The organism is Streptomyces sp. Je 1-4 4N24 (assembly GCF_026239515.1).
GTDB lineage: Bacteria > Actinomycetota > Actinomycetes > Streptomycetales > Streptomycetaceae > Streptomyces > Streptomyces nigrescens.
This window is the reverse complement of sequence record NZ_CP110836.1, coordinates 1,997,833-2,228,518: the sequence shown is the minus strand read 5'-3', so window position 1 is coordinate 2,228,518 and position 230,686 is coordinate 1,997,833. Positions and strand designations below refer to the sequence as shown.

Below are 230,686 nucleotides of genomic sequence, written 5' to 3'. Positions count from 1 at the left end.
TCCCGGGCCAGATTCGCCTTCGCCTGGTCCACGCTGACGAGCGAGGTCGCGATCCGCATGGTCACCGTGCGGTCCGCCCCGGGCCGGAAGCGGAGATAGCCGGTGACATCCTTGCCGCCCCCGCCTTCCAGCCTGCCGCCGCCGGTGACCGGAGCGTCGAAGACCCCGTAGACGAACAGCCGGGTGGCGCCGACGGACAGTCCGCTCTTGACGTCCGAGAAGCCGGTGACGACCCCGCGCCCGGTGTCCAGGCTGAGTCCGCCCTTGTTGTTGACGTTGTCGAAGATCAGGCTCGCCCGGTCGCCGGGGAAGGTGAAGCGCATCAGCGCGGCATGGTCGGTGGGGGTGATCTCCGTCTTGAGGCCGTTGTCGAAGGTCACGCCGTAGTAGTGCGGCTTGGCGGTCTCGTTGGCGTGGTGGAACGGCAGTGCACGGCCGGTGCGCGAGGCGTCCGGGGTGCCGGCCGCGACGGACGGCATGACCTGGAAGGTCTGCCGGTCACCCATCCACGGGCTGGGCTCATGGCTGGCGCTGAACGCCTGGAGGGTGGGGAGATTGTCGGCGTTGTTCTTCCGCGCGTACTCGTAGAGCCAGTCGGCGGAGCCCGCGTTGGTGACCGGGGTCCAGAAGTTGAAGCCGTTGGGGACGGCGGTGGCGGGGAAGGTGTTGCCGCGCGAGAAGCTGCCGCTGGAGAGCGTGCCGCGGGTGGTGACGGCGTAGTCGGAGAGACGGTCGAGCGGTGTGTCCGGTGCCTTGGGCGCGAGGGCGAGGTCATCGACCCAGCCGCGGAAGGCCGGTGCGGTCCGCGGTGTCTCCGGCGCGTCATAGCCGACCAGGATCCGGTCGACGGTCTTGCCAGCGGCGACCGCGCCGATCCGCGCTTCCCGGTTGTTCCACTGATTGACGTAGAGCGTCTTGGAGGCGGCCTGGCCCCGGGGCGTCAGCGGCGTGCCGTGCTGGTCGACGGCGGACAGCTCGCTGAGGTATGTCCCGTCGGTGAAGGCCAGATCGACGGCGGCATGGGTCGCCGGGTAGGCCGGATCGCTCTTCGCCATCTCGGGGAAGATCTTGTACGAGAGCGAAGTGGCCGCGGTGACCGGAACATTGACGTCGAAGATCTTGTTGTACGAGTAGCCGCGGCCGGGTGCGGAGTGAGTGCCGGCGTAGCGCAGCGCATGCCCTCCGGTGAAGCCGGCGTGGGCCTTGGCGGTGGGGGAGTCGCGGGGGCCGGTGTCGGTCCCGGTGTTCATCCCGGGTGCCGCCGGGGTGGTCTCCGGGGTGACGCCGGAGGTCCGGGGCTTTCCGTCGGGGCCGGTGTCGACGGTGTCGGTCCAGTCCGGCTGCGGTTCGCCGGGTTCGAAGGAGGAGCGGAACTCCGTTGATCCCTGGGGCGGTTGGGGCGGCGCGGCCTGGGCCGGGCCGGGCACGGTGATGACGAGCAGAGCGGCCGCCGCGAGGGCGGCGGGGCGGGCGATCCCCCGCAGTGGACTGTGCCGGTGTCTGAGCCGCACGCGAGCCCTCTCAACGAGATTGACATCGTTGTCAGTTACCTGACGCCAGATGAACAGAGATAAGTAAGGTGCGTGGGGCCTTTGGTGTCAAGGGTGGCGCTGGGATCGGTGCGCCGGTCGTGCCGCCGGGTGGCCCGGTGGATGGCGGCCGGGCGAATCCGCGCATACCGGGGAGGTCTCAACTAGGGAAAGACTGCCTTCCAACCCTGCATTCGATCTTGCCCCTGCGGCCGGAAGTGGACTATACCTGTCGCGTCCGACCGGCCGTACGACCCAGGCCGCGGATCCGGGGGGAAGGCGGGAACGCATGACTGCCCCGCATTTCCCTAGCGCGCCCGGTGCACATCCCGTACAACTCAGCTTCATCTGACCCGCGGTGCCGGGGTGGCTCCGGTACACCGCCTGAGTCCTGAAGAAGGCGAGGACTTGAGCATGGGATCCACCTCTGCATTCAACCGTCGCGATCTGGTCAAGCGAGCCGCGGCTCTGGGGATCGTCGCCGTACCAGCCATGGGAATGCTGTCGGCGTGTGCGAGCGGCGGCGGCAGCGACAGCGACAACAAGGTCGAAAAGGGAAAGAAGTCGGCCAAGAATCCGCTCGCGGTCAATGAGTCGGCCGGCCTCGATGTCGTCATCTTCGACGGCGGATTCGGCGACAAGTACGCCAAGGACGCCCAGAGCGAGTACCTCAAGGCCTTCCCTAAGGCCGACGGCAAGGTGAAGCTCTCGTCGACCCAGAAGATCCAGTCGACGCTGCAGCCGCGCTTCAACGGCGGAAATCCCCCTGACCTCGTCGACAACTCCGGTGCGGAACAGATGGACTTCGGCACGCTGGTGGGCAAGGACCAGCTGACCGACCTCTCGGCGCTCCTCGACGCTCCCTCGGTCGACGACCCGAACAAAAAGGTGCGGGACACCCTGCGCCCCGGCGTCGTCGAAATGGGTCAGTTCGGCGGCGAGGAAACCTGGATTCTCTACTACGCGTACACGGTCTACGGCGTCTGGTACTCCAAGAGCAATCTGCAGAAGCTGGACGCGGAGTATCCGGAGACCTGGGACGACATGCTGGCCCTGTGCGCGAAGGCCAAGAAGAAGGGCGTCGCGGGCTGGACGTACCCGGGCAAGTACCCGTACTACCTTCCCTTCAGCCTCTACCCGTTCATCGCCAAGATCGGTGGTGCGGAGGTCCTGCGGAAGATCGACAATCTGGAGCCGAACGCCTGGAAGGACCCGGCGGTCAAGGCGGCATTCGACGCCTACTACGAGCTCTACAAGAAGGGCTATGTCCTCAAGGGCTCGCCCGGGCTGGACCACCTCCAGTCGCAGAAGGCATGGGCCGACGGGAAGGCGCTGTTCATCCCCAACGGTTCCTGGGTGGAGAACGAGTCGGCCAAGCAGATCGCGAAGAACCCGAACTTCGGTCTCGCGGTCGGCGCCCCGTCCAGCCTGTCGGACTCCGACAAGATGCCCTACGGCACGATCTGGGCCTCGGGCGGCGAGCCGTACATCGTGCCCAGGAAGGCCCGTAACGCCGAGGGCGGGATGGAGCTGCTGCGCATCATGCTCAGCAAGAAGTCCTCGCAGAACTTCATCCGGCAGGTCTCCTCCCTCACCTCGCTCAACGGCGGCACCGAGGGGCTGAAGCTCCCGCCGGGCCTGGCATCGGCGCAGGTGGCGCTGGAGAAGGCCGGGCAGAACATCGTCAATCCGCGGATGCAGGACTGGTATGTGGCGCTCCAGAAGGAGCGGATCGGGGTCGGTGCGCTGGGCGAGATGATGGCCGGCCGGCTGACTCCCGACGAGGCCATCAAGAAGATCCAGAAGTACGCGGACGACACCCGCGACGACTCCAGCGTGAAGAAGTACAAGCGCTGACCGAGAAGTTCGTGGGGTTATCTCCCGGCATGGGCTGGGGGCGCGTCACCGGCGGCGGCACACGCAGGGAGAGAACGGGATCGGTAGTCATGAAACACGGTAAGTACCGTTTCATCGCGGGGTTCTTGGTCCTCCCGCTGGCGATTTACGCGATCTTCGTGATCTCGCCCTTCGTGCAGGCCATTTACTACTCCTTCACGGACTGGACCGGGCTGAGTCCGGACATGAAGATGGTCGGCCTCGACAACTATGCGCGCCTCTTCCAGGACGATGTCTTCTGGTCCGCCGTGGGCAACAGTGTGACGTTGTTGCTGCTCCTGCCGGTGGTGACGCTCTCGCTCGGGCTCTTCTTCGCCTTCATGCTCAACGTCGGTGGCCGTCGCCGGAAGAAGGCGGTCATCGGCGGGGTGCGCGGCTCGGGCACCTATAAAATCCTCTACTTCTTCCCGCAGGTGCTCTCGGTCCCGATCGTCGCGCTGCTGTTCCAGTTCGCCTACAACCCGGAGAGCGGCGCGCTCAACGCCTTCTTCGACGCGGTCGGGCTCGACAATGTGCAGCCGGACTGGCTGGGGGATCCGCAGATCGCCCTGTGGTGTGTGATGGCCGCGATGGTGTGGGCCAATGTCGGCTTCTATGTGGTGCTCTTCTCGGCGGGTATGAGCTCCATCCCGAAGGACTTCTACGAGGCCGCGCTGCTGGACGGCGCGAACCGCTTCAACACGTTCTTCCGGATCACCCTGCCGCTGCTGTGGGACACCGTCCAGACCGGCTGGATCTATATGGGCATTCTCGCCCTGGACGTGTCGGCCTTCGCCTTCGTGCAGATCATGAGCGTCGGTCCGGGCGGTCCCGACTATTCGACCGAGGTCCTTCCGCTGTACGTGTACCAGAAGACCTTCCGCGACGGTCAGGCCGGATATGCGACCGCCATCGGCGTTTCCCTGCTGATCGTGACCCTCATCTTCTCGGCCGTCGTCATGCGGCTGGGACGGCGCGAGCGACTGGAGTTCTGATGAGTGCGCAGACAGACCCCGCGGACCTCCCGGGGGTGACGAAGGAGCACCCACCGTCTCCGGGCGCCTCGCGGATTCCCGGCCCGCGCGGCGGACAGGGACGCAAGGGCGGCGCCGGCTCCGGCGGCGGAAGCGGCGAGGGCAGGGTCCTCAATGTCTTCTCGCACGGAGTCCTGGTGATCTGGGGCCTGTTGGTCACCATGCCGCTGCTGTGGGCGGTGGTGAACTCCTTCAAGGACGACACCGAGATCTTCGGCTCGCCCTGGGGACTGCCGTCGGTCCTGCACTTCGACAACTGGGCCCGCGCCTGGGACAAGGCGCACATGGGCCAGTACTTCCTCAACTCGCTGATCGTCGTGGGCGGTTCGCTGATCGGCACGATGCTGCTGGGGTCGATGGCGGCGTATGTGCTGGCCCGCTTCGACTTCCCGGGTAACCGCTTTCTGTACTTCCTGTTCGTCGGCGGCATGGGATTCCCGGTCATCCTGGCGCTGGTCCCGCTGTTCTTCGTCATGAAGAACATGGCGCTGCTGGACACCTACCACGGGCTGATCCTGGTCTATATCGCCTACTCGCTGCCGTTCACGGTCTTCTTCCTCAGCGGGTTCTTCAAGACGCTGCCGACCTCGGTGGGCGAGGCGGCGCTCATCGACGGTGCCTCGCACACCCGCACCTTCTTCCAGGTGATGCTGCCGATGGCCAAGCCCGGCCTGATCAGCGTCGGGATCTTCAACTTCCTCGGGCAGTGGAACCAGTACCTGCTGCCGACGGTGCTCAACGTCGGTGACCCGGACAGGAAGATGCTGACCCAGGGGCTGGTGGCGCTGGCGGTGAGTCAGGGCTACAAGGGGGACTGGTCCGGTCTGTTCGCCGGGCTGACGATCGCGATGCTGCCGGTGCTCGCCGCGTACATCATCTTCCAGCGGCAGGTGGTGGCCGGTCTGACCGCCGGCGCACTGAAGTAGGGGAGTGGGGGTGCCGGCCCAGGCCACGAGCCCGTCCGGCGGCCGACGGTCCGGCGAAAGATTTGCGCCACCTTGGCGTACCGCCGAGCAGGCGTCCCGGGGCAGCTCCGCTGCGGGCGGGGCCGCATCCCCGGGTGCCCGGATCAGGCGCTATCCGATCATGCCGGGCTCAACGCCTTGACGAGACTTCCCGGCTGGCGTTCTGCTTAGGGTTCACATGTTGAATCGATGGCCGCCCCCCGAGGACGTGGGTGCGGTCGGCGGGCGGTCGTCGTGCCTCCCCAGCTTCCGCTGGGAGGCACCCCCGGCCCCAGACGGGAGTGGATGAGTCGATGGAGACTCCGGGGTCGCAGTCCTCGCTGCACCGGGCCAATCTGGAGCGGGTCGTGCGCGCGGTGCGTATGGCGGGCTCTCTCACGCAGGCGGAGATCGCCCGGAGCACGGGGCTGTCCGCGGCCACCGTTTCCAACATCGTTCGCGAGTTGAAGGACGGCGGAACCGTTGAGGTGACGCCGACCTCGGCGGGCGGGCGGCGGGCGCGCAGTGTCTCGCTCTCCGGCGACGCGGGCATCGTCGTAGGGGTCGATTTCGGGCATTCCCATCTGCGGGTGGCGGTCGGCAACCTCGCCCACCAGGTGCTCGCCGAGGAAGCCGAGCCGATCGATGTGGACGCCTCCGCCGCGGAGGGCTTCGACCGGGCGGAACAGCTGGTCAACCGGCTGATCGCGGCCACCGGGATCGATGCCGGCAAGGTCGTCGGCGTCGGCCTGGGCGTGCCGGGGCCCATCGACGTCGAATCCGGGACGCTCGGCTCCACGGCGATCCTGCCGGGCTGGACGGGGACGAACCCCGGTCAGGAGCTGTCGGGGCGCCTCGGGGTGCCCGTCCACGTCGACAACGACGCCAACCTCGGCGCGCTGGGCGAGCTGGTGTGGGGCGGCGGCCGCGGGGCCTCCGACCTGGCGTACATCAAGGTCGCCAGCGGTGTCGGCGCCGGGCTGGTGATCAGCGGGCAGATCTACCGCGGGCCGGGCGGCACGGCGGGCGAGATCGGGCACATCACGCTGGACGAGGCCGGTCCGGTGTGCCGCTGCGGAAACCGTGGCTGTCTGGAGACCTTCACCGCGGCCCGGTACGTCCTCCCGCTGCTGCAGCCGAGCCACGGGCCCGATCTGACCATGTCGCGGGTGGTCCAGCTGGCCCGCGAGGGTGACCCGGGCTGCCGCCGGGTCATTGCGGACGTGGGGCGCTATATCGGGAGTGGTGTGGCAAACCTGTGCAATCTGCTCAATCCCAGCAGGGTGGTGCTCGGCGGGGATCTCGCCGAGGCCGGTGAGCTGGTGCTCGCACCGATCCGTGAGTCGGTCTCGCGCTACGCGATCCCCAGCGCGGCACGGCAGTTGGGGATCGTCCCGGGCACGCTCGGGGGCCGTGCGGAGGTGCTCGGCGCGCTGGCGCTGGTGCTGAGCGAGATGGGCGATTCGACCCTGCTCGACGGTGCGCAGACCGCGGACGCTCCGACCCCGGCATAAGAGCGCCGAGTTCACACAGCTAACGCATGGCACCGTTGTCATCTCGTTAAGGATTTACTCCTTGACGGTCGGCTGGCGGCCGAGTTGACTTCCAGCCACCTCGGCCGCAAGGACGCGGCCTCGTCAGGGAGGCACCCCCATGAACGTTTGGACGCGTCGCGTCGTCATAGGCACAGCCGCCGTCTCGATGGCGCTCTCCGTGGCCGCCTGCGGCAAGGCCGGCGACGGCGCCAAAGGTGGCGGCGGCGACAACAAGACGATCGGCCTGCTGCTGCCGGAGAACAAGACCACGCGTTACGAGACCTTCGACCGCCCGCTCATGGAGGCGAAGATCAAGGCGCTGTGCAGCGACTGCACGGTGAAGTACAACAACGCGGCGCAGGAGACCGAGACCCAGAAGAAGCAGTTCGACGCGCTGATCACCCAGGGCGTGAAGGTGATCATTCTGGACGCGGTCGACTACAAGGCCACCAAGTCCTGGGTGAACCAGGCCGCCAAGAAGGGCGTGAAGGTCGTCGCGTACGACCGGCTGGCCGAGGGCAACATCTCCGCCTACGTGTCCTACGACAACGAGAAGATCGGCCGCCTGCAGGGCGAGGCGCTGGTCAAGGCGCTCGGCGACAAGGCCAAGGACAGCAATGTCGTCATGATCAACGGTTCGCCGACCGACCCGAACATGCCGTTCTTCAAGAAGGGCGCCCACAGCGTCCTCGACAAGCAGGTCAAGAAGATCGCCTACGAGCAGGACATCCCGGACTGGTCGCCGGACGAGGCCAACAAGAAGATGAGCGCCGCCCTCGACTCGCTCGGCAAGGACGGCTTCCAGGGCGTCTACTCCGGCAACGACGGCATGGCCGGCGGCATCATCACCGCCCTCAAGCAGAAGGGCGTGGAGGTCCCGGTCGGCGGCCAGGACGCCGAGCTCGCGGGTCTGCAGCGGATCCTCAAGGGCGACCAGGCGTTCACGATCTACAAGCAGATCAAGCCGCAGGCCGACTCCACGGCCGAGATCGCGGTCAAGCTGCTCAAGGGCGAGAAGATCGGCTCCCTGACGGACTCCAAGGTCGACAGCCTCAGCGGCGAGGTCAAGGGCATCCCGGCCAAGCTGTACGACGCGCAGATCGTGACCAAGGACAACATCGCCTCCACGATCCTCAAGGACAAGGTCTACAAGGCGAGCCAGATCTGCGCCGGCGACGCCAAGAAGGCCTGCGAGGCGGCCGGCATCAAGTAAGGCCACGGGCCCTCCGGCCCCGGATCCCCCCCGGCGCCGGATCCCCGGCCCCGGTTCCACGCCCCGGTCCCGGTCCCCGAACCCCGGCCCCAGGACCCCGGTCAGACGGGGCCGCGCGGCACCGCCCCGCGGCCCCCGGCCCGGTCCGTACCCCCACCGGTCCCTACCCGCCCCGTGACACCCCGTCCCGGGCGCGGACGCCGGACCGTCCCTCGCGAGCCCCCTGCTCCACGCACCACCATCCCCGCCGTTGTGACGGCGGCGAAGGAGATGATTCACGTGTCCGCTACGCCTGTGCTGGCGTTGCGCGGAATCTCCAAGCGGTTCGGCGCCGTCCAGGCACTCACGGACGTCACCCTGGAGATCCACCCCGGTGAGGTGGTCGCCCTCGTCGGCGACAACGGCGCCGGCAAGTCCACCCTCGTCAAGACCATCTCGGGCGTCCACCCGGTCGACGACGGCGCCATCGAATGGCAGGGCGAGACAGTCCGCATCAACAAGCCGCACGACGCCCAGGAACTCGGCGTCGCCACCGTCTACCAGGACCTCGCGCTCTGCGACAACCTCGACGTCGTCGCCAACCTCTTCCTCGGCAACGAGACCCGCACCGTCGGTGTCCTCGACGAGATCGCCATGGAGAAGCGGGCCAAGGAGCTGCTGGACACCCTGTCCATCCGCATCCCCAGCGTCCGGATCCCCGTCGCGGCGCTCTCCGGCGGTCAGCGGCAGGTCGTCGCCATCGCCCGTGCGCTGATCGGCGACCCGAAGGTCGTCATCCTCGACGAGCCCACCGCCGCACTCGGTGTCGAGCAGACCGCGCAGGTCCTCGACCTCGTCGAGCGGCTGCGGGAGCGCGGCCTGGGCGTCATCCTCATCAGCCACAACATGGCCGATGTGCAGGCCGTCGCGGACCGGGTCGCGGTGCTGCGGCTGGGCCGCAACAACGGTGTCTTCGATGTCGAGGGCACCTCCCACGAAGAGATCATCGCCGCCATCACCGGCGCCTCGGACAACGCCGTGACCCGCCGCAAGGCGCGTACGGACCAGGTGAAGAAGGAGGCCGGGGCATGAGCGATCTCACGAAGGAGCCCGCGGCGACGACAGCCGCCCCGGCCGCGGACGCCGCCCCGCCGGCCGCCGTCGACCCCCGTCTGCTCGTCCGCGAACAGGGCTTCGCCGGCTATCTCAACGACTTCAAGCGCCGGGTGCGCGGGGGTGAGCTGGGCTCGCTGCCGGTCATCATCGGCCTGTTCGTCATCGCGGTCGTCTTCCAGCTGAAGAACAGCAGCTTCCTGTCCGCGGACAGCCTCGCCAACATCGGCGTCTACACCTCCGGCCTCGGCATCATGGCCGTCGGCATCGTCTTCGTGCTGCTGCTCGGCGAGATCGATCTGTCCGTCGGCTCGGTGGCGGGCGTCGGCGCGGCCGTGTGGGCCGTCCTCAGCGTCACCAACGGCGTCAACGACTGGCTCGCGGTGCTGATCGCCATCGCGACCGGTGTGGTCATCGGTGCCCTGCACGGGTTCTTTTTCGCCAAGATCGGTGTGCCGGCCTTCGTCGTCACGCTGGCCGGTTTCCTCGGCTGGAGCGGTCTCCAGATCTGGATGATGGGCAAGGAAGGCTCCATCAACACGCCGAGCGGCAGCGTCGTGGAGAACCTCACCGGCTACTACTTCGAGGACAAGGCCGCCGCGTACGGTCTCGCGCTGGTCGCGGTCCTCGCCTACGCCGGATCGCTGCTGCTGGACAGCAGGCGCCGCAAGGCCGCCGCGCTGCCGTCCCGGCCGCTCAGCGAGATCCTGCTGCGCACCGGCGTGGTCGCGGTGCTCGCCTTCGTCGTCGCCTATGTCCTGAACGAGCCGGCCGGCGCCCGCGGTCTGCCGCTGGCTCTGGTGCTGTTCCTCGCGGTCCTGGTCGTGGCCGACTTCGTGGTGCGCCGTACCACCTACGGACGGCAGATCTTCGCGGTCGGCGGCAACGCCGAGGCGGCCCGCCGCGCCGGTATCAATGTGAACAAGATCCGGATCAGCGTCTTCGCCGTCTCCGGCATGCTCGCGGCCTTCGGCGGACTGTTCATCGCCAGCCTCTCCGGTGGGGCCACCAAGAACCTGGGCTCCGGCAACACCCTGATGAACGTCATCGCGGCGGCCGTCATCGGTGGTACCAGCCTCTTCGGCGGACGTGGCAAGATCTGGTCCGCGCTGCTGGGCATGCTGGTCATCCAGTCGATCCAGCAGGGCCTGAACCTGCTCGGCATGGCGAGTGAGATCCAGTACATGATCACCGGCGCGGTCCTGCTCGCCGCCGTGGTCATCGACTCGGTCTCCCGCCGGACGCAGAAAACGGCCGGACGTACCTGACCGCGGTGGTCGTCCGACGGCGCCGGCCCCCACCGGGCATCATCCGGTGGGGGCCCCTCCGTGTGCGGCGCCGTACGCCGTGCGGCGTGCCGGGCCCCATGTCACCCGAGTGACATACATCGCAAGGCCCGGGCGTCGCCGCGGCGGACGCAACATTAGACTCGTCTGATCGGCAAGCTCGATCCACGGCAGCAAGCAGCAAGGAGGCAGGGGTGCAGGAGGTGCCGCGCAAAGCGTGTCCGGCCGGGGTGGTGGCGGGCGACGGGAGGGCGTTGCTTTCCCGTATCAGGGGACCGCGCGATCTGGACCGACTGGGCCCGGAGCAGCTCGAGCAGCTGGCGGGGGAGATCCGTACCTTCCTTGTCGATGCGGTGTCCAAGACCGGCGGACACCTCGGCCCGAACCTCGGCGTGGTCGAGCTGACCATCGCCCTGCACCGCGTCTTCGACTCCCCGAAGGACAAGGTCCTCTTCGACACCGGGCATCAGTCCTACGTCCACAAGCTGCTCACCGGTCGTCAGGACTTCTCCAAGCTCAAGGCGAAGGGCGGCCTGTCCGGCTACCCCTCCCGTGCCGAGTCCGAGCACGACATCATCGAGAACAGCCACGCCTCCACGGTGCTGGGCTGGGCCGAGGGCATCGCGAAGGCCAACGAGGTGCGTGGTTCGGACAACCGGGTCGCCGCGGTCATCGGTGACGGCGCGCTGACCGGCGGTATGGCCTGGGAGGCGCTCAACAACATCGCCGCCGCCAAGGACCGCCCGCTCGTCATCGTCGTCAACGACAACGAGCGCTCCTACGCCCCGACCATCGGCGGCCTGGCCAACCACCTGGCGACGCTGCGCACCACGGACGGCTACGAGCGTTTCCTGGCCCGCGGCAAGGACCTGCTGGAGCGCACGCCGGTCGTCGGCAAGCCGCTCTACGAGACGCTGCACGGTGCCAAGAAGGGCCTCAAGGACTTCATCGCCCCGCAGGGCATGTTCGAGGACCTGGGCCTGAAGTACGTCGGCCCGATCGACGGCCATGACATCGAGGCGCTGGAGTCCGCCCTGACGCGCGCCAAGCGCTTCGGCGGCCCGGTCATCGTCCACTGCCTCACCGAGAAGGGCCGCGGCTACCAGCCCGCCCTCCAGGACGAGGCGGACCGCTTCCACGCGGTCGGCAAGATCCACCCCGACACCGGCCTGCCCATCTCCTCGGGCGGCAAGGACTGGACGTCCGTCTTCGGTGACGAGATGGTCGAGCTCGGCAAGGAGCGCAAGGACATCGTCGCCATCACGGCGGCCATGCTCCAGCCCGTCGGACTGGACAAGTTCGCCAAGGCCTTCCCCGACCGCGTCTTCGACGTCGGCATCGCCGAGCAGCACGGGGCGGTCTCCGCGGCGGGCATGGCCACCGGCGGTCTGCACCCGGTCTTCGCCGTCTACGCCACCTTCCTCAACCGCGCCTTCGACCAGGTCCTGATGGATGTGGCGCTGCACAAGTGCGGTGTCACCTTCGTGCTGGACCGGGCCGGGGTCACCGGCACCGACGGCGCCTCGCACAACGGCATGTGGGACATGTCGATCCTGCAGGTCGTGCCCGGTCTGCGGATCGCCGCGCCGCGCGACGCCGACCAGGTCCGCGCCCAGCTGCGCGAGGCCGTCGACGTCGACGACGCGCCCACCGTGGTGCGCTACTCCAAGGGCGCCGTCGGCCCCGCGGTCGAGGCCGTCGGACGGATCGGCGGCATGGACGTGCTGCGCGAGCCCGCCGAGGGCGTCACCCGGCCCGACGTCCTCCTCGTGTCCGTCGGCGCGCTCGCCCCGATGTGCCTGGAGATCGCCGACCTCCTGGACAAGCAGGGTATTTCCACCACTGTCGTCGACCCCCGCTGGGTCAAGCCGGTCGACGCGGCGCTGCCGGGGCTGGCCGCCAAGCACCGGGTCGTGGTCACGGTCGAGGACAACGTCCGTTCCGGCGGCGTCGGTTCGGCCGTCGCCCAGGCGCTGCGTGACGCCGGTGTGGATCTGCCGCTGCGCGACTTCGGCATCCCCGAGCGGTTCCTCGACCACGCCTCCCGCAAGGAGGTCATGGCGGAGATCGGGCTCACCGCGCCGGACATCGCCCGCCAGGTGACCGGCCTGGTCTCCAAGATCGACGGGCTGTCCCAGTCCCCGCTCCGTCCGGTTGACGGCGGCGCGGACGCCTCCGAGGCCGCCCGCGCCAAGGGTGCGGCCGAGCCGGCCGAGGCCGCCCGCGACTGATTCCGCAGACGGCACGATGGGCCGGCCGGTCATCCGTACGGATGTTCCGCCCGGCCCATCGGCATACGTACGGCCGCACCCCATCGGGTGAATCCCCGCCGTCCGGAGGCCCGCCGAAGCTGACTGTTTCCCGGCATTGCGGAGACTCGGTCAGTTCAGGAGAGTTGCGAGGGTCGTCCAGGCGGAGGTTCGCCCATGAGCACACAGCACGGCACACCACATGATTCACGCCGCAGTCGCGGCCTGTTCCGGACGAAGTCCGTGGAACAGTCGATCCTGGATACCGAGGAGCCGGAGCACACGCTCAAGAAGTCCCTGTCGGCGCTCGATCTGACGGTCTTCGGTGTCGGTGTCGTCATCGGCACCGGCATTTTCGTCCTCACCGGAAAAATCGCCAAGGAGCAGGCCGGCCCCGCCGTCGCGCTGTCCTTCGTCGTCGCGGGTGTGGTCTGCGCGCTGGCGGCGCTGTGTTACGCGGAGTTCGCCTCCACCGTGCCGGTCGCCGGGTCGGCCTTCACCTTCTCGTACGCCTCACTGGGCGAGCTGCCCGCCTGGATCATCGGCTGGGACCTGATCCTGGAACTCGCCCTGGGCTGTGCGGTGGTCGCGGTCGGCTGGTCCGGCTATGTGCGCTCCCTGCTGGACTCCGCCGGGCTGCATCTGCCCGCCGGCCTGTCCGGCACCCATGAGGGGCAGTTCGGCTTCGATCTGCTCGCCTTCCTCCTCGTACTGGTGCTGACCGGCATCCTGGTGCTCGGGGCGAAGCTGTCCTCGCGGGTGACGGCGGTGGTCGTCGCGATCAAGGTCACCGTCGTCCTGCTGGTCATCGTCGCCGGTGCCTTCTTCATCAACGGCGCCAACTACACGCCGTTCATCCCGCCCAGCGAGTCCACTGAAGCCGGCGGCGGACTGAACGCGCCGCTGGCCCAGCTGATGTTCGGCTTCACCCCGGCCAACTTCGGCACCATGGGCATCTTCGCCGCGGCGGCCGTGGTCTTCTTCGCCTTCATCGGCTTCGACATCGTGGCCACCGCCGCCGAGGAGACCCGCAACCCGCAGCGCGATGTGCCGCGCGGCATCCTCGGCTCACTGGCCATCTGCACCATCCTCTACGTGGCCGTGTCGATCGTCGTGACCGGTATGCAGAAGTACAGCGAGCTCTCCACCGACGCCCCGCTCGCCGATGCCTTCAAGGACCTCGGGCACCCCTTCTTCGCGGGCGTGATCAGCTTCGGCGCCGCCGTCGGCCTGACCTCCGTCAGCATGATCCTGCTGCTCGGCCAGAGCCGGGTGTTCTTCGCGATGAGCCGGGACGGGCTGCTGCCGCGGGTCTTCTCGAAGTCCCATCCGCGGTTCGGTACCCCCTACCGGTCGACCATCGCGCTGGGTGTCGTCGTCGCCGTCGTCGCCGGCTTCACCTCGATCGACGAACTCGCCGAACTGGTCAATATCGGCACCCTGTTCGCGTTCGTCGTGGTCGCGGTCGGCGTCATCCTGCTCCGCCGCTCCCGGCCCGATCTGCCGCGTTCCTTCCGCACCCCGCTGGTGCCGCTGGTGCCGGTGCTCTCGGTGGCGGCCTCGGTGTGGCTGATGCTCAATCTGCCCGCGGAGACCTGGGTCCGGTTCGCGTTCTGGATGGTGGCCGGCTTCGTCATCTACTTCCTGTACGGGCGCAAGCACAGCCGCCTCGGCATGCGCACCCGCGAGGCCGCCGAGGACTGACGGCGCCGGAGGCCCGCCCGGTTCCTCCGCCCGGCCCCGTGTGCCGCGTCCGCGCGGTGTACGGGGCTTCGCCGTATCTACGCCTCGCCGCGCCCCCGGCCCCATACGGCCCGCGGCCCCGTCACCCGTGCGCCCAGCGCCTGGACCCGCTCCCGCAGCCCGCGGTCCGCGGTGACCACCAGACAGTCCCGCCCGCCGCACTCGTCCGCCACCAGCTGCACGATCCGGTCATCGCCGCTGCCGTCCGCCGGCACCACCCGGACGCCCTCGACGGACTCGACCCGCCGCGCCGCGCCCTCCACCACCAGGACCATCTCCAGGGGCGGTGTCGCCAGCCCCGGCAGCCCCCGGGTGACGTACGCGGGCAGCGCGTCGCGCAGCCGCTCCGCCGCGCCGTGCCGGTCCCGCCACCAGCCGTCGGGCACCGAACCGACGACATTCGCGGCATCGACAATGACCAAGGAATCCATGCCGCCACCCTCCCACGCCGGGCCGCGGCCGTACCCCGGCACACAAAGGCGCGGACCGGCTCCGCCGAGCCGGCCCGCGCCTTCCGCTGTCAGCTGTGCACCCTTACGCGGGCACGCTCGCGACTCCCGGGGCCAGGAACTTCTTGCCGGTCACTCGCTCGGAGACGCCCGCGCGGTCCAGGTACGGCGTGATGCCGCCCAGGTGGAATGGCCAGCCGGCGCCGGTGATCAGGCACAGGTCGATGTCCTGCGCCTCGGCGACCACGCCCTCGTCCAGCATCAGGCCGATCTCCTGCGCCACCGCGTCCAGGACACGGTCGCGGACCTGGTCCTCCGTCAGCACCGAGTCGCCCTGCTTGAGGAGCGCGGCGACCTCGGGGTCCAGCTCCGGCTTGCCGGAGTCGTAGACGTAGAAGCCGCGCTTGCCGGCCTCGACGACGGCCTTGAGGTTCGGGGAGACCGTGAAGCGGTCCGGGAAGGAGCGGTTCAGGGTCTCCGACACGTGCAGACCGATCGCCGGGCCGACCAGCTCCAGCAGCACCAGCGGCGACATCGGCAGACCGAGCGGCTCGATGGCCTTCTCGGCGACGTCGACCGGGGTGCCCTCGTCGATGACGTTCTGGATCTCGCCCATGAAGCGGGTCAGGATGCGGTTGACGACGAACGCCGGGGCGTCCTTCACCAGCACCGCGGTCTTCTTCAGCTTCTTGGCGACGCCGAAGGCCGTGGCCAGCGAGGCGTCGTCGGTCTTCTCACCGCGGACGATCTCCAGCAGCGGCAGGATCGCGACCGGGTTGAAGAAGTGGAAGCCGACGACCCGCTCGGGGTGCTTCAGCTTCGAGGCCATCTCGGTGACCGACAGCGAGGAGGTGTTGGTGGCGAGGATCGCGTGCGCCGGGGCGACGGCCTCCACCTCCGCGAACACCGTCTGCTTGACGCCGATCTCCTCGAAGACCGCCTCGATGATGAAGTCGGCGTCGGAGAAGCCCTCGGCCTTGTCGAGGACACCGGAGACCAGGGCCTTGAGGCGATTGGCCTTGTCCTGGTTGATGCGGCCCTTGCCGAGCAGCTTGTCGATCTCGGCGTGGACATAGCCCACACCCTTGTCGACGCGCTCCTGGTCGATGTCGGTCAGCACGACCGGCACCTCCAGGCGGCGCAGGAACAGCAGGGCCAGTTGCGAGGCCATCAGACCGGCGCCGACGACACCGACCTTGCTGACCGGACGCGCCAGGTTCTTGTCCGGCGCACCGGCGGGGCGCTTGGCCCGCTTCTGCACCAGGTTGAACGAGTAGATGCCGGCGCGGAGTTCGCCACCCATGATCAGGTCCGCCAGGGCCTGGTCCTCGGCGTCGAAACCGGCCTGCAGGTCGCCGTTCTTGGCGGCGGCGATGATGTCGAGCGCGCGGTAGGCGGCCGGGGCGGCGCCGTGCACCTTGCCGTCGGCGATGAACCTGCCCTTGGCGACGGCCTGGTCCCAGGCCTCACCGCGGTCGACCTCGGGGCGCTCGACGGTGACGTCGCCCTTGAGGACGTTCGCCGTCCAGATCAGCGACTGCTCCAGGAAGTCCGCACCCTCGAAGATCGCGTCCGCGATGCCGAGGTCGAAGACCTGCTGGCCCTTGAGCTGCTTGTTCTGGTTGAGCGAGTTCTCGATGATGACCGAGACGGCCTTCTCCGCGCCGATGAGGTTCGGCAGCAGTGCGCAGCCGCCCCAGCCCGGGACGAGACCGAGGAAGACCTCGGGCAGCGAGAAGGCGGGCGCGGCCTGGGAGACCGTGCGGTACGAGCAGTGCAGACCGACCTCGACGCCACCGCCCATGGCGGCACCGTTGTAGTAAGCGAAGGTCGGCACGGCGAGCTTCGCGAGCCGCTTGAAGACCTCGTGGCCGCCCTTGCCGATGGCCAGTGCGTCCTCGTGCTTCTTCAGCAGCTCGACGCCCTTGAGGTCGGCGCCGACGGCGAAGATGAACGGCTTGCCGGTGAGGCCGACGCCGACGATGTCGCCGTCCGCGGCCTCCTTCTCGACCTGGTCGATCGCGGCGTTGAGGTTCGCCAGCGAGCCCGGACCGAAGGTGGTCGGCTTGGTGTGGTCGAAGCCGTTGTCGAGTGTGATCAGCGCGAACCGGCCCGCGCCGTACGGCAGATCGAGGTGGCGGACGTGCGCCGACGTGACGACCTCGTCGGGGAACAGCTCGGCCGCACCCTTCAGTAGCTCGGCGGTGGTGGGGTTGCTCATGCCGCTCCCTCGCTTCGCTTGGTCGAGCATGCGCACATGCTGCACCTTTCCATGGTTCGCTCGCTGCGCTCGCTCACTTGCTGCCTCCGTCGAAGTTCGGGTTCTCCCAGATGACCGTCGCGCCCATGCCGAAGCCGACGCACATGGTGGTCAGGCCGTAGCGGACCTGCGGCTGCTCCTCGAACTGCCGGGCCAGCTGGGTCATCAGCCGCACGCCGGAGGAGGCCAGCGGGTGGCCGAAGGCGATGGCGCCGCCGTACTGGTTGACGCGCGCGTCGTCGTCGGCGATGCCGTAGTGGTCGAGGAAGGCGAGCACCTGCACGGCGAACGCCTCGTTGACCTCGAACAGGTCGATGTCCTCGATGCCCAGGCCCGCCTTGGCGAGGGCCTTCTCGGTGGCCGGGATCGGGCCGTAGCCCATGACCTCGGGCTCGACGCCGGCGAAGGCGTAGGAGACCAGGCGCATCTTGACCGGGAGGTCGTGCTCCCGGGCGAAGTCCTCGGAGGCGATGATCGAGGCGGTGGCACCGTCGTTGAGACCAGCGGCGTTACCGGCGGTGACGCGGCCGTGCGTACGGAACGGCGTCTTGAGGCCGGCGAGGTTCTCCAGGGTCGTCCCCGGACGCATCGGCTCATCGGCGGTGACCAGGCCCCAGCCCGTCTCGCCGACCTCCGCGTTGGTGTTGCGCACCGAGATCGGTACCAGATCCTGCTGGATCTTCCCGTTCGCGTACGCCTTCGCCGCCTTCTCCTGCGAGCGCACGGCGTACTCGTCGGCGCGCTGCTTGGTGATGTGCGGGTAGCGGTCGTGGAGGTTCTCCGCCGTCATGCCCATGAACAGGGCCGACTGGTCGACGAGCTTCTCGCTCACGAACCGCGGGTTCGGGTCGACTCCCTCACCCATGGGGTGGCGGCCCATGTGCTCGACACCGCCGGCGATGACGGCGTCGTACGCACCGAAGGCGATGGAGCCGGCGGTCGCCGTGACGGCGGTCAGCGCACCGGCGCACATGCGGTCGATGGAGTAGCCGGGGACGGACTGCGGGAGGCCCGCGAGGATGCCGGCCGTGCGGCCGATGGTCAGGCCCTGGTCACCGATCTGGGTGGTCGCGGCGATGGCGACCTCGTCGATCTTCGCGGGGTCCAGGGCCGGGTTGCGGCGCAGCAGCTCCCGGATGGCCTTCACGACGAGATCGTCGGCGCGGGTCTCGTGGTAGATGCCCTTCGGGCCCGCCTTGCCGAACGGGGTGCGGACGCCGTCGACGAAGACGACGTCCCTAGCGGTACGAGGCACGTTGGCTCTCCTCCAGGTGCGGGATGGCACTGCTGCTGCGGGGCGCCCCGCGGGGCGCTTCACACCGACATGCTACTTACGGGTAACCAAGCTGCACACCCCCACCGCCCGGAGCGTTGAAGGTCACACCCGGCAAAGGCCCCGGCTGCCGGGCGACCACGCCGCAACCGGCGGAAACCGGTGATCGAAAAGGGCTGAATGCCGTCGGGTCTTGGAGCAATTCATCCCATCACACACCTAAAGTGCCCATATGGATACGAACAGGAGTGGTGTCGTGGTCCGGCGCGGGCGTCCGGCGGGGCCGCGCACGATCGGACTGGTCTGTGCCGTCGCCGCCGCGGGCGCGCTGCTGTCGGGCTGCGGAAACAGCGGCAACGACACGGGAAGCCCCCAGAAGAGCGGGGCCCCCTCGGGGGCGGTCCCGGCCACCGCCCCCGCCTCCCCGACCGGCTCGCTCAACGCGGACCAGGCCCGGCGCAAGGCCCTGGTCCCCAAGGCCAAGGTGGACTACGGGCAGGCGCTGAAGGCGGCGATCGCGGCCGTCCCGTCCTCGGAGGCGATCGCAGCGGAACTCAAGGGGACGCCCGCCAGCCCCTATTGGGACACCGTGGTGGCGACGACCGACGGGGCGGCCTACGCCGTGCGGGTCGACGCGGTCTCCGGCAAGGCGGAGCAGCCGCGCCCCCAGTCGGACGACCCCGAGGACAAGCAGGAGCTGGCCGCCCGGCTGACCAAGGCCACCGTCACGGCCCAGCAGGCCGCGCAGACGGCCACCGAGAAGACGAAGGGCACCGTCACCACCATCGAGCTCGGCGACGCCGACCACGGCAACAACAACGACACCGTGGCCTGGACGGTGGGCGTGGTGACCACCGACGACTGGTACGAGACGACGTACGAGATCGACGCGACCAACCGCAAGGTCCTGTGGATGAACATCGATCAGGACTGAGTGACCGTTCGACCGTGCCCCGGGCCGGAGCCCTCCTCCGCCCGGGGCGTGTGCGTCAGCTGGGGTCCGTCAGCAGCGCCTGGGTGAGAAGCGGCGCGACCTGCTCGATCTGCCAGGGGCGGGCGCCGTGGCCCGACAGCACCTCGGCGACCGACTCCTGGGTCGGCTCGGCCGGCGGCTCCCAGCACAGCCGGCGCACCGTGTCCGGAGTGATCAGGTTCTCCTGCGGGAGATTCAGGCTCTCGGCGAGCGCGGTGACCGCCGCACGGGCGGCCGACAGCCGGGCCGCGGCGGCCGGGTCCTTGTCGGCCCAGGCGCGGGGCGGCGGGGGGCCGTTGAGCGGCTGGCCGGGCTGCGGCAGCTCGCTCTCGGGCAGCGCGCGGGCGCGGTCCACGGCGGCCTGCCACTGCTCCAGCTGCCGGCGGCCCATCCGGTGTCCGAAGCCGTGCAGCCCCGCCAGCGCATGGCTGTTGGGCGGCAGGCTCAGCGCCGCCTCCACGATCGCGGCGTCCCCGAGCACCTTGCCGGGCGAGACATCGCGCCGCTGGGCGACCTGGTCACGGGCCGTCCACAGCTCCCGTACGACCGCCATCTGGCGGCGCCGGCGGACCTTGTGCATACCGGAGGTACGGCGCCAGGGGTCCTTGCGGGGCGGCGGCGGGGGAGCGGCGGCGATCGCCGCGAACTCCTGCCGGGCCCACTCCAGCTTCCCCTGCTGCGTCAGCTCCTCCTCCAGCGCGTCCCGCAGATCCACCAGCAGCTCTACATCGAGCGCGGCATAGCGCAGCCAGGGCTCGGGCAGCGGGCGGGTGGACCAGTCGACGGCGGAGTGGCCCTTCTCCAGGGCGAAGCCGAGGACGTTCTCGACCATGGCGCCCAGTCCGACCCGGGCGAAGCCGGCCAGCCGCCCGGCCAGCTCGGTGTCGAACAGCCGGGTGGGGACCATCCCTATGTCACGCAGACACGGCAGGTCCTGGGTGGCGGCGTGCAGCACCCACTCGGCGTCGCCGATCGCCTCCCCCAGCGCCGACAGGTCGGGGCAGCCGACCGGGTCGATCAGTACGCTGCCGGCGCCCTCGCGGCGCAGCTGTACGAGGTAGGCGCGCTGGCCGTAGCGGTAGCCGGAGGCCCGCTCGGCGTCGACGGCCACCGGGCCCGTACCGGCCGCGAAGGCGGCCACGACCTCGGCGAGTGCGTCGTCCGTGGCGGTCACCGGGGGGATGCCCTCGCGGGGCTCCAGAAGAGGGACCGGCGCCGGTCGGGGGTCCGGAGGCGAGTCTCCGGCTGCTCGCAGTGTCGTGTCTGCTGCGGTCTTTTGGGCGTCGGTCACCAGTCAAGGGTATCTGTGTATGCACGTCGCCCGTCGAGGGAACGTTCCCTCGACGGGCGAGCCGGTCGTGTGGACGGTCAGTGAATGATGCCGGTACGCAGGGCGACCGCCACCATTCCGGCCCGGTCGCCGGTGCCGAGCTTGCGGGCAATGCGGGCGAGATGGCTCTTGACGGTCAGCGCCGACAGCCCCATCGAGACACCGATGGCCTTGTTGGACTGGCCCTCCGCCACCAGCCGCAACACCTCGACCTCGCGTCCCGACAGCTCCCGGTAGCCGCCCGGGTGACCGGGGGCACCCGGAGGACGGCGCTGCATACGGGCCGCGTTGGCGCCGATGGGTGAGGCGCCGGGGCGGCCGGGAAGGCCCAGGTTGGTGCGGGTGCCGGTGACGACATAGCCCTTGACGCCGCCGGCCAGGGCGTTGCGTACGGCACCGATGTCGTCGGCCGCGGACAGCGCGAGGCCGTTGGGCCAGCCCGCCGCCCGGGTCTCCGACAGCAGCGTGAGGCCGGAGCCGTCGGGAAGGTGGACGTCGGCAACGCAGATGTCGCGCGGGTTGCCGACGCGGGGACGGGCCTCCGCGATGGACGACGCCTCGATCACGTCGCGCACTCCGAGGGCCCACAGGTGGCGGGTGACGGTGGAGCGGACGCGAGGGTCGGCCACGACGACCATGGCCGTCGGCTTGTTCGGGCGGTAGGCGACCAGGCTCGAAGGTTGCTCGAGGAGAACAGACACCGGGCCTCCTGGGGGAGTGGCGGGGGACGGAAGCCGGCTGGGGGGAGCCGGAATGATCCGTGTTTGAAGGGTCACTGACCTCTTCGGCAGTAATCCGGCGGGACTTTAGACTTTGATCACGATTTAGTTAGGGGCAATTCGGGCAAATCGGATGCATGATCGATCAGGGTCTATCCCCAGTACGCACCGAGGTGATCAGAGCCGTACGCGAAGCCGCCCGGACCACCACAGCGGACCTCGACAGGTGGAGACGGCACGGCGGGCGCCGGGCAGCGGAAGGATCACCGGGACCGGGGTGCCGGAGTACGGTCACCGCGGCCCGGCCGTGGGGAACGCCGAGGTCAGCGCGGCTGTGCGCCGCGGCGCTGGGGCAGCGGGACGATCCCGCCGCGCGTCGTCATGTCGAGCGGGGCCGGCGGCAGACCCGCCACCTGGCACAGCAGATCGCACCAGGCCGACAGGTGCGCCGCCAGATCCGGCACCCCGCCGGGGCCCTCGGCAGGCGTCCAGGACGCCCGGATCTCGATCTGGGTCGCCGGCTCACGCGCCGCGAGCCCGCCGAAGTAGTACGAGCCGGCCCGGGTGACCGTCCCGCTCGGCGCGCCGTAGTGCACCCCGCGCGCGTCCAGTGCGCCCGTGAGCCACGACCAGGACACCTCCGGCAGCAGCGGATCGGCGCCCATCTCCGGCTCCAGCTCGGCTCGCGCCAGCGTCACCACACGGAACGTGCCCTGCCAGGTCTCGTCCCCGGCCGGGTTGTGCAGCACCACCAGCCGCCCGTCCGCCAGATCCCGGTCCTCGCCGTCCGGACCCGCGCCGCGCTCGACGACCGCCGCCTCCAGCGCGTACGCGAACGGGGCGAGCCGTTTCGGGGCGGGCGTCGGATCGATTTCGATCTCCGGCCGCAGCCGTGCCGCGCGGAGCGCTTCGACCGCCTGACGGAAGGGGATCGGGGCCTCGTCCGCGCTGTCCGCGAGGTGTTCATGAGCCGCAGCCATGCCCGGAAGATTAGGCGGAACCGGGCCCGCATACGGGGAGGACACCCGGTGCGCGCGTCGCCCATTCGGAGGTGCCCCCGGGCGCATGCGGAGATATCGGCCACCTGCCCCGATCGGCGGGTGGGCCGTCGTGCGAAGATTTGGGGCGTGAGCGCCAACCTAAGCCCCGCGGGCCAGCAGCAGACCGGTACGGAAGACTCGGCTTTCCTCAAGGCATGCCGGCGGGAGCCGGTGCCGCACACCCCGGTGTGGTTCATGCGCCAGGCCGGACGCTCACTGCCCGAATACCGCAAGGTCCGCGAGGGCATCGCGATGCTCGACTCGTGCATGCGGCCCGAGCTGGTCACCGAGATCACGCTGCAGCCCGTGCGCCGCCACAACGTCGACGCCGCCATCTACTTCAGCGACATCGTCGTCCCCCTCAAGGCCATCGGCATCGACCTCGACATCAAGCCCGGTATCGGCCCGGTCGTCGAGAACCCGATCCGCACCCGCGCCGATCTGGAGCAGCTGCGCAGCCTGGAGCCCGGCGACGTCGCCTACGTCACCGAGGCCATCGGCATGCTCGTCCGCGAGCTGGGCGGCACCCCGCTGATCGGCTTCGCCGGTGCGCCCTTCACGCTCGCCAGCTACCTCGTCGAGGGCGGCCCCTCGCGCAACCACGAGCGCACCAAGGCGATGATGTACGGCGACCCGCAGCTGTGGGCCGACCTCCTGGACCGGCTCGCCGACATCACCGCCGCCTTCCTCAAGGTCCAGATCGCGGCCGGGGCGAGCGCGGTGCAGCTCTTCGACTCCTGGGTCGGCGCGCTCTCACCGGCCGACTACCGCCGCTCCGTGATGCCGGCCTCCGCCAAGGTCTTCCGTGCGGTCGAGGGTCTGGGCGTCCCGCGGATCCACTTCGGTGTCGGCACCGGGGAACTCCTCGGCCTGATGGGCGAGGCGGGCGCGGATGTCGTCGGCGTCGACTGGCGGGTCCCGCTGGACGAGGCGGCCCGCCGCGTCGGCCCCGGCAAGGCGCTCCAGGGCAATATCGATCCGGCCGTGCTCTTCGCCCCCCGCGAGGCCGTCGAGACCAAGGCCCGTGAGGTCCTCGACGCGGCCGCCGGCCTGGAGGGGCACATCTTCAACCTCGGCCACGGCGTGCTGCCCACCACCGACCCGGACGCGCTGACCCGCCTGGTCGAGTACGTGCACACGCAGACGGCGCGCTGAGCGGTACCGCACCCGCCCCCCCGGGGCGTCGTCGAGATCATCGCCCCGGCACACCGGAGGGGCATTCCCGAGCGCGTTCCGCACCACCACGAGGACGCCAGGGACGAGGCCGCGGAGGACGGGTACGGCGAGGACGACGACTGAGCCGGGGCGGGCGGGCGCTGTACGGCGGCGTCAGGCTCCGGCGTCGCGTACGGCGCCCGATGCCTTGCGGGCCGCCACCAGGACGGGGTCCCAGACCGGGGAGAACGGCGGGGCGTAGCCGAGGTCGAGGGCGGTCATCCGCTCCACCGTCATTCCGGCCGTGAGCGCCACCGCCGCGATGTCCACCCGCTTGCCGGCGCCCTCGCGGCCGACGATCTGCACCCCCAGCAACCGGCCCGTACGGCGCTCGGCGAGCATCTTGACGTGCATGGGGCGGGCGCCGGGGTAGTAGCCTGCGCGGTTGGTGGCCTCGACGGTCACCGTGACGAAGCGCAGTCCGGCGGCGTGCGCCTGGCGCTCCAGCAGCCCCGTCCGGGCGATCTCCAGATCGCAGACCTTGCTGACGGCCGTGCCGACGACACCGGGGAAGGTGGCGTAGCCGCCGCCCACATTGGCGCCGATGACCTGCCCGTGCTTGTTGGCGTGGGTGCCCAGCGCGATATGGCGGGTGCGCCCGGAGACCAGGTCCAGGACCTCCACACAGTCGCCGCCGGCCCAGACGTGGTCCTGGCCGCGGACCCGCATCGCGAGATCGGTGAGCAGCCCGCCGGACTCGCCCAGCGGCAGCCCGGCCGCGGCGGCGAGCGTGGTCTCGGGACGGACGCCCATGCCCAGCACGACCACATCCGCCGGGTACTCGGCGTCCTCGGTGGTGACCGCGCGGGCCCGCCCGTCCGTGTCCGTCAGCACCCCGGTGACGGTCGTCCCGCGCACCGTCTCGATGCCCATACCGCACATCGCCTCATGGACGAGTGCGCCCATGTCCGGGTCCAGGGTGGACATCGGCTGGTCGCTCCGCTCCAGAACGGTGACCGCGTAGCCGCGAAGGATCAGCGCCTCGGCCATCTCCACCCCGATGTAGCCCGCGCCCACGACGACCGCCCGCCGGCCGGACGAGGCGTCGAGGGTGTCCAGCAGGGCCTGGCCGTCGTCGAGGGTCTGCACACCGTGCACGCCCGGCGCGTCGATCCCCGGCAGGTCGGGGCGGAGCGGCCGCGCTCCGGTCGCCAGCACCAGCTTGTCGAAGCCGGTCCATGACTCCCGGCCGCCGTTGTCCAGCTCCCGGGTACGCACCCGGCCGCGGTCCAGGTCGAGTTCGGTGACCTCGGTGCGCATCCGCAGATCGATGTCCCGCGCGCGGTGCTCCTCGGCCGTACGGGCGATCAGCGCGTCCGGGCCGTCGACGTCGCCGCCCACCCAGTACGGGATGCCGCAGGCGGAGTACGAGGTGAAGTGGCCGCGCTCGAACGCGGTGATCGCCAGCTCGCCGGGTTTCCGCAGCCGGCGTGCCTGCGATGCCGCGGCCATCCCCGCCGCGTCGCCCCCGACCACCACCAGCCGCTCCGCCGCCATGCCGTGTGCCCCTTCGTCGGGTGGTGCTTCGTCGAGTGAGTGCGGTGCCACCGCCGGGTCGCCGTCCGCCCCGGTTCGCCACGTTACGGCCCGCACGGCGTCCGCGGGGGTGGCCAGGGCCTGCGCCGCGCGGCGGACACCGGCCGGGCCGGCCCGTCGGGGCTGTTCAGCGCTCCAGGACCAGTGCGAGTCCCTGGCCCACGCCGATGCACAGCGCGGCGAGCCCGGTCCCCGAGCCCAGGGCGGCGAGTTGGTGGGCGACCGAGCCCGCGAGACGGGCACCGGACGCGCCCAGCGGGTGGCCGATGGCGATGGCGCCGCCGCGCGGGTTGACCACCGCGGGGTCGAGTTCCGGCCACTGGCCGATGCAGCCCAACGCCTGGGCCGCGAACGCCTCGTTGAGCTCGAAGGTCGCCACGTCGTCGAAGCCGCGCCCGGAGCGCTCCAGCGCGCGCCGTACCGCCTCCACCGGGCCCAGGCCGAACAGCTGCGGCTCGATGCCGGTCACCGCGCTCGCGCGGACCCGGGCCAGCGGCTCCCGGCCGGTGGCCCGCAGCCCCTCCTCGTCGACCAGCAGCAGCGCGGCCGCACCGTCGTTGAGCGGCGAGGAGTTCCCGGCGGTGACCGTGCCTCCCCCAGCCTTCGGCTGGGGGGACCCCCACCTCGCTTCGCTCGCCGTACGGAACACCGGCTTCAGCTTGGACAGCGACTCCAGGGAGGACGCCTCCCGGATCGTCTCGTCGCGCACCAGGTCCACATCCGGCAGCGGAACGACCTCGGCGTCGTAGGCGCCCTCCTGCCAGGCACGCACCGCCTTCTGGTGGCTGGCCAGCGCGAACACGTCCTGCTGTTCGCGGGTGATGCCGTGCTGGTCGGCGATCTGCTCGGCGCCCTCGCCCAGCGCGACCGTCCACTCGGGCTGCATCCGCGGATTGACCATCCGCCAGCCCAGCGTCGAGGAGAACATCTCCTGATGGCCCGCGGGGAAGGCCCGTTCGGGCTTGCGCAGCACATAGGGCGCACGGCTCATCGACTCCACCCCGCCCGCCACCGCGATATGCGCATCGCCGTGGGCAATGGCGCGGGCCGCCTGGATGACCGCCTCCAGACCCGAGCCGCACAGCCGGTTCACGGTCACGCCGGGGACGGTCACCGGCAGCCCGGCGAGCAGGACCGCCATCCGCGCCACATTGCGGTTGTCCTCGCCCGCGCCGTTCGCATCGCCGAAGCAGACGTCGTCGATCCGCGCCGGATCGAGGTCCGGAGTGCGGTCCACCAGGGCCTTGACCACATGGGCGGCGAGATCGTCGGGCCGCACCCCGGCCAGCGCGCCGCCGTACTTGCCGACGGGGGTCCGTACGGCATCGACGATGTACACATCCCGTACGCGTGGGTCGGTCATCAGGCGCTGTCCTCGCTGTCCCGGCTCGACGTCGGTGGGGCGGTACGAAGATCGCCGCCCGCCGACCATGAGTCTTTGCCCGACGCCGCCCGCTGTCAACGGGGCTCTCGGTCACCTTCCCCGGCCGCGCCGGACGCTCCGGCCGTCTCAGTGGCGGCGGGCGCGTCCGCCGGGCCGTCCGCCGGCGCCGGGGCGTGCCCGCCGGACGTCCGCCGCCGGCTCCGGGTCACCGGCAGCCGGTCGCGGAACAGCCGCCACAGCGCGTACACCAGGCCCGCGGCCACCGCGAACGGCAGCACCGCCCCGATCGCCACCAGCACCCATCGCACGGCCGTCACAAAGGCGTGCCAGCCGCCGGACAGCGCCTCGCCGAACGAGGCGGGCCGGTCGTCGTTCCGCTCCTCGGCGGCGGCATCCGGCTGCCGCAGCAGCAGCGTGACGGTGGCCATCCCGGTGCGCTCCTTGAGCGACTTCAGCTGTGCCTCCAGCGACTCCAGATTCGCCTCCCGGGTGCTCAGTTCGGACTCCAGGGAGACGATGTCGCCGATCGTCGTGGCCTTCTCCATCAGTGCCCGGACCCGCGACACACTGGCCCGCTGCGACCTGATCCGGCTGTCGGTGTCGACCACCTGGTCGGTGACGTCCTTCGCCGAGACCTCACGGGAGAGCAGCTTGCCCAGCCCGGCCAGCCGCCCCAGCACCGCGTCGTACTCCGCCGGCGGCACCCGCAGCACGATCCGCGACCGGTCATGGCCGTCGGCGTCCCGGTCGGTGGTCTCGTCGGCGGCGTAACCGCCCGCGCCGTCGACCGCCGCCCGCGCCCTGGCCAGCGCCGCCGCGACGTCCTCGGTCTGCACGGTGACGGTCGCGGTCCGGATGATCTGCGAGGGCGCGGCCTTCGGCGCCCGGCCCGCCCGGCTGCCCGGCCGCGCGGTGCCGCCGTCCGCGGCCGCTCCGCCGCTCTGCCGCTCGCCCGGGGCCCGGCTCGGTGCGGCCGGCGCCTTGTCGGACAGCGCCTCGTGCTGCGCGCTGTCGCCGCCCGAGGCACTGCACCCGGCGACCGCCAGCGAGACGGCGAGCAGCACCCCCGCCGTGGCGCCCCGCTGACCCGTCGCGGCCCACCCCGCCCGGACTCCCCGCGCTCCCCTTGCCCGCACCGCTCCCTGCATGAAGCTCCCCCTCGAAGTGGCGTGCCGCTGTTGGCTCTTCGACGGACCGAGGCCCACCGGGGTTGCCGTCCGTGCATCGCGATCCGGTCACGGTCGTGCCGGTGGGCTCTGAGAGAGTGGGGGCATGAGCGCAGCGCACACCCGTACGGGCCGGGGGCCCGGTCATGCCGTCGTCATCGGTGGAGGCATCTCCGGACTGGCGGCCGCGCACCGGCTGCTCGAAGGCGGCGCCCGGGTGACCGTCCTGGAGGCCTCCGGCCGGCTCGGCGGCAAGCTCCACGCCGGCGCGATCGCGGGCGTCCCGGTCGATCTCGGCGCCGAATCGATGCTGGCCAGGCGCCCGGAGGCGGTGGACCTCGCGCGCGCCGTCGGGCTCGGCGACCGGCTGCAGCCGCCCGCCACGGCCACCGCGTCGCTGTGGACCCGCGGTGCGCTGCGCCCGATGCCCAAGGGGCATGTGATGGGTGTGCCCGGGGATCTGGGTCTGCTCGCCGCGTCCGGGGTGATCTCGCCGGACGGGATGGCGCGGATCGCCGAGGACGAGACGCTGGCGCGGACCGAGGCCGGCGAGGATGTCGCGGTCGGCGAGTATGTCGCCGCCCGGCTCGGCCGGGAGGTCGTCGACCGGCTCGTCGAGCCGCTGCTCGGCGGCGTCTACGCGGGCGACGCCTACCGCATCTCGATGCGCGCCGCCGTCCCGCAGCTCTTCGAGGCGGCCCGGACGCAGCGTTCCCTGATCGAGGGCGTACGGGCCATCCAGGCGCGCGCCGCCGCCACCGCCCCGCCGGACCGGACCCCGCCGGTCTTCATGGGCATCGACGGCGGGATCGGCACACTGCCCCTCGCCGTCGCCGACGCCGTGCGCCGGGCCGGCGGCGAGATCCTCCTGGGGACGCCCGTCGAGGCGCTCCGGTGGGCCGCCGGGGAGGGGTGGCGGATCCGCCTCGGCGACCGGACGATCGCGGCCGACGCGGTCGTCATGGCCGCGCCCGCGGGCGCGGCGGCAGGTCTGCTGCGCGCGGACTGCCCCGCCGCGGCCACCGCGCTGGACACCGTCGACTACGCCTCGATGGCGCTGGTCACCATGGCCTTCCGCCGCACCGGCCTGGACCGGGTGCCCGGCGGCAGCGGCTTCCTGGTGCCTCCCGTCGACGGTCACCGCATCAAGGCCTCCACCTTCGCCAGCCACAAATGGGGGTGGATCGACGCCGCCGACCCCGACCTGTTCGTGCTGCGCACCTCCCTCGGCCGCTACCAGGACACCGCCGACCTCCAGCGCGACGACTCCGAACTGGTCGCTCTCTCGCTCGCCGACCTCGGCGCGGCGGTCGGCCTGACCGCCCGGCCGGTGGCGAGCACGGTCACCCGCTGGGAGGGCGGACTGCCGCAGTACTCCGTCGGTCATCTGGAGCGGGTCGCCAGGATCCGGGAAGCGGTCGCCCGGATGCCGGGTGCGCTGCGGGTGTGCGGCGCGGTCTACGACGGCGTCGGCATCCCGGCCTGCATCGGCTCGGCGCGGCGCGCCGCGGACGAGCTCCTCGGCACCCTGACGCCGGACTCCGTCCCCGCCGAGTGAGAATGGACAACATGACAGACGCTTCCACTCCCGCTTCCGCGCCGCAGACCCCCGCGGCGCCCGAGAAGGTGCCGCACGCCGGCAAGAAGGCCAAGGACCTCAACGAGGTCATCCGCTACACCCTCTGGTCCGTGTTCAAGCTGCGCGACGTCCTCCCGGAGGACCGCAGCGGTTACGCCGACGAGGTCGAGGAGCTGTTCGCGCAGCTCGCGGCCAAGGACGTGGTGGTCCGCGGCACCTACGACGTGTCCGGTCTGCGGGCCGACGCGGACCTGATGATCTGGTGGCACTCGGAGAGCTCGGACGCCCTCCAGGAGGCGTACAACCTCTTCCGCCGGACCCGTCTCGGCCGGGCGCTCACGCCGGTGTGGTCGAACATGGCGCTGCACCGCCCCGCCGAGTTCAACAAGTCGCACATCCCGGCCTTCCTGGCCGACGAGCAGCCGCGCGCCTATGTGAGCGTCTACCCCTTCGTGCGCTCCTACGAGTGGTACCTCCTCCCTGACGAGGACCGCCGCCGGATGCTGGCCGACCACGGCAAGATGGCCCGCGGCTTCCCGGACGTGCGCGCCAACACCGTGCCGTCCTTCTCGCTCGGCGACTACGAGTGGGTGCTGGCGTTCGAGGCCGATGAGCTCTACCGCATCGTCGACCTGATGCGTCATCTGCGCGGCTCCGAGGCGCGGATGCACGTCCGCGAGGAGATCCCGTTCTACACGGGGCGGCGCAAGCCCGTCTCCGAGCTGGTCGCGGGTCTGGCGTAACCGGACGCGCGCGTCCGGCCGGGGACCCCGGACACGGCGCCGCGGGCCGCCCCTTAGGGGACGGCCCGCGGCGCCACCGGTCCTCGGCTACTTCCCCGGTAGTGCGTGCTGTGCCCGGGTCGCCTGCTGACCCGGCACCGGCTCCGCGCGCGGCCCGCAGTACACCTTGTGCGCCGGGATCTTCCCGTGCAGCAAATACGCCTCGGCGTACTTGTTCACACAGGCGTTGTCGTTGAACGCGACGCCGTGCGTGCCCGCCCCGTTCTCGGTGACCAGCGAGGAACCGGGCAGCCGGCGCTGCAGCTCCAGCGCCCCCGGGTACGGCGTCGCCGCGTCCCGCTCGGCCGCCAGCAGCAGCACCGGCGGCAGCGCACCGGGCTCCGTGTGGACATCGAGCGGACCGCGCCGCCCGTGGAGTGCGTCGTCTACCTGGGTCCGGGCCGCATGGCCGGCGACATCCACCAGGTCCTGCCCGGCCGCGGGGTGGTCCGCGCGGCGCACCGCGGCGTCGAGCTCGGCCGCGGCCGACGCCGACCGGTCGGGCCAGTAGGCGCACGGCAGATTCATCCAGGCGTTGTCCCAGGTCTCGAACGGGGCGATCCGGGCGACCTCGGTGTTGTCCCGGTCCCAGGTCCCCCAGTCGCGCGGCCAGGGCGCGTCATTGCACTCCACGGCGGTGTAGACGGCGTTGCTGTTCTCGTCGGCGGCGGCGCCGGCGGCCCGGGGCAGGGCCTGGGCGAGCAGCGGCTTGGGGTCGCCGTGCAGATACCCCGAGAGCGCCTCGGCGCGCATCGGCCAGAAGGCATCGTTGTAGCCGGTCTTGAGGAACGCCGACTGCAGCTGGCCGGCGCCGATCTTCCCGTTGAGCGGCTTGCGGCGCAGCTTGTACGCGGCCTTGTCGTAGGAGTGCTGCACCGCCTTCTTGGTCGTGCCGAGGTGGTAGTGCTTGTCGTGCCGGGCGACCCAGCTCAGCCAGTCGCCCCAGCGGCGCTCGAAGGCGATGTCCTGGTCGAGGTTGTTGCGGTACCAGATCTTCCGGGGCGCGGGATTGACGACGCTGTCGAAGATCATCCGCCGGACGTGGCCGGGGAAGAGCGTCGCATAGACCGCACCGAAGTACGTCCCGTACGAGGCGCCCATGAACGTCAGCTTCTTCTCGCCGAGCGCGGCCCGCAGCATGTCCAGGTCGCGGGCGTTGTTGACGGAGTTGTAGTACGGCAGGTCCGCGCCGGCCCGGCGGACGCAGCCGCGGGCGTACTCCTTGGCCTCCGCCCGCTTCTGCCGCTTGAAGGCCGCATCGGGGTGCATCCGGCTGTCGGAGGGCGCCTTGGCGAACTCCTTGGGGTCCTGGCACGACAGCGGCGCGGAGCGGCCCACACCACGCGGCGCATAGCCCACGAAGTCATAGGCGCGGGCCAGCTTGCTCCACTTGGGGAGCGCCCCGTAGAGCGGGAACTCCATGCTGGACGCGCCGGGGCCGCCCGGGTTGAAGACCAGGGAGCCCTGCCGTTCGCCGCGCGCCGTGGCGCGGATCCGGCTGACGGTGAGGTGGATCTTCTTGCCGTCGGGGCGCGCATAGTCGAGAGGAACGGCGAGCCGGCCGCACTCGACGGATGACGGCAGATGCTCCACCGCCGCGCAGCGGCCGAATTCGATGCGGTGCGCAACGGGTGCGGGTGGCGCGGCGGCGGCCCCCGTGGCGCCGCCTGCCGGGGCAGTGGCGAGGGCTGTCACCATCAGCGACCCGATGGTGCCGTACAACGCAAGTGCTCTCACTGGCCGTCCCTTCGTGTGTGCATACAAAAGGGATAGTTGGGGCGGCGATTGTCGTTGTAAAGCACCTGGCTCCGGTGTCGGAGGCTATGCCCCGGAAGAGTGGAGCGCCGCGCGCAAGGCGGGATCGGTGAGGGCGGCGGGGCCGCGGAGGGCGAGAGTGACGAGGGAGGAGGGCGTGGCAGCGGTGGTGGGGGAGTGGCCGATGCCGGGCAGTTGCCGTTCGCCGGCGGTGGTGGCCCAGTCGCTGTACGGGTGGAGCTCGAAGCGGGCCACGGCCCAGGTGCCGAGGGTGAGGATCAGCGGCAGCGAGAACCAGGCCAGGAGCAGCCCGCCGTCCGCGCCGTCCGGTGCCGTCCAGTAGGACGCGGCGGCGGCCGGCAGTACCAGGAGAGCGGCGCCCCGCACCAGGCGGACGGCACCGGCGATGCCCGGACGGACCGCGACGGGCAGCGCCAGCCCGTCGGTCACCAGCCGGTCGGCCACCTCCCGCACCGCGTCGTCGCCGGTCAGGGCGTCCCGTATGGCCGGTATGCGGCGCTGCCCGTCGGGCCCTATGGCGCTGAGGGTGGCGCGCTCGACGGCGTCCTTGCCGACCGGGTCGACGACGGTGGCCCAGCCGGTGTCGGCGAGCAGCAGCCGTCGCTGCTGGGCCATCAGCACCAGCACCACATCGGCGAGCCGGTGCGGGCCGCCGGAGAGGTACGCCATTTCGTACAGGGTCAGCCCGGGGCCACGGCGGCCCACGGCGGCCGTCTCCGGGACGGTGCCGGGCGGCGGCGGCTGTGGGGCCGGCCCGGAGGTGGCGCGCGCGGCGGCGACCGCCGCACGGCAGAGCAGCGCACAGGACAGCACCGCCGCCGAACAGGCGACGAGGAGGAAGAGCAGCCACATGTCGGTATTTTTATGCGAGGCGGCACGATGACCGCCACAAAGTTTCTCAGCATGCGGGCAGTTGCCCGGCGTCAGACGCCCCGCGCCCGGATCCGCCGCCGCAGCCGGATCCGTCGCCGCAGCTCGAACCGCCCCGGACGACGAGCCGCGCCGGACGACGAGCCGCGCCCACGGCTCGCACCGCTCGTGGTTAAGAGATCGCTGTCACCTCGGGCCCCGGAAGAGCCGCAGGGCGCGTGCCAGCCGGGCCGCGGGGCGGGCGGACGGCGGCTTCGGGCCCGCGCGGTCCCGCCACCAGCGCGTCAACTGCCGCCGGGCGGCCTGATCTTCGGGCCGCCCCTGGGCCAGCAGATACGCCGCGAAGTCCAGGGCGTCCTGGCGGTAGCCGCCGCTCATGGGCCGGTTCCGGGCATGCCCCGCAAAGGCGGCCCGGTAGTCCGCGCCGAGGATCTCGGGCAGCTCGGGCGCGACCTTGGCGACCACCTCGGCCCGCTTGGCGGCCAGCGCCCGACTCTGCACCCGCAGCCGGGTCCGGTCGAAGCCCTCGGGGACGGGTGTTCCGGCGACCAGCGCGGACAGCAGCGCGGTCTGCGCCAGTGCCAGCCGCTGGCGTGCCGCGTCGGTGCCGGTGCCCGCATCGCCACTCGTGGTGCCCACTTCGGCCGGCGCGTCCGGTCGGGTGCCTGCGTCCGGGTGGGTGCCCGCGTCCGGTGTGGAGTCCGGCCCCAGTGCGGTCTGCGGGATCGGTGGGGTGTCCGGCACCATCGCGGTCTCCGGCACCGCCTCAAGCCGCCCGGTCATGGCGGGCCTCCTTCAGTACGGTGCGTATCGCATCGAGTTCGCCGGCCAGTTCCCCGCCTTCGGGGAAGTCGTCGTCCCGCTCCAGCAGCACCCCGGGCGGGGTCGTCCGGGCACACAGTTCGGCGAGGACGTCCAGCACGGGCCGGGTCACCGGGTGGGCATGGCTGTCGTGCCACACCCCGTCCCGCTCCACCCCGCCCGCGACATGGACGTAGGCCAGGGCCTCCAGTGGCAGCTCGTCGAGGGCGACCGCCGGGTCCTCGCCGCGGTTGATGTGGTTCGTGTGGAGGTTGGCGACATCGATGAGCAGCCGCACCCCGGTCCGCTCGACGAGCTCGGCCAGGAACTGCCCCTCGGTCAGCTCCTCGCCCGGCCAGTTGATGAGCGCGGCGATGTTCTCCAGCGCCAGCGGCACCGGCAGGGCGTCCTGGGCGATCCGTACGTTCTCGCACAGCACGTCCAGTGCGTCACGGGTGCGCGGTACGGGAAGCAGATGCCCGGCCTCCATACGGGGCGAGGCGGTGAGCGGCCCGCCCGCCCGGACGAAGGCGATGTGCTCGGTGACCAGCGGTGCGCCGAGCGCCTCGGCGCGCTCGGCGAGCGCGGTCAGCCGGCCGGGGTCCGGACGGTCGGCACCGCCGAGGCCCAGCGAGACCCCGTGCGGGATCACGGTCGTGCCGCGCTCGCGCAACTCCTGCAGGGCGGACGGCAGATGGCCCGGGCAGATGTTCTCCGCCACCACCTCGACCCAGTCCACCCCGGGCAGCTCCGCGATCTCCGCGGCGATCTCCGGCCGCCAGCCGATTCCCGTACCCAGGCGCTCCATGGCTCCCCCTCTCGCTGCGTGGTGTCGGTACTCCTGCCGCGTCAGGGCGGGCCGAACCCTGCACCGGCCGAGTTCAGAGGTTGATTTGAGCTTCACCGTCGCCGCCGCGGGGCCGCGGGGGCCTTCTCCGCTGTGCCCCGGTGACCGGCCGGAGCCGCGCCCCGACGGTGGCCTGATCGGACCGGGCGCAGAGCCCGGTGGCGCCCCCGGACCCGCTCACCTCTCAGCCGGTGCGCGCCGGCGCCCCACGGGTGGGACCGACGGGCGACTGTGCCAAATAGCCGGCGAGAGTGCCGCGGGTGCGTCGAAGGTTGTCCATGTGCTCGTCCATGGCCGTCATTTCACCTTGGAAGACGGCCCGCAGGTCGGCGCACCAGTCGAACTCCGGCGCTTCCTGCGCCTCCCCGCGGACGCATGGCAGCACCGAACGGATCACCTCGGTGGACAGGCCCGCGTCCAGCAAGGCACGCACGTGCCGCACGGTGACGACCGCGTCCTCGTCATAGTCCCGGTAGCCGTTCTGCTCGCGCCTGACGTCCAGGAGGCCCTGCGCCTCGTAGTACCGCAGCAACCGTGCCGTGACCCCGGTACGCCGGGACAACTCCCCGATCAGCATCGTGCTCCGCCCGTTGCCTCTGAGTTTCGTGATGGACCTTCGCGCTTGGCCTTCGCGCTTGACCTTCGCATCGGTGTCAAGCCTTAACGTCGTCCGCCGGACGGGTATTCCGCACAGGTGCCTGACTGATGACTGGCTGACGCTGGAGTGATGCACGATGTCTTTCGTTGTTCAACGTAACGGCCTGGCGGCCACCGCCGAGGAACTGGCGCCCCTCGCCTTCGCGGGCTACGCCCACTTCACCGCCCTGCAGGTCCGGGACGGCCGGGTCCGGGGCCTGGACCTCCACCTGGAGCGGCTGCGGTCCGCCTCCCTGGAGATGTTCGGGCGGGCACTACCCGACGACCGGGTCCGTACCTACCTGCGGACGGCGCTGCGGGCCGGTCCGGCCGACCTCTCGCTGATCGCCACGGTCTACTCCCCGGCAGGCGAGTTCACCGTGGCCGGACCTGATGTGGAGCCTGAGCTGCTGGTCCGTACGGCACCGGCGGCAACCGGCCCCGAGGGACCGCTGGCCCTGGCGGCGGTCGAGCACGAACGGGAACTCCCGGCCGTGAAACATGTCGGCGAGGTGGCCAAGACGTATCGCCTCCGCCAGGCCGTTGAAGAGGGATGTGACGATGCGGCCTTCGTCGACCGGCGGGGCCGGCTGAGCGAGGCCACCATTTGGAACCTGGCCTTCTGGGACGGCAGCAGCGTGGTGTGGCCTGCCGCCGACATGCTGACGGGCACGACGATGGGCATCATCCGCCGCCAACTGGAGCACCTCGGGGTCCCCCAGCGCACCGAGGAAATCACCCTCGACGAGCTGCCCGCGCTGGCCGGAGCGGTCGTCATGAACTCCTGGACCCCGGGAATCCCGGTACACCGCATCGGCTCGGTCCCCCTGCCGGACGCCCCGCTCTTCCTGAAGCAGCTGCACCGGGCTTACGAGGCGGAACCTTCCCTGCCGGTGTGACGGTCGGGGCGGGCGGGCGCGTGGTCCTCCCCGCGGGGAACTGGGCAGTACCGGTACCTCACACCCATGCCGCTCCCGTCTCGCATCGGCACGCAGGGGCGCCCGCCTACGGCCGTCGTACGCGCGGGAGAGGACAGAAGCGATCGTCCCCCTCGACCACAACGGTGTTACCGGGCGCGATCTCCGTGAACCCGGCGTCGCGCACCACGGGCAGACCGCTGCGGGTGAGGGCGTCCCACTCCGTGCGCCCGGCGGACCGCACGGAGAGCGGGAAGCCGGCCGCGCGCCAGGCCGCCCGCTCCTCGGCGGAGAGTTCCCACCACGCCAGCTGCGCGCCGTGCCCGGCCTGGGCCATCTCCTTGCCCGCCGACATCTCCAGCTCGGGGTTGAACCACAGCACGGGACCCGCGGCGGGCGGTCCGGGCGGCTGCGGATCGTCCAGCTCCGTGCCCGAGACCTGCAGGCGTGCCAGGTCCTTCGGCCAGCCGTCCAGCGGCACCGGCGGGAAGACCCGCACCTCGGCCTCGCGGCCGGTGACCGTGATGCCCGGCAGCGCCTCGGCCCGCCGCCACTCCGCGCGGCGCGCCCGCCGCACCACCTTCCGGATCCGGGCGTCCTGCCAGTCCCGTACCGCCGCGGCCCACTCGCCGTCCCCGGCCGACCGCTCGTCCGACAGCAGCACCAGCACCGCGCGCGCCGCCGTCTCCAGCGCGTCCGTACGCGCCGGCGGCGCCTCCTTCTCGATCCGGACGACGAGCGGCAGCACGAACTGCGGTGCCGCGTCCCGGTCGGTCTCTGCGTGCCCGACGGGGCTGGTGGCGCTGTTGCCGGGCTCCCCGGCGGTCTCGGTGCTGGTCACCCGAACAGTCTGCCAGCCGCCACTGACAGGGCCCCGTCCCGCTCCACCTCACCTCTTGACGGCCTCCGCGATCCGCAGGGCGGCCTGGGCGGGCGCGTGAGGTGCGTGGTGTCGACGACCTCGGCCTCGCCGTGGCCGCCGCCCGGCAGCTGTGCATGCCAACGCCGCCCGCCCGGCGGGAAGTTGAGGCGCGTACGTTCGGGGGAAACACGCCCCCGGGCAGGCACCGGGCGGCCGCTGCGGCTACCGTCGGGACCGGCGGGGGCCGCCAGGAGGCAGCGGAGGTGCCGGAACGCATGAGGCTCGACGGGGTGGGACGGCGGTACGGGGTGCGCGGCCCCTGGGTGCTGCGGGAGGTGGATCTCGACGTGCCCCCGCGGGCACTGCTGCGCATCGAGGGGACCAACGGCAGCGGGAAATCCACCCTGCTGCGGCTGCTCGCCGGGATCGACCGGCCCAGCACCGGACGGATCACCGGCCGCCCGCGCACCGCCTATGTGCCCGAACGCTTCCCGGCCGCCCTGCCCTTCACCGCCGCCGGCTACCTCACCCACCTCGGCCGCATCCATGGTCTGCACGGCCCCGAAGCGGCCCGCCGCGCCACCGAATGGCTGGAACGCTTCGGGGCGGCCGGGCATGCGCACACCCGGCTGGCCGAGCTGTCCAAGGGGACGAGCCAGAAGGTCGCGGTCGCCCAGGCGCTGCTCGCCGAGCCCGGCCTCCTGGTCCTGGACGAGGCCTGGACCGGTCTGGACCGGGGCGCGCGCGAGGTGCTCGACCGTGCGGTCGCCGAACGGGTCGCGGACGGCGGCACCGTCGTGTTCGTCGACCATGACCCGCAGCGGCTGGCGGGCGCCGCCGATGCCCGCTACCGGGTCGCGGACGGACGGCTGCTGACCCAGGAGGAGAGCGGCCCGGCGGCTGGTGCGCAGACCGCGGCCGGTCCCCGCGTGCTCATCGAGGCCGAGGGCGCACCGGGGAGCCTGCCGCCCGCCGGAGCGCCGCAGCTGCCCGGCGGACCGGAGATCGCGCCCGGACCGGACGGGACGACCCGGCTGACGGTTCCGGCCGTGCACTCCGACGCCCTGCTGCGCGCCCTGCTCACCGCCCGTCCGCCCTGGCACATCCGCGCGGTCACCGCCGCCCCCGGCACCGTTCCTGTGACCGACGACGCCCCCGCACCCCACGAGGCCCCCCTCCCGTGATCGCTCTCCTCCGCTATCAGACGGCACTGCTCATCGGCTCGCACCGCTGGCTGCCGCCGGTCATCCTCTACGCCGCCTGGCTTGCCATCAGCATCCGGAGCGGCGACCCGATCCTCGACGGGTTCGGCTATGCCGCCAGTGGACTGCTGCCGGCCGCCGTATGGCTGACCCGGACCTGTGTCACCAACGAGCCGCCGGCCGCCCGCAATTGCGCCGCGGCCGCCGCCGGGCCCGGACGGGTGCACCTCGCCTGTGTGCTGACCGCGGCCGGCGCCGCCCTGCTGCTCGCACTCGTGGGCACGGCAGTGGTCGTGCTGCTGTCGGACCCGCGCTCCACCGACCAGCTGATCGCCGTTCCGGTCGTGCCGGCGGCCCTCGCCGGGCTGCTCGCCGCGCTGGTGTGCCTGCTGATGGGCACTGCCGTAGGCGCGCTGAGCAACTGGCCGGTGCTGCGCAGCACCGGCTGGAGCATCCCGGCGGGTCTGCTCGCCGCCCTGCTGCTGTTGGTGCTGGGCGCCTCGCCCGCCAACGCCGCCGTCTCGGGACTGGTCACCGGCTCCCTCCACGGGACGATCAGCACCCCCTGGCTGCCGCTCGCCGCCACCGCTCTGATCGCGGCCGCCGCCGTAGCGGCCGCGTGCGCCCTCAGCTCGCGGCGCGGGTGAAGCGAGGGCCGAGCTCTCCCCCGCCCCCTCCCCCTCTCCCCCTTCGGGGGAGGGGGCGGGGGTGGGTTCGGGGGTGGGGGGGAAGCCGCGGAAAGCCGCGGTCCGCCTGCTCCCCCCACCCCACCGGGCCTCAGTGGTGCCAGGGCCCCGTCACCGCGAACGTCGTCCCCGGCGTATAGCAATTGACATACATCGTCCGGTGGTCGGGCGAGAACGTCACGCCGGCGAACTCGCCCCACTCCGGCTTCTGCGGGGTGCCGATGTTCTGCCGGCCGCGCGCCATCGCATAGACCTCGCCGCGCCGGGTGAGGCCGAAGACGTGCTGGGCGCCCTCGCCGTCCTCGCACACCATCAGGCCGCCGCTGGGCGCGAGGCAGATGTTGTCGGGGGACTCGCCGGGGAGCTGGAGATCCGTCTTGGGGCCGAAGACGACGACCTGGGTGAGCCGCCGCTTCTTCGGGTCGTACTTCCAGATCTGGCCGTAGTGGTCGGCCGCCGAGCCGTCCTCGCGGTGCGCGAAGCTGGAGACGAAGTAGACGCAGGAGCCGCCCCAGTAGCAGCCCTCCAGCTTCTGGGCGTGGGTGATGCCCTGGGGGCCGAAGTCCTGGAAGCGGATCGGGGTCTCCCGGGCGAGCGGATCGGGCACATCCACCCAGGTGACGTGGTCGAAGGTGGTGCCGGGCCGCTGGATGGTGGAGAGGTCGGGCACCCCGGGGACCCGCAGCGCCTGGAGGCGGCCGCCCGCCCGGAGCGAACCGCGGCCGCCCATCGGCTTTTCGGGCAGAAAGCGGTAGAAGAGGCCGAACGGCTTCTCGAAGGCGTCCTCGGTCTCGTAGACGATGCCGGTGCCGGGGTCCACGGCGATCGCCTCGTGCTGGAAGCGGCCCATCGCGGTCAGCGGGACCGCTCCGGTGCGCCGGGGATCGTACGGATCGACCTCGAAGATGAAGCCGTGGTCCTTGGTGTAGTTCTCCTCACCGGCCCGGAACTCGGTCTCCTCGCAGGTCAGCCAGGTGTTCCAGGGGGTGGGCCCGCCCGCGCAGTTGGTGGAGGTGCCGGCGATGGCGACCCGCTCCGAGAGGACCTTGTTGTCCCGGTCGAGTTCCAGGGCCGTACAGCCGCCCTCACCACCGGGGTCGTAGGTCAGATCGCGGACCCGGGGGACGGCCTGGCGGGAGCCCGTACGGTTCTCGTGGTTGCGGACGAGGTGGGTGCCACCACGGCGGCCGGGGAAGGCCGACATACCGTCACAGTTGCTGGGCACCTTGCCCTCCCCCGAGGGCAGCGGATCGCCCTCCCGGGACAGGACCCGGTAGCGGAAGCCCCGGGGCAGGTCGAGCAGGCCGTCCGGGTCGGGCACCAGCGGGCCGTAGCCGCGCTGTCCCATGCTCTGGGCGGTCGCGGTCCCCGCGAAGAGCTCCGTGAGGCTTCCGGAGAAGGCGATTCCGGCCCCCAGAGCGCCGGTGCGGGCCAGGATCTGACGTCGTGTCGCGGACATGGGCAACTCCCTGTTGGCGGACAGGTGGCGTGATCCGCTCGTGTGTACCATGCCGCCGGGCCGCCGGGAACCGGCCGACGGGCACCAACCGGGTGTTGCCGCTGATACGTCCTGATCTGTAAGGCAGGCCCTACCGGGCCTCGGCCACCAGGGCACCCGCGTCGCGCGCCAGCGCCGTCAGCCGGGAGATCGCCCGGTAGTACTTCTTGCGGTAGCCGCCGCGCAGCATCTCGTCGCTGAACAGTTCGTCGAAGGCCTTGCCGGAGGTCACCACCGGCACCTCACGGTCGTAGAGCCGGTCCGCGAGGACGACCAGCCGCAGGGCCGTGGACTGGTCGGGCACCGCCTGGACCTCGGTGAGGCAGACCGCCTCGATGCCGTCGCACATGGCGCCGTAGCGGCTGGGGTGCACCTTGGACAGATGCTCCAGCAGGGAGGGGAAGTCGTCGAGCGAGGCGCCCGGGGTGCGGTACGCGGTGCGCGTGACGGTCTCGTCGTCGTACGGGGCGGGCGCCTCGGGCAGACCGCGGTGGCGGTAGTCCTCGCCGTCGATGCGCAGCGGACGGAAGTGGGCGCTCAGCCCCTGGATCTCGCGCAGGAAGTCGGCGGCGGCGAAGCGGCCCTCGCCGAGCTTGCCGGGCAGCGTGTTGGAGGTGGCGGCCAGCGCCACCCCGGCGTCCACCAGCTTGCCGAGCAGGGTGGAGACCAGGACCGTGTCACCGGGGTCGTCGAGCTCGAACTCGTCGATGCACAGCAGCTTGTGTTCGCCGAGCGTCTTGACGGTCTGCTGGAAGCCGAGCGCGCCGACGAGGTTGGTCAGCTCGACGAAGGTGCCGAAGGCCTTGCGCTCGGCAGGGGCGGGGGTGGCGTGCCACAGGGAGGCGAGCAGATGGGTCTTGCCGACGCCGTAGCCGCCGTCCAGATAGACCCCGCGCGGGCCCTGGGGGGCCGCCGGCTTCCTGGCGAACCAGCGCCGCTTGCCCGTGCCCGCCCGCCCGGCGTCGATGCTGTCCGCGAAGTCGCTCAGGACCTGTACGGCCTCGGCCTGGCTGGGCTGCTGGGCATCCGGGATGTAGGTGTCGAAGCGGGCGCCCTGGAAGCGCGGCGGCGGCACCATCTCGGCGACCAGGCGGTCGGCCGGGACCTGCGGGGCGCGGGCGGTGAGGGCGGCGGGCACCGCGTCGTCCCCGTCGGCCGGCGGTGCGGCTGTCGGGTCGGGCTGCGGGGAGGAGTGCTGGGAAGGCGACACAGCTGTCCAGCCTATCTCCTGTGCGGTACCCGTCGGTCCGGTCAGCGAGGCATGTCACACTGCCGCCATGCGACGCCTGTTCCCGCTCCCCGCCCCACCCGTTCCGGCCCCTGACCTCGACGGCAGGGGGACGGGGAGCACCGACCCCATGGACCGTGAGTGGACGCTGGACGAGCTGGCCGAGGCCTATGCGTACCCGGCGGCGGACGACCCGGCGCGCTCCGGGCGCCCCGGCTGGCTGCGGGCGAACATGGTGTCCTCCCTGGACGGCGCGGCCCATCACGAGGGCCGCTCGCAGCCACTCTCCGGCGCCGCCGACATGCGGATCTTCGGGGTGCTGCGGGGGCTCGCGGATGCCGTGGTCGTCGGGGCGGAGACGGTGCGGAAGGAGGGCTACCGGCCGGCCCGTGCCCGGGAGGCGTTCGCCGCCCGCCGGGCCGCCGCCGGCCAGGGCCCGGCCCCCGCCATCGCCGTGGTGACCGCCGGCCTCGGGCTGGACTTCACCCTGCCGCTGTTCACCGAGCCGCAGGTACCCACCGTGGTGCTGACCGGTGCGGGCGCGCCGGCGGACCGGGTGGACCGGGCCCGTGCGGCGGGCGCCGAGGTGCTGTTCGCGGGGGAGGGGCTGGGTGTCGACCCGGCCCGGGTGGCCGGGGTGCTGGCCGGGCGGGGCCATCGCCGGTTGCTGACGGAGGGCGGGCCGAGGCTGCTGGGGCAGCTGGCGGCGGCCGACGCGCTGGACGAGATGTGTCTGTCGCTGGCGCCGGTGGTCGCCGTGGGCGACGCGCCGAGGATCATGAACGGTCCTGCCGTCGCGGTTCCGGAGCGGTTCGCCCTGGCATCGGTGTTGGAAGAGGCCGGGTTCCTGTTCACTCGCTACCGTCGGTCCTGACAATCGGCGGAACTATCTGTTCCGCTTAGCTTCCGTTGGGCACACTAAAAGCCAACAGGTCCCGTGTGACGACGGGGCAGGATGGTGTCTGTCGGGCTCCGTGCCATGCGGCGCCCCGAAGAGAAGAAGGGCGTCCGTCGTGTTCACGAGCGTATTGATGATCGAGAAGCCTCTGACGCCCGTCGACGTGGAGTTTGTGACCACCCTGCACGGCGATGACCGGATCTCGTTCGTCGTGCTCATGCAGCCGCGCGGTAAGCAGGACGTGCTGCTGCGGGCCATCGACGATGTCGCCCTCGGCGAGTTCGACGATGCCGTACGGGAGGCAGAGGAACCGGGCGGCTCCCAGGCCGAGGCCCCCGCCGAGCTCGCCCTGGCGCACACCCTGCAGGCGCTGCGCGACGCCGGTTCGGAGGCCGTTGGGCAGGTGGTCGAGGACAAGCCGCTGGACCTGCTGCGGTCCATCGTCGACGAGACCGGTGCGGACGAGGTGATCGTGCTGACCACCCCGCACTTCGTCGAGGAGTTCTTCCACCGCGACTGGGCCTCGCGCGCCCGTCACAAGGTCGGCGTCCCGGTCCTCAAACTCTTCTCGCACGCGGCGGACGACCAGCCCCAGGGCACGTCCGGCGGCTGAGGGGCCGCCGCCGCGGAGCCGGTCCCTCCGCAGGGGCCGGCTCCGGTGTTCCCGCCCGGCCGGGCGGGAACCGGCACGTGCGGGCGGGAGTCAGCGGCGGGCGCCGCGGTGCGGTTGGAGCCGGCCGTCCAGCACCTCGGCGACCTCGTCCGCCGCGTCCAGATGCGGGGGGGTGCCCCTATGGGTTTCGTCAACCTATGGGGGCGGGTTGGGGCTGGTAGAAGGTGCCGTCGCGGAGCATGGCGAAGAGCACGTCGGCTCGTCGTCTGGCGAGGCAGAGGAGGGCTTGGGTGTGGTGTTTTCCCTGGGCGATCTTCTTGTCGTAGTAGGTCCTGGAGGCGGGGTCGGCCAGGGCGGCGAACGCGGAGAGGAAGAAGGCGCGTTTGAGCTGCTTGTTTCCTCTCCGGGAGGGTTGTTCGCCGCGGATGGAGGAGCCGGAGCTTCTGGTGGCTGGGGCGAGTCCGGCGTAGGCGGCGAGGTGGGCGGCGGACGGGAAACGGGAACCGTCGCCGACGTCGATGAGGATCCGTGCTCCGGTCCTGACGCCGATCCCCGGCATGGACGTCAGGACCTTGGAAAGAGGGTGGGTCTCCAGCAGTTCCTCGATCCTGGTGGCGAGGAGTTTCCGCTGGTCAAGCACTGCCTGGAGCGAGCGGGTGAGGCTGGGGACGATCAATGCGGCTGCATCCGTGCCGGGGACGACGACGGTCTGCTCGTCCAGCGCGGTGAAGATGTCCTCAACCAGGCGTTCGGCCATGCGCGGTGCCTTCGGCCGCATCAGGCTGACCAGCCGCCGGCGTCCGGCCTTGCGGATCTGGGCCGGGGAACCGAACTGGTCGAGCAGCTTGAGCACCGCTGGGTGCTGCACTCGTGGCCCCAGCACCCGTTCCAGCGACGGGTGGATCTGCGTCAGCAGGCCCCGCAGCCGGTTGCTGACACGGGTGGCTTCGCCGGCCAGGTCGTCGTCGAAGCCCACGATCATCTCCAGCTCGGCAACCGCCTCGTCGGCGAGCTCGATCGTCCGCAGTGTGTGCGGCATCGAGCGGGCGGCGTCGGCGATGACGAAGGCGTCGCGGGCGTCGGTCTTGGCCTCGCCGGGGTAGAGGTCGGCGATCCGCCGCATCGTCAGGCCCGGCAGGTAGGCGACCGGGCAGCCCATGTCCCGGGCCACAGCCAGCGGCAGAGCACCGATCGATGCGGGCTGGTCGACCACCACCAGCACGGTCTGGTGCTTGGCCTGCAGCTTGGCGAAGACCTCGCGGAGCTTGGGTTCGCTGTTGGGCAGCCGCTTGTCGAACGCCTTCTTCCCGGCCGGGGTGACGGCGGTGGCGTGGTGTTCGCCCTTGCCGACGTCCAGGCCGAGGAAGGCACCGATGTCGCTGACGTCGATCACGTGCTTCCTCCGGTCGTTCCCGCCCGGCCGTCCCACGGCACCGATCGCCACATCCACATTACGAAGAGCCTCCCGACCTGCGAAGAAGCCGGTGGTCATGCCCCTAATCAGCGGTCTGTCGATGCCTCCGGAGCTGGTGACACCACCCCCCAGGTCATGCGTTCGACAGGGGGAGAAAGTCATACCAACTCCGGAGGCCAGGCGCCCCATTGCGGGGCCACCAAGAAGGTAATGGGGTGTGCCGGCGTCGCGGTCGCCGGTGTCCTCGGGTACGAGGCCCTCTACCGGGAGAGCGAACAGCGCCGCCGCCTCATCGAGGAGCTCACCGCGACCCGCAGCGAACTCGCCGACGCCGAACACGCCGCCGGAGTGCTGGCCGAACGCGAACGGCTGGCCCGGGAGATCCACGACACCCTCGCGCAGGGCCTGTCCAGCATCCAGCTGCTGCTGCGGGCCGCCGAGGGCGCCCTGCCGGAGCAGCCCGGCACCGCCCTCGGGCACGTCCGGCAGGCCCGCACCGCCGCTGTCGACAACCTCGCCGAGGCGCGCCGTTTCGTGCGGGCGCTCAGCCCGCCCGGCCTGGCGGCCGGGTCGCTGCCCGCCGCCCTGGAGCGGCTCTGCGCCACCACGGCCGCAGCCTCCGGTCTCGCCGTGCACTGCCAGGTCTCCGGAGCGCCCACCGCACTGCCCACCCCGCACGAGGTGGCCCTGCTGCGCATCGCCCAGTCCGCGCTCGCCAACACCGTCCGGCACGCCGCCGCGGACCGCGTCGAGCTGACCCTCAGCTACATGGACACCGAGATCGCGCTGGACATCGTCGACGACGGCACGGGGTTCGTCCCCGCCGAGGTGCCCGCTCCCGGCTCCGCCGCCGTCCTGGGCACCGGCTTCGGTCTCGCCGCGATGCGCACCCGGGCCCGCGCCCTCCAGGGCACCCTCGCCGTCGAGTCCGCCCCCGGGGAGGGCACCGCGGTCGCCGTCACCCTGCCCTGCCCCGCCACCGCGCCCGCCGCCGCACCGGAGGCCGTCTCGTGACCGCGCCGGACCCGCCCGTCAGACTGCTGCTCGCCGACGACCACCCCGTCGTCCGCGCCGGACTGCGCGCCGTCCTGGAGACCGAGGAGGACTTCGAGATCGTCGCCGACGTGCCCACCGCGGAGCAGGCCGTCGGCCTCGCCGCGCGGCTCGACGTCGACGTGGTCCTCATGGACCTCCAGTTCGGCGGCCGGATGCTCGGCTCGCAGGCCACCGCAGCGATCACCGCCGCCCCCGGCGCCCCCCCGCGTCCTGGTCCTGACCACCTACGACACCGACGCCGACAGCCTCGCCGCCATCGAGGCGGGCGCCACCGGCTACCTCCTCAAGGACGCCCCCCCGGAGGAGCTGGCGGCCGCGGTGCGCACCGCCGCCGCCGGGAAGTCGGCGCTCGCCCCCACCGTCGCGCTGCGCCTCATGGACCGGATGCGCACCCCCGCCACCGCGCTCTCCCGGCGCGAGACCGAGGTGCTCCAGCTCGTCGCCGACGGTCTGTCGAACGCGGCGATCAGCAAACAGCTCTTCCTCAGCCAGGCGACCGTCAAGTCCCACCTCGTCCACATTTACGCCAAGCTGGGCGTGGACTCCCGTACGTCCGCGGTCGCCGCCGCCACCGCACAGGGCCTGATCCGCCGCTGACCACCGGTCTTCGCGCCGGAGCCGGCACCCGGCCGGGGTCCGTGGACCGGCTCTGTCGGTGCCGGGTGCGAGAATCATCGACAGCACGACAGAACGACCGCACCACCGCTCGCGACGATCGACATCAGGGAGACCCGCCCATGGCACCCGCCATCCCAGCCTCGATGGACCGGCCGCACTTCATCGGCATCGGCGGAGCCGGTATGTCGGGCATCGCCAAGATCCTTGCGCAGCGCGGCGCCCGGGTGGCGGGCAGCGACGCCAAGGATTCCGCGACCGCCCAGGCCCTGCGCGCCCTCGGCGCCACGGTCCACATCGGCCATGCCGCCGGGCACCTCGCCGCGGACTCCACCAGCGTCGTCGTCTCCTCCGCGATCCGCCCCGACAACCCCGAGCTGGCGGCCGCCCATGAGCGCGGCATCCCCGTCGTGCACCGCTCGGACGCCCTCGCCTCCCTGATGGACGCCACGCGCCCGATCGCCGTGGCCGGCACCCACGGCAAGACGACCACGACCTCCATGCTCGCCGTCTCGCTCGGCGCCCTCGGCCTCAAGCCCTCGTACGCCATCGGCGGCGACCTCGACGCCCCCGGGTCCAACGCCGAGCACGGCTCGGGCGACATCTTCGTCGCGGAGGCCGACGAGAGCGACCGCAGCTTCCACAAGTACGCCCCCGAGGTCGCCATCATCCTCAACGTGGAGCTGGACCACCACGCCAACTACGCCTCGATGGACGAGATCTACGAGTCCTTCGAGACCTTCGTCGGCCGTATCCGCCCCGGCGGCACCCTGGTCATCTCCGCCGACCACCCCGGCGCCCGCGAGCTGACCGAGCGGATCTCCGGCCGCTACGACATCGAGGTCGTCACCTACGGCGAGTCCGCGGACGCCGATGTGCGCATCCTCAAGGTCAACCCCCGCGGCCTGACCAGCGATGTCACCGTCACCCTGACCAGCGGCAAGATCCTCACCTTCACGGTCTCCGTCCCGGGCCGGCACTACGCCTCCAACGCCGTCGCCGCGCTGGCCGCCGGCGTCGCCCTGGACCTCCCGCCGCACAACCTCGCCTCCGCGCTCGGCAAGTACACCGGCGTCAAGCGCCGCCTCCAGCTCAAGGGCGAGGCGGCCGGCGTGCAGGTCATCGACTCCTACGCCCACCACCCCACGGAGATGACCGCCGACCTGGAAGCGATCCGCGGCGCCGCCGAGGACGCCCGCGTACTCGTCGTCTTCCAGCCGCACCTCTTCTCCCGCACCCAGGAGCTGGGCACGGAGATGGGCCAGGCGCTCGCCCTCGCCGACGCCTCCGTCGTCCTGGACATCTACCCGGCCCGTGAGGACCCGATCCCGGGCGTCACCAGCACCCTGATCATCGATGCCGCGCGCGCCGCGGGCGCCGATGTCACCCCCGAGGGCGACCAGGCCGCCGTCCCGGACGTCATCGCCGGAATGGCGAAGCCCGGTGACCTTGTTCTCACCATGGGCGCGGGCGATGTGACCGACCTCGGCCCCGCCATCCTGTCCCGCCTGGGCAGCTGAGCTGAGGAGGCCCCAGATGCCGTACGAGATCGACAAGCCCGACGAGCAGTGGCGCGCCGAGCTGAGCCCCGCGGAGTACCAGGTGCTCCGCCAGGCCGGCACCGAGCCCGCCTTCGTCGGCGAATACACCGACACCAAGACCGAGGGCGTCTACTCCTGCCGCGCCTGCGGCGCCGAGCTCTTCCGCTCCGACACCAAGTTCGCGAGCCACTGCGGCTGGCCGAGCTTCTACGACCCCAAGGACGCAGGCGCCGTCGAGCTCATCGAGGACCGCTCCCACGGCATGGTGCGCACCGAAGTGCGGTGCGCCCGGTGCGGCTCGCATCTCGGGCACGTCTTCGAGGGCGAGGGGTACCCCACCCCCACCGATCAGCGCTACTGCATCAACTCGATCTCGCTGCGACTGGCTCCGGACGAGGGGTGACCGGCGGGGCTCAGCGCCCTTGGTGAAGCCGGCACCCGGGGGTGTCAGCGGTCATGCGATGCGGAATCGCCCCCAGGATGGCGCCTGGGGGCGATTCCGCCGCATATCGAGTTCTGTAGCGGCCCGGGAGACGCCGTCGGCCGCGATGTGCGCATCGGCCGGGGCATTCGTCGCCGTTATACGAGCGAGGCGAGCACGCTCTCGCGTTGCGCACGCAACAGCTGCAGAGCCTCGTCGGCGACTGCGCGGATGTCGGCCGGGCTCGCTTCTTCAGGGCCGAGCAGTGTGGTCACTGCGGCCGCTATGACCTTTTCGGGCTCGTCGACGGTGGCGCTGCGCAGGGGGTGTGTCGGGGCGACCGCCTCGACGAAGCCGTCCAAGAGCGCCTGAAGCACGTAGACCTGTTCGTTCAGGGGCCAGTCGGTCCGGGCGAGGTGATGCCGACGCCACACCGGCAGCACCAAGGACATCACTCTGGCGATGCCCAGCCCGTCGAGCAGTTCCTTGGTACGTGGGTGGTTGGTGAGGACGCCGAGCAGGTCGGCATCGCCGGTCTGCAGCGCGCGGATGAACGGGAGCTCAAGGCCGTTGAGGACAAGCCGGGGGAACAGCTGGTGCGGGCGGACGAGGTCCGGGTCGCGGGTCAGTGCCTCGATGTAGTTGTCCACGGCGCTCAGGAAGTCCCTGGCGAACAACCCGACGAGCAGGTCTTCCTTGGTGTCCCAGTACAGATACACGGTGCCTTTGGCGACATGCGCCTTCTCCGCGACCTCGGCGACGGTCACGCCCTTGACCCCGCGCTTGAGCACCAACTCCCTGGCAGCGGCGAGAATCCGGGCGGCTTTGCCGGAATCCTGTTCGGCCAGAACAACCATGATCGACTTCCCGTCTGTGCACACTGGACACCCGCGACCGCGGGGCCTGCCCGTTATACCGCGGCGATGTCCTTCTCCTTGATCCTTGCCCCCCTCACCTGCAGCTGCCGAATCAGGTGCGAGGTCACCGGCTTGTTCATCCCATGCGCGATGACGCGGCGCATCGCGATCTGGAAGCGGGTGGCCGGGACGAAGAACCTGCGTTGTTTCAGCGCCAACTGCTGGTACCCCGCTATGGAGGGCCGCAGCGCGCGCTCCCATTCGGTGAGGGCCCGCTTGGTGTCCCCGGCATGGCGGTCCAGCATGGTGCCGAGCAGTTCCGCCCCGGCCAGCCCGGCCGAGACGCCCATGCCGGCGAACAGTGTCACACACCACGCGGAGTCACCGACGAGCACGACCCGGCCGCGGTGCCAGCAGTCCATGCGCACCTGTTCCGCCGAGTCGAACAGGAGGTTCTCGGCGGACTCCATTGCCTCGAGCGCCTCGCCGAGCGCGCGGCCGACCGGCCGGGAGCCGAATACCGTACGCAGCCGCTGGATGGGTGGCTCGGTGAACTCGGCGTCCACATCCTCGGTCCGGTAGGTCATCATCACCGTCGGCGGAGCGTCGTCGAAGGGGAAGACCCACATCGCCCGGTCGGGTTCCAGCAGGATCGCCCCGTCCGTCCGGGCCAGGTCGCTGAGTGGATCGCGCAGTTGAAAGGCGGCCACGGCATAGCCCAGCCGGTGCACATATTTCTTGTGCGGTCCGAACACCAGCGACCGCACGGTGGAGCGGAGTCCGTCCGCACCGACGACCAGATCGAACCGCTCGGTGACCGAGGTGTCCTCCGCGGTGTTGGACAGCGTGACGTCCACCCCGTCGGCGTCCTGAGTGATCCGGGTCGGCACGGTCGAGTAGCGGATCTCGACGTCCGCGGGCAGTGCGGCGAAGGCGCCCTGCTCGACGTCGCTGCGCGTCATCAGCCAGGGCTTGCCGGGGAGGTCGCGGAAGCCCAGGCCGCGGCGCCGGTTGCCGAGACGGTCGACGTTGAAGGTGGCGCCGTCGTAGGGGGTGCGGTCGCGGATGCCGTCCAGGATGCCCAGCCGCCGGGCGGCTGCCTTGCCCGCGCCGAACAGGCCGATGAAGTACCCGCCGGTGCGTCGGGCCGGAGCCTTCTCGATGACGACCGGCGTCCAGCCGATCTGCCGCAGCCGCACCGCGGTCGCGATCCCGCTGATACCGAGTCCTACCACCAGGACTCGCTTGCCACCGGTTTCTGTCGTGTGCTCTGTGTCCATGAGTCCAGACTAGGTGAACTGACCAGAATCGTCACTTGGTCATTTTGTGAAGTGGCACACAGTGGTGAAACCGGCATGACGGTCGTCGGTGCGGTGGGGGTCGCCCTTCGTTGCGCACAACCGGCCGCCACCACCGCGTGGACTCCGTGAGCCGAAGACGGGCAGCCCTGATCCGGCCGCTGCGGGCGGCCGGATCAGCGGGGGCCGGATCAGCGGCAGGTCAGAAGGGGGCCGGCCCAGTCGGCGTGGTCGGAGTCGTTCCCGTTGCCACCGTCGGTGACCACGAGTCGCAGCTGGGTGCCGCCGGTGAGGTCGGCGGTGAGGCGCTTCGCGGGCTGGTCGACCGTCATCAGCCCGCTGTCGGCGACCTTGGTGCCGTCCCGGTAGATCTGGAAGACCACCGAGCCGTTCGCGCCCACCTCGTCGTCGAGGCCCACATCCACGCTGAGGGCGGTGCAGCTGCCGCCGAGGCTGTAGGTGATCTCGCTGTTGGCGTGGGCCCCCAGGCCCTGGGAGTAGCCGGTCCCCTGGATGGTGAGGGGATGTCCGTCGATGCTGCTGTTCGGCCTCGCCGGCGCAAAGCTGCTCGCGTTGGAGCTCCACGGCCGGGCGCCCAGCGCGGTGGTGTGGGCGGGTGACGGCTTGCCCTTTTTGCCCCGGGACGCGGAGGGCGACGACGGTGCCGGCGACGAGGGCCGGGAGCTCGGTCGCTTCGACGCCTTGGTGGGGTGTGTGCTCGGTGTGCCCGACGCCGAGCGGGAGGCGGTTGCCGACCTCCCGGGAGAAGCCGTCGGCGACCGGTCCTCACCAGGGGCCGAGGAGAGACCGGACCGGCCGGGGCCGGTGGCCGAGGTGTCCTGGCGCGCCGGGCCGGACAGGGGGCCGACGGATATGGCCACGCCGGCCAGGACACTCACGGCAACGGCGAGCAGGGCGAGGCGCGCCGGTGAGAACCGGGAGCCCCGGGCACTGCGCGGTGCGGCGGACGGATCCGGTCCCACCGGTGGTACGGGGGCGGTGGGTTCGCCGGCGGCAGAGGGCTCCGGGGCGGCCTTGGAGGGACCGGGGCCCTCCGCCGGCCGGCCGGGCTGCCAGGACGCGAAGTCGTCGCGCAGCTCGGTGTTCCGGGACGACCGGTGCCAGGCGGCGGCGGTGTGGCGCACCGCCCCCAGCAAGGTGTCCCGCCAGGCCCCGTCGGGCCCCTCTCCGGGGCCGGGGGAGTACAGGACGCTGTTGATGGCTTCCTTCGTCAGGTCCGCTGCCGCCTGGGCGGACCGGCAGCAGTCGCGGGCGTGGGCCAGTACGGCGGCGTAGTGCCGGCGGTGGAACTCGTTGAGGGCTTCCTCGCCTGCCCCGGCCACCGCCCGTTCGCCGGGCCGGGCGGCGGCCGCACGGATACGCCGGACCAGCTCGGTATCGGACGGCTCTGTCCCACCGGATGTGTCGAATTGCTCTTGCATGAGTGGGCTAGTGACCCTTCAACGTCCTGACGATCATTGAAAACAGACACACCGTAACGGCGTGAGGGGCTCCGGCGGCCCGTCGCTGCCGCCGAGCGGTGCGGATGGGAAGGGATTTGATGCAGCGTGACAACTGAGGAGGGGCTGACGGCCGCGGGGCTCATGCCTCCCCGCGGCCGTCCCGTCACACCATTTCCACGACCGCCGTCACCACCAGCCCCGAGCCGACGAGCCACCGGCCGCTGAATTCGGTGAGTTCCCTGCCGTCCACCACGGGGCCGGGGACGAGGAGCCGGGCGGTGAAGGTGGCGTTCGTCGGGTCGAGGGTGAGGTGGGCCTCCTCGAAGTCGAGCCAGCGGCGGGTGAGCGGGTACCACGCCTTGTAGACGCTCTCCTTCGCGCTGAACACCAGGCGGTCCCAGCAGACTTCGGGCTGCAGGGCGGCAAGCCGGCGGAGCTGGGCGCGTTCCTCGGGGAGGGTGACGAGGTCGACCACCCCGGGGTCGTTCACGGGCAGATTGGGCTCCGCGTCCAGGCCGATCGTCCGTACCTCCGACGAGCGGGCCACCGCCACGGCGCGGTAGCCGGCGCAGTGCGTCATGGCGCCGACGACGCCCGCCGGCCACTGCGGCTCCCGGTTGGGGCCGGGGAGCAGGGGCGCGGGGGCGAAGCCCAGCTCGGCCAGTGCCCGGCGGGCGCAGCCGCGTACGGTGCCGAACTCCAGCTGCCGCTTGGGCACGGCGTTGGCCACCTGCGCCCACTCCTCGGGAAACATCTCGGACACCGGCGCGTCCTGGAAGGCCTCGGAGGTCCGGACCGGGGCCGGCAGCAGCTTGTCGATCACGCCTGGCTCCCGGTGGTGCCGGAGCCGACCGTGGCCGGGGTGGGCAGGATCTGGACCGGCCGGCCCGGCGCGGCGGCCCGGCGCTGCCATTCCCGCGGATAGCCGAGCGACACCTCCTGATGCGGTACGCCGTCCAGCATCAGCAGCCGCGGGATGTGGAGGTGACCGTAGACCACGGCGGCGGCCCGGAAGCGGCGCGGCCAGTCGGCGGTCGCCTCGGTACCGCACCACAGCGCGAAATCCGGGTACCACAGGGGCCGGGTGGGCTCGCGCACCACCGGCCAGTGGTTGACGAGCACCGTGGGCAACTCCTCCGGAACGGCGGCGAGCCGGGCCTCGGTGGCGGCCACCCTTGCCTGGCACCACGCCTCCCGCGTCGGATAGGGGTCCGGATGCAGGAAGTGCTCGTCGGTGCACACCACGCCGGCCTTCTCGGCCCGGGCGAGCGCCTCCTTCTTGGACGTCGCCCCCGGCTGCCGGAAGGTGTAGTCGTAGAGGAGGAAGAGCGGTGCGATGACGACCGGGCCGCCGGCGCCTTCCCAGACCGGATACGGGTCCTCGGGGGTGAGGACGCCCAACTCACGGCAGATGTCCACCAGATGCTCATAGCGCGCCACACCGCGCAGCTGCACCGGGTCCTGGGCCGGGGTCCACAGTTCGTGATTGCCGGGCACCCACACCACCTTGGCGAAGCGGCTGCTGAGCAGCGAGAGCGCCCAGCGGATGTCGGAGACGAACTCCCCGACGTCGCCGGCGACCAGCAGCCAGTCGTCGTCGGACTCGGGCTTTAACGCCTCGACGATGTCGCGGTTCTCCTTGTAGCGGACGTGCAGATCGCTGACGGCCACCAATCTGCCGCGTCCGCCGCCGTGCGGGGAGCCCGCGGCGGCGGATCCGGCGGCGCCGGGGGTGAGGGTGCGGATCTCGTAGGTCATCATCGAAGTAAAGACGCTGCGGGCGCGAGAGTGAAGCGCGGACCGGGCGGAGGTGGGGTGCGTCACCGGCCTGGCGGCGGTGCGGCCGGCCGTCCGTCGGCCCCGGTGGCGGAGGCGCCGCCGCGGCGGATGCGGGTGGCCAGCCACAGGTCGAAGCGGTCATCGGGGTCGTCGAGACGGCGGCCGGTGAGGTCCATGGCCTTGTCGAGGCGGTTGCGCACGGTGTGCCGGTGGACGCCGAGCCGCCGGCTGGTGGCGTCCCAGGCGCCGCCGGTCTCCAGCCAGGCGGTGAGGGTGGCGATCAACTCCTCGCCGTTGTCCGCGAGATCGAGCGGGCCGAGCACGGTGTCGGCGTAGCCGTGCAGCGTACGGCGGTCGCCCAGGTCGAGCAGGAGCCGGCTGGCCTGGCTCTGCCGGGCCTCCGCGGGCTCGCCGCTCGACCGGCTGACGGCGAGCAGGCCGGTCGCCTGGCGCAGGGACACCCGTACCGCTTCGGGGGCGGTGGCCGGACCGATGCCGGCCGGGCAGCGCGGGGCGAAGCGGGCGAGCACATCGCGGATGTCCAGCTCCTCGCCGACCACCGCCTCGATGACCGCGCCCGGCGCTCCGTCCACGACCCTGACCAGGCCACCGGGCATCGCCAGCGCCAGATCGGCGGCCATCTCCTGCGCGGCGCCGTCCGCCGCCCCGGCCCCGGCATCCGGCGCGGCGGAGGCCGTACGACCGCCCGTACCGGGCCCCGCCACCACGACACCCCGCACCCGCTCGGCCGTCAGCCCCACCGAGCGCAGGATGTCCCGGGCCCGCGCGGCGGCCGGATCCTCGTCCGCCAGCAGCTCCGAAAGCAGCGCCGACCTGCGGCGACGCTCCGGCTCATCGCGGAGGTGACGGCGCTCCAGCTCCAGGGAGAGCAGCGAGACCAGCCCGGGGACGACCGAACGGGCGGCGTCGTCCGGCCGGCCGGTGAGCAGCAGCAGACCCCGCAGCCGGCGCGCCCCCAGCGGCTGCACCTCCAGCTGCTGTCCGGCGGCCGTGCTGGACGCGCTGCCGCGCAGTCCGCGTGCGGCGACCCGTTCGATCAGGTCCTGGGCCTGCGCCAGCGGTGTCCGGTGCGCCGGCTCACCCGCCGAGAGCAGCCGCCCCAGCGGGTCGAACACCGCCGCGCCGACCCCGGTGGCGGCGGTCCACTCCGCGAGCATCGGCCGCAGCCCGTCGCCGGTCGCCGCGGCCGTCAGCCGCCGCTGGGTCGCGAACGCCCGCTGCAGCAGCGCGCGCTGTTCCTTGGCGCGGGCGTCGAAGACCGCCTTGGTGACGGCGATGAACGGCACCTCGTCCGGCACCGTCAGCAGCGGCAGACCGGCCTCCTCGGCCGCGGTCACCAGCGGCTCCGGTGCCTCCTGGTAGGGCAGTCCCTGCCCCAGGCCGAGCGCCAGACAGGCCGCCCCGCCCTCGGCCACGTCCCGCACGTACGCCCGGCACGCGGCCGGCTCCTGCGGCAGCAACAGGCCGATGGTCATGAGGAGTTCGCCGCCCTGCAGCCACTTCCCCGGCGCCGGCAGATCCGAGACCGTGGCCGCTTCGATCGTGCGGGCCAGCAGCCGCGGCGGCACGTCGTAGCTGGCCGACAGGCCGAGATCGGGCCGTGCCAGCAGATCGGAGAGATGCAGGGGCATAGACACAGTGTCCAGCAGATGGCCCCGCGATGGACACTCGGGCGATCGCCCGGCCCGCGGGTTTTCCGGCCGGTCAGGGCGGCCGGCGGAAGCGGAGGCGTAAGGAGCGGGCGGTGGGCGACGGCGGCGGGCGGGAACGCCGTCCGGGGCCGGAGGCGCCGCCCCGTCCAGGGGAGGGGCGCGGGCCGGGTGGCGTTATGGTCGAGAAGTGTGGGAGCGGGGGCCCCTCCCCGCTTCTCGACCCGACGAAGGGACGTGAGCTCGGTATGCAGGCGGCGTTTCTGGTGGCTCCCGAGGGCACCGAAGAGGTCGAGCTGACCCGGCCGTGGCAGGCGGTGACCGATGCGGGCGGCGGCCCGACGCTGGTCTCCACCAGGGCGGGCAAGGTGCAGGCGTTCCACCACCTGGACAAGGCGGACACCTTCCCCGTCGATCTGACGGTGGACGAGGCGACCGCGGCGGACTTCGACGGTCTGGTGCTGCCCGGCGGGGTGGCCAACCCGGACGCGCTGCGGCTGGACCGGCGGGCCGTGGCGTTCATCAAGTCCTTCTTCGACGCCGGAAAGCCGGTGGCCGCGATCTGCCATGCACCGTGGACGCTGGTCGAGGCCGACGTGGTGCGGGGCCGCACGCTGACCTCCTGGCCGAGCCTGCGGACCGATATCCGCAACGCGGGCGGCACCTGGGTCGACGAGCAGGTCAAGATCTGCACCGCCGGGCCGAACACCCTGATCACCAGCCGGAAGCCGGCCGATCTGGAGGCCTTCTGCGCGGCGTTCGTCTCGGAGTTCTCGCACTGAGGGACCGTTGGCTGAGGCCTTAAGGCCCGAGCACCACCGCCGATTCCGGCGGTAGGTGCAGCACGCCGTCCGGGCCGGGGAGACGGGCGCCGGGCCAGCCCGCCAGGGCCTGCAGCCCGGCCCCGCCGCCGTCGTCGACGGCCGGGACGGCGGCCGTGGTGTCGTGTGCGAGATTGACCGCCACCCGGAGTGGGCCGCGCCGCAGCAGGAGCCAGCGGGCCTCCTCGTCGTAGCGGACGGCGGTGTGCCGCGGATCCGGGTCGGTCAGCGGGGGCAGCTCATGGCGCAGCGCCAGCAGCGTGCGGTACCAGGCCAGCAGCGCGGTGTGCGGCTCCCGGGCCGGTTCGGTCCAGTCCAGGACGCAGCGGTCGCGGGTCGCCGGGTCCTGCGGGTCGGGCCAGTCACCGGCGGCACCGGTCCACTCGTGCGCGGCGAACTCGCGCCGCCGCCCCTCCCGTACCGCCTCCGCCAGCTCCGGATCCGTGTGCGCGGTGAAGTACTGCCACGGGGTGGTCGCGCCCCACTCCTCGCCCATGAACAGCATCGGGGTGAACGGCGCACACAGCACCAGTGTGGCGGCGCAGGCGAGCAGGCCGGGGGAGAGCCCGGCGGCGAGCCGGTCGCCGAGCGCACGGTTGCCGATCTGGTCGTGCGTCTGGGCGTAGGCCAGCAGCCGGTACGCGGGCGTCACCCGCAGGTCAAGCGGTGCGCCGTGCCGGCGGCCACGGAACGCGGAGTGCGTACCGTCGTGGAAGAAGCCGCCGGTCAGCGTCTTGGCGAGGGCGGCGAGCGGGGCCCGCGCGAAGTCGCCGTAATAGCCCTGGGACTCGCCGGTGAGCGCGGTGTGCAGGGCGTGGTGGAAGTCGTCGTTCCACTGGGCGTGCAGACCGTGTCCGCCGCCCGTCCTGGGCGCGGTGGTGCGGGGATCGTTGAGATCGGACTCGGCGACCAGGAACAGCGGGCGCCGCAGCTGCCCGGCCAGCGCGTCGACGGCGGCGGTGAGTTCGGCCAGGAAGTGCGGGGAGCGGTCGTCGTGCAGCGCGTGGACGGCGTCCAGCCGCAGTCCGTCGAGCCGGTAGTCGCGCAGCCAGGAAAGCGCACTGCCGATGAAGTATTCGCGCACCTCGTCGGAACCGGGGGCGTCGAGATTGACCGCCGCGCCCCACGGGGTGTGATGGGTGTCGGTGAAGTACGGCCCGAACGCCGGGAGAGGATTGCCGGACGGGCCGAGGTGGTTGTGCACCACATCGAGCACGACCCCCAGACCGAGCCCGTGCGCCGCGTCCACGAAGCGCTTGAGCCCGTCCGGCCCGCCGTACGGTTCGTGCACCGCCCAGGGGGCGACCCCGTCGTACCCCCACCCATGGGTGCCGGGGAACGGGCAGACCGGCATCAGCGAGATATGGGTGATGCCCAGGTCGGCGAGGTGGCGCAGCCGCGCGGCGGCGGCGTCGAAGGTGCCCTCGGGGGTGTAGGTGCCGATGTGCAGTTCGTAGAGGACCGCACCGGGAAGCGGGCGGCCGGGCCACGGATGCCGCCATGCGAACCGGTCGTGTGCGACGACCGCGCCGGGCCCGCCGGGGCCCTCCGGCAGCCGGGCGGCCCGCGGATCGGGCAGCGGCGGCCCGCCGTCCAGCCGGAAGGCGTACCGGTCCCCCTCGTGGGCCGGTACCTCGGTACGCCACCAGCCCGCCCGGCCGGGGTCGCGCTCCATCGGGACCGCGGGCTCGGCCGCCCGGTCCCCCGCCCACTGGAGAGCGACCCGCCCGGCCTCCGGCGCCCACACCTCGAACAGCACGGCCGTCCTCCTTCGTTCGGTCCCGGCCCCGACCCAAGCACGCCGCCGCGCCGCCCGACAGCCCGACGTGGCGCTACGGACCGACATCGCGCCATCCCGGTGGGCCGTTCCGGCGAGTGCGCACGCCCGGTCGGACCGTCCCCCGCACACACATCGCCTGGACAGCGGCTCGCGGTGGCCGGAGAATCTCGGCATGACTTCGCTCGAGTTCCCCGCGCGTCCGGCGCGGCCGTCGGACGCCGACCGGGAACGCGCCCTCGATCTGCTGCGCGACGGTGCGGCGCAGGGACGGCTGTCCCAGGACACTTTCCTGCGGCGCCTGGAACTCGTCCTGACCGCTCAACAGCAGTCCGAACTCGACCTCGCCACCGCCGACTTGGAGAGCCGGGGCAAGGTCCAGGGCGTACTGCTGCGGGTGGTGGGCCGGGCATCGGCCTTCCACCTCCGGGTGCGCCGCGCCTGGCGTACGGAGCGGCTGCCGAAGCTGCTGCTGCCCGAGCCCGGCCCGCTCCCGCTGCTCATAGGGCGGGCGCCCGGTGTGGGCCTGCGCCTCAACCACGAGACGGTCTCCCGCGCCCACGCCGAACTCCGCAGCGCCGGCAAGGGCTGGCTGCTGCGCGACCTCGGCTCCACCAACGGCACCTGTGTCAACGGCCGCCGGGTGGTGGGCGAAGTGCCGGTCGGCCCCGGCGACCACATCAGGTTCGGACAGGTGGATTACGTCCTGACGGAGCGGTGAGCCGGGCCGCGCGCGCCGCCCGGACCGGAGCGCGGCGGCCGCGGACCGCTGCCGCCTGACGGCACGGCAGCCGCCGCCTCACAGGGGCTCGCCCCGCCCCGGGGCCGCCGCCTCCCGCACCGGCCGGTCGCCCGACGGGGTCGACGTCCACACCCCTTCACCGTGCGTCAGACCGGGCAACAGCCCCTGGAACTCCGGCACATGACGCGCCGGGAGAAAGCCGCTGACCCGCCAGGAGTCCCGGCCACCGGTGGTCTCGGCGAACTCGGCGCCCAGCGCCGCGAGACGGGCGGTCACCGGGGCCAGCGCGGCGAGCGGGACGTCCGCCTCGAAGGCGTGGTACGGCTCGTACACCCGGGTGCCGGCCCGGTCCAGGGCCCGCAGCAGCACCCGGGGGGTGACCGTGCGGAAGTCCCCCGCGGTGCTGAGCGGTCCGATGAATCCGGACCGGGTCAGCACCACCCGGCAGTCCGTCACCGCCAGACCGCGCGGTCCGCACCGCAGGGTCGCCAGCACCGTCTCCTCGATGGCCTGGTGGAAGCCGTGCGGCAGGGCGCCCAGTTCGGTTTCGTAGGTGAAGACCGGGCCGGAGTGGCGGGCGCCCGGCTCGACCCGGAGCCCGACCGTGGCCCAGGGTCCGGTGTGGCCGCGCCGGGCGATCTCCTCGCAGGCCTCGCCGACCCCGGACGGCCGCTCGACGCACACCACCCGGCTCGGCGCGAACTCGGCCTCGATGCCGTGCTCCTGGTACAGCGTGGCGGCGATGATCTCCTTCTGCACCTCGCCGTGCAGCAGCACCGAGGTCGCGCCGTCGGGCGCCGGACCTACCTGTAGCAGCGGGTCCTGGTCGGCGAGCGTCAGCAGCGCGGCGCGCAGTGCGGCGGCCCGTGCCGGGTTGCGGGCCCGGACCAGGGTTTCGAGGGTGGGGGAGGGGAACAGCGCGGCGCCGGAGGGGGCGTCACCGGCCGGGCCGAGACGGTCACCGGTGCGGATGCCGGGCAGCCCGCGCAGCACCGCGATCTGACCCGGGGTGAGCGGCCCGTCGTCGCCGGGCGGCCGGCCGACGACCTGGAGCGAGGTGATCCGGCCGGTCAGGGTTGCGCTCGTGCCGTCCGCGGCGGGCCGGTGCAGCTCGATCCGCTGCCGGGGCCGCAACTCGCCCTCGTAGAGCCGGAGGTACGCGGTCCGCTCGCCGTCCGGCGGCTGATGGACGGCGAAGACCGTGCCCCGCGGCTCGGTGCCCGCGCCGACCGGGGCCGGCGGGACCAGCCGGACCATGCCGTCGAGGAGCGCGCCGATGCCCTGGCCGCCGAGCGCGGAGCCGAAGTACACCGGGTGCAGCGAGCCGTCGGCGGTCCGGGCGGCCAGCGCCGCACGGAGCCGGTCCGCGGTCAGCGGCGGCCCGCCGTCGCCCGGGGCCGGTCCGCCGGAGGCCGGGCCGGTCAACTCGGCCAGCACCGACTCGTCGGCCTCGGCCACGGCTTCCGCGATCCGCTCGCGGACCCGCGGGTCCTCCAGGGAGTACGGCACGGACATGGCCTGTGCGGTGCCGAGGCCGGTCACGGACGTCATCGGGACGGCGGCCGGCGTCAGCAGCCGGCGGATGTCGGCGAGCAGCGCCTCGCCCCGGGCGCCGGCCTGGTCGATCTTGTTGATGAAGAGCAGGGTGGGCAGCCGCAGCCGCCGCAGTGTCTTCATCAGCACCCGGGTCCTGGCCTGGACACCCTCCACCGCGGACAGCAGCAGCACGGCGCCGTCGAGCACCCCCAGGGCGCGCTCGACCTCGGCGATGAAGTCGGAGTGGCCGGGGGTGTCGAGGAGATTGACCTGGGTGCCGCCGACGGTGAAGGAGGCGACGGCCGAGCGGATGGTGATACCGCGCTGCCGCTCCAGCTCGCCGGTGTCCGTAAAGGTGTCACCGCCGTCGACACTGCCGAGCCGGCCGATGGCGCCGGTGTCGAACAGCAGCCGCTCGGTGAGGCTGGTCTTACCCGCGTCGACGTGGGCGAGAATCCCGATGTTCAGGGTGCGCGAAGGAAGCATGGAAGGTGGATTCCTCAAGAACTGTCGTCCGGTGGGGGCGATGAGTAGTTCCGAGGAATCGGCGCATTCCGTGCTCCTTGACGGGGGAAATCACGTACGCGGCCATGCTTTCCGGCCGTATTGCGGGAGCGCAACCGAATTAGGCCGTGGCCCCGCCCCGCCCGGCCCCGCCAGCTCAGTGCTGGTGCAGCCCCCGCCCCGCCAGCGTCAGGAAGGCCTCGCCGACCGCCTCCGACAGCGTCGGGTGGGCGTGGATGTGCTGGGCGACATCGGCAGGTTCGGCGTCCCAGCCCACGATCAGCTGGCTCTCCGCGATCATCTCCGAGACCTGCGGCCCGACGAGATGGACCCCGAGCACCGCGCCGGTGTTCCCCAAGCTCTCCACTTCTCCCCCACTCTCAACTTCGTTCGAGCGGGGGGACCCCCATGCGCAGGGGACACCCCAATCACCGCCCGCCCCGTCCGCCGCCGCGATCACCTTCACCATGCCGCCCTGACCGTGCACCATGCCCTTGGCGGTGGCGGCCAGCGGCATGGTGTTCACCTTGACGTCCAGGCCGCGGGCGCGCGCCTCGGCCTCGGTCAGGCCGACCGAGGCGGTCTGCGGCGAGGAGTACGTCACCCGCGGCACCGCCGCGTAGTCCACCGCCCGCGACGGCAGGCCCGCCAGCGTCTCGGCCACCAACAGGCCCTCCGCGAACGAGGCGTGGGCCAGCCCCGGGGACGGCGGCGGCAGCAGATCGCCGACCACGTGGATGCCCGGCACGGAGGTCTCCAGCCGTGACCAGTCCGCCGGCGCGACGAACCCCCGATCGTCCGCCGCCAGCCCGGCCGCCGCCAGGTCCAGCCCGTCCGTCACCGGGGCCCGCCCCACCGCGACCAGCAGCCGCTCGGCCCCGATCACCAGCTCCTCGCCCTTCGGCGTGCGCACCGTGGCCCGCACCCCGTCCGCCAGCAGCTCGGTGCCGGTCAGCGTCGAGCCCGTACGGACCGCGATACCGCGCCTTTTCAGCCCGCGCGCCAGATGGCGGCCGACGTCCTCGTCCTCCAGCGGAAGCAGCCGCCCGGCCGCCTCGACGAGGGTGACCTCGGCCCCCATGGAGCGGTGGAAGGACGCGTACTCGACGCCGATCGCACCGCCGCCCAGGACCAGGACGGACGCCGGAAGTCCGGCCGCGAACAGCGCGTCGTCGCTGGTCACCACCCGTCGGCCGTCCGCGGCCAGGCCCGGCAGCAACCGCGGCCGGGAGCCGGTGGCCAGCACGATGCCGCGGCGTGCGGTGAACTCCCCGGCGCCCTCGATGCGAACCGTACGGGGGCCGGTCAGCCGCGCCGAGCCCTTGACGACCCGCACCCCCGCCGTCCGCAAGTGCCCGGCCACGCCCTGGCGGTTGCGCTCGACGATGCTGTCGCGGGTGGCCACCAGGGCCGGCCAGTCCAGGGAGTCAACGGTGGCCTTGACGCCCCATCGTTCACGGGCCTCCGCGATGCCGTCCACCAGCTCGGCCGCGTGCAGCATGGCCTTGCTGGGGATACAGCCGCGGTGCAGACAGGTGCCGCCGATCAGATCGCGTTCGGCCAGCACCACCCGCAAGCCCAGGGACGCGGCGCGCAGGGCGGTGCTGTAGCCGCCGGTACCGCCGCCGATGACAAGGACGTCCGTCGTGTTCGCGTCTGTCTCACTCATGTGATCAGACTCCGCCCACCTGCGGTGATGAGTCCAAGGCAATGTTTCCATGGGGGTGATGAAGAACCTTCATGCGTGGGTGCTGCCTGTGGTGGCGCTTCTTGAGGGGAACGGGTGCACCGGGAGGGGCGGGCATGAGTCTGCGGCAGATGGAGTACCTCGTCGCGGTGGTCGAGCAGGAGTCCTTCACCCGCGCCGCCGAGGCGCTGCACGTCACCCAGTCCGCGCTCTCGCACCAGATCAAGGCGCTGGAGCGGACGGTCGGCGGCCCGCTGCTGGAGCGGATGACGCGCGGGGTGCGGCTGACCGCGATGGGCCGGGCCTACTTCCCGCACGCCCAACTCGCCGTCCGCAGCGCCCGGCAGGCCCGCCGTGCCGCACTCGCGGCGGGCGGCGCGGAGAGCGGCGAACTGCATATCGCGACGGTGCACGCCCAGGCGGTCGGGGTGCTCCCGGAGGTCTGCGCACGCTGGGCCCGCGCGCGTCCGGGCGTTCGTCTGGTGCTCCATGAGTACGCCACCACCGACGAGCTGGACGAGCAGATGGCCCGCGGGGTCGCCGATCTGGCGCTCGGGCCGCGCCCCAAGGACTGGCCGGGGCCGGTCACCGTCGTGGGACAGGAGCGGATGGTGCTGGTCGTCCCGCACGGCGACCCGCTCGCCGCCCGGGAGTCGGTCCGCCTCGCGGAGCTGGCGGACCGCCCGTGGGTGCGCTGCAGCCTGGAGCCGGTGGTTGAGGGCCGGCGCTGGCTGGACCGGGAGTGCGAACGGGCCGGCTTCACCCCGCGTACCGCCGTCCGCACCCAGCACAGCTCCACGGCCGTCCGGATGGCCTCGGCGGGCGTCGGAGTGCTGCTGACCGCGGCCCATGAACTGCGCGGCCTCGACTGTGCGGCCGTGCCCACCGACCCGCCCTGGCACCGCGAGATCACCGTCTTCTCCCGTGTCGAACCGACCGGCGCGGCCGAGGAGTTCACGGAGCTGCTGCGCACGGTCGGGAGCGGGAACGCGGAGCCGGGCCGGGACACGCCGACCTGAGGTGGCGTCACTCGCGGACGAACAGCGCCACCGGCGACTCCGCCAGCAGCTCGCTCAGCCCCACCACCGCGCCGCCCGGCAGCTCGCGCCCGGAAAGGAGCTCGCGCCAGGTGCCGTCCGGCGGCAGCCGCAGCAGGGTGTCCCACCAGCCGCCGGTCTCCACCAGCCGCAGCGACAGCCGGGTCACCACCGTCAGCACCCGCCCGCTGCGGCAGAACGCCACACAGTGCTCGGCCGCCGGGCCCTCCCCGTACACCGGCTCGTACGACGCCGCGGCGCCGAACCACTGCGGATGATCGCGCCGCAGCCGCAGTGCCGCGGCGGTCAGCCGCAGCTTCTCGCCGGACAGATCGCGCGGCGGGCTCCCGCCGTCCAGCGCGGTGAGCAGTTCGGGGCGGAAGCGGGCCGGCCGCCGGTTGTCCGGGTCGACCAGTGCGGCATAGCCGAGTTCGGTGCCCTGATAGAGGTCGGGGACGCCCGGCATGGTGAGCTGTAGCAGCGTCGCGCCCAGCACATTCGCGCGGAGGAAGGGGGCGAGTTCCCCGTCCAGCGCGGCGAGCGGGGCGGCCGTCGGACCACAGGGACCGTTGCGGACGAACTCCTCGACCGCCTCCTCGTAGCCCGCGTTCCGCTCCGTCCACGAGGTGCGCAGCCCGGCCTCCCGCGCGGCTTTGAGGACCGCGGGCACCACCCGCTCCGCCGCGTCCCCGTCACCGGCCGCACCCAGGCCGAACGCGGTCTGCCAGGCCAGCCACGACACCATCGGGTCCGCCGGGCCGAGGCCGTCCACCCCGCACACCGCCTCGTCGGCCATCGCCCCGAGCACATCCCGCCACCGGTCCGGGCACTCCGACAGCACCGCGATCCGCGCCCGTACATCGGCGCTGCGCTTGGTGTCGTGGGTGGAGAGCACCGTGCCGGCCAGCGGCCGGTCCCGCTGCAGCCGGGCGCAGTACGTATGGAACACCTCCGGGGCGAGCGCCGGCTCCCCCGGATCGCCGCCGACCTCGCAGGCCGACAGCAGCACCGGGTAGCGGTAGAAGGCGGTGTCCTCCACGGATTTGGCGTGCAGGGCGGACGCGGTCTGGGCGAACCGCGCGGTGAAGTCGGCGCAGTCCGTACTGCCCTGGTCCGGGGCGTCGGTCAGCCGGCCGAGCGCCAGATCGCGGACCAGATCCACCGCCCGCGCCTCCTCGGGCACCCGGAAGGCGGTACGCGCCTGCGCCGCCGCCGCGTCTAGCATGGCCGCGTCCTGTGTGGCCCGCGTCGGATCCGCCGCATAGGGACGGTAGACCGGCAGCCGCACCAGCAGTTCACGGAGCGCGTGGCGCAGCGCCCAGGTCGCATGGTCGCCCGGCTCGGGGGCGCGTGCGCTGATCCGCGCCGCGGTCCGCACCAGCCGCTCGATCTCCGCGGCCAGCTCGTGCGTGACGACCTCGTACGCGGCCCGGCGCACCGTCTCCTCCCAGTCGCCGCCCTCGTCGGCCAGCGGGGTGACGAAGTCCCGGTAGTGCGAGAAGAGCCGTCCGGCGCCCTGCGGGCAGACGAACAGTCCGTCGATGTGCCGCAGGGCGTCATAGCCGGTCGTGCCCGCACAGGCCCAGCTGTCCGGAAGCCGCTCGCCGTCGGAGAGGATCTTCTCCACGACCGTCCAGCGGCCGCCGGTCCGCTCGTGCAGCCGGGCCAGATAGCCGCCGGGGTCCACCAGGCCGTCCGGGTGGTCGATGCGCAGCCCGTCGATGACGCCCTCGCGGATCAGCCGCAGCACCGTGCCATGGGTCGCCTCGAACACCTCGGGGTCCTCGACGCGCACCCCGATCAGCTCCGAAATGGTGAAGAAGCGGCGGTAGTTCAGCTCGCTGCGGGCCAGCCGCCACCAGCCGAGGCGGTACCACTGGGCGTCCAGGAGACGATCCGGCGGCAGCTTCTCCGTCCCGGGGCGCAGCGGGAAGGCATGCCCGTGATAGCGGAGCACCTCGCCCTCGACGCGGAAGTGCCGCAGCTCCTCGCCGATCCGGCCGCCGAGCACCGGCAGCAGCAGCCGTCCGCCGTGCCCGGCGTCCCAGTCGATGTCGAACCACCGCGCGTACGGGGACTTTGGGCCGTCGCGCAGCACCTGCCACAGCGGCCCGTTCAGCGACATCGGCTCCGGCACCGCCATGTGGTTCGGCACCAGGTCGACGATCAGCCCGAGGCCGTGCGAGCGGGCCGTCGCCGCCAGCGCCCGCAGCCCCGTCTCACCGCCGAGCTCGGCCCGTACCGCCGTGTGGTCGACGACGTCATAGCCGTGGGTGGAGCCCGGCACCGCCTCCAGCACCGGCGAGAGGTGCAGATGGGAGATGCCGAGCGCGGCCAGATGCGGGACGGCCCGCCCGGCGGCGGCGAAGGGGAAGTCCGGCTGGAGCTGCAGCCGGTAGGTGGCGGTCGGCGACGGACTCAAGGGCTGCGTCATGGGAACACCCGTACCCCGCTGGCGGCCCGTTGTGTCATCCGCCTCCCGCACGGGTGTCGTTGTTTCCTCCGACGGAGGGGGCTCCGGGGGCGGGGACGTTCGTAGGTCCGGTGCGTGGGGCGCGCGGCGGCCCGCCGGATAGCGTCTGGCGATGACCGCTGCCACCGCCGCCTTCCGCCGGGTGCTCGCGCTGGGCGGGCCGATGCTGCCCGTCCTGTCGTTCCTCGGCAGGCTCCCCACCGCCATGTGCCAGTTCGGCAGTCTGCTGCTGGTGGCGCAGACGAGCGGCTCGCTGGCCACCGCGGGTCTGGTGGGCGGTGCGCTGGCGGCGGGACAGACGGCGGGCGGCCCGCTGCTCGGCCGGCTCGCCGACCGGCACGGACAGCGGCCGGTGGTGCTGGCCGCCTGCTGGTTCGACGCCCTCGCCGTGACCGCGCTGGTGCTCGCCGCCCTCGCCCGGACCGGGGCGCTGCCGCTCGCCCTGATCGCGCTGCTCGCCGGTGCCGGGGTGCCGCAGATCGGTCCGCTGGCCCGCACCCGGCTCGTTGCGCTGGCCCGTCGCGCACGGGCCGACAACCGTCTGGTCCACACCGCGCTGTCCTTCGAAGGCACTCTGGACGAGGTGTCGTTCGTGCTCGGTCCGGCGCTGGTGGGGCTGTCCGCCACGGTGGCCCACCCGGCCGTGGCGCTCGCCCTGGCCGCGCTGCTGCTCGCGGTCTGCGGCTCGGCCTTCGCCCTGCATCCCACGGCCGCTGCGGTGCGGCCCACGGGCGCCCCGTCCGGCCATGCGCCGTTCTCTTCCGGCCCGGCTCCCGCCCCGGACGGCCCCCGCGCCCGGCGCTCCGCCGCCCGGCCCGCCCGCGCCCGGATGCCCCGCGCGGTGCATGCCATGCGCGCCTCGATGGCGCTGCAGGGCGCCCTCTTCGGCGCCTGCCAGGCCGGCATCACCGCGCTCACCGCAGACCTCCACCGGCCCACCCAGGCCGGGCTGGTCTATGCCGCGATGGGGGTGATGAGCGCGGTCGCCGGGCTCTCGCTGGCGCTGGTGCCCGCCCGGATCGGGCTGCCGGCACGCTGGCGGGCGGCGGCCGTGGCGCTGATCGTGCTGTCCGTGCCGCTGCTGTTCGTACGGTCCCTGGGGGCGCTCTACCTGGCCGTCGTGGTCCTCGGCGTGGCCTTCGCCCCGCATCTGATCACGCTGTTCGGGCTCACCGAACGGCTGGTGCCCGCCGGTCGGCTGGCCGAATCGATGGCCTTTCTGACCAGCGCGATCGTGGGCGGCCAGGCCCTGTCCCTGGCCGTCTCCGGCCGGCTCGCCGAGGCCCACGGCCCGACCGCCGCCTTCGCGGTGGCGGTCGGTGCCGCCGTCCTGATCCTCGGCCTCGCCCTGACCACCCGGGGCACGGACCGGCCGGCCGCCGCGCTCACGCCGGCCGCTGCAGCACCAGCAGGCTCCGCCCGATGAGCGTCAGCCGGTCGCCGGCCTTGACCTTGGCGCCGCCGCCATCCGCCACCGCCTGCGGCCGGTCGGTGTCCACCACGACCTGCCACTGCCGGCCCAGGTGCTCCGGCACCATGAACTCCTTCTCCTGGTCGTGGGCGTTGAACATCAGCAGGAACGAGTCGTCGGTGACCGGCTCGCCGCGGGAGCCCGGCTCGGAGATCGAGCTGCCGTTGAGGAACACCGTCAGCGACTTGGCATGCACCGACTGCCAGTCGCGCGGCCCCATCTCCTCCCCGCCCGCCGTGAACCAGGCGATGTCGGACAGCTCGTCACGGGCGCCCTCCACCGGGTGCCCCTGGAAGAACCGCCGGCGCCGGAACACCGGATGGTCGCGCCGCAGCCACACCATCTGCCGGACGAACGCCAGCAGCGCCCGCTGCTCCGCGTCCTCGTCCGCCGCCGCGTCCGTACCCTCCGGCCCGTCCGCGTCCGTGTCGTCGGGCTCCCCGGCGCGCCCCCGCTCCGGCCAGCGCACCCACGACAGCTCGTTGTCCTGGCAGTACGCGTTGTTGTTGCCGCCCTGGCTGCGCCCGAACTCGTCGCCGTGGCTGAGCATCGGCACGCCCTGCGACAGCATCAGCGTGGCCAGGAAGTTGCGCATCTGCCGCGCCCGCAGCCGCCGGACCCAGGGATCGTCGGTCGGCCCCTCGGCACCGCAGTTCCAGGACCGGTTGAAGCGCTCCCCGTCCCGGTTGTCCTCGCCGTTGGCCTCGTTGTGCTTGTCGTTGTACGCGACCAGATCGTGCAGCGTGAAGCCGTCATGGCAGGTCACGAAGTTCACCGAGGCCAGCGGCCGCCGTCCGTCCTCCTGGTAGAGGTCCGAGGAACCCGTCAGCCGGGACCCGAACTCCGCCAGGGTGCGCGGTTCGCCCCGCCACAGGTCCCGCACGGTGTCCCGGTACTTCCCGTTCCATTCGGTCCACAGCGGGGGGAAGTTCCCCACCTGGTAGCCGCCCTCACCGACGTCCCACGGCTCGGCGATCAGCTTCACCTGGCTGACGACCGGGTCCTGATGGACCAGGTCGAAGAACGACGACAGCCGGTCCACCTCGTGGAACTGCCGGGCCAGCGTCGCCGCCAGATCGAAGCGGAAGCCGTCCACCCGCATCTCCTGCACCCAGTAGCGCAGCGAGTCCATCACCAGCTGGAGCACATGCGGGCTGCGCATCAGCAGCGAATTCCCGGTGCCCGTGGTGTCCATGTAGTACTGCTTGTCGTCCGACAGCCGGTAGTAGGAGGCGTTGTCCAGCCCCCGGAACGACAGCGTCGGGCCCAGATGGCTGCCCTCGGCGGTGTGGTTGTAGACCACATCGAGGATCACCTCGATACCGGCCTGATGCAGCGCCCGCACCGCCGTCTTGAACTCCAGCACCTGCTGCCCGCGGTCACCCCAGGACGCATAGGCGTTGTGCGGGGCGAAGAACCCGATGGTGTTGTAGCCCCAGTAGTTCGTCAGCCCCGCGTCCACCAGCCGGTGATCCTGGACGAACTGATGCACCGGCATCAGCTCCAGCGCGGTCACCCCGAGCTTCGTCAGATGGTCGATGATCGCCGGATGCGCCAGCGCGGCATAGGTGCCGCGCAGCTCCTCGGGGAGCTCTGGATGGCGCATCGTCAGGCCCTTCACATGGGCCTCGTAGAGCACCGTCTCGTGGTACGCGGTGCGTGGCGGGCGGTCGTCGCCCCAGTCGAAGTACGGGTTGACCACCACCGACGCCATGGTGTGCGGCGCCGAGTCCAGGTCGTTGCGCACCTCGGGGCGCCCGAAGTGGTAGCCGTAGACGGCCTCGTCCCAGTCGATCCGGCCGCTCATGGCGCGGGCGTACGGGTCGAGCAGCAGCTTCGCCGAATTGCAGCGCTGCCCCCGCTCCGGCTCGTACGGACCGTGCGCCCGGAAGCCGTAACGCTGCCCCGGCATCACCCCCGGAAGATACGCGTGCCGTACAAAGGCGTCGCTCTCCCGCAGCTCGACGGCGGTCTCCGAACCGTCGTCGTGCAGCAGACACAGTTCGATGCGCTTCGCGGCTTCGGAGAACACCGCGAAGTTGGTGCCCGCCCCGTCATAGGTGGCACCCAGCGGATACATCTGTCCCGGCCAGACCTGCATGGGTAGACTCTTCCACTTTCTCGTCGGGCGCTGCGGCGACTCCACGACACACGTCCGCGGAACGGTTCGCAATACTTCCCCCTGGATGGCGCAACTTGTCGCATACAAAGGGTTTTTCGCGAGATCTCCGCTGAATGGTGGCAACCTGCCGCGATGTCGGATCGTCCTACTGGTCGTCCTACCGGAGGACTACCGGGGGAACCGACATGCATGTCACGACGATGTGACAGCAGGGGGGAACCGTGCACCGTCTGATGCACCGCCACCTCGGCAAGGCCGTCGCGGGCGCCGCCGTCGCCCTGACCGGCACCGCCGCCATGGTCGCGATCACCTTGCCGTCCGACGCCGGCGCCGCCGCCGGAACGGACTCCCGGAGCCGGCCCGCCGCGGCCGCCGCACCCGGCCCGGGGCGTGACCAGGGGCCGCCGCCACCCGGCGTCGTCGAGAGAAGCCCCGTGGAGGGGGAGCGCGGCCGGGGACGGGACCCGCTCACCGACGGCGAACTCCGGCGCGCCCGGGACCTGGCGCTGCCGCGCACCCTGCGCGGCGCCGCCCGGAACGTCACCGGGAAGCCGGGCCCCGAGCCCCTCACCGCCGATCTGGCCGGACTCACCCCCGAGGAGACCGGGCTCGCCGACCCGCCGCGCCGGGCGACGGTCACCTTCTACGACTACCGGAACGACAGCTACCTGACCAAGACCGTCAACCTCACCACCTCGGCGGTGGAGTCGGCGGACGCCCGGCACGGCGTGCAGCCGCCGCCCAGCCGCGCCGAGGCCGTCGAGGCGGCCCGGCTGCTGATCGCCGCCCCGCTGGGCTCAGGGCTGCGCCAGGACTACCGCGACGCCACCGGACACGACCTCACCGGTCCGGACCCGCTCTCCGTCACCGGCTTCGTCTACCGCGGCCGCGCGGAAGGCGACGCGCCGGGCGCCCTGGGCGACTGCGGGGAACACCGCTGCATCCGCCTCTTCACCAAGGTCAGGAACGGCCGGTGGATCGACACCCGCCGCTTCGTCATCGACCTCAGCGCCCGCACCGTCGCCCGCCTGGGCTGACCGGCGCCCCCCACCGACCGCCACTCCACCCCACCGGAGCCGCTGCCATGCCCGGAAGACGCACCACCGGCACCCGCCGCCCGCACCGTCGCACCGCGCTCCTGACCGCCGTCCCCCTGCTGCTCGCCGTGGCCGCCCTGACGACCGGCCCGGCCGCCCAGGCCGCTCCCGAGGCCCCCGCCGCACCCGTGCCCACCCCGAACTGCGGTGCCGCCCACCGCATCACCCAGACGCTCGACGGCGGCACCGTCTGGCGCATGTGCTGGCACTACGAGGGCAACGCCGGTCTCGTCCTCGACGACATCTCCTACCAGCCCAAGGGCGAACGCACCCCCGTCAAGGTGCTCACCACCGCCAAACTCGCCCAGATCCACGTCCCCTACGACGACGGCCGGAACGAGTACGACGACCTCACCGGGCAGGGCTTCGCCCAGGGCCTGCAGAAGCTCGACCCCGCCGAATGCCCCGGCGGCACCCTCAAGACCGTCAAGGTGCCCGGCGCCTGGGACCCCGCCCACCCCGACATCCGCGGTCTGTGCGCCACCACCCGCGCCCGCGGCCACGCCTACCGCATGGGCCCCTACCCCGGCGAGCGCGCCAAGACCTACCAGCTCCAGGGCACGGACCTGCTGCTCTACACCGTCAACAAGGTCGGCTGGTACGAGTACATCAGCGAATGGCGGTTCTCCGGCGACGGCACCATGACCCTGCAGGTCGGCGCCACCGGCACCGTCTCACCCGCCGACTACGACGCCGGTGACGGCCGGGGCGCGCCGCTCGGCAAGGGCGCCAAGGACTACGCCACCAGCCACAGCCACAATGTCTTCTGGCGGCTGAACTTCGGCCTGGGCGGCTCCGCCGCCAACAAGGTCGAGCAGTTCGACTCCGCCACCACCGTCCCGGGCGGCGGCCGCACCCCCACCATCCGCACCACCCGCACGCCGGTCACCAAGGAGCTGGCCGGGGACGCCGGTCCGCTGCGCTGGTGGCGGGTGGTCGGCGCCGGCCGCAACAAGGACGGCCACCCGCGCTCGTACGAGATCGTCCCCGGCCCCACCAGCAAATACGCCGGGCGCCGTTACACCACACATGACGTCTATTTCACCGAGTACAACAAATGTGAGCAGTTCGCCAGCAACAACCTGGCCAACTGCGGCGACAAGGCCGGCAACAGCGTCGACACCTGGGTCAACGGCCAGCCGCTGAAACACCCCATCGCGTGGGTCAACATCGGGTTCCACCACATCGCCAGGGACGAGGACCAGGAGCCGATGCCCGTGCACTGGCAGGGCTTCCAGCTGGTCCCACGCGATGTCACCGCTATGAATCCGCTCACTCCCCCCTCGCTGTCCGGCCACAACGGGCACTATGGATAAGGGGAGTTGATAACCGACTCCACCCATCCTGCTGCACCGCCTCCCGCACCGCAGTAGTCTGCCTTGATCGTTGGCACGGGGGTTCGGAAGGCGGTGGCAGGTGAGCGGCGGGCTGGAGTTGCCCCCTGGTGACGAGAGTCATGAGGGTCATGAGGGCGGCTCCGTCGACGCACCGCCCGGCGCGGTGTCCCTGGCACGACCGCTGGAGATCGGTGCGGAGCTGGACTGGGGCGCCGACGCCTGGAGCGAGGTGCGTACCCGCGCCCGCCGGGCCGGCCGCGCCTACATCTGGCTGAATCTCGTCGAGCAACGGCTGCGGGCCGTCGTCGCCGCCGTCCTGCGGCCCATCTATGAGCCGGTGCACGGCGACGAATGGGTCGTCGCCGCGGCCGGTCCCGCCGGTCAGGAGTGGGTGCAGCGGGCGGTCGCCGTCCGCGAGGTCAGCCGCCGCAAGGGCTACCTCCTCGACCCCGCCGACGACAACATCGTCAGCTTTCTGACGCTTCCGCAACTCCGCGAACTGATGGTCCAACACTGGCCCTGCTTCGAGCCGTACTTCGACGACCGCCGCGATGTCGAGCTGGCCCTCGACGAACTCGAGGTCGCCCGCAACATCGTCTCCCGCAACCGCGCCCTGTCCGAGACGGTCCTCGCCCAGGCCGAGCGCGCCTCCGCCCGCCTCCTGGACATACTCGGCTCCGGCGTCGGCACCCGTATCTCCGGACGGCTGCCCATCGACGCGGTGGAGGACCTGGTCGGCGACCGCTACGCCGATGTCATCGGGGTGCACTCCGACCGGGTGCGCCTGCAGCGCCAGCTCCCCGCCGAGGACCTCTTCGGCGACGCCCGCCGCCTCGACGCCGTGGGCATAGGCCTCAACCTGCTGGTCCAGAACTACTCGGGCCGCCGCCTGGTCCGGCTCGCCGAATCCGGCTGCCGCGTCCGGCTGCTCTTCCTCAACCCGGCCAGCAGCGCCGTCCGCCGCCGGGAGCGCGAAATCGGCCTGAAGAAGGGTGAGATGAGCCGCTCCATCGAGATGAACATCCTCCATATGCGGCGGGTGCGGGCCCGGCTGCGGGACCCCGGCGCCTTCGAGATCCAGGTCTTCGACGAGACGCCGCGCTTCACCGCCTACCTCGTCGACGGCGACGGTCCCGACGGTGTGGCCGTCGTCCAGCCCTACCTGCGCAAGAGCCGCGGGATGGAGTCCCCGGTCCTGGTCCTCCGCGGGGGCGGCCGGGAGGTCGTCCGCCAGGACGCCCCGCACACCCGCGACGGCGACCACGGTCTCTTCGAGACCTACCGCGAGGAATTCGAGAGTATGTGGGCGGACTCGCGGCCGGTCTCCTGAAGCGGCCGGTTTCCTGATCCGGACGCCGCCCCCGTCACCCGCGGGGGCGGCGGCCGCCGCACGACGGGCCACCCGGTACCGCGGACCGGGCCCCCGATTACCGTGGGGCAATGCACTTCCGTGTACTCGCCCCCCTGGACGTGCGGTCCGCCGACGGCCGCCCCGCCCCCGTCCCGGAGACGAAGGTACGCGCCCTGCTCGCCGCGCTGCTGGCGCACCACGGCCGCCCGGTGTCCACCGCCCGGCTCGTCGCACACCTCTGGGGCCCGCAGCAGCCCGCCCGTCCCACGGCCTCCCTCCAGAGCAAGGTCTCGCAGCTGCGCCGCGCCCTGGACACCGCGGAGCCCGGCGCCCGCAAACTGGTGACGGCGACCCCGCCGGGCTACCGGCTGGACATCGCCGCCGACGCCCTGGACGCCGGCCGCTTCTCGGCGCTGACCGCCCGCGCCCGCGCCGCCACCACCCCGCGGCAGCGGGCCGGACTGCTCGGCGAGGCCCTGGAGCTGTGGCACGGTCCCGCATTCGCCGGCTTCGCGGACAGCGACCTGGTGCGCCCGGTGGCCGAGAGCCTGGAGGAGCAGCGGCTGACGGCACTGGAGGAGCGGGCCGCGGCTCGCCTGGAGCTGGGCGAGCACGCCCCGCTGACCGCCGAGCTGGCCGGTCTGGCGGCCCGGCACCCGCTCCGGGAACGGCTGCGTGCCCTGCAGCTGACCGCCCTGTACCGGGCCGGCCGGCAGAGCGACGCACTCGCCGCCTATGACGAGATCCGCGCGCGGCTGGCCGACGAACTGGGGGTGGACCCGGGCCCCGAACTCACCGCGGTACACCGGGCGATCCTGCGCCAGGAGCCGTGGCGGCCGCACGACGAGGGCGCCCGGTATGACGAGGACGCCCGGTACGACGGTGGTGTCCGGTACGACGGGGGCGCCGGTCATGACGGGGGCGCTGGTTATGACGGCGGCACCCGGCACGACCACGACCACGGCACCCGGCATGACGGTGGCACCCGGCACGGCGGCGGCGCCACCCGCCCCGAGGACCGGCTGCCGACGGCGGCCCTGGCCCCCGCACCGCCGCCGGCCGGCCCCCGCCCCCGCACCAACCTCCCCGCACCCCTCACCGCACTCCTCGGCCGCCAGGACGCCGTACGCCGGATCGAGGCGCTCCTCGCGGCCACCCGCCTGGTGACGCTCACCGGACCCGGCGGCGTGGGCAAGACCCGCCTCGCCCTGGAGACCGCCGGCCGGCTGGCCGACTCCTTCCCGGACGGTGTCTGGCTGGTCGAACTGGCCGCACTGAGCCGCCCGGACGCCCCCGAGTGCGCCGGGAGCAAGTGCACCGCTGCCGAGGTGGCCGAGGCGGTGCTGGCCGTGCTGGGCATCCGGGAGGGTACCTCGGCCGGACCGGTGGCCGAGCGTCTGATCGGCGCGGTACGCGGCAAGCGCCTGCTGCTCGTGCTGGACAACTGTGAGCACCTCGTCGAGGCGGCCGCGGAGGTCACCGCCGAACTGCTCGGCGCGGCCCCGGACCTCCGGGTGCTGGTGACCGGCCAGGAATCGCTGGGCCTGACGGGCGAGACGCTGTGGCCCGTACCGCCGCTGGAACCCGCCGGTGCCGTCGCACTGTTCACGGCCCGCGCGAGCGCCGCCGACCCGGACTTCGTCCTCGACTCCGACGCCACGGCCGCCGTGGCGGAGATCTGCCGCCGCCTGGACGGCATCCCGCTCGCCCTGGAGCTGGCCGCCACCCGCGTACGGGCCCTGGGCGTACGGGAGCTGAGCGCCCGGCTGGATGACCGGTTCCGGCTGCTGGCGTCCGGCCGGCGCGGGGTCCCGCCCCGCCAGCAGACCCTGCGCGCAATGATCGACTGGAGCTGGGAGCTGCTGCCCGCCGCCGAACGCACCGTGCTGCGCCGGCTCGCCGTCCACGCGGACGGCTGCACCCTGGAGGCCGCCGAAACGGTCTGCGCGGGCGACGGCGTCCGACGGGACGAGGTGCTCGATCTGCTGGCCCGTCTCGTGGACCGCTCCCTGGTGACGGTGGCCCGGACACCGTACGGCCCCCGTTACCGGCTCCTGGAGACGGTCGCCGCATACTGCCTCGAACGGCTGCGGGAGGCCGGTGAACTGACGTCCGTACGCCAAAACCACCACCGCCACTACACCGAACTGGCCGAGCGCGCCGCCCCGTTGCTGTACGGGCCGGACCAACGCGCGTGGCTGGAGCGGCTCGACCAGGAGACGGCGAACCTGCGGGACGCCCTGGACGGGGCGATCCGGGAAGGCGCCGCGGACCGCGCGCTGCGCCTGGTCGACGCGCTGGCCTGGTACTGGTTCCTGCGCGGCCGGCTCGCGGAGGCCGGCCGCTCCCTGACGGCGGCGCTCGCGGCGTACGAGACCGCCCGCGCGACGGCGGCGGATGCCGGGGACCCGGCCGCCGAGGGGTGCCGGCTGCGGGCCGCCACCTGGCAGGTCGGGATGGCCTCACTGGCGGGCGATGACACCGACCCCGTGGAGCGGGCCACCGCCGTGCTCCGGCAGTACGGTGCCCATCACGACCCGGGCGCCCGGGCCTGGGCCCAGTGGTTCCTGGGCTTCGCCCAAGTCGGCCTGGGCGAACCGGCAGTGGCGAGGGAGCGGGTGGCGGACTCGCTGGCCGCCTTCCGGACCCTGGGCGACCGCTGGGGCATCGCCGCCGCGCTGAGCAGCCGTGCCCAGGGCAGCGCCGGCGGGGACCTCGGGGCCCGGCTTCGCGATGCCGAGGAGAGTGCCGCGCTCTTCCGTGAACTGGGCGACCGCTGGGGCCAGTTGCAGGCCGCCGACGCGCTCGGCGCCCTTGCGGAGATCACCGGTGACTACGACCGCGCGGCCCGGCTCCACCGGGACGGGCTGCGGATCGCCGAGGAGCTCGGCCTCTGGATCCAGGCCTCCTACAAGCTCTCCGGACTGGGCCGGATCGCGCTGCTGAACGGTGACCTGGCGGCCGCCCGCGACTTCCACGAGCGGGGGATGCGGCTGGCCGCGGAACAGTCGCACCTGCGGGGCGAGATGTTCGCCGAGTGCGGTCTCGCCCTCGGCGCCCGTCGGGAGGGCCGCCTCGACGACGCCGAGGCGCATCTGCTGCCCTGGCTGGAGTGGTGCCTCGGCCGGGACGGCGACCCCGGTACCGCATTCGTCCTGGGTGAGCTGGGCTTCCTCGCCGAACTGCGGGGCGATGCGGAGACCGCCCGCCGTCACCACCTGAACGGATTCGTGGCGGCCCGCGCCACCGCCGACCCGCGCGCCGTCGCGCTGGCCCTGGAAGGGCTGGCCGGCGTGATGGCACTGACCGGCCGGTGCGCCGTCGCGGCCCGGCTGCTGGGGTGTGCGGCCGCGGCGCGCGCAGCGGCGGGGGCGCCCCAGCCGGCCGCGGAGCGCGGCGATGTGGCACGGAGCACGGCCACGGCACGCCGCAGCCTGGGGGACGCGGCGTTCGAGGCGGCGTACGCGAGCGGTGCGGGGGTGGCACCGGAGGTCCTGGTGAAGGAAGCGACGGGAAGCGCCGGGAAGCGCCGGGACGAGAACTACGGCGTCCCCGTGATTCCCCCGTCCACCCGGAGCTCGATCCCGTTGACGTAGTCCGCGAGCGGGCTCGCCAGATAGGCGACAGCGGCCGCGATGTCCGCCGGGCGCCCCAGCCGCCCGCTCGGGTTCGGCGCATACTCCTTGACGAGGTCCGCCTCGTCCGGTCCGTCCTGGGGGCCGTCCTCCTCCGCCGCCCGCTCCTCGAACATCCGGTACATGGAGGGGGTGACGATCACCCCCGGGCTGACACAGTTCGCGGTGACCCCGGTCCCGGCGAGGTGCCGGGCCAGGCTGGTGGTCATGTTCACCACGGCCGCCTTGGCGGCGGAGAACGTCGCCATGTGGGGCAGTGGGGTCCGTACGGCCCGGCTGCCGATGGTGATCACCCGGCCCCAGCCGTGGGCGCGCAGCGACGGCAGCAGCGTCTGGCTGACCCGCACCGTCGGCAGGACGTTCCCTTCGAAGGCGGTCCGCCAGTCGGACGGCCGGGAGCTCTCCCAGTCGTGCTCGGCGAACGGGCCCGCGTTGTTGACGAGGATGTGGGCCCCGAAGTCCCGTGCGGTGAGGGCGACCTGCTCGGCGACGCCCGGTTCCGTCAGATCACCGAGCACCACTTCGGCCCGCACACCGCGGGCCGCGACCTGCTCGGCGACGGCCGCGGCGGCCCCCGCGTTCCGCCCGTGGACGAGGACATCGCACCCCTCGTCCGCCAGCGTCTCGGCGATCGTGGCCCCGATCCCCGCACTGCTGCCCGTCACCAGCGCGCCGTGTCCTGCCAGCCGTAGGTCCATGGCCGTCAGCCTAGGGGCGCGGCGGGCCGTGGGCTCCCTGCCGCGACAGGTGGCCGGTGGATTGTCAGTGGTGCGTGGGAGAGTGAATGAGCAACGGGGGAAGTACCACCGAAGGAGGCCCCGCATGAGCGAGTGCAGCATGGACGTCCCCCCGGCCGAACGCCGGGGGATCTTCATGGGAGGGCGCGCGCCGAGCGAGTGCGGGGCCGAGCGAAGCGAGGGTTCGGCATGAGCGAGCAGAGCGAGTTCATCATGGGAAGGTGCGCGCCGAGCGAGTGCGAGGCCGAGCGAAGCGAGGGTTCGGCATGAGCTGGCATCAGGGGCTGCTGGTCAGCTTCGATCTGGAGACCACGGGCACCGACGTCGAGCAGGACCGCATCGTCACCGCGGCCCTGCTCCGGCTGGAGGGGGACGGCCGGCCGGCCGCGAAGCTGACGTGGCTGCTCGACCCGGGGGTGCCGATTCCCGACGAGGCGGCGGCCATTCACGGCATTTCGACCGCATATGTCCAAGAGCACGGGCGTCCGCCGGCGACCGCCATAGAGGAAATCACCGAGGCGCTGGCCGATGCCCTGCGCGCGGAGATCCCGCTGGTGGTGATGAATGCCCGCTATGACCTCTCGCTCCTGGACCGCGAGTGCCGGCGCCACGGCCTGCGGACCCTGACCGAACGCCTGGGACACGCACCCGCGCCGGTCATCGACCCCCTCGTCCTGGACAAGCACGTGGACCGCTACCGCAAGGGGAAGCGCGCCCTGCAGGCACTCTGCGGTCACTACGGCGTCCGGTTGGACGGTGCCCACGAAGCGGGCGCCGATGCGGCGGCCGCGGCCGGGGTCGCCCGGCGCATCGGGGAGAAGTACCCGGCCGTCGCCCTCCCGTCGCCCCGCGCGCTGCACACCCTCCAGGAGCAGGCGGCCGCCGATCAAGCCGCCTCGTTCCAGGCGTATTTGCGGCGGTCCGGTGACCCGCAGGCGATAGTCGAGCCGGCCTGGCCGCTGATCCCGTACCAGGCCAGGGCGGCCGAGCGATAGCCCGGCCGCGGGGGCTCGGCCCGTCAGGCCGCCCCGCTCAGAAGGGATACCACCGCACCGTCGCGTCCTTGTCGCGCAGCGAGGCGATCCGGCGCCGGAATTCCCTGAGCGCCGCCGGGTTTCCGGGCGCGTGCTGGGACACCCAGGCGCAGCTCGCCGTCTCCCGGGACCCGCGCAGCACGGCGCAGCCCTCCCAGTCCCGTACGTCCCAGCCGTAGACGGACACAAAGGTGTCGTAGGCGTCGGGGGCCAGGCCGTAGCGGTCCCGGCTCAGCGCCATCACGACCAGATCGTGTTCCCGCAGATCGGAGGAGAAGGTTTCCAGGTCGACCAGCACCGGTCCGTCGGGCCCGACATGAATGTTGCGGGCCAGCGCGTCACCGTGGATGGGACCGCGCGGCAGATGCGGTTCCAGGGCGGTGGCGGCCGCCGCGAAGGCGTCCCGCCGCCCGCGCAGATACTCCGCGTCCGGCGCCGACACGGCGTCACCGGCCAGCCGCAGCCAGCGCTCGACACCGCCGAGCAGTTCGCGCCGGGGGAGGGCGAACGGCGGCTCCGGCAGTGCGTGCACCAGCTTCAGCAGCGCGGCGAGATCGTCCGGGCCGGCGGGCCGGACGGCCTCCGGCAGCCGCTGCCAGAAGGTCACGGGATGCCCGTCGGCCAACGTCGCCACGGGCTCCGCGGCCCGTACGGCCGGCACACCCTCGGCCGCCAGCCACTGGGCCACGCCCAGTTCCCGCTCGGCGCGCTCCAGGAGTTCGGCGCTGCGGCCCACCCGTACGACCGGTCCGTTGTCGCCGAGGGCGAAGACGGCGTTCTCGCCGAGCGAGAGCAGTGCGGCGCCGGCCGCCGCCTCGGGGTGCCCGGCCGCGGCCAGCACGTCCCGGGCGCGCGCCTCCGTGAAGGCGGCGGGGCTCGGTTCGGTCATCGGGGTGCCTCCTGCGGTGCCGGTACGCGACCAGTGTCGCAGGTCGGCCTCATGGCCCCGCAGGACATCCCCGGCGGGGAGTTCCGCCGGGGAATCGGCCGGGGACCTTGACGGGGGTGCCGGCCGTCACGACGATGACGGCGGCCGGGAACGGCCGGCGGGGGAGAGGGGGAGCAATGGCAGCAGTGCCAACGGCGGGGGCATACGGGGGCAGACCGCCCGGACCGCGTCGCGCGGAGCCCCTCCCGTGACCCTGGCGACCGCACCCCGGCGGCCCACCGAACCGGCCGCGGACCGGGCCGCCCGGCCACGACGCGACCTGGGCGCCTGGTTCCTCGTGCTGCCCGCGCTGCTCCCGATCCTGGTGCTGAGCGTGGGGCCGCTGCTGTACGGCATCGGGCTGGCGTTCACCGACGCCCAGTCGGGCCGGACCCAGGCCACCCGCTTCGTGGGGCTGCTGAACTTCTCCGACCTGTTCCAGGACTCGCTGTTCTGGGACTCGTTCCGGATCGGCCTGATCTGGGCCTTCGGCGTCACCGTCCCGCAGTTCCTCCTCGCCCTCGGGCTTGCCCTGCTGCTCCATCTCGATCTGCGGCTGCGCTGGCTGGCCCGGGCGCTCGCGATCATCCCGTGGGCGATGCCCGAGGTCGTCGTCGGCATCATGTGGCGGCTGGTCTACCACCCGGACGCCGGCATCCTGAACGAGACCCTGCGCGGGCTGGGCCTGTCCGGAGCCGGCGACGGCCGGGACTGGCTGAGCGGACTGGCCACCGCCCTGCCCGCGGTCATCGTCGTCGGCGTCTGGGCCGGGATGCCCCAGACCACCGTCACCCTGCTGGCCGGTCTGCAGAACGTGCCCCGCGAACTCCACGAGGCCGCGTCCATGGACGGTGCGGGCGCCTGGCGCCGCTTCCGCACCGTCACCTGGCCCGCCCTCAAACCCATCGCCCTCGCCGTCACCGCGCTCAACTTCATCTGGAACTTCAACTCCTTCGCCCTGGTCTTCGTGCTGACCGACGGCGGCCCCGGCGGCCGGACCCGGCTGCCGATGCTGTTCGCCTACGAAGAGGCCTTCCGCTACGGGCAGTTCGGATACGCCGCCACGATGGGCCTGGCGATGGTCGCGGTGATCTCGGTCCTGCTGGCCGTCTACCTGGCCGGCCGGCTGAAGGGGGACGACGACCGGTGACGGCCAGGGAGAGCACCGGCGGCAGCAAGCGCAGCAGCGCCCCGCGCGGTGCGGGAAGTGCCCCCATCCCGCGCGGCACCCCACGACGCACCTCCACTTCACGACGCACCGCCACTTCACGACGCACCGCCACCCCACGACGCACCGCCACCCCACGACGCACCGCCACCCGCGCCGGCCAGTACGCCGCACTCCTCGGCTATCTCGCCTTCCTCGCCTTCCCCTTCCTCTGGCTGCTCTCCACCGCCTTCAAGCCACCGCGGGAACTCGGCAGCATCCACCCCACCTGGATCCCCGAGGCGCCCACCCTGGAGAACTTCCGGCAGGCCTTCGCACAGCAGCCGCTGCCGGCGGCGGCGGGCAACAGCCTGCTGGCCGCGGCGGTCTCCGCGCTGCTCGCGATTCTGCTGGCGACCCCGATGGCGTATGTCCTGGCCCGCTTCCGCAACCGTCTGTCCCGGGCGGCCACCGGCTGGGTCGTGATCAGTCAGGCCTTCCCGCTGGTGCTGGTGATCATCCCGCTGTTCCTGATCCTGAAGGGCCTCCATCTGGTGGACTCCCGGATCGGTTTGATCATGGTCTATGCGGTGTGGTCGCTGCCGTTCGCCCTGTGGATGCTGACCGGCTATGTCCGCGCCATACCAAGGGAGTTGGAGGAGGCGGCGGCGGTGGACGGCGCCGGCCGGCTCCGTACGCTCGTCTCGGTCACCGCCCCGCTGCTCGCGCCCGGCATCGTCGCCACCGCGCTGTTCGCCTTCATCACCGCCTGGAACGAGTTCTTCTTCGCCCTGGTCCTGCTCAAGTCCCCCGAGAAACAGACACTGCCGGTCGTGCTGACCCACTTCCTCGGGGCGGAGGGTGTCGCCGACCTCGGCCCGCTCGCCGCCGCCGCGCTCCTCGCAACCCTCCCGAGCCTGCTGCTCTTCGCCGCCATCCAGCGGCGGATCACGGGCGGGATGCTCGCAGGGGCGGTGAAGAGCTGATGCGCCACGACCACGCGCCCGCGCGCCCGCGCCCCTTCACCCGGCGGGGCCTGCTCACGGCGGCCGCCGCGCTGCCGGCCGCGGCCCTGCTGCCGGGCTGTTCCGACGGCCGGCGGCGGACGACGGACGGCCGGATCACCCTGCGCTTCCAGTCGCTGGCCTGGCAGCAGGACTCGCTCAAGGCCAACAAACAGCTGGTCGCCGAATGGAACAGACAACACCCCGACATCCGGGTGCAGTACGTCCAGGGTTCCTGGACCACCGTCCACGACCAGCTGCTGACCTCCTTCGAGGGCGGCGAGGCGCCGGACATCATCCATGACGCCTCCGACGACCTCGCGGACTTCGCCTACGGCGGGGACCTCGCCGACCTCACCGCCCTCCTGCCGCCGCGCCTCAAGCGCGACATCCCGCAGCGCAGCTGGGAGACCGGCACCTTCGCCGGCCGGATCCACGGCGTCCCGTTCCTCCAGGAACCGCGGGTACTGATCGCCAACCGCGCGAAGCTGGACCGGTCCGGCGTCCGCATCCCCACCCCCGAACACCCCTGGACCTGGCAGGAGTTCGAGGAGGCGGCACAGCGGCTGACCCGCGGCACCACCTACGGCGTCGCCTGGCCGCTGAAGGAGCCCGTCTCCGCCACCCTCAACCTCGCGCTGTCCACGGGCGGCCGGATCTTCCACCGCCACCGCGACGGCAAGGTGGAGGTGCGCTTCGACGCCGTCGACCAGCTGGTGCCGCGCACCATCCACGACCAGGTCAACGTCGACCGCAGCGCCTCCCGTACGACCCTGGGCATGGGCGGCTCCGACACCCTCCCGGGCTTCTTCGCCGGGCGCTGTGCGATGGTGCCGCTCGGCTTCTCCTACCGTCAGCAGATCGCCCAGCAGGCGCCCAAGGGTTTCGACTGGACGGTGCTGCCCGCCCCCAAGGGCACCGCCCTGGACCAGGGCGTGAGCCCGCAGACCCTGTCGATCGCCGAGGACTGTCCGTACAAGGAGGAGGCGATGGCCTTCATCGACTTCCTCCTCAGCCCGCCGAACATGGTCCGGCTCGCCCTGGGCGACTGGCTGCTGCCGACGGGTCAGGAGGCGCTGAGGGATCCGGCGCTCCGGGCCGCCACATATGACTGGGCGACGGGCACCGCCCTGGCGGGGTCGCTGCATTCCGCCCCGGCCCAGTCCGTCCGCGGATATCCGGAATGGAAGGACAAGATTGCCACTCCGGGTCTTCAGGAGTACTACAGCGGCGCCATAGGCCTGGACACCCTGCGGAAGCGGCTCGTCGAGGACGGAAATCTGGTGTTGGCCCGCTATCAGCGCTGAAGCGCGCGGAGCCGTACGGGTCATGACGTAAGGCCGGCGATGGCCGAGCGGCAGCGCTGGGGGGCCGCAACCTCCCAACTGCCCCTGCCTGAGGCCGTGATGGACGACGCGCACACGTCCACCACCGAGCGCGAGCCGCCCCCGGTACACCTGTCGCCCGGCGCACGGTTCACTGCCGCGTCACCCTCTATTGCGGGCACGTAAACGGAGTTGAGTCGCTCCGGTTCAACTCCGGGGTCGCTTTGACCACTTCTGAAACATTTCCCATTTCAATGCCCTTGTTGCTTATCTCACACGCCCCGACTGGCCTTGAATTGAACTCATCAATCAGACAGGGTTTCGAACCAGTCCGACGCAGATCTTCCGGTCTGTTCGGGCTATTGCGCAACGCTTTCCCCCCACACCACGAACGAGGAGAACCCTCGCAATGGCTCACAAGCGTTCCAGCAAGAAGCGGCTCGTCACGGCAATATCCGCCGCGGTCGCCGCCACTGGTATCGCCGCCGTCACCGCGGTCACCGCGGGCGCGTCCCCGGCCGCCGAAGGCAAGATCTACGGAGCCGAGGCCAAGGGCGCCGTGAACGGCAGCTACATCGTCATGATGAAGAAGTCGATCCGCACCATGGAGAGCGGTGACCTGGCCTCCAAGTACGGCGGCAAGGTCAAGCGGAACTACTCCTCCGCCATCGACGGCTTCTCGGCGACCGGCCTGAGTGCCGATGAGGCCAAGCAGCTCGCCGCCGACCCGGCCGTCGACAAGGTCGTCCAGAACAAGAAGTTCCACATCAGTGAAGCCCAGGCCAACCCGCCGTCGTGGGGCCTGGACCGTATCGACCAGGAAGACACCAAGGGCGACAAGAAGTTCAACTACCCCGACAGCGCGGGTGAGGGCGTCACCACGTACGTCATCGACACCGGTGTCCACATCAAGCACAAGGACTTCGGCGGCCGGGCGTCGTACGGCTTCAACGCCATCGACGGCAGCGACAAGGCCGAGGACGACAACGGCCACGGCACGCACGTCGCGGGCACCATCGGCGGTACCGAGCACGGTGTCGCCAAGAAGGCCAAGATCGTGGGCGTCAAGGTCCTGGACGGTGAGGGCTCCGGCACCACCGAGCAGGTCGTGGCGGGCATCGACTGGGTCACCAAGAACCACAAGGGCCCCTCGGTCGCCAACATGTCGCTCGGCGGCGGCGCGGACGAGGCTCTCGACGCGGCCGTGAAGAAGGCCATCGACGCCGGTGTCACCTTCGCCGTCGCGGCGGGCAACGAGTCCTCCGACGCGGGCCAGGGCTCGCCGTCGCGGGTGAAGGAAGCCATCACCGTGGCCTCCAGCACCAAGGAGGACGAGCAGTCCGACTTCTCCAACTTCGGCAAGGTCGTGGACCTCTACGCCCCCGGCTCCGACATCACCTCGGACTGGAACGACGGCGCCACCAAGACCATCTCGGGTACGTCCATGGCGACCCCGCACGTCGTCGGTGCCGCCGCGGTCTACCTGGCCGGTCACAAGGACGCCAAGCCGGCCGACGTGGCGAAGGCCCTGACCGACGGCGCCACGCCCGACAAGATCACGAACCCGAGCGAGGGTACGCCCAACAAGCTGCTGAAGGTCGTCGAGTAATCACCTGACTTCCTCAGCTCCACCCGCCGGCCGTCGCGCTCGCCCCCACGGGGCGCGGCGGCCGGCGCTGTTGTGCGCTCCGCGACTTCCCGGCCGAAGGCTTCCCCCGTCCCTCTGTGGCCCGGGGCGAAACCCCGCGTAGACACTGTCTACTCCATACGGTAGACAGTGCCCATGACTGATCAAGAGGCGGGCCTGCGTGCCCGTTTGGTCCAGGTCGGCATCGACCTGCTGACCGAAGAGGGAGTGCAGGCGCTGTCGTTGCGGGAGATCGCCCGCCGGGCCGGGGTCTCCCACGGTGCGCCACGGCGCCACTTCCCGACCCATCTGTCCCTGCTGTCCGCCATCGCCCGCCAGGGGTTCACCGACCTGGCGGAGAAGGTCGCGGCGGACATCGACGCCCACCGGGCGGACCCCCGCGCCCAGCTCATGGCCCTGGGCCGTGGCTATCTCGACTTCGCGCTGACCCACCGCGGCATGTTCGAGCTGATGTTCCGGCACGACCTGCTGGAGAGCGGCCATCTCGGCCTGCGGGACACCAGCCTGCCGCTCTTCCAGGTACTCGTCGATCTTGTCGCCCGGGTGCAGCCGCAGTCCGATGTGCCGGCCCGGGTCGTCGCAGGCGCCCTGTGGAGCAATCTGCACGGCATCGCCCAGCTGTGGAGGTGGGGCAGCCTGCAACTCGCCACAGGGACCGACGACGTCGAGCCGCTGCTCCGGGCCGCGCTGGACGCACACCTCGGGCCGGAGGGCCGATGACTGCCCGACGCCGTCAGCGCCTCGTCCTCACCGGCAGTATCACCGGGGCCGTGATCGTCGCCCTGGACGGCACCGTACTGACCGTGGCGCAGCCCGCCCTGCAGCGGGATCTGCACGCCTCGTTCGGGCAGGTCCAGTGGACCAGCACCGGCTATCTCATCGCCGTGGCGAGCCTGCTGGTCTTCGCCGGCAGGCTCGGTGACCGCTACGGCCATCAACAGGTCTTCGCCCTCGGGATCCTGGGCTTCGGCGCCACCTCGGCAGGGATCGGCCTGGCGCCCGGGGTCGGCTGGGTGATCGGACTGCGGGTGGCCCAGGGGATCTTCGGTGCGCTGCTGCAACCGGCCACCCTGGGAATGCTGCGCGCCACCTATCCGAGCGACCGGCTCGGCATGCCCCTCGCCCTGCGCACCAGCGCCATCGGGCTGGCGGCCGCCGCCGGCCCGGTCCTCGGCGGCGCGCTGGTCGCCCACTGGGGCTGGCGGGCCGTCTTCTTCCTCAACGTGGTGCCCGCAGGCCTGATCGGCCTACTGGCGCTGGCCGTTCGCGTTCCCACTCCCGACGACCGGGAGACGGCCGGAGCCACCACCACTGCCGGCGGGCCCCGCACCCCCGCCCCCCGACTCGACCTGCCGGGCGCCTGTCTCCTCGCGCTGGCCCTGGTGTGTCTCGTACACACCCTCGTCGCCCTCCCGGAAACCGGTTGGACGACGGCCACCACACTGGGCGGGGCCGCGGCCGCGCTCGCCTGCGGCGCCTTCATCCGGCACGAACGCCGCACTGCCAGTCCGCTGGTCCCCCTCTCCGTGGTCCGCTCGAAGACCGTCGCCTCGGCCCTCGCGGTCCTGCTCTCCGCGTCGGCGGCCCTGTTCGGTGCGCTGTTCGTCAGCACCTACTTCCTGCAGGACGTCCTCGCGATGGACCCGCTGCAGAGCGGTCTGCGGGTGCTGCCGCTGGCCGTGCTGATGGTGCTGAGCGCGCCGGCCTCGGCCGTGCTGCAGCGCCGGTACGGCCCCCGCCGGACGACCGTGGCGGCGATGACCCTCCTCACCCTCGGCATCCTCGTGCTGTCCCAACTCGACCGGACCTCGACGGCACCGGCCATCAGTGGGGGTTTCCTCCTGCTGGGCGCCGGCTTCGGCACGGTGATGGTCACGGCGACGGCGGTCATCGTGCGCCATGTGTCCGCGGACCACGCCGGAGTGGCCGGCGGCCTCCAGCAGACCGCGATGAACATCGGCCCGGCACTGGGCGTCGCCACGGCCACCATGCTGGTGACCCTCACGGCCCCCGGTACCACCGGCGGGGGGCCATCCGGCGGGCCGCACTGGACCGGCGAAGCCTTCCTCTCCGCGATGGGCCCCGCCCTCCTGACGCTCGCGGCCGTCGCCGCGACCGGCGCGCTGGCCGCGGCCGAACTCCCCGGCCGCCCGGCCGGTGGCGACTCTCCGCAGTCGCCGGCAACCACCGGGCGCGATCGCGACCCGGCCGAAGCGACGGAGGCCGTGACGTCCGGGGACTGACGCGTCGACTGGCCCGCCGACTTGCCCCGCCGAAAAGCAATGCCCCGGCCCGAGGGGCCCCTCAACGTCGACCACTTCCGCCGCGCACCGTGCGGCGGAACCCGGTACGTGTCGCCTCCAACTCAGGCTCTGCCCCGCCTCGTTGGACGAGTTATCCACAGGAGGGACCCTCCGGAACCACGCCGGGCGCAACCTCCCCTACCGTCGGTGACATGCACGGAGGACTGCCGTTCATCGGCATCAGCACCATCGTCTACGGCGTGATCGGACTGCTCACGGTCGTAGCCGGCGCCATCCGCAAGACAGGGGGAGACCGACTTGCACACCATCACCGTCATCGTGCCCGCACACAACGAGGAGGAGGGACTGCCGGCCACGCTGGAGTCCCTCGCCTCTCAAACGGTCCGGCCTGACCGGGTCCTGGTGGTGGACGATGCCTCCACGGACCGCACCGGCGAAGTGGCGGCCTCACACGGCGTGACCGTGCTGCGGCCACCGCACAATCTCGGCAGCAAGGCCAAGGCACAGAACTACGCCCTTCCGCAGTGCACCACCGACCTCGTCCTGGCAGTCGACGCGGACACCGTCCTCGCGCCGGACTACATCGAGACCGTCCTGCCCGTCTTCGACGACCCCGGCGTCTCCGTCGCGGCAGGCACGGTCCGCACCCGCCACACCCGCACACTCTGGGAACGCGGACGCTCCACCGAATATCTCTTCGGGTTCCACTGGCACCGCCCCATCCAGGCCCGCGCCAACAGCCCCATGGTGTGCTCGGGTTGCTGCTCCGTCTTCCGGCGCGACGATCTGATGGCCTTCGGGGGCTTCCCCGAGCGGACCATCGTCGAAGACATGGATTACACGTGGTCCCAGCAGATCGCCGGCAGACGCGCGGTCTATGTCTCCGACGCGGTCGCGCTGGCCGCCGACCCCGAGGACCTCACCTACCTCCGCAAACAGGTCTGGCGCTGGATGGCCGGCTTCTGTCAGAACGTCCGGCTCCACCTCGGGCGGCTGATCCGCCACAAACCCCTGCTGGCGGTCTGGGTGCTGCTCGCCCTCCTGGAGATCCTCACCGCGCCCCTGTGGTGGGCGACCCCGTTCCTGCTCGTCGCAACGACCGGACAGCCACCCGCCGTCGCCTTCGCCTGGTGGGCCGGCGCCGAACTGCTCCTGACGACACCGCCACTCCTCTATGCCGCCCGTCGCCGCAAACTCTCCCTGCCCACAGTGCTGTTGAATATCCCCTGCGTCTACGCAACCAAGGCCGTCAACCTCGTCTACGCCTGGAAGGCCCTCATCGTCGAGCTGCTGCTGGTGCCCCTCCACCTGGCACGAGGGCTCACCGTCTACGAGAAGGGAAGAGCCGACCACCGGCCGACGCGGACAGCTCTCGCCGGGGCGGGGTGAGGCGCGGGTCGGCGTCTGCAGGTGCCGCCGGGACGACAAGGGCCCCGGCGGCACCCAGGGGCGGCGTTCATGCGCGACTCGCCCTCGCGCGGCGGCTGTTGACAAGGGCGGCTCCCGCGAGCGAGATGACGCCACCGATGAGGCCGAGAAGGCTGGGAAGCTCCCGGAGGAAGACGAACGAGACGACGATCGTGATGAGCGGCAGGGCATACAGACCGGACGTCGACGCGGAGACATCAAGCCGGGCCAGGGCGTAGTTCCACAGGAGGTAGGCCACGGCGGCGGGGAAGATGCCGAGGTACACCATCATCAGGACGCTGCCGGTCGCGGCCGAAGCCAGCTGACGGGTGAGGTCGCCGGCGAACGGCAGCATCATCAGGGTGCCGGGGATGGTGACGTACACGTTGAGTTCCATGGCCCCATAGCGCTCCAGCAGCGGTTTGGACAGGACGAAGTACAGGCTTTCGGCGAGGGCAGCGGCGAGGACGTAGAGCGTTCCGGTGTTGATCTGGAGCCCGGTCTGATCGGCGAAGAGCATGACGACCGTGCCGGCGATGCCGACGCCGATGCCGATCCAGCCGACCACCGCCACGCGCTCCCTGAGGATCGCGGCGGCCAGCATGATGCTGAACACCGGTACCTGGCCGACCAGGAAGCTGGCTGTTCCCGGACTGACGGTCTGCTCGCCGAAGTTCACGCCCAGGTTGTAGACCACGATCAGCAGCAAGGCGCACAGCAGCAGCAAGGGCACGTCCCGGGCCGCGGGAAGCCGCAGCCGTTCGCGACGTATCCGTGCGGTCACCACCCATACGACCAGCAATCCGCACGAGGCGATGACGAAGCGGAAAAGGGCCATGGGGCCGGGGGTGAAGTCGTGCAGGGCGGAGCGGATGCCGACGAACGCGGACGCCCACAGGGTCAGCGCTCCGGCGAGGGCGAACCAGACCATCGAGGTCTTGGTACCGACGTCCGTGGGGGTCTGCTCGAGGGTCATGAGCGAGTCCTGTCTACAAGTATTCCGCCGAGGAGGGCGTGTGTGTTCTTCCGGCGCGTGCTCGGGTCCACCCCTCCACGCCGGTATCGGTCGAAGCTGAGCAGGTGGTCGGGGAGGTCCGCCGGCAGCCCCGCGGCGTCCACGGTGACCGGCAGCCAGCGGATCCGGCGGCCCGTTTCCCTGGTCACCCGGGTGAGCTGGTCGTAGGCGTCGGCGAGGGGGCAGGCGGACCAGTCGGACAGCGAGGGGGTGATCAGCAGCAGGGCGGTTCTGGCAGGCAGCGTGGCCTCCACCAAGCGCGCCGTGTCGTGCTCTCCGTAGGCGGTGCGCAGCCCCAACGTCGCCAGCTCGGAGGCCAGTTCCGCCGCGGCGCGGTCGTCGTCCGGCGCGTGCCAGATGTGGACGTCGGGGGGTTCGTGCCCGGCGAAGCCGTCGTTCAGCAACAGGCGTTCCTGCCGCAGCCGTTCGTCGTCGATGTGCTCGTCGACGACGGCGACCCGGTCAGCCGGACGCGTCGGCAGGTCCTCGCGGGAGAGCGCCCAGACCCCGACGGCAGCCGGGTCCCACTCGTGCAGGTTCGCGGGTACGGGACGGGCCATCCGGATGCCGCGGCGGGCGGGCGGGGCCGCGCCGGGGCACGCGCGCGCGATACGGCGCGCCAGGAGCGCGACGAGCAGGTCCCGGTCCGCTGCGCGTTCGGCGGCCACCCGCACCGTCAGTCCTTCACCCGGCGCGCGCGTCGCGGTGACCCGGACGGAGTGGTGGTCGTCCGTGAGGGCCGTGAGCTCGTGGCGCCCGGCGGCCCAGCGCCGGAACAGTGTGGTGTTCAGGACGTCGGACAGCACCTCGGCCGGACTGTGTGCCACGTCCTGCGCGTAGCGCAGTTCCTCGGCCGGCCCGGCGGGAGGCCCGGCCGACGGGGCGTCAGGTGCCTCCGGCATGGCGTCCACCACGCAGAGCCTCCCGGGATGCGTCGTGCCGCGGACCCAGGCCCGGCCACTGCGCACCAGCTGACAGCCGACCAGGCTCGCGGTCGTCCTTGCTGACGCATGACGGCTCCCGGCTACCGCGGGCGTCTCGCGCAGCAGTCGCTCGACGGTGGGCAACAGGCGCAGGTCATCTTCCGCTGCGGCCGCGGCATCCACGCACAGGTCGGCCAGTTGCCGGAGCCAGGGCGCGTCCAGGGCGGCCACCCGTGCTCCGTAGAGCGCGAGTTCGCCCGCATCGGCGCTCCGCACCAGCTCCGCCTCGGCCCAGCCCTCCGGCTTGTGCCGCTTCGGCAGCGCGGCACCCAGAGACCGGGTCGCTTCGGTCAGGGTCAGATGGCCGGCACCTGCCCGCCGGGCGTCGCGGAGCGCGTCGCGCACGGAGGCGGCCACCGGCAGCTCGCGCGGGGCGGCGGCGGTGGGGGCGAGCGGCCAGATACGGACTTCCTGCCCGTCCGCGTCGGTGCCCGCGAGAAGGGCGGCAGTCGGGGAGGCCTCGAGGCAGCCGGTCCACCCCGGGTAGGCATCCTCCCGCCGCCACAGCAGCCGGCCGGTGCGGGCGTCCCACACGCCGATGCTCTGGTCGTGCGAGAGCGTCGCGATGAGCTCGCCGTCGCTGCTCGCGGTGACCCGCGCGACGGCACCGCCGTGCCCGTCGATCAGCTCGCGGGGGCGCAGCGTCCGCGCGTCCCACAACCGCACCCGGCCGGCGGCGTTACCCGTGGCCAGGCCGCCACGCCACCAGCACACCGTCCAGACGCTTCCCGGGCCGGCCGGGACCGTGCGCACGGTCCAGTCGGTGGCATCCCAGACGGTGAGGTCCGCGCCGCGGCCCGTACCGGCCAGCGAGGCGCCGTCGGGCGACCACGCCAGGCTGAGGAACACGCCGTAGGGGCTGTGCAGGGGCGGGGCGGCCGGACGGCCGTACCGGTCGGTGACGACGATCCGCCGGTCGCCGCCGGCGGCTGCGAGCTGCCTGCCGTCCGGAGACCAGGCGACGGCGTTGACCCACCGCCGGTTGCGTTGCGGGGTGGCCTGGCGCTCGCCGGTGGAGCTGTCCCACACCACGGCCGTCCCGTCCTCCGCGCCGGAAGCCAGCAGGGTGTCGTCGGGGGTCCAGGACAGGGACCGCACCGCTCCGTCATGGCCGCGCAAGGTGAGCAGCAGGTCCGCGGTGCCGCCGCGGGGTCGCCACACCTTGATGAGGCCGTCGTTGCCTCCGGTGGCGAGGCGTTGTCCGTCGTGTGACCAGGAAAGGGCGCAGAGCCCGGCGGGGTGGGCGTGCCAGCCGGCTGCCGCCGGCGGGCACACCCCGGTCCTCTCGGTCATACACCGGCCCCGACGGGCTCCGGTGCGGGCAGTTCCAGGGCGGTGGTGGTCTTGCCTCCCCAGTCCACGGTGGTCCCGTCGACATCCACGTCGTAGAGGTAGCGGCCGAGCACGCTGTTGACGATCACGCCGCTGCGCCACGCCATTCCCGCGAAATTGGGGTCGATCCAGCCATGGGTGTGCAGGGACATGTTGTGGGCGAAGATCCGGTGGTCCGGCGGCCCGTCCCACTGCAGCGAGAAGTCCTCGTTGACGACGACCTGTCCGTCCTCGTCGCGGACGAGCCGGTCGGAGAGCTGGTCGAGGACCGCGGGGGTCTCGTGTGAGAAGCCGGTCGCCAGGATGACGATGTCGGCCTCGATCGCCTCGGTGCCCTGCGGGCCCTCCATCGTGAGCAGCCACCCCGAGGCCGCAGGGGAGACGCGGGTGAAGTGCCGGTCCACCAGCATCCGGTAGCCGAGCCGCCGGTCCTGGAGGAAGTCCGTCTCGTACAGCCGCCGGTAGATGGACTCCAGCAAGGGCTGCAGGATGGCGTCGCTGGAGAGCTTCTGCTGGGGCAGCAGGCGCTGTCGCTCGGTGCGGGACTGCGCGTGGAAGTACCGCGTATAGCCGGGTACGTACAGCTCGTTGGCGAACGGGGACTCGTCGAACGGGGCGAAGTTGCCGCGCCGGGTCACCCAGGTCACTTCGGACGGCAGCCGGGAGTCGTCGCCGATGAGGTCGTCGAAGATCTCCGCGCCGGTCTGCCCGCCGCCGATCACCGCGACGCGTTTGCCGGTGATGTCGAGGTCGCGCAGCAGGTACTCGCTGCCGTGGAAGACGGTGCTGCCGAGATGGGGGCGGGCGCCTTCGGGGACGAAGGGGGCGCGGCCGACACCGAGGATCACGTCCTTGGCACGGTAGGTACCCCGGTTGGTGCCGGCGACGAAGGCGCGTCCGTCGAAGTCCAGGGACCGCACATCGGTGCCGAAGCGGAGGGTGTCGAGGTTGGCGCAGATCCACTTGAAGTAGTCGTTGAACTCACGGCGTTTGACGTTCGGGTGGTCGGCCACGACGAACCGGTTCAGCCTGCGGCTGCGCGAGAGGTAGTTCAGGAACGAGTACTCGCTGGTCGGATCGGCCAGGGTCACGCAGTCCTTGAGGAAGGGCGACTGGAGCGTGGCATGCCGGAAGAGGAGACCGGGGTGCCAGTCGAAGGCCTCCTTGCGGTCGATGAAACGCGCCGTGAGGGCGTCCTTCGGCAGCAGTGCCGCGGTACTGAGGTTGAAGGGTCCGATTCCGATGCCGAGGACGTCGAGGTCTTCGGTGGAGCCGGCTCGGTGGGTGTGGTGCTCAGACACGGTCGCTCCTCAGGTGGCACACGGGTGCTATCTCATGGGCGGTGAAGGTCTTCTCCGGCTCCGCGGGCGCGGTGGCGGTGGCGGTGCGGCGGCCGTTCTCCCGGCCGAGGTCGGCGAGCCGGGGGCGTCCCGCCCGGCCGAGTGCCGTCCACAGGCGCTGGGCGACGACCGGCATGAAGGGCTCGGCGAGGAGAGCGAGACCGGTGAGCCAGGCCGTGCCACCGTCGGCCGGTGACGCCGCCAGCCAGTCGTCGAGGACCCGGACCGCGGCGGGCAGGGACACCGCCGCGCCGGGCCGCAGGCTCTCTCCCTGTTGGTGGACGGCCCGCACGATCCGTTCGGTGTCCTGCGCGGTGAGGACGCCGTCCGTGTCGCACGCCAGGCTCTCGGCGGCGGCGAACCGGGTGCGGACCCGGTTGACGCTGTCGACGAATGCGGCGATGGCGAAGTTGTCACTGCCGGCCGTGAGATCCACATGGCTGAGGTGGTAGCGCAGTTCGTCTGCGGTCGCCGACGTGCGGGAGAGGAGTTCGTGCAGCCAGATGCCGTGTTTGCGGCTGGTGGAGCACTTCTCGCCCTCGAAGTCGAGAAAGTAGTTCGTGACCATGTGGTCGAACGCCTTGAGCTCGCCGTGGGACGCGGCGATCGCGTGGCTGGCGGCGACTCCGCCGATGGCGTTGTCGATGCCGAACAGTCCGACGGTGATGACGCCGGAGTCGCGGTGGAAGGCGTTGAGCCCGGTGCCGTGGCGCCGGCGGTACACCTCTCCGCAGTAGAGGCTGAAACCGAAGTAGGGGTTGCTCAGTACGCCTTCGGGCCCGGCCAGCTCACTGGGGATGCCCCAGTCACCCGGCTGCGAAAGCCGCACCGCACCCTTGGTCTGCCGCAGGTAGGTGGCCGCGATGTCGGCGAAGTCGGCTGCCACGTCAGAGGCGTGGACAGCGTCGATGACGTCCTCGACGGACGGCGGGCTGAGGTACCAGCTGTCGAAGTCCTCCCACTCCAGAGGGCCTTCGTCCAGCCGCGAGTGCGGTTCGAGGATCTCGGCCGGCTGGTAGTGGTAGCCACAGGCCTCACAGGCGTTGCCGCCGCCGGGCGTATGGCACTGGGGGCAGGTGCCCTTCAGCCACACACCGATGACATGGCGTCCGGTGTCGCGGGAGCGGGGCGTGGGGTCCGGCACCTTCCTGGCGGTGCCGGCGTCGGCGAGCCGCTTCAGCAGCTCTTCGTGCACCCGTTGGTAGGGCTCGGCGTGGTCGTCGTCGAGGGGACTGATCCACTCGTCGAGTTCCACCCCGAGGCTGCGCAGGTCGTCCCCGATGAGCGCGTGGAAGCGCCAGCAGGTCTCCGCCGGTGTCCGGTCGGCGTCGAGCGCGTCGAGGAGGATCCAGTTCTCGTACGCGTCGCTGCCGCTCATCACCGACACCTGGTGGCCCTCGCGGCGCAGGTGGCGCGCGAGCACATCGGCACGGAGGTAGGCGCCGGCCGCATGCCCGATGTGCAGCCGCCCGTTGGGCGTCGGATGCATGGGCACGAGCAGATAGCGCTGTGGCTCCTGGGTTTCGCTGGTCATGTCACTCCTGGAATGGGGGGGGAGGGGCGGGAGGCTAGATGTGCGGCACGTAGGGGGTGAAGTCGACGAGAAGGACGGAGCGCTCACCGCGGCGTGCCGCGGAGCCACGGCGCACGGGGCTGACGTAGTGGCTGACCTGGGGGTCGTAGACGCCGTAGGAATCCAGAGGCCTGTCCAGGGTGAACTCGGCCTGGATCAGCTCCTTGCTGACTTCCTCGGGATGCAGGCCGGCGCACCGCGGGGGTGCGATCACGTTGACGCCGCCCGTGACGTTGTCCCGGCTGATCAGGTGGGCGAAGGTGAAGGGTTCGCCGTCCTGGTGCAGGACATTCGGTGAGGGCACGGCCTCCTCTTCGGAGCCGTCCACGGCGAGCTTGAGGAGGTGCACACCGACATGCACGAGCCCCTGGCGGAGCGGCTCCAGCTGGGTGGCTTCCCGGGCGTCGAAGAGAATGATCTGGCGGAGCAGCGCATTGGCCCGGGTCGCCGCCGAGAGTGCGGGGAAGCGGCGGCGCCGGCCGGGGTGTTCGGGGTTGTGGTCGCCCTGGTAGTACTCCGTGACCGGGCCCAGAACCGGGTCCTGGTGGGTGGGCAGCCAGGTGAGGGACTGCTCCCAGGGCACCAGCACCGCGCGTCCGTACCGGCGGTATCGGTGCGCCCTCTCGGCGTACGGGTCCGGGGGCAGCTCCGTGAAGGCGTCCCGGAGCTGGCCGAAGAGCGTGTCGGCGTCACGGTCGCCCAGCCCCTCCAGGAAGTCTTCGCAGTCGTAGCGCTCAAATCCTTTGGCCATGAGACGTGTTGTCGTTTCGACAGCTACGGTCGTCATGATTTCCTCCGTCTTCGCTATGGGAATTCCGCGCCGGGCCAGGACGAGGCCGGGCGGGGTTTTGGGTTCAACGGGGAGAAAGAAGGTGCCTGCCAATATTTGGAAACCGAGGATGTCTCGACTCGGATTTCCCGGAAACTTTCGGCGGCGGGGAAATTCGGTAGATCACTTGAATTTCCCTCTTGCATCTCACGGTAATTGAATGAGGATGCGATGTGCAAGGTGGCTGTTGAATTAATTTTCGAGCATTTCCGCCGGGATACCTCGCGTATGCCGGCGGGGGGCCCCGTGGACCGCGGCGTCACATCCGCCGCGGTCACACGAAGTCAGGCGTGCGTCGTCTCAGAGTATTTCGCAGAGCGCACGGGCGAGCGGCTTCGCCGAAGCGGGGTTCTGTCCGGTGAGCAGGGCGCGGTCGCGAACGAGGTGTTCCCCCCACGACGGGCCCGCGGAAAAGCGGGCGCCACGTTTGACCAGTCGGCCCTCAGCCGTCCAGGGAATCAGCTCCAGGAGCCCGAGGTCGGCTTCTTCCTCGTCGGTGAAGGCGGTCATTTCGTAACCGTTGAAAGGCCAGTCGCCGGTTGCGTCCAATGACGAAAGCAATGCCGCCGGACCGTGGCAGACCGCCGCGATGGGTTTTCCGGACTGATGGAACGCACTCAGTACGCGCCCGCAGTCAGGGTCGGCCCACAGATCTGCCAGGGGCCCGTATCCGCCGGGAATGAACACCGCATCGAACATCTCGACGTTGACGGCCCGCAGCGGCACCGGGGTGGTGAAGCGCGGGCGGAGCGTCTCGACGGCTTCGTGAAGTGCGGCGCAGCGATCGGCGGAGTACCCGGTCCCCTCAGGGGTGAGCCCCGCGGGGTCGGGGCCGGCCGGCGCGCCTTCGGGCGTGGCGATGACCGTGGTGATGCCGGCGGCCGCGAAAACGGCTTCAGGTTCGATGACCTCTTCCGGCCAGAATCCTGTCGTGTGACGGCTTCCGTCGGTGAGCGGGAGCTCGGTGGCAGCTGACAACAGCAGCAGGACAGATGGCATGGCCGTCCTCCTTTCTGATGGTGATGGGTGTGCGGCGGTCGCCGGCGACGCTCACCGGTCGCGGAGTGCGCTGCGCGCGACCGCTGTTCATCGCTCGTCCGCTTCTTCGGTGTAGAGACCGAGCTTGTCGAGCAGGGGGAACTCGTTGTACGAGAACAGCACCGCCTCGTCGGCACCGGGATTGGCGTGGCTGTGCCACGACCAGGAGGGCACGCAGAAGGTGTCGCCGGCGCTCCACGGATGGACCACGCCGTCGATCGTCACCAGACCGCTGCCGCGCGCGGCGACATAGACGACCGATCCCGTGTGCCGGTGGCTGCGGGTGTGTTCACCGGGCGCCAGCATCTGCAGTTTCGCGCCGAGGGTGTGGGTCACCGGGCCGCCGGTGACCGGATTCGTGTACTCCATGATGACGCCGTCGAACGGGGAGTGGGCCCCCGCTCGTGCCGCCGCGGCCAGCGCCTCGTAGCACTTGTCCCAGGGGTAGGAGTACAGCGGGGATGCCTCGCTGCGCCGGCGGGTGTCGGGCAACAGCAGGCCGCCGTAGCGCGCAAGGGTGTCCGTGCGCTCCTGCGTCCCGAGGTGGCTGCGCTGCGGATGAAGCTCGAAGAAGTTCGCACCGAGCGTGTTGACCAGCGGATCGTTGGTGCAGTCCTGCCAGATGACGAGACCGTCGTCGGAGTCGTTGCCGTGTTCGTGCCACAGCCGGCTCGGGGTGATCACCACATCGCCCGGGCCGACGGCCATGCGGTCACCGTCGACCGCCGTCCAGCCGCCCTCGCCCTCCATCACGAAGCGGATGGCGGAGGCCGCGTGCCGGTGGGCCGTCATCCTCTCGTGCGGTTTGAGCGTCTGGAGCCCCGAGTACAGGTGCCCCACCGCCGCCTCGTAGTCGGGGTGCCCGGGGTTGAGGTGGGTGATGACCCGGAGCGCGGCGTCCTCGCCCTTGACGAACTCGGCCGCTTCGACCGCGAAGGGGCGCAGCTCCGCGTAGCGCCACAAGGCAGGTACCGACCGGGGGTTGGGGGTCCAGGACTGGTTCTCGTTGGCGGCGCCCCAGCGCCCTACGGCGTGGTGGCGGCGCAGTCGGCCGGCGAAGGACTCGGGCTCGGTGCGGGCCTGTTGCTGGGGTGGTATCGCACCGAGGAGTGCCGGTTTCATCGGGTGCTCCCTTCTGGTGTACGCGGGACGGCGCAGCGCCGGGCGGCGGCGGTGAGTTCGGCCCACAGGGCGTGGATGTCGGCCTCGGTGGTGTGGATGTTCCCGATGGAGACGCGGATGGCGTACCCGGACGGCACCACGGTGTGCGAGACGAACGAGCACCCGGCCTCGTTGACGGCCCGGTGGATACGCCGGTTCAGTTCGTCGACGTCCCGCGGGTCCAGCTCCTGGTCGTGAGGTTGGTAGCGCAGGCACACCAACGGGAAGGGGGTGTCGTTCTCCACCACCCAGTCCGGGTCGGAGCGCGCCCTGTCACGCAGCCCTTCGGCGAGGGCCGCCGCGGCGCTGAGCCGGTCGGTGAGCCCCGAGACGCCGAAGGACTTGATCAGCCACCACAGCTTGAGCGCGCGGAACTGCCGGCCCAGCTGCAGTGAGTAGTTCATGAAGTCGACGCTGCCGTCCTCATGACGGGTGCGCAGGTATTCCGGTACGACGCGGAAGGTGTTGGTGAGCGCATCGCGGTGCCGGCAGAACAGGGCACTGGCTTCCATGGGGCACATCAGGACCTTGTGCGGATTGGCGACCAGCGAGTCCGCCCGCGACAGGTCGGGAAGCTGTGGGCCGACCTGCGGGGCCAGCCTCCAGAATCCGCCGTAGGCGGCGTCGACATGCAGCCAGGTGCCGTGCGCGGCACAGACCTCCGCGATGTCCTCGATCGGGTCGATCGCTCCGACGGAGGTCGTGCCGACGTTGGCGACCACGGCCATCGCGCGGTGGCCGAGCCGTTCATCCCGTTCCAGGCACTCCCTCAGGGCGTCCGGGTCGAGCCGGCCGTCAGGGTCGGCGGGGATACGCACCACGTTGTCGAGGCCGATACCGAGGGTGATGGCTGCCTTGTCGATGGAGCTGTGGGTCTGGTCGGAGGTGTAGATCCGCAACTGCGGCACGTCCCGGCCGGCGAGCCCCTGCTGCCTGATGTCCAGTCCGGCGAGGTGCTCCCGGGCCGCGGCGAGTCCGTACAGCGTGCCCAGGGACGCGCCGTCGACCAGCACCGAGTCCTGCGCCACGGTGTAACCGACCATCTGGGCGAGCCAGTCCAGGACGGTCAGTTCCACGGCTGCGGCGGCCGGTGCGGCGTCCCACAGCATCACGTTGACGTTCAGCGCAGCGGTGAACATCTCGGCCAGGATGGCCGGCCCGCTGGAGCTGTTGCTGAAGTACGCATGGAACCGCGGGTGGTTCCACAAGGTGAGGTTGGGACGCACGTCGTCCCAGGTCTGGCTCAGGATCTCGCTGAACGGCTGTGGGGCGTCCGGTAAGGGCTCGTCGAGCAGCGCACGGATCTCCTGTGCGGAGCGCTGGGTGGTGACGGGCTGGTTCCCCAGGGTCGAGAAGTGCTCGCGCAGTTGCGACAACAGGAGTTGGCCGTTCTTCTCCAGCTCTTCGGGGCTCCAGTCCCCGACGTTCTCACTCATGTGTGTCCTTAGGTCATACGCAATCAAGTCGACGGATCAGTGGTCGTGCTCGACCTCCACCTCCAGCTCGGTGGCGTAGCGGATGTGCCGCGGACGCGTGCAGTACTTGCGGTAGAGCGGCTCCGCCAGGCTCTCTTCGGAGGCGAGCAGGTCCTGGTGGTCCTCCTTGCTGCGCCAGGAGTACTGCCACGTCACCAGGTGCGGGTCGGCGTCGTCCTGGAGGAAGGTGGCGTGTCCGTTCCAGCCGGGGTGCGCATGGGCGTTGTCGCCGAGCGCGTCGTCCATGCGCTGCATGACAGTGGTCGCCTGGCCGGCGGCCTCGTCGTTCAGGTACCAGGTCTCGATCACGGTTATGGCCATGACAATCTCCTCTTCGTGTGTGTCGGTCAGGCGTTGGCGTTGAAGTAGTCCTGGAGCAGCGACTGGCCGCCCGGGACGAACTTCTCGCAGATGAGCTTGTGGTTCGCGCGGTTGTGGGACTGCGCGCGCCAGAGCTGGGTGGCCGCTCTCTCGACCTCCTCCGGTACCTGCCCGGAGCGGATCGCCCGCTTCAGGCTCGTCCGGATCGTGCGCATGAGGTCCAGCATCCGCTCGTGGTCGCTGTTGAACTTTCCGGAGAAACCGGGGTTCAGCCACGGCGGCTCCATCGACGGCCTGATAAGGCTTTCGTAGGCCGTCTCCGGGAAATCCGATGCGTAGCGCATGCAGGAGGTCGCGGCGCCGTAGAGCCTGCTCAGCTTGGTCAGCAGCGGGCTCACCGACCGCCAGTCCTCTTCTTCGATCGATTTCTCCAGGGACGCGAGATAGGTGTTCATCACTGTGAGATGCAGATGGAAGACGTGGTGCCCGAGCTTCCACCGGCGCACTGCCGTCTGCTGTTCGGTCGAGATATGCATTGCTGTCGTGCTCCCCCTTCGGTCGGTGAGGTCGGGAAACCGGTCCCTTTTCAGGTCGCCAGCTGTCGCAGCGTGTGCTGCAGGATGATGGCGAGACCGTCAAGAATCTGAGCCTGTTCGCTCTCTTCGAGGCTCGTCGCCGGAAGATCATCACTGACCTGTTCCGCAACGGAAAGCACGGTCTTCATCCACGTGTCCGGCGATATGTCACTCTGATGCTCAATGCGGAAATACGCGTCGTATTCGTCCGAATCGCTGAGCACTTTGACGTCACCGGGTGCCCGGCCGTCGCTGGGCAGGGTGATCGGGGCGATCAGGCGATAGTCGTCCACTGCGAGAGTCGCTTCACTCATGACGCTTCCCGTCGGTCGGCAGCTACTTCGGGTCAGAGTTGTGCTGTGTATCGGGCGTTTCCTTCACGAACCGCTGGTGCTGCTCCGGGAGGGCCTGCGGTGGGAGAACCACACCGCGGCGATCACGACCACACAGCCGACGAGTTGGCCGGCGGTGGGCGTCTCCCTGAGGATGATGAGGCCGAATCCGATGGCCATGACCGGCTGCAGCAGCAGCAGCGCGGCGGAGGTGTTCGGGGCGAGCCTGGGCGATCCGGTGCTGATCAGCAGCCAGGCCACGACCTGCCCGAGGAGGGCAAGGGCGATCACCCAACCCCATGACGTCGGCGACATCGACAGACTGACGCCGGTGGTGAACAGGCTGATGACGCCGGCGGTCACCGCGGCGGCACCGGTGGAAATACAGATCGGCGCCACCACGTGCGCCGGGCTGCGCTCGCCCGACACCCGGTTGAGGTACAGATACGCGGCGTAGGCGATGCCGGCGGCGACACCCAGCGCCGCACCGCGCACCGGGTTTCCGTCCCCCTTGCCGTGTTCCAGAGCGCCGCTGGACAGCGCGATTCCAGCCAACATCACAGGAATGGTGAACAGGAAACGACGAGAAATCGCTGTTCCGTCGATGAGCCGCGCCAGCAAAGGGAATGCGATGACTTGCACATTGATGAGCACCGTGGCGACCGCGGCACCCACGTCCAGGATACTCATGGTCCACATGACATAGTCCACACCCAGAAATACGCCCGCGACCACCGCATATCCCTGAAGCGGCCGCGCCAGACGCCCTTTACGCCGTACCTCATGAACAAGCAACGGCACAAGTACTGCGAGGGCGAGAGCGCAGCGAAGGAATGCCGCGGTCCCCGCGGTGACGTCGGCGAGCTTGACAAACATCGCCGAAGCCGACAGGCAGGCGGCACCGCTGATGACCAACACGACCGGGACGGCGGTGCTATGCCGCGGAGTCCGGTCGTTGTCATCGGCGGTTGTTACGGAGGGAGTTGAGGTCGCATCCACGAAGTCCACGATCCCAGCGTGAGCCCCGTAACACTATTCAAGATTCATTACCAAAAACCATTAGCCTGCCTTACATGATCACCTGGGAGAGGTTACGTGTCTTTGCCGCCGTCGCCCGGCTCGGCTCCGTGGGAGAGGCGGCCGCGGTGCTGCACATCACCGGCCCGGCAGTGTCCCAGCACCTGCGCAAACTTGAGAAGGAGGTCCAGTGCCGGCTCGTCGAACGAGACGGCCGCGGCATACGGCTGACCAGCGCCGGACACATCCTGGCGACGTCCGCACAGACCATGGTGACCACGCTCGATGACGCCGAGCGCGACCTCGCCAACCTGCACGGTCTCGTCGCCGGTCCGCTGCGCATAGGTGGCGTCGCCAGCGCCCTGCGCGCACTGGTCCCCCCGGTACTGAGCAGTCTGATCACCCGTCACCCGCGCCTCGAACCCTCGCTGCGCGACGGTGAGGCGGTCGACATGATCCCGATGCTGCAGGCACGCCAACTGGACGCGGTCGTCACCGAGAGCTGGACCCATCGCCCCGCGCACATGCCGCCGGGCATCCGGATAACCCGGCTGATCTACGAGGACGCCCAGTTGGCGGTTCCTGCGGGACACCCGCTCGCCGACCGGGAGTTCGTGGCGCTGAGCGATCTTCACGGGGAGTACTGGACCAGCTGCCCCGAGGGAAGCGACGCCCATGAAGCGCTGCTGCAACTGCTGCGAGCGCATGAGACGGACGCGGAGGTGCGCTACTGCGTGTCCGACTACTCCACACAACTCCATCTGGTGGCGGCCGGCCTCGCGGTGACCTTGGTACCGCGCATGGTGCGTGAATCCTCGCCCCCCGGCGTGTGCTTCGTTCCCTGCCGGCCGACCGTGACCCGCAGCGTGGTCGTGGCGACCGCCGCCGACGCCGAAACGCCGAGTGTGCGGGCCTTCATGGCGGAGATGATCCGGATTGCCTACCGGTCCGAGCCCAGCTGCCTGACTCCGCACGCTCCGCGGAAGAGCGCCTCGGACGAGCGGGCCCTCGCGGCAGAAGCGGGTCCGGCCACCGACGCGCCGCCGGATCCACCGGCGGGCACCGTGCACCCACCGCTCGGCACCGACCCCGCCCCGGCACCCTCACCTGAGGACTGACGACGGAAGAGGCGGTCATGTCCGGCTTCAGGCGCAGCTTTTCGATCATGTCGGCCTGGAGCCGGATCGCCGGGAGCGAGCTGACCCGCCGCCCCGTCCCGTCGCGGCGGGTGGCGACGGCCAGGGTGACCACGACGCACGCGCCGAGGACCGCCTGCGGCTCCGGACGGCTTCAGGCGGTGTGACCCGAGCACCCGGAGGGGCGGAATTCCATGGTCGGCTCGTCGGCGCGGCTCCTATGATGGCCAGCCCTGACCACTGGCGGCCACGGCCGCACTATCCGCGCGGCAGGGCAGTGAATGTCCGTCGACGCACCCCTAAATGACTGCTGATCACATACCGCACACCTTCCAGGTCGACCTCCGGGGCCTGGTGGATCTGCTCTCCCACCACCTCTACTCCAGCCCCCGGGTCTATCTGCGCGAACTGCTGCAGAACGCCGTGGACGCCGTCACCGCACGCCGCGCCGAGCAGCCCGACAGCCCTGCCCGGGTGCGGCTGCACGCGGACGCCGGGGGGCTGCGCGTGACGGACACCGGGATCGGGCTGACCGAGGCCGATGTGCACAGCCTGCTGGCCACCATCGGCCGCAGCTCCAAGCGCGACGGCCTGGAGTCGGCCCGCGCCGACTTTCTCGGTCAGTTCGGCATCGGTCTGCTGGCGTGTTTCGTCGTCGCGGAGGAAATACGCGTCGTCAGCCGCTCCGCGCGTGACCTCACCGCCCCGCCCGTCGAGTGGACGGCCCGCGACGACGGCTCGTACACCGTGCGTACGCTGCCCGGAGACGCCCACCCCGAGCCCGGCACCACCGTGCACCTCACGGCCCGGCCCGGCGCCGCCGAATGGCTCACCGAGGCCCGGGTACGGAGCCTGGCCAAGGACTTCGGGACGCTTCTGCCCTACGACGTACGGGTGGGGGAGGAGCCGGTCACCGACCGCCCGGCGGTCTGGGAGCGCGGCTACCCGAACCCCGCCGCACGCCGCGTCGCCCTCGCCCGCCACTGTCATGATCTCTTCGGTTTCACCCCGCTCGACTCCATCGACCTCGATGTGCCGGTCGCGGGCGTACGCGGTGTCGCCTACGTCCTGCCGTCCGCCGTCAGCCCCGCCCAGCGCGCCGGGCACCGGGTCCACCTCAAGGGCATGCTGCTGACCGAGCGGGCCGACGAACTGCTGCCCGACTGGGCGTTCTTCGTCCGCTGCGTCATCGACACCGACAGCCTGCGCCCCACCGCCTCCCGCGAGAGCCTGTACGCCGACGAGACCCTCGCCGCGGTCCGTGACGCGCTCGGTGCGCGCATCAAGGACTGGTTCACCGGACTCGCCGCCGGAGAGCCCGAGCGGCTCGCACAGTTCCTGTCCGTGCACCACCTGGGCGTGAAGTCGCTGGCCAGGCACGACCGGGACGTGCTGACCACCATGCTGCCCTGGCTGCCGTTCGAAACCACCGACGGGCAGCTGTCCTTGGAGGAGTTCGCCCGCCGGCATCCCGTCGTGCACTTCACACGGACCGTCGAGGAGTACCGGCAGGTCGCCGCGATCGCCGCCGCCCAGGGCATCGGCGTCGTCAACGGCGGCTACACCTACGACGCCGAACTCGTCGAGCTGCTGCCGTTGGTACGGGCCGGCACCGATGTCGCCGAACTCGACGCCGACACCGTCACCGCCCACCTCGACCCGGTCGACCCCGCCGAGGAACTGGCCCTGTCCGGATTCCTCGGCGCCGCCCGGAGCAAGCTCGACCCGCTCGGCTGCGACGTGGTGCTGCGCACCTTCCACCCGGTGTCCGTTCCGGCCCTCCACCTGGACGACCGCTCGGCCCGCCAGGAACGGGCCCGCGCAGAGGAAGAGGCGCAGGCGGACGAGCTGTGGGCCGGCATCCTCGGCAGCCTGCGCGGCAGCGCACCGCGCGCCCGGCTCGTCCTCAACCACCACAACCCGCTGGTCCGCCGGATCGCCCGGATCGGTGATCCGGAACTCGTCGGGACCGCCGCCGAGGCGCTGTACGGCCAGGCCCTGCTGATGGCCCCGCGCCCGCTGCGGCCCGCCGACTCGGCGCTGCTCAACCGTGCGTTCCTGGACCTGCTGCGCTGGGCCACGCACTCGGACGGCCAGGAGGAAAGCCGATGACGTACGAGAACAGCACACCGCACACCGTCGAGTCGATCCGCCGGGCCCTGTGGGAGAACGACGCCGAGCCCAAGGGGCCGGCCCGCACCCACCGTGCCGAGGAACTCGTCGCCCTCGCCGAGACGGCCGGCGACCGGCAACTGCTCCTCGACGCACTCCTGGACCTGATCAGCGCCTACCAGTTCAGCTCGGAGAGCGGCAAGACGCTGGTGCCGTTCTCCCGGCTGCTGCGCATGTGGGACGAGAACCCCGGGGATTTCAGCGGCCCGGCCCTCCACCGGCTCCACTGGCGATTCAAATGGATCATTTACAGCCTCACCGGTAATCCCGACATCCCGCTGGACGCCGTCCGCCGCTGGCTCCCGGACATGGAGCGCCACTACCGCGTCGCCGGATATTCCCTGCGTCCGGTGCGCGCCGCCGAGTTCTACCTCGCCCAGCACCGTGGAGACGACGCCCTGGCCGCCCGGCTGCTGGAGGAGTGGACCGGCGCCGACCGCGACCGGATGAGCGACTGCCTGGCCTGCGAACTCAACGAGCAGGGCGCATGGCACGCGGACCGTGAGGACGACGAGCGTGCCCTCACCACCTGGGCACCCGTACTGAAGGGGGAACAGTACTGTGCGGAGCAGCCGCACCTGATCCTCGCCCTGTCCCTGGTGCCGCTGCTGCGTCTCGGGCGGTTCGACGAGGCCCGCCGCAACCATCTGCGGGGCTATCGCCTGGCCCGTGGCAACGGCAGCCTCGTACCGGCCCTCGCCCGCCACATCGAATTCTGCGCACTGACCGGCAACGAGGCCCGTGGCCTGGAGATCCTCGCCGAGCATGCGGCGTATCTCGACAACGACGGGGAACCGCTCTCCCGGCTGGAGATACTGAGCGCGGCGGCCCTGCTGCTGCGCCGGCTGGTGGAGCTCGGCCACGCCGACCGCCCGGTGCCCCTGCCGGGTGGCGTCACCGTCACCGCGGAACAGCTCCTGGCCCGTACGCAGGAAGCCGCCGACGGACTGGCCCGCCGCTTCGACGAGCGCAACGGCACCGGCCGGGTCGGCACATGGGCGGCCGCGCGGATGGCCAGTACGCCGTTCACCGACCGGCTCCCCCTCGGTGTCCGCGGCGCCCGGCTCGCCGCCGGCTCCGTCGCCCGTCCGAAGCCCGCGCCGGAACCCGCTCCGGTGGCGGCCGAGTCCGGCTCCGAAGACCTCGCCGCGCTGCTGGCCGAGGCCCGGCGCCGCACCCTGGCCCAGCACCCGGACACACGCGCCGCCTGGCGGGCGGTGGCCAGAACCGCCGAACGGACCGGCACCGAACTGGACGCGTCCGCCCGCGCCGAGGTGACCTACCACGCCGCCGTCGACGCGCTCGACGACCCGGACACGGCCATCCCGCTGTTCCGCCGGGCCGCCGAGCAGTTCGAGGCCGCCGGTGACCCCGGCGAGGGCGCCGCCGGCCGGGTCCGGGCCGCCTACACCACGGCGGTCTCCGGCCGTACGGAGGAGGGCCTCGCCGAACTCGACGCGCTCTGCGGACAGTTGCGCACCCTGCACGCCGACGGCCGGGCCACCGCCCGCCAGCTGACCGGGGCGCTCCTGGCTCACGCCCGCGTCCGGCTGGGCACGCTCCCGTCGGCGCCGGACCCCGACGAGACCGCGGAAGCCCTCGTCGAGGAGCTCCGTGCGGTGCTCCGTCTCGCCGAGGAGCACCGCACCGAGGACCGGCGGATGCGCTCCCGCATCGCCGACACCTCCTGTCTGCTCGGCGGTCTGCTCGCCGGGCGCGGCGACGCCCCGCAGGCCGCGGAGCTGTTCGCCCGGGCGGTGGAGCTGTACCACGAGGCCGCCGCCCCCTGGTTCGCCGCGGAGGCCGAGGCCCGGCTCGCCGAACTCTCCCTCGCCCTGCGCCGTCCGCAACAGGCCGAGAAAGCCGCCCGCGCCGCCCTCGACCACGGCGCCGGGCTGTTCGAACCGCTCGGCTGCGCCCACCTCCACCTCATCCTCGCCGAGGCCCTGGCCGCCACCGGTCAGGACGACAACGAGGTGGCCGGCCATGCCCTCGAAGCCACGCACTGGGCCGACGAGGCGGCCGGAAGCGAAGGGCTCGCCGCCTGGGCGCGGCTGGTGCTCGGTGGCGCCCTGCTCCGCCTCCGGCGCTTCGACGAGGCGGCATCCGTCCTGGAGAGTGCGCTGCCGGACCTCCAGGAGCACCACCACGAAGGACAGGTCGTGCAAGCCCGCTGGTGGCTCGGCGAATGCCTGGACGCCCTCGGCGACCCCCGGCAGGCCAGTGAACAGTTCCTGCTCGCGGCCGACATCGCCAAGGGCTGGGACGGACAGCGCGACCACGCCGTCCTCGCCCACCTCGCCGGCGATGCCCTCAACGGCGCCGGGCTCAACGAGCAGGCCGCCGCTGCCTACGCCCGCGCCGAGGAACTCTGGCGCGCGCTCGGCCGGCCGCACCATGCGGCCCGCGCCGTGCGGGCCCAAGCCTGGCTCGCGCTGCGTGACACGGGTCGCGGCCTCCCGGCCGCCCGCGATCTGATGGCCACCGCCGAGCAGTTGCTCACCGAGGCCGTCGCCGAAGCGGCGGACGACGACAGCCACGCCCTGCTGCGGACCGAACTCGCCGGCACCTACCGCCAGACCGGCGAACTGCTGGTCCGTGGCTGCGCGTCCGAGCCCGGCGACGAGGACGACGACGGCACGGCACGGCGCGCCTACGAGGAAGCCCTCGGCTACGCGGAGAAGGCGATCGCTCTCCTGGCCTCGCTCGACCAGACCGCTCGCCACGACCGCACCGGCGCCCAGCTGATGGCCGCCTGGCTGGAGGCCGACCTGGGCCGCGGCTCCGCCGCCGAGACCCGCGCCCGTGCCGTCCTGGACGACTACGGCGACGAGGCCGGCAGCGAGCCCGACGCCACCGCGGAGCGCCGCCGGGCCGAGGCGCGGGCCCTGCTCGACTACATCGGGTAGGCCGGGATCCGTACGCGCCTGCGGAAACGACGGTGCGGGGGAGTGCGCGCGACATGCCCACCGCGCCGCTCACGGGGCGCGCCGCAGATTCCGACCGGCGCGCTGCAACACGGTGCCGGGGCCGGCCGGCCGTTCAGGTGCCTCAGGTATCCGGCGGCGGAGGGGTATTCGGGGATTCCCATGCTTCCCTCCGCCGCGGTGAGGCGGCTCGCGTCCGGCTGAGGGCGCCGGCATCAGGTCAGCTGCCGGCTCTGAGGGCGTCCAGGTGCCGTCGCAGTACCTGTCGGAGCAGCTTCGGCGGATAGCGGTCCGGCAGCAGCGTTGCCTGGAGCGTGAGTCCGTCGAGGAGGGCGGCCAGCCGTGTGCTTTCCAGTGCGACGTCCATGCCGCCCGGCAGCCCGCCGGCGGACTGGGCCTCGTGCAGTACGCGCGACATCAGGGTGTGCAGGTCGGCCTGCATCTCGGCGGCACAGGGCCGCAGTTCGGGGCGGGTGTGTGCGGCGGCGGTGAAGGCGAGCCAGAGTGCCGCCTCCTGGCGGCGGGCCTCGTCCAGGGGGAGAAGCTCGGCCAGGAGCTCCTCTGTCTCGGCCCGGCGGTCGGTGTGGCCGTCGGGAGCCAGCAGTCGCTCGGCGTGGGGGCGGATGCGGTCGCCGATGCGCCGGCTCAGCTCCCGCATGGTGAAGGTCATCAACTCGTCGTGATCGGCGAAGTAGTGGCGGATCGAGCCGATGGCGAGTCCGGCTTCCTCGGCGACGTTGCGCAGCGACGCATGCTCCAGCCCCTGCCGGGCGGCGACGGACAGGACGGCCTGCGCCACCGCCCTGCGGCGGGCAACGGGATCAACGATCTTCGGCACATTGCCTTTATAGCACGACCGGGCTAACATTTTTTTAGCTCAATCGTGCTATCAAGATGGGTGGTATCTGCGTGAACCCCTGGCTGCTCGCCGCGATCATCGCGGTGGTCGTGATCGCGGTCGTGATCAAGCGGATGATCGGCGAACCGGTCAACGCAAGGGACCTCTTCGTGGCCCCGGCGATCCTGACCGGCATCGGCATCCTGTCCCTCATGAAGAGGACGGATCTGACCGGCACCGACCTCACCTGGGTCATCGCGGGCGCCGTCTTCGGCGCGGGCCTCGGCGCACTCCGCGGCGCCACCGTTCAACTCGTCGACAAGGGAGGTGTCCTGTGGCAGCGGTACACCGGCCGCACCTTCCTCGCCGTGATCGGCACCCTGGCGCTCACGGCCGGCTTCGGTGTCCTGGCGGTGAGGATGGGCATGCACGAGCACGCACGTCCAGTCCAGCTCTCCATCGGAGTGAGCTTCCTCGGCGAATCCCTGATGGTCAGCCGTCGCGCCATGGCGTCGGGGATCCCCTTCGCCCCGGCGCGCACTCGCTGACGGCAGGCCATGGGCGGAGCGAACCCCGTTGACCTGAAGCGCAGTTGAGGTTCTAGCGTGCTCTCCAGCTGACCACCCTCTGACGGCAGGAGAAGGTACCCGTGATCCTCGTGACAGGAGCCACCGGAAATATTGGACGCGTTCTGCTGAAGGAGCTGCGCGCATGCGGTGCCGGGCCGGTGCGAGGTCTTACCCGGGACGCCGCACGGGTCACCTTCCCCGAAGGGGTCGAAGCCGTTGAGGGGGATCTCGGGCGGGTGGAGACCCTCAACTCAGCGCTTGACGGCGTGCGTTCACTGTTTCTGGTGCAGGGCATGGGGGCAGAGGGTGAGGTTCTTGAGGCTGCCCGGCAAGCAGGTGTGGAGCATGTGGTCCTCGTGTCGTCGATCACGGTGCAGACCCATCCGCACCTGCCCGCCGCCATGGAGAATGCGGCCGTCGAGCAGTTGCTGAAGGACTCCGGTATGGCCTGGACGATCCTGCGGCCGACACAGTTCGCTTCCAACACCTTGTGGTGGGCGACATCGATCCGCGAGCACTCGACGGTCCATGTGCCGTACGCGGATCTGGGACTGCCCACCATCCATCCCGCGGACATCGCGGCGGTGGCCCGAGCGGCGCTCGTCGAGCCGGGCCACCGAGGGCGGACGTACCCGCTGACCGGACCGGAACGCGTCACGGCACGGCAGCAGGTGGCGGCCCTGGCCGCAGCTCTGGGGCAGGAGCTGTCCTTGGTCGAGATCAGCCGGGAGCGGGCCCACCGGCAGATGGCTTCCCTGATGGGGGACGAGACCGCGAGCGCGGTGCTCGACCTCATGGGCGGGGACCTCAACGAGGAACTGCTGAAGGTGCGCGACACCGTCCCGCAGCTCACCGGCCGCCCCGCCACCCCCTTCCGGCAATGGGCCGCGGAGCACGCCGCCGCCTTCCGCTGAACGCCCCGCCCCGAGGGGGAGGGGCGAGCCGGCGGACGGTCACCGCTTGGTGATGTCGGCGCTGACGATCGCGCCGTCGGACACCGTGTAGGTCCCTTGGTACACCCGGACCGAGCCGTCGGTCTGGGTCGCCCGGAGGACGGCGCCGACCTGCCCGGAGCTGCCGTCGTTCACCGCGCTGAGCTCGATGTGCACCGTGGTGTCGAAGCCCGAGACCCACTTCGAGTACGAGCTGCCGCCGATGTTCTTGCCGCCGAGGTCCCAGGCCGCCGAGAAGTCCCCGGCGTTGATGTCCCGGTAGTACTCCTCCACGATGGCGCTCGCGTTGTCGGGGGACGGTGAGAGGTCCGACGGGGTGGGGGACTCCAGGTCGGTCGGCGGCATGGTCTCGGGGTAGGTCGGCGCCGGGGAGCCGATGTCGGTGGGCGGCATGGAGCCGATGGCCGGGTCAGGAGTCGGGGTGGCCGACGAGATGACGTCGACCGCCCCGTCGTCCGAGGAGCCGGTGGACGAGGTGAGAACCACGGCGGTCACCCCGCCCACCACGATCAGACCGGCCATCAGCCACAGCAGCCACAGCGGGAGGATGGTGGGCCCCACACGGACGTAGCCGTGCCCGGTGGCCCCGGCGGGCCGGCCGGTGGCGGCGGACACCCCGCCCTCGCGCGGCATGCCGCAGCTCGGACAGGATGTCGCCGCGGCATCCTCATGGAGCGCGCCGCAGTGCAGGCAGGACGGCATGGTCATCTCCCCCCGATGTCCCTCGTGTTCATGGACCCGGCCTTCGCGCCGGCCCCGGCTACAGCCCGTGGATTGCCTGTTCGATCGCCACTGCCAGGGTGGTCAGGGCGGTGAACCCCGGCACCGCGCCCACGAGCGCCCTGGCGAACACCTTCAGCTTGCCCTTGCGCGGTGCCTCCGCGGAGGCCTCCTCGCGCGCGTCCTCGGCGGCCTCGATCAGATCGTCCCGTTCGGGGTGATCGGACTGGCCGAGCTCGTCGATCAGCCGGGAGAGCAGGGCGTCGAGGTCCTGGGGCGACGGCTGCTGCCCGTCGCCGTACTGGGTCAGCCCGCTGTCCCGGACCTCCGCCTTGGAGTTCCTGCCGCTGGCCACGGCGTTGCCGACGACATTCGAGCCGCCGGTGGCAATGATCCCGTCGTTCCTGCGCATGCGGATTCCTCATTCCTTCTCGGTTTCTCAGTCCAGCTTGAGCAGCGGGATCTTGTTGATGATGTTCATCGCGGTCCGGGACCTGTCGCCGGAGGCGACCGAGCTGGAGTCCACCCGCGCTCCGTGGGACGCGATGATGCCGTTGTTGATGATCGTCTGCTGACGCTGGATCAGCTCGCCCACGTCGATGCCACGCGCTTCGGCGAATTCGACGAGTGCGTCCAGAACCCGCTTCTCGACCGTCTTCAGGACCATGCCGCTGTCGGCCTTCTGGAAATGACGTTGGTGGCGGGTGGCCGCGGCCTGCCGGCGGACGCTCTGCCGCGCCCCGTAGTCGAAGCTGCGCAGCCTGGTGATCAGCTTCCTCTGGCGGCGCAACCGCCGCGACATCCCGTAGTCGGGGGCGAATCCCGCGATCGCGCGCACGGGCGAGGCCAGCAGAATGAAGACGGTGCTGACCGCCGTCTCCGAGACCAGCTTGGCGAGTTCGCCCAGGGGCGGGCGGGGCATCAGGGTGTCGATGACCCGGTAGCGGTCGAGCAGGGGGAACAACACCGTCGGGACGGCTTCCACGAAGAGATTGGAGTCGGACCGCACAAAGCGCAGGAAGAGCGAGGTGACCAACTCACCGCCCCAGCCGGTGGAGTGCACCGCCAGATAGGGGCGGGCGCCTTCCTCGGGCGTCCGCTTCAGCGCGTCCAGCTGATCGAAGGGAATCCGCGGGACGGGCCGCCCGAGCGGTTCGGGCAGGAAGCGGGTGTCCCCCAGGAGGGTCGCGCCGTCGGCGAAGAGCCGCTCCTCGATCTCCAGACAGGGCAGTGCCAGGGTGCTGACGCGCTCGGCGATATGGGCGTAGAGCTCCGTCACATCGAATTCCTGCGGCTCTCCCCCCGGCCGGCTCGATGTGGTGACATCGAAGGTCAGGGACCACGAGTCGAGTTCGGCCCCGTAGCCGATGAACGGTGAATAGCCGCTGTAGGTGGTGACGTTCCCGTCGGCGTACTCGCCGATCTGGCGCAGGCGCGTCGCGATGTCGTTGTTGAGCGGCGGCGGCGCGGCCACCGGATCGAACCGGTCCGGACGGAGGCTTTGCAGGTGGCGACCGTATTTCGTCGAGAGCTCGAAGGAGAGCACCGTCACCCAGGAGAGGAAGAGCACCAGCAGGGTGATCCCCCCGTCGCCGACCCAGAACGTGAAGACGAAGGCCAGCAGGAGCAGGACGGTGAGCACGAGATCCCGGCCGTGACGGCGCGCGTTGGCCAGATAGGCGTGCCGGAGCACCACGGGGATGTCGCACGCCGGGGCCGCCGCCACCCCCAGATGGGGTTCGGCGGCGACCTGTTTGATCAGTGATCCGGCGTAGGCGCGGTCCAGATAGGCGGCCGCACACAGATACCTGGTCAGATCCCGGCCGTTACCCCATCGCGGCACGGTGGTGCGGCGGTCGGCGGCCCGGCCGGACGCCGTCGGCGCAGGTGGAAGAGGGCCGGAAGGCTGCTGCGGCAGCGTCGCGGTCGCCTCGGTGGCCTCCATGGCCGCACCGCATGTGCCGCAGTACGCGGTCCCCGGAACCGCTTCCCGGCCACATCCGGGGCATGTCGTCGTATGCGTCATTCTTCCCCCCACGCATGAGCCGAGCTCACGTCCAACAAGTGCACCACAAGAGCAATCTGAGAAAATGTCGGAGTCACTCTTTGAGGCTGGACCGTTACAGATCCGGAACGGGGGTGGCCGCCGCGTGCGCGCCCGCTCGGCCGAGGGGGACGGTGCGCCGGAGCGGCAGCGCACGCCACGGGGCGCTCAGGCCGATGTGCCGCCCCGGTGGAGGCGGTCCAGGGCGGCCAGTTCGCCGTCGGAGAGGCGCAGCGCGCCGGCGGCCACATTGGCGAGCAGGTGATCCGGGTTGCCGGTACCGGGAATGGCCAGCACATGCGGCCCGCGGTGCAGCGTCCACGCCAGCCGCACCTGCGCCGCGCTCGCCTCGTGCGCCCGCGCGACGGCGCGCACCTCGTCGTGGTCCTCACCACTCGCGCCCGCCTCCCGCCCGGCACCGGCAATCGCATAGAACGGCACGAACGCGACCCCCTGCGCACCGCAGCTCCGCAGGAACGCGTCGTCCTCGGGCCGCGCGCCGATGCCGTACGGGTTCTGTACGCAGACCACCGGCGCGATCTCCTGGGCCTCGGCGAGGTGTGCGGGGGTGACATTGGAGAGGCCCAGATGGCGGATGAGCCCGGCCTCGCGCAGTTCGGCCAGTGCGCCGAAGCGCTCGGCGAGGGAATCGGTGCCGGCGATGCGCAGGTTGACCACATCCAGGTGATCACGGCCGAGCTGGCGCAGGTTCTCCTCCACCTGGCCGCGCAGCTGCTCCGGCGTGGCATGCGGCAGCCATGCCCCCGACGGGTCGCGGCCCGGCCCGACCTTGGTGGTGATGACGAGGTCATCCGGATAGGGGGCCAGCGCACGGTTGATCAGCTCGTTGGCGGACCGCAGTGGCGAGAAGTAGAACGCGGCGGTGTCGATGTGGTTCACACCGAGCTCAACTGCGCGGCGCAGTACGCGGATTGCCCGGCCGCGGTCGCTCGAAGCGGCGTCCGCCCGGAGCGCCTCGCCGTGCTGCGTCAGGCGCATCGCGCCGAAACCCATCCGGTTGATCTCCAGGTCGCCGAGCTTCCAGGTACCCGATGCCGCCGCGGTAATCGTCTGTGAGGTCATGCTCGGGAGGATCTTCCCCGCAGTAGGCTGAAGGCCATTGATTCAGGTATGGGTGAATCCTCGGGGTGGCCGTGCAGGGGGAGCTGGCGTTCTCGGTGAGCGATCTGGCGCAGATGCGGTTCGCCGTGTCGCCGATGTGGGAGGCCGGGACCAGCTTCCGGCTGCTGCGCTCCGGCTCCGCGCACCCCGTGCACCGGCGCTGGGCCGAGCAGGTACGGCCACGGGTGGCGGCCGCCGGCCTGGACCGGGGCTGGCTCGCCGAGCTGGTCCCGCCCTCGGGCTACGTTCCCGACTTCCTCAACCCGGCACCGGCCGGGTCGGCCCCCACCTTGCCGGAGGAGCTGGACCGGATCCTGGCCGCGCCTGTCAGCCGGATACGCCAGGACCTGGACTGGCTGAGGCGGGAACAGGGCTCCCTCGGTCCCCGGGCACGGAGCCTGTACGCCGAGCCGAAGGCCCGGCTCGTCCGGGTCGTGGAAGAGATCGCGTCCTACTGGGAGTTGGCGCTCGCCCCCTACTGGGCGCGGATCCGGGCCGTGCTCGACGCCGATGTCTTCCACCGGTCCCGGCAGGTGGCCGAGCTGGGCACGGGCAGTCTCTTCAACGCGCTGCACCCCTCGGTGAGCTGGGACGACAACACGCTCCGTCTGGGCCGCCGGCCGCAGACCCTGTCCCGGAAGACGGCGGGTGCAGGGCTGGTGCTGATTCCCTCGGCCTTCACCGGACCCGGTCTGCTCACCCGGGTGACGCTGCCGGAACCACCCCAACTCGCCTATCCGGCCCGCGGAGTCGGCGCACTGTGGGAACCCCGCCCCGTCGCCGGGACCGACGCCCTCGCCGCCGTGCTCGGCCGTTCGCGGACCCGGCTGCTGACCGAACTGGAAACCCCGGCCTCCACCACCGAACTGGCCCACCGCACCGGGCTCTCCCCGGCCGGGGTCTCCCAGCACCTCACCGCGCTGCGCGCCGCGGGCCTGGTCAGCGCCCACCGAGCCGGCCGCTCCGTGTTGTACGCCCGCACCTGGGCCGCGGAATCCCTCCTCGCGGCGGCCTGTCCTTAGGGTCCGGCCTCGCGGTCGGGCCTCGCGGTCCGGCCTGGCCTGCTGGAGGGGCCCCGTCGCCGAGACCGGGAGATCGGGAGGACGGGAGACCGGGAGGACGGGAGGACGGGAGGACGGGAGACCGGGAGGACGGGAAGAGGGGAGACCAGGAGGCCTGGAGACCGGCCCCTCACCCTGACGCCACATGACGTCCCCTCGAAGCGAGAATTCAGTGGCGATCGTGGGCCTTCACGGACGAACATGCCACGCATGAGTGACCAACCCGCGCGATGGACCAAGGCAACCGTCTACCCCGACATGTGGGCCGACCCGGACGACGACCCCCGCAGCGAAGGACCTGGTCCGGACGGCGAGCTTGCGACGCTGCAGGACTTTCTGACGAACTACCGCAGGACCCTGCGGATGAAGTGCGACGGCCTGGACGCGGAGCAACTGGCCCGTCGGTCGGTGCCACCGTCGACGATGTCGCTGCTCGGCCTGGTCCGGCACCTCGCCGAGACGGAACGGGACTGGCGCAACTGGATCACCGACGGTGACCCGCTGCCGAAGCTGTACGGCGAGAAGGACGCGGACTTTCACCGGGCGGTCGCCGAGCAGACCATGGTCGATGCGGCGTACTCCGATCTGGAGCGCGAACAGGCCGCGACCGACGCCGCACTGGCCGAGCACCCGGACCTGGGCGAGCGTGTGGGGAAGGAAGGGATCGCCGTACGGGAGCTGATGGTGCACCGGGTCGAGGAGTATGCCCGGCACTGCGGGCACGCCGACCTGTTGCGCGAGTGCGTCGACGGAAGGGTGGGCCAGTAGCGAGGGCCATGGGGTGACCGTGGACTTGATCGCCGCACTGTGATGCGTCGGACAGCCCTTAGCGTTTCTGCGCCCGGTACCGCTTGAGGAGTGCGGTGATCTTCTCGTGGTTCGCCTTGCCGTTCAGTTCACTGAGGAGGTCGTCGGGGCAGAGTTCGTAATGGTCGCCCCACCAGCGACGCCCTCTGTTGTCCCAGATCCGGTAGCCGCCCGGTACTCCTCTGGCCACGTACCGCCGTCTGCTCACGAGGTGCCCTGCCTCGTGCTTCTCCGTCGACGTGCCTGCACGCTTCCTCCCCGGTCCCGAGTACCCCGCACGGCAGCGCGGGGTGCTGGGAGCAGCTTTGGGTGCCGCGGCACGAGCGGGCAACCGCTTTTCTGCCGGGCCGCTCGGCCGAAGGCGCACGCCGGTGACCACCACGTGGCTGGCGATCCGTCAGGAGGCACGGGCAGCGGGTTCCCAGATGGCCCAGGACTAAGCTCCGGACACATGCACACAGTTGCCATACTGGCTCTTGAGGACGTGGCGGCCTTCGATCTGACCATCCCGTGCCAGGTGTTCGGCATGGCGCACGACCCGGACGGCTGCCCTGCCTACGAGGTGCGGGTGTGTGCGGGGCGGACGGTCACCGCGACCGCCGGCCGGCAGCCGTCCTTCCGGATCTCCTCGCCGTACGGACTGGACGCCGCCCGCGACGCGGACACGGTGATCGTGCCCGGTGTCCGCCCGGACCGGGCGCCGTCGCCGCGAGCCGTGCGGCTGATACGCGAGGTGGCCGACCGGGGCGGACGCGTGGCGTCGATCTGTACCGGGGCGTTCGTGCTCGCGAAGGCCGGTCTGCTCGACGGGCACCGGGCGACCACGCACTGGATGTTCGCCGGCCAACTGGCGCAGCGCTTCCCGGACGTGGAGGTGGACCCCTCCGTCCTGTTCGTCGACAACGGTCGGATCCTGACCTCCGCGGGCGTCGTCGCGGGGCTCGATCTGTGCCTGCACATGGTGCGCCGGGACCTGGGGGCGGCCGCGGCGGCCCGTACCGCCCGCTTGATCGTCATGGCGCCGCAGCGAGCCGGCGGCCAGGCGCAGTTCATCGACCACCGCGACCCCCTCAGCAACACCGACCACCTCGGGCCGGTCCTGGAGTGGATGCAGGAGAACCTCCACAAACCGCTGACCGTCGCCGACATCGCCCGCCGGGCCGCGATGAGCAGCCGCAGCCTGTCCCGGCGGTTTCGCGCGCAGACGGGGACCACGCCGCTGCAGTGGCTGCTCCAGCGGCGTCTGCAGCGGGCGAGAGAGCTGCTGGAGACGACCGATCTCACCATGGAGCGGGTCGCCCGCGCGGCGGGGTTCGGGTCGACCGAAACGCTCCGGCACCACTTCTCCCGGCATGTCGGCACCACCCCCACCTCCTACCGCGCGACGTTCCAGGGCTGAGGGCGACGGTGTGGGCCCGGACGCGGCCCCGGCTTCCGGGTGGCGGGTGGCGGGGGAGCCCGCCCCGATGCCGCCGGCACCTGGCCGGATCTTACGGACCATGGGCAGTCGTGCCACTGTTCCACGGCCTTCGGCGTGGACAGACTTGGCGGCACATCGCGTCGTCAAGCACTTTCTGGAGTACGACATGCACAGACGGAATCTTCTTCGCTCCGGCGTGGTCGCCACGGCCGGCCTCGGTCTCGGAGCGGTCACGACCGCGCCGGCGTCACCCGCCGAACCACGTCGTGGACCGCTGCGGGTGCACACGGTGCTCTACGACGGCGTGGAGGAGCAGGACTTCGCCGGACCGGTGGAGGTCTTCGGCATCATCGAGCCACACCGGCTCAAGCAGACGTTCGTCACCGCCGGCGGACCGGGGACGGTGACCACGTCGTCCGGTATGGAGATCGTGATCCGGGCACCGTGGTCGCCGCGCTCAGCCGACGTGATCATCGTGCCCGGAGGCGGCTACGGGGAGGGGTCGGGGGTGAGCGAGCAGATCCGCCTCGGCACCCTGCCCAAGGCGCTGGCCGCGGCTCGCCGGCCCGGTCTGACCCTGGCGGGGGTGTGCACCGGGACGATGCTGCTCTCCGCCGCCGGCCTCACCGGGGGACGGCCCTGCACCACGCACCACATCGCCAAGAAGGAGCTGGCGGAAGCGGGCGGGAAGGTGGTCGCCGGCCGGGTGGTCGACGATGGCGATCTGGTTACCTGTGGGGGAGTCACCTCCGGTATCGACCTTGCCCTGTGGCTCGTCGAGCGCCACTACGGACCGCACTCCGCCCTCCTCGCCGAAGAGGTGCTGGAGTACGAACGCCGCGGCACCGTGTGGCGAGCGGCGTAGGCCGCAGGCCAGTTGAGCGGGGACGGCGCTAAATGGGGCCCTACGAGCGGCATCCGCTGGGTAGTCTCGCGCGGGAACGGCGCCGGACGGGGGCGAGATGACCCGGCCGGAGAGCCGCACCGGACCAGCCCCCCGACCAGCGACCGACCGAAGCGGTGGTATCCATGGCAGATCATGACCTGACGGGTTTTGACCGCGGCACCTTCACCCACGAAGGCACCACCCGCCGGATTCTGCGGCGTGGCACGGGGCCCGCCGTGATCGTGCTGGCGGAAATACCGGGGATCACGCCCAAGGTGCTGGAGTTCGCGGAACGTGTGGCGGCCATCGGCTGCACCGCCGTACTCCCGGTGCTCTTCGGTACGCCCGGCCGGGATGCCGATCCCGCGCACATCGGCCGGCTGAAGGCCGGACTCTATATGGCCTCGTCCATCGGAAAGGTGTGCGTGAGCCGGGAATTCACTGTGCTGGCCACCGGGAAGTCCTCGCCCGTGGTGACCTGGCTGCGGGCTCTGGCCGCGCACGAGCACCAGCGCTGCGGCGGTCCCGGCGTCGGGGCCGTCGGCATGTGTCTCACCGGGGGCTTCGCCCTGGCCATGGCCACCGACGAGCGCCTTCTCGCCCCCGTCCTGTCCCAGCCGTCCCTGCCGCTGGCCCTCACCAAGAGCCGGGGCGGCACCACCGATATCTCCGCCGAGGAACTCGCCACCGTCCGGGGGCGCTGTGAGCGCGAGGGGCTTCGGGTCATGGGGCTGCGGTTCCGCGGGGACCGGCTCGTACCGGGCGACCGGTTCGCCTTTCTGCGCCGCGAACTCGGCGAGGCGTTCACCGCCGTCGAACTGGACGACTCCGCCGCGCGTCCCGACGCGGTGCAGTCGCCGCACTCCGTACTGACCGAGCACCTCATCGACGCACCGGGCCAGCCGACCCGCGCGGCGCTGGACGAGGTGCTCGACCTCTTCCGTACGCGCTTGCTCGAACAGGGCCCGCTCGCGGACACGGAGGGCGTGGGGGCAGGTGCGTGACGCGAGCGGAACGCTCACGGGCGGCCACGCGGAACGGGAGGCACGAGGCGGCCGCGGCCTCCACCGGCGGGCCTTCGGGGACCGGCGCGGTCAGCTGTGTCCGGCCTCCGGGAACGGAGGGTCCTCCTGGCCGGAGAGGAAGGCGCTGACCAGGCGGCCGGCCTGGGGGCGGCATTCCTGGAAGTAGGCGTGGCGTGCGCCGGTGAAGAGGTGCATCCGGGCCCGGGGGATACGGGCGGCGAGCAGCGGGGCGTTGGCCGCGGGCGTGAGCCGGTCCTGATCGCCGTGCAGCACCAGGGTGGGGGCCCCGATCCGGGGGAGCGCGTCCCAGGCGTCGTGCTCGTTGCCGGCCACCAGATGGCCCCGGCGGGCGTGCGGGGGCATCCCGGGGTCGCCGAGCGTCGTGTACGGGCCGGGATGGTCCGCCAGCCAGGCAGGGGAGTACATCAGGTCGAGGAGGGCCTGCCGCGACGCCGCCGGATCGGCCTGGGCCAGGGCGCGCCGTACCGAGGCGTCCCGCTCCTGCGCCTGCGGGCCGCCGGGTGAGGTGCACCCCAGGACGAGGCGGCCGACCCGGTCCGGGTGGCGGGCGGCGAGCCATTGGGCGACGCGGCCGCCCATGGAGGTCCCGTACACATCGGCCCGCTCGACACCCAGGTCGTCCAGGACCGCGATCACATCGTCGGCGAACAGCCGGGTGGAGTACGGCCCGTCGGGTTTGCCGCTTGCTCCGGTGCCGCGGTAGTCCATGGTGACCGTGCTGTGTGTGGTGTGGAAGTCCTCGCGCACACCGTCCCACCAGTGGTGGTTGTTGGCCTGTCCGGCAAGGAGCACCAACGGGCGGCCGGAGCCGTGACGTTGACAGGCCAGGACGGTGCCGTCCTGGGCACGGGCCGAGGTGTGGAGCTGCTGAGTGTGGTCTGTCATGCCGTTCCTCGGGTTGTCCCGGACGAAGCGCCCAGTCGTTTGACGTCCACCGCTCGCTCCTGACCGTCCGTTCTCATCCGGCATGGCACCATCGGTGCTCGCTCTTTTCTTGCCCCTGCCATGCATGTTCATGATGTCACCGGCCGGGTGGCGCTCGCCCGGCGCCTGATCGCATGCTTCTCGCAGCAGCAGCCGGGCCGTCGCGCTCCCCTCAGCCCTTGGAGGTCACCTCATGACCGAGCTTCCGCTCTCCGGCATCACCGTCGTCAGCGTCGAGCAGGCCGTGGCGGCTCCCTTCGCCACCCGCCAACTGGCGGACCTCGGCGCCCGGGTGATCAAGGTGGAACGCCCTGACGGAGGCGACTTCGCCCGGCGGTACGACACCACGGTGCAGGGGCAGTCCAGCTACTTCGTATGGCTCAACCGGTCCAAGGAGTCCCTGACCCTGGACCTGAAGTCGTCGCGTGGCCGGGAGATCCTGGAGCAGCTGCTCGCCGGCGCCGATGTGTTCGTACAGAACCTGGCCCCGGGCGCGGCCGCACGGCTGGAGCTGGACGCGGCGTCTGTGGTGGGGCGGCACACCTCGCTGATTCCCTGCACCATCTCCGGTTACGGCACCTCCGGGCCCTGGGCGGACCGCAAGGCGTACGACCTGCTGATCCAGTGCCAGACCGGTCTGGTGTCCCTGACCGGAACCGCCGAGGAGTCCGCCCGTGCGGGGGTGTCGGTCGCCGATATCGCCGCCGGTATGTACGCCTACTCGGGCATCCTGACCAGCCTGTACACCCGGGCGGTCAGCGGCGTCGCACGCGCCGTGGAGGTCTCCCTCTTCGAGGCGCTGGCCGAATGGATGCACCAGCCCGCCTACTACACCCGGTTCGGCGGCACCCAGCCTCCGCGGCTCGGCACACAGCACGCGACCGTCGCACCGTACGGGGCCTACACCGCGGCCGACGGCCAGGAGGTGCTGTTCTCCATCCAGAACGAGCGCGAGTGGGCCGCCCTGTGCGAGCGGTTCCTGGAGCGCCCGGACCTGGTGGACGATCCGCGCTTCGCCACCGGCCCGGACCGGGTGGCACACCGGGACGCGCTGAACGCGATCGTGGCCGAGCGGTTCCGGCGGTCGGACAGCCGGGAGGTGACGAAGCTGCTGGACGCCGCGGGCATCGCCAACGCCGGGGTCAACAGCGTCGAGCAGTTCCTCGACCACCCGGTGCTCCGGGAGCGGGGCCGCTGGCGCGATGTAGGGATTCCCGGCGGGACCGTGCCGGCGCTCCTGCCGCCGGCCGACCTCGCCGGCACCGCCCCGCGCATGGACGCCGTCCCCGCCGTCGGCGAACACACCGAGCGGATCCTGGCCGAGCTGGGACACGGCACCGCCGAGATCGAAAGCCTCCGCGCCGACCACGTCATCTGACGAAGCCACCCCGCGGCCGCCGGCAAGGAGCAGCACAGCATGAGCACTCTCGACACCCTTTCCGAGGACGAGCGGGCCATCGTCGCTACGGTGCGCGGCTTCGTCGACAAGGACGTCCGGCCCGTGGCCCGGGAGCTCGAACACGCCGACACCTACCCCGCGGCCCTGATCGAGCAGATGAAGCGCCTCGGGATCTTCGGCCTGGCCGTCCCCGAGGAGTACGGAGGCACTCCGGTCTCCACACCCTGCTATGTGCTCCTCACCGAGGAACTCGCCCGCGGCTGGATGAGCCTGGCCGGTGCCATGGGCGGCCACACCGTGGTCGCGAAGCTGCTGCTGCACTTCGGCACCGGGGAACAGCAGGCCCGCTACCTCCCCCGGATGGCCACCGGCGAGATCCGGGCCACCATGGCCCTGACCGAACCCGGCGGCGGCTCCGACCTCCAGGCCCTGCGCACCGTCGCCCGCAGGGACCCGGACGGCTACGTGATCAACGGCTCGAAGACCTGGATCACCAACTCCCGGCGGTCCCGACTGATCGCCCTGCTGTGCAGGACCGACCCCGACGCCACCCCCAGGCACCGGGGCATCTCGATCCTCCTCGTCGAGCACGGGCCCGGTCTGACCGTCTCCCGCGACCTGCCCAAGCTCGGCTACAAGGGCGTCGAGAGCTGTGAACTCTCCTTCGACGACTACCGGGCGCCGGCCGGTGCCGTGCTCGGCGGCGTCACGGGCAAGGGGTTCGCCCAGATGATGAAGGGGCTGGAGACCGGCCGGATCCAGGTCGCCGCACGGGCCCTCGGCGTCGGCCGGGCGGCGCTGGAGGACGCACTCGCCTACGCCCAGGAGCGCGAGTCGTTCGGCAAGCCGATCTGGCGGCACCAGACGATCGGCAACTACCTGGCGGACATGGCCACTTCGCTCTCGGCGGCGCGCCAGCTCACGCTGCACGCCGCACGCGAGGCGGACGCCGGCCGGCGGGTGGACATGGAGGCCGGTATGGCGAAGCTGTTCGCCTCCGAGACCGCGATGCAGATCGCCCTCAACGCGGTGCGTATTCACGGCGGTTACGGATACTCGACTGAGTTCGATGTCGAGCGGTATTTCCGTGACGCGCCCCTGATGATCGTGGGCGAGGGCACCAACGAGATCCAGCGCAAGGTGATCGCCGGCCAGCTCGTCGAGCGGGGCGGTCTTGACGTGTGACGGCCTCCGGACGCGGCACCCGGTGGAATCAGGTGGGCGCCCTAAAGTAGCGGAATGGTCAAGTTCGCCGGACAAAACGGGCATTGGATTCGCCCGATGGCTGATTCTTCCGTCGCACAACTGATCGATCAATGTGTTCCGACCGTACGCGTGCCCTGGCTTTGGCCATACCTCCGGGATCAGGTGGTAGACCGTGTTGCAGCGTGATATCGAAGTGAAACTTCTGCGCACCTTCGTGGCTGTTGTCGATGAGAACGGTTTTGCTCGCGCCGCACAGACTCTGCGCGTGACGCAGCCGACGTGCGATGGCGACCGGACTCAGTGCCGTGCTCGCCGACAGGCTCGACCGGGGAGAACTGGAGGTGGCCTTGCTGCTGGGGACCGCATCCCCCCGTTGCGAGATGCTGGGGAGACTGCGCCTGGCGTGGTTCGGAGAGGTTTCGCTCGTTCCCGGGGACCGGTTTCCGGTGGCGCCTCACCTCTGTCCGCAGACCGTCGCGGACACCGCCGCCGGGACCGGCGCCCCGCCGTTCAGCTCTGCCGACGAGCGGTCCAACGTCTCGATGGGGGCCGGTGCCCGGACCCCGTCACCCGGCGTTCCGCGGATGCTGCCGGGCCGACCGCTCGTTGCCCCGCCGGTAGTTGCCCGTCCATCGGGCCATCACCAACTGGGCGTCGCCGGATGCCACTTCCCGCAGGAACCGCTCGGCCCGGCCGCCCCGCACCACCGCCGCCCGACGTCCGTGATGGCGCATCACCACGGATCCGTCGCCCAGCTCCTCATACGTGAACCCCTGCGCCTTCGACACCCGTCCACCCCCTGTCATGCCCGCTCTGGGCACCTCATCGTGGGGCCACCGCCGTCCTGCCGCGAGCGGTTTTCGCCGGGCGCACGTCGCCGGCCCGGTACGCGGGAGGTTCGGGGGGTGTCTTGCGGATCAGCCGGCGCGGGCTGATCCGCAAGGTAGCGGCCTAGCTTCCCGAGGGCGGCGGCCCCGTGCTGCCGCGGGGGACGAGTTCGGTCGGCAGGACTATGTGGCGCTGGTGGGCGCCGTCGGAGTCGTCGATCACCGAACGGGCCAGGCGTACGGCGGTGCGCCCCAGGTCGGCGGCGGGCTGGGCCAGCGTCGTCAGGCCCAGGACCCCGGCCATGACATGGTCGTCGAAGCCCATGACCGAAACCCGCCCGGGGACCGGGACATTGGCCTCCCGCAGCGCCGCCAGCAGGCGGAACGCCATATCGTCGGTCTCGGTGAACAGAGCGGTCGGCGGGTCCTGGAGGCTCAGCAGCCGGCCCACCGCCGCGCCCATCCCGCTGCCCTTCCAGCCCGGCACGCTCATGACGAGTGCCTCGTCGTGCTCCAGCCCCGCCTCGTCGAGGGCCCGCAGATGTCCGGCGAGCCGGTTCTTGCTGCTCCAGTGGAAGCCCGTCGCGTCGACCGTCTGCAGGAACGCGATCCGCCGGTGCCCGAGATTGATCAGATGGCGGGTGCCCCGCAGCGCGGCGTCCGCGTCGTCCACGTAGACGCTGGGGCGCCCCGGGGAGTGCTGGCTGACGAAGACGAGGGGCATCCCCAGGTCGTCCAGGCGGGCACGCTCGGCGGGGGAGAGCGAGAAGCTCACCACGAGCAGGGCGTCGGCATTGCGGCGGGCGGGCAACCGGTCGAAGAAATCGGCGCGTTCGCGCACATCGGCCACGCTGTAGACCAGCAGGTCGAGGCCCGCCTCGCGCAGCGCGGGCGCCATACCGGCCAGCGCCGCGCTCAGGAACCACGACTCCAGGTGCGGGAGGAGTACGGCGACCCGTCCGGTGCGGCCGGTCACGAGACTGGAGGCGCTGCGGGTGATCGCGAACGAGAGCTCGCGGGCCGCCGCCTCCACCCGGGCGCGTGTGGTGTCCGAGACCGTCGACAGTCCGCGCAGAGTGCGCGACACCGTGGATACCGAAACCCCCGCCCGATGGGCCACATCGGCCATCGTGGCCTCGCTCTGAGCTGAGGACATGCCGGGACGCTAGCACAAAAAGGCGATGACAGCGTTGCCAGCGGATTCGAAACGGAATCTGTTGTTCACGAACCGTTGACCTGATGACAAGGCCACTTCTAGCCTGCAAGCGCTGTCATCGATGGCAGCCAAGACGTGAGGAGCACTCATGGCCTTGAGCCGCAGAACCCTGCTCGCGGGCGGTCTCGCCGCCGGAGCCGGGCTCACCAGCGGTTGCGCGGGCAAGCCCTTGGACACCCTGCTGACCCAGGCTGCCCACGTCCCGCGTACCCCGGCCACCCTCGTCTGGTGGGTGTCCGAAATCCCCTCCCGGAACGGTCCGGTGGTGGCCGACCTGATCATCCGCGCGTTCGAGCGCCGCCATCCGCACCTCCGTGTCCGGAAATCGAACGCCCTCAGCACCACCGACGGCAACCGCGCCGCGGTCACCACTCAGCTCGCGGGGGCCTCACCCACCCCCGACGTCTACCTGGGCGACACCACCTGGCCGGCCCAGTTCGGCGCCAACTCCCTTGCCCTGCCGGTGCAGACGCTGCTGCCCAAGGACTTCTGGGGGGACTATCCGGCGGCCCTGCGACGGGTCAGCGAGTACCGCGGAGCCGTGTACGCGCTGCCCTTCTACACCGACAACTCCTTCCTCTTCTATCGCAAGGACCTGCTGGCCAAGCACGGCCTGCCGGTTCCCCGCACCTGGGAGGAGCTGCTGCGCACGGCGCGCAGGATCCAGCGGGCCGGGGACGCCGCCTACGGCTTTCTCTGGCAGGCCTCCGTATCGGAGTCGCTGACCTGCAATGTCGCCGAGTTCCTGGCCGATGCCGAGGCCCCCGTACTGGACGACGCGGGCCGGGTGGCGCTGAACGGGCCGGGCGCGGAGCGGGCCTTTGCGCTGATGCGGGAGTTCACCGAGACCGGCGTCACGCCCCGTACGGTCACCACCTACGCGGAAGCGGACTCCCAGGACGCCTTCACCGGCGGCCGCGGCGTCTTTCTGCGCAACTGGTCCTACGCCTGGGGCAATGCGGCCAACCGCTCGGTCTCCAAGGTGGCCGGCCGGGTCGGGGTCGTCCCCCGCCCCGGCTTCGACGGCGACGGTCCGCGCGGGGTGAGCTGCGCCGGCGGCTGGAGCAATTTCGTCAATCCCAACTCCCATCACCTCGGGGCCGCGGTCGCCTTCGCCCGCTTCTGCGCCGGAGAGGAGGCGCAGATGATCCTGCTGAAGCACGCCGGGGTGATTCCGGCACTCGAAGGGGTGCTCACCCGGCCGGAGGCCCGCCGGGTCGGTGATCCGACCCTCACCCGGGCCCATGAACTGCGGCTGGTCGCCCGGCCGGTGCAGACCCCGTACTACCCCCAGGTCAGCAAGGCGCTCTACACCCAGGCCAACGCCGTCACCGGCGGCCGGGCCACGCCCGCCCAGGCCGTGCGCGCGGCCCGCGCCGACATCCGGACCGCGCTGGAAGGCAGAGCACTGTGAATGCCATGACCTCCTCCGCGACCGTCTCGCGGGGCCCGGCCCCGCAGCCGGCCGGACCGCCGGCCGGACCCGGACCGAGCGGCGGCGGCCCGGCCCGGATGAGCCGGCGCCGACGGGCGCGCACCGGCTGGTTCTTCGCCTCGCCGGCGCTGATCGTCATCGCCGCCGTGACCGTCTTCCCGGTGTTCTTCTCGGTGCTGCTCAGCTTCGCCGATGTCCGCCTGGAATACGGCGGGTTCCGTCTGCTGTCCCTGACGGGCGACCATTACGCCGCCGTACTGAGCAGCCCGGAATGGCGCTATGCGCTCGTCTTCACCTTCGGCTTCACCGCCGTCACCGTCCTGCTGGAGCTGGTGCTGGGCACCGCTGTGGCGCTCGTACTGGAACGGCTGGGGGCCGCCCGCGGCTGGGTGCTGGCGGTGCTGCTGCTGCCCTGGGCCCTGATCAATGTTGTCGCCGCCCAGTTGTGGGGCTATCTCTTCAACGGCACCTACGGCGGGCTGACCTGGCTCTTCGAGCAGATCCTCGGCCGGCAGCCGGACATTCTCGGGCAGCCCGCCTCCGCCATGGGCGCCATGGTGGTGGTCGATGTATGGAAGACCACACCCTTTGTCGCGATTGTCGTCCTCGCCGGGCTGATGCTGATTCCCGGCGATGTCTACGAGGCGGCAGAGATCGACGGCGCCGGCGCCTGGACGACGTTCTGGAAGGTGACCCTGCCGCAGCTGCGGCCGATCATGGCCATCGCCGTCCTCTTCCGCATCCTGCAGGCCTTCGGCATCTTCGACCTGCCGTTCGTGCTGACCCAGGGCGGACCGGGCACCGCCACCGAATCCCTGGCGATGCTCGGCTACAAAACGCTCTTCCAGAACCTCGACATCGGCCGGGGCGCCGCGGTGGCCACCACCACCGCCGTCATCGTGATCAGTTGCTGTCTGCTCTTCCTGCGGGTCTTCAAGACGCAGGCCGACGAAGGAGGGCGGGCATGAACCGCCGTACACCGTCCTCCGGCTTCCGCCGGTACCTCAACGCCGTCAACCTCGGTGGTCTGGCGATCGTCGTGCTGTCGGCACTGCCGCTGTACTGGATGATCGCGTCGTCCTTCAAGGGACCGGGCGAGATCAGCGCCGCCCCGCCCAGCCTGGTACCGGAAGCGGCCACGTTCGGCAACTACGCGGAGGCCTTCGTCCGCAACGGCATCGGCCGCTATCTGCTCAACAGCGTGCTGGTGGCCTCCGTTTCCACGGCCGCCGTGCTCGGGCTGTCCTTCTTCGCGGGGTACGCCCTGGCCCGCACCCCGCTGCGCGGCCGCGGCGCCATCATGACCACGCTGCTGATGCTGTCCGTCTTCCCGCCGATCGCGCTGGTCGTTCCGCTGTTCCTGCTGGAGCGCCAACTGGGGCTGCTCAACAGCTATGCGGGCCTGATCGTGCCCTATGTCGCGCTCAACCTGCCGTTCGCCATCTGGATCATGCGCAACTACCTGGTCGGTATCCCCCGTGAGCTGGAGGAGGCGGCCACCGTCGACGGCGCCGGCCCGCTGCGCACCGTCCTGACCGTCATCGCGCCGCTGGCCCGGCCGGGACTGTTCACCGCGGGCATCTTCACCTTCACCGCGACCTGGGCGGAGTTCCTCCTGGCGCTGACCTTCAACAGCGAGGACGGCCACCGCACCGTTCCGGTCGGCATCGCCCTGTTCACCAGCCAGTACACGGTCCCCTACGGGACGCTCTTCGCGGGGGCCGTGGCCGCCACCGTACCGATCGGCGTCCTGGTCATGATCTTCCGCCGCTCGATCGTCTCGGGCATGACCTCCGGGGCGGTGAAGGGATGACCCCGGCCCCCGTGCCGGCCGGCCCCGTAGCAGGCCCCGCCGCACCCGACCCGACCCGGCGCCGCACCGCGCCGTACCCCTCCCCCAGCTACCGCTGGGAGGTGTCCCCCTGCGACCGCTCCCGCCCCGAAAGGCCTCCACGTGACCGCACAGCACCTCGACCCCGCCCGCGACACCACCGACTGGTGGCGGCAGGCCGTCGTCTACCAGGTGTACCCGCGCAGCTTCGCCGACTCCGACGGCGACGGCATCGGTGACCTCCCCGGCGTGACCTCCCGGCTGCCCTACCTCGCGAGCCTGGGCGTGGACGCCGTCTGGCTGAGCCCTTTCTACCCCTCCGAGCTGGCCGACGGCGGCTACGACGTCGCCGACTACCGCGATGTCGACCCGCGGCTGGGCACCCTCGACGACTTCGACGCCATGGTCGCCGAGGCACACCGCCTGGGCCTCAAGGTGATGGTGGACATCGTGCCCAACCACTCCTCCCACCAGCACGTGTGGTTCCAGGAGGCGCTGCGCGCCGGGCCCGGATCCGCCGCCCGCGAGCGCTATGTCTTCCGCGAGGGCAAGGGCGAGCACGGTGAACTGCCGCCCACCGACTGGATCTCCTGCTTCGGCGGCCCCGCCTGGACCCGGCTGCCCGACGGCTGGTGGTACCTCCACCTCTTCGCCCCCGAGCAGCCCGACTTCAACTGGGACAACCCCGAGGTCCGCGCGGACTTCCGCACCACCCTGCGCTTCTGGTCCGACCGCGGCGTCGACGGCTTCCGGGTCGATGTGGCACACGGTCTGGCGAAGGACCTGGCCGCGCCGCTCCGCGACATCGGCACCGTCGAGGGCTACACGCCCGGCGACCTGCCCGAGGACGGCAGCCACCCCTTCTGGGACCGCGACGAGGTCCATGACATCTTCCGGGAGTGGCGCAAGGTCTTCAACGAGTACGACCCGCCCCGGGTCGCCGTCGCCGAGGCCTGGGTGCGCAACTCCCGCCGTACCGCCTACGCCACCCCGCAGGAGCTCGGCCAGGCCTTCAACTTCGACTTCCTCAAGGCCTCCCTGGACGCGGCGGAGCTGCGCGCCTCCATCGACACCGCGCTCGCCGACGCACGGGCGGCCGGGGCGACCGCGACCTGGGTGCTCTCCAACCACGATGTGATCCGGCACGCCTCCCGGTACGGCCTCCCGGACGGCCGCGACGAAGAGGCCTGGCTGCTCTCCGACGGCCAAGAGCCCGCCCTGGACCGGGAGTTCGGCCTGCGCCGGGCCCTGGCCGCGACCCTGCTGATGCTGGCGCTGCCCGGCTCGGCCTATGTGTACCAGGGCGAGGAACTGGGCCTGCCCGAAGTGGCCGACCTCTCCCGCGACAGCCTGCAGGACCCGGTGTGGACCCGGAGCGGCGGTGCGCTGAAGGGACGGGACGGCTGCCGGGTGCCGCTGCCCTGGCGGCGCGAGGGCAGTTCGTACGGATTCGGCAGCGGCGGCTCCTGGCTGCCGCAGCCCCCGGGCTGGGGCGCGCTGTCCGTCGAGGCACAGCAGGGCGAGGCGTCCACGCCCCTGGAGCTCTACCGCACCGCGCTGGCCACCCGCCGCCGGCTGGTGGACGACGAGGCACTGGAATGGGCCGACGACACCTCGGCGACCGACCGGGGCACCCTGCACTTCCGCCGCTCGGGCGGCTGGGAGTGCGTCGCCAACCTGACGGACGAGCCCCGGCCGCTGCCGGCCGGTGAGCTGCTGCTGAGCTCCGCGCCGGTCACCGGCGACCAGCTGCCGCCGTGGACGACGGTCTGGCTGCACACCACGCGCTGACCGTGCCGCGCCCCGGGGACCTGTCAGGCGCTCAGCGCCGTCAGGTCCCCACGGGCGTGGGCCAGGGCCGCCCCGTCATAGCGCCGCAGCAGCAGACGGGCCAGCTCGGGCGCCGGGCCCAGCACGGGGGCGAGCAGGTCGGCGCGGGCCTCGCGGGCGCCGGCGGCGATCCGGTCGGGGAGGAACCCGGGGGCGATGACGTACGGGGCGACGGCCACCCGCCGGACGCCCTCGGCCCGCAGCGCCCGTACGGCGTCCGTGGTGCGGGGAAGAGATGCGGAGGCGAACGCAGGACGCACGGCACACCAACCAGCGGTGCGCCACCACTCCCGCGCGATTTCAGCGATCACTGCGCTCGCCTCCGGGTCCGAGGAGCCCGCCGAGGCCAGGACGACCCCGGTCGAGCGACGGTCACCGGGCCGCAGCCCGGCTTCCTCCAGCCGGCGCTCCAGCGCGGCGGTCAGGAGGGACGACGGGCCCAGCACGTCGGCCTGACGGATGGACAGCAGGGGCAGCCGGACGGCCGCCTCGCGCAGTACCGCCGGGATGTCGGACTTGGCGTGGAAGGCCCGGGTCAGCAGCAGCGGCAGCGCCACCACCTCCCGCACACCCTCGGCCGACAGGCGCTCCAGCACCCGCGGCACCCGGGGGGCGTTGAAGTCGAGATAGCCGACCTCGACCCGCAGCCCCGGCCGCAGCGCCCGCACCCGCGCACAGAGCGCGGAGACGGTCGCCGCGTGCCGCGGGTCGCGGCTGCCGTGGGCGATGACGAGAAGAGTGGGGCGGGTGTCCATGGGTCAGCTCTTCACGAGGAGGCCGCGGCTGCGCAGCACCCGGCGTTCGACGGGGGCGAAGATCAGCAGCTCGATGCCGATGCCGACGATGAGGATGAGGAGGATCGCGGACAGCACCCAGGACATGTCCTGGAGCTCACGGCCCTGCTCCAGCAGCTGGCCCAGTCCGGTGCCCAGATCGGGCGCGTTCACGATGAGTTCGGCGGCCATCAGGGAGCGCCAGGAGAACGCCCAGCCCTGCTTGAGTCCGGCGATGTAGCCCGGCAGCGCGGCCGGCAGCAGCACATGCCGGACCCCGGCGAAGCCCGTGGCACCGATGGTGCGGCCCGCCCGCAGGTAGAGCGGGGAGATCTGGTCGACACCGGCCACCAGTCCGTTGGCGATGGACGGGACCGCGCCGAGCAGCACCACCGTGTAGATCGTGGCGTCGCTCAGCCCGAACCAGATGATCGCGGCCGGGACCCAGGCCACCGAGGGCAGGGACTGCAGCCCGCTCAGGATCGGCCCGATCGCCGCCCGGACGGCCTTGACCCGGGCGACGATCAGCCCGAGCACCGTGCCGATGGCCACCGAGGCCAGAAAGCCGAGGGCGCCGCGGGACACACTGGTCCACACAAAGCTCAGCAGGGTGCCCTCCAGCCACTTCTGCTGCAGCGAGTTGCCGACCTCGACAGGGCTCGGCAGCAGGTAGTGCGGCTTGAGCTCGAAGTGGTAGGCGAGCTGCCACAGGGCGAGCACGATCGCGACGGCGATCAGCGGAGGGAGCGCCTTCGAGGTGGCGGTGCGCAGCCACGGCTGCCGGTCGACGACCCTGGATTCCAGGGCGTCGAGCCCGGCCTCCAGACCGGCGATGTCGCCGGAGCTGTCACCCGCCTCGGCGGCGGTGGACGGGGCCTTGGTCTCAGTGCTGGCCATGGCGGCGGATCTCCCCACGGAGCTGTTCGGTGATCTCGATGGAAAGGTCGGCGACCGCGGAGTCCTCGATGCGGCGCGGCTGCGGGATGTCCACCCGCCACTCATGGGCGATGCGCCCCGGACGGGAGGACAGCAGCACCACCCGCTCGGCGAGCCGCACGGCCTCACGGACGTTGTGGGTGACGAAGAGGACCGAGAGGTTCGTCTCGCGCCAGATACGGGTCAGCTCGTCGTGCAGCACATCGCGGGTGATCGCGTCGAGCGCCGCGAACGGCTCGTCCATCAGCAGCAGTTGGCTGTCCTGGGCGAGCGCACGGGCCATCGCGACCCGCTGGCGCATCCCGCCCGACAGCTCGTGCACCCGCTTGCCGTGAGCGCCCTTGAGCCGGACGAGTTCGAGCAGCCGCTCGGCCTCGTCGCGGCGCTCGGCGCGCGGCACCCCGCGCAGCCGCAGCGCCAGTTCGATGTTGCGGCCCGCGGTCAGCCACGGGAACAGCGCATGCTCCTGGAACATCAGGGCCGGCCGGCCGCCCGGCGTCTCGATGGCGCCGGCGGACGGCGCGTCGAGGCCGGCGACGAGGTTGAGGAGGGTGGACTTGCCGCAGCCCGAGGCCCCCAGGAGGCAGACGAATTCGCCGGGCGCCACATCGATGGTGATGTCGTCCAGGACATGCTGCTGTGCGCCGGCGCGGCCGAACGACTTCGAGACATGGTCGATGCGAGCGGCGTACGGCACGGTGGTGCCCGGGTCCGCCGTGGCGGGCTGCTGCTTGGTGAGCGTGGTGGTCGTCATCGGTGTCACCTCCTGGGGGAGTGCGGTGCTGCGGGCGGGGGCTACTTGCTGCCGAGTCCGGCGTCGTCGACCGGCTGCTTGCCCTCGGACCTGAGCACCTTGTTGAGCAGCGTGAGGTCGTAGATGCCCTTGAGGTCGGGCTTCTTGAGCAGGCCCGCCTTGACGGCGTGGTCGGCCTCCTGCTGGAGGGTCGCGGCCAGCGGGTCATCGGTGACATCGACGTTCTTGAACGCCGAGTCGATGACGTTCTGCGGCAGCGCCTTGCCGGCGACGTCCGGGGAGGCGAGCTTGTCGTTGAGGGTCTTCTTCGCCTCGGCCGGGTGCGAGCGGATCCAGGCGTTGGTCTTCACCGAGGCACGCAGCACCGCCTCGACGGCCTTCGGGTGCTCCTTGAGGAACTTCTGCGAGACGATCATGTTCGTGATGACGAACTTCCCGTCCTTCCACAGCTTCTTCTCGTCCAGGATCGTCCTGCCGCCCTCGGCGACGAGCTTGGAAGCGGTGGGCTCGGGCACCCAGGCACCGTCGATGGCGCCCTGCTGGAAGACCGTGGGCGTCACCTTGTTGTCGGTGCGCTGGACGGTGACCTCACCCTTGCCGGTGGTGGGGTCGACCTCGTAGCCCTTCTCGGCCAGGTAGTGGAGCAGCGCGACGTCCTGGGTGTTGCCCAGCTGCGGGGTCGCGATCGTCTTGCCCTTGAGGTCGTGGAGTCCCTTGACCTTCTTGGGGTTGACCACCAGCGAGACACCGCCGGAAGCCGAGCCGGAGATGATCTTCAGGCTCTTGCCGTGCGACTTGGCGTAGCCGTTGATCGCGGGGGAGGGGCCGATCCAGCCGATGTCGATGGCGCCCGAGTTGAGCGCCTCGATCTCGGCGGGGCCCGCGTTGAAGACGGAGGACTTCACCTCGGTGCCGCCCAGTTCCTTCTGGAACCGGCCGCTCTGGAGGCCGACCAGGGGGGTCGCGTGCGTGGTGTTGCCGAAGTACCCGATCGTCAGGTGATCGAGCCCGTCGGTCTTGGCGCCCTTCGGGGCCACACCGGCCGCGGTGTCCTTCTTGGCCTCGGAGCCGTAGCCGCAGGCGCCCAGCGCGCCTATCAGGAGCGGGACGGTGGCGGCGGCCGCCAGCAGGCGGTGACGAACGGCAGACACGGGAGGAGTTCCTCTCGGAGGGCCGGGCGGTGCGCGCCCTCTAGGGGGCGCCCGGCGAAGCTGTGGATCTTCGGAAGGGAGGCGTGGGGGATACGGAGTCGGGCATCGTCAGCGCACACATCGGCCGACTCCGCCCTGCCCGCTGCCCAGGGCGCCGCTGCCGATGCGGCCGCCCTCCTTCGCGAAGGTCGAGAAAACGTCCTTGAGCATGCTCAGAAGTCCCATCCCTCGTCGTCCGCCGCGGCCGCCGGTGCGGCCTCTTCGGCCGCCTCCGCGAAGGCGGTGCCCGCCATGCCCGCGGTCAGCGTCGTCCCGTCCGCCGGGTCGATCAGCAGGAAGGAGCCGGTGCGGCGGGAGTCGGCGTAGGCGTCCAGCGCCAGCGGCTCCGCCGTGCGCAGCACGATCCGCCCGATGTCGTTGGCGACCAGCTCACCGGGCGCCGGGTGCTGCGAGAGGTCGTCGAGGGTCAGCCGGGACGGGATGTCCTTGACGATCGCCTTGACCGTGCGGGTGGTGTGCTTGAGCAGCACCCGCTGCCCGACGGTCAGCGGCCGGTCCGCCACATGGCAGACGGTCGCCTCGACGTCCTGCGAGACGCCCGGCGCGCCGGCCGTCGGCGCGATCAGGTCACCGCGCGAGATGTCCAGGTCATCGGAGAGCCGGACGGTCACCGACTGCGGTGCCCAGGCGACGTCCACGGCCTGGCCGAGCGCGTCGATCGCCTCGATGGTGCTCGTACGGCCCGAGGGCAGCACGGTGACGGCGTCGCCGACGCGCAGCACACCGGAGGCGATCTGGCCCGCGTAGCCCCGGTAGTCGGGGTGTTCGGCGGTCTGCGGACGGATCACGTACTGGACCGGGAAGCGGCCGGGGTCGTCCGAGGGGTCGGCGACGACGGCCACGGTCTCCAGGTGCTCCAGCACGGTCGGGCCGCCGTACCAGTCCATGGTGGCGGACGGCGTCACGACGTTGTCGCCGGCCAGCGCCGAGATCGGGATCGCGGTGATCTCCGGGACGCCCAGCGAGGCCGCGTACGTCGTGAACTCCTCGGCGATGGCGGCGAAGACGGGCTCGGCGTAGTCGACCAGGTCCATCTTGTTGACGGCCAGGACGACATGCGGGACCCGCAGCAGGGCGGCGACCGCGGCATGCCGGCGGGTCTGCTCGACGACGCCGTTGCGGGCGTCGACCAGCACCACGGCCAGCTCGGCGGTGGAGGCGCCGGTGACCATGTTGCGGGTGTACTGCACATGCCCGGGGGTGTCCGCGAGGATGAAGCGGCGGCGCGGGGTGGCGAAGTAGCGGTAGGCGACATCGATGGTGATGCCCTGCTCGCGCTCGGCGCGCAGCCCGTCGGTCAGCAGCGCCAGGTCGGGCGCCTCCTGCCCGCGGTTGCGGGAGGCGTGCTCGACGGCCTCCAGCTGGTCGGCGAGCACCGACTTGGAGTCGTGCAGCAGCCGGCCCACCAGGGTGGACTTGCCGTCGTCGACGGATCCGGCGGTGGCGAAACGCAGCAGCGAGGTGGCACCCGCGTCAACGATGCCCTCAACAGCATGGGTGGAGCTCATGGTTAGAAGTACCCCTCGCGCTTGCGGTCCTCCATGGCGGCCTCGGACATCTTGTCGTCGGCCCGGGTGGCGCCCCGTTCGGTGAGCCGGGACGCGGCGATCTCCGTGATCACGGCCTCGATGGTGTCCGCGTCGGAGTCGACGGCGCCGGTGCAGGACATGTCGCCGACGGTGCGGTAGCGCACCTGCCGGGTCTCCAGGCTCTCGCCGTCCTTGGGGCCGCCCCACTCACCGGGCGCCAGCCACATGCCGTTGCGGGCGAAGACCTCGCGCTCGTGGGCGTAGTAGATGGCGGGCAGTTCGATCTTCTCGCGGGCTATGTACTGCCACACGTCCAGCTCGGTCCAGTTGGACAGGGGGAAGACCCGGACGTGCTCACCGGGGGAGTGCTTGCCGTTGTAGAGCTGCCACAGCTCGGGGCGCTGCCGGCGCGGGTCCCAGCCGCCGAACTCGTCGCGCAGCGAGAACACCCGCTCCTTGGCGCGCGCCTTCTCCTCGTCCCGGCGGCCGCCGCCGAAGACCGCGTCGAAGCGGTTCTTCTCGATGGCGTCCAGCAGCGGGACGGTCTGCAGCGGGTTACGGGTACCGTCCGGGCGCTCGCGCAGCTCACCGCGGTCGATGAAGTCCTGCACGGAGGCGACGTGCAGCCGCAGACCGTGCCGCTCCACCGTGCGGTCGCGGTAGTCGAGCACCTCGGGGAAGTTGTGCCCGGTGTCGACGTGCAGCAGCGAGAACGGCACCGCGGCCGGCGCGAACGCCTTCAGCGCGAGGTGCAGCATGACGATGGAGTCCTTGCCGCCGGAGAACAGGATCACCGGCCGCTCGAACTCGCCCGCCACCTCACGGAAGATGTGCACCGCCTCGGACTCCAGGGCGTCCAGGTGCGACAGCGCGTAGGGGTTGTCGAGGTCGTCGGTCACGGCAGCGGTGGCGGTCATGCCAGTCCCCTTTCGGTGAGCAGCGTGTGCAGCGCCGCCGCGGACTCCTGCACGGTCTGGGTGTGCGATTCGAGGCGCAGATCGGGCGACTCGGGCGCCTCGTACGGGTCGTCGACGCCGGTGAGCCCGGAGATCTCGCCCGCCGCCTGCTTGGCGTACAGGCCCTTCACATCCCGCTCGGAGCACACCTCGACGGGCGTGGCCACATGCACCTCCAGGTAGGCGGTGCCCTCGCTCTGGTGGCGCTTGCGCACCGCCTCGCGGCTGTCGGCGTACGGCGCGATCACCGGCACCAGCGCCTTGACGCCGTTGCTCGCCAGCAGTTCGGCCACGAAGCCGATGCGCTGGACGTTGGTGTGCCGGTCCGCGCGGGTGAATCCCAGGCCCGCGGACAGGAATTCGCGGATCTCGTCGCCGTCGAGCACCTCGACCCGGTGGCCCTCGCCGCGCAGCCGTCCGGCGAGCTCGTGCGCGAGGGTCGTCTTGCCCGCGCTCGGCAGACCGGTCAGCCAGATCGTGGCGCCCGTCATGGATATCTCCTGATGCTCGGTCATCCGTGCAGCCCGCACTCGGTCTTGTTGCTGCCGGCCCAGCGGCCGGCCCTGGCGTCCTCGCCCTCCAGCACCCGGCGGGTGCAGGGCGCGCAGCCGACGGAGGCGTAGCCGTCCGTCAACAGCGGGTTGGTCAGCACACCGTGTTCGGCCACGTACGCGTCCACGTCGGACTGTGTCCAGCGGGCGATCGGCGAAACCTTCACTTTCTGCCGTTTCGGGTCCCAGCCGACGACCGGGGTGCCCGCCCGGGTCGGCGACTCGTCCCGGCGCAGCCCCGTCGCCCAGGCGTCGTACCGGGCCAGGCCCTCTTCGAGGGGCTTGACCTTCCGCAGCGCGCAGCACAGGTCGGGGTTGCGGTCGTGCAGCTTCGGGCCGTGCTCGGCGTCCTGCTCGGCGACCGTCTGACGCGGGGTCAGGGTCAGGACGTTGACGTCCATCACCTCGGCCACCGCGTCGCGGGTCCCGAGGGTCTCCGGGAAGTGGTAGCCGGTGTCCAGGAAGACCACGTCCACACCGGGGAACGCCCGCGAGGCCAGATGCGCGACGACCGCGTCCTCCATCGAGGAGGTGACGCAGAAGCGCGGACCGAAGGTCTCGGCGGCCCACGTGAGGATCTCCAGTGCGGGCGCGTCCTCCAGGTCGCGGCCCGCCTGCTCGGCGAGCTGCTGCAGGTCGGCTGCGGTGGTAGCGGTGGTCACGACTCACCTCCGTCGGGTGCGGCAGGGGACTTGCCGGTCAGCCCCTGGGACAGCAGGCCCAGGAACTTCAGCCGGAACGCACGGCTGCAGGACCGGCATTCCCAGGAGCCATGGCCTTCCTCGGAAGGCTGCAGGTCCTCGTCCCCGCAGTACGGGCAGTGGAACGGCGCCGCACGCTCACTCATTTGAGGGCACCCTCTTCCGCACGGGCCGCCCACTGGGCGAACCGCTCGCCGTCCGTGCGCTCCGCCTCGAAGTTGCGCAGCACCCGCTCGACGTAGTCGGGGAGTTCATCGGCGGTGACCTTCAGACCACGGACCTTGCGGCCGAATCCGGGCTCCAGGCCCAGCGCGCCGCCCAGGTGCACCTGGTAGCCCTCGACCTGGTTGCCGTCGTCGTCCAGGACCAGCTGGCCCTTGAGGCCGATGTCGGCGACCTGGATACGGGCGCAGGCGTTGGGGCAGCCGTTGAGGTTGATGGTGACGGGCTCCTGGAAGTCCGGCATCCGGCGCTCCAGTTCGTCGATGAGGGACGCGCCGCGGCCCTTGGTCTCGACGATGGCCAGCTTGCAGAACTCGATTCCGGTGCAGGCCATCGTGCCGCGCCGGAACGGCGAGGGGGCGACCTGGAAGTCCAGCGCCTCCAGCCCGGCGACGAGCGAGTCGACCTGGTCCTGCGTCACATCGAGGATGATCATCTTCTGCTCGACGGTGGTGCGCAGCCGGTCGGAGCCATGGGCGGCGGCCAGTTCGGCGATCTTGGTGAGGGTGGTGCCGTCGACCCGGCCGACGCGCGGGGCGAAGCCCACGTAGAAGCGGCCGTCCTGCTGCTGGTGCACCCCGATGTGGTCGCGCCACTTGGAGCTCGGCTGCTCGGGCGCGGGGCCGTCGATCAGCTTGCGCTGGAGGTACTCGTCCTCCAGTACCTGGCGGAACTTCTCCGGGCCCCAGTCGGCCATCAGGAACTTCAGCCGGGCGCGGGTGCGCAGCCGGCGGTAGCCGTAGTCGCGGAAGATCCCGACGACACCGGCCCAGACGTCCGCGATCTCGTCCAGCGGCACCCAGGTGCCCAGGCGCTGGGCGAGCTTGGGGTTGGTGGACAGACCGCCGCCGACCCAGAGGTCGAAGCCGGGGCCGTGCTCGGGGTGGACGACGCCGACGAAGGCCACGTCGTTGATCTCGTGGACCACGTCCTGGACGGGGGAGCCGGAGACCGCGGTCTTGAACTTGCGCGGCAGGTTGGAGAATTCCTTGCTGCCGATGTAGCGGTCGTGGATCTCGTCGACGGCGGGGGTGCCGTCGATGATCTCGTCCGCCGCGATACCGGCCACCGGGGAACCGATGATCACGCGCGGGCAGTCACCGCACGCCTCGGTCGTGGAGAGCCCGACGGCCTCCAGCTTCTCCCAGATGGCGGGGACGTCCTCGATGCGGATCCAGTGCAGCTGGATGTTCTGCCGGTCGGTGATGTCCGCGGTGCCGCGGGCGTACTCCTCGGAGACCTCGCCGATGGCGCGCAGCTGGGCCACGGACAGCCGTCCGCCGTCGACCCGGACCCGCAGCATGAAGTGCTTGTCGTCCAGCTCCTCCGGCTCCAGGATCGCGGTCTTGCCGCCGTCGATCCCGGGCTTGCGCTGGGTGTACAGACCCCACCAACGCATCCGCCCGCGCAGGTCGTTGGGGTCGATCGAGTCGAATCCGGCCTTGGAGTAGATCGTCTCAATGCGTGTCCGCACATTGAGACCGTCGTCGTCCTTCTTGAACTGCTCATTGCCGTTGAGCGGCGTGAAGTGGCCAACGGCCCACTGGCCCTCACCGCGGTGGCGTCCGGCCTTACGGCGGGTCGTGGCAGCTGCGGGGACTTCGGAGGAGGCGGCCATGGGTGTACGTCCTTCTGGGCGGGCTCAAGGGATCCGGACGGGTCGCCGGGCACCACGATGGCCTGCGCAGACACACCGAAAGGCGGCGCGTGACAACGCGTCGGGGAGGTCTGCGGGTCAAAGGGGTGTCGGCGCGTCCGCGACGATGGGGACGGCGTGAGAATGCGTGCTGCTGGGTGCTGCCCGGGGCCGAAGGCCCCTGGTGGATACAGCCTCAGCCCGCCCGACAAATGGCGCTGGACATGCGGCCGAGGTCGACGTGCCGCCGACTCACCAAGGCAATTCCAGCTCGAGACATGACGGAAGCCTGGCACGCCGTTCTCCGGCCAGTCCACCGTCATCCAGGATTTGGACACCTCTGTCTCGCATCGCGAGACAATGTGCTGTCGGTCACTCTCCGGCGGGGGTGCCGGTCGTGATCGGACCCGTGATCGGACCCGTGATCGGACCCGCGCCGGGCCAGGGTCCGGGGGCCGGTATCCGGTCCTCCTCGGCGACCTTGGTGTCGTACAGCCGGAAGCCGCGCCGCTGGTAGTTGGCCATCGCGTGCGGGCCGTCCTTGCTGCAGGTGTGCAGCCACACCCGCTTGGTCGGCGCCCGCCCCGGCCACCGTTCCGCCAGGTCCCAGGCCCGCTCGATCCCGTACGCGAGCAGGTACCCGCCGATCCGGCGCCCCCGGAACGCCGGGATGAGTCCGAAGTAGGTGATCTCCACGGAACCGTCCGCCTCCCCCGCCAGCTCGATGAACCCGGCCGGTGTACCGCGCTCGTACGCCACCCAGGTCTCCACCCCCGGCCGCCCGAGGAACTCCGCCCACTGTGTGTACGGCCAGGTCAGCCGGTCGGTCCAGGTGACGTCTCCGCCGACCGCCGTATAGAGGAAGCGGCTGAATTCGGGCGACGGCACCTCGGAGCGGACGATACGGACGTCCTGCTCGGCCGGCGGCGCCTGGGCGGGGGACAGGTCGGCGGGCGAGGTCTGTTCGAGGTGCCAGGTGGTGACCGAGAGGCTCATGGGGCCAGGACATCACACCGGGGCCCGAGCCAGGGGGTCAGCCACATCACACCGGGACCCGGCCCACGGGGTCCGCCACATCACACCGGGACCCAGGCCACGGGGCCAGCCCGACGCGGGAGAACCGGAGCAGGGGAAGAGGGCGAAGGGGAGGAGGTGAGGAAGGGGGAAGGGAAGGCACCGAACGGGCGGCAGCGGATCGTCCCGAATCGTGAGACGTCGGTTCACTTCGTGGTGAGGTCTCCGGCCCTTTCCGGGGTTCCGGCCCTTCTCGGCCCCGGGCATCACCGGCTGGGCGGGTCTCCCTGGCCGGATCCCGTCATCCGGGCGAAGACCACCACGTTGCCCGCGTAGCCGGAGCCCGCCGCGTAATCGCCGCCGCAGGTCAGGACCCGTAGCTCAGGGCGTCCGGTGGTGCCGTAGACCTTCCGGGAGGGGAACTTCCGCTTGTCGAAGACCTGGATGCCGTAGACCTCGAAGACCGCGGTCCGTCCGTCCTCGCGCGTCACCCGGATCGTCCGGCCCTTCTCCAGGGCGCCCAGCCCGTAGAAGACCGCCGGCCCGCTGCGGCTGTCGACGTGGCCGACGAGGACCGCGGTGCCGTTCTCCCCCGGGGTCGGGGCGTTCGCGTACCAGCCCGCCAGCCCGGGGTCCTCGGCCGGCGGCGCCACGATGCGGCCGTTGCCGTCCAGTCCCAGCGGCATCAGCGGAGCCGACACATCGAGCGACGGAATCGCCACCCGGGAGGGGGCGGAGCGGGGCAGCGGCGGCGGTGCGGGGCCGTCGGGCGGGAGGTCGCCGGGGAAGAGCGCCGAACCGGCTCCGGGCTGCGGCGGTCCGCCCGCCTCACCGGTCAGGCCCTGGCGCACCATGCCGAGGCCGACGAGACCGACCAGCGCCAGCATGCCCCACCGGGGTCGGCGCGGGGCCGCCGGATTCCCGGGCGCCGCTTCCGGCGGGCCTGTCGAGCTCATCACTCACCTCCCGTGGCCGCGCGCCCGGGAGCACATGGTCCGCAGTCGGCACGCTAGGGCCGCCCCGAGCCGGCAGCGACAGCAGCCGGTCGAACGGGTGGCGGCGCCGCTGCTGCTGCGGCGCCGCCTTGGAGGTCGCCGCCCGCCGAACGGGCCCGGCGGCCGTCCGGCTACTCGCCGTGGAACACCGCCCCGGCCATCCGCTCGACCTGGTCCGGGTCCGGGGACCAGCAATAGAGCATCACCTCGTCCGCGCCGATCGCCCGGAACGCGGCCACCGCCTCACGGATCTGGTCCCCCGTGGTGAGCAGACCGTTCACCACGTGGTCGGTGTAGCTGTGCGGTGCGTAGTAGGCGCGCAGTTCCGCGCGGGCGCGGTCGAGGGTCGGCTGCGGGCCGAGCGCGGCATTGACCTGGGCCACCAGCCGCGGCCGGCCCGTACGGCCGACTCGGTCCCAGGCGTCCTCCACCTGACGGAACAGTCCCTCCATGTGCGCGGGCGGCAGTGCGGCGCCGAGGAAGCCGTCGCCCCAGCGGGCCACGCGCTCCAGCGCGGCGGGCACAAAACCGCCGAACAGCACCTCGGGCCCGCCGGGCCGCGCAGGGGCGGGGCCGATCGGACCGACGTCCTCGGAGAGTGGTTCGCCGGACCAGAGGCGCCGCAGGGTCGCCATCTGCGTGTCGAGCCGTCGGCCGCGGGTGCGGAGGTCGATGCCGGAGGCCAGATAGTCGTCATCGCGTCCGCCGATACCGATGCCGAGGGTGAAGCGGGAGCCGGACAGCAGATCGAGTGTGGCGGCCTGCTTGGCGAGCAGCGCCGTGCGGTGCAGCGGGGCGAGCAGCACCTCGGTCTGCAGCCGGATCCGGGAGGTGGCGCCGGCCAGGGTGGCCAGCGTGATCAGGGGCTCGGGGTTGCCGAACACCAGCCGGTCGAGGAGGGCGACGGTGGTGAAGGGGGTGGCTTCGGCGCGCCGGGCCCAGCTCAGGAGCTGTGCGGGGTCGCCAATGGGAAGGCCAAGGCCTACGGACATGGTGGGTGTCCTCCAGAAGGGCATGCGGGCATGCGTGATCACGGATTGTCGTGTCGCCCGCTCATTCGGCTCCGCGCGTGCGGTACGCGCGGGCTGCTCCCGTTCTGCGACGGCCTTCTGGAGAGCTGATTCAGAGCGCGGCCACTGTACGAGAGGGCAGCACGGCACCGCATCCGGTTTTTCGCCCCGGCCCCGCCGACCCGTTCCCCGGCCCCGCCGACCCGTTCTCCGGCCCCGCAGGCCGCTCCCACAGCCCCTTCGGCCCGTCCCTCGGCCCGCCGGGCCGCACCCTCAGTCCCGCCGGCCGGTTCCCCGTTCCCGCCGGCCCGTCCCTCAGCCCCGACGCGCCGCCGCCACCGCGGGCGCCAGTGACTGCGGCAGCAGATGCACGGGCTGCGGCGGCAGCCGGAGCTCCACCTCCACGCCGTCCGCGAAGCGGTAGGGCCGGTGCGCCAGCACACTCGCGAGATGGCGGCGCAGCCGGGACAGCTCCGCGCGCACCGTGACCGTACGGCTGTCGTCACCGAACAGGTCCCGGGCGAGTTCGGCGGCGCTGCGCCCCTGCGGATGCGCGGCGAGCACGAACAGCAGCTCGGCATGGCGCGGGGTCAGCTCGTGCGACCAACTGCCGGCCGGTCCGCTGACCGTGACCGTCGAGCCGTCCCGGCCGCTGACGTCCAGCACCACCCGGCTCGGCCCGATGTCCCGCTCCTGCTGCCCAACACGGATCAACCAGCCGCCGGGCAACGGCTCCAGGGTGCACCTGCCGTAGCGCGGCAGCCACAGCGGCCCGGCCTCGGGCGACTTGGGCAGCGCCACCCGGTCCGGCGGGGTCAGGCCCGTCACCCCCACGACCCAGCCGTTCGGATCGACGGCCAGGGCCCGTCCGCCGAGCCGCGCCAGCACCGGCGCCGCGCTCGACCGCAGCCGCTCCAGGGAGAGGTGATGGCGGCTGCGCAGCTCGCCCTCGGCGAGCCGGGCGACCGCGGACACCAGCGAGAGCGTCGTGGGGTGGAAGCCGGGCGCCGGACCGCTGACGTCCACCGTGCCCAACAGCCGCCCGTCGCACGGGTCGTGGAGCGGCGCCGCGGCACAGGTCCACTGGTGGTGGCTGCGGACGAAGTGCTCCGCGGAGTGCACCAGCACCGGCCGGCGGGCCACCAGCGCGGTGCCGATGGCGTTGGTGCCGACGACGTCCTCCGCCCAGTGGGCGCCCTTGTCGAAGCCCAGCCGGTCGGCCATCCTGCGGACCGGGGCGCTGCCCTCCCGCCACAGCACCCGGCCCTCGGCATCGGTGACGACCATGATCTGCTGCGCGGCGTCGGCCGCCGCCAGGAGCCCCTCGTTGAGCACCGGCAGCACCGGGGCCAGCCGGGACATCTGCCGACGGTGCTCCAACTCCGCGACGGGCAACGGGTTCTGCGGCTGGTCCCGGTCCGGGTCCACACCCGAGACCCGCACCCGGCGCCAGGATTCGCCGATCACATCGCGGGGCGCGTCGGACGGGGCGTCGGACGGTGTCCCGCCCGTGAGCACGGCCTCCCGGACCGCGGCGAGGCGGTGTGCGGTCGCTCGGATGTCCTGGGCCGACCAGATGGCACTGTCGATCGGTCTGTCGCTCACGCTGCTCTCCGATGTGCACTGTCCTTGGGCCCGTGCGCTTCGTGCCGTCACCAGTCAGTCCTGGAACGGCCATTGTCCAGGTCCGTACCGGCGCACTGCAACGGACTGCAACCGTTGTGGCCTATGACGCGTTCCGGGGAATCTGGGCCGAGCGGCCGATGGTGCCCCGCCACCGCGGGTTCGCCGGACACCCGTCGGGGAACCGCCGGTGGTGGCCGGGGATGCCATCGGCCGTCGTGTGTGATGTCGGCAGTGCGGGGGAGGGGGGCTCACCATGATGGCCGCTGCCCCGCGTGTCGTGGTGATCGGAGCGGACGAGGGGGTCCGTATTGCGCGTGCGGTCCGTCTGGCGGACCACTACGGGGTCCCCCGGCTGCCCGCGGTCGACCTGCTGATCAGGCGTCAGCCGCTGCCCGCCGACGGCTATGTCGTCGACGGCGCCCCGCAGCTCCTCGACCGGATGGCCGGCACCGGCGGTCTGCTGCCCGCGCTGGCCTTCGCCGACCTCGTCGTCCTGCTGCACGGCGCGGAGTGGAGCGGCGCGGACGAGGCCTGCCGCGTACTGCGCTACTACGAGGCGCGCGGTGTGCTGGCCGACTTCCCTCCTGACGCGCCGGACGGCGACCTCGTCGTGGCCATCGACGCGGCCCTGCGCGGGCGCCTCGCGGACCCGCCGGAGCGCCCTGGCCGCCCCTGAGACCGGGGAGCGGTGCCGGGTCGGCGCGGCACCGCTCCCTGACAGGCGCGGCGGCGGTAACCCCCTGTCCTCGTCCCCTCGGTGCGGCAACTGGCCCAGAGGTGACGGGGAGCCGCCGCCGCGCCGCGGACCGGCCGGGCCGGCGCGGGCTCAGCAGTCGACCACCGGCTGTGCCCGCTCCACCACCGCCGCAAGATCCAGCGTGTGTGGCAGCGTGCCGAACGCCGCGCCCGCGTCGCCGCCGAGCCGGGAGGCACAGAACGCGTCCGCGACCTCGGACGGCGCATGGCGCACCAGCAGCGAACCCTGGAGCACCAGTGCCATCCGCTCCACCAGCCGCCGGGCCCGCGCCTCGATGCCCTCCAGATCGGCGAGTTCGGCGAGCATCCCCCTGATCGCGCGGTCCAGCCGGTGGTCCGCGCCCCGCGCCGCCCCGATCTCGGTCAGGAACGCGTTCAGCGCCTCGGGTTCGCGCCGCAGGGCCCGCAGGACGTCCAGCGCCTGGACATTGCCGGCGCCCTCCCAGATCGAGTTGAGCGGTGCCTCGCGCAGCAGCCGGGGCATCCCCGACTCCTCGACATAGCCGTTGCCGCCCAGGCACTCCAGCGCCTCGGCCACCATCGGCGTGCACCGCTTGGTCACCCAGTACTTCGCCGCCGGGATTGCCAGCCGCAGGAAGTGCCGGTCCCGCTCGGTGCCGCCGTCGTACGCCGCCGCCAGGCGCAGCGCCAGCGTGGTCGCCGCCTCCGACTCCAGGGCCAGATCGGCCAGCACATTGCGCATCAGCGGCTTGTCGGTCAGCCGGCCGCCGAACGCCTCCCGGTGGGCGCTGTGGTGGAGCGCCTGTGTCACGGCCTGCCGCATCACCGCCGCGGACGCGCTGACGCAGTCCAGCCGGGTCGCCGCGACCATCTCGATGATCGTCGCCACCCCGCGCCCCTCCTCGCCGACCCGGCGCGCCCAGGTCCGCCCGTCGAACTCGACCTCCGCCGAGGCGTTGGAGCGGTTGCCGAGCTTGTCCTTGAGCCGCTGGATGCGGAAGGAGTTACGGCTGCCGTCCGGCAGCACCCGTGGCAGCAGAAAACAGGTGAGCCCGCCGGGCGCCTGGGCCAGCACCAGGAAGACGTCCGACATCGGCGCCGAACAGAACCACTTGTGTCCGGTCAGGACGTACTCACCGGGTGCGGCCAGCGGCTCGGCGCGGGTGGTGTTGGCCCGTACGTCGCTGCCGCCCTGCTTCTCCGTCATGGCCATCCCGGCCAGCGCGCCGCCCTTCTCGGCGACCGGCCGCAGCTCCCGCTCGTAGACCTGTGAGGTCAGCAGCGGCTCCCACTCGGCCGCGAGCGCAGGCTCGGCACGCAGCGCGGGCACCGCCGCATGGGTCATCGACAGCGGGCAGCCGTGCCCCGCCTCGGCCTGCGTCCACACGATGAAGCCGGCGGTGCGGCGGACATGGCCGTCCGGCCGGGACCAGGCGTCGTTCATCCCGGAGGTGACGGCGTGGCCGAGCAGCCGGTGCCACGCCGGATGGAACTCCACCTCGTCGATGCGGTGGCCGTATCGGTCATGGGTGTGCAGCACCGGTGGATGCGCATTCGCCTGTTCGCCCCACTGCTGGGCGTGCGCTGAGCCGGCCGCCTTGCCCAGCGTGCCCAGCTCTTCGCGTACCTCGTCGAGCCGCTCGGCGGCGATGTACCGGGTGACGCCCTCGGTGAGGGCCGGGTCGTTCGCGAAGACGTCGTAGCCGACCAGCGGCGGGGGCTGGTTCGTGACCGAGTGAGTGGTGGCTGCCATGCAGATACGGTAAGGAGGTGCGGCCCGCAAACGAACCAACCGAGCGGCCCGCGGGCCGTCTGATCAAGGCCCGCGCGCTGTACCGCAATGTTTCCAAGCGCCGGCTGGCCTGGCTGCTGCTCAAGGACACCGTCAACTCCTGCATGAAGTACCGGGTGACCGGTCTGGCCGCCGAGGCCGCGTTCTGGAGCCTGCTGTCGCTGCCGCCACTGATCCTCGGGCTCCTGGGCGTGCTCGGCTACACGGACGCATGGATCGGCCACGACACCATCGACAGCGTCCGGCAGCGCATCCTCGACGGCGCCGGCACCGTGCTGTCCGACAAGGGCGTGAACGAGATCGCCCGGCCGCTGCTCAACGACGTCTTCACCGGCCGCCGCCCGGACGTCATCTCCTTCGGCTTCGCCATCGCCCTGTGGTCCGGCTCCCGGGCGATGAACGTCTTTGTCGACACCATCACCATCATGTACGGGCTCGACGGGCGGCGCGGCATCGTCAGGACCCGGCTGCTGGCGTTCGCGCTGTACCTCGCGGCGCTCGTGGTCGGCGCCGTCGCGCTGCCGCTGATGGTCGCCGGCCCCGACACCGTCGTGAGCTGGCTGCCGGCCAGCGAGCACATCATCCGGGCTCTGTACTGGCCGGTGGTCCTGCTCCTGTCGGTCGCCTTTCTGACCACCCTCTACCACGCCTCCGTACCGGTCCGTTCGCCCTGGCCGGAGGACATTCCCGGCGCGGTGGTCGCACTGGGCATGTGGCTGCTCGGCAGCTTTCTGCTGCGGCTCTATCTCACCTCGACGGTCGAGGGGCCCACGATCTACGGCTCCTTGGCCGCGCCGGTCGCCGTGCTGCTGTGGATCGGTGTGTCCGCCTTCGCGGTGCTGGTCGGGGCCGCGATGAACGCCTCGCTCGACCGGGTGTGGCCCTCGGTCGCCACGGCCGCGGCGCGCGAGGAGATCGCCCGGCGGACGGCCGCGCGGCCCGGCGCCGAGTGGGAGTCCGGCGGCGCGGGCGGTGCCCCGGCGGACGGCGATGACCGCGGTGACGGCGACGGGCGCCGGGGCGGGGGCCACGACGCCGGCGGCACCCGCGACGACTGAGCCTGCGCACCCCGTCCCGCCTCGTCCGGCCCCGGTACGCCGCGCACGACAGCACAGGAAGCCGTGCACGGGCCATTGACACTCACCGAACCCGGGCAGATGATCCTTGCCGACCGTTCGGCGAACGAAAGTTCACCAGGCGAACCAGCGAACCGGCGCCGCCGATGGCGCACCGCGCACCGTGATCCGTGTCCGTGATCCGTGAATCCGAGGTCCCATGTCTCCCACCGGCATGTCCCGCACCGGTCCTCCGCCCTCCACCGGCCGCCGTCACACCTTCCGTTCCGTCGCGCCCGTCCTGGCGCTGTGCTGGCTCGCCGTCTTCTTCGACGGGATGGACGTCAACGTCTACGGCGCCGTCATGCCGTACATGCTCGACGACCCCGGCCTGGGCCTCACCCCCGGAGCGGCCGGCGCGATCGGCAGCTGGACCACCCTCGGCATGCTGATCGGCGCGCTCGCCACCGGCACCCTCACCGACTGGCTCGGCCGCCGCCCCGTCCTCGTCGCCAGTGTGCTGGTGTTCTCCGCCGGGTCGGCGGTCTGCGCGCTCGCCGGCGCGCCCGGACCGTTCGGCGCCGGACGCTTCTTCGCGGGCCTGGGACTCGGCGGTCTGATGCCCCTCTGCCTCTCGATGGTGATGGAGTTCGCGCCGCCCCGCCGGGCCGCTCTCGCCACCGGCCTGCTGATGACCTCGTACCACGCGGGCGGCATGTTCGCGACGGGCCTGGGCCTGACGCTCGCCCCCGCGCTGGGCTGGCGCTGGGTGTTCTGGGCCGGTGTGCTGCCCGCGGTCGTCGCCGCCCCGCTGCTGCTGCGCCTGCTGCCGGAGTCGCCCGGTGTGCTGCTCGCCAAGGGCCGTACCTCCGAGGCCGAGGCGGTCGCCGACCGCTACGGTATGGCCCGCCCGGCCCCCGCCGACGCACCGGCCCAGGGGGCCAAGGGCCGCCTCGCCGCGGTCCTCGCCCTCTTCCGCCCCGGCGTCCGCCTGGCCACCCCGCTGCTGTGGCTCGCCTCGTTCTGCGGACTTCTCCTGGTCTACGGCGTCAGCACCTGGCTGCCGCAGATGATGCGCGCCTCCGGGTACGGCCTCACGTCCTCGGTCAGCTTCCTGCTCATCATCAACGCGGGCGGGATCGCCGGCATGCTGCTCGCGGGCCGCATCGCCGACCGCTACGGCCCGGTCAGGGTCTCCGCCCTCTGGTTCCTGCTGACCGCCGCCGGTGCGCTGCTCCTCGGGGCGCGGCTGCCGCTCGGCGCCACCTACGTGGTGGTCGCGGTCACCGGTGTCTGGCTCTTCAGCGCGCAGGTCATGGTGTACGCGGCGGCCAACCGCGTCTACCCGGCCGCCGAACGGGCCACCGGCCTCGGCTGGGTCACCGGTATCGGCCGCACCGGCGCGGTGGCCGGCCCCTGGCTCGGCGGCACCCTCGCCGCCACCGGCAACGACCAACTCGGCTTCACCGCCTTCGCGTTGGCCGGCCTGCTGGGCGCACTCGCCATCGGTTCGGTACCGCTCGCCCGCCGCCTCGGCCGCCGACCGGCAACGGCCTCGGCGCCGGAGGCGGCCGGCGCGGAGCCGTGAGCGGGAGACCGCGCCGGGGCCGTATGCCGGTACGCGGACTCGGTCCGCGATGCCGGCGCCGCCGGCACGACCAGGAGGGCAGCGCCCAGGGCGGGTTCAGGGTGCCGTCGCGTAGCGGTCCGCGAGTACGGCCACGGCCTGGGCGAGGGCTTGCCGCAGTGCGGAAGGGCCGAGCACCTCTGCCTCCGTGCCGAGCCTGAGCAGGTCGCCGACCGCCACGGCGGGCGCCTCGACCGGCAGCTCCACCTGCACCCAGCCCTCGTGGTCCGGCGGCCCGGCGCTCTCCAGGGCGCGTGTGCCCGCGGCACCGAACTGCACCGGCAGCAGCCGTTGCGCCAGGGGGGAGATCCGCAGTCGTGCGGTTCCCCGCTGCAGGGTGGCCTCCAGACGGCGGGAAGCCTCCTCCCAGTAGGCGGCCAGGGCGAATCCGGCCGGTCGCTCGAAGCGCTCCTCGGTGAGGTCCACGGCCAGGAACCGCGCCATCCGATAGGTCCGTACGGAGCCGTCCGAGAGCGCCACCAGGTACCAGAGGCCGCCTTTGAGGACGAGGCCGAGCGGGTGGAGTTCCCGGCGGATTTCACCGCTCCAGCGCCGGTAGTGCACACGGAGCATCCGCTGCTCCCACACCGCTTGCGCGACCGACGCCAGATAGGGCGCCGGATCGGGGTCCCGGAACCAGGACGGCGCATCCAGGTGGAACCGGTCCTGTATGCGGCGGGTGCGCTCGGCCAGTTCGGCCGGGAGGGCGGCCTGCACCTTCAGCTGCGCGGTCGCCAGCACCGCGCCCAGGCCCAGATCCTTCGCCGGTCCGGGCGCTCCGGCGAGGAAGAGCGCGGCGGCCTCGGCGTCGGTGAGCCCGGTCAGCCGGGTGCGGTATCCGTCCATCAGGCGGTAGCCGCCGGCGGGCCCGCGGTCGGCACGGACCGGGACCCCCGACGCGAGGAGCGCCTCGATGTCGCGGTGGACCGTACGGACCGACACCTCCAGTTCCGCCGCGAGTTCGGGAGCGGTCATCCGCCCGCGGTTCTGGAGCAGCAGAAGCAGGGAGAGAAGCCGGTCGGCACGCATACGGAGATTGTCCCGCGTACCTGACAGGAGGTGTCAGGTACGGCCCTCAGGCTGGTCACGCACCGCGCGCACGACCCCGTGCGGCCGACCGAGAGGACCTCCATGCCTGTGCAGACCACCGGCCATTTCGCCTTCGCCAACTGGAAGGAGAGTGCGGTCGGTTCGAGCGAAGCGAGTCCGAGGCTCGCCCACGCCTCCGTCACCAACACCTTCTCCGGCGGCATCGAGGCCGTCGACACCACCTGCGAATACAGCATCGTCTACGTCACGGAGAAGACCGGCACCTTCACCGGAATGGAGATGCTGGCCGGGCGGCTCGACGGGCGGGAAGGCGGCTTCGTCGTCGAGGAACGCGGCTCGTTCGGTGCCGACGGGTCCGTTCGCTGCACCTTCGAGGTCGTGCCCGGAAGCGGCACCGGGGAGCTGACCGGGCTGCGCGGAACCGGCGGTTTCACCACCGTTCCCGGAGCCTCCTCCTTCCCCTACACCTTCCGCTACGACCTGGACTGACCCCGGGCGCCCCGCCCGGTCGCCGTGCGCGCACCCTCGCCGTACGGCCGGGGGTGCCAAAGCCCGGCACCGGGGAACCGTCGGCCGAGGCCACCCGCCTCCTGCCGGTCCACCTCACACTGCACACAGGATCGGCGCCGATCCTCCCCCAGGAGACCCCGTAGGGGAGGGCCGGGCCGGTCACCGCACCGGAATCCGCGCGTACCGTCCCGCCACGCTCAGGTCGGCCTCGATCTCGGCGGCGGCGGTGTGCAGCGCGGGGAGGAGGGTCTCGCGGGCCTCGTCGGGGGTGCAACGGGCCGCGTGGGTGGAGACGTTGACGGCGGCGACCACCCGGCCGGTGCGGTCGTGGACGGGGACGGCGAGGGAGCGGAGGCCCTCCTCCAGTTCCTCGTCGACCAGGGAGTGGCCGGCGGAGCGGACCTCTTCCAGGAGGGCCAGGAGCCGTTCCGGGTCGGTCACGGTGTGCCGGGTGAGTGGCTCCGGCCGTGTGCGGGCCAGCCGTGCGGAGCGCTCGGCCGGGGGCAGACCGGCGAGCAGCACCCGGCCCATGGAGGTCGCATACGCCGGAAAACGGGTGCCCAGCGTGATGTTGACGCTCATGATGCGCACGGTGGGGACCCGGGCGACGTACTGGATGTCGTCGCCGGAGAGGACCGCCATCGAGGCGGAGTCGTGCACCCGCTCGACCAGTGAGGCGAGGTGGGGCTGGGCGATGTCGGGCAGGGTGAGCCCCGAGAGGTGGGCGAAGCCCAGCTCCAGCACCTTCGGCGTGAGGCGGAAGAATGTGCCGTCGGCGGTGAGGTAGTCGAGGTGTTCCAGGGTGATCAGGGCCCGGCGGGCGGTGGCGCGGGCCAGGCCGGTGGCCTCCGCCACGGCGGTGAGCGGGAGCGCGGCGCGTCCGGTGCCGAAGGCGGTGAGGGTGATCAGCCCGCGGGCCATCGACTCGACGAATTCCGGGCCCAGTTCCTGCTTGGACGCGCGCATCCAGGTGGCGTGGGACGGGCCGGTAACCGTCACGGAGGGGGTGGCGGCCCGGGGCGCGCGCAGGGCGTCCTCCATGGCGGCGACCGTCTCGCGGAGGCGGGGGAGCACCGCGTCGGGCAGCGCGTCCGCGCTCAGCCGGCTGGTGTGGCTGACGACGCTGAGCGCACAGACCGGGCGGCCGGCGGCGTCGAGGACCGGTAGGGCCACGGCCACCAGCCCCGGCTCGATGAGCTGGTCGTCCAGCGACCAGCCGGCGGTGCGGGCGGCGGCCACCCGCGCGGCGAAACCGGCCTCCGAGGTGTCCTCGGCGCGCCGCGGCGGGACGGCCGGGAAGCCCGCATCCGTCGGGTCCGCCGCCCGGCGCGCCCGCCAGCGCCGCCAGTCCGCCTCGTCCCACCCGTCCGCGAACAGCGCGCCCGGCGCGCCCCTCTCGGCGGGCAGCAGATCGCCGATGCGGAAGGCCAGTGACATGGCGCGGCGGCGGGTCGCCTGGTGGACGAAGCGCACCCCGTCGCCGTCCGGCACCGCCAGCGAGACCGACTCGTCCAGCTCGTCGGCCAGCCGGTCGGCGAGCGGGCCGAGCCGTTCGGGGAGTTCGGAGGCGGCGAGGTAGGCGTTGCCCAGCTCCAGCAGACGCGGCGCGAGCACCGCGTCCCGGCCCTCGGTCCGTACGTAGCCGAGCCGGGCGAGGGTGCTCAGCACCCGGTCCACGGTCGAACGGGCGAGGCCGGTGCCACGCACCAGATCGCCGACGGACCGCCGGCCGCCGCCGGCCGCCAGCTCCCGCAGCACGGACACGCTGCGGATCAGCGGACCCACCGCCTCCGGTGGCGGCGGCGCTGAAGGGGCGGTGGCGGCGGGGTGGGTCATGGCCTCTCCCTGGTGCGTCGATCTCGTCGGAACCGTACCCGGCGGACCGTTGACAGGGCCGGGGACCGGGGCCAAACTCAAGGCGGCGTCATTATGAACTTAAGTTCACTGTGCGAACAACCTGGTGCGGGGCGGCCCCTGGGGCCAGGCTCCGGTATGACCCGAGGGTGAGGACATGGCCGACATCCGTTCCCTGCACGAGGCCGTCGCGGAGCTGATCCATGACGGCGACACCGTGGCGCTGGAGGGGTTCACCCACCTCATCCCGTTCGCCGCCGCGCACGAGATCATCCGTCAGGGCATCAAGGGCCTCACGCTCGCCCGGATGACCCCCGATGTGGTCTACGACCAGCTGATCGGCGCGGGCGCGGCCCGGAAGCTGGTGTTCTCCTGGGGCGGCAATCCGGGCGTCGGTTCGCTGCACCGCTTCCGGGACGCGGTCGAGCACGGCTGGCCCGCCCCGCTGGAGATCGACGAGCACAGCCACGCCGGGATGGCCAACCGCTATGCCGCGGGCGCGGCCCGGCTCCCCTTCGCGGTGCTCCGCGGCTACCGCGGCAGCGACATCCCGGCCCGTACGCCCACGGTCTCCACCGTCGTCTGCCCGTTCACCGGCGAGGAGCTGGCCGCCGTCGCCGCCCTCAACCCGGATGTCACGGTCATCCATGCGCAGCAGGCCGACCGGGCCGGCAACGTCCAGCTGTGGGGCCTGACCGGGGTGCAGAAGGAGGCGGCGCTCGCCGCCCGGCGCGTGCTGGTCACCGTCGAGGAGATCGTCGGCACGCTGGAGCCGCGCCCCGGCGCGGTCGTCCTGCCCACCTGGGTCGTCGACGTGGTCGCGCTCGTCCCGGGCGGCGCCCATCCGTCGTACGCGGCCGGCTATTCGGTCCGTGACAACGCCTACTACCGGGAGTGGGACGGCATTTCACGTGACCGGGCGGCGTTCGGGCGGTGGCTGGCGGAGTGCGTGCGGGGGGAGCGTGTGCCGGGAGGGGAGGGGTCACCGGTGCGGGGAGCGGCCGTGGAGGACGTGGCCGAGGGGCGCGCCTCCGGCTCCGGCCCCGAGGGGCGTGCCTCCGGCCCCGGCTCCGAGGGGCGTGCCTCCGGCTCCGGCTCCGAGGGCGCCCCCGACTGGACCCCCGACGAGCTGATGGAGGTCAACGCCGCCCGTGCGCTGGCGGGTGCGCGGACCTGCTTCGTCGGGATCGGGCTGCCCAGTACGGCCGCCAACCTCGCCCGCCGTACGGTCAATCCGGACCTGGTGCTCGTCTACGAGTCCGGCACCCTCGGCTCCAAGCCGACCCGGCTGCCGCTGTCCATCGGGGACGGCGAACTGGCCGACACCGCGGACTCGGTGGTGTCGGTGCCGGAGATGTTCAACTACTGGCTGCAGGGCGGGCGGATCGACGTCGGCTTCCTCGGCGCCGCGCAGGTCGACCGGTTCGCCAACATCAACACCACCGTCGTCCACCGCGGCCCCGGCAGGCCCGAGGGGCGGCTGCCCGGCGCGGGCGGCGCCCCCGAAATCGCCGCCAGCTGCGGGCAGGTGCTGATGGTCCTGCGGCACAGCCCCCGCAGCTTCGTCGGTGCGCTGGACTTCGTGACCACCCTTGGCCACGGCGGCGGCCCCGGGGACCGGGCGGCGCTCGGACTGCCCGGCGCCGGTCCGGCGGCGGTGATCACCGACCTCGGCGTGCTGCGCCCCGACCCGGTCACCGCGGAACTCGTCCTCACCGAACTGCACCCGGGAGTGACGCTCCAACAGGTCCGGGCGGCCACCGGCTGGGACCTCAAGGAGGCGGACCGGATCGGCGTCACCGCCCCGCCCACGGCCGCCGAACTCGCCGCGCTGCGGGCCCTGAAGGCGGCGACCTCGGACGGACAATCGCCCAGGGGGGAGACCCCCGGGATCCGTACGGGCGCGACCCTTGATTCCCGCAGGGGCGAGACCCCGGTTACCCGTACGGCCGACAGCCCCCGAGCTCCTACGGCCGGCACCCACCGCTCCCGTAACGACGCCTGATGCTCATCGGCCGCCTCCGGGACGGCTGTACGTCATCGAAGCGTCCCCCTCCTTAAGACCGCCGCGACTGCCCCCGCCCCGCACACGTCCCGCCGCCCCGCGGCCCGCGTCCGCCCGGCTCACCGGACCCGCACCGTGCCCCCCACCGCAGGGAGATACCGCCCATGGCCCTGACCCCGCCCACCCCGTCCGGCGACGCTCCTGTCCCGGCGTCTCCGTCGGTCGCCGCACCCCCGCCCCGCCCCGCGCCCGGCGCCCCGCAGCTCCCCACCCAGGCCGACATCAGCCGCGAGATCGCCGCCCGGCACACCGCCGCGGAACGGGACCGGGCGGCGGGCGCACCGGCCCCGGACCACCCCGCCCGGGACTTCGCCCCCTACCGCAGCACCACCGCGCGCCACCCCCGCCGCCCGCCCGTCGAGATCGACCACCGCGCCGACCCGGAGGCCGTGGAGCTCGGCGGGCCCGCCTTCGGCGTCACGGACGTCACCGACCTGGACGCCGACCTCACCCGGCAGCACACCGGCGAACCGCTCGGCGAACGCATCACCGTCACCGGCCGCGTCCTGGACCGCACCGGCCGCCCCGTACGCGGTCAGCTCGTCGAGATCTGGCAGGCCAACGCCGCCGGCCGGTACGCCCACCGGCGCGACCGGCACCCGGCCCCGCTCGACCCCCACTTCACCGGAGTCGGCCGCTGTCTGACCGATGACGCGGGCCGGTACGCCTTCACCACCATCAAGCCCGGCGCCTACCCGTGGCGCAACCACCACAACGCCTGGCGCCCGGCCCATATCCACTTCTCGCTCTTCGGATCGGCCTTCACCCAGCGGCTGATCACCCAGATGTACTTCCCCGGAGATCCGCTCCTCCCCTACGACCCGATCCTCGGCTCGGTCACCGATCCCGCCGCCCGCGCCCGTCTGGTGGCCGCCTACGATCACGAACTGAACCTCCCCGAAAGGTCCTTGGGCTACCGCTGGGACGTGGTCCTGGACGGTCCGTCCGCCACCTGGATCGAGGAAGGCCGCTGATGCCCCGCGCCACCACCCGCCCCGACCGGTCCGGCACCACGGCCGGCGCGCCGTCCGGGCCGCTCGCCCCGACCCCCGCACAGACCATCGGGCCGTTCTACGGCTACGCCCTCCCGTTCCCGGACGGCGCGCAGCTCGTCCCGGCCGGCCACCCCGATACGGTCACCGTGCACGGCTGTGTACGGGACGGCGCCGGCGACCCGGTGCCGGACGCGCTGCTGGAGTTCTGGCAGGCGGGCCCGGACGGCAGCCGCACGGGCGCACCCGGTTCGCTGCGCCCGGATCCGGCCACCGGCGCGCTCCTCGGCCGCAACGGTGTGGACTTCACCGGCTTCGGCCGGGTCCCCACCGACGCCGACGGACGCTATGCCGTCCGCACCCTGCCGGCCACCGCGCCCGCCGGGCGCCCGGACGCCGCGCCGTACCTCGCCGTGTGCCTCTTCGCCCGCGGACTGCTCCACCACCTGTTCACCCGCGTCTACTTCCCCGGGCACCCGACGGCCCACGCCACCGACCCGCTGCTCGCGCGGCTGCCCGCGGACCGCGCGGACACCCTGCTCGCCCGCCCCGACGGCCCCGGCCGGTACCGCTTCGACATCCGGCTGCAGCGGGCGGAGGACGGCACACACGAGGAGACGGTCTTCCTTGCCTTCCGATGATCTGTCGTGGACCGCGCCGCCCCAACAGTGCGACGAGACAGCCGACATGGGGCTGCTGGCGCCGTCCTGGGCCGGCTCCGCCGTGGCCGGCCTCACCGGTGACGCCGGGTATCTGCGTGCCCTGCTCGACGCCGAGGCCGCGCTGACCCGTGCCCAGGCCGCCCTGGGGCTCGCACCGCAGTCGGCGGCCGCCGCCGTCACCGCCGTGGCCGCCGAGCCCCACCGCCACGACCCGCGTACCCTCGCGCTGCGCGCCCGCGCCGCGGGCAACCCCGTGGTCCCGCTCGTCGCCGATCTGACGGCCGCCGTCGCCAACCGCGACCCCGGGGCCGCCGCCTACGTCCACCGGGGCGCCACCAGCCAGGACATCCTGGACACCGCCACGATGCTGGTCTGTGCCCGCGCCCTGGACACCGTCCTGCCGGACCTCGCCCGCACCGCCGCCGCGCTGCGCCGTACCGCCGCGGAACACCGTGACACCCCCATGGCGGGCCGCACCCTCACCCAGCACGCGGTGCCGACCACCTTCGGCCTCAAGGCGGCGGGCTGGCGCAGCCTCGTGCTGGACTCCCATGACCGGCTGGCATCCGTACGCGCCGCACTGCCGGTGCAACTGGGCGGCGCGGCCGGCACCCTCGCGGCCTTCCACGCGTACGCGGAGGCCGAGGGCGGGCAGCCCCCCGCTCCCGACCTGGGGAGCAGGCTCCTCGCCCGCTACGCCGCCGAGACCGGACTCGCCGCACCGGCCCTGCCCTGGCACACCCTGCGCACCCCGGTCGCCGATCTCGCCGGTGCGCTGGCCTTCACCGCGGGCGCCCTCGGCAAGCTGGCCGCCGATGTCCTCACCCTGTCCCGCACGGAGCTCGGCGAGTTGACCGAGGGCAGCGGCGGCGGCTCCTCCGCCATGCCGCACAAGGCCAACCCGGTGCGCGCCACGATGGTCGCGGCCGCCGCCCGGCAGGTCCCGGGCCTCGCCGCGGTGCTGTACGGATCGCTGGCCGCCGAGGACGAACGCCCGGCCGGCGCCTGGCACGCCGAATGGCAGCCGCTGCGGGACGCCCTGCGGCTGACCGGCGGCGCGGCCCGGGACGCCGCCGAACTCACCGCGCACCTACGGGTCCACCCACACCGCATGCGGCAGAACCTCGACGCGACCGGCGGTCTGGTCGTCACCGAACGCCTGGCCGCCGCCCTCACGGCCCTGACCGGCCGCGCCGAGGCCCGCCGCATCCTGGACACGGCGGCCCGGCGCACCGCGGAGCGGGACATCGAACTGCCCGCGGCGCTGGACGAGGCGCTGAACGAGGCACTGCCCGTGGCCCCGGGCGAGGACCGGCCCACGGCCCCGTGCGAGGACCGGCCCGCCCCGTCCGACGACCCGCCCGCCCCGCGGGGTGCCCCGGCCCTGTCCGCCGCGCGGCTGCGTCAACTCCTCGACCCCACCGGCTACTTGGGCTCCGCCGGCGCCCTCGTGGACCGCGCGCTGGAACGTCCCGAGCACCCCGCACAGGAGTCCCCATGACCCACCCGCCCGCCACCCCGCTCCCGCACCACACCGTGGACGGCCCCGAAGACGCCCCGCCGCTCCTCCTGGGCCCCTCGCTCGGGGCCTCGCTCGCCGTCTGGGACCCCCAACTCCCATCCCTGGCACGGCACCACCGCGTCATCCGCTGGGACCTCCCCGGTCACGGCGGCACCCCCACCGGGGTGCTGGGTGCCGGGCCCGCCCCCACCACCACCGTCCCCGGCCTGGCCCGGCTGGTTCTCGGCCTCGCCGACTCCCTCGGCATCGACCGGTTCGCCTATGCCGGGATCTCGCTCGGCGGCGCCGTCGGGGCCTGGCTCGCCGCCCACCACTCCGAGCGGATCGCCTCGCTCGCCCTGATCTGCTCCTCCGCACGGTTCGGCGAGCCGGCGGGCTGGCAGGACCGGGCCGCGCTGGTACGGGAAGCGGGGATCGGCCCGATCGCCGAGGCCGCCGCGAGCCGCTGGTTCACCCCGTCCTTCGCCGGCTCCCCGCAGGCCACGGCGCTCCTCGATGCGGTGCGCCGGTCGGTGGCGCCGGCGGGCTATGCGGCCTGCTGCGACGCCCTCGCCGCCTTCGACCTGCGCGCCGGCCTGGCCCGGATCACCGCCCCCACGCTCGTCGTCGCGGGCCTCGCCGACCCGGCCACCCCGCCCGCCCACGCCCGCGAACTCGCCGACGGCATCGCGGACGTCCGCCTGCTCGAACTGTCCGGCGCCGCCCACCTCGCCAACGTGGAACGCCCCGCCCCGGTCCTGGCCGCCCTCCTCGGCCACCTCGCCGCACACCCGGACAGCGGCCTCGTGGCCACGGCCCCCGGCGCACCGGCACCGCGCCCCGCGGAAGGAACAGCCCAGTGACGCACCCCCGCCACACCACGGTCGGCATCATCGGCGGCGGCCCCGCCGGGCTGCTGCTCGCGCGGCTGCTGCACCGCTCCGGCATCGACTGCGTCGTCCTGGAGAGCCGGGACCGCGCCTACGTCGAACGGCGCCAGCGCGCGGGCATCCTGGAACAGGGCACCGTCGAGGTGCTGCGCGCCTGCGGGGCGGGGGAGCGGATGGACCGTGCGGGCCTGGTCCACGACGGCATCGAGCTGCGCTGGAACCGGCGCGCCCACCGCCTCGACCTCCCCGCGCTGACCGGCGGCCGCCAGGTGATGGTCTACGCCCAGACGGAAGTGGTGAAGGACCTGATCGCGCTGCAACTCGCGGACGGGGCACCGCTGCTGTTCGGGGCGCAGGCGCTCGCGGTGACCGGCGCGGACACCGGCCGGCCCGGCATCCGCTATCGCCACCAGGGCCGCGAGCACACCCTGACCTGCGACTACGTCGTGGGCTGCGACGGGTTCCACGGTGTGGCCCGGCAGGCGCTACCGGAGAGCACACGCCGTACGTATACGCGCAGCTACCCCTACTCCTGGCTCGGAGTGCTCGCCGAGGTCCCGCCCTCCCACGACGAGTTGGTCTACGCCCACTCCGCACGCGGCTTCGCGCTGTTCAGCATGCGTACGCCGACCGTCAGCCGGCTCTACCTCCAGGTCCCCAACGGCACCGACCCGGCCGACTGGCCCGACGACCGCATCTGGGACGAACTGGAGGCCCGCGGCGCGATCGACGCCCCCTGGAAATTGGCGCGCGGGCCGCTCACCGCCAAGGCCGTTCTGCCCATGCGGAGTTCGGTCACCGAACCGATGCGGTACGGGCGGGTCCTGCTGGCCGGCGACGCGGCACATATCGTGCCGCCCACCGGGGCCAAGGGCCTCAACCTGGCGGTCGCCGATGTCACCGTCCTGGCCCGCGCCCTCGACCGGCTGCACCGCACCGGCTCCACCGAACTGCTCGACGCCTACTCCGACACCTGTCTGCGCCGGGTCTGGCGGGCCGAACACTTCTCGTACTTCATGACGACGGCCCTGCACACCGCCCCGGACCAGAGCCCGTTCGACACCCGGCTGCAGCTCGCCCAGCTCGACCGGATCGCCGGTTCGCCGCACGCCGCCGCCGAACTGGCGGAGAACTACACGGGGCTGCCGCTGCCCTGAGGCCCGTTCGCCGGCTCCTGCCGGTAGCGCACCAGCAGCATCGCCGCGTCATCGTGCAGCGGCCCCTCGACATGCTCGACCAGGTCCTCGCGCACCGAGCGCAGCGCGGCCTCCGGGTCGGGGTCCTTGAGCAGCGCGGCCCGTTCGTCGAGGGGGTAGAAGCGGTCCGCCGCATCGCGGGCCTCGGTCACGCCGTCGGTGTAGAAGAGCAGTTGGTCGCCAGGTGTGAACGGCACCTCGTAGGGGACCGGGGTCACGGCGCCGTGCAGGGTGAGGCCGAGCGGCGGGGCGCGGTCGGGCGGTGCGGCGAAGCCGACCGTGCCGTCGGGGCGGACCACCAGCGGCGCCGGATGGCCGAAGTTCAGCAGGGTGGCCCGCGGACCGTCACCGATCTCGGCGAGCACCGCCGTGACGAACCGTTCGCCGGACAGATGGCGGTTCAGCGCCCGCTCGACCCGCTCGCCGACGGCGGGCAGATCAGGTTCGTCGTGCGCCGCCTCCCGGAACGCACCCAGCACCACCGCCGCGCTCTCCACGGCCTCCAGGCCCTTGCCCTGCACATCGCCGACGATGATCCGCACCCCGGCGGGCGAGGTCACCACCTCGTACAGATCACCGCCTATCCGGGCCTCGGCCACCGCCGAGGTGTACGAGACGGCGATCCGCAGCGGGCCCGCACCGCGCGGCACCGGGCGCAGCAGTACCCGCTGGGCGACCTCGGCGATCGAGCGGACACTGGCCAGCTCCGCCTCACGGCGCTGCCGCGTCACCGCGGCGACCACTCCGGCCGCGGTCACTCCGGCCACCGACAGCAGGGCGGTCAGGCCCCGCCGGCTGTCGAACAGACCGTTGTAGACGCCCAGGCCGAGGCAGAGCACGAACGCCGTCAGCCCGACCACGGCCGTCCGCCGCCAGCCGCCGACCAGCCCCGCGAACGCCGGCCCCAGCGACACCAGGGGCAGGAACCCGACCCCCGGGCCCGCGGTGAGATCGACCGTGGTGACCACGGCCATGACCGCGTACGGGAGCACGGCCAGCACACGGGAGCGGGTGCGCTGCTCCCCGTTCTCCACGGCCAAGGTGTTCTCCGACGGTGTCAGGTGAAGTGATCGGGCAAGGGGGCCGTCGGCCGTCGGAGTGTCCGAAAGCGGCCCCCGACCTCCGGCCTGAGCATAGGCAACATATGCCGTACCGAAATACCTCAAATGCGTGCTGTTACCGAATCGCAGTGGCGTGCACGGCCGGAAAGCGCCCCGCGCTCCTGACTTCCGGGCCGAACGACTGACTGTTGTGGCCTGCCCCGCCGCGGTGTCCGGCGAATCACCGCAGGTCGGGTTGAGTGACGGCTGTGTGGCGGCCAGGCGCCCTCCGTACCGGGCGGGTTGTCCTGACGGGACCGAAAGGAGCAGCTTGTGGAAGGTGTACCCCCGGACGTCTGGAAATGGGGCGTCGACCGTACGCCCGACCCGAAGCGCGAGCCCGGACCGATCAACCTCCAGCGGTACGCGTTCGTACCGGCCTACGCCGGGATCGCCACGTTCTTCGGGCTGCCGCTGTGCCTCAACCCGGACGACCTGCGTGCGGGTCAGGTCGATGTGGCAGTCGTGGGAGCGCCGGTGGACATGTCCACCGGGCACCGGGGGGCGGCCTACGGGCCGCGTGCGATCCGGGCCGACGAGCGGATCCTGCCGCACACCCCGCAGATGCTCGTCAATCCCAGCACCCGGATCAAGCCCTTCGAGGAGCTGACGGTGGTCGACTACGGCGATGCCGCGGTGGACCCGTTCAGCATCGACAACTCCATGGAGCCGATCCGCACTCTGGTCCGCGAGGTCGCGGAAACAGGCGCGATCCCGATCGTGCTCGGCGGGGACCACTCGATCCTGTGGCCGGATGCCGCGGCGATGGCCGATGTGTACGGGGCCGGCAAGGTCGGGGTGATCCACTTCGATGCGCATCCGGACTGCTCGCACGACCTGTTCGGCCATCCCGTCTCGCACGCCACACCGGTCCGCCGGTTGATCGAGGACGAGCACATCCCCGGGCGCAACTTCATCCAGATCGGTCTGCGCAGCGCGATCGCGCCCGACGACACCCTGTTCGACTGGATGCGCGAGCACGGATTGCGCGCGCACTTCATGGCCGAGATCGACCGGCGCGGATTCGACCTGGTCCTCCAGCAGGCCATCGACGAGGCGTTGGACGGGCCGGAGTATCTGTTCGTGTCGCTGGACATCGATGTGCTGGACCCGGCCTTCGCACCCGGAACCGGCACACCGGAGCCGCCCGGCCTGACGAACCGCGAACTGCTTCCCGCCCTCCGCCGGATCTGTCATGAGACGCCGGTCGTGGGCATGGACGTCGTCGAGGTCGCACCCCACCTCGATCCCGGTTACACCACGACGATGAATGCCCGCCGCGCCATCTTCGAGGCGCTGACCGGGATCGCCATGCGCCGTAAGGGCCTGCCCGGTCCCGCCTATCTGGACCCGGAGGTCGCCGGACCGCCGCCGGGGGAGCAGCCATAGCCCGCACCCCGGACGGCCGTTGCCGCCCGCCCGCGCCCAGTGTGCCGCTGCTGCTCATCAACCACCCTCTCCACACCAGGTGGTGACGGTACGTCAGGTGCCTGGAAGGGGGTGGTCAGGCGAGGTAGGGGCGGGTCGAGTTCACCCGGCCGGGGCGCAGGATGCGGATCGGGCCGAGGTTGCACGAGGGGCAGTCGGCGCGGGTCAGCGGGGAGGCGACACGGACGCCCCGGGTGAAGTAGTCGGCGCGCCGGTGGCCGGCCAGATCCGTGGTGTGCCGGATCTCGTACTCCTCTTCCCAGCCGTGTCCGCAGTGCAGACAGACGAACGCATACGCCTCGTGAACCGTCTCGGTGTCCCGTTCCATGATCACCACGCCCTTTCCCCGGGCCACGGCGCTCCCGCCAGGCCGGATGCTTGCCGCACCTTCCATTATTGCGCTCGGCAACGGCGATGGCGGGGGCAGATTTCCGGGCCGCCACCGGGCTCGCCACCAGGCACGATGCCCTCACCGGGCCTAAAGGCGCCATGGGGCGACGCATACCGCGTACCGCGGCCCGCCGGGTCGGCCAGGGCGGCCGGGTCCGGCGACGACGCTCTCGACCAGGACGTCGAAGAGGTGATCGCCGCGGTGCTGACCGCATCCCGGATGCTGGTCGGGGTCTCCGTCCGGGCACTCGGCCGGACCGCGCCCTCGCTCACCCTGCCCCAGCCGCGGGCCCTGGTGGTGCTGGACGGCCGGGGCCCGGTCAAGCTCGCCGCGCTGGCCGATGCGCTGGGCGTCAATCCGTCCACAAGATCGCCACGATCGTGTCCCGGCTGCCGGCCGACCGGCGCACTGGGCTCGTCGAGGCGCTGCATGCCCTCACCGACGCGGCGGACGAGCCGCCCGCGCCTCCGCGTCCTGCACCGCCCCCCGAACCGTCGGCTCCGTAGGGGCGGCGGGCCCCGGCATCAGCTCCGGTGCTGCGCCAACGCCTGGTACACCGCCCTGACCAGCCCGGCGTTGCGCGGATCCTGGCCCGTCGTGCCACCGCCGTACTTGTTCATGGTGTACGCGTACGACAGCCGGTTCTCCGGATCAGCGAAGGCGAACGAGCCGCCCGCGCCACCGTGCCCGAACGCCCCTGGATTGGGCCCCGCCTGACCTTGGTGGTTGAGCATGAAGCCCAGACCCCAGCGGTGCTCGTACCCCGCCGGGGCGAGCGCATCGATCGTCAGATCACGCTCACCCGGCAGGCTCTGCGACCGGCGCATCGCCTCCAGGGTGCCGGGCCCCACGAGCGTGCCGCCCGCGAGCGCGCCGTACACCGTCGCCAGCCCGTGCGCACCGGCATGGGCATTGCCCGCCGGGATCTCGGCCGACCGGTAGGCGGCACTGTTGACGTCCCCGGTGGGGATATAGGTCAGCGCCAGCATCACGATGGCCAGGGGGTGGTCGGCGAGCGACCGGAACGGCGGCTTCGGTACACCGGGGAACTGCTCGGCGATCCGCGCCTCGTCCAGCTGCCCGACCATGTCGGCACAGCGGGCGTGCTCCTCGGCGGGGGTGCCGATGAACACCCGCGCGCCCAGCGGCCCGGTGATCTCGCTGCGCAGGAACGCGCCGAGGGACTGCCCGGTGATCCGCCGTACGACCTCGCCCACGAGGTATCCGAAGGTCACCGCGTGATAGCCCTGCGCGGTGCCCGGCTCCCACCACGGCGATGTGGCCGCCAGGACGGAGCACACCCGGTCCCAGTCATAGGCGTGCCCGGCGGGCAGCGGCTCACGGGGCGCGATCAGGCCCGCACGGTGGCTGAGCAGCCAGCGCACGGGTATGTCCTGCTTGCCGGCCTGCCCGAACTCGGGCCAGTACCGGGTCACCGGCGCATCGAGGTCCAACTCGCCCCGGTCCACGAGGAGATGGGCGCACAGTGCGGTCATCCCCTTGGACGTCGAGTAGACGTTGACCAGTGAGTCGCGCTCCCAGGGGCGGGTCCCGGCCGCGTCCGCGTGGCCGCCCCACAGATCCACCACCGCCTCGCCGTCCACGGTCACCGTGACCGCCGCGCCGACCTCACCGTGCTCGCTGAAGTTCCGCTCGAACGCGTCCCGTACGCCGGTGAATTCCGATGCGCAGTGGCCCTTGACGGTGGCTGGCTCCACAGTGGCTCTCCTCACGTCGTGCCGGTGCGGTCATCCCGGTCCTCCGTACGTGCGTACGGCGTGCGTATCGGATGATCCGTCCAGGTCGATGCCCGTGGCAACGATGTGCGGCCGGACGGCGCAGCGCCGCGTGTCCGGAGAGAGCCGTCGGCGTACGGGCGTGTGGGCACACGGCCGCGCCTCGGCTGCGAGTCCTAGCAGCCGCATCGGACGCTGCGTCCGGATGGCGTCCGTCTGGCGTCCGCATCGTTGTGACAGCTCAGCGGCGGCGCAGTGGTCGACTGGAGACCTGTTGGGACCGGCGTAGGAAGGGCGGGGGAGAGACGTTCGAGGCGGCCGGAGGGGGCAGGGGAGGGGCGGGCCGAGGCGGCCGGGGAGGGCGGGCGTATGGCTGGATTCCGCCGCGGCCGTGATCAATGGCCCGCCCGGCCCGCACCATGGTCATCATGACGGCGACGGAGGGCATGAGGGTGACGGAGAGCGTGACGACGGTGGTGGCGACGACGGTGACCACGGCTGCCGCGGATGCTGCGGATGCTGCGGATGCCGCGAGGATGACGGCTGCGGCGACAGGGACGACCGGGACGACCGGGGCGGGTGCGACGCCCGGGACGGCTGAGATGACCAGGACGGCTGCGGCGACCGGGACGGCCGGGACGGCTGCGGCGACCGGGACGGCCGGGACCGCTGCGGCGACCGGGACGGCCGGGACCGCCGCGGTGACCGACAGCGAGGCCGCACCGCCGACCGGGGCCGGGAGTCCGCTCCGCCCTGTCGAGGCCCTCCTGCTCGTCGACCTCCAGTCGGCGTTCGTCGCGGGGGACGAGGCGGTGCCCGATGCGGCGCGGGTGCTCGACCGGAGCCGTGCTCTGCTCACCCGGGCCCGCGCCGCCGGGGCACTGGTCGTCCATCTGCAGAACGACGGTGAGCCGGGAACCGTCGATGAGCCCCACACCCCGGGCTGGGAGCTCCATCTGCCCGTGGGGACCGAGCCCCGTGAGTCGGTGATCCGCAAGACCCAGGACGACGGCTTCGAGGACACTCCGCTCGGTGCCCTGCTCGACGGCGCCGGGGTCAAGGCCCTGGCGCTCTGCGGGGTGCTCTCCGAGATGTGCGTCAGCGCGACCGCCCGTACGGCCCTGGCCCGCGACTTCCGTGTCGTCCTGCCGCACGACGCCCATGCCACCTACGACATTCCGGCGGCCCCCGGCATCAGCGAGCGGGTGCCCGCGGCGCTGTCCTCGCGGGCCGCGGAATGGGCCCTGGGCGACGAGATCGAAATCGTCGCCCAGGCCGCCGAGGTCACCTTCACGGCCCCTCGGCCCGGCCGGTGAGCCGTCTCCCGTCCCGGGCGGTGAACCGTCTCCCGTCCCGGCCGGTGAACCGTCTCCCGTCCCGGCCGGTGAACAGTCTCCCCTCTCGGCCGGTGAGCCATCTCCGTGCCGGCCGGTGCGCCGTGTCCCCTCCCGCCTCCCGGCCGGTGAACCTGGTCCCACCCCGACCGGCGCATTCCTCCCGCCCTGAGCGATGAATCGGCACTCCGGGCGCGGTCTACCTCACCGACCACACAGGCCACACACCCGGAGGACGCCATGTCTGCCACCTCACCCGCCGCCCCCGCCCCTGCCGCCGTCCAGCCGATGATCGTCACCCCCGACCTCGACCGACTGCAGGCCTTCTACAGCGGGCTGGTCGGTGCCGAGGAGTTCACCCGGGTGCCCGAGGAGGGTCCGGCCTTCTTCGTCGGGCTGCGGATCGGCGGCTCGGAGCTGGGCATCGTGGTGGACCGGAACGTAGAAACCGGCACTCCGACCCGGATCCTGATCAGCATCGTCGTCCAGGACGTCGACGCCCTGCTCGACCGGGTCGGGCCGCTCGGCGGAACGGTGCTCGGCCCGGCCAACGACATGCCCTGGGGTCAGCGGGTCGCCCATATCCAGGACCCGGACGGCAACGCGGTCAACCTCACCCAGCCGCTCTGACCGGCCCCCTGCACCCGCTCCGGACGGTCAGTTCTGGTTCTTCTCCAATGCGTTGATGTACGCGTCCATGAAGTGGTCCCGGACACCGTCGGAGGCGGGCGCCAGCACATCGGCGGTGAGGCCCTGGGCACGGTCGACCAGGCCGCTGATCAACGGCATGGTGTGGTGGATGGCGCCCTGGGTGTCGATGTAGCGCAGTGCGGAGACATGGTGGAAGGCGGGCTCCGGGGGCAGCTGCGGCACGATGTCGTTGTTGTTGACGAAGCGGTACATGCGGTCGGAGAAGGCCGTGTTGAACTCCTTGGACAGCTGCCGGTCGCAGGTGCGTGGCTGGCCGAAGGTGTAGACGCCGTTGGCCGTCACATGCGGCTCCTCGAAATGCAGCCGCGCCCCGGCCAGCATCGCCAGCGCCCCGCCGAGGCTGTGGCCGGTGAACCACACCGTCTGGCGGTTGTCGCGGAAGGCATCGACGGCGGCGCGGACCTGCGGCCATACGGCCTCCAGCGCCTCACCGAAGCCGTAGTGGACATACCCCTTGCCGCCGGGACCGGGCCACGGCGGTGTGGTGGCGTCGGACAGCCAGTCGCGCAGCTTCACCGGCTCCGTCCCCCGGAAGCTGGTGATGATCATGCTGTGTCCGCCGAGGGTGTACGCCTGGGTGTCCTCCAGCGGGAACGGCGGACGGAACGTGGTGTGGTGATGGCGCACCCGGTCGAAGCCCCATTGCCGGGCGGTGGCTTCGATGGTCTGCTCGTCCTTGTAAGCGAGCTCGGAGGCGCGCGCCATACAGAGCGCATGGCGGACGGTGTAGCCGGTGGCTTTCTGGTCGATCGTGGCGCTGGTCAACGAGGGCTCCTCTGGCTGAGGTCGACGATGGCTGCTGCGAGGGCCGAGCGCTGCGCATGAGGCATCTTCGGTCACAGAACGCTCGCACTGACTACACAGCGTAATCCCCCGATCGGTGCCACGCGGTTGCCGCCCGTTCAAACCACTCGTTCGTGCCTCCGGTCGCACACACCGGGCCGCGGGGCGAGCCTGGAAGCGTTCAGCCCCCGGAGGAAGGCCCACAGAGGAAAGGCCCCACAGTGAACAGCGCAGAACAGGCGTCACACACAGAGCACGTATCGGCCGAGGTGATGGTGGAGCTGGAGAGCTGCGCGACGCAGGACGCGCACACCGTCTTCAGTGCGCTGCGTACCTCCTTCAGCTCCGACCGGGCGGCGGACGATGTGCCCGAGGAGGTGGCGGGTGCGGGGTCGACCGTGTGGACCTCGACCTTCGACGTGAGCGAGCGCAAGGCCACGGCCGAGCCCCGTCGGCTGACCGCGCCCGTCATGGTCAGCCTCCAGGGCGGCTACTGGGCCGTCGACCAGCTGTGCAAGGGCCTGGAGTCCGCGTTCGCCGTGCATGTCCTCGGGACGGCCGCCGGCGACCAGGAAAAGGAAGTCGAGCTACGGCTGGAGACCCGCTAGCGGGCCCGCCCCGCCCTCCCGAAGCGGCGGGGCCACCACGACCACGGCGCAGGAAACGGCCGCTCAAGGCAGCCGCCCCCGCGGCCCGGACCGGAAAGGCATGAGTGAGTGGAGTCCACCCAACATCCGGCGGACACCGGCGGTGCGCCGTCGGCGGACGGCCGGCGCTCCTCGCTGGTGCTGCACATCAACGGAGTGACGCAGACACTGACCGTGGACCACCGGACCACGGTCCTGGACCTGCTCCGTGAACGCCTCGGTCTGACCGGCGCCAAGAAGGGCTGCGACCACGGCCAGTGCGGCGCGTGCACCGTGCTCGTCGACGGGCGGCGCGCCAACAGCTGTCTGCTGCCGGCCGTGGCACAGGACGGACGGCAGATCACCACGGTCGAGGGCCTAGCCGAGGGGGAGCGGCTGCACCCCCTGCAGCGGGCCTTCCTGGAGCGGGACGCCCTGCAGTGCGGCTACTGCACCCCCGGCCAGATCTGTTCGGCCGTCGGGATGCTGGCCGAGGCGGCGGACGGCTTCCCGTCCCATGCCACCCCGCCCACCGCGGACCCCGCGGCTCCCGTCGAGCTGACCGACGACGAGATCCGTGAGCGGATGAGCGGAAATCTGTGCCGCTGCGGCGCCTATCCGCGGATCGTCGAAGCGGTCCGGGAGGCGGCGTCATGAAGCCGTTCGGGTATCTGCGGGCGACGAGCGTCGAGGAGGCCGTACGGGCCGCGGCGGGGCAGCCCGGCGCCCGCTTTCTCGGCGGGGGCACCAACCTCGTCGACCTGATGAAGCTGGGCGTGGAGACGCCGGAGCTGCTCATCGACGTCACCCGGCTGCCGCTCGACCGTATCGAGGAGCTGCCGGACGGCGGACTGCGGATCGGTGCGATGGTCCGCAACAGCGATCTGGCCGCGGCGGTCCCGGTCCGCGACCGCTACCCGGCCCTGTCACAGGCGCTGCTGGCCGGTGCCTCGGGGCAGTTGCGGAACATCGCGACCACCGGCGGCAATCTGCTGCAGCGCACCCGTTGTCTGTACTTCCAGGACATCTCCAAGCCCTGTAACAAGCGCGACCCCGGCTCCGGCTGCCCGGCCCGCGAGGGGGTACACCGCGATCTCGCCGTACTGGGCCACTCCGAGCACTGCGTCGCCACCCAGCCGTCGGACATGGCGGTGGCGCTGGCCGCCCTCGACGCCGAGATTCATCTGCACGGCCCCGACGGCGAGCGCACCGTTCCGGTGACCGATTTCCACCGGCTGCCCGGCGAGCACCCGGAGCGGGACACCGAGATCCGGCCCGGCGAACTGATCACCGCCGTCCAGCTGCCGCCGCCGGCCCCCGGCGCACGCTCGCGCTACCGCAAGGCCCGCGACCGCGCCTCGTTCGCGTTCGCCCTGGTCTCCGTGGCCGCCGTACTGGAGGTGCGGGACGGCGCCGTACGACGGGCCGCCCTCGCCTTCGGCGGGCTCGCGCACCGGCCGTGGCGCGCCCGCGCGGCCGAAGAGGCGCTGCACGGGGCGCCCGCCACCGAGGACACCTTCGCCCGCGCCGCCGACGCCGAACTCGCCGCCGCCCGGCCGCTGCGCGACAACGGCTTCAAGGTCACGCTCGCCCGCAATCTGACCGTCGACGTGCTGACCGCTCTGGCCGCCCCGGCCGACGACCACTGACCACACCCCGCACCCCCACCACAACGACCACTGGCCACACCCCGCACCCCCACCACAACGACCACCAGGACGCCACTGCCGACCCAGCCCCCCAGCCCCAGCCCCCGATCCAAGGACGCGCGTCATGAGCCCCGACTCGTTCCCGCCCGGCCCACCCCCGTACCCCGTGGGCGCCCCGCTCGTGCGCCGGGAAGGCCGGGAGAAGGTCACCGGCACCGCCCGGTACGCGGCCGAACACACCCCGCCGGGCTGCGCCTACGCCTGGCCGGTGCCCGCGACCGTCGCCCGCGGCCGGGTCACCGCCGTGGACGTCGCGGCGGCGCTCGCCCTGCCGGGGGTGTACGCGGTGCTGACACACGAGAACGCGCCCCGCCTCGCCGCTACAGACGACCCGACGCTGGCGGTGCTCCAGGACGACCGGGTGCCGCACCGCGGCTGGTATGTCGCCCTCGCCGTCGCCGACAGCCTCGAAACCGCCCGCGCCGCCGCCCGGGCGGTCCGCGTCCGCTACGAAACCGCCGCGCACGACGTCCGGCTGACCGCCGGCCATCCGGGGCTGTACGACGCGGAGACCGCCAACGGCGGCTATCCGGGCACCCGCGAACGCGGCGACTTCGAGGGGGCGTTCGCCGCCGCGCCCGTCACCGTCGACGCCACGTACACCGTGCCCCCGCTGCACAACCACCCCATGGAGCCGCACGCCTCCACCGCCTGGTGGAGCGACGGCCATCTGACCGTCCACGACTCCAGCCAGGGCGCCACCAAGGTCTGCGAGGAACTCGCCGCGCTGTTCCGGCTCGACCGGAGCGAGATCACCGTCCTCTCCGAGCATGTCGGCGGCGGCTTCGGCTCCAAGGGGACGCCCCGCCCCCAGGTCGTCCTGGCCACGATGGCCGCCCGCCACACCGGGCGCCCGGTCAAACTGTCCCTGCCGCGCCGGGAGATGCCGGCGGTCGTCGGCCATCGCGCACCCACCGTCCAGCGGGTGCGCCTGGGCGCCGGCGACGACGGTGTCCTCACCGCCCTCGCTCACGAAGCCGCCACCCACACCTCCACCGTCACGGAGTTCGTCGAGCAGGCCGCGGTCCCGGGGCGCGTCATGTACACCTCGCCGAACAGCCGCACCGTGCACCGCGTGGTCCCGCTCGACGTCCCGACGCCCTCCTGGATGCGCGCACCGGGCGAGGCCCCGGGGATGTACGCCCTGGAGTCGGCCGTCGACGAACTCGCCGTCCTCCTGGACATCGACCCCGTCGACCTGCGGATGCGCAATGAGCCGGACACCGAGCCGGACAGCGGCCGCGCCTTCAGCAGCCGCCAGCTGGTCGGCTGTCTGCGGGAGGGCGCGGAGCGCTTCGGCTGGCGGCCCCGGGACCCCCGGCCGGGGGTCCGGCGCGAGGGCGATCTGCTGCTGGGCACCGGTGTCGCCGCCACCACCTACCCCGTCCTCATCGCCGCCTCCTCCGCCGAGGCGCACGCCGCCGCCGACGGCACCTACCGCATCCGGGTGAACGCCACCGACATCGGCACCGGCGCCCGCACCGTCCTCGCGCAGCTCGCCGCCGGCGTCCTGGCCGTGCCCGACGAGCGGATCCGCATCGAGATCGGCAGCAGCGATCTGCCGCCCGCCATGCTGGCCGGCGGTTCCGCGGGCACCGCCTCCTGGGGCTGGGCCGTCCACAAGGCCTGTACGGAGCTGCGGCACCGGCTGCGGGACCACGTCGGACCGCTCCCGGCCGACGGGCTGACGGCCGCCGTCGACACCCGCCAGGAGACGTCCGAGCGCTCCCCGTACGCCCGGCACTCCTTCGGCGCCACCTTTGCCGAGGTGCAGGTCGACACCGTCACCGGAGAGGTCCGGGTGCGGCGGATGCTGGGCGTCTATGCGGCCGGCCGCATCCTCAACTCCCGTACGGCGCGCTCCCAGTTCATCGGCGGGATGACCATGGGCCTGGGGATGGCGCTCACGGAGGGCAGCGGTCTGGACCCCGCGTTCGGCGACTTCGCCGAGTGCGATCTGGCGTCCTATCACGTTCCGGTCTGCGCCGACGTCCCGCTGATCGAGGCGCACTGGCTGGAGGAGGAGGATCCGCACCTCAACCCCATGGGCAGCAAGGGCATCGGGGAGATCGGCATCGTCGGCACCGCGGCGGCCGTCGCCAACGCCGTACGGCACGCCACCGGGGTCCGGCTGCGCGACCTCCCGCTCACCCCGGACAAGGTCCTGCCGCGGCTGCCGGACCGGCCGGGGTGAGGGCCGTGCCGGCGGCCTCCACTGACCCAAGATCTGTTGCGGAACCCGCCCGGCCGGGTCACCATGACAAATGACCCATACGTGATTAATGCTCACTCTTCGTGTTTCGGGGTTCGTTGGTCCAACGAGGTGAAGGGCGTGAGCCTCGCGGTGAGGAGCCACGACATGACACTTCCCGGCGACCGGCACTACACGGTCGAACTGCATGCTTCGGCGGAGCGTGTGCCGCAGATCCGGCGGATCCTGGCCGCGCACCTGCGGTACTGGGATCTCGAGCTGCATATCCCGCCCGTGTGCCGGGGAGTGGCGGAACTCCTGACCAACGTCCATCGCCATATCGGCCCGGACGCCCCGTGCGTCGTCGAACTCCGCTGGACCGGCCGGCACCTCACGGCCTCCGTCGCCGACCAGGGGCCACGCCTGCCGAAGCTGCTCAGCGCGGGCGGCGGCGGGCTCTCCAGAGTGGCGGCCCTGAGCGACAGTTGGGGCACCTGCGGCACGCCGGACGGCAAGGTCATCTGGTTCACCCGCCGGGTCGAGGCGGCCCGCAAGTCGCCGCTGACCAGCCGCACCCCGCTGCGCAGCGTGCCCGACGCGAAGGGCCAGCCGGCGGTGCCGCCGCCCGTACCGGCCGAGCCGCTCGTCGAGCCCCCGCAGGAAGTCACCGAGACCGCTGCCGAGGCCACCCCGGCGGCATCGAACGCGGTGTCGCTGGTCTGAGACACCGTCAACGAAGGTGCGAGGCGCGGACGCCCACCCCCGTCACGCCTCGCCCACCGGCTGATATCTGTTGCGCCGGGCGCGGGGAAACCGGCAACGGACGGCCGCCGCGGTTACGATCGCGGTATGGCAACGATCAGGTCGGCCAACAGCGGCATGCGGAACCGCGGTTCAGCGGTTCCGTTTCGTGTGCTGTGGCTGGCCGCGTTGCTGATCAGTGTGCTGGTCGCCCATGGGGCGCGGGCGGAGAGCGCCGAAGGTCATCTGGTGAACGCCCTGCCGGTCGGGGCGTCCGCCGCGGCGGACTCCGGCGGCTGGCTCGCCCCCGAACACAGCGGTCACTCCGAGGAACCGGAGCACCCCGGGCACCACTCCGACGAGCTGTGTGTCGCGGGCCAGCCCCAGCAGGGCGCCGCCGTGGCGCTGCCCTGTCCCACCCCCGCTGCGGGCTCCTCCTGGCATCCGCCGGCGCAGAGCCGGTCCGGGGCGTCCGAGAACGCCCGTGCCGCCCTTCCACCGTTGCGCAGCGCAACGGGTTCCGTGGTGCAGCAGGTCTAGATTCCGGCCGATTCCGGATCACCCCCTGCCGATGCCGTCCGCCCGTGTGCATATGCGTGTGCGTGTGCTGCTCCGACGCGGCGGCAGTCTCACGGAGAACCTGTGCCGTTGCGCGTTCCGTTGTGCCGTCCGTTCCGTTCCCTCGTCCCTGGTGGCGCCTTCCTCCGTAGTGGCGCCCGATTCCTGAGCGGCGCCCGCTCACCGAGGCGCGCCCGCTTACGCCACCGCCGGCCGGCCGTCTTACTGCTCCTGATCGCCGGACTGCTGTCCGTGGTGCTCCCGTGCGCCGACGGGGCGGACGGCCACCATGATGTGCCCGTGCCGGCGGCGGCCTCGGCGGGGTCGTCCGGCCCCGTGGCCGCCGCGCCCGCCCAAGCGACCGCCGGGACGGACAGCGGGCACCACGACCCCGCGTGTGTGCCCGGCCCGTCCGGCCATCTCCCGCAGGGCCGGACGGCCACCGGGGCGGAGGGCGCCGCGCTGCCCGCCGTCCTCGCGGGGGCCGTGCGCGTCGCGGCCGACCGGCGCCCGGCCGCGGGGAGCGGCGCTGGTCACTACAGACCGGCACGCGGCGGCCGGTCCACCCTCGCCGCCCTCTGCCGGTGCCGGATATAGGAGCCCGCCGTAGCGTCCGGCCACCCCGGCCGACGCGACAGGAGCGCCCGTATATCCCCACCCACCGAACGAGAGCGAAAAATGCACTCTCTCCCCACGGCGGCCCGTTCCGTCTCTCCCGCCGCCCCCGCCTCCCCGACGCCGGGCCCGGCCCCCGCCTCCGGTATCCCCGGCCTGGTCGGCAACACCCCCGTCCTGCACATCTCCGAGCCGCTCACCCCGCCCGGCCGCGGCTTCTGGGCCAAGCTCGAAGGCCGCAACCCGGGCGGCATCAAGGACCGTCCCGGACTCCACATGGTCGAACGCGCCCGTGCCCGTGGTGAGTTGCAGCCCGGTGCCCGGATCATCGAATCCACCAGCGGCACCCTCGGGCTCGGCCTGGCGCTCGCCGGAATGGTCTACGGCCACCCCGTCAGCCTGGTCACCGACCCCGGCCTGGAGTCCTCGATGACCCGGCTGCTGACCGCGTACGGCGCCCAGGTCGAGCTCGTCCCCGAGCCGCACCCCAGCGGCGGCTGGCAGCAGGCCCGCCGTGACCGGGTGCGCGCACTGCTCGCCGCCCACCCCGGCGCGTGGTGCCCGGACCAGTACAACAACCCCGACAACACCACCGCCTATCTGCCGCTGGCTCTCGAACTCGCCTCCCAGCTGGGCCATATCGACGTCCTGGTGTGCAGTGTGGGCACCGGCGGGCACTCCGCCGGGGTGTCCCGGGTGCTGCGCCAGCTCTACCCGCAGCTGCGGCTCGTCGGCGTCGACACCATCGGCTCGACCATCTTCGGACAGCCCGCCCGTCCGCGGCTGATGCGCGGGCTGGGATCGAGCATCTACCCGCGCAATGTCGCCTACGACCAGTTCAGCGAGGTGCACTGGGTCGCACCCGCCGAAGCGGTCTGGGCCTGCCGCACGCTGGCGTCCTCGCACTACGCCACCGGCGGCTGGAGCGTCGGCGCGGTCGCCCTGGTCGCCGGCTGGCTGAGCCGGACCGAGCCGGCCGGCACCCGTATCGCGGCCGTCTTCCCCGACGGACCGCAGCGCTATCTGAGCACGGTCTACGACGACCAGTACTGCGCCGAACACGGCCTGCTCGACGCTCCGCCGGCGGACGGGCCGCAGACCCTGAGCCGGCTGGGGGAGCGGGAGGTCACCGCCTGGAGCCGGTGCGCGCAGGTCGTCGATCCGCTCGGCACGTCCGGCGCGGCGGGCCCGTCCGGCGACGCGCCCGTTCACGCTGCGGGGGAGGTCCGGTGACCGGCATGCTCACACAGTTCCGTTCCTACGAGCGCAGCGCCCGGCTGCTGATGGTCAATCAGTTCACCATCAACCTCGGCTTCTACATGCTGATGCCGTATCTGGCCGCGCATCTGTCCGGGACGCTCGGCCTGGCGGGCTGGCTGGTCGGGCTGGTCCTGGGTGTCCGCAACTTCAGCCAGCAGGGGATGTTCCTGGTCGGCGGCGCGCTGGCCGACCGGTTCGGCTACAAGCCGCTGATCGTGGCCGGCTGTGTGCTGCGGACGCTCGGTTTCGCGACGCTCGGGCTGGTGGACTCGCTGCCCGCGCTGCTGGCGGCGTCCGCGGCCACCGGACTGGCCGGCGCGCTGTTCAACCCGGCGGTCCGGGCCTATCTGGCCGCCGCGGCGGGCGACCGGAGGCTGGAGGCGTTTGCGCTGTTCAACGTCTTCTACCAGGCGGGCATCCTGCTCGGCCCGCTGGTGGGGATGGTGCTCACCGGCGTCAACTTCCAGGTCACCTGCCTGGTTTCGGCGGGGATCTTCGCGCTGCTGAGCATCGTGCAGATCCGTGCGCTGCCGGCCCGCGGGGACGAGGCCCCTCCGGCCGGTGACGACCGGCGGGCGGGCCTGCCGCCCTCGTGGCGGGGCGTGCTGGCCAACCGGCCGTTCCTGCTGTTCTCCGGAGCCATGATCGGCTCGTATGTGCTGTCGTTCCAGGTCTATCTGGCGCTGCCGCTGGAGGTACGGCGACTGGGCGGTGAGGGGGAGTTCGGCACCGCGGCGGTGGCCGGGCTGTTCGCGGTGTCCGGGCTGAGCACCATCCTGGGCCAGACCAGGGTGACCCGCTGGTGCAAGGCCCGGATGACCGCGGGCCGCGCGCTCGCCCGGGGCCTGCTGACCATGGGGCTGGCGTTCGTTCCGCTGCTGGCCGCCACGGCGCTGCCGGTGCCGGCCGAGGGCCCCGGCCGCTGGGCCCTCGCGGCCGGCCCGCCGGCGCTCTGTGCGCTGCTGCTCGCGCTCGGCACGATGATCACGTACCCGTTCGAGATGGACACCATCGTCCGGCTGTCCGGTAACCGCTTGGTGGCGACCCACTACGGGCTCTACAACACCATCTGCGGTATCGGCATCACCCTCGGCAATCTGCTCACCGGTGCCGCACTGGACGCCTCCCGGTCGGCCGGGCTGCCCGCCCTGCCCTGGATCGCCCTGCCGGTCCTGGGCCTTGCCTGCAGTGCCGCCCTCTACGGACTGCACCGCACGGGCCGGCTGGCCCCGGTCGCCGGGCCGGCGGCGGCGATGGGCTGAACGCGCAGGTGGCCATCCCGTCCACGAGGAGCGGGGTGGTCACCTCCCGGCCTGTCACCGGATCCGGGCTGCCGAGCCGGTCATCGCCGGCGGGCCGTCACCAGCCACGCCGCGCTGCCGAGCGTGACGCCGTCGGGGCCCTGGTGTTCGGCCAGCGCATCCCGCAACGCGGTCACTGTCTTGGCCCGCGCTTCCGCACTTGCCTCGGCGAGCATCGCGCGCGACCCCGGCATCCCGAGCTGGTAGGCCACCACGTCGTCCGGATCGGGCCCCATCCACATCGGCTCGTCGACGGCGCCGATCGTGATCTCGTCGAATCCCGCGCTGTCCAGCAGCTTCGTGATCCGGCCGGTGTCGGCGAGCGAGAACGGGCCCGGGGCGCCCGGCGCATCGAGCTCGGGCAGTTGTACATACGGGGCGATGGCGCCCATCGGCACGGTCAGATAGGCATTGTCGCGCACGCTCCGCCAGCACAGGAACGCCAACTGTCCGCCCGGACGCAGCGCTCGGGCGATATTTCCGAACGCCGCCTCCGGGTCGGCGAAGAACATCACCCCGAAACGGCTGATCGCGACGTCGAAGGCCCCGTCCTCGAAGCGATGGACCTGTGCGTCCCCCCGCTCGAAGGTGACCTGCGGAAGTCCGGAGCCCGCGGCCTGCTTCCGGGCCTCGGCCAGCATCGGCGCCGACACGTCGACGCCGAGCACCGCTCCCTCGGCCGCGGCCCGCGCCGCCTCCAGGCTCGTACCGCCGCTGCCGCATCCGATGTCCAACACCCGGCTGTCCGCCTGGATCCCGGCCGCCGCCATCAGGTGCGGAGTGAGCCGGCGATACCTCGCCTCCTGCCTTTCCCGCTGCTGGACCCAGTACCGTCCGTCGTCCCCGTTCCAGGCCTCGTCCCAGGCCTCGGCCTGTTCGGCGTGGCCCGCCGCGATCTCGTCGGGCGGCGGTGTCCGGCCGTCCCCGGCCACGCCACGATCGTTACCCTGCCCCATTGCTCCCCTTCATCCGAAATGCCGGTAGGTGGCTGTACGACGTTCCCGACCAGGGAGTTCGTCGCACGTACCCCGATGTGCCATATCTGCGACACCCCCCCTTCCCTGGCGCTCGTTCCTCTTGGAACACTCTGCTGACCGTGGTTTCGCACCACTCCTCACACAACCGCACACCAGTACCGTCATTTCGCCAACTCCCCCACATCTGAAGAGGTTCCCACCCCATGCCTGAATTGAATCGGCGGCGTTTCCTCCAGATCGCCGGCGCCACCGCGGGCGCCTCGGCACTGTCGAGCAGCATCGCCCGTGCCGCAGCCATCCCCGCCAAGCGACGCTCCGGATCCATCAAGGACATCGAGCATGTCGTCGTCCTGATGCAGGAGAACCGTTCCTTCGACCACTACTTCGGCTCGATGAAGGGCGTACGCGGCTTCGGTGACCCGCGCCCGCTCATCCTCGAAAGCGGTAAGTCCGTCTGGCACCAGCCGGACGGCGACAAGGAGGTGCCGCCCTACCACCCGGACGTCGAAGACCTCGGCATGCAGTTCATCGAGGGCCTCGACCACGACTGGGCGGGCGGCCACAAGGCCTGGAACAACGGCAAGTACGACAACTGGATACCTGCGAAGACGGCCGGGACGATGGCCCACCTGACCCGCAAGGACATCCCGTTCCACTACGCGCTCGCCGATGCGTTCACCGTCTGCGACTCGTACCACTGCTCGTTCATCGGTGCCACCGACCCCAACCGCTACTACATGTACTCGGGCCACGTCGGCAACGACGGCTCGGGTGGCGGCCCGGTCCTCGACAACGCGGAGCTGGGGTACAGCTGGACGACGTACCCGGAGCGGCTGGAGAAGGCCGGGATCTCCTGGAAGATGTACCAGGACATCGGTGACGGCCTGGACGCGGACGGCAAGTGGGGCTGGATCGAGGACGCCTACCGCGGCAACTACGGCGACAACTCGCTGCTCTTCTTCAACCAGTACCGCAACGCCAAGCCCGGCGACCCGCTCTACGACAAGGCCCGCACCGGCACCAACGCCAAGGAGGGCGACGGCTACTTCGACCTGCTCAAGGCCGATGTGAAGGCCGACAAGCTCCCCCAGATCTCCTGGATCGCCGCCCCCGAGGCCTTCACCGAACACCCCAACTGGCCCGCGAACTACGGCGCCTGGTACATCTCCCAGGTACTGGACGCGCTCACCTCCAACCCCGAGGTGTGGAGCAAGACCGCCCTGTTCATCACCTACGACGAGAACGACGGCTACTTCGACCACATCGCCCCGCCTTTCCCGCCGGCCTCCGCCGACCGGGGCAAGTCGACCGTGGACACCACGCTCGACCACTTCTCCGGCGACGCCAAATTCGCGGCCGGCCCCTACGGCCTCGGCCAGCGCGTCCCGATGCTCGTCGTCTCTCCCTGGAGCACCGGCGGCTATGTCTGCTCCGAGGTCTTCGACCACACCTCCATCATCCGGTTCATGGAGCGCCGGTTCGGCGTGCACGAGCCGAACATCTCGCCCTGGCGGCGTGCCATCTGCGGCGATCTGACCTCCGCCTTCGACTTCGGCCTGGAGGACACCAAGCCGGCCTCGCTCCCCGCCACCGACGGCTACCAGCCGCCGGACAAGGAGCGTCACAAGGGCCTTGTGGCGAAGCCGCCCGCCAACCCCGTGCTGCCCAAGCAGGAGCCGGGCTCCCGCCCCGCCCGCCCGCTGCCGTACGCACCGCTCGTCGACGGGTCCGCGACCCCCTCCACCGGCCGCTTCACCCTCACCTTCAAGAGCGGTGACAAGGCCGGCGCCTGCTTCACCGTCACCGCCGGCAACCGCACCGACGGCCCCTGGTCGTACACCACGGAGGCCGGCAAGAAGATCTCCGACACCTGGAACACCTCCCACTCCAAGGACGTGTACGACCTGACGGTCCACGGCCCGAACGGCTTCCTGCGCACCTTCAAGGGCGACGGCAAGAAGACCGGGCCCGAGGTGACCGCCCGCCATGACGCGACCGCCGGCCGCGTCGAGCTCACCCTGACCAACCCCGGCCGCACCGACTGCCACCTCACCGTCACCCAGGCCTACGGCGGGGCCGCCGAGACCTACCCGGTCCGTGCGGGCGCCACCGTCAAGAAGTCGTTCGACCTGCGTGCCAGCAAGCGCTGGTACGACCTGTCGGTCACCTCCGACACGGACGGCACCTTCCTGCGCCGGTTCGCCGGCCATGTGGAGACCGGCGAGGTGGGTGTGAGCGACCCGGCGATCATCACGGACTGAGCGCCCACGACGCTCTGTCCCCACTCTCCTTCCGCCGGTGCGCCGGCGGAGAACGAACGGGGCGCCTGCCGAAGCGGCGGGCGCCCCGTTGCGCTGCCGGCACCCCTACGGGCACCGGCCCCCGGCCCTCAGGGCGTCAGGAGGCCCCGCCGGGCAGGATGCCGCGGATCTCGCGGGCCGCCGCGACCAGGTTCTCCAGGGCGGCCCGCACCTCGGGCCAGCCGCGGGTCTTCAGACCGCAGTCCGGGTTGACCCACAGCCGCTCGGCGGGAATGGCGTCAAGTCCCTTGCGCAGCAGGGCAGTTGCCTCGGCCACGTCCGGGACGCGCGGCGAGTGGATGTCATAGACACCGGGCCCCACCTCGCGCGGATAGCCCGCCGTGGCGAGCTCCGAGGCGACCTGCATATGGGAGCGGGCCGCCTCCAGGCTGATGACATCGGCGTCGAGGTCCTCGATGGCCCGGAGGATGTCCCCGAACTCCGCGTAGCACATATGGGTGTGGATCTGGGTGTCCGGCCGGACCCCGCCGGTGGTGAGCCGGAACGCCTCGGTGGCCCAGGCCAGGTACTCCGCATGGCCGGCGGCGCGCAGCGGCAGCGTCTCGCGCAGTGCCGGCTCGTCGACCTGGATGACCGAAGTGCCCGCCGCCTCCAGATCGTTCACCTCGTCGCGCAGGGCGAGCGCCACCTGGCGGGCGGTGTCGCCCAGCGGCTGGTCGTCGCGGACGAAGGACCAGGCGAGCATGGTGACCGGGCCGGTGAGCATGCCCTTGACCGGCCGCTCGGTGAGCGACTGGGCGTAGCGGGTCCAGCGCACGGTCATCGGCCCGGGGCGGGAGATGTCCCCGGCCAGGATCGGCGGCCGTACATAGCGCGTGCCGTAGGACTGCACCCAGCCGTGCTGGGTGGCGAGGTAGCCGGTCAGCTGCTCGGCGAAGTACTGCACCATGTCGTTGCGTTCCGGCTCACCGTGCACCAGCACATCGATACCGGCCTTCTCCTGGAAGGCGAGGACCTCGCGGATCTCCGCCGAGATCCGCTCCTCGTACCCCGCGGCGTCGAGCCGCCCGGCCCGCAGTTCGGCGCGGGCGGTGCGCAGTTCGGCGGTCTGCGGGAACGAGCCGATGGTGGTGGTCGGCAGCAGCGGCAGCCCGAGGTGCGCGCGCTGGGCTGCGGCACGTTCGGCGTACGGCTGGGAACGGCGGCCGTCGGTGTCGGTGACGGCCGCGGCGCGGGAGCGCACCTGCGGGTCATGGGTGAGCGCCGAGCCCGCCCGGGAGGACAGGTCCGCGCGGTTGGCGGCGAGTTCGGCCGCGATGGTGTCGGTGCCCCGCGCCAGACCGCGTGCCAGTGTCACGATCTCGGTGGTCTTCTGCCGGGCGAAGGCCAGCCAGCGGGCGATCTGCGGGTCGATGTCCCGCTCGGCGCCGGTGTCCAGCGGGACGTGCAGCAGCGAGCAGGAGGACGACACATCGACCCGCCCGGCCAGGCCCAGGAGCGTGCCCAGGGTGGCCAGCGACTTCTCGTAGTGGTTGATCCACACATTGCGGCCGTTGACGACACCGGCGATCAGCCGCTTGCCGGGCAGCCCGCCGACCGCAGCGAGATCCTTGAGGTTGCCGGCCGCGGGTCCGGTGAAGTCCAGCGCCAGGCCCTCGACGGGCGCCTTGGCCAGCACCGGCAGCGCCTCGCCCAGCCGGTCGAAGTACGAGGCGACCAGCAGCTGTGGGCGGTCGGTGAGTGTGCCGAGGTCGCGGTAGGCGCGGGCCGCCGCGTTCAGCACGGCGGGGGAGCGGTCCTGCACCAGCGCCGGCTCGTCCAGCTGCACCCAGTCGGCGCCGGCCGCCCGCAGGTCGGCGAGCACCTCGGCGTAGACGGGCAGCAGCCGGTCGAGCAGCGTCAGCGGATCGAAGCCGGCCGCGACGCCGGGCGCGGGCTTGGCCAGCAGGAGGTAGGTGACCGGCCCGACGAGGACCGGGCGCGCGGCAAGGCCCAGGCCGAGCGCCTCCGTCAGCTGGCCGACCTGCTGGGCGGAGTCCGCGGCGAAGACCGTGTCCGGCCCCAACTCCGGTACGAGGTAGTGATAGTTGGTGTCGAACCACTTGGTCATTTCCAGCGGCGCCACGTCCTGGGTGCCTCGGGCCATCGCGAAGTAGCCGTCCAGGGGGTCGGCGGCCACCGCGGCGCGGTGCCGGGCCGGGATCGCGCCGACCATCACGCTGGTGTCCAGGACGTGGTCGTAGTACGAGAAGTCGCCCGTCGGCACCTCGTGGACGCCGGCCCCGGCGAGCTGCTGCCAGTTGTCGCGGCGCAGCCCGGCGGCGGTGGTGCGGAGGGCGTCGGCGCCGACCCGGCCCTTCCAGTAGCCCTCGATGGCCTTCTTCAGTTCACGGTTCGGCCCCTGACGGGGGTAGCCGTGCACGGTCGCTCGTGCTGCCGCGGCTGCGGACCTGCTGGTCACGGAACTCTCCTTCGCGAGTGTGTCTCCATGGACCCCGGGAGGGTCGAGAACGCGAAGGGACGGCAAACCTGGCGGGCCCCGGCGCTCTGCCGCCGGCCGTGCCCGCCCGATGTGTCCGCCGACCCGCCCTCGAGGTCACCGAGATCACCCCGCGCACCGGTGGCGCGGGGGCACTGGCAGGTCTTCGGACTCGCGGGCACGTCCGCCGAAGGCGGACATCTACTGGCCGTCGCTTCCCAGACCCGGCCGGGCCCAGTGCGTATGACGGCGGTCGTTCCCACTCACCGCTGCGGGGCAGTCCCGGATTTCCACCGGGTTCCCTCTTGCGACGCGCCTGCCTGGCGGGCAGGGCGAACCAGTTGCACCGGCCACCCTAGGCGCTGCCGCCCGGATCGGACACCGGGACCCCGGCTCCCGCGGGTGACATGGGCCACCGCCGGGGCCGCCGTACGGCCCCGCCCGCCGCGCCGTGGCTTGCCCTGGAGTGCGCTCCAGCTCCTAGAGACTGTCCCGGATCACTCTGTCGCTCGTGCGCAGCACGGTGGTGAGATCCTCCTGCAAACGCGGGGTGAGAGAACGCCCTCCCAGAGCACAATCGCGTACCAGGTCGCCGCAGTCGTACGCCTGTTGGCCTGTGATGAGAGCGGAGCACAGCGGATGCGCAAGGATCTCGCGGGCCGCGTATCCGTCACGGGCTTCCGTTGTCCGGCGAACCAGGTCTTCGATGAGGCGGTGCGCTGCCGCGTTCTCGACAGAGCCAATGACGTCCAGTGTCGTGAGGCCGAGCCGGATGTCGAACAGGGTCAAGCCGGGTTCGGCCTCCCACTCAAGGCAAGTCTTCACCAGGTCGTTCACGGAGGGGACGGCCAGCTGGTCGGATGCATGGCGGCACAGTGCGGCGAGACAAGCTGTGACGGCCTGCTCCCATGGTTCGCCGGCCGTCGTGTTCGCAAGGATGACCGCAGCGCGCGGCGTATCGTCCGTGGTGAGGGCGGCGAGGACTGCGACTTGGCGGCCGTCAAGCATCCGTCTACCCACGCCGCGGTGCGCCTCGATATGTGCCAAGGCCTCGTTCCAGCGTCCGTTGATGGTGAGGGTGCGGGTGCCGTCGGCGAGGAGGACCCGCCACAGCCACGCACACACCTCTCGACGATCCTCCGGAGTCGCGGTGAGGTCTGCCGGCACGGTGACGCCCTCACATTGAGCGGCTGCGGCCTGGCCGACAGCCTTGTACAGGGCGAGGAGGCGCTGGCGACCGTTGTCGGCGCGGCCCGCGCGGATCTGCAGGCGGGCGAGGTTGACGACGGGTTCGAGGGCGCGGATCGCGGACATGCCCGGCAGCGGGCAGGCGTGGAGGTAGGCGGCGGCGTGCTGGTGGCACATCTCGCCGGCCAGCTCGGGAACATCCACGTCGGAGGCGATGAGTGCCGCCTGGTTGTAGACCGCCGAGGCGAGCCCCTGATCGGCTTTGCGCACTGCGGTGTCGGCGAGGTCGGCGAGGGCGCGCACGCGCTCGGGCAGAGGCAGGCAAGCGGGCCGGAACCGGGCGACGAGCGGGAATCGCTGGGCTATGCGGCCGTGCGGGTCCATAGGCCCCCCAATAGACGAGAGTGATGAGGTGCGGAGACGACGGTGCCCGCCGTCGCTCGGCCGACGGGCACCGTCCATGGGGTGTTACTGCCAGTCGACGACGATGCGGTTCAGCGGGGTGTCGAGAGCGAAGAGGCCGGGGCGCTGCTCGATCGCAGGGGCGTCGAGGGGTTGGAGCTCGAAGGTCGCCTCACGACCGCGGTAGTCGCGGTCCCAGGTGCGGATGGCGTCCGCGACCTTCGCAGCCAACTCGTCACTGCCGGGGCCGTGACCGATGACGCCGAACTCCCACAGCTTGCCGCCTTCGGGGGGCGTCTGGTCGGACAGTCGCCGGGCGAGGTAGGCGACGGCGCCCTTGTCGATCGCCGCCGTCGACGACGGGTAGGGGTCCTCGGCGAGCAGCGTGCCCTTGGCGGCCTTCGGGAACAGCATCCGGATCAGGCCGGACGGCAGAGAGCAGGAGACGAAAAGCTCCATCCACTCCGGCGACTCCATGGCCCGGACCATCATGCCGGTCCACTCCTCGGTGCGCGGCTGGTCCAGTACACCGGCCAGGGCGTCGGCATCGATGTGCTGACCCGCGGGAGCCTGGAGCCGTACGGTTCCGTCCGCGCTGAGGGGCACGACGCGACGGTCGTCATCGGCGATGCCCCTCCTGAGCGGCATGAACGTATTCATCTCGCTGCCCAGGGACATCCATCGGCCGTCACGCTGCTCGTAGGCGATGGACCGAGACACGCTGCCCTTGAGGCGTTGGGGGACCACGAGCCGGCCGCCGGGGGCAAGCTGGTCGAGCCAGGCGTGGGGGACGCCGTGCGCGCCAACGGTGGCGACGATCCGGTCATACGGTGCGCCCTCGGCGTGACCAACGGCGCCGTCGCGGGTCAGCGGCTCGACGTTGAGGACACCGGCGGCGGCGAGGTGGGTGCGGGTGCCCTCCACGAGGTCGTCGTCAACGTCGATGGTGGTGACGTGTCCGGTCTCGCCGACCAAGTGAGCAAGCAGAGCGGCGTTGTAGCCGGTGCCGGCGCCGAGTTCGAGGATGCGCTCGCCGGGCTGGGCCTCAAGCTGGTCCAGCATGAGGGCGACGACGCCCGGCTGGGAGGCGCAGGAGATCGACGTGCCGTCGGCGTCGTACTTGATGTTCACCGGCGAGTTGGCGTAGGCGCCTTCGAGCGAAGCGTCGGGCACGAACTTGTGGCGGGGCACGGTGCGCAGTGCGGCCTCTACGTCGGGCGTGCGGGCATGCCCGTCTGCGCGGATCTGGTCGACGAGGGCATTACGGAGTCGTTCGGCGTCGGCCTCACGGGTGGCGGTTGTGTCGGTATTCACCGCCCTGACGCTAACGGTCTCGGCTGTTCCCTCGGCGGGCGACGCGGTGTTGTCACTCGAACCCATGACTGCCTCTCGTGCGATGTTGGACATGGCGCTCTGGTCGTCCAGGGGAAGACCTGCGCGGTTGGCGTGGAAGATCACGTGGTGAGCGACGACGGCTCGCAGACCGCGTGTGAGCCCGCCGTCGGCGGCAAGGAAGGCAAGCGTTGTACCGGTCCGCTCGAAGGCGGTCACCCACTCGGTGTGCCCGTCGAGCGGGCCAGTCGGGCGGCACAGACTGCGGGCCTCGATGGTCAGCAGCTTCTGCATGGCCGGTACGAGGGCGGCGGCCCGCACGGGGGCTAGAGCTTCGGTATCCGGCCGGAGCGCGGCGACCTTCGCCCACACGTCTCCCTGCTCGAACCAGTCCAGATTGGCGGCCCGCATCATTGCGCTGATCAGGAGGATGGCGGTCTCCCGCCGGCCCAGCCGCCCTGGGCCGGTCTGGTAGGTGAGCAGGTGGCGACTGTCCTCATGAAACAGGTCGTGGGCTGCGTTTATGGCCTCGATACCGCCGAAAGCCGCGGTCTCCGGCTCGTAGATGCCGGGCAGCCACGACCGGACCGTGCCGTCGTCGACGAGGTCGCTCAGTAGGGACTCGATGAGCGGGGACGGCTCGGCAGCGCGGTACCGCAGCGGCCAGGGCTGCTTGTTCATGAACCACCAGTCGTTGAGCTGCCCGTCTTTCTCGGCCATGAGCAAGGTGGGGCCGAGGCGTTCGGTGATGGCGCGCTTGCCGGTCTCGCGGTCGGCGAAGGTGACGTTGTGCTGGTGCCAACGGTCCGGGGGCATGTTGGAGGTCCTTCGGTCGGTGGGTCAGGCGATGAGCAGGCAGGAGTCCCAAGGGGATCGGGGTGGCGTGGCGGTGGCGGGGGCGAGGAGCGCCAGGGCGATACCGGCAGCGCCGTTGAGGAAGCCGACCCCCGTCTCCTGGTCCTGCACGGCCGCCGTGGCTGCGTGTGCGGGGTCGGTGCCTGGCGGGCAGACCGTGGTCAGGAGTGGCGGGATCGCTGCGCGGAGCTGTCCGACGGTCGAGGGGTGCGCGTCGTCGGCGGTCCGGGCGGTGACGTGAGCGAGGCCGGCGAAGCCGTGGCATAGGCCGTTGTCCGTGGTGGCCTTGAGCTGGACGGGATCGGTGAGGGCGTTCACAAGCGCGTTCTCCGCCTCGACCTGGCGACCGGTGTCGCCGAGGGCGAGAGCGGCGAGTTGCTGGGCGCGAGCGAGGCCTGCTGTTCCGTAGCACCACGAGGGGCGCTGCGGCGCGGTCGGAGCAAGGTGCCCTTCGCGCAACTCGGTGCGGGTGACCCAGTACGGCCAGGCGGGGCCGCGGCGGCCGGTCTCCACCTGCCAGCCGCTCAGCCACGCCAGGATGGCGCGCATGGCTTCGTGGTGGCCGTCGACGAGGGTGCCGTGCCGGGCCGCGGGGGCCAAGAGTGCGAGCACTCCGCCGATGCCGTGCGCGACGCCCGTGTTGGCGTGCCCACCAGGGAATCGGTCGTCTGACCGGCCCGAGGGCCCCGTCGGTGTCCACCAGCCCGGCAAGTGCTCGCCGTCGCGGCTGACTGGTTCGGTGAGGCGTACGCAGTAGTCGAGGACGGAGCGCATGGCGGCGCTGGCAGGGCTCCGGCGCAGGAGCTGAGCGCCGTAGCCGGTCAGGCCCCGGATCACGTCGAATTCGGCAAGCAGCGGCAGTTCCCCGGCGTCGATACGGCGCTGCGCGGCCCCGAGGCGGCGGCAGATGTCCTTGGCCATCTGTGCGTCCAGGGTGTCCAGGGCGCGCTGGTAGGAGCCGGGAAGGTGCTCGGCTACGCAGGACAAGGCGTGCGCGAAGGCGGGGGCTCCGTAGAACGGGTGACTGTCGGGCCCGCTGGTGAACGGCTGTCGGGCTGCGGCGGAGAGCCAGTCGTGGGCGCGCTGCCAGGGGCCCAGGTCGGCGGCGGCGCGTTCGATGTGCAGCAGCGCGATCCCCGACAGGCCGTGGGCGAGGTGCTGCCGATCCGCGGTCGCAGTACGGGCGTCGAAGGGCGCGGTCTCGGGGTCGGCCAGGAGGTCGGCGACGGTGTGCGCCAGGTCCAGCGCGAGCGGGGAGGTCACGGCATCCTCCCGCTCGTGTGGGCGGTCCATGCCAGGGCTGCGGCACGCGCGAGGTAGAGACAGATCTCTTCCTCGGGGAAGTTCACAGCGACGTGCCGTACGAAGTGTGTGTGCAGCAGGGAGGACATGACGTCGTCGACGGCGATGCCGTCGGTGTCCGCCCCCGGCAGGTGTGGCCGGTAGGCGGCGAGCGTCGCATCGCGGTCGGCCCAGGCCGCCACGATGGCTGCCCCGCCTGGAACGCCGCGCAGCGCCGCCCAGTCGTCGCGGGGGTCGGCGAGCCGCACGGCGTCGGTGAACTGTGGGCGCGGCACCGCAGCGGGGGCGGCGGCCGGGATGTGGTCGACCAGCCAGCGCATCCCGGCCGGTGTGCTGCCGAGGAACGCGCAGGCGATGGCGACGGTGTGCGCCGCCACCAGGGTGCGCTGGTGTGGGCGGTGCGGCTGGGAGAGTTGAGCGAGGATCGCGCGGGAGTCTGCGCGGAATACGTCCTCTGCCGCGTCCCACGCTGCGCCGGAGCCCCAGCGGCCCATCTCGCGGTAGGAGGTGGGATAGCGCAGGTCTGCCAGCAGTCCGGCGCTGCGCAGCTCGTCGGCCCACGCGCTCACCGTGCGGGCTGTCTCTGCGAAGGCATCCGGGCCGGGGAGGGCGATGCGCAGGCGCAGGTGCTGGTCGGGGTCGCGGAAGCGGATGAACCACCACGGTGGTTGATCGAGTCGTTCGAGGAGGTCGGGCAGGTGCCGGGATAGCAGGGTGTCCTGGCGGCGGATGTCTCCGTACAGGGTGGCCAGCAGAACCGATGAGGCAGCGGGGGTCTGAGCCTGGGCCGGAGAGAGAGTGCGGGTGGGGGCGGGCCTGGGAAGCGGTGGCCAGGCCGGCGGCTGGGTCGCCTTGAGGGGGACCACGACCTCGTGGGCGCGGCCGTCGCACCAGCCGTACGCCTCCGGTGGTGCGGCTTCGACGAGCACGGCCACGCGGGTGCGGTCCAAGTGCTCGCGCAGCAGCGGCCGGTGGCCGGGCTGGTCGAGGTCGAGGAGCAGGCGTCGGTCGTCCTGGACGAGGTAGACCCGCCGAGGCAAGCGCCGCCGAGAGCGCCAGTCGGTGAGCGCGGCGTCCCACTCGGGCCGGGGACGGTCGTGTCCGGGCAGCTCAGCCGACTCCAGCCGCCAACGGGCGGGGGCGAGCACTGTTCGCCCGTACCGTAGACGAGGCAGGAACGGCATCGCGGCAGCGGTTCCCCAGTCGAACACCGTGACCTGCGAGCACTGAGCGCGGGATAACTCGGTGAGAAACCGCACCAGGGGCGGGGTATGGGTGTTGAGGTTCAGCGCGTGCATGCCCAAGGCTTCAATGCGGTGGACGCGCTCGGGAACGGCCAGGTACATGCGGCGACCGTCGCAGCCCACCGCCAGGTCTTCGGGCGTGAGTACGTCGTCGGCCGGGGCACGGTGCTCCTGCAGGCTGATCACAGTGGACAGGACCTGCGGGGCGCGGGTGACGTGGGCGCTCTCGGGCATCAGCGGCGGGAAGGCGAGCTGCGCTGGCACGGTATCGCTGTCGGCGGCCGGGAGGTTGGACAGCTCCGCGGCGAGTGCCTCGCGATCGTTGGGTGCCAGCACGCTGAGGAAGCGGCCCGTGGTGACGCCCGCGCCGCGCGACACGCTCACGACCTCCAGTTGGAATTGTCCGCGTTGAAGCTCCTTCGCGTCGGTGGCGTGCACCTGTACTCCGACCTCCAGGTGCGGCGGCACCCGGGGGGTTTCAGGCCCCACGTCCAGGGCCGCGACCAGCTCTTCGGTGAGGACCACCTCGTCGCGGCCGTCGAGCACGGCGGCCTGCGCCAGCCGTACCAAGGCGTCGTCTCGGGAGGAGACGCGGGGCCGGCGTGCGCCGGGCGGGGCCCCTGGGTAGCCGTCGGGTAAGCCGGTGCCGCTGTCGGCAACGACCTCCTTCAGAGGAACCATCGTCCCGATGCCGTACCGTTCGTAGAACCGCTGGTGGTATGCGCCCCAAGCTGCGGTCCCGTACGGGCGGGTGCTCACCTGGGCCAGGACTAGAGCGGCGCGCTCGATCTCGCGGGCGACTTCTTCCGGCAGGTCGAGTTGCGCGTCCAAGCGCAGGTCCAGGGCTAGTGGATGACGGCGCAGGGTGGGCACGAGAGCCCGCATGCGCGTCGCAACATCGTCACGGCCACTGCGCGTGGCGCACTTCTCCAAACCGGCCCGGATCGCCCGCAGCTCGTGAACCGACGCAGTGACGGGGGCGATGTTCTCGGCATCGACGGCATCGAGCTGGTGCAGCAGGTGGCCTAGGGTGTCGGTCTCGGTACTCGGTGCATGGAGGGTTGTGATCAGCACCCGCCGCCGGATCAGCTCTCGGAGCAGCCGCTGGACCTTCTCTGGCCCGGCCGCGGGGAACTCTGTCCGGACCTTGTTCGCGACCATGCCGACTGGGATCGGCGCCCGGGTCGCTGCGAGGACTGCTCTCACCGGATCGGTCAGTGCCAGGGACGTCTCGACTGCGCGAGTTCGCTCGTTCTGGACGTCTGGCTGGTATGGCACGACCAGCCGGTCACCGCGGCTTGTCACGGTGTTGTTGACGACCACGGGCAGGCGTTCGAGCAGTTCGGGGCACGCCTCCATCCGCTCGACGATGGCGGTCAGCCACTCTGCGCTCGCGCGACCGACGGGCATGTGCTCTGTGCCCCATGCGGCGCGCGCCCGTTGGTCGAACGCGGCAGTGGTCACTCCAGCGAACAGACCGAACGGCGTGGCCCGGTGCTCCGCTCGCAGCAGATAGCGGGCTACGGAGAGTGCCACACGCCGTAGGCCGCGCCCGGAAGGCTTGTGGGCTGCACACAGAGCCCGCACCTGTGCGGCGAGGACTGGGCTGGCGTGCTGAAGGGCTTCGGACACTCCGTCGTGTGCCCACACCGCGCCCAGCCACGTGAGAAGGGCTGCCGTCCCCTTGGGGGAACGGTCATCGACGTCAGGGAACGGAGGAACGGACAGCGTTGGCTGGCTGACGGCGCGCACGAGAGCGGTACGGGTGGTTCGGAACACCGGGGGCGGAGCAGCCACCACTACCTCCATGGGGCAAGAGACGTTCGGCCGGTGCCGCCACACGACTGAGCGCGACGGCACCGGCCTGGAAGGCTCAGGGCCTCGGTCAGGCGACGTTGGTGGTGCAGGCGCCGCAGGTGCTGCCGCAGCCGTCGTCGGTCAGGTTGATCAGGCCGGCGGCGTCGGCGACCTCGACCAGGGTGATGTCCAGGTCGAAGCCGTCTGATGTCGTCGGGCCCTGCGGGCTCGCCTTCGTGCTGTGCGTAATGTTCGGGCTCATGCCAACTCCCGTTGTTCAGAGGTAAGTTGCGGATGGTGGTACGGCCGGACACCTGTACGTGCGGAGCGTATTGAGACAACTACGGCGCAGCGGCGGTTCCCAGCCACCGGCTAGAGGCGCCATGATCACGAGTGAGTGTGCAGGGCCGTTTCTCCCCGGGCCGGGTTATTGCGCCGCCCCACGAACCGGGCTCGAATCAGCCAGTTCGCCAGGGCGGCCGTCTGTCAGGCCATGGCCTCTTCGAGCTGCCGGTTGAGGACATCTGAGAGGCGGTCGGCGTCGAGCGTGAGGCGGACGATGTGGTGATCCGAGATCTCCTCGGGTACCTCGATCACGGCCGCGGTTGAGGTCGCGGCCCTCGCGCCGTCGGCCCTTCCCAGGCGCAGCTGGTCAGCGCGCAGCGCACGGCGGGTGCCCGCGGAGTCCTCGGGGATGAGCTGGGCTCGGCAGGGTGCTCCTGGTCCTGGATGCTCATGCCGCAGCCTTCTCCCTCTGGGAGGTGGTCGCGACGCGGCGGGGCGGGACGACCCGCAGGTCGGGCCGGATCTCGCCGGTGTCGTCGAAGAGCAGGATGCCGTTGCACAGCAGCGTCCAGCCCTGCTCGAAGCAGGTGGAGATCGGGTGGGCGGCGTCCGCGTCGGTGGCATCGGCGGCCGGGCATGGCGGTGTGTGCGAACACATGGGCATTCCTTTCTACGTGGCGGGGGTCCACGGCACGCCGGGGACTGCTGGTGCGGCGCGGGTTGGCACAGGGGTCATGACTGATCTCCCCATTGCGGTGGGGTTGATGGTGAAGAAGGGATCGTGGCCGGCCGCCGCTCGCTGCGTGCGGGCGAGGGCGGCCGGGGCGCCAGTTCCCAGCGTCGGTATGGGCTGGGCAGTGGCGCCGTCCTCTCTCCGCGGGGTCCCGGGGCCAAGCCGTGCGGGCGGGGGCACGGTGGCCGCGCCGGGGCAGAGAGGACCCACTTGGAAAGGCCGTCGGCGCGTCGATGACCGCACACGCCGACGGCCGGCTCATGGACCTGACCGGAGGGCTCTCAGCAGTCGTCGCGCGCCCTTCACATTGACGCGCCCAAGGGTGATGGCGGCCTCTCCGTCACAGCGAATGCAGTCATGGTGGACGTAGAAGTCGATCAGCTTTTCGCCAGTGACGGCGCGGAACGCATCGCACAAGCGGTCGCCGACCTTGTGGTGGTAGACCGAACCGTCAGGGTCGTTCTCGTCGTAGCTGGCGTTGAGGTCCTGCTGTGGAGTCCCCAGCAGGACGGCGAGGCGCTCGGCGACGGGCACGGAGAGTTCACCCAGCCCGATCTGGTCGTCGGAGACCGTAGGGTCCGCCATGTCCAGGTCGTGTGCGAGGAAGGTCCGACGCAGCCGGTCGGCGGTCTTGTGGGCGCTCCGCATGCCCTTGCCAATCAGCCGTGCCAGCTCTTCGGCTTCGCGGACGTCGATCGCGCGCAGTCCGATGTAGTGCCGGTCGGGCACGGCAATGGGCTGAACACTGTCGATTCCAACCAGACAAAGGACAGCATGCAACTCATGGGCAGCCGCCACTGCCGCGGGGTAGCCAAGGGGTTGGTCTGGTGGAGATGTGTCGTTGCGAGGGTCAGTCATGTCTTCTCCAGGCATCGGTGCGGGCGAAGCGATCGGGCACGGGGAGGGTTCAGGGCACGCCGCGCGCACTGGCCGGAGCGTCACACCGACCACCGCCCGTCGACTGACGCGGCGGCAGGAGCATCGCGTGTGCCTGTCTCCAGGACCTCAAGTACGTCCTGGGCGGTCAGGGCCAGGCGGCGGACATGGCCTCGGGTCGAAGGAAAGTCAGTGGGGACAGGCTCAGTGTCGAGTCGGTGAGCCCTGTTGAGGGCCTCGTTGAGCTCCGGACACGGGTTTCCCTCGGCCCGCTGCAACGCGATGTTGATCAGCTGGCTCAGGTGGTTCCGGATGCGGGGCACCAGCTTCTGCGCTTCTTCCAGGGTCAGCAGAGACGATTGCAGCCCCAACACGGCATCCAGGTCATCGTCGATGTCTTCGAGGAACCAGCTGTGCATAGCAGTGAGGTAGGCGCGAAGCGTCGTGACGGCGAAGGGCCGTGCGCATTCGACGTCCAACTTCTGGGCCTGACGATGCGGCAAGTTACCGCGATCGGCCCGTAAGGAGGACTGCGTGTGAAGGACTTGCACACCAGCCGCAGGTCCTGCTGCTGGCGAGAGACGAGCTGAACTGCGCTCCTCGGCTGGCTTCGCCATGGGCCGAGAAGGACCCTTGCTGCTTGGCAGGTTAGGCATCGGAGGTGTCCGTTCGGCAGGCGATGACGAATGACTGGAGTTCGTGAAAGCAACATGCACTGGGGGTGGGTACTCGCTCAACCGACGCCTACGTCGGAACCTGCGCCTACTGAGAGGCAGTTGACTGTTCCGCCTGAAAACCCGACGGAAAGCGTCGGATAATCGAGTCCGAGTGCTGCCCCGCCCCTACATTTAGCCATCGACTTGGGGAGGTCCCGTGGTGGCTGACAGTTCAGGAGTCCACAAGCCCTCGTGCGCCCGACGAATTCACGAGCGAGGCGCTGCCCTGGGGTGGTCTGTGCCGCAAACAGCTGCAGCGATCCACGAGTGCTGCTCTGTCAGACGGCTTCGTGCGTCGCTCGTGGCCTCACGCTTACGCAAGCAGGCGAGGAGCTACGCCGCCTCGGCGAGACCCGTGATACGAGCCGCTTGCGAGCAGACGCAGATCAGCTCGGTCTGTGGGAGACCGGGGGGCGGGCGCCGCGGGCTGCGATGGTCGCCTTGCTGTGCGAGTACTACGAGGCCACCTCTTACGAGCTCGGGCTCGGAGACGCTGGGCCGGCCCAGGCATACCCAGCGACTGTGTCGCTTGGCATCTCGTCGCTGCCAGATGCCTATCCGGCGGTAGATCCCCTTGCCGACCGCGTTGATTCGGTGCGTCGCTCTGTGGACCGGACGCTCGCCGCAGGAAGCGTCAGTCCTGGGCAGTTAGATCTCCTTGAGGAGCGCCTGCTGCTCTCTCGACAGGAGTACGTCTCCAAACCCCCTGCGCCGATGCTCAAGCAGCTGCTCATTGATCTGCAAGAAGTGGAAGGACTGGCCAAAGACCGCCAGCCGGCTTCGGTACAGGTTCGACTCGCGGAGATGACTGCTGTTCTGGCCACCCTGATCGCCGACGCGCTGATGAAGCTTGGGGACTTGCATCGTTCTCGGTCGTGGTACAGCACAGCCAGGCACGCGTCCGATGAGAGTGGCAATCTTGAGCTGCGTGCACGTGTGCGGGCGCAAGCAGCGATGCTGCCGTATTACTACGGCCCGCTGGAGTCAGCCATCACGCTCGCTCGCGAGGCTCGCATAATGACGCGCAACAAGCCCTCTCCCACCGCCGCGTTTGCTGCCGTCGCTGAAGCACGGGCCTTGGCCCAGCAGGGCGGCAAGGCCGCCGCCGAGACGCGTATCAGAGATGCACGTGCCATTTTCGACCAGCTTCCCGCCGCCTCAGACGAGGACGCTTTCGCGTTCCCTGTACGCCGGTTCCTGCTCTACCTCAGCGGCGCCTTCACAGCCTTGGGCCAGAGTTCCCAAGCACGAAGAGTCCAGGAAGATGCACTGGTCCTCTATCCCGCAGGCACCGGCATCGACCCCGCTCTCCTCCATCTGGAAGCCGCACTCTGCCTCGTGCATGATCACAGCCCGACCGAGGCGTGCCAGCTCGCCGCGGCGACATATTTGCGAGTCCCCGAGGCCCACCGCACACCGATTCTGGGGGCGCGAGCGCGCCGTGTGATTGAGGGGCTCCCTGGCGCGAATCAGGCGACGCGGGCAGCGAAGGGCCTACGCGAGCTACTGGAGCTTCCTGCGGCCTCAAGGTGACAGTCAGGGTAATCGTCCGCCAGCCTTGAGCCATGACTGCACCCCCCGCACCTCTGCCTGGTGGGTTCGATGAGGCCGAACTTCAGCGCGTCCTCGACCAAGCATGCTCCGCTGTTGGGCTGAACCCAAAGGGTGCCCAACTCCTGCGCGGCCACACCAACGCCGTTGTTCGCCTCAGTGCTGCCCCAGTAGTGGTCAAGGTCGCCCGCCGGGGATCGAAGTTCGAGAACGTGCAACGCACGGCCAAGTTCGTCCAGTGGCTCATGGACCGTGGGTTCCCCACGGTCCCCTTGTATCCGGTGGATGGTCAACCGTTGGAGGTCGACGGGCACGCCGTGACGTATTGGACCTACCTTCCCCAACCGGAGCACTCGCTGTCAGCTGCTCAAATCGCCAAACCGCTCTTCGCACTCCATTCGCTCCCCATCCCCCCGTTTGCCCTCCCAGCCTTGGACAACCTGCGAGCTATCCGTTTGTCGATCCGCAGCATCACCGCTCTGTCGGATGAGACGAACTTGTTCCTCGCCGAGCGGGCAGAACGCTTGAAAAAGGCCCTCCATACCGTGGAATACGTCTTGCCCAAGGGCGTAGTGCAGGGTGACCCGCAGCATCGGAACGCTTTGTTCGATGGCGACGAAACCGTTCTCTGCGACTGGGACACAGTGGCCGTTGGCCAACCGGAGTGGGACCTGGTGACACTTGAAATCCATTGCCGGCGCTTCGGGTACAGCCACGATCACTACAAGGAGTTCGCCGATACCTACGGCTTCGACGTCACCTGCTGGCCACACTTCCCGATACTTCGGGACATACGCGAGCTGCGCATGATCACAACCAACGCCCGGAAGATCAGCCATGCTCCGTTGAGCCGAGGCGAGATTGAGCGCCGGATCACGGGTCTCCATCACGAGGACACATCGCTCAGATGGAACATTCTGTGACGTTTGCTATTAGGTAGGCAAGCCTGTCGTCGCTGCAACGCAAGGCCACACCGCCCTCGACTGCTGATTGTGACCTACGGCAGGCGACCGCCAGCCTGGAGCAGTGGCGCAACCGGCTCCCCGCCGCGCCGTGGCTTGCCCTGGAGTGCGCTCCAGCTCCTAGCGTGGGCGCACGATCTGCAGCTGTCGCTGAGCGAAGGGAACATCGTGCGCTACACACTGTTCGGCAGGACCGGTCTGCGGGTGAGCGAGCTGAGCCTGGGCGCCATGACCATCGGCGACGACTGGGGCTGGGGCGCCCCCAAGGACACCAGTGGCCGGATCCTGGACGCCTACGCGGAGGCGGGCGGGAACTTCATCGACACCGCCAACAACTACACCGGCGGTGCCTCCGAGCGGATCCTCGGTGAGCTGCTGGAAGGCCGCCGGGACCGCTTCGTCCTGGCCAGCAAGTACACCTGCGCGACCCGTAAGGGGGAGGTGAACGCGGCGGGCAACCACCGCAAGAACCTGGTCCGGTCGGTGGAGGCGAGCCTGGACCGGCTGCGCACCGACCACCTCGATGTGCTGTGGGTGCACGCACGGGACAACTTCACTCCCGTGGAGGAGGTGATGCGGGCACTCGACGACGTGGTGCGCTCGGGAAAGGTGCTCTACATCGGCGTCTCCGACTGGCCCGCCTGGGAGATCGCGCAGGCCAACACCCTTGCCGAGCTGCGCGGCTGGACCGCCTTCGCGGGCTCGCAGCTGCGCTACAACCTGCTGGAGCGGACGCCGGAGCGCGAACTGCTGCCGCAGGCCCGCGCCTTCGATCTGGCCGTACTGGCCTGGGCGCCGCTCGCGGCCGGCAAGCTCACCGGCAAGTACCGCCGCGGCGAGACGGGCCGACTGGACGTTGTGGACGCAAGCTCCGCGTGCGACCACAACGAGGAGGAGACCGTCACCGCGGTGCTGGAGATCGCCGAGCAGGGCGGCTGGAGCCCCGCGCAGGTGGCCCTGGCGTGGCTGCGCAGCCGGCCCGGCAACATCATCCCGATCATCGCCGCCACCAAGGAGAGCCAGCTCCTCGACAACCTCGGCGCCGTCGACATCACCCTGGACGCCGACGCACTGGCCCGGCTCGACCGGACCAGCGCGGTGCCGCTGGGCTTCCCGCACGACTTCCTGCGGGAGCCGGGCATCATCGAGAACGTCTACGGCGACCGCTGGGCCGAGATCGACGACCGGCGCTCCACCTACCGCCGTACGGCGAGCGAGATCCGCTGATCTGACGCCGTGTCACGGGCTCCCTGCGCCGTCGCCTGCGGGGTTCGCCCCGTACGCCGAACGCCGCCACCCCGGGGGTCCGGGCGGCGGCGTTCGGTGTTTCTGGGCTGCTGGTCATCCGCAGCCGCGGGCCCCGCGGAGGGGCGCCCGCCGGGTCAGTGCTTCAGCGCGCTGCGCTGCTGCCACTGCTCCCAGCTCTCCTGCCAGACCTCCAGGCCGTTGCCGACGTCGGTCTTGTTGGTGTTGCTGGTGCCCTTGACCTCGACCGTGGAGCCGATCGTCAGGAAGTCGTAGGCCCTCTTGGCGTCCGAGGTGGTCATGCCGAAGCAGCCGTGGCTGTTGTTCTCCACACCGATCGACTTGTTCCACGGGGCGGAGTGCAGGAAGGTCCCGGACGCGGTGAGGTGGGTGACCCACTTGGAGTCCAGGCTCCACTCGTCGCCATGGCCGATGGTGGAGGAGTCCATCGTCTCGGCCGCGTTCTTGCTGCGTACGGTGTGCACCCCGCCGCGGGTCGGGTCCTGCGGGGAACCGGCGGAGCCGCGGATGGTGCCGACGCTCTTGCCGTTCTCGTACATCGTCAAGGTGTGCGAGGGGACGTCGATGACGGCCTTGTGGTCGGCGCCGATGCTGAAGCCGAAGTTGTAGTCCCGGGCGAACCAGCCGCCGTCACCGGAGTTGATGCCGGACAGCGCGCCCTTCACGGAGACCTTGGTGCCGGTCGGCCAGGGGTCCTTGGGCCGCCAGTCGATGCGGTCCTTGCCGGAGTAGTCCTTGACCCAGCCCCAGGAGCCCTCGACCTTCGGCTGGGTGGTGACCTTCAGCGCCTTCTCTATGTCGGCCTGCCGGTCCTTGGCTATCGGGTTGTCGAAGAGGATCGAGACCGGCATTCCGGTGCCCACGGTCTGCCCGCCGGACGGGGTGTTGGTGAGCTTGTTGACCTTGCCGGCCTTCTCCGTAGTGAACTTCGCGGTGTCCGAGGACTCCTTGCCCCCGTCGGACTTGGCCTTCGTCCGCACGGTGTACGTGGTCTCCGGCATGACCTTGCCGTCCGAGTTCCATGACGCGCCGTCACCGGAGAGCCGTCCGGCGACCTTGCCGCCCTTGTCGTTCTCGACCTCGACCGAGGTGAGCTTGCCGCCCTTGGCCCGTACGGATATCTCGGAGCCGAGCTTGGCCGGGGCGTCCCCGGCGGCCGGGGTGACGGTCACCTTGGCGGCAGGCTGGTCCGCCTTCGACGCATCGCCGCCCGGCCCGCACGCGGTCAGCAGCGCGGCTGCCGCGGTCAGGGCGGGTAGCAACCGGGCGGAGTGGCGACGTGGTCCGGCGTGCACGGGGATCCCTCCAAAGCAGAACAACTGTCAGTGGCGGGGCCCGGCCCCGTGAGGGGGTCGCCGTCAGGGGCCGCCAATGCACCCGCCGCATAAGCAGAGGGTCTGTCCGCTGATGTGGTTGTCCCGTGCACGGGTTGAATAGGACACAGTTCGATATCGGGGCGTGAAAAAGCGGCGGGCGGCCCTCCCGGCCGCCCGCCGCATGCACCTGCTGCTGCCCTCGTCAGGTCGACGGCGGTGAGCCGCCGCCCGGGGACCCGCCCTGGGCCGACTGATCGCCGGTGGAGTGGTCGCCGGTCGTGGTCCCGGTGGTGTTCTCGCCGGTGGCGGTCCCGGTGGTGTTCTCACCGGTCGCGGTTCCGGTGGTGTTGTCGCCGGTGGTGGTCCCGGTGGTCTCGCCGGTCGTTCCGCCGTCCGGCGAGGTGTCACCACCGGTCGTGGTGCCCCCATCGGTGGGGGACGTGTCGGTCCCGTCACCGGGGGACCCCGTCCCGCCGGTCTCCGACGGCGAGGTGTCGGTGCCCCCGGTGGGCTGTTCGGTGGACCCGGGGCTGGTCTCGCCGGGCGACTGGCCCGGCGGGGGCTGGGACGAGGCGGGCCCGCTGGGGGTCTCGGCCGGCGGGGGCGTCGGGCGGTCCTCGCCGCCGGTGGTGCCCTCGGGACGCTTGAACCACTTGCCCGTCTTCGGGTTGCGCAGGGTGAATTCCTTGATCTTGGACTTCGAGGGCTTGACGACGACCGCGTTCGAGGACTGGTATCCGGGCCACTTGTTTCCGACCGTCTTCACCTCCCCCTTGAGTTCCGTCGGCGGCGTCAGCGGGTTACCGCACTTGCAGCGCACCCGTGGCACCCCGTATGAGTCGACCATGACCGCGGTGCCGGCCTGCAGGACCGACTGGAAGGTGGTGGCCTTGCCGCCCTTGAAACCGTGGTTGGTGACCCGGGTGTCATAGGCCAGCTGAACGGGCGTCAGCGACCGCAGATAGGACGGGACGTCGCCCGGTTTCTTGCCCAGGACCCCGGCGAACGCCCGGTTCTTCGCGGGGGCCTCCGTCAGATAGGTGATCTGCTTCTCGACGTCACAGCTCGCGCTCTTCTCGGTGCCGCCGTAGAGACCGGGCGTCGCGCCCGAGAACTCGCTGTTCCCGCCGCCGGACGGCTTTCTGGGCGTGGCGGACGCGGTCGGGGAGGAATCGTTGGCCGACGGCTTGGTGACCGGGTCCTGGCCGGTGGAGGCGGCCGGTTCGGCGAACACCTCGCTGGTCTCGCCCCCCGGACGGGTGAGCACGACGATGAGGATCACGGCCACGACCACGGCGGTCGCGAGGATCGCGACCCGCGGCGCGGACCGCCACCAGGGCCCGCCGGCTCCGGCACCCCCGCCGGCGCGACCGCCCCCACCGCCCCCGCCCCCGCCGCCTCCGCCGCCCTCGCCGGGCCCGCCCGGCGGAGGGCGGTAGCCCGGTTCGGTGGGCTCCTCCGGCTGTGCCTGCCCCGGCCGCGAGCCCACCTGCGTCGGCTCGTGCCCGGGGCTGGACGGCGTACCGGAGAGCGGGCCCGACGGCGGTCCTGTCGGGTGGCTGTCAGGCGGCGGTGGAGATGTCACGGGTGCCTCTTCCGGAGCGTGTGGGCCATCCGGCGATGCGAATTTTTGCCCGTTTTGTCTAGGTCAAGGACATTGTGTGTCCGGGAGCGGCGCCGTCCGCAAGCGGGGCGGCACGTCGGTGCTTACGGTGGTGCGTGCATGCCGTCCCTGCGCTGGATGCACGGAAATGCGTGTTCCGTGGGAGGGGGAAGCAGCTTCCGTCACCCGCCGGGGCAGGTGTCCATCCCGGAGGACCGTGGGTACCGCGGTCCCGCGAGCGGCAGAAGAGAGGTTGAGCCAGATGCGAGGCCCCGCGTCAGCCGGTTCCCCGGGTCCGGTACGCGCTCATGGCGCACCACCCGCCGTCCGGGCCTGGGTCCAGGCCCTCGGCGCGGCGCTGGCGGGCCTCGTCACCATGATCGTGGTCGCCGCCCTCGGCCTGTGGGCGGCGGGCGCGGCGGACCTCCCGGGCGGCGCGTTCCCGTCCGTGGTCGCGGCCACCGTGGTCGTCGCGGCCGGCGGCTCGGTAGGGATGGCCGGCGGCGCCGGGGGCATCGCGGAGGCCGATGCCGCCCTGGACGTCGTACCGCTGTCCGTCACGCTCGCCGGAGCGCTGGTGCTCGCCGCGGTCTTCCTGCTGCCGTTGCGCCACCGGGCGGTGGCCGGCACCCCGGAGCTGCTCGGCCGGATCGCCCGCACGGCGGTGTGCTGGCTGGTGCTTCTGCTGCTGATCGCGCTCGCCGCCCAACACAGCTTCCGGATCTCCGTGGGCAACGACCTCGCCGATCAGCTCGGCGAGGACCTGGGCACCACCCCCACCGTGGGCTTCCGCGCCGATGTGCCCGCGACGCTCGGCGTCGGGCTGCTGTGGGTGCTGGCGGTGCTCGTGCTGACCTTCCTCGTCTCCCGCCGGGCCCCGCTCTCGCCCCGGCTGCTGCACTTCCAGGAATTCGTCCGGCCACCCGCGTTCGCGATGCTGCTGACGCTGCTCGCCTACGCCGTGATCGGGCTGATCGCCGGCATCGTCGAGCTCCTCACCAACGACCGCCCGTCCCAGACCCTCGCCGTCATCTTCCTCGGGCTGCCGAACCTGGCCTGGATGGCGCTGGGCATCGGCACCGGCGGCGCCTGGGTGGGACACATCGACAAGGCCCTGGGGCTGCCCCTGCCGCACCTCCTCGACCAGGTGCTCCGCACCCACGGGCGGCGGACCCTCGACCTCGGCGCGCTCGCCGAGCACGACGGCCGGGCCTGGCTGCTGGTGGCGGTGGCGGCCGTGGTGCTGCTCGCCGCCGCCTTCACCGCGGCGGTCCGCTCCCCGGCCCGGCTGCCGGCCTGGCGGCACGCCGTGGAGCTGGCCGTCGCGCTGGCGCTCACCCTGTTCGTCGTCGGACTGCTCACCCGGATCTCCGCCCACTACGGGCTCTCCGTGATCGGCGTCGGCGACCTCGGCGGCGACCTGGGCGGCGAGATCACCCTGGAACCGCAGCTGCTCCGGCTGGTGGGGGCGGGCCTCGTCTGGGGGCTGGTCTTCGGCTTCCTCGGCAGCCTGCTGGCGCGGGGCGTACGGCATCCGGGTGAGGTACGGGAGCCGCCCGGGACACGGAAGCCGCCCGAGGCACCGAAGCCGTGACGGCCTGCCCGCCCTACCCCGCGCGGCCCGGGAACATCGGGGTCGCCCAGCGCGGCGGTGGCGGGGGCGCCGCGCTGCGCCGGCCGCCCTGGTCCGCCTGGGCGTCGACCTGCGTCATGGGGTGAGCCTGGGGGGTGCCGGCCGCCACCGGGGGCACCGCGGCCCGTCCCGCCGCGCGCAGTGCCGCGACGAAACCCCGGCAGGTCTCGTAGCGGTTCTCGGGGGCCTTGGCCAGGGACTGCTCGAACACCGCGTCGACGGCCTCCGGCAGATCCGGCCGCAGCTCCGTCAGGGCCGGCGGCGGATCGTACTGATGCGCCCACAGCAGCGCCATGTCGTCGTCGCGGCGGAACGGCGGCGCCCCCGTCAGCATCTCGAACAGGACGCAGGCCAGGCTGTAGACGTCGCAGCGGCCGTCCACCGGGCGGCCGGAGATCTGCTCGGGCGCCACATAGTCCAGCGTGCCGACGAACTGGCCGACGCTGGTGAACCCGGTCAGCGACAGGGACTTCTTCGTTAGCCCGAAGTCGGTGAGGTAGGCGTGCTCGGGGCGGTCGCTGTCGGTGCCCTCGGCGATCAGGATGTTGCCCGGTTTGACGTCCCGGTGCACCAGGTCGTGCGCATGGGCGGCGTCCAGCGCGGAGGCCACCTGGAGGGCGATCCGGCAGGTGGTCTCCAGCGACAGCGGCCCGTCGCGGTCGAGCAGTGCCCGCAGATCCCGCCCCCGGACGTACATCATCGCGATGTAGAGCACGCCCTCGGTCTCCCCGGCCTCGAAGACCGGCACGATATGCGGGTGGTCGATCGCCGCGGCGACCCGCGACTCATGGGCGAAGCGCTGCCGGAAGGTGTCGTTCCGGGCGAGCTCGGGCGCCAGCAGCTTCACCGCCACGGTGCGGCCGAGCCGCAGGTCCTCCGCGCGGTAGACCACCGCCATCCCGCCCCGGCCGATCTCGTCCTGCAGCAGATACTCGGCGATCCGCCGCCCGCGCAGCCCGGAGGAGTCGGGAGCGGTGGAGCGCTCATGAGGCCGGCCGGGCCCCCCGTTCACCGGATCTCACCCACGGGGTTCGGCGGCGGGGGCGGCGTCTCGCCGGGGTGGAGCGCGCGGGTCCGGCCGGGGTCAGGGGGCGGTGCCGACGGCCCGTCCGGGGGGCCCGGCGCCGTGGGGTCCGGCGCCGCGGGGTCCGGTTCCCGTCCGGGTTCTCCATCGGCCGAGGGGGTCGGCTGATCCGCCGCCGGTCCCCGCTCGTCCGGTGTCTCCGGGCCCGCCCCGGCCCCTTCCCGCTCCCCGGACCGCGACGACGGCCCCGCCGTCACCGCGTACGTCTGCAGCGACACCCCGTCGCAGTAGCACCAGCGCTCGTGCCGTGCGTCGTAGAGCCAGACCGCATCGCCGTCCACGACGACTCCCAGCCGGGTGCCGCGGGTGCGCCTGACGAAGGATTCGCCGTCCAGCTGCCCGGCGGCCAGCTCCTCGATCAGCTTGCGGTACCGGCTCAGTTCGCCCTCCGCGGCGCTCAGCAGCGGACGGGGGTCCGCGGTCCGGGCGCCGGGCTGCGCGGCGGCCGGCGGTTCGCGCGGCACGGCCAGCAGCAGCCGGCCGTCGACCCATGCCGACCAGCCGTTGGAGCACAGCGCCCGCGCCCAGTCGCCGCGGCGGTCGATGATCTGGACCGGCAGCAGGGGGTCGAGCGGTGCGGACGGCCGGGTGGTGTCGGGGGCCGACCAGGTCGCCATACCCTCCGGGGGGACGACATGGCTGGGGAGGAATTCCGGCGAGGTCACAGGCGGCTCCACGGCGCTACTTGCGCATGATCTCGGGCTCGTGCCGCCGCAGCAGCTTGACGACCACGAATCCGAGAAGCAGGGAGAGCACGAGCATCATGCCCATGTTCAGCAGCCAGATCCCCGGTTTGTGCTGGAACAGCGGGTCCGCGGTCCCCTGCGGCATGATGTGGTGCAGATCGATGGTGCCTGCCATGGCCCCCAGCCCCCACCGGGACGGCACCAGCCACGCCAGCTGCTCCAGCACCAGCACACCGTTCAGTTTGAGCAGCGCACCGCAGAACACGACCTGGATGATCGCGAGCAGGACCAGCAGCGGCATGGTGACCTCTTCCTTCCGCACCAGCGCGGAAACGAACAGGCCGAGCATCATGGCGGTGAACGCCAACAGCGCCACCGCAAGGGTGATTTCGATCAGCGGCGGCAGCAACACCCCTTTGCCGCCCGGTGCGTTCAGCTTGACGCCGATCAGCGCCACCAGGGTCAGCACCACGGCCTGGACGACCGTGATCAGCCCCAGTACCAGCACCTTGGACATCAGATACGCCGAGCGGGACAGGCCGACGGCTCTCTCCCGCTGATAGATGGTCCGCTCCTTGACCAGCTCCCGTACCGCGTTGGCGGCGCCGGTCAGCACCGCTCCGACGCACAGGATCAGCAGCGCGTTGACCGCCGAGTCCTGGGTGAGGGTGGACCCGGCCAGGGCGTGCGCCATCGCTCCCATCACGAACGGCAGCGCGACCATGATGATCAGGAAGGTCCGGTCGGCGGTCAGCGCCGCCGCATAGCGCCGGACCAGGGTGTGCAGCTGTTTGCCCCAGCTCTGCGCCTTCGGCGCGGTCACCGGGCCCGCCGGGGCCTCAGGGGCGTGCGGCGGCTGATGGGAGTCCGCGGCGACATAGCGCCGGTGCTGGGGCGAGGCGCGGAAGTGACCTGCCCAGTCACGCTCCTTGTCGTTCTCGAAGGCCTCGAACGCCTCCGGCCACTGCTCGTACCCGAAGTAGGCCAGTGCCTCCTGTGGCGGCCCGTAGTAGGCGATGGTGCCGCCCGGTGCCAGGACCAGCAGCCGGTCGCAGACGTCCAGGCTCAGCACGCTGTGCGTGACGACGATGACCGTACGGCCGTCGTCCGCCAGACCGCGCAGCATGTGCATCACGGAGCGGTCCATCCCGGGGTCGAGTCCGGAGGTCGGCTCGTCGAGGAAGAGCAGCGACGGTTTGGTCAGCAGCTCCAGGGCCACGCTCACGCGCTTGCGCTGGCCGCCCGAGAGGCTGTGGATCGGCTGGTTCACCCGCTGGTCGAGGCCCAGTTCATGGATCACCTCGTCGACCCGCGCCTGCCGCTCGGCCTTCGCGGTGTCCTCGGGGAAGCGCAGCTCCGCGGCGTAGCCGAGGGCCCGGCGCACGGTCAGCTGCAGATGCAGGATGTCGTCCTGCGGGACGAGTCCGATGCGCTGGCGCAGCTCGGCGTAGTCGCGGTAGAGGTCACGGCCGTCGTAGAGCACTGTGCCGTCGTCCGCGGGGCGCAGTCCGGTCAGCGCGTTGAGCAGCGTCGACTTGCCCGCACCACTCGGTCCGACCACGGCGAGCAGCGTCTTCTCACCCACCGGGAAGGACACCTGCTCCATCAGCGTCTTTCTGCCGTTGTCGACCCGTACGGCCAGGTCCTGCACGTCCAGCGACACCTCACCGGTATCGATGAACTCCTGGAGTTCATCGCCGACCAGGGCGAACGCGGAGTGGCCGATGCCGACGATATCGCCGGGGATCATCGGCGCCCGGTGCACCGGCTGGCCGTTGAGGTAGGTGCCGTTGTGGCTGCCCAGGTCGACGATCTCGAAGCCCTCGGCGCCGGCGCGCAGCTCCGCGTGCCGGCGGGAGACCGAGAGGTCGTCGACGACCAGGTCGTTCTCGGGCGCGCGGCCGATCCGGGTGGTCCGGGCGGCCGGCAGCGGCCTTACGGAGCTGGGTTGGCGGAAGGTGTGCGTGCCGGCCGGGTGCGAGACGGCGGAGGGCCGCTCGGTGCGGGTCGGCGGTGCCGGCGGGGTGGGCGCCGCCGGAGCGGCCGGCGGTGCCGGCGGTGGTGACACCCTGGAGAGCACCGCACACGGACCGTCCGCGGGGTTGCCGAACCGGATGACACTGCCCGGCCCGATACCGGTCTCCTGGACCCGCCGCCCGTCGGCGAAGGTGCCGTTGGTGCTGCCCTCGTCCTCCACCGTCCAGTGGCCCGACTTGGTGCGCAGTACCGCGTGATGCCAGGAAACCCGGGCGTCGTGCAGCACGAGTTCACATGCGGGGTCCCGCCCGACGTGGTAGACGCGGCTGGGGCTCATCACCTGGGTGCTGCCGTCGGACTCGATGACGAGTTCCGGCGCGGTGGGCGCATCCTGCCGCTCAGCCATACCAAAATGCTACGGCCGAGAGCCGGGCTCCGCCTGTCGGCGCGGCAGCGCACGTGGCACACAAAGTCCCCTTCTCAAAACGGCATTTCGGGTCATGATCACCCTTTATGCGAGCGAATACGACCGGTTACTCGCGAGAAAGGGCACAGGTCAACTAGGGTGAGCGCTCCGATTGGTCCCACCTGCAAATTCCATGGAAATGCCGGAATTTGCTGCACTGGTCGAAAGAAGTCCTGTGGAACCCAGGACTGCACAGTGCAGTGCAGGGCTACGTGGTGTCGGTAACACCGCTGAACGTCGGCTTTGTAAGACCCAGCCGGCCCGTCCGTCCTCCGGGACACGACGGGCCGGTCCCTTCTTATTCACCTACCTCCCGAAGGCAAGGCAGAGATGGCACGAGTCTCCCGACACGACCCCGAGCAGTTCTCCCCGCAGCGGGCTCACCCCGTCGACGAGGTACTCCCCGTCGGCAAACTCACCCTCTACGGATTCCAGCACGTCCTCGCGTTCTACGCGGGAGCGGTGATCGTCCCGATCGTCCTCGGGAACGCCCTGGGTCTCTCCCGCGAGGAGCTCGTCTATCTGATCAACGCGGACCTGCTGACCTGCGGTGTCGCCTCGATCATCCAGGCCCTCGGCGTCTGGAAGATCGGCGCCAGGCTGCCGCTGGTCCAGGGCGTCACCTTCACCGCGGTCTCCCCGATGATCGCCATCGGTCTGGGCGCGGGCGGCGGCACCGCCGGTCTGCTCGTCGTCTACGGCGCGGTGATCACCGCGGGCATAGCGACCTTCCTCTTCGCGCCCTTCTTCAGCAAGCTGGTGAAGTACTTCCCGCCGATCGTCATCGGCACGATCCTCACCGTCATCGGCCTCACCCTGATCCCGCAGGGCCTGAAGGACGCGGCCGGCGGTGCGCAGTTGATCGGACACCCCGGATACGGCGACCCCAAGAACCTCGCCTACGCGCTGGGGACCCTGCTCTTCATCCTGCTCGTCGTCCGGCTCGGGAAGCCGATCCTCAGCAGCCTCGCCGTCCTGCTCGGCCTGGTCGCCGGTACCGCCGTCGCCTGGCTCCTCGGTGATGTGGATTTCGGCGGCGTGAAGGATGCCGCCTGGTTCGGCGTCAGCACCCCGTTTCACTACGGAATGCCGAAGTTCGAGCTGTTCCCGATCATCGCCATGGTCGTCGTCATGCTGATCACCATGGTGGAGACGACCGGGGACGTGTACGCCATCGGGGAGATCACCCGTAAAAAGGTCGACAACGCCACCGTCGCCAATGCGCTGCGCGCCGATGGTGTCGCCACCGTCCTCGGCGGTGTTTTCAACTCCTTCCCCTACGTGGCTTTCGCCGAGAACATCGGCCTGGTGCGGATGTCGAAGGTCATGAGCCGGTTCGTGGTGGTCGCGGCCGGCGGCTTCATGATTGTGATGGGGCTGCTGCCGAAGGCGGGCAGCGTGGTGGCCGCCATTCCGCATCCGGTGCTCGGCGGTGCCGCGATCGCGATGTTCGGCATGGTCGCCGCGGTCGGTATCCAGATCCTCGGCAAGGTGGATCTGCGCGAGGAGCGCAACGCCCTGATCCTCGCGGTCAGCCTCGCCGCCGCACTCCTTCCCAACGCGGTCGAGCCGTTCTTCGCGCGGATGCCGGAGGACGTCCGGGCGGTCCTCAACAGCGGGATCACGCTGGGCAGCCTGACCGCCGTTCTGCTGAACCTCTTCTTCAACGTCTTCACGCGCCGTAAGACGATGGAGATCGACTGGGACGAGATCGAGGGCGACGACGAACCGGCGGACGCGCACGAGCCGTTCGGTGCGCACGGTCCGGCGGAGCCGTACGCCCCGCAGGCGCACCACCGGCCGGGCCCGGCCAACCCTCCGGGCCCGCACCACCCGCAGGGCGGGCCGGACTGGGGGATACCCGGCCACTGAGTCCGTCAACGGCCGCGGGCGGGGAGGGAACCGGTTGTCCGGTTCCCTCCCCGCCCGCTTTTGCCGGTGCCCGCACCGGCCTGCGTCAGTAGGTGGGCACGGTGTTGAACGGCGGCGCCTCGCCCGCGTCCCCGATCAGTTCCCAGAAGTGGTCGACCAGCCGGCGCAGATACGCCGAGCGCTCGGCCGCGACCTCCTTGAGCCGGGAGTCGTCGTTCCGCGCCACCACATGCCCCATGTAGCGCTCGGAGAACTCCGCGAACTCCGCATGCATCGTGCGCAGCGCGTCCCCCACCCGCGTCTTGCTCAACGTGGTGATCTTGGTGACCGGCCCGACATGCGTCTTCCAGCGCCCGTCGATGGCCGCCCGCAGATGCCCGGCCAGCTCCTCGTCCCGGCCCATCACTCCGATCAGCTTCCGCAGCGACAGCCCCAGCGCCTCCACCAGTGCCTTGGTCTGCCGGTAGTCGCCGCTCCACTGCTGTGCCGACTCCGCCGCCCAGTACAGGGCCGGGTCCATGCCGATCAGCTGCGACAGCCGCTCCACGCTCATCTGGCGGGCCATCCGGTGCTCGGCCAGGGTCCGCGGCTCGACGCCCATCAGCGCCGTCGGCGGGCACCACAGCACATCGGCCAGGACGAACAGCTGCGGCTCGGTCGGCAGCTGGGAGCCGTACTCCCAGGCCTCGACCAGCTCGGGGCGGACCGGCGTGCCGCACGCCGTCATGGCCTGGGCGACCTGAGCCGTACTCAGGCCCACCCGGGCCCGCGCGGATCTGGCCTCGGCGGGGGAGAAGGGAGTGCTGTACACGTACGGGGCACCTCGCTGCACCCGGCGAACGAGGGGTGCTTGGGGGGAGACGACATGGAGGAACATCCAGGAGCGGGCAGATTAACAGATGGTCGATAGGTACGAATCTCCAGTTCCTCTTCGACTCGAAGGCGGGAGAGGCCGCGCGGGCGGGCCGGTGGGAGATGTGCGCGATCTGTCCGATTTCACCCATCAACTCGCTTACTGGGTATAGCCGATGCCTCGGTGCTTACCGGGCGGTAGCGATGCGTTGAGACCGTGCGGACGGCTTGACGTAATCAGAGTGTTACGCAGATGCAGATGTGGTGTCACAGTGGTCGTCGAGGCTGGCGTTGCCGCCCGACTCCGCTGCGCGGGGCCGGTCGACGACACACCTGACATTCGGTCCTCCCCCACAATCCGATCAGGATGGGACCCCATATATGCGATCAGTGCTGGAACGCGCCCGTGCGTTCCGAGGCTTGGAGCCTGCCTTAGCAGCCGTGCGCCCGCGCGCCCGCGTCCGTACCGCGGAGAGACGGACCCGAAGAGCGACCGCGAACCGCGCACGCGTCATGCATCTGACATTCAGCTAGGTCCGGACCACTGCCGCCGATGCGGCGGTCCGGGCCCGCTTTCGCATGCCTCCTTGCACGAAAGGACATCCCCAGGTGCTCACTTCGCACCGCAACACCTCCCAGGGCTCACCCACGGCCCTGCTCGACGCTGTGGACCACTCCGTCCCCACCGCCCCGGCCGACGCCCCCCGGAGCGGCGGGCATGTGCTGGTGGTCGGCGCTCCGGGACCGCGCCGGGAGCGGCTCACCCGGACCCTGCGCGCCACCGGCCACGAGGTCAGCCACGCCCCGCCCGGCGACGTCGACCGGCGGATGGCGCAGGCGCAGCCGGACGCCATCGTGGCCCTCGACGACCGGGGCGCACCCGGCGCCCACGACGAGGGCGGCCTCGACGTGATCCGTGAGGTCCGCACCGCCCCCGCCGGGCGGGCGCTGCCGCTGCTCATGGTCACCGACGGCCCGGAGCCCTCCGGAGTGGCGGACATGCTGCGCCACGGCGCCGACGACTGCATTCCGGAAGCCTCCGACCCGGTCGAGCTGTCCGCCCGTATCGAGGCCAAGCTCCGGCGGGTCCCCGTACCGGTCGAGAACCTGCCGCGCGACCCGCGCACCGGCCTGTACTCGCACGCGCACTTCCTGGACGAGCTCGACCGCGAGTTGCAGCGCCCCGAGGCCGCCCGGAGCGGCGGGGTGCTCGCCGTGGTCCGGGTGGCCGAGATGGCCGCCCTGGAGGCTCGGCTCGGACAGCGAATACGCCGCGAGGTCGCCGAGCGGCTGGCGGGCGTCGCCGAGCGGCTCGGCAGCTTCTGCGACCGGCTCGGCTGGGACGACGACGGCCATCTGCTGATGCTGCTGCCCGGTGTCGACGAGGAGACGGCCCGCCGCGGGCTGGAGAAGTTCGCCGCGACCGTCGCCGGTACCCGGTTCATCGTCGCCGACGAGAACGTCCGCCTCACTCCGGCGATCGGCTGGCTGCCCCTGACCGGCTGCACGGACGGCGACCGCGCCACCGGCCAGGCCCGCGACGCGGTCCAAGAGGCGCTGCGCCACCGGGATCTGCGCCCGGTCCGGTACGCGCCCTGGATGCGCGGCACACCGCACCGCCACCGGCGCGCGTCGTTGAGCGCGCTGATCCGGCCCGCCCTCTCGGCGCTCTCCCCGGTGCTGGCGCTGCTGCTCGGTGTCGCGGTGCCGTTCGTGCTCTACCTGCAGACGTACGCGCTGGGCTGGGACCTCGGCTCCGCCATGTACTGGGTGGTGGTGGCCGGGCTGGTGCTGTCCGCGCTGCTGATCGTCCTGGAGTGCCTCTTCTCCCTCGACGCGGCCGCCCGTCCCGAGTCACCCGGCGCGCCGTACCCGCCGGCCAGCGCCGTCATCGCCGCGTATCTGCCCAATGAGGCCGCCACCATCGTCGAGACCGTCGAGTCGTTCCTCCGCCTCGACTACCCCGGTGAGCTGGAGATCCTGCTGGCCTACAACACACCGCATCCGCTGCCCGTCGAGGACACCCTCCGCGAGATCGCGGCCCGGGACCCCCGGCTGGTGCTGCTGCCGGTCGCGGGCAGCACCTCCAAGGCGCAGAACATCAATGCCGCGGTCACCCGGGTCCGCGGGGAGTTCGTCGGCATCTTCGACGCCGACCACCACCCGGCACCCACCGCGTTCCGGGACGCCTGGCACTGGCTGTCCAACGGCCATGACGTCGTCCAGGGGCACTGCGTGATCCGCAACGGCGAGAGCTCCCGGGTCGCCGAGCTGGTGGCGGTGGAGTTCGAGGCGATCTACGCGGTCAGCCACCCGGGCCGCACCCGGCTGTACGGCTTCGGCGTGTTCGGCGGCTCGAACGGATTCTGGCGTACGGATCTGCTCGCCCGCACCCGGATGCACGGCTCGATGCTGACCGAGGACATCGACTCGACGCTGCGCGCCCTGGGCGAGGGTGCCCGCTTCGCCGTCGACCGCACCCTCATCTCCCGTGAACTGGCGCCCACCACCCTGAAGGCGCTGTGGAACCAGCGCTCCCGCTGGGCGCAGGGCTGGCTCCAGGTCTCGCTCAGGCATCTGTGGCGGAGCCTGCGCTCACCGGCGTTCACGGCCCGTCAGAAGCTGGGTCTCTTCGTCCTGTTGGGCTGGCGAGAGGTGCAGCCGTGGCTGACGCTGCAGATCCTGCCCATCCTGCTGTACTCGGCCTGGAAGGCCGGCGGGCTGCAGCGGCTCGACTGGGCGGTGCCGGTGTGCGTACTGGCCGTGCTGTTCACCATGGCGGCCGGGCCGGTGCAGGCGCTGTTCGCCTGGCGGATGGCGGTCCCCGAACTCCGGTCCCGCGGCCGGTGGTTCTGGTCCTATCTGCTCGTCTCGACCTTCTTCTACAGCCACTTCAAGAACATGGTGGCCCGACAGGCCCATCTGAAGGAGGCGTTGGGGGACCGGCAGTGGCGGGTCACCCCGCGGGCCGCCGCCGCGAAGGCGGTGGCGCGTCGATGAGCAGCACGGACACCGCTCCGGCCCGCGGCCGGGCCAGTGCCATCGACGGCTTCCGCGGGCTCGCCGCGCTCAGCACCGTCGCCTTCCACGTCTGGCAGCAGTACTTCCGCTATGACGCGCAAGGCAGCCATCCGCCGGTCGACACCCCGGTCCTCGGCGCCGCCTTCTCCCTCGAAGTCATCGACCTCTTCTTCGTGCTGTCCGCGTATCTGCTGACGCTGTCGTACGCCCGCGCCGCCCTCGACGGGCGCTCGACCCGGCCGGCCCGGGTGTTCCTCTTCCGGCGGGCGATCCGGATCCTGCCGCTGTACTTCCTGGCGGTGCTGGTCGTCTGGGCGAGCCGCAACCCCACCCTGCCGGGCAACTGGCGGGACCTGGTCGAGCACCTCACCTTCACCCATGTCTTCGACCAGCAGCGGATCTTCTACACCCTGGGCCCCACCTGGTCGCTGTCGCTGGAGGTGCTCTTCTACCTCGTGCTGGTGGCGCTCGGCCCGCTGGCGGTCCGCGCCTGCCGTCCGCTGCGCCGGCGCCGTACCCGGGTGGCGGTGTGCGCGGCGGGGTGTCTGTTCCTGTACGCCGCGCCGCTCGCCTGGATCGCCGTCGCCCACTACCGGTTCGGGGTGCCGCACACCGACTGGGTGGTGTACTTCGGCCCGCAGGCCCGCTTCGGCGGCTTCGCGGCCGGTATGGGGCTGGCCGTGCTGACGGCCGCCCTCGGTGACCGGGGCCGCCTCGGCTCGCGCACCGCACTGCCGTTGGCCGGGCTCGCACTGGCCGGACTGTTCGCCCTCTCCCTGGACTCCGCGCCGGAGAACTTCACCTTCACCTTCTACCACCCGATCGCCTCGGCCCTGTGGGTGGTGCTGATCTTCACCACCCTCCACGTACGCCAACAGACCTTCTGGCAGGGTCTGTTGAGGGCCCGCTGGCTGACCGCCGTAGGACTGGTCAGCTACAGCCTCTTCATCTGGCACGAGCCGGTCATGCTCCAGCTCCACAACGCCGGCCTGCTGCCCGCCGGCCAGTCGGGCTTCCCGCTGGCCCTGCTGGTCGTGTTCCTCGTGGCGTTGCCCGTGGCGGCGGCGAGCTACTGGTTCATCGAGTATCCGGCGAGCCTGCTCGGCCGGCTCAAGGACCACCGCGGCCGGCCACGGGAGTTCTATCCGGAGCCGGCCACCCGCTGACGGCGGCCGGCAGACCCTTCGTCTTCGCCGGAGATCAGCGCCCCGTGCGCCGGTCTCCGGCGAAGATCGTAGGGCTCAGCTCAGCCCCGGCACCAGCACCTGCGGCGCCGGGCAAAGGCCGCGCGCCGGTACCGGGACACCGCGGCCCGCCGCCGTCGGCCCGCCGCACCCAGGAACCCGAGTCCGATGCCCAGCATCCAGACGTCTTTGGCCAGGGGAGTGCCCTCCTGGGTCGGCCGCAGACTCCCCGGCTGCCGCATCCCGGGAGTCCGCAGGTACAGCCCGACCAGCCCGCCGGAGAACCCGGTCAGCGCGAGTCCGGCCAGCCGGGTGGGGACGAGCGGCGCCAGCAGGGCACCGCCGACCGCGAGTTCGGAACATGCCAGCAGCCGGGTGAACTGCTCGGCGCGGATCTTGGTCAGGAACGGATAGCCCACACACGCCATGCTGTGCACGCCCTCGGCGGTCGCCCGGTCGGCCCGCAGCAGCGTCAGCCCGGAATCCAGGATGAAGGCACCGACGGCCAGACGCGGAGCCAGATCTCGCGCTTCGGGCAGCTGCACCATGGGAGCCTCCAAGATCAGTAGTCGGCCCCCTCACCGAGCTTAGCCAGGCGGCAAGGGGGCTGCATCCGGCAGCCGCGGCGCGGGGGTACGGCGAGGGCGGGCTACAAGCGGTGGCATCCCGCGACCGGCGACCGGCGACCGGCGACCCGCGACCCGCGACCGGCGAATCCGCGACCGGCGCCCGCCCCGCGCCCCCGCCCGGCACCGTCACAGCGCAGGGACGTCGTCCCACTGGTCGAGGACGTCCTCGGCCGAGTCAGGTCCGGGTTCCGGACGGCCGCCGTCGAGGGACTGCTCGGTCCAGATGACCTTGCCGCCCGGTGTGTAACGGGTGCCCCAGCGCTGGGCGAACTGGGCGACGAGGAAGAGACCACGGCCCCCCTCGTCCGTGGTGGCGGCCCGGCGCAGATGCGGAGAGGCGCTGGTGCCGTCGGAGACCTCGCAGATCAGGGCGCGGTCGTACAGCAGCCGGACCCGGATCGGCTGGGCGCCGTAGCGGATGGCATTGGTGATCAGCTCGCTGAGGATCAGCTCGGTGGTGAAGTCGATCGCCGCCAGCCCCCAGGACTCCAGCATGCGCAGACAGGCCGCCCGGACGGGGGCGACGGCCGCCGGGTCGGAGGGCACCTCCCATTCGGCGACCCGGGCGGGCTCCAGCAGTTGGGTACGGGCCACCAGGAGGGCGATGTCATCGCTGGGGTGGTCGGGCAGCATCGCGTCGAGGACCGCCGAACAGGTCTCCTCGGGGGTGCGGTCCACCCCGGCCGCCAGGGCCGTACGCAGCTGCTCCAGTCCGGTGGCGATATCGCGGTCCCGGTTCTCGACCAGCCCGTCGGTGTACAGCACCAGCCGGGAGCCCTCGCTCAGCGTGAGCTCCGTGATCTCCACCGGCACGCTGCCGCCCAGTCCCAAGGGCGGGGAGACGGGCACCTCGGGGAACGAGACGGTGCCGGCGGGGCGGATCACGGCCGGTCCGGGGTGTCCCGCGGTGGCCAGGGTGACCCGGCCGGTGACCGGATCGTAGATGGCGTACAAGCAGGTCGCGCCGGTGATACCGGTGCCTCCCAGGTGCGCCGGTACCCCTTCGGTGTCGCCGTCCGTGCCGCCCGACCAGGGCCCTTCGTGGTCGTCGGCACCTCTGCCGCCGCTGCCGAGGCCGGCCGCCCGCGCCTCGTCCGTATCGATGTGTGTGACCAGTTCGTCCAGGTGGTTCAGCAGCTCGTCGGGCGGCAGGTCGAGGGCGGAGAAGTTGTGGACCGCGGTCCGCAGCCGGCCCATGGTGGCCGCGGCATGCAGCCCGTGTCCGACGACATCACCGACGACCAGCGCGACCCGGGCGCCGGGCAGCGGGATGACGTCGAACCAGTCTCCGCCCACCCCGGCGTGCGCGGGCAGATAGCGGTGGGCGACCTCCAGGGCGGACTGCTCGGGCAGGGTCTGCGGCAGCAGACTGCGCTGCAGGGTGACGGCCGTGGTGTGTTCGCGGGTGTAGCGGCGGGCGTTGTCGACCGCGACCGCGGCCCGCGCGGTCAGCTCCTCGGCGAAGGCCAGGTCCTCTTCTTCGAAGGCGTCGGAAGCCGCGGACCGCCAGTAATTGGCCAGCCCCAGCACCACGCCCCGGGCCTGCAGCGGTACGGCGATCAGCGACCGGATACCGGAGTCCAGCACCCGCTGGGTGCCCTCCGGATCCTGCCGCCGCCATGCGTCCGAGCCGCGCAGATCCCCGACGAGGACGGGCCGGCCGCTCGTCAGGCCCGTCGCCATCGGCGTACCGGGCGCATACCGGAGCACCTCGCCGACCCGGTAGATCGCCGATTCCTCGGGGACCCCGTCGACCGCCATCCGCCGCAGTTCGGCGCTCGCCCCGGCCGCCGGTTCGTCGCCCCGCAGCACCGGCTCCAGCAGCTCGACGGTGACCACATCGGCGAACCGGGGCACCGCGACCGCGGCCAGCTCCTCGGCGGTGCGCCCCACGTCCAGCGTGGTGCCGATCCGCAGCCCCGCGTCGTAGATCAGCTTCAGCCGCTCCTGGTCCACGCCCGCCCGGCCGGCCAGCGCCCCCAGTTCGGTGGTGTCCCGCAGCGTCACCACGGTCCCGGCGGCCCCGCCGTGGGGGGCGGTCGGCCGTACGTTCACCGCGAGCAGCCGGTCACCCGCCGGCAGCACCTCGTCCGTCGCCGCCCGCCCCGACGAGAGCAGCGCGCTCAGCTGCGGTTCCAGGCCGAGGTCGGTGACCGGGCGCCGTTCGGCGTCCGCGGGCAGTTCGAGCAGCCGCCGGGCCTCGTTGTTGGCCAGCAGCAGCCGCCCGTCACTGCTGAGGATCAGTACTCCCTCCCGTACGGCGTGCAGCACCGCGTCGTGGTGGTCGTACCTCCGCCGCATCTCGGCCGGATGCAGTCCGCGCGTCTGCCGGCGCAGCCGACGGCTCACCAGGGCGGCCCCGCCGGTCACCAGGAGCAGCGCCCCGGCGGCGGAGCCGAGCAGCAGCGGCAGCTGGTCCACCACCTGGGCGTTCGCCCGCTGGACGCGGATCCCGACGGAGACCGGCCCGACGAGCTCGCCGCTGCGTTCGAGCACCGGGACCGGCGTGCGCACCGCGGGGCCGAGGGCCGAGGTGAAGGTGGAGGGCTCTCCCTGGAGCGCCCGCTGGTAGCCGCCGACGACGACGGGCTTGCCGATCAGCCGTGGATCGGGGTGGGGCCAGCGGATGCCGTCGGGACGGAACCCGACGATGTGGTCGACGCCGGAGGCCTTCCGGGCCGCCTCCGCCTGGGGCTGCAGCAGTGCGCTGGGGTCCGCGGACCGCATGGCGGCGCGGGTGCCCGGCGCAGGGGCGAAGGACTCGGCCCCGACGACCGGGAGCTGACGGGCTTCCCGGGTGCCGGCGGCCTGTGCCTGGAAGACGAGCGCCAGGACGGCCGCGACGACCAGCAGCACCGCGAGGGCGAGCTGCAGCACCCATACTCGGCCCGCGACGCTGTGACCGTTCAGCAGCGAGCGCAGGCGCCGTCCCGGGGAGCGTGGTGACGCCGGAGAATCGTCACCTTCTCGCCCGAAAATTTCCGTCATGACCCATATTTAGCATTGTGCTCCACCGCGAGGTGGTCGGCCGTCTCGGTGCCGTGCGCCTCCGCAACGCCCTGCTCCTGCGCTATTGAGCAATGCTCAGCCGCTCTCTGTGCTCGGCGCGTCCGATGCGGGTGGACGGCGACCTTGGCGCCCGGGCGGAGGCCGAGCCTCATCGCCGTGGCCAGCCTCAAACGGGACACGGCGTCGTTGTCAGTGGCCTGTGCAAGGCTGAGGAGCATGGGAATGACACCGGACGGGCGGCCCGTTCCGCCCCCGCACGCAGATGAACGCACCATGCTGGAGAGCTGGTTGGAGTTCCACCGTGCCACGCTCCCGCTGAAGTGCGCGGGCCTGGACGACCGGCAGGTCCGCCAGGCCTCGGTGGCGCCGTCCACCATGACGCTGCTGGGCCTGGTCCAGCATCTGGCGGAGGTCGAACGCAACTGGTTCCAGCGGGTGTTCGCCGGACAGGACATACCGCCGGTGTACGAGGCGCAGAAGGGCGACGGCTTCACCCTCGCCCCCGACCGCGGGATCGACGAGGCGCTGGCCGACTGGCGCGCGGAGGTCGCCCGGAGCCGCGAGCTGATCGCCACCGCTTCGCTCGACGACTCCGGCACCCTCTCGGAGCGGGAGGCCGGATTCGTCGGGGACCAGGGGGTGTCGCTGCGCTGGATCCTGGTCCACATGATCGAGGAGTACGCACGCCACAACGGCCATGCGGATCTGCTCAGGGAGCGCATCGACGGTGCCACGGGCGCCTGAGGCCTGGCGGTCTGGAGGCCTGGCGGTCTGGAGGTCTGAGGGCTTCAGGGGGAGGGGCGCGCCGGGGCAACGCTGAGCGATGACTCCCACGGCCGCCCGGACGCCGCGTCCGGGCGGCCCTGGCGCACCGCTGAAAACCGGGGCCGAATAAATGGCTGGCGCCGACGCGCGGGACCGTTCTACAGTCTGCAGCGTTCGGGAGGACGGCCGGAGGCTGTCGCCGTCGGCTGTGGAGAAATGCGGGAGGTGAGTACTGATGACTGTCGTTGCGAAGGGCGCTGCCCGCATCCAGAAGATCATCAACTCCCTCCCTGTGGTCTCCGGCTGACTCGACGTCACTTTCTCTTCGTGTGCGCCTCGCGCGCACGGCCGGGACCGCTCCTTCTCGAAGGGTCATCCCGTTGTTCGACCTCACTCTCTCTGCTGCACACCCGCTGACCGCCTATGGCTGGGATGACGGGTTCGCGCAGAGTTTCACCCCCTTTACCGGGCCGGGGCTGGTGCCCGGCCGTATCGTCCGTGTGGACCGCGGTCGGGTGGATGCCGTGGTGGCACACGGCGACGGCACCCGTACCGTTCTGGCGGACACCGCGCTGGTGGCGACCCGCGACCCGATGCGGGTGCCGTGCACCGGCGACTGGGCCGTGATCGACCTGGAGAACGGGCGCAGCGGCGATCATGTCGACGGTGTCGTACGGGCGTTGCTGCCGCGCCGGACCGCGTTCGTGCGGTCGACCTCGTCGAAGCGTTCCGAGGGCCAGGTGCTGGCCACCAACATCGACCACATCGTCATCTGCGTCTCGCTCGCGGACCAGTTGGACCTCGGGCGGATCGAGCGGTTCCTCGCGCTGGCGATGTCCAGCGCGGGCGCCGAGGGCCCGCCGCACGCCTCCGGGCTCGCCACGGAGGGCGGCGCGCAGCCGGTGGTCGTGCTGACCAAGGCGGATCTGACCGGGGATCCGGACGGTCTGGCGTATCTCATCGAGGATGCCGAGACCGCGGCGCCCGGGGTGCAGGTGCTGGCGGTCAGCTCGACGACCGGGGACGGGCTCGATGTGCTCGCCGCCGTCCTCGCCGGAGGTACGTCCGTCCTGCTGGGGCAGTCCGGTGCGGGCAAGTCCACGCTGGTCAATGCACTGCTCGGGGAGAGCGTCCAGCTGGTGCAGGCCAACCGTGACCGGGACGGCAAGGGCCGGCACACCACGACCACCCGGGATCTGCGGGCGCTGCCCGGCGGCGGGGTGCTGATCGACACCCCCGGGCTGCGCGGCGTCGGGATGTGGGATGCCGAGTCCGGGCTCGCCCGGACGTTCTCGGATGTCGAGACGCTGGCCGAGGAGTGCCGCTTCCACGACTGTGCGCACGAGGCGGAGCCGGGCTGCGCCGTTCAAGAGGCCGTCGCATGCGGGGAGTTGCCCGCCCGTCGGCTGGAGAGCTACCGGAAGCTGCAGCGCGAGAACCAGCGCATCGTGGCGAAGACGGACGCCCGGGTGCGTGCCGCGATCCGCCGCGACTGGAAGCAGAAGCAGGCGCTGGGCCGGCACCTGATGGAGCGGAAGCGGGGGCCGCAGAGGTGAGCGGAGGGGAGGGCCGCCCGGCGCCGGCCCTCCCCGCCCGAACGCCACGTCCGATTTCCGCCAGCCGGGGCACCGCGCCCGGCGCACACTGAGGGCGTGAGGGACGACGAGGCCAGGTACGAAGCGGTGACCAGCCGGGACGCCCGGTTCGACGGGGAATTCTTCTTCGCCGTGGTGACGACCGGTATCTACTGCCGGCCGAGCTGCCCGGCGGTCACTCCCAAGCGGGTGAATGTGCGGTTCTTCCCGTCGGCCGCCGCCGCGCAGGCGGCCGGGTTCCGGGCCTGCCGCCGCTGCCGGCCGGACGCAGTGCCGGGGTCCGCGGAGTGGAATGTGCGCGCCGACCTGGTCGGCCGGGCCGTGCGGCTGATCGGGGACGGCGTGGTCGACCGGGAGGGCGTCGGCGGACTGGCGCGGCGGCTGGGATACAGCCCGCGACAGGTGCAGCGGCAGCTGACCGCGGAGCTCGGCGCCGGACCGGTGGCGCTGGCACGGGCCCGCCGGGCACACACCGCGCGGGTACTGCTGCAGACCACCGCGCTGCCGGTCACCGAGCTGGCGTTCGCCGCCGGTTTCGCCAGCATCCGGCAGTTCAACGACACGATCCGGGAGATCTACGCGGGCACGCCCAGCGAGCTGCGGGCGGCGGCCGGGAACGGGGGTGCCGCCGCCCGCCGTACCCCCGAGGCCGCGCCGGGAGCCGGGGCCCGGCGGCCGGGAGACGGCTTCGCAGACCGCTCGGCAGACCGCTCCGCGCCCGTCGGCATCCCGCTCCGCCTCGCCCACCGCGGGCCGTACGCGGCCGCCGAGATCTTCGACTTTCTGCAGCTGCGGGCGGTGCCGGGAGTCGAGGAGATCCGCGGCTCCCGCGGGGAGCGCACCTACCGCCGTACGCTGCGGCTCACCCACGGCAGCGGCATCGCCGAGGTCGACGAGCCCGCCGGGCCGCGCCGGCGGCGTCGCCCGCCGGCGGGCCTGGTGTGCCCGGCGGCGCGCGGCACGGACGGCGGCTGGCTGGAGTGCCGGCTGCGGCTGACCGACCTGCGGGATCTGTCGACGGCCGTACAGCGCCTCCGTCGCCTGTTCGACCTGGACGCCGACCCGTATGCGGTCGCCGAGCGGCTCGGCGCCGATCCGCTGCTCGGCCCGCTGGTGGCCGAACGGCCGGGCCTGCGGTCACCCGGCGCCGCGGACCCCGAGGAACTGGCGGTACGGACCGTGCTCGGCGGTCCGCCGGAGCACGCCGCCGCGCTGGTGCGGAGGTACGGCAAACCGCTGGACGCGGCGGACGGCGGCCTCACCCACCTCTTCCCGGCGCCCGGGAACCTGACCGGCGCCGAGGTCGAGGAGCCGGTGCGCGCGCTGTGCACCGCACTCGCCGACGGCACCCTCACCCTGGACGCGGGCGCGGACCGCGGCGCCGCCGAGCGGGCGCTGGCCGCCCTGCCCGGAGTCGGCCCGCGCGCCGCCGCGTACCTCAGGATGAGGGCACTGGGCGACCCCGACGTGGGGACGACACCGGGGTGGGGCCAGGAACGGGGCGCGGTGGCGGGCCCGGCCGCGTGGCGGCCCTGGGGTGCCTACGCCCTGCACCATCTGTGGCGCGCCGGGCTGCTGCCGGCGGGCGAGATGCCCGAGCCGGATGAGACACCCGGCTCGGACGAGAAACCCAGGTCGGACGAGGAGCCCGGGGCGGGGGAGCCGTCAGGGGCGGGCGAGATGCCCGGGGTGGGGGAGCCGTCAGGGGCGGGCGAGATGCCCGGGGTGGGGGAGCCGTCAGGGGCGGGCGAGATGCCCGGGGTGGGGGAGTCGTCAGGGGCGGCGGCGAAGCCACCCATATACGCCACGGCCGGCGGGGCCGGGTGACGCCTCAGCCCGCCAGCACGGCCCCGATCCAGGCACCGACCACCAGCAGACAGGCGAACAGCTCGACCAGCACGCTCAGCCCGATCGCCCGCAGAGCCGTACGGGTCGAGGCCCAGGCGTCGCCATGGCTGCCGAGCCGGATCCGCTCCAGCAGATAGAGACCGCCGACCGAGCCCAACAGCCCGCCGATGACCGGGATCACGAAGAACCCCACGATGCCGGCCACCCCCGCCAGGAACAGGGCCCGGTACGGCGTCCCCACGGCCCGCAGATTGCGGGCCGGCAGCAGCCACTTCAGCACCTGATTGAGCAGCAGCAGGGCGGTGGCGGCCATGAGCACCACCCAGGCGAGCGCGGACCTCTCGGACAGCGTCCACCACATCACACCCGCCCAGACGATCAGCGGCCCGGGAATACCGGGCACCAGCACCCCGAGCAGCCCGAGCAGCATCACCAGACCGGCCGCGACCAGCTGCCACACACTCATACGGCGGCCACACTTCGCCCGCCCCGCCCGCCCTCGCTCCGCCCAGGCCTTCCCGCGGTCCGCTCGCCGCACGCGCTCATGCGCCGAACCGCACTCCGCCCGGCCCGCTTGCCTTCGCGAAGCGCGCACCCCTGCACTGCCCGCCCGCCGCACTCGCTCACGTGCCGGCCTCACTCCCGGCGGGCGCACGCCCCGTGACGGCTCGTACGCTGCACACTCTCATGGGCCCAGCGTGCCGGAAGCGGCCCGGAAGTGCTTGCCGGGCGGGCGGCCGGAGCGCGGGTGGCAGGGGGCCGCGGTGGACGGACCGGTCACACCGCGGCCGAACCGACCGCCGCCCACGGCGATTCGGTCAGCCGGTCCGTGGTCCGCGCCGCTGACATGCGCTGCTCACCGACTCCGCCGGACGGTCACTCTTGGGAGGCCGACCGCCCGGTGGACGCTCTTTCGCGCCCTGTTGAGGGCGCGGCCGTGCAGGGACAATACGGCGCATGAACCAGCAGGGGGCCGGGTGCGGCCAGGAGGACGACTGGTGGCGGCAGTTGTACGGCGAGGGAGGGGGAGAGGAGGCCCAGGGACGCGCCGCGGTGCGTGATGCCGGGCCGTCCGACACCCCGGACACCCTCGATGACCGGGTCGCCTCGGCGCTCCGGGCGGTGGCCCCGCCGCGGCGGGGCGCCCCCGCACCGCAGCCGCCCCCGGCCCGCCCCGCGGCCTCCCCGCCGGCGCCGATCCCGCTCCAGGCCACCGGGCCGGGCTCGCGCCCGGCGTCCCGTGCCAGGCCTGCCGCCCCGTCCGCGCCCGAGCCACCCCGCGACACCCCCGCACCAGCCACCACCGGGATCACCGGCGACCGGCCGCCGCTGTCCGAACCCGAGCTGGGCCCGCTGCCCGCCGCCGATCCGGCCGCACTCGACGAACTGGTGCCGGACACCGCGCTGGACGGCGCCCGGTACGGCTCGCTGACCCTGCTCGCCGCCTCCCAGCGCGGCGACCTCGCCCGCCACCGCGGTGACGTACGCCGCGACGCCCTGCTCACCGCCCGCTTCGGGGCCGGCCGGCACGCCCTGATCCTGGTCGTCGTCGCCACCGGCCGGCCGGCCGCCGAGGGCGCCCAACGCGCCGCCCATGACGCCTGCGCCTGGATCGGCGGCGCGGTCGGCCGCAGCTACACCCGACTGGCGGAGGACATCCGTACGGACCACCGCAGCGCCCTCAAATCCGGGCTGCAGCGGCTCACCGACCGCAGCTACGGCAGGCTGCGCGGCCGGGCACGGGAGCTGGACGTCGCCCCGGAGCGGTACACGGCCGCGCTGCGCTGTCTGCTGCTGCCCGCCGACCCGGACTGCCGTACCCGGGTGTTCTTCGGTATCGGCGCGGGCGGCCTCTTCCGGCTCCGCGACGGCGCCTGGGAGGACCTGGAGCCCCCGCTGCCGGAACAGGTGGCGAAGGAGGGACCGGACGACACCGGCGGACGGCTCCGTTCCGCCTCCGGCCGGTCGCCGGCCGATGGCCCCGACGGGTCCGAGCCGTTCCTCTTCCGCACGGCCTTCGCCCGTCCGGGGGACACTCTCCTGCTGTGCAGCGCCGGCCTCGCCGAGCCGCTGCAGCAGGAGCCCGAGTTCGCCGACCGGCTGGCCGGACAGTGGTCCGCCGAGCCCCCGGGCCTGGTGGCCTTCCTCGCCGCCGCCCAGCTGCGCGTGGCCGGCCATCCGAAGGACCGTACGGCCGTGGGGGTGTGGGAGTCGTAGCGGCGGGCACACGCGGTCCCGAGGCGCAGACCGGCAGGAGCGGCGCAGCGGAGGCGGCCCCGGGCACCCCATGGGTTTCATGGGACCAGGCCCCACCGCGTCAGCGGGCAGTCACCCACCCGTCGAAGGAGCGAGCGCGACATGGCGAAGCAGACCGTGGCCGAGCAGTTCGTGGACATCCTCGTGAGGGCGGGGGTGCGACGGCTCTACGGCGTCGTCGGCGACAGCCTGAACCCCGTGGTGGACGCCATCCGCCGCAACTCCGCCATCGACTGGATCCAGGTCCGCCACGAGGAGGCCGCCGCCTTCGCGGCCGGCGCGGAAGCGCAGCTCACCGGCTCCCTCGCGGCCTGCGCCGGCTCCTGCGGACCCGGCAATCTGCACCTCATCAACGGTCTGTTCGACGCCCACCGCTCCATGGCCCCGGTCCTCGCCCTGGCCTCCCACATCCCCTCCAGCGAGATCGGCACCACCTTCTTCCAGGAGACCCACCCCGACCGGCTGTTCACCGAGTGCAGCCACTACAGCGAGCTGATCTCCAGCACCAAGCAGATGCCGAGGGTGCTGCAGACCGCGATCCAGCACGCCATCGGACAGAGCGGCGTCGCGGTCGTCTCCCTCCCCGGCGACATCGCCGCCGAACCGGCCCCCGAGCGCGCCATCGAACACGCCCTGGTCACCGCGCGCCCGTCCGTCCGCCCCGGGGACGCCGAGATCGACGCCCTGGCCAGGATGATCGACGACGCCGACAAGGTCACGCTGTTCTGCGGCAGCGGCACGGCGGGCGCGCACGCCGAGGTGATGGAGTTCGCCGAGCGGGTGAAGTCCCCGGTCGGACATGCGCTGCGCGGCAAGGAATGGATCCAGTACGACAACCCCTATGACGTGGGCATGAGCGGACTGCTCGGTTACGGCGCGGCCTATGAGGCCACCCATGAATGCGATCTGCTGATCCTGCTCGGCACGGACTTCCCGTACAACGCGTTCCTGCCCGATGACGTCAAGATCGTCCAGGTCGATGTCCGGCCCGAACACCTGGGCCGCCGCACCACCCTGGAGCTGGCCGTCTGGGGCGATGTCCGCGAGACGCTGCGCGGTCTGATCCCCAAGGTCCGGCCGAAGCCGGACCGCAGGTTCCTCGACCGGATGCTGAAGAAGCACGCCGACGCGCTGGAAGGCGTGGTCAAGGCCTACACCCGCAAGGTCGAGAAGCACACCCCGATCCACCCCGAGTACGTCGCCTCCGTCCTGGACGAGGAGGCCGCCGACGACGCCGTCTTCACCGTCGACACCGGCATGTGCAACGTCTGGGCCGCCCGCTACCTCACCCCCAACGGCCGCCGCCGGGTGATCGGTTCGTTCAGCCACGGCTCGATGGCCAACGCGCTGCCACAGGCGATCGGCGCCCAGTTCATCGACCGCGGACGCCAGGTCGTCTCCATGTCGGGCGACGGCGGGTTCTCGATGCTGATGGGCGACTTCCTCACCCTGGTCCAGTACGACCTTCCGGTGAAGGTGGTGCTGTTCAACAACTCCTCGCTGGGCATGGTGGAGCTGGAGATGCTGGTCTCCGGTCTGCCGTCGTACGGCACCACCAACCAGAACCCGGACTTCGCGGCCATCGCCCGCGCGGCCGGGGCACACGGCGTCCGGGTGGAGAAGCCCAAGCATCTGCGCGCCGCCCTGCGCGACGCCTTCCGCCACAAGGGCCCGGCACTGGTCGACATCGTCACCGACCCCAACGCCCTGTCCATCCCGCCGAAGATCAGCGCCGAGATGGTCTCCGGCTTCGCCCTGTCGGCCGGAAAGATGGTCCTGGACGGCGGAGTCGGCCGCATGCTCCAGATGGCCCGCTCCAACTTGCGCAACATTCCCAGGCCTTAGGCGCTGTACGGCGGCGGTCAGAGGCGCAGCGCGAGTTGTTCCGCGGAACGCACCTCGTGGCCGGCCGGCGAGGTGAGCGCGGAGCACGGCCTCGCGTGGTCGCCGCTCACCGGCCGCGCAGGTGCCTGTTCCCCTCCGGGCCCGGGTGCTGGAGCGCCTTCACCAGGCCGGTGACAAGGTTCGCCCGCTCGGGCATGGCGTCGATCAGCAGGTACTCGTGGTCGGCGTGGGCGCCGCCCCCGACCGCTCCCAGGCCGTCGAGGGTGGGCACTCCCAGTGCGGCCGTGAAGTTGCCGTCGCTTCCGCCGCCGACCGCCTGGGCTTCGATGCCGGGGAGCAGTTGCTGCGCCACCGCGAAGAGTCCGGCGGCCGCCGACTCGGGCATCGGGGGGCGGCCGACGGCTCCGTGAACCGCGATCTCCGCCTCATCGAGATGCGGAGCCAGCGCCGCGAAGGCAGCTTCGATGCGCTCCTTCTCGTCGGCCGACTCGACCCGGACGTCGACGATGACGGTCGCCTCGGCGGGAACGACGTTGTCCAGAGTTCCTGCGGACGCGACGGTGGGGGTGACGGTCGTGCCGATCTCGGGACGGCCCAGCGCCGCGATGTCCAGTACCTGATGAGCCGCTTCGATGAGGGCGTTGACCCCGGCCGCGGGCTCCAGGCCGGCGTGCGACGCCCGGCCCGTGACAGAGACTTCGAACGTGCCGCAGCCCTTACGGCCGGTCTTCAGGGCTCCGCCCTCAGCGGCGCCCTCGAACACGAGGACAGCGCCACAGGCAAGGGCACGCTCCTCGATGAGAGCGCGGGAGGAGCGGGAGCCGACCTCTTCGTCCGCGGTCACCAGGATCTCGACGCCCGAGCGGTCATCGAGCGCCGCCAGGCCATGGATGGCCTGCACCAGCCCGCCGAGCATGTCAAAGACCCCGGGGCCGGTTGCCCGCCCGTCCTCGACCCTGAACGGGCGGCGTTCCAGGGTGCCGAGCGGAAACACCGTGTCATGGTGACCGAGGATCAGCACGGTGGGATCGCCCCCGGCCGACCAGTGGACGTGCGGCCCGGCTTCGCTCTCCACGAGGACGGCCTGCCCGCCGAGGCGGGTCTCGATCACAGCGGCGACAGCTTCGGCCGATGCCTTGAGTGCGTCGAGATCGCGCGAGGGGGACTCGACCTCGATGAGCGTCCTGAGGTCCTCAAGCATCGCGTCAACCGTCACATCGACGGCCTGGTGCATCGTCACGTGGCCCAGGGTACTTGGTGCACTGTTCTGGCCAGGCCGATGCCTCTGACCCACCCACGCGATCTCTAAACCACACTTATCCCCGGAAAGAGTGAAATGTTAGCAAATTCTCTCAGTATGGGGCCGCACGCGCCGAAGGGAGTAACAGGAAGCGGCAGTGAGCCGCTTGGAGCGATCGGGAGATTGTTATGTCACGGATCACGCGGGTGACTGCCATGGCCGCGCTTGCGGCAAGTACAGCCCTGGGTGGCATGTCGGCAGCGTTCGCAGACAGTGGCGCGGCCGGTGGGGCGGCCAATTCGCCGGGAGTGGTGTCGGGCAACGCGATTCAGGTCCCGATCCACATTCCGGTCAATGTGTGCGGCAACACCATCAACATCGTGGGGCTGCTGAACCCGGCCTTCGGTAACACCTGCCTCAACGGTGGCATTGAGCGCCGTGTGGTGCACCACCACCACAAGCACGTCAAGCACCACCACAAGCACGTCAAGAACGTCAAGCACATCAAGCACGTCCACGTCAAGAAGCACCACCCCAAGAAGCACCACAAGCCGGCCGGCGGCGTGCACACCGGCGGCGGCGGCCTGGTCGGCGCCGACCGCTAGGCCGCTCGCTCGGATCATCTGATCGTTGCGAGCGGGCGTTCACCGCGCTCATGGCCCGGCCGACGTCGATGACGGCCTGAACCGGGCGGGCTCGGTGGACTCCACGATCACGCGCCTCACCAGCACACGGCCGGGACCCCACCACGGGGTCCCGGCCGTCGCGCTGTCAGGCCCTTGCCGCCACCTCTGACCGGCCGGTGACCCCGACACAACTCCCGGCTCACCCGGCAGGCGGATGCTGCGGCCGGAGCCGGAGGGTCAGGATCTGGAACGGGCGCAGATCGACCGGCACATCGGAGGTCGGGCCTTCCTCCGCCTCGTGCCGCGGCCGTTCCAACAGGTCGGTCACGGTGGCGCGTTCGACGGGAAAGCTGGGGGAGAGGGTGCCGGTCGCGCGGCCGCCGTGGGACTCGTACAGGCGCACCACCACATCGCCACTGCGGTCCTCGGCGAGCTTGACCGACTCGACGGTGACGGCCGGGTGGTCGACGCGCAGCAGTGGGGCTACGGGCGGCACGGCGGCCGACCTGAGGGGCAGGTTGAGGGCCAGCCCCTCGGCGACCGCGTCACCGACCCCGGCGCCCGGCAGCAGGGCATAGGTGAAGCGGTGGGTGCCCTGGTCGGTCTCCGGGTCGGGGCTGTGCGGGGCGCGCAGCAGGGTCAGCCGCACCGTCGTGCCCAGGCCCTCGGAGTGGGGGGTGCGGGTCACCTCATGGCCGTAGGTCGAGTCGTTGAGCAGCGCGATCCCGTAACCCGGCTCGGCTACCCGCAGCCAGCGGTGCGCACAGATCTCGAAACGGGCCGCGTCCCAGCTGGTGTTGGTGTGCGTGGGGCGGTGGACGTGGCCGAACTGCACCTCTGAGGTGGACCGTTCGGCGTGCACGTCCAGGGGGAAGGCGGCCTTGAGGACCTTCTCCGACTCGTGCCAGTCGATGGCGGTGGTGATGTCGAGACGGTGGGAGCCGGCGCGCAGGGTCAGGTCCTGAGTGAGCCGGGACGCGCCGAACGCCCTGGTCACCCGTACGGTCGCGGACAGCGGCCCGGCGGCGGCCAGCTCCACGGACTCGGCGTCGGTCAGATCGGTGTGCCGGTGGCGGTAGTGCCGGTCGAGGTCCCAGGCGTCGTACTGGGTGGGGTGATCGGGGTGCAGCTGCAGCAGATTGCCGCGGCTGCCCGGTGCCAGGACCTCCCGTCCGGCGTGCAGATCGCGTACGGAGGTCAGCAGACCGTCGGTGTCGAGGTGCACCCGCAGCAGTCCGTTGTCGAGGGTGACGGTGCCCTCGGGGCCGGTGTCCGCCCGTACGGGTGCGGGCGGTGGCGTGGGGGAGTCCGGGCCGGGCGGGCGGACGGGGGCCGAGCCCAGTGCGGGTACATGGACCGCGACGGCGGCCGGCCCGCCCGGCTCCGGGTCCGTCGCCGGCAGTGTGACGATCTCGTCCCGGGCGTACGGCGAGGCGTTGAACACCGTCGGCACCTCGGCCGCCGCGGCCCCGGCGCTCTCCAGCGCCCCGAGCGCCGTCTCGGTGATCGCGGTCAGCTCGGCCTCGACCGCCGCATAGGTGGCACGGGCCTCGCGATGCACCCAGGCGATGGAAGAGCCCGGCAGGATGTCGTGGAACTGGTGCAGCAGAACGGTCTTCCAGAGGCGGTCGAGGGCGTCGTACGGGTAGGCGTACGAGGAATCGGCGCCCGCTCGTACTGCCGCCGTCGCCGCCCACAACTCCGCCTCGCGCAGCAGATGTTCACTGCGCCGGTTGCCCTGTTTGGTCTTCGCCTGTGAGGTGTACGTACCGCGGTGGAACTCCAGGTACAGCTCGCCCGACCAGACCGGCGCCGCCGCGCCGTACTCCTCATGGGCGGAGGCGAAGAAGCGGGCCGGCGGCTCGATCTCGACCCGTGGTGAGCCCTCCAGGGACCGCAGCCGGCGGGCCCGCTCCAGCATCTCGCGGGTCGGGCCGCCTCCGCCGTCGCCCCAGCCGAACGGGACCAGGGAGCGGGTGGCGCGGCCCTTGTCGGCGAAGTTGCGTTCGGCGTGGGCGAGTTCACGGGCGTGGAAACGGGAGTTGTAGGTGTCGACGGGAGGGAAGTGGGTGAAGACGCGGGTGCCGTCGATGCCCTCCCACCAGAAGGTGTGGTGCGGCATCTTGTCGGTCTGGTTCCATGACAGCTTCTGGGTCAGGAACCACTTCGCGCCGGCCAGCCGGGCCAGCTGCGGGAAGGCGGCGGTGTAGCCGAACGAGTCCGGCAGCCAGATCTCCTCGGTCTCCACCCCCAGCTCCTCCAGGAAGAAGCGCTTGCCGTGCACGATCTGCCGGGCCAGCGCCTCACCGCCGGGCATATTGGCGTCGGACTCCACCCACATCGAACCGACCGGAGCCCAATTGCCCGCCCTTACGGCCTCCTTGATGCGCTCCCAGATGTGCGGCTGGTGCTCCTTGACCCAGGCGTACTGCTGAGCCTGGGAGCAGGCGAACACCAACTCCGGGTATTCCTCGGCGAGTTGAGTGACATTGGCGAAGGTGCGGGAAGCCTTGCGGACGGTCTCCCGCAGCGGCCACAGCCAGGCGGAGTCGATATGCGCATGGCCGGTGGCCGAGACGCGATGGGCGCTCGCGGTGGCCGGGCGGCTCAGTACGTCCGCCAGCGCGGCCCGCCCCGCGGCCGCCGTACCGCCGACGTCGTGCAGATCCAGCGCGTCCAGCATGTCCTCCAGAGCCCGCAGGATCTCGTGCCGGCGCGGGCCGTCGGCAGGGAGTTCGTACATCAGCTCCGACAGCACCTCGATGTCGAGGATCAGCTGCCAGACGGTCTCGTCGAGCACCGCGAGGTCCGCCGAGGCGAAGCGGTACAGCGGCCGGGTGGGCGCGGTCCGTACGTCGCCGAGGCCGGTGGGGCGGAAGTCGCGCAGCACCGCCGGGTTCGCGGCGGCCTCCAGCAGCAGCCGCACCTCCTCACCGCCGCTGACCGGCGAGCCGACGGGGACATGCCGGTTGCGCGGATGGACGCCCTTGAGCGGCACCCCTTCGGCGTCATGAACCAGCCCCTCGGCCTGGAACCCGGGGCCGTCGCCGCTGAACCCTGGGTCGATGACGGCCTCCACCCGCCGCCCCGCCCACTCCCGTGGCACCTCACCCGCCAGCTGGAACCAGCTGGTGGACCACGGCGGCCCCCAGGGCTCGCCGACCGCGAACGGCTCGTACGGGGCCTGCAGCGCCTCGCCCACCGGCACCGGTTCTCCGGGGGCATGCCAGACGGTGAGCCGCAGCGGCACCCGCGCCGCATACTGCGCGGGCCTGATGAACTGCCTCAGCGCCCGCTCCAGGCGCCCCTCCACCAGCAGTCGGTCGTCGTGCACAGCGGCTCCTCACGCTCGTACTCCCCACGCCCCGGGGCGCGGGCGGGCTGCCCCGGCGGCAACCGCGGGAGTGCTCCTTCGCATCCGGTACCGGCCGGGGTTCCGCGACAGGCTCGGGTCAGGCATACCCACTGAGGCGCGGCCCGGCCCACCCGGCGCGCGGGCGGCGCATCGGCCACATGGCGAGCCGAAGCGGCTAGCGGAAGCATGGCGGCAGATCCGATGGGCATGCTGACCGTGAGGCTGTTCGAGGCAGAGCGCCGAGGTTCGTTGGGGGCGGGGGAGAGAATGCGTCAGCCTGTGCGGCGCGAGGAACGGGACCAAAGACAGGAAACGGCCAACGGGGGCCGGAACGGGGGGACCACCGCACGAGCGCCAAGAGTGCTGGAGCGCAAGGTGCGGCATGCGGATCTGAAGGCGGTCGGTGAGGTGCGCAGGGAGCTGCGCCAGCTGCTGAGCCGCTGGACGGTGCCGGGGGGCGGCGAGCTCGCGGAGGTCGCGACGCTGCTCACCAGCGAGCTGGTCACCAATGCCCTGGTGCATGCCGAGGGCGGCGCCGTCGTCACGGCCAGGGTCAGCGACCGGCTGCGGGTGGAGGTCCGGGACTTCGTACCCGGACGGCCCGAACCGCGCGCACCGACCACCGACGGGACCTCCGGCAGGGGGCTGATGCTGGTGCGTTCCTTAGCCGACGCCTGGGGGATACGCACCGAAAGTCTCGGGAAGAGCGTGTGGTTCGAGCTGGGCGGCGGACCGGCCTGACCCATGGGCGGGGGCGTCGGTCGGCGCGGTCCGCCACCGGTCAGCCGAATTGCCGTTCGATCTCGGCGAGTTTCTCCTCGAGGGAGTCCAGACGGGGGATCGTCTGGGTGTCGTCCTCGGCGGTGAGATCCACGGTCCGCGGTGGCCCGGCCAGGGCCCCGGCACCCTCGGCCTCAGCGCCGGCCACGGCCTTGAGGGCCGGGCGGGAGCGCACCGGCGACTCTCCGGTGAGCATCGGCGGTGAATCGCCGGCTATGGCGGGGTCCGGGCCGGCCACCTCCGCGGGCGCGGCCGCCGCCTGGGTCACCGCCAGTTGCCGGCCACCACCCCGGCCGATGCCCCACGCGCGGTGCTGCCGGTTGATGGCCTTGATACGGGCCCGGTCGAGCTTGCCCTGCTCGCGCCGGCGGTGCCGGTTCTGCTCCTTCTCGCGCCGGTCCTCGCGGACCTCCTCGACCGCCTCGTCCAGCGTCCGTACGCCTTCCAGCAGCATCAGCGACCAGGCCGCGAAGGTCTCGCGGGGAGCACGCAGCCAGCGGACGATCCGGATCTGCGGCAGCGGCCGCGGCACCAGGCCCTGCTCACGCAGCGCCGCCCGGCGGGTCTGTTTGAGCGCCCGGTCGAAGAGGACCGCGGCCGACAGCGACATCCCGGCGAAGAACTGCGGCGCACCCGCATGGTCCAGGCCGCGCGGCGCATGCACCCAGTTGAACCAGGCCGCGGCGCCCGCGAACGTCCACACCAGCATCCGGGAACCTAGCGCCGCATCACCGTGACTGGCCTCCCGTACGGCGAGTACGGAGCAGAACATCGCCGCACCGTCGAGCCCGAAGGGCACCAGATACTCCCAGCCTCCGGAGAGGTTGAGGTTCTGCGTGCCGAAGCCGACCAGCCCGTGGAAGGACAGCGCGGCGGCGACCGCCGCACAGCAAAACAGCAGCAGATAGGAG

The 230,686-nt window shown here is 71.6% G+C and carries 183 protein-coding genes, 6 pseudogenes and 1 riboswitch (2 of these 190 running past the window's edge); of the genes and pseudogenes, 93 read left to right on the top strand and 96 right to left on the bottom strand.

Annotation, left to right across the window (positions count from 1 at the left end):
* Window positions 1–1,511: the beginning of a GH92 family glycosyl hydrolase gene (locus SLV14N_RS09460; RefSeq protein WP_263269024.1), read on the bottom strand. The gene continues 1,897 nt to the left of window position 1, outside the view; 1,511 of the gene's 3,408 nt are visible here — the first part of the coding sequence; its start codon is at window positions 1,509–1,511; its stop codon lies off the left edge, out of view.
* Between the two features lie 432 nt (window positions 1,512–1,943).
* On the opposite strand from SLV14N_RS09460, the gene ngcE reads away from it, so the two are divergent.
* The 9 genes from ngcE to SLV14N_RS09415 all read left to right on the top strand — a co-directional run bounded on the left by ngcE (window position 1,944) and on the right by SLV14N_RS09415 (window position 14,461).
* Entirely contained in the window at window positions 1,944–3,386 is a 1,443-nt protein-coding gene (ngcE, locus tag SLV14N_RS09455; RefSeq protein WP_263269023.1) for an N-acetylglucosamine/diacetylchitobiose ABC transporter substrate-binding protein, read from the top strand.
* 89 nt (window positions 3,387–3,475) lie between these two features.
* Complete coding sequence (locus SLV14N_RS09450) at window positions 3,476–4,399, top strand: carbohydrate ABC transporter permease (protein WP_109893475.1); 924 nt, start codon at window positions 3,476–3,478, stop codon at window positions 4,397–4,399.
* Window positions 4,399–5,364 carry a carbohydrate ABC transporter permease gene (locus SLV14N_RS09445; RefSeq protein ID WP_208680543.1) on the top strand — a complete coding sequence of 322 codons (966 nt, stop codon included), beginning with the start codon at window positions 4,399–4,401 and terminating at the stop codon, window positions 5,362–5,364. Before SLV14N_RS09450 ends, SLV14N_RS09445 begins: the two co-directional genes overlap by 1 nt.
* Window positions 5,365–5,696: 332 nt before the next feature.
* On the top strand, window positions 5,697–6,896 hold the full coding sequence (locus tag SLV14N_RS09440) for an ROK family transcriptional regulator (protein WP_263269022.1): 1,200 nt from the start codon (window positions 5,697–5,699) through the stop codon (window positions 6,894–6,896).
* Between the two features lie 139 nt (window positions 6,897–7,035).
* Window positions 7,036–8,130 carry a substrate-binding domain-containing protein gene (locus SLV14N_RS09435; RefSeq protein WP_259670201.1) on the top strand — a complete coding sequence of 365 codons (1,095 nt, stop codon included), beginning with the start codon at window positions 7,036–7,038 and terminating at the stop codon, window positions 8,128–8,130.
* A 270-nt stretch (window positions 8,131–8,400) separates the two neighbouring features.
* On the top strand, window positions 8,401–9,201 hold the full coding sequence (locus SLV14N_RS09430) for an ATP-binding cassette domain-containing protein (RefSeq protein WP_078518561.1): 801 nt from the start codon (window positions 8,401–8,403) through the stop codon (window positions 9,199–9,201).
* Window positions 9,198–10,490: a sugar ABC transporter permease gene (locus SLV14N_RS09425; protein ID WP_208680541.1), complete on the top strand. Its 1,293-nt coding sequence runs from the start codon at window positions 9,198–9,200 to the stop codon at window positions 10,488–10,490. Before SLV14N_RS09430 ends, SLV14N_RS09425 begins: the two co-directional genes overlap by 4 nt.
* A 212-nt stretch (window positions 10,491–10,702) precedes the next feature.
* The gene (gene dxs, locus SLV14N_RS09420) at window positions 10,703–12,739 is read left to right on the top strand and encodes a 1-deoxy-D-xylulose-5-phosphate synthase (protein WP_208680540.1); all 2,037 of its coding nucleotides are present in this window, start codon (window positions 10,703–10,705) and stop codon (window positions 12,737–12,739) included.
* A gap of 195 nt (window positions 12,740–12,934) precedes the next feature.
* Window positions 12,935–14,461, top strand: a complete 1,527-nt coding sequence (locus SLV14N_RS09415) for an amino acid permease (protein ID WP_208680539.1) — start codon at window positions 12,935–12,937, stop codon at window positions 14,459–14,461.
* Window positions 14,462–14,538: 77 nt separating this feature from the next.
* Here the strand turns inward: SLV14N_RS09415 and SLV14N_RS09410 are convergent, their stop codons facing one another.
* The 3 genes from SLV14N_RS09410 to SLV14N_RS09400 all read right to left on the bottom strand — a co-directional run bounded on the left by SLV14N_RS09410 (window position 14,539) and on the right by SLV14N_RS09400 (window position 18,464).
* Window positions 14,539–14,931: an NTP pyrophosphohydrolase gene (locus SLV14N_RS09410; RefSeq protein WP_208680538.1), complete on the bottom strand. Its 393-nt coding sequence runs from the start codon at window positions 14,929–14,931 to the stop codon at window positions 14,539–14,541.
* A 103-nt stretch (window positions 14,932–15,034) separates the two neighbouring features.
* On the bottom strand, window positions 15,035–17,170 hold the full coding sequence (locus tag SLV14N_RS09405) for a 3-hydroxyacyl-CoA dehydrogenase NAD-binding domain-containing protein (RefSeq protein WP_208680537.1): 2,136 nt from the start codon (window positions 17,168–17,170) through the stop codon (window positions 15,035–15,037).
* A 73-nt stretch (window positions 17,171–17,243) separates the two neighbouring features.
* Window positions 17,244–18,464 (bottom strand): acetyl-CoA C-acyltransferase, encoded by a 1,221-nt coding sequence (locus SLV14N_RS09400; protein ID WP_208680536.1) that lies wholly within the window; start codon window positions 18,462–18,464, stop codon window positions 17,244–17,246.
* 250 nt (window positions 18,465–18,714) lie between these two features.
* Here SLV14N_RS09400 and SLV14N_RS09395 point away from each other — a divergent pair, with 250 nt between their 5' ends.
* Window positions 18,715–19,416: a PepSY domain-containing protein gene (locus SLV14N_RS09395; RefSeq protein ID WP_259670200.1), complete on the top strand. Its 702-nt coding sequence runs from the start codon at window positions 18,715–18,717 to the stop codon at window positions 19,414–19,416.
* A 55-nt stretch (window positions 19,417–19,471) separates the two neighbouring features.
* Here SLV14N_RS09395 and SLV14N_RS09390 read toward each other — a convergent pair whose 3' ends face one another.
* The 3 genes from SLV14N_RS09390 to SLV14N_RS09380 all read right to left on the bottom strand — a co-directional run bounded on the left by SLV14N_RS09390 (window position 19,472) and on the right by SLV14N_RS09380 (window position 22,484).
* Complete coding sequence (locus tag SLV14N_RS09390; protein ID WP_208680535.1) at window positions 19,472–20,746, bottom strand: ribonuclease D; 1,275 nt, start codon at window positions 20,744–20,746, stop codon at window positions 19,472–19,474.
* A gap of 77 nt (window positions 20,747–20,823) precedes the next feature.
* Window positions 20,824–21,486 carry a response regulator transcription factor gene (locus SLV14N_RS09385; protein ID WP_018088879.1) on the bottom strand — a complete coding sequence of 221 codons (663 nt, stop codon included), beginning with the start codon at window positions 21,484–21,486 and terminating at the stop codon, window positions 20,824–20,826.
* Window positions 21,487–21,827: 341 nt separating this feature from the next.
* Entirely contained in the window at window positions 21,828–22,484 is a 657-nt protein-coding gene (locus tag SLV14N_RS09380; protein WP_018088880.1) for a DUF3000 domain-containing protein, read from the bottom strand.
* Between the two features lie 147 nt (window positions 22,485–22,631).
* Here SLV14N_RS09380 and hemE point away from each other — a divergent pair, with 147 nt between their 5' ends.
* Entirely contained in the window at window positions 22,632–23,699 is a 1,068-nt protein-coding gene (gene hemE, locus SLV14N_RS09375) for a uroporphyrinogen decarboxylase (RefSeq protein ID WP_263269016.1), read from the top strand.
* Between the two features lie 174 nt (window positions 23,700–23,873).
* Here hemE and SLV14N_RS09370 read toward each other — a convergent pair whose 3' ends face one another.
* The 3 genes from SLV14N_RS09370 to SLV14N_RS09360 form a co-directional block, all read right to left on the bottom strand.
* On the bottom strand, window positions 23,874–25,256 hold the full coding sequence (locus SLV14N_RS09370; RefSeq protein WP_208680533.1) for an FAD-dependent oxidoreductase: 1,383 nt from the start codon (window positions 25,254–25,256) through the stop codon (window positions 23,874–23,876).
* A 166-nt stretch (window positions 25,257–25,422) separates the two neighbouring features.
* Window positions 25,423–26,658, bottom strand: coding sequence for a thiolase family protein (locus SLV14N_RS09365; RefSeq protein WP_208680532.1), 1,236 nt, complete (start codon window positions 26,656–26,658; stop codon window positions 25,423–25,425).
* A gap of 95 nt (window positions 26,659–26,753) precedes the next feature.
* Window positions 26,754–27,827 carry a DUF4349 domain-containing protein gene (locus SLV14N_RS09360; protein WP_263269015.1) on the bottom strand — a complete coding sequence of 358 codons (1,074 nt, stop codon included), beginning with the start codon at window positions 27,825–27,827 and terminating at the stop codon, window positions 26,754–26,756.
* 124 nt (window positions 27,828–27,951) lie between these two features.
* Between SLV14N_RS09360 and hemG the strand changes: the two genes are divergently transcribed.
* Both hemG and hemQ read left to right on the top strand, forming a co-directional pair.
* Window positions 27,952–29,403 (top strand): protoporphyrinogen oxidase, encoded by a 1,452-nt coding sequence (gene hemG, locus SLV14N_RS09355; protein WP_263269014.1) that lies wholly within the window; start codon window positions 27,952–27,954, stop codon window positions 29,401–29,403.
* A gap of 11 nt (window positions 29,404–29,414) precedes the next feature.
* Window positions 29,415–30,167: a hydrogen peroxide-dependent heme synthase gene (gene hemQ / locus SLV14N_RS09350; RefSeq protein ID WP_127153488.1), complete on the top strand. Its 753-nt coding sequence runs from the start codon at window positions 29,415–29,417 to the stop codon at window positions 30,165–30,167.
* A gap of 87 nt (window positions 30,168–30,254) precedes the next feature.
* Here the strand turns inward: hemQ and SLV14N_RS09345 are convergent, their stop codons facing one another.
* The 4 genes and pseudogenes from SLV14N_RS09345 to SLV14N_RS09330 all read right to left on the bottom strand — a co-directional run bounded on the left by SLV14N_RS09345 (window position 30,255) and on the right by SLV14N_RS09330 (window position 35,077).
* Window positions 30,255–31,904 carry an alpha/beta hydrolase gene (locus SLV14N_RS09345; RefSeq protein WP_259670734.1) on the bottom strand — a complete coding sequence of 550 codons (1,650 nt, stop codon included), beginning with the start codon at window positions 31,902–31,904 and terminating at the stop codon, window positions 30,255–30,257.
* A 123-nt stretch (window positions 31,905–32,027) separates the two neighbouring features.
* Complete coding sequence (locus tag SLV14N_RS09340; RefSeq protein WP_208680529.1) at window positions 32,028–32,834, bottom strand: TIGR04222 domain-containing membrane protein; 807 nt, start codon at window positions 32,832–32,834, stop codon at window positions 32,028–32,030.
* A 267-nt stretch (window positions 32,835–33,101) separates the two neighbouring features.
* Window positions 33,102–34,461: pseudogene (locus tag SLV14N_RS09335) on the bottom strand (DUF692 domain-containing protein); the annotation flags it as partial.
* Window positions 34,462–34,684: 223 nt separating this feature from the next.
* The gene (locus SLV14N_RS09330; RefSeq protein ID WP_208680527.1) at window positions 34,685–35,077 is read right to left on the bottom strand and encodes a MerR family transcriptional regulator; all 393 of its coding nucleotides are present in this window, start codon (window positions 35,075–35,077) and stop codon (window positions 34,685–34,687) included.
* A gap of 157 nt (window positions 35,078–35,234) precedes the next feature.
* On the opposite strand from SLV14N_RS09330, the gene SLV14N_RS09325 reads away from it, so the two are divergent.
* Window positions 35,235–36,035: an aminotransferase class IV family protein gene (locus tag SLV14N_RS09325; protein WP_208680526.1), complete on the top strand. Its 801-nt coding sequence runs from the start codon at window positions 35,235–35,237 to the stop codon at window positions 36,033–36,035.
* Window positions 36,036–36,141: 106 nt separating this feature from the next.
* Here the strand turns inward: SLV14N_RS09325 and SLV14N_RS09320 are convergent, their stop codons facing one another.
* Window positions 36,142–36,894, bottom strand: coding sequence for a peptidyl-tRNA hydrolase (locus tag SLV14N_RS09320; RefSeq protein WP_263269013.1), 753 nt, complete (start codon window positions 36,892–36,894; stop codon window positions 36,142–36,144).
* Between the two features lie 296 nt (window positions 36,895–37,190).
* On the opposite strand from SLV14N_RS09320, the gene SLV14N_RS09315 reads away from it, so the two are divergent.
* A complete protein-coding gene (locus SLV14N_RS09315; RefSeq protein ID WP_208680525.1) occupies window positions 37,191–38,099 on the top strand; it encodes an ATP-binding cassette domain-containing protein in 909 nt (302 codons plus the stop codon).
* Window positions 38,096–38,764: an ABC transporter gene (locus SLV14N_RS09310; protein WP_208680524.1), complete on the top strand. Its 669-nt coding sequence runs from the start codon at window positions 38,096–38,098 to the stop codon at window positions 38,762–38,764. Before SLV14N_RS09315 ends, SLV14N_RS09310 begins: the two co-directional genes overlap by 4 nt.
* Before the next feature lie 130 nt (window positions 38,765–38,894).
* Here the strand turns inward: SLV14N_RS09310 and SLV14N_RS09305 are convergent, their stop codons facing one another.
* Window positions 38,895–40,262, bottom strand: a complete 1,368-nt coding sequence (locus SLV14N_RS09305) for an alkaline phosphatase PhoX (protein WP_127153495.1) — start codon at window positions 40,260–40,262, stop codon at window positions 38,895–38,897.
* 130 nt (window positions 40,263–40,392) lie between these two features.
* Window positions 40,393–41,511 (bottom strand): cell division protein ZapE, encoded by a 1,119-nt coding sequence (zapE, locus tag SLV14N_RS09300; RefSeq protein WP_208680523.1) that lies wholly within the window; start codon window positions 41,509–41,511, stop codon window positions 40,393–40,395.
* Window positions 41,512–41,578: 67 nt separating this feature from the next.
* On the opposite strand from zapE, the gene SLV14N_RS09295 reads away from it, so the two are divergent.
* Together SLV14N_RS09295 and SLV14N_RS09290 are read left to right on the top strand one after the other, a co-directional pair.
* Window positions 41,579–42,403 (top strand): pyrimidine reductase family protein, encoded by an 825-nt coding sequence (locus SLV14N_RS09295; protein ID WP_263269009.1) that lies wholly within the window; start codon window positions 41,579–41,581, stop codon window positions 42,401–42,403.
* A gap of 139 nt (window positions 42,404–42,542) precedes the next feature.
* Window positions 42,543–43,040 carry an indole-3-glycerol phosphate synthase gene (locus SLV14N_RS09290; RefSeq protein ID WP_208680521.1) on the top strand — a complete coding sequence of 166 codons (498 nt, stop codon included), beginning with the start codon at window positions 42,543–42,545 and terminating at the stop codon, window positions 43,038–43,040.
* Window positions 43,041–43,230: 190 nt separating this feature from the next.
* Here the strand turns inward: SLV14N_RS09290 and SLV14N_RS09285 are convergent, their stop codons facing one another.
* Window positions 43,231–44,433 carry an IS110 family transposase gene (locus SLV14N_RS09285; protein ID WP_208680617.1) on the bottom strand — a complete coding sequence of 401 codons (1,203 nt, stop codon included), beginning with the start codon at window positions 44,431–44,433 and terminating at the stop codon, window positions 43,231–43,233.
* Window positions 44,434–44,664: 231 nt separating this feature from the next.
* Here SLV14N_RS09285 and SLV14N_RS09280 point away from each other — a divergent pair.
* The 4 genes and pseudogenes from SLV14N_RS09280 to msrB form a co-directional block, all read left to right on the top strand.
* A pseudogene (locus tag SLV14N_RS09280) lies at window positions 44,665–45,468 on the top strand (sensor histidine kinase); the annotation flags it as partial.
* A pseudogene (locus SLV14N_RS09275) lies at window positions 45,465–46,107 on the top strand (response regulator). The pseudogenes SLV14N_RS09280 and SLV14N_RS09275, both read left to right, overlap by 4 nt.
* A 140-nt stretch (window positions 46,108–46,247) precedes the next feature.
* Window positions 46,248–47,645: a UDP-N-acetylmuramate--L-alanine ligase gene (gene murC, locus SLV14N_RS09270; RefSeq protein WP_263269007.1), complete on the top strand. Its 1,398-nt coding sequence runs from the start codon at window positions 46,248–46,250 to the stop codon at window positions 47,643–47,645.
* A 16-nt stretch (window positions 47,646–47,661) separates the two neighbouring features.
* Window positions 47,662–48,069: a peptide-methionine (R)-S-oxide reductase MsrB gene (msrB, locus tag SLV14N_RS09265; RefSeq protein ID WP_127153502.1), complete on the top strand. Its 408-nt coding sequence runs from the start codon at window positions 47,662–47,664 to the stop codon at window positions 48,067–48,069.
* Window positions 48,070–48,245: 176 nt separating this feature from the next.
* Here msrB and SLV14N_RS09260 read toward each other — a convergent pair whose 3' ends face one another.
* The 6 genes from SLV14N_RS09260 to SLV14N_RS09235 all read right to left on the bottom strand — a co-directional run bounded on the left by SLV14N_RS09260 (window position 48,246) and on the right by SLV14N_RS09235 (window position 55,136).
* A complete protein-coding gene (locus SLV14N_RS09260) occupies window positions 48,246–48,944 on the bottom strand; it encodes a TetR/AcrR family transcriptional regulator (RefSeq protein WP_208680519.1) in 699 nt (232 codons plus the stop codon).
* Between the two features lie 53 nt (window positions 48,945–48,997).
* Window positions 48,998–50,224: an FAD-dependent monooxygenase gene (locus SLV14N_RS09255; RefSeq protein WP_208680518.1), complete on the bottom strand. Its 1,227-nt coding sequence runs from the start codon at window positions 50,222–50,224 to the stop codon at window positions 48,998–49,000.
* A 209-nt stretch (window positions 50,225–50,433) separates the two neighbouring features.
* Window positions 50,434–51,684, bottom strand: coding sequence for an NPCBM/NEW2 domain-containing protein (locus tag SLV14N_RS09250; protein WP_259670199.1), 1,251 nt, complete (start codon window positions 51,682–51,684; stop codon window positions 50,434–50,436).
* A 184-nt stretch (window positions 51,685–51,868) separates the two neighbouring features.
* Window positions 51,869–52,528 carry a 4'-phosphopantetheinyl transferase gene (locus SLV14N_RS09245; RefSeq protein WP_208680517.1) on the bottom strand — a complete coding sequence of 220 codons (660 nt, stop codon included), beginning with the start codon at window positions 52,526–52,528 and terminating at the stop codon, window positions 51,869–51,871.
* Window positions 52,525–53,463 (bottom strand): metallophosphoesterase, encoded by a 939-nt coding sequence (locus tag SLV14N_RS09240; protein ID WP_263269005.1) that lies wholly within the window; start codon window positions 53,461–53,463, stop codon window positions 52,525–52,527. Before SLV14N_RS09240 ends, SLV14N_RS09245 begins: the two co-directional genes overlap by 4 nt.
* A gap of 62 nt (window positions 53,464–53,525) precedes the next feature.
* Complete coding sequence (locus SLV14N_RS09235; protein WP_263269003.1) at window positions 53,526–55,136, bottom strand: PucR family transcriptional regulator; 1,611 nt, start codon at window positions 55,134–55,136, stop codon at window positions 53,526–53,528.
* Between the two features lie 266 nt (window positions 55,137–55,402).
* On the opposite strand from SLV14N_RS09235, the gene SLV14N_RS09230 reads away from it, so the two are divergent.
* Entirely contained in the window at window positions 55,403–55,936 is a 534-nt protein-coding gene (locus SLV14N_RS09230; RefSeq protein ID WP_263273084.1) for a type 1 glutamine amidotransferase domain-containing protein, read from the top strand.
* A gap of 19 nt (window positions 55,937–55,955) precedes the next feature.
* Here the strand turns inward: SLV14N_RS09230 and treZ are convergent, their stop codons facing one another.
* Window positions 55,956–57,734 (bottom strand): malto-oligosyltrehalose trehalohydrolase, encoded by a 1,779-nt coding sequence (treZ, locus tag SLV14N_RS09225; protein WP_263269001.1) that lies wholly within the window; start codon window positions 57,732–57,734, stop codon window positions 55,956–55,958.
* A 193-nt stretch (window positions 57,735–57,927) separates the two neighbouring features.
* Between treZ and SLV14N_RS09220 the strand changes: the two genes are divergently transcribed.
* Window positions 57,928–58,473 carry a DUF1707 and FHA domain-containing protein gene (locus tag SLV14N_RS09220; protein ID WP_208680513.1) on the top strand — a complete coding sequence of 182 codons (546 nt, stop codon included), beginning with the start codon at window positions 57,928–57,930 and terminating at the stop codon, window positions 58,471–58,473.
* A gap of 78 nt (window positions 58,474–58,551) precedes the next feature.
* On the opposite strand, the gene otr(A) is transcribed toward SLV14N_RS09220, so the two are convergent.
* Both otr(A) and SLV14N_RS09210 read right to left on the bottom strand, forming a co-directional pair.
* Window positions 58,552–60,516, bottom strand: a complete 1,965-nt coding sequence (otr(A), locus tag SLV14N_RS09215) for a tetracycline resistance ribosomal protection protein Otr(A) (protein ID WP_263268998.1) — start codon at window positions 60,514–60,516, stop codon at window positions 58,552–58,554.
* A 175-nt stretch (window positions 60,517–60,691) separates the two neighbouring features.
* Window positions 60,692–62,203 (bottom strand): FAD-dependent oxidoreductase, encoded by a 1,512-nt coding sequence (locus SLV14N_RS09210; protein WP_263268996.1) that lies wholly within the window; start codon window positions 62,201–62,203, stop codon window positions 60,692–60,694.
* A gap of 134 nt (window positions 62,204–62,337) precedes the next feature.
* On the opposite strand from SLV14N_RS09210, the gene SLV14N_RS09205 reads away from it, so the two are divergent.
* On the top strand, window positions 62,338–63,240 hold the full coding sequence (locus tag SLV14N_RS09205; RefSeq protein ID WP_263268995.1) for a LysR family transcriptional regulator: 903 nt from the start codon (window positions 62,338–62,340) through the stop codon (window positions 63,238–63,240).
* A 7-nt stretch (window positions 63,241–63,247) separates the two neighbouring features.
* On the opposite strand, the gene treY is transcribed toward SLV14N_RS09205, so the two are convergent.
* Window positions 63,248–65,692: a malto-oligosyltrehalose synthase gene (gene treY, locus SLV14N_RS09200; RefSeq protein WP_263268993.1), complete on the bottom strand. Its 2,445-nt coding sequence runs from the start codon at window positions 65,690–65,692 to the stop codon at window positions 63,248–63,250.
* A 151-nt stretch (window positions 65,693–65,843) separates the two neighbouring features.
* On the opposite strand from treY, the gene SLV14N_RS09195 reads away from it, so the two are divergent.
* A complete protein-coding gene (locus tag SLV14N_RS09195; RefSeq protein ID WP_263268992.1) occupies window positions 65,844–67,157 on the top strand; it encodes an MFS transporter in 1,314 nt (437 codons plus the stop codon).
* On the opposite strand, the gene glgX is transcribed toward SLV14N_RS09195, so the two are convergent.
* Window positions 67,117–69,303 carry a glycogen debranching protein GlgX gene (gene glgX / locus SLV14N_RS09190; RefSeq protein ID WP_208680507.1) on the bottom strand — a complete coding sequence of 729 codons (2,187 nt, stop codon included), beginning with the start codon at window positions 69,301–69,303 and terminating at the stop codon, window positions 67,117–67,119. The two genes, SLV14N_RS09195 and glgX, sit on opposite strands and share 41 nt — an antisense overlap.
* A 242-nt stretch (window positions 69,304–69,545) precedes the next feature.
* On the opposite strand from glgX, the gene SLV14N_RS09185 reads away from it, so the two are divergent.
* The 4 genes from SLV14N_RS09185 to SLV14N_RS09170 all read left to right on the top strand — a co-directional run bounded on the left by SLV14N_RS09185 (window position 69,546) and on the right by SLV14N_RS09170 (window position 76,705).
* The gene (locus tag SLV14N_RS09185) at window positions 69,546–70,361 is read left to right on the top strand and encodes a Tat pathway signal sequence domain protein (RefSeq protein ID WP_263268990.1); all 816 of its coding nucleotides are present in this window, start codon (window positions 69,546–69,548) and stop codon (window positions 70,359–70,361) included.
* A 47-nt stretch (window positions 70,362–70,408) separates the two neighbouring features.
* Window positions 70,409–71,737 (top strand): copper amine oxidase, encoded by a 1,329-nt coding sequence (locus SLV14N_RS09180; protein ID WP_208680505.1) that lies wholly within the window; start codon window positions 70,409–70,411, stop codon window positions 71,735–71,737.
* A gap of 100 nt (window positions 71,738–71,837) precedes the next feature.
* Window positions 71,838–73,088, top strand: coding sequence for an SAV2148 family HEPN domain-containing protein (locus SLV14N_RS09175; protein ID WP_263268987.1), 1,251 nt, complete (start codon window positions 71,838–71,840; stop codon window positions 73,086–73,088).
* A gap of 110 nt (window positions 73,089–73,198) precedes the next feature.
* Window positions 73,199–76,705, top strand: a complete 3,507-nt coding sequence (locus tag SLV14N_RS09170) for a BTAD domain-containing putative transcriptional regulator (RefSeq protein WP_263268985.1) — start codon at window positions 73,199–73,201, stop codon at window positions 76,703–76,705.
* Here SLV14N_RS09170 and SLV14N_RS09165 read toward each other — a convergent pair.
* A complete protein-coding gene (locus tag SLV14N_RS09165) occupies window positions 76,651–77,442 on the bottom strand; it encodes an SDR family NAD(P)-dependent oxidoreductase (RefSeq protein WP_263268983.1) in 792 nt (263 codons plus the stop codon). The genes SLV14N_RS09170 and SLV14N_RS09165 overlap by 55 nt on opposite strands.
* A 305-nt stretch (window positions 77,443–77,747) precedes the next feature.
* On the opposite strand from SLV14N_RS09165, the gene SLV14N_RS09160 reads away from it, so the two are divergent.
* On the top strand, window positions 77,748–78,476 hold the full coding sequence (locus SLV14N_RS09160) for an exonuclease domain-containing protein (protein WP_208680502.1): 729 nt from the start codon (window positions 77,748–77,750) through the stop codon (window positions 78,474–78,476).
* Window positions 78,477–78,513: 37 nt separating this feature from the next.
* On the opposite strand, the gene SLV14N_RS09155 is transcribed toward SLV14N_RS09160, so the two are convergent.
* Window positions 78,514–79,404, bottom strand: a complete 891-nt coding sequence (locus SLV14N_RS09155) for an aminoglycoside phosphotransferase family protein (protein WP_208680501.1) — start codon at window positions 79,402–79,404, stop codon at window positions 78,514–78,516.
* A gap of 319 nt (window positions 79,405–79,723) precedes the next feature.
* On the opposite strand from SLV14N_RS09155, the gene SLV14N_RS09150 reads away from it, so the two are divergent.
* From SLV14N_RS09150 to SLV14N_RS09120, 7 genes are all read left to right on the top strand, one after another.
* Window positions 79,724–80,593: a carbohydrate ABC transporter permease gene (locus SLV14N_RS09150; protein ID WP_259670733.1), complete on the top strand. Its 870-nt coding sequence runs from the start codon at window positions 79,724–79,726 to the stop codon at window positions 80,591–80,593.
* Window positions 80,590–81,576 (top strand): carbohydrate ABC transporter permease, encoded by a 987-nt coding sequence (locus SLV14N_RS09145; RefSeq protein ID WP_263268979.1) that lies wholly within the window; start codon window positions 80,590–80,592, stop codon window positions 81,574–81,576. Before SLV14N_RS09150 ends, SLV14N_RS09145 begins: the two co-directional genes overlap by 4 nt.
* Complete coding sequence (locus SLV14N_RS09140) at window positions 81,576–82,901, top strand: sugar ABC transporter substrate-binding protein (protein ID WP_208680498.1); 1,326 nt, start codon at window positions 81,576–81,578, stop codon at window positions 82,899–82,901. Before SLV14N_RS09145 ends, SLV14N_RS09140 begins: the two co-directional genes overlap by 1 nt.
* A gap of 427 nt (window positions 82,902–83,328) precedes the next feature.
* A complete protein-coding gene (locus SLV14N_RS09135) occupies window positions 83,329–84,528 on the top strand; it encodes a S8 family peptidase (RefSeq protein WP_208680497.1) in 1,200 nt (399 codons plus the stop codon).
* A 174-nt stretch (window positions 84,529–84,702) separates the two neighbouring features.
* Window positions 84,703–85,287 carry a TetR/AcrR family transcriptional regulator gene (locus tag SLV14N_RS09130; protein WP_263268976.1) on the top strand — a complete coding sequence of 195 codons (585 nt, stop codon included), beginning with the start codon at window positions 84,703–84,705 and terminating at the stop codon, window positions 85,285–85,287.
* A complete protein-coding gene (locus tag SLV14N_RS09125; RefSeq protein ID WP_263268974.1) occupies window positions 85,284–86,810 on the top strand; it encodes an MFS transporter in 1,527 nt (508 codons plus the stop codon). The genes SLV14N_RS09130 and SLV14N_RS09125 overlap by 4 nt, the downstream gene beginning before the upstream one ends.
* A gap of 318 nt (window positions 86,811–87,128) precedes the next feature.
* On the top strand, window positions 87,129–88,220 hold the full coding sequence (locus SLV14N_RS09120; RefSeq protein WP_263268972.1) for a glycosyltransferase family 2 protein: 1,092 nt from the start codon (window positions 87,129–87,131) through the stop codon (window positions 88,218–88,220).
* Between the two features lie 67 nt (window positions 88,221–88,287).
* On the opposite strand, the gene SLV14N_RS09115 is transcribed toward SLV14N_RS09120, so the two are convergent.
* The 12 genes from SLV14N_RS09115 to SLV14N_RS09060 form a co-directional block, all read right to left on the bottom strand.
* The gene (locus SLV14N_RS09115; protein WP_263268971.1) at window positions 88,288–89,214 is read right to left on the bottom strand and encodes a DMT family transporter; all 927 of its coding nucleotides are present in this window, start codon (window positions 89,212–89,214) and stop codon (window positions 88,288–88,290) included.
* Complete coding sequence (locus SLV14N_RS09110) at window positions 89,211–91,529, bottom strand: WD40 repeat domain-containing protein (RefSeq protein WP_263268970.1); 2,319 nt, start codon at window positions 91,527–91,529, stop codon at window positions 89,211–89,213. The genes SLV14N_RS09115 and SLV14N_RS09110 overlap by 4 nt, the downstream gene beginning before the upstream one ends.
* Window positions 91,526–92,869 (bottom strand): lysine N(6)-hydroxylase/L-ornithine N(5)-oxygenase family protein, encoded by a 1,344-nt coding sequence (locus SLV14N_RS09105; RefSeq protein WP_263268969.1) that lies wholly within the window; start codon window positions 92,867–92,869, stop codon window positions 91,526–91,528. Before SLV14N_RS09105 ends, SLV14N_RS09110 begins: the two co-directional genes overlap by 4 nt.
* Window positions 92,862–94,442, bottom strand: a complete 1,581-nt coding sequence (locus SLV14N_RS09100; protein ID WP_208680490.1) for a class I tRNA ligase family protein — start codon at window positions 94,440–94,442, stop codon at window positions 92,862–92,864. Before SLV14N_RS09100 ends, SLV14N_RS09105 begins: the two co-directional genes overlap by 8 nt.
* Before the next feature lie 34 nt (window positions 94,443–94,476).
* On the bottom strand, window positions 94,477–95,232 hold the full coding sequence (locus SLV14N_RS09095; RefSeq protein ID WP_263268968.1) for a 2OG-Fe dioxygenase family protein: 756 nt from the start codon (window positions 95,230–95,232) through the stop codon (window positions 94,477–94,479).
* A 378-nt stretch (window positions 95,233–95,610) separates the two neighbouring features.
* Entirely contained in the window at window positions 95,611–96,309 is a 699-nt protein-coding gene (locus SLV14N_RS09090) for a type 1 glutamine amidotransferase domain-containing protein (RefSeq protein WP_208680488.1), read from the bottom strand.
* 87 nt (window positions 96,310–96,396) lie between these two features.
* Complete coding sequence (locus SLV14N_RS09085; RefSeq protein WP_208680487.1) at window positions 96,397–97,470, bottom strand: cupin domain-containing protein; 1,074 nt, start codon at window positions 97,468–97,470, stop codon at window positions 96,397–96,399.
* On the bottom strand, window positions 97,467–98,945 hold the full coding sequence (locus tag SLV14N_RS09080) for an aminotransferase class I/II-fold pyridoxal phosphate-dependent enzyme (RefSeq protein WP_208680486.1): 1,479 nt from the start codon (window positions 98,943–98,945) through the stop codon (window positions 97,467–97,469). The genes SLV14N_RS09085 and SLV14N_RS09080 overlap by 4 nt, the downstream gene beginning before the upstream one ends.
* Before the next feature lie 36 nt (window positions 98,946–98,981).
* Window positions 98,982–99,305, bottom strand: a complete 324-nt coding sequence (locus SLV14N_RS09075) for a hypothetical protein (protein ID WP_221174685.1) — start codon at window positions 99,303–99,305, stop codon at window positions 98,982–98,984.
* A 26-nt stretch (window positions 99,306–99,331) separates the two neighbouring features.
* Window positions 99,332–99,841 carry a hypothetical protein gene (locus SLV14N_RS09070; protein WP_208680485.1) on the bottom strand — a complete coding sequence of 170 codons (510 nt, stop codon included), beginning with the start codon at window positions 99,839–99,841 and terminating at the stop codon, window positions 99,332–99,334.
* A 50-nt stretch (window positions 99,842–99,891) separates the two neighbouring features.
* Window positions 99,892–100,194 carry a hypothetical protein gene (locus SLV14N_RS09065; protein ID WP_208680484.1) on the bottom strand — a complete coding sequence of 101 codons (303 nt, stop codon included), beginning with the start codon at window positions 100,192–100,194 and terminating at the stop codon, window positions 99,892–99,894.
* A gap of 63 nt (window positions 100,195–100,257) precedes the next feature.
* Window positions 100,258–101,220, bottom strand: a complete 963-nt coding sequence (locus tag SLV14N_RS09060) for a DMT family transporter (protein ID WP_263268967.1) — start codon at window positions 101,218–101,220, stop codon at window positions 100,258–100,260.
* A gap of 65 nt (window positions 101,221–101,285) precedes the next feature.
* On the opposite strand from SLV14N_RS09060, the gene SLV14N_RS09055 reads away from it, so the two are divergent.
* The 3 genes from SLV14N_RS09055 (at window position 101,286) to SLV14N_RS09045 (ending at window position 107,446) form a co-directional block, all read left to right on the top strand.
* Entirely contained in the window at window positions 101,286–102,347 is a 1,062-nt protein-coding gene (locus SLV14N_RS09055; RefSeq protein WP_263268966.1) for a LysR family transcriptional regulator, read from the top strand.
* Between the two features lie 321 nt (window positions 102,348–102,668).
* The gene (locus tag SLV14N_RS09050; protein WP_263268965.1) at window positions 102,669–104,477 is read left to right on the top strand and encodes an HSP90 family protein; all 1,809 of its coding nucleotides are present in this window, start codon (window positions 102,669–102,671) and stop codon (window positions 104,475–104,477) included.
* A complete protein-coding gene (locus tag SLV14N_RS09045) occupies window positions 104,474–107,446 on the top strand; it encodes a tetratricopeptide repeat protein (RefSeq protein ID WP_263268964.1) in 2,973 nt (990 codons plus the stop codon). The genes SLV14N_RS09050 and SLV14N_RS09045 overlap by 4 nt, the downstream gene beginning before the upstream one ends.
* A gap of 238 nt (window positions 107,447–107,684) precedes the next feature.
* Here SLV14N_RS09045 and SLV14N_RS09040 read toward each other — a convergent pair whose 3' ends face one another.
* On the bottom strand, window positions 107,685–108,302 hold the full coding sequence (locus SLV14N_RS09040) for a TetR/AcrR family transcriptional regulator (RefSeq protein ID WP_259670195.1): 618 nt from the start codon (window positions 108,300–108,302) through the stop codon (window positions 107,685–107,687).
* 56 nt (window positions 108,303–108,358) lie between these two features.
* Here SLV14N_RS09040 and SLV14N_RS09035 point away from each other — a divergent pair, with 56 nt between their 5' ends.
* Both SLV14N_RS09035 and SLV14N_RS09030 read left to right on the top strand, forming a co-directional pair.
* Window positions 108,359–108,850: a DUF1453 domain-containing protein gene (locus SLV14N_RS09035; protein WP_259670194.1), complete on the top strand. Its 492-nt coding sequence runs from the start codon at window positions 108,359–108,361 to the stop codon at window positions 108,848–108,850.
* 101 nt (window positions 108,851–108,951) lie between these two features.
* Window positions 108,952–109,785, top strand: coding sequence for an SDR family oxidoreductase (locus SLV14N_RS09030; protein WP_263268963.1), 834 nt, complete (start codon window positions 108,952–108,954; stop codon window positions 109,783–109,785).
* 39 nt (window positions 109,786–109,824) lie between these two features.
* On the opposite strand, the gene SLV14N_RS09025 is transcribed toward SLV14N_RS09030, so the two are convergent.
* From SLV14N_RS09025 to SLV14N_RS09010, 4 genes are all read right to left on the bottom strand, one after another.
* Window positions 109,825–110,526, bottom strand: a complete 702-nt coding sequence (locus SLV14N_RS09025) for a hypothetical protein (protein WP_263268962.1) — start codon at window positions 110,524–110,526, stop codon at window positions 109,825–109,827.
* A 58-nt stretch (window positions 110,527–110,584) separates the two neighbouring features.
* Entirely contained in the window at window positions 110,585–110,956 is a 372-nt protein-coding gene (locus SLV14N_RS09020) for a hypothetical protein (RefSeq protein WP_208680478.1), read from the bottom strand.
* A gap of 27 nt (window positions 110,957–110,983) precedes the next feature.
* The gene (locus SLV14N_RS09015) at window positions 110,984–112,489 is read right to left on the bottom strand and encodes a zinc ribbon domain-containing protein (RefSeq protein ID WP_263268961.1); all 1,506 of its coding nucleotides are present in this window, start codon (window positions 112,487–112,489) and stop codon (window positions 110,984–110,986) included.
* 267 nt (window positions 112,490–112,756) lie between these two features.
* Window positions 112,757–113,671 carry an oxidoreductase gene (locus SLV14N_RS09010; RefSeq protein WP_263268960.1) on the bottom strand — a complete coding sequence of 305 codons (915 nt, stop codon included), beginning with the start codon at window positions 113,669–113,671 and terminating at the stop codon, window positions 112,757–112,759.
* A gap of 71 nt (window positions 113,672–113,742) precedes the next feature.
* Here SLV14N_RS09010 and SLV14N_RS09005 point away from each other — a divergent pair, with 71 nt between their 5' ends.
* Complete coding sequence (locus tag SLV14N_RS09005; protein ID WP_263273083.1) at window positions 113,743–114,732, top strand: winged helix-turn-helix domain-containing protein; 990 nt, start codon at window positions 113,743–113,745, stop codon at window positions 114,730–114,732.
* A gap of 240 nt (window positions 114,733–114,972) precedes the next feature.
* Window positions 114,973–115,539, top strand: coding sequence for a DinB family protein (locus tag SLV14N_RS09000; RefSeq protein ID WP_208680475.1), 567 nt, complete (start codon window positions 114,973–114,975; stop codon window positions 115,537–115,539).
* A 58-nt stretch (window positions 115,540–115,597) separates the two neighbouring features.
* Here SLV14N_RS09000 and SLV14N_RS08995 read toward each other — a convergent pair whose 3' ends face one another.
* Complete coding sequence (locus tag SLV14N_RS08995) at window positions 115,598–115,786, bottom strand: hypothetical protein (RefSeq protein ID WP_208680474.1); 189 nt, start codon at window positions 115,784–115,786, stop codon at window positions 115,598–115,600.
* Between the two features lie 243 nt (window positions 115,787–116,029).
* On the opposite strand from SLV14N_RS08995, the gene SLV14N_RS08990 reads away from it, so the two are divergent.
* The 3 genes from SLV14N_RS08990 to SLV14N_RS08980 all read left to right on the top strand — a co-directional run bounded on the left by SLV14N_RS08990 (window position 116,030) and on the right by SLV14N_RS08980 (window position 118,888).
* Entirely contained in the window at window positions 116,030–116,977 is a 948-nt protein-coding gene (locus SLV14N_RS08990) for a GlxA family transcriptional regulator (protein WP_208680473.1), read from the top strand.
* Window positions 116,978–117,164: 187 nt separating this feature from the next.
* On the top strand, window positions 117,165–117,863 hold the full coding sequence (locus SLV14N_RS08985; RefSeq protein ID WP_263268959.1) for a DJ-1/PfpI family protein: 699 nt from the start codon (window positions 117,165–117,167) through the stop codon (window positions 117,861–117,863).
* A gap of 164 nt (window positions 117,864–118,027) precedes the next feature.
* Window positions 118,028–118,888, top strand: a complete 861-nt coding sequence (locus SLV14N_RS08980; protein ID WP_208680471.1) for a dienelactone hydrolase family protein — start codon at window positions 118,028–118,030, stop codon at window positions 118,886–118,888.
* A 90-nt stretch (window positions 118,889–118,978) separates the two neighbouring features.
* Here SLV14N_RS08980 and SLV14N_RS08975 read toward each other — a convergent pair whose 3' ends face one another.
* Complete coding sequence (locus SLV14N_RS08975) at window positions 118,979–119,815, bottom strand: alpha/beta fold hydrolase (protein WP_263268957.1); 837 nt, start codon at window positions 119,813–119,815, stop codon at window positions 118,979–118,981.
* Between the two features lie 232 nt (window positions 119,816–120,047).
* On the opposite strand from SLV14N_RS08975, the gene SLV14N_RS08970 reads away from it, so the two are divergent.
* From SLV14N_RS08970 to SLV14N_RS38975, 3 genes and pseudogenes are all read left to right on the top strand, one after another.
* Window positions 120,048–121,232, top strand: a complete 1,185-nt coding sequence (locus SLV14N_RS08970; RefSeq protein ID WP_263268956.1) for a CaiB/BaiF CoA-transferase family protein — start codon at window positions 120,048–120,050, stop codon at window positions 121,230–121,232.
* A 39-nt stretch (window positions 121,233–121,271) separates the two neighbouring features.
* On the top strand, window positions 121,272–122,438 hold the full coding sequence (locus tag SLV14N_RS08965) for an acyl-CoA dehydrogenase family protein (protein WP_263268954.1): 1,167 nt from the start codon (window positions 121,272–121,274) through the stop codon (window positions 122,436–122,438).
* 193 nt (window positions 122,439–122,631) lie between these two features.
* Window positions 122,632–122,727, top strand: a pseudogene (locus tag SLV14N_RS38975) (hypothetical protein); the annotation flags it as partial.
* A 298-nt stretch (window positions 122,728–123,025) separates the two neighbouring features.
* Here SLV14N_RS38975 and SLV14N_RS08960 read toward each other — a convergent pair.
* Window positions 123,026–123,247: a hypothetical protein gene (locus tag SLV14N_RS08960; protein WP_263273081.1), complete on the bottom strand. Its 222-nt coding sequence runs from the start codon at window positions 123,245–123,247 to the stop codon at window positions 123,026–123,028.
* Between the two features lie 163 nt (window positions 123,248–123,410).
* Window positions 123,411–124,442: a LacI family DNA-binding transcriptional regulator gene (locus SLV14N_RS08955; protein ID WP_263268953.1), complete on the bottom strand. Its 1,032-nt coding sequence runs from the start codon at window positions 124,440–124,442 to the stop codon at window positions 123,411–123,413.
* 148 nt (window positions 124,443–124,590) lie between these two features.
* On the opposite strand from SLV14N_RS08955, the gene SLV14N_RS08950 reads away from it, so the two are divergent.
* From SLV14N_RS08950 to SLV14N_RS08935, 4 genes are all read left to right on the top strand, one after another.
* Window positions 124,591–125,916 (top strand): extracellular solute-binding protein, encoded by a 1,326-nt coding sequence (locus tag SLV14N_RS08950; RefSeq protein WP_109893585.1) that lies wholly within the window; start codon window positions 124,591–124,593, stop codon window positions 125,914–125,916.
* 5 nt (window positions 125,917–125,921) lie between these two features.
* On the top strand, window positions 125,922–126,905 hold the full coding sequence (locus SLV14N_RS08945) for a carbohydrate ABC transporter permease (RefSeq protein ID WP_263268951.1): 984 nt from the start codon (window positions 125,922–125,924) through the stop codon (window positions 126,903–126,905).
* A complete protein-coding gene (locus SLV14N_RS08940; protein WP_208680467.1) occupies window positions 126,902–127,750 on the top strand; it encodes a carbohydrate ABC transporter permease in 849 nt (282 codons plus the stop codon). The genes SLV14N_RS08945 and SLV14N_RS08940 overlap by 4 nt, the downstream gene beginning before the upstream one ends.
* Window positions 127,751–127,891: 141 nt before the next feature.
* Window positions 127,892–129,559, top strand: coding sequence for a glycoside hydrolase family 13 protein (locus tag SLV14N_RS08935; RefSeq protein ID WP_263268949.1), 1,668 nt, complete (start codon window positions 127,892–127,894; stop codon window positions 129,557–129,559).
* A 23-nt stretch (window positions 129,560–129,582) separates the two neighbouring features.
* Here the strand turns inward: SLV14N_RS08935 and SLV14N_RS08930 are convergent, their stop codons facing one another.
* From SLV14N_RS08930 to SLV14N_RS08865, 15 genes are all read right to left on the bottom strand, one after another.
* Complete coding sequence (locus SLV14N_RS08930; protein ID WP_263268947.1) at window positions 129,583–130,353, bottom strand: sirohydrochlorin chelatase; 771 nt, start codon at window positions 130,351–130,353, stop codon at window positions 129,583–129,585.
* A 3-nt stretch (window positions 130,354–130,356) separates the two neighbouring features.
* Complete coding sequence (locus SLV14N_RS08925; RefSeq protein WP_208680464.1) at window positions 130,357–131,268, bottom strand: ABC transporter permease; 912 nt, start codon at window positions 131,266–131,268, stop codon at window positions 130,357–130,359.
* A complete protein-coding gene (locus SLV14N_RS08920) occupies window positions 131,255–132,061 on the bottom strand; it encodes an ABC transporter ATP-binding protein (protein ID WP_208680463.1) in 807 nt (268 codons plus the stop codon). Before SLV14N_RS08920 ends, SLV14N_RS08925 begins: the two co-directional genes overlap by 14 nt.
* 41 nt (window positions 132,062–132,102) lie before the next feature.
* Window positions 132,103–133,212: an aliphatic sulfonate ABC transporter substrate-binding protein gene (locus SLV14N_RS08915; protein ID WP_263268945.1), complete on the bottom strand. Its 1,110-nt coding sequence runs from the start codon at window positions 133,210–133,212 to the stop codon at window positions 132,103–132,105.
* A 212-nt stretch (window positions 133,213–133,424) separates the two neighbouring features.
* The gene (locus SLV14N_RS08910; RefSeq protein WP_208680461.1) at window positions 133,425–134,780 is read right to left on the bottom strand and encodes a sulfate adenylyltransferase subunit 1; all 1,356 of its coding nucleotides are present in this window, start codon (window positions 134,778–134,780) and stop codon (window positions 133,425–133,427) included.
* Window positions 134,781–134,782: 2 nt separating this feature from the next.
* On the bottom strand, window positions 134,783–135,718 hold the full coding sequence (cysD, locus tag SLV14N_RS08905; protein WP_263268944.1) for a sulfate adenylyltransferase subunit CysD: 936 nt from the start codon (window positions 135,716–135,718) through the stop codon (window positions 134,783–134,785).
* Window positions 135,715–136,248, bottom strand: a complete 534-nt coding sequence (gene cysC / locus SLV14N_RS08900) for an adenylyl-sulfate kinase (protein WP_263273080.1) — start codon at window positions 136,246–136,248, stop codon at window positions 135,715–135,717. The genes cysD and cysC overlap by 4 nt, the downstream gene beginning before the upstream one ends.
* 20 nt (window positions 136,249–136,268) lie before the next feature.
* Complete coding sequence (locus SLV14N_RS08895; RefSeq protein WP_093648504.1) at window positions 136,269–136,970, bottom strand: phosphoadenylyl-sulfate reductase; 702 nt, start codon at window positions 136,968–136,970, stop codon at window positions 136,269–136,271.
* Entirely contained in the window at window positions 136,967–137,155 is a 189-nt protein-coding gene (locus SLV14N_RS08890) for a hypothetical protein (protein WP_208680459.1), read from the bottom strand. The genes SLV14N_RS08895 and SLV14N_RS08890 overlap by 4 nt, the downstream gene beginning before the upstream one ends.
* Window positions 137,152–138,849 (bottom strand): nitrite/sulfite reductase, encoded by a 1,698-nt coding sequence (locus SLV14N_RS08885; protein WP_263268943.1) that lies wholly within the window; start codon window positions 138,847–138,849, stop codon window positions 137,152–137,154. Before SLV14N_RS08885 ends, SLV14N_RS08890 begins: the two co-directional genes overlap by 4 nt.
* A 214-nt stretch (window positions 138,850–139,063) precedes the next feature.
* Complete coding sequence (locus tag SLV14N_RS38970) at window positions 139,064–139,147, bottom strand: putative leader peptide (protein WP_350257049.1); 84 nt, start codon at window positions 139,145–139,147, stop codon at window positions 139,064–139,066.
* 92 nt (window positions 139,148–139,239) lie between these two features.
* Complete coding sequence (locus SLV14N_RS08880; protein ID WP_263268942.1) at window positions 139,240–139,863, bottom strand: GNAT family N-acetyltransferase; 624 nt, start codon at window positions 139,861–139,863, stop codon at window positions 139,240–139,242.
* Between the two features lie 284 nt (window positions 139,864–140,147).
* Window positions 140,148–140,837 (bottom strand): class F sortase, encoded by a 690-nt coding sequence (locus SLV14N_RS08875; protein WP_263268941.1) that lies wholly within the window; start codon window positions 140,835–140,837, stop codon window positions 140,148–140,150.
* A 170-nt stretch (window positions 140,838–141,007) separates the two neighbouring features.
* Window positions 141,008–141,868: an LLM class flavin-dependent oxidoreductase gene (locus SLV14N_RS08870; RefSeq protein ID WP_263268939.1), complete on the bottom strand. Its 861-nt coding sequence runs from the start codon at window positions 141,866–141,868 to the stop codon at window positions 141,008–141,010.
* A gap of 333 nt (window positions 141,869–142,201) precedes the next feature.
* Window positions 142,202–143,491 (bottom strand): GAF domain-containing protein, encoded by a 1,290-nt coding sequence (locus SLV14N_RS08865; protein ID WP_263268938.1) that lies wholly within the window; start codon window positions 143,489–143,491, stop codon window positions 142,202–142,204.
* Window positions 143,492–143,765: 274 nt separating this feature from the next.
* On the opposite strand from SLV14N_RS08865, the gene SLV14N_RS08860 reads away from it, so the two are divergent.
* Window positions 143,766–144,188, top strand: a complete 423-nt coding sequence (locus SLV14N_RS08860) for a hypothetical protein (RefSeq protein WP_208680453.1) — start codon at window positions 143,766–143,768, stop codon at window positions 144,186–144,188.
* Window positions 144,189–144,338: 150 nt separating this feature from the next.
* On the opposite strand, the gene SLV14N_RS08855 is transcribed toward SLV14N_RS08860, so the two are convergent.
* Window positions 144,339–145,982 carry an acyl-CoA dehydrogenase family protein gene (locus SLV14N_RS08855; RefSeq protein WP_208680452.1) on the bottom strand — a complete coding sequence of 548 codons (1,644 nt, stop codon included), beginning with the start codon at window positions 145,980–145,982 and terminating at the stop codon, window positions 144,339–144,341.
* Window positions 145,983–145,999: 17 nt separating this feature from the next.
* Here SLV14N_RS08855 and SLV14N_RS08850 point away from each other — a divergent pair, with 17 nt between their 5' ends.
* Both SLV14N_RS08850 and SLV14N_RS08845 read left to right on the top strand, forming a co-directional pair.
* Entirely contained in the window at window positions 146,000–147,079 is a 1,080-nt protein-coding gene (locus tag SLV14N_RS08850) for a YihY/virulence factor BrkB family protein (protein ID WP_263268936.1), read from the top strand.
* 217 nt (window positions 147,080–147,296) lie between these two features.
* The gene (locus SLV14N_RS08845; protein ID WP_263268935.1) at window positions 147,297–148,664 is read left to right on the top strand and encodes an MFS transporter; all 1,368 of its coding nucleotides are present in this window, start codon (window positions 147,297–147,299) and stop codon (window positions 148,662–148,664) included.
* A gap of 96 nt (window positions 148,665–148,760) precedes the next feature.
* Here SLV14N_RS08845 and SLV14N_RS08840 read toward each other — a convergent pair whose 3' ends face one another.
* Complete coding sequence (locus SLV14N_RS08840; protein ID WP_263268934.1) at window positions 148,761–149,732, bottom strand: YafY family protein; 972 nt, start codon at window positions 149,730–149,732, stop codon at window positions 148,761–148,763.
* A gap of 102 nt (window positions 149,733–149,834) precedes the next feature.
* Between SLV14N_RS08840 and SLV14N_RS08835 the strand changes: the two genes are divergently transcribed.
* A complete protein-coding gene (locus tag SLV14N_RS08835; RefSeq protein ID WP_263268932.1) occupies window positions 149,835–150,242 on the top strand; it encodes a DUF3224 domain-containing protein in 408 nt (135 codons plus the stop codon).
* 180 nt (window positions 150,243–150,422) lie between these two features.
* On the opposite strand, the gene SLV14N_RS08830 is transcribed toward SLV14N_RS08835, so the two are convergent.
* Entirely contained in the window at window positions 150,423–152,099 is a 1,677-nt protein-coding gene (locus SLV14N_RS08830; RefSeq protein WP_263268931.1) for an IclR family transcriptional regulator C-terminal domain-containing protein, read from the bottom strand.
* A gap of 175 nt (window positions 152,100–152,274) precedes the next feature.
* Between SLV14N_RS08830 and SLV14N_RS08825 the strand changes: the two are divergent.
* From SLV14N_RS08825 to SLV14N_RS08795, 7 genes and pseudogenes are all read left to right on the top strand, one after another.
* A pseudogene (locus SLV14N_RS08825) lies at window positions 152,275–153,072 on the top strand (CoA transferase subunit A); the annotation flags it as partial.
* 177 nt (window positions 153,073–153,249) lie between these two features.
* Window positions 153,250–154,122, top strand: coding sequence for a CoA-transferase subunit beta (locus SLV14N_RS08820; RefSeq protein WP_263273079.1), 873 nt, complete (start codon window positions 153,250–153,252; stop codon window positions 154,120–154,122).
* Window positions 154,123–154,286: 164 nt separating this feature from the next.
* Window positions 154,287–155,156 (top strand): protocatechuate 3,4-dioxygenase subunit beta, encoded by an 870-nt coding sequence (gene pcaH, locus SLV14N_RS08815; RefSeq protein ID WP_263268929.1) that lies wholly within the window; start codon window positions 154,287–154,289, stop codon window positions 155,154–155,156.
* Window positions 155,156–155,815, top strand: a complete 660-nt coding sequence (gene pcaG / locus SLV14N_RS08810; protein WP_208680447.1) for a protocatechuate 3,4-dioxygenase subunit alpha — start codon at window positions 155,156–155,158, stop codon at window positions 155,813–155,815. The genes pcaH and pcaG overlap by 1 nt, the downstream gene beginning before the upstream one ends.
* A 46-nt stretch (window positions 155,816–155,861) precedes the next feature.
* Window positions 155,862–157,337, top strand: coding sequence for a 3-carboxy-cis,cis-muconate cycloisomerase (gene pcaB, locus SLV14N_RS08805; RefSeq protein WP_263273077.1), 1,476 nt, complete (start codon window positions 155,862–155,864; stop codon window positions 157,335–157,337).
* Window positions 157,334–158,200 (top strand): alpha/beta fold hydrolase, encoded by an 867-nt coding sequence (locus SLV14N_RS08800; protein WP_263268928.1) that lies wholly within the window; start codon window positions 157,334–157,336, stop codon window positions 158,198–158,200. The genes pcaB and SLV14N_RS08800 overlap by 4 nt, the downstream gene beginning before the upstream one ends.
* Window positions 158,197–159,384 (top strand): 4-hydroxybenzoate 3-monooxygenase, encoded by a 1,188-nt coding sequence (locus SLV14N_RS08795; RefSeq protein WP_263268927.1) that lies wholly within the window; start codon window positions 158,197–158,199, stop codon window positions 159,382–159,384. Before SLV14N_RS08800 ends, SLV14N_RS08795 begins: the two co-directional genes overlap by 4 nt.
* Here the strand turns inward: SLV14N_RS08795 and SLV14N_RS08790 are convergent.
* Window positions 159,360–160,397: a PP2C family protein-serine/threonine phosphatase gene (locus SLV14N_RS08790; protein ID WP_272578528.1), complete on the bottom strand. Its 1,038-nt coding sequence runs from the start codon at window positions 160,395–160,397 to the stop codon at window positions 159,360–159,362. The two genes, SLV14N_RS08795 and SLV14N_RS08790, sit on opposite strands and share 25 nt — an antisense overlap.
* Window positions 160,398–160,796: 399 nt before the next feature.
* Between SLV14N_RS08790 and SLV14N_RS08785 the strand changes: the two genes are divergently transcribed.
* Window positions 160,797–161,912, top strand: coding sequence for an agmatinase family protein (locus SLV14N_RS08785; protein ID WP_263268923.1), 1,116 nt, complete (start codon window positions 160,797–160,799; stop codon window positions 161,910–161,912).
* 115 nt (window positions 161,913–162,027) lie between these two features.
* Here SLV14N_RS08785 and SLV14N_RS08780 read toward each other — a convergent pair whose 3' ends face one another.
* On the bottom strand, window positions 162,028–162,306 hold the full coding sequence (locus SLV14N_RS08780; RefSeq protein ID WP_018088990.1) for a hypothetical protein: 279 nt from the start codon (window positions 162,304–162,306) through the stop codon (window positions 162,028–162,030).
* A 560-nt stretch (window positions 162,307–162,866) separates the two neighbouring features.
* Window positions 162,867–164,060 (bottom strand): serine hydrolase domain-containing protein, encoded by a 1,194-nt coding sequence (locus SLV14N_RS08770; protein ID WP_263268922.1) that lies wholly within the window; start codon window positions 164,058–164,060, stop codon window positions 162,867–162,869.
* Between the two features lie 719 nt (window positions 164,061–164,779).
* Here SLV14N_RS08770 and SLV14N_RS08765 point away from each other — a divergent pair.
* Window positions 164,780–165,394, top strand: coding sequence for an isochorismatase family protein (locus tag SLV14N_RS08765; RefSeq protein WP_263273076.1), 615 nt, complete (start codon window positions 164,780–164,782; stop codon window positions 165,392–165,394).
* 258 nt (window positions 165,395–165,652) lie between these two features.
* Window positions 165,653–166,042 (top strand): VOC family protein, encoded by a 390-nt coding sequence (locus SLV14N_RS08760; protein ID WP_263268920.1) that lies wholly within the window; start codon window positions 165,653–165,655, stop codon window positions 166,040–166,042.
* Between the two features lie 27 nt (window positions 166,043–166,069).
* On the opposite strand, the gene SLV14N_RS08755 is transcribed toward SLV14N_RS08760, so the two are convergent.
* Window positions 166,070–166,888, bottom strand: coding sequence for a lipase family protein (locus SLV14N_RS08755; RefSeq protein ID WP_208680440.1), 819 nt, complete (start codon window positions 166,886–166,888; stop codon window positions 166,070–166,072).
* 239 nt (window positions 166,889–167,127) lie between these two features.
* Between SLV14N_RS08755 and SLV14N_RS08750 the strand changes: the two genes are divergently transcribed.
* The 9 genes from SLV14N_RS08750 to SLV14N_RS08710 all read left to right on the top strand — a co-directional run bounded on the left by SLV14N_RS08750 (window position 167,128) and on the right by SLV14N_RS08710 (window position 175,868).
* On the top strand, window positions 167,128–167,514 hold the full coding sequence (locus tag SLV14N_RS08750; RefSeq protein ID WP_208680439.1) for a hypothetical protein: 387 nt from the start codon (window positions 167,128–167,130) through the stop codon (window positions 167,512–167,514).
* Window positions 167,515–167,622: 108 nt separating this feature from the next.
* Entirely contained in the window at window positions 167,623–168,189 is a 567-nt protein-coding gene (locus SLV14N_RS08745; RefSeq protein ID WP_263268918.1) for a (2Fe-2S)-binding protein, read from the top strand.
* Complete coding sequence (locus SLV14N_RS08740) at window positions 168,186–169,181, top strand: xanthine dehydrogenase family protein subunit M (RefSeq protein WP_263268916.1); 996 nt, start codon at window positions 168,186–168,188, stop codon at window positions 169,179–169,181. The genes SLV14N_RS08745 and SLV14N_RS08740 overlap by 4 nt, the downstream gene beginning before the upstream one ends.
* A 124-nt stretch (window positions 169,182–169,305) precedes the next feature.
* Window positions 169,306–171,435 (top strand): xanthine dehydrogenase family protein molybdopterin-binding subunit, encoded by a 2,130-nt coding sequence (locus SLV14N_RS08735; protein WP_208680436.1) that lies wholly within the window; start codon window positions 169,306–169,308, stop codon window positions 171,433–171,435.
* A gap of 165 nt (window positions 171,436–171,600) precedes the next feature.
* Entirely contained in the window at window positions 171,601–172,155 is a 555-nt protein-coding gene (locus SLV14N_RS08730; RefSeq protein WP_208680435.1) for an ATP-binding protein, read from the top strand.
* Window positions 172,156–172,281: 126 nt separating this feature from the next.
* Window positions 172,282–172,713, top strand: a complete 432-nt coding sequence (locus tag SLV14N_RS08725; protein WP_208680434.1) for a hypothetical protein — start codon at window positions 172,282–172,284, stop codon at window positions 172,711–172,713.
* Between the two features lie 270 nt (window positions 172,714–172,983).
* Window positions 172,984–173,328: a hypothetical protein gene (locus SLV14N_RS08720; RefSeq protein ID WP_263268915.1), complete on the top strand. Its 345-nt coding sequence runs from the start codon at window positions 172,984–172,986 to the stop codon at window positions 173,326–173,328.
* Window positions 173,329–173,409: 81 nt separating this feature from the next.
* Window positions 173,410–174,579 (top strand): PLP-dependent cysteine synthase family protein, encoded by a 1,170-nt coding sequence (locus SLV14N_RS08715; RefSeq protein ID WP_263268914.1) that lies wholly within the window; start codon window positions 173,410–173,412, stop codon window positions 174,577–174,579.
* Complete coding sequence (locus SLV14N_RS08710) at window positions 174,576–175,868, top strand: MFS transporter (protein WP_263268913.1); 1,293 nt, start codon at window positions 174,576–174,578, stop codon at window positions 175,866–175,868. Before SLV14N_RS08715 ends, SLV14N_RS08710 begins: the two co-directional genes overlap by 4 nt.
* 80 nt (window positions 175,869–175,948) lie before the next feature.
* Here the strand turns inward: SLV14N_RS08710 and SLV14N_RS08705 are convergent, their stop codons facing one another.
* Entirely contained in the window at window positions 175,949–176,839 is an 891-nt protein-coding gene (locus SLV14N_RS08705) for a class I SAM-dependent methyltransferase (RefSeq protein ID WP_263268911.1), read from the bottom strand.
* Between the two features lie 248 nt (window positions 176,840–177,087).
* Here SLV14N_RS08705 and SLV14N_RS08700 point away from each other — a divergent pair, with 248 nt between their 5' ends.
* Window positions 177,088–179,145 (top strand): phosphocholine-specific phospholipase C, encoded by a 2,058-nt coding sequence (locus tag SLV14N_RS08700; protein WP_263268910.1) that lies wholly within the window; start codon window positions 177,088–177,090, stop codon window positions 179,143–179,145.
* A 136-nt stretch (window positions 179,146–179,281) separates the two neighbouring features.
* Here the strand turns inward: SLV14N_RS08700 and metE are convergent, their stop codons facing one another.
* The 9 genes from metE to SLV14N_RS08655 form a co-directional block, all read right to left on the bottom strand.
* Window positions 179,282–181,606 carry a 5-methyltetrahydropteroyltriglutamate--homocysteine S-methyltransferase gene (gene metE / locus SLV14N_RS08695; protein WP_263268909.1) on the bottom strand — a complete coding sequence of 775 codons (2,325 nt, stop codon included), beginning with the start codon at window positions 181,604–181,606 and terminating at the stop codon, window positions 179,282–179,284.
* 172 nt (window positions 181,607–181,778) lie between these two features.
* Window positions 181,779–181,966, bottom strand: a riboswitch (cobalamin riboswitch).
* A 138-nt stretch (window positions 181,967–182,104) separates the two neighbouring features.
* Window positions 182,105–183,196 carry a hypothetical protein gene (locus SLV14N_RS08690; RefSeq protein WP_263268907.1) on the bottom strand — a complete coding sequence of 364 codons (1,092 nt, stop codon included), beginning with the start codon at window positions 183,194–183,196 and terminating at the stop codon, window positions 182,105–182,107.
* Between the two features lie 84 nt (window positions 183,197–183,280).
* A complete protein-coding gene (gene fxlM / locus SLV14N_RS08685; protein ID WP_263268905.1) occupies window positions 183,281–185,362 on the bottom strand; it encodes a methyltransferase, FxLD system in 2,082 nt (693 codons plus the stop codon).
* A gap of 24 nt (window positions 185,363–185,386) precedes the next feature.
* Complete coding sequence (locus tag SLV14N_RS08680) at window positions 185,387–186,664, bottom strand: lanthionine synthetase C family protein (RefSeq protein WP_263268903.1); 1,278 nt, start codon at window positions 186,662–186,664, stop codon at window positions 185,387–185,389.
* The gene (locus SLV14N_RS08675) at window positions 186,661–189,756 is read right to left on the bottom strand and encodes a lantibiotic dehydratase (protein ID WP_263268902.1); all 3,096 of its coding nucleotides are present in this window, start codon (window positions 189,754–189,756) and stop codon (window positions 186,661–186,663) included. Before SLV14N_RS08675 ends, SLV14N_RS08680 begins: the two co-directional genes overlap by 4 nt.
* Window positions 189,757–189,832: 76 nt before the next feature.
* A complete protein-coding gene (locus SLV14N_RS08670) occupies window positions 189,833–190,006 on the bottom strand; it encodes an FxLD family lanthipeptide (protein ID WP_263268901.1) in 174 nt (57 codons plus the stop codon).
* A gap of 471 nt (window positions 190,007–190,477) precedes the next feature.
* The gene (locus tag SLV14N_RS08665) at window positions 190,478–190,687 is read right to left on the bottom strand and encodes a DUF5999 family protein (RefSeq protein WP_263268900.1); all 210 of its coding nucleotides are present in this window, start codon (window positions 190,685–190,687) and stop codon (window positions 190,478–190,480) included.
* A 333-nt stretch (window positions 190,688–191,020) separates the two neighbouring features.
* Window positions 191,021–191,560, bottom strand: coding sequence for a hypothetical protein (locus SLV14N_RS08660; protein WP_263268899.1), 540 nt, complete (start codon window positions 191,558–191,560; stop codon window positions 191,021–191,023).
* 140 nt (window positions 191,561–191,700) lie between these two features.
* Window positions 191,701–192,057 (bottom strand): DUF6415 family natural product biosynthesis protein, encoded by a 357-nt coding sequence (locus SLV14N_RS08655; RefSeq protein WP_263268898.1) that lies wholly within the window; start codon window positions 192,055–192,057, stop codon window positions 191,701–191,703.
* An 819-nt stretch (window positions 192,058–192,876) separates the two neighbouring features.
* Between SLV14N_RS08655 and SLV14N_RS08650 the strand changes: the two genes are divergently transcribed.
* From SLV14N_RS08650 to SLV14N_RS08640, 3 genes are all read left to right on the top strand, one after another.
* Complete coding sequence (locus SLV14N_RS08650; protein ID WP_263268896.1) at window positions 192,877–193,887, top strand: XRE family transcriptional regulator; 1,011 nt, start codon at window positions 192,877–192,879, stop codon at window positions 193,885–193,887.
* Between the two features lie 32 nt (window positions 193,888–193,919).
* On the top strand, window positions 193,920–194,828 hold the full coding sequence (locus SLV14N_RS08645; protein WP_263268895.1) for a phosphotransferase: 909 nt from the start codon (window positions 193,920–193,922) through the stop codon (window positions 194,826–194,828).
* A 207-nt stretch (window positions 194,829–195,035) separates the two neighbouring features.
* Window positions 195,036–196,094, top strand: a complete 1,059-nt coding sequence (locus SLV14N_RS08640; protein WP_208680428.1) for an aldo/keto reductase — start codon at window positions 195,036–195,038, stop codon at window positions 196,092–196,094.
* 155 nt (window positions 196,095–196,249) lie between these two features.
* Here SLV14N_RS08640 and SLV14N_RS08635 read toward each other — a convergent pair whose 3' ends face one another.
* Both SLV14N_RS08635 and SLV14N_RS08630 read right to left on the bottom strand, forming a co-directional pair.
* Window positions 196,250–197,428, bottom strand: a complete 1,179-nt coding sequence (locus tag SLV14N_RS08635) for an Ig-like domain-containing protein (RefSeq protein WP_263268894.1) — start codon at window positions 197,426–197,428, stop codon at window positions 196,250–196,252.
* A gap of 223 nt (window positions 197,429–197,651) precedes the next feature.
* A complete protein-coding gene (locus SLV14N_RS08630; protein ID WP_263268892.1) occupies window positions 197,652–198,737 on the bottom strand; it encodes a DUF6777 domain-containing protein in 1,086 nt (361 codons plus the stop codon).
* Between the two features lie 568 nt (window positions 198,738–199,305).
* Here SLV14N_RS08630 and SLV14N_RS08625 point away from each other — a divergent pair.
* Window positions 199,306–200,646, top strand: coding sequence for a streptophobe family protein (locus tag SLV14N_RS08625; protein WP_263268890.1), 1,341 nt, complete (start codon window positions 199,306–199,308; stop codon window positions 200,644–200,646).
* Window positions 200,647–200,659: 13 nt separating this feature from the next.
* Here the strand turns inward: SLV14N_RS08625 and SLV14N_RS08620 are convergent, their stop codons facing one another.
* The 3 genes from SLV14N_RS08620 to SLV14N_RS08610 are packed head-to-tail and all read right to left on the bottom strand — an operon-like array spanning window position 200,660 to window position 204,838.
* Window positions 200,660–201,640 (bottom strand): serine/threonine-protein kinase, encoded by a 981-nt coding sequence (locus tag SLV14N_RS08620; RefSeq protein ID WP_263273074.1) that lies wholly within the window; start codon window positions 201,638–201,640, stop codon window positions 200,660–200,662.
* 53 nt (window positions 201,641–201,693) lie between these two features.
* A complete protein-coding gene (locus tag SLV14N_RS08615; protein ID WP_208680424.1) occupies window positions 201,694–202,434 on the bottom strand; it encodes a hypothetical protein in 741 nt (246 codons plus the stop codon).
* 16 nt (window positions 202,435–202,450) lie between these two features.
* Window positions 202,451–204,838 carry an FHA domain-containing protein gene (locus SLV14N_RS08610; protein ID WP_263268889.1) on the bottom strand — a complete coding sequence of 796 codons (2,388 nt, stop codon included), beginning with the start codon at window positions 204,836–204,838 and terminating at the stop codon, window positions 202,451–202,453.
* A 390-nt stretch (window positions 204,839–205,228) separates the two neighbouring features.
* On the opposite strand from SLV14N_RS08610, the gene SLV14N_RS08605 reads away from it, so the two are divergent.
* Window positions 205,229–206,770: a nucleobase:cation symporter-2 family protein gene (locus SLV14N_RS08605; protein WP_208680422.1), complete on the top strand. Its 1,542-nt coding sequence runs from the start codon at window positions 205,229–205,231 to the stop codon at window positions 206,768–206,770.
* Window positions 206,771–206,855: 85 nt separating this feature from the next.
* Here SLV14N_RS08605 and SLV14N_RS08600 read toward each other — a convergent pair whose 3' ends face one another.
* Window positions 206,856–207,581, bottom strand: coding sequence for a transcriptional regulator (locus tag SLV14N_RS08600; RefSeq protein WP_259670188.1), 726 nt, complete (start codon window positions 207,579–207,581; stop codon window positions 206,856–206,858).
* Window positions 207,582–208,231: 650 nt separating this feature from the next.
* Between SLV14N_RS08600 and SLV14N_RS08595 the strand changes: the two genes are divergently transcribed.
* The gene (locus tag SLV14N_RS08595) at window positions 208,232–210,622 is read left to right on the top strand and encodes a glycosyltransferase (protein ID WP_263268888.1); all 2,391 of its coding nucleotides are present in this window, start codon (window positions 208,232–208,234) and stop codon (window positions 210,620–210,622) included.
* Window positions 210,619–211,809: an acyltransferase gene (locus SLV14N_RS08590; RefSeq protein WP_263268886.1), complete on the top strand. Its 1,191-nt coding sequence runs from the start codon at window positions 210,619–210,621 to the stop codon at window positions 211,807–211,809. Before SLV14N_RS08595 ends, SLV14N_RS08590 begins: the two co-directional genes overlap by 4 nt.
* An 80-nt stretch (window positions 211,810–211,889) precedes the next feature.
* On the opposite strand, the gene SLV14N_RS08585 is transcribed toward SLV14N_RS08590, so the two are convergent.
* Entirely contained in the window at window positions 211,890–212,375 is a 486-nt protein-coding gene (locus SLV14N_RS08585) for a hypothetical protein (RefSeq protein ID WP_208680419.1), read from the bottom strand.
* A gap of 207 nt (window positions 212,376–212,582) precedes the next feature.
* On the bottom strand, window positions 212,583–215,444 hold the full coding sequence (locus SLV14N_RS08580; protein WP_259670186.1) for a SpoIIE family protein phosphatase: 2,862 nt from the start codon (window positions 215,442–215,444) through the stop codon (window positions 212,583–212,585).
* Window positions 215,445–215,681: 237 nt separating this feature from the next.
* Here SLV14N_RS08580 and SLV14N_RS08575 point away from each other — a divergent pair, with 237 nt between their 5' ends.
* The 3 genes from SLV14N_RS08575 to SLV14N_RS08565 all read left to right on the top strand — a co-directional run bounded on the left by SLV14N_RS08575 (window position 215,682) and on the right by SLV14N_RS08565 (window position 219,652).
* Window positions 215,682–216,209: a DinB family protein gene (locus SLV14N_RS08575; protein ID WP_208680418.1), complete on the top strand. Its 528-nt coding sequence runs from the start codon at window positions 215,682–215,684 to the stop codon at window positions 216,207–216,209.
* A 401-nt stretch (window positions 216,210–216,610) separates the two neighbouring features.
* Window positions 216,611–217,786 (top strand): ribosome small subunit-dependent GTPase A, encoded by a 1,176-nt coding sequence (gene rsgA, locus SLV14N_RS08570; RefSeq protein ID WP_208680417.1) that lies wholly within the window; start codon window positions 216,611–216,613, stop codon window positions 217,784–217,786.
* A 96-nt stretch (window positions 217,787–217,882) separates the two neighbouring features.
* A complete protein-coding gene (locus SLV14N_RS08565) occupies window positions 217,883–219,652 on the top strand; it encodes a bifunctional transcriptional activator/DNA repair enzyme AdaA (RefSeq protein WP_263268884.1) in 1,770 nt (589 codons plus the stop codon).
* A gap of 4 nt (window positions 219,653–219,656) precedes the next feature.
* Here the strand turns inward: SLV14N_RS08565 and SLV14N_RS08560 are convergent, their stop codons facing one another.
* Window positions 219,657–220,139 carry a DUF456 domain-containing protein gene (locus SLV14N_RS08560; protein ID WP_263268883.1) on the bottom strand — a complete coding sequence of 161 codons (483 nt, stop codon included), beginning with the start codon at window positions 220,137–220,139 and terminating at the stop codon, window positions 219,657–219,659.
* 491 nt (window positions 220,140–220,630) lie between these two features.
* Here SLV14N_RS08560 and SLV14N_RS08555 point away from each other — a divergent pair, with 491 nt between their 5' ends.
* Complete coding sequence (locus SLV14N_RS08555; RefSeq protein ID WP_263268881.1) at window positions 220,631–221,890, top strand: protein phosphatase 2C domain-containing protein; 1,260 nt, start codon at window positions 220,631–220,633, stop codon at window positions 221,888–221,890.
* 141 nt (window positions 221,891–222,031) lie between these two features.
* Window positions 222,032–223,774, top strand: a complete 1,743-nt coding sequence (locus SLV14N_RS08550; RefSeq protein ID WP_208680413.1) for a pyruvate dehydrogenase — start codon at window positions 222,032–222,034, stop codon at window positions 223,772–223,774.
* A 106-nt stretch (window positions 223,775–223,880) separates the two neighbouring features.
* Here SLV14N_RS08550 and SLV14N_RS08545 read toward each other — a convergent pair whose 3' ends face one another.
* On the bottom strand, window positions 223,881–225,014 hold the full coding sequence (locus tag SLV14N_RS08545) for a M20 family metallopeptidase (RefSeq protein WP_317633698.1): 1,134 nt from the start codon (window positions 225,012–225,014) through the stop codon (window positions 223,881–223,883).
* Window positions 225,015–225,202: 188 nt separating this feature from the next.
* Between SLV14N_RS08545 and SLV14N_RS08540 the strand changes: the two are divergent.
* A pseudogene (locus SLV14N_RS08540) lies at window positions 225,203–225,436 on the top strand (chaplin); the annotation flags it as partial.
* A 403-nt stretch (window positions 225,437–225,839) separates the two neighbouring features.
* On the opposite strand, the gene SLV14N_RS08535 reads toward SLV14N_RS08540, so the two are convergent.
* Window positions 225,840–228,974, bottom strand: a complete 3,135-nt coding sequence (locus tag SLV14N_RS08535; RefSeq protein WP_263268880.1) for a glycoside hydrolase family 38 C-terminal domain-containing protein — start codon at window positions 228,972–228,974, stop codon at window positions 225,840–225,842.
* Between the two features lie 384 nt (window positions 228,975–229,358).
* Between SLV14N_RS08535 and SLV14N_RS08530 the strand changes: the two genes are divergently transcribed.
* Complete coding sequence (locus tag SLV14N_RS08530) at window positions 229,359–229,736, top strand: ATP-binding protein (RefSeq protein WP_208687773.1); 378 nt, start codon at window positions 229,359–229,361, stop codon at window positions 229,734–229,736.
* A gap of 40 nt (window positions 229,737–229,776) precedes the next feature.
* Here the strand turns inward: SLV14N_RS08530 and SLV14N_RS08525 are convergent, their stop codons facing one another.
* Window positions 229,777–230,686 carry the 3' portion of a DUF2637 domain-containing protein gene (locus SLV14N_RS08525; protein WP_208680410.1) on the bottom strand. Its footprint extends 182 nt past the window's final position, so the window shows 910 of its 1,092 coding nt (coding positions 183–1,092); its start codon lies off the right edge, out of view — the gene reads right to left on this strand; the stop codon is at window positions 229,777–229,779.

What these genes read in the sequence shown, in the direction of transcription:
- SLV14N_RS09240 (WP_263269005.1), bottom strand. Translation starts at nt 53,463, where the DNA reads ATGACCTACGAGATCCGCACCCTCACCCCCGGCGCCGCCGGATCCGCC.
- SLV14N_RS08880 (WP_263268942.1), bottom strand. Translation starts at nt 139,863, where the DNA reads ATGAGCCTCTCGGTCACCACCTGGCACCTCGAACAGACCTCGCCCGCC.
- SLV14N_RS08575 (WP_208680418.1), top strand. Translation starts at nt 215,682, where the DNA reads ATGGGAATGACACCGGACGGGCGGCCCGTTCCGCCCCCGCACGCAGAT.
- msrB (WP_127153502.1), top strand. Translation starts at nt 47,662, where the DNA reads ATGCCGTACGAGATCGACAAGCCCGACGAGCAGTGGCGCGCCGAGCTG.
- SLV14N_RS09155 (WP_208680501.1), bottom strand. Translation starts at nt 79,404, where the DNA reads ATGACCGAACCGAGCCCCGCCGCCTTCACGGAGGCGCGCGCCCGGGAC.
- SLV14N_RS09125 (WP_263268974.1), top strand. Translation starts at nt 85,284, where the DNA reads ATGACTGCCCGACGCCGTCAGCGCCTCGTCCTCACCGGCAGTATCACC.
- SLV14N_RS08700 (WP_263268910.1), top strand. Translation starts at nt 177,088, where the DNA reads ATGCCTGAATTGAATCGGCGGCGTTTCCTCCAGATCGCCGGCGCCACC.
- SLV14N_RS09170 (WP_263268985.1), top strand. Translation starts at nt 73,199, where the DNA reads ATGCACTTCCGTGTACTCGCCCCCCTGGACGTGCGGTCCGCCGACGGC.
- pcaH (WP_263268929.1), top strand. Translation starts at nt 154,287, where the DNA reads ATGGCCCTGACCCCGCCCACCCCGTCCGGCGACGCTCCTGTCCCGGCG.
- SLV14N_RS08830 (WP_263268931.1), bottom strand. Translation starts at nt 152,099, where the DNA reads ATGACCCACCCCGCCGCCACCGCCCCTTCAGCGCCGCCGCCACCGGAG.
- SLV14N_RS09255 (WP_208680518.1), bottom strand. Translation starts at nt 50,224, where the DNA reads ATGGACACAGAGCACACGACAGAAACCGGTGGCAAGCGAGTCCTGGTG.
- SLV14N_RS38970 (WP_350257049.1), bottom strand. Translation starts at nt 139,147, where the DNA reads ATGTCTCGAGCTGGAATTGCCTTGGTGAGTCGGCGGCACGTCGACCTC.
- SLV14N_RS09230 (WP_263273084.1), top strand. Translation starts at nt 55,403, where the DNA reads ATGCAGGCGGCGTTTCTGGTGGCTCCCGAGGGCACCGAAGAGGTCGAG.
- SLV14N_RS08725 (WP_208680434.1), top strand. Translation starts at nt 172,282, where the DNA reads ATGGCAACGATCAGGTCGGCCAACAGCGGCATGCGGAACCGCGGTTCA.
- SLV14N_RS08655 (WP_263268898.1), bottom strand. Translation starts at nt 192,057, where the DNA reads ATGCACAGCTGGTTCCTCGAAGACATCGACGATGACCTGGATGCCGTG.
- SLV14N_RS09135 (WP_208680497.1), top strand. Translation starts at nt 83,329, where the DNA reads ATGGCTCACAAGCGTTCCAGCAAGAAGCGGCTCGTCACGGCAATATCC.
- SLV14N_RS08820 (WP_263273079.1), top strand. Translation starts at nt 153,250, where the DNA reads ATGGAGGTCAACGCCGCCCGTGCGCTGGCGGGTGCGCGGACCTGCTTC.
- SLV14N_RS09340 (WP_208680529.1), bottom strand. Translation starts at nt 32,834, where the DNA reads ATGTGGCTGCTCTTCCTCCTCGTCGCCTGTTCGGCGGCGGTGCTGTCC.
- SLV14N_RS09035 (WP_259670194.1), top strand. Translation starts at nt 108,359, where the DNA reads ATGGGTGGTATCTGCGTGAACCCCTGGCTGCTCGCCGCGATCATCGCG.
- SLV14N_RS08980 (WP_208680471.1), top strand. Translation starts at nt 118,028, where the DNA reads ATGGCAGATCATGACCTGACGGGTTTTGACCGCGGCACCTTCACCCAC.
- SLV14N_RS09445 (WP_208680543.1), top strand. Translation starts at nt 4,399, where the DNA reads ATGAGTGCGCAGACAGACCCCGCGGACCTCCCGGGGGTGACGAAGGAG.
- SLV14N_RS09055 (WP_263268966.1), top strand. Translation starts at nt 101,286, where the DNA reads ATGATCACCTGGGAGAGGTTACGTGTCTTTGCCGCCGTCGCCCGGCTC.
- SLV14N_RS09235 (WP_263269003.1), bottom strand. Translation starts at nt 55,136, where the DNA reads ATGCCCCTGCATCTCTCCGATCTGCTGGCACGGCCCGATCTCGGCCTG.
- fxlM (WP_263268905.1), bottom strand. Translation starts at nt 185,362, where the DNA reads ATGCCCCCGGACCGTTGGCACCAGCACAACGTCACCTTCGCCGACCGC.
- SLV14N_RS09050 (WP_263268965.1), top strand. Translation starts at nt 102,669, where the DNA reads ATGACTGCTGATCACATACCGCACACCTTCCAGGTCGACCTCCGGGGC.
- SLV14N_RS09405 (WP_208680537.1), bottom strand. Translation starts at nt 17,170, where the DNA reads ATGAGCAACCCCACCACCGCCGAGCTACTGAAGGGTGCGGCCGAGCTG.
- SLV14N_RS09095 (WP_263268968.1), bottom strand. Translation starts at nt 95,232, where the DNA reads ATGGCCAAAGGATTTGAGCGCTACGACTGCGAAGACTTCCTGGAGGGG.
- SLV14N_RS08840 (WP_263268934.1), bottom strand. Translation starts at nt 149,732, where the DNA reads ATGCGTGCCGACCGGCTTCTCTCCCTGCTTCTGCTGCTCCAGAACCGC.
- SLV14N_RS08555 (WP_263268881.1), top strand. Translation starts at nt 220,631, where the DNA reads ATGAACCAGCAGGGGGCCGGGTGCGGCCAGGAGGACGACTGGTGGCGG.
- SLV14N_RS09205 (WP_263268995.1), top strand. Translation starts at nt 62,338, where the DNA reads ATGAGTCTGCGGCAGATGGAGTACCTCGTCGCGGTGGTCGAGCAGGAG.
- SLV14N_RS09450 (WP_109893475.1), top strand. Translation starts at nt 3,476, where the DNA reads ATGAAACACGGTAAGTACCGTTTCATCGCGGGGTTCTTGGTCCTCCCG.
- SLV14N_RS09365 (WP_208680532.1), bottom strand. Translation starts at nt 26,658, where the DNA reads ATGACCGACCCACGCGTACGGGATGTGTACATCGTCGATGCCGTACGG.
- SLV14N_RS09250 (WP_259670199.1), bottom strand. Translation starts at nt 51,684, where the DNA reads ATGCAAGAGCAATTCGACACATCCGGTGGGACAGAGCCGTCCGATACC.
- SLV14N_RS09020 (WP_208680478.1), bottom strand. Translation starts at nt 110,956, where the DNA reads ATGCGCAGGAACGACGGGATCATTGCCACCGGCGGCTCGAATGTCGTC.
- SLV14N_RS09000 (WP_208680475.1), top strand. Translation starts at nt 114,973, where the DNA reads ATGCCACGCATGAGTGACCAACCCGCGCGATGGACCAAGGCAACCGTC.
- SLV14N_RS08975 (WP_263268957.1), bottom strand. Translation starts at nt 119,815, where the DNA reads ATGACAGACCACACTCAGCAGCTCCACACCTCGGCCCGTGCCCAGGAC.
- SLV14N_RS08645 (WP_263268895.1), top strand. Translation starts at nt 193,920, where the DNA reads ATGACTGCACCCCCCGCACCTCTGCCTGGTGGGTTCGATGAGGCCGAA.
- SLV14N_RS08835 (WP_263268932.1), top strand. Translation starts at nt 149,835, where the DNA reads ATGCCTGTGCAGACCACCGGCCATTTCGCCTTCGCCAACTGGAAGGAG.
- SLV14N_RS09295 (WP_263269009.1), top strand. Translation starts at nt 41,579, where the DNA reads ATGCGACGCCTGTTCCCGCTCCCCGCCCCACCCGTTCCGGCCCCTGAC.
- pcaB (WP_263273077.1), top strand. Translation starts at nt 155,862, where the DNA reads ATGGGGCTGCTGGCGCCGTCCTGGGCCGGCTCCGCCGTGGCCGGCCTC.
- SLV14N_RS09010 (WP_263268960.1), bottom strand. Translation starts at nt 113,671, where the DNA reads ATGACCTCACAGACGATTACCGCGGCGGCATCGGGTACCTGGAAGCTC.
- cysC (WP_263273080.1), bottom strand. Translation starts at nt 136,248, where the DNA reads ATGACGGGCGCCACGATCTGGCTGACCGGTCTGCCGAGCGCGGGCAAG.
- SLV14N_RS08740 (WP_263268916.1), top strand. Translation starts at nt 168,186, where the DNA reads ATGAAGCCGTTCGGGTATCTGCGGGCGACGAGCGTCGAGGAGGCCGTA.
- treY (WP_263268993.1), bottom strand. Translation starts at nt 65,692, where the DNA reads ATGACGCAGCCCTTGAGTCCGTCGCCGACCGCCACCTACCGGCTGCAG.
- SLV14N_RS09090 (WP_208680488.1), bottom strand. Translation starts at nt 96,309, where the DNA reads ATGCCATCTGTCCTGCTGCTGTTGTCAGCTGCCACCGAGCTCCCGCTC.
- SLV14N_RS09160 (WP_208680502.1), top strand. Translation starts at nt 77,748, where the DNA reads ATGAGCTGGCATCAGGGGCTGCTGGTCAGCTTCGATCTGGAGACCACG.
- SLV14N_RS08800 (WP_263268928.1), top strand. Translation starts at nt 157,334, where the DNA reads ATGACCCACCCGCCCGCCACCCCGCTCCCGCACCACACCGTGGACGGC.
- SLV14N_RS08870 (WP_263268939.1), bottom strand. Translation starts at nt 141,868, where the DNA reads ATGTCCGTAGGCCTTGGCCTTCCCATTGGCGACCCCGCACAGCTCCTG.
- SLV14N_RS09195 (WP_263268992.1), top strand. Translation starts at nt 65,844, where the DNA reads ATGACCGCTGCCACCGCCGCCTTCCGCCGGGTGCTCGCGCTGGGCGGG.
- SLV14N_RS09180 (WP_208680505.1), top strand. Translation starts at nt 70,409, where the DNA reads ATGCCCGGAAGACGCACCACCGGCACCCGCCGCCCGCACCGTCGCACC.
- SLV14N_RS09315 (WP_208680525.1), top strand. Translation starts at nt 37,191, where the DNA reads ATGAGGCTCGACGGGGTGGGACGGCGGTACGGGGTGCGCGGCCCCTGG.
- SLV14N_RS08845 (WP_263268935.1), top strand. Translation starts at nt 147,297, where the DNA reads ATGTCTCCCACCGGCATGTCCCGCACCGGTCCTCCGCCCTCCACCGGC.
- SLV14N_RS09440 (WP_263269022.1), top strand. Translation starts at nt 5,697, where the DNA reads ATGGAGACTCCGGGGTCGCAGTCCTCGCTGCACCGGGCCAATCTGGAG.
- pcaG (WP_208680447.1), top strand. Translation starts at nt 155,156, where the DNA reads ATGCCCCGCGCCACCACCCGCCCCGACCGGTCCGGCACCACGGCCGGC.
- SLV14N_RS08890 (WP_208680459.1), bottom strand. Translation starts at nt 137,155, where the DNA reads ATGAGTGAGCGTGCGGCGCCGTTCCACTGCCCGTACTGCGGGGACGAG.
- SLV14N_RS09360 (WP_263269015.1), bottom strand. Translation starts at nt 27,827, where the DNA reads ATGCAGGGAGCGGTGCGGGCAAGGGGAGCGCGGGGAGTCCGGGCGGGG.
- SLV14N_RS08605 (WP_208680422.1), top strand. Translation starts at nt 205,229, where the DNA reads ATGGCACGAGTCTCCCGACACGACCCCGAGCAGTTCTCCCCGCAGCGG.
- glgX (WP_208680507.1), bottom strand. Translation starts at nt 69,303, where the DNA reads ATGCAGGTCTGGCCGGGACAGATGTATCCGCTGGGTGCCACCTATGAC.
- SLV14N_RS09130 (WP_263268976.1), top strand. Translation starts at nt 84,703, where the DNA reads ATGACTGATCAAGAGGCGGGCCTGCGTGCCCGTTTGGTCCAGGTCGGC.
- SLV14N_RS08855 (WP_208680452.1), bottom strand. Translation starts at nt 145,982, where the DNA reads ATGGCAGCCACCACTCACTCGGTCACGAACCAGCCCCCGCCGCTGGTC.
- SLV14N_RS08970 (WP_263268956.1), top strand. Translation starts at nt 120,048, where the DNA reads ATGACCGAGCTTCCGCTCTCCGGCATCACCGTCGTCAGCGTCGAGCAG.
- SLV14N_RS08875 (WP_263268941.1), bottom strand. Translation starts at nt 140,837, where the DNA reads ATGAGCTCGACAGGCCCGCCGGAAGCGGCGCCCGGGAATCCGGCGGCC.
- hemG (WP_263269014.1), top strand. Translation starts at nt 27,952, where the DNA reads ATGAGCGCAGCGCACACCCGTACGGGCCGGGGGCCCGGTCATGCCGTC.
- SLV14N_RS09140 (WP_208680498.1), top strand. Translation starts at nt 81,576, where the DNA reads ATGCGCCACGACCACGCGCCCGCGCGCCCGCGCCCCTTCACCCGGCGG.
- SLV14N_RS09330 (WP_208680527.1), bottom strand. Translation starts at nt 35,077, where the DNA reads ATGCTGATCGGGGAGTTGTCCCGGCGTACCGGGGTCACGGCACGGTTG.
- SLV14N_RS08670 (WP_263268901.1), bottom strand. Translation starts at nt 190,006, where the DNA reads ATGAGCCCGAACATTACGCACAGCACGAAGGCGAGCCCGCAGGGCCCG.
- SLV14N_RS08930 (WP_263268947.1), bottom strand. Translation starts at nt 130,353, where the DNA reads ATGGACACCCGCCCCACTCTTCTCGTCATCGCCCACGGCAGCCGCGAC.
- SLV14N_RS08760 (WP_263268920.1), top strand. Translation starts at nt 165,653, where the DNA reads ATGTCTGCCACCTCACCCGCCGCCCCCGCCCCTGCCGCCGTCCAGCCG.
- SLV14N_RS08925 (WP_208680464.1), bottom strand. Translation starts at nt 131,268, where the DNA reads ATGGCCAGCACTGAGACCAAGGCCCCGTCCACCGCCGCCGAGGCGGGT.
- SLV14N_RS09210 (WP_263268996.1), bottom strand. Translation starts at nt 62,203, where the DNA reads ATGAGTGAGACAGACGCGAACACGACGGACGTCCTTGTCATCGGCGGC.
- SLV14N_RS09025 (WP_263268962.1), bottom strand. Translation starts at nt 110,526, where the DNA reads ATGCCGTCCTGCCTGCACTGCGGCGCGCTCCATGAGGATGCCGCGGCG.
- SLV14N_RS09260 (WP_208680519.1), bottom strand. Translation starts at nt 48,944, where the DNA reads ATGGTTGTTCTGGCCGAACAGGATTCCGGCAAAGCCGCCCGGATTCTC.
- SLV14N_RS09045 (WP_263268964.1), top strand. Translation starts at nt 104,474, where the DNA reads ATGACGTACGAGAACAGCACACCGCACACCGTCGAGTCGATCCGCCGG.
- SLV14N_RS09115 (WP_263268971.1), bottom strand. Translation starts at nt 89,214, where the DNA reads ATGACCCTCGAGCAGACCCCCACGGACGTCGGTACCAAGACCTCGATG.
- SLV14N_RS08665 (WP_263268900.1), bottom strand. Translation starts at nt 190,687, where the DNA reads ATGTGTTCGCACACACCGCCATGCCCGGCCGCCGATGCCACCGACGCG.
- hemQ (WP_127153488.1), top strand. Translation starts at nt 29,415, where the DNA reads ATGACAGACGCTTCCACTCCCGCTTCCGCGCCGCAGACCCCCGCGGCG.
- SLV14N_RS08790 (WP_272578528.1), bottom strand. Translation starts at nt 160,397, where the DNA reads ATGGCCGTGGTCACCACGGTCGATCTCACCGCGGGCCCGGGGGTCGGG.
- SLV14N_RS09345 (WP_259670734.1), bottom strand. Translation starts at nt 31,904, where the DNA reads ATGGTGACAGCCCTCGCCACTGCCCCGGCAGGCGGCGCCACGGGGGCC.
- SLV14N_RS08610 (WP_263268889.1), bottom strand. Translation starts at nt 204,838, where the DNA reads ATGGCTGAGCGGCAGGATGCGCCCACCGCGCCGGAACTCGTCATCGAG.
- SLV14N_RS09395 (WP_259670200.1), top strand. Translation starts at nt 18,715, where the DNA reads ATGGATACGAACAGGAGTGGTGTCGTGGTCCGGCGCGGGCGTCCGGCG.
- SLV14N_RS09015 (WP_263268961.1), bottom strand. Translation starts at nt 112,489, where the DNA reads ATGGAGGCCACCGAGGCGACCGCGACGCTGCCGCAGCAGCCTTCCGGC.
- SLV14N_RS08550 (WP_208680413.1), top strand. Translation starts at nt 222,032, where the DNA reads ATGGCGAAGCAGACCGTGGCCGAGCAGTTCGTGGACATCCTCGTGAGG.
- SLV14N_RS08955 (WP_263268953.1), bottom strand. Translation starts at nt 124,442, where the DNA reads ATGTCCTCAGCTCAGAGCGAGGCCACGATGGCCGATGTGGCCCATCGG.
- SLV14N_RS08560 (WP_263268883.1), bottom strand. Translation starts at nt 220,139, where the DNA reads ATGAGTGTGTGGCAGCTGGTCGCGGCCGGTCTGGTGATGCTGCTCGGG.
- SLV14N_RS09435 (WP_259670201.1), top strand. Translation starts at nt 7,036, where the DNA reads ATGAACGTTTGGACGCGTCGCGTCGTCATAGGCACAGCCGCCGTCTCG.
- SLV14N_RS08590 (WP_263268886.1), top strand. Translation starts at nt 210,619, where the DNA reads ATGAGCAGCACGGACACCGCTCCGGCCCGCGGCCGGGCCAGTGCCATC.
- SLV14N_RS09220 (WP_208680513.1), top strand. Translation starts at nt 57,928, where the DNA reads ATGACTTCGCTCGAGTTCCCCGCGCGTCCGGCGCGGCCGTCGGACGCC.
- SLV14N_RS09380 (WP_018088880.1), bottom strand. Translation starts at nt 22,484, where the DNA reads ATGGCTGCGGCTCATGAACACCTCGCGGACAGCGCGGACGAGGCCCCG.
- SLV14N_RS08940 (WP_208680467.1), top strand. Translation starts at nt 126,902, where the DNA reads ATGAACCGCCGTACACCGTCCTCCGGCTTCCGCCGGTACCTCAACGCC.
- SLV14N_RS09065 (WP_208680484.1), bottom strand. Translation starts at nt 100,194, where the DNA reads ATGAGTGAAGCGACTCTCGCAGTGGACGACTATCGCCTGATCGCCCCG.
- SLV14N_RS09430 (WP_078518561.1), top strand. Translation starts at nt 8,401, where the DNA reads ATGATTCACGTGTCCGCTACGCCTGTGCTGGCGTTGCGCGGAATCTCC.
- SLV14N_RS09070 (WP_208680485.1), bottom strand. Translation starts at nt 99,841, where the DNA reads ATGCATATCTCGACCGAACAGCAGACGGCAGTGCGCCGGTGGAAGCTC.
- SLV14N_RS09305 (WP_127153495.1), bottom strand. Translation starts at nt 40,262, where the DNA reads ATGTCCGCGACACGACGTCAGATCCTGGCCCGCACCGGCGCTCTGGGG.
- SLV14N_RS08675 (WP_263268902.1), bottom strand. Translation starts at nt 189,756, where the DNA reads ATGGAGGTAGTGGTGGCTGCTCCGCCCCCGGTGTTCCGAACCACCCGT.
- SLV14N_RS08690 (WP_263268907.1), bottom strand. Translation starts at nt 183,196, where the DNA reads ATGGACCCGCACGGCCGCATAGCCCAGCGATTCCCGCTCGTCGCCCGG.
- SLV14N_RS09165 (WP_263268983.1), bottom strand. Translation starts at nt 77,442, where the DNA reads ATGGACCTACGGCTGGCAGGACACGGCGCGCTGGTGACGGGCAGCAGT.
- SLV14N_RS09075 (WP_221174685.1), bottom strand. Translation starts at nt 99,305, where the DNA reads ATGGCCATAACCGTGATCGAGACCTGGTACCTGAACGACGAGGCCGCC.
- SLV14N_RS08945 (WP_263268951.1), top strand. Translation starts at nt 125,922, where the DNA reads ATGACCTCCTCCGCGACCGTCTCGCGGGGCCCGGCCCCGCAGCCGGCC.
- SLV14N_RS09415 (WP_208680539.1), top strand. Translation starts at nt 12,935, where the DNA reads ATGAGCACACAGCACGGCACACCACATGATTCACGCCGCAGTCGCGGC.
- SLV14N_RS08735 (WP_208680436.1), top strand. Translation starts at nt 169,306, where the DNA reads ATGAGCCCCGACTCGTTCCCGCCCGGCCCACCCCCGTACCCCGTGGGC.
- SLV14N_RS08885 (WP_263268943.1), bottom strand. Translation starts at nt 138,849, where the DNA reads ATGGCCGCCTCCTCCGAAGTCCCCGCAGCTGCCACGACCCGCCGTAAG.
- SLV14N_RS08910 (WP_208680461.1), bottom strand. Translation starts at nt 134,780, where the DNA reads ATGAGCTCCACCCATGCTGTTGAGGGCATCGTTGACGCGGGTGCCACC.
- SLV14N_RS08585 (WP_208680419.1), bottom strand. Translation starts at nt 212,375, where the DNA reads ATGGTGCAGCTGCCCGAAGCGCGAGATCTGGCTCCGCGTCTGGCCGTC.
- SLV14N_RS08715 (WP_263268914.1), top strand. Translation starts at nt 173,410, where the DNA reads ATGCACTCTCTCCCCACGGCGGCCCGTTCCGTCTCTCCCGCCGCCCCC.
- SLV14N_RS09100 (WP_208680490.1), bottom strand. Translation starts at nt 94,442, where the DNA reads ATGACCAGCGAAACCCAGGAGCCACAGCGCTATCTGCTCGTGCCCATG.
- cysD (WP_263268944.1), bottom strand. Translation starts at nt 135,718, where the DNA reads ATGACCGCCACCGCTGCCGTGACCGACGACCTCGACAACCCCTACGCG.
- SLV14N_RS09425 (WP_208680541.1), top strand. Translation starts at nt 9,198, where the DNA reads ATGAGCGATCTCACGAAGGAGCCCGCGGCGACGACAGCCGCCCCGGCC.
- SLV14N_RS08580 (WP_259670186.1), bottom strand. Translation starts at nt 215,444, where the DNA reads ATGACGGAAATTTTCGGGCGAGAAGGTGACGATTCTCCGGCGTCACCA.
- SLV14N_RS09110 (WP_263268970.1), bottom strand. Translation starts at nt 91,529, where the DNA reads ATGACCGAGAGGACCGGGGTGTGCCCGCCGGCGGCAGCCGGCTGGCAC.
- SLV14N_RS09085 (WP_208680487.1), bottom strand. Translation starts at nt 97,470, where the DNA reads ATGAAACCGGCACTCCTCGGTGCGATACCACCCCAGCAACAGGCCCGC.
- SLV14N_RS09370 (WP_208680533.1), bottom strand. Translation starts at nt 25,256, where the DNA reads ATGGCGGCGGAGCGGCTGGTGGTGGTCGGGGGCGACGCGGCGGGGATG.
- SLV14N_RS08730 (WP_208680435.1), top strand. Translation starts at nt 171,601, where the DNA reads ATGACACTTCCCGGCGACCGGCACTACACGGTCGAACTGCATGCTTCG.
- SLV14N_RS08965 (WP_263268954.1), top strand. Translation starts at nt 121,272, where the DNA reads ATGAGCACTCTCGACACCCTTTCCGAGGACGAGCGGGCCATCGTCGCT.
- ngcE (WP_263269023.1), top strand. Translation starts at nt 1,944, where the DNA reads ATGGGATCCACCTCTGCATTCAACCGTCGCGATCTGGTCAAGCGAGCC.
- SLV14N_RS08990 (WP_208680473.1), top strand. Translation starts at nt 116,030, where the DNA reads ATGCACACAGTTGCCATACTGGCTCTTGAGGACGTGGCGGCCTTCGAT.
- SLV14N_RS08920 (WP_208680463.1), bottom strand. Translation starts at nt 132,061, where the DNA reads ATGACGACCACCACGCTCACCAAGCAGCAGCCCGCCACGGCGGACCCG.
- SLV14N_RS08985 (WP_263268959.1), top strand. Translation starts at nt 117,165, where the DNA reads ATGCACAGACGGAATCTTCTTCGCTCCGGCGTGGTCGCCACGGCCGGC.
- SLV14N_RS09410 (WP_208680538.1), bottom strand. Translation starts at nt 14,931, where the DNA reads ATGGATTCCTTGGTCATTGTCGATGCCGCGAATGTCGTCGGTTCGGTG.
- SLV14N_RS08950 (WP_109893585.1), top strand. Translation starts at nt 124,591, where the DNA reads ATGGCCTTGAGCCGCAGAACCCTGCTCGCGGGCGGTCTCGCCGCCGGA.
- murC (WP_263269007.1), top strand. Translation starts at nt 46,248, where the DNA reads ATGGCACCCGCCATCCCAGCCTCGATGGACCGGCCGCACTTCATCGGC.
- SLV14N_RS09325 (WP_208680526.1), top strand. Translation starts at nt 35,235, where the DNA reads ATGTCTTTCGTTGTTCAACGTAACGGCCTGGCGGCCACCGCCGAGGAA.
- SLV14N_RS08860 (WP_208680453.1), top strand. Translation starts at nt 143,766, where the DNA reads ATGATGGCCGCTGCCCCGCGTGTCGTGGTGATCGGAGCGGACGAGGGG.
- SLV14N_RS09080 (WP_208680486.1), bottom strand. Translation starts at nt 98,945, where the DNA reads ATGAGTGAGAACGTCGGGGACTGGAGCCCCGAAGAGCTGGAGAAGAAC.